209 protein-coding genes (2 of these 209 cut by a window edge) are annotated in these 230,686 nt (G+C 60.1%); 76 read left to right on the top strand and 133 right to left on the bottom strand.

Annotated elements, in window-relative coordinates:
* From K5Y35_RS01620 to K5Y35_RS01685, 14 genes are all read right to left on the bottom strand, one after another.
* Positions 1 to 443, bottom strand: the 5' portion of a protein-coding gene (locus K5Y35_RS01620) for a phage major tail tube protein (RefSeq protein WP_222833555.1). The gene continues 64 nt to the left of window position 1, outside the view; the window shows 443 of its 507 coding nt (coding positions 1-443); the start codon lies at positions 441 to 443; its stop codon lies beyond the left edge, outside the window.
* Positions 443 to 1,609 carry a phage tail protein gene (locus K5Y35_RS01625; protein WP_128614952.1) on the bottom strand — a complete coding sequence of 389 codons (1,167 nt, stop codon included), beginning with the start codon at positions 1,607 to 1,609 and terminating at the stop codon, positions 443 to 445. The genes K5Y35_RS01620 and K5Y35_RS01625 overlap by 1 nt, the downstream gene beginning before the upstream one ends.
* A 2-nt stretch (positions 1,610 to 1,611) precedes the next feature.
* On the bottom strand, positions 1,612 to 1,797 hold the full coding sequence (locus K5Y35_RS01630; RefSeq protein ID WP_047291936.1) for a hypothetical protein: 186 nt from the start codon (positions 1,795 to 1,797) through the stop codon (positions 1,612 to 1,614).
* Positions 1,798 to 1,898: 101 nt separating this feature from the next.
* Positions 1,899 to 2,336 carry a phage tail protein gene (locus K5Y35_RS01635; RefSeq protein ID WP_222833556.1) on the bottom strand — a complete coding sequence of 146 codons (438 nt, stop codon included), beginning with the start codon at positions 2,334 to 2,336 and terminating at the stop codon, positions 1,899 to 1,901.
* A gap of 2 nt (positions 2,337 to 2,338) precedes the next feature.
* The gene (locus K5Y35_RS01640) at positions 2,339 to 4,780 is read right to left on the bottom strand and encodes a phage tail protein (protein ID WP_222833557.1); all 2,442 of its coding nucleotides are present in this window, start codon (positions 4,778 to 4,780) and stop codon (positions 2,339 to 2,341) included.
* On the bottom strand, positions 4,781 to 5,416 hold the full coding sequence (locus tag K5Y35_RS01645) for a phage tail protein I (RefSeq protein ID WP_222833558.1): 636 nt from the start codon (positions 5,414 to 5,416) through the stop codon (positions 4,781 to 4,783).
* The gene (locus K5Y35_RS01650) at positions 5,413 to 6,408 is read right to left on the bottom strand and encodes a baseplate J/gp47 family protein (RefSeq protein ID WP_222833559.1); all 996 of its coding nucleotides are present in this window, start codon (positions 6,406 to 6,408) and stop codon (positions 5,413 to 5,415) included. The genes K5Y35_RS01645 and K5Y35_RS01650 overlap by 4 nt, the downstream gene beginning before the upstream one ends.
* Positions 6,405 to 6,737, bottom strand: a complete 333-nt coding sequence (locus tag K5Y35_RS01655) for a phage baseplate protein (protein WP_222833560.1) — start codon at positions 6,735 to 6,737, stop codon at positions 6,405 to 6,407. The genes K5Y35_RS01650 and K5Y35_RS01655 overlap by 4 nt, the downstream gene beginning before the upstream one ends.
* 15 nt (positions 6,738 to 6,752) lie before the next feature.
* Complete coding sequence (locus tag K5Y35_RS01660; RefSeq protein WP_222833561.1) at positions 6,753 to 7,361, bottom strand: phage baseplate assembly protein V; 609 nt, start codon at positions 7,359 to 7,361, stop codon at positions 6,753 to 6,755.
* Position 7,362: 1 nt separating this feature from the next.
* On the bottom strand, positions 7,363 to 7,884 hold the full coding sequence (locus K5Y35_RS01665; RefSeq protein ID WP_123465128.1) for a hypothetical protein: 522 nt from the start codon (positions 7,882 to 7,884) through the stop codon (positions 7,363 to 7,365).
* Between the two features lie 70 nt (positions 7,885 to 7,954).
* A complete protein-coding gene (locus K5Y35_RS01670; RefSeq protein ID WP_011332709.1) occupies positions 7,955 to 8,293 on the bottom strand; it encodes a phage holin family protein in 339 nt (112 codons plus the stop codon).
* A 144-nt stretch (positions 8,294 to 8,437) separates the two neighbouring features.
* The gene (locus K5Y35_RS01675; protein ID WP_261991230.1) at positions 8,438 to 8,878 is read right to left on the bottom strand and encodes a tail fiber assembly protein; all 441 of its coding nucleotides are present in this window, start codon (positions 8,876 to 8,878) and stop codon (positions 8,438 to 8,440) included.
* Between the two features lie 149 nt (positions 8,879 to 9,027).
* On the bottom strand, positions 9,028 to 9,444 hold the full coding sequence (locus K5Y35_RS01680; protein ID WP_222833562.1) for a tail fiber assembly protein: 417 nt from the start codon (positions 9,442 to 9,444) through the stop codon (positions 9,028 to 9,030).
* A gap of 516 nt (positions 9,445 to 9,960) precedes the next feature.
* Positions 9,961 to 10,695, bottom strand: coding sequence for a helix-turn-helix transcriptional regulator (locus K5Y35_RS01685; protein ID WP_047291917.1), 735 nt, complete (start codon positions 10,693 to 10,695; stop codon positions 9,961 to 9,963).
* A gap of 208 nt (positions 10,696 to 10,903) precedes the next feature.
* On the opposite strand from K5Y35_RS01685, the gene mutS reads away from it, so the two are divergent.
* Together mutS and fdxA are read left to right on the top strand one after the other, a co-directional pair.
* Positions 10,904 to 13,486: a DNA mismatch repair protein MutS gene (mutS, locus tag K5Y35_RS01690; protein WP_222833563.1), complete on the top strand. Its 2,583-nt coding sequence runs from the start codon at positions 10,904 to 10,906 to the stop codon at positions 13,484 to 13,486.
* Positions 13,487 to 13,649: 163 nt separating this feature from the next.
* Positions 13,650 to 13,973 carry a ferredoxin FdxA gene (fdxA, locus tag K5Y35_RS01695; protein ID WP_123465120.1) on the top strand — a complete coding sequence of 108 codons (324 nt, stop codon included), beginning with the start codon at positions 13,650 to 13,652 and terminating at the stop codon, positions 13,971 to 13,973.
* A 537-nt stretch (positions 13,974 to 14,510) separates the two neighbouring features.
* On the opposite strand, the gene rpoS is transcribed toward fdxA, so the two are convergent.
* From rpoS to K5Y35_RS01735, 8 genes are all read right to left on the bottom strand, one after another.
* The gene (gene rpoS, locus K5Y35_RS01700) at positions 14,511 to 15,521 is read right to left on the bottom strand and encodes an RNA polymerase sigma factor RpoS (protein WP_016985073.1); all 1,011 of its coding nucleotides are present in this window, start codon (positions 15,519 to 15,521) and stop codon (positions 14,511 to 14,513) included.
* A 106-nt stretch (positions 15,522 to 15,627) separates the two neighbouring features.
* Positions 15,628 to 16,509, bottom strand: a complete 882-nt coding sequence (locus K5Y35_RS01705; protein ID WP_222833564.1) for a peptidoglycan DD-metalloendopeptidase family protein — start codon at positions 16,507 to 16,509, stop codon at positions 15,628 to 15,630.
* Between the two features lie 212 nt (positions 16,510 to 16,721).
* Positions 16,722 to 17,357 carry a protein-L-isoaspartate(D-aspartate) O-methyltransferase gene (locus K5Y35_RS01710; protein ID WP_169841266.1) on the bottom strand — a complete coding sequence of 212 codons (636 nt, stop codon included), beginning with the start codon at positions 17,355 to 17,357 and terminating at the stop codon, positions 16,722 to 16,724.
* Positions 17,358 to 17,398: 41 nt separating this feature from the next.
* Positions 17,399 to 18,148 (bottom strand): 5'/3'-nucleotidase SurE, encoded by a 750-nt coding sequence (gene surE / locus K5Y35_RS01715; RefSeq protein WP_222833565.1) that lies wholly within the window; start codon positions 18,146 to 18,148, stop codon positions 17,399 to 17,401.
* On the bottom strand, positions 18,136 to 19,194 hold the full coding sequence (gene truD, locus K5Y35_RS01720; RefSeq protein WP_222833566.1) for a tRNA pseudouridine(13) synthase TruD: 1,059 nt from the start codon (positions 19,192 to 19,194) through the stop codon (positions 18,136 to 18,138). Before truD ends, surE begins: the two co-directional genes overlap by 13 nt.
* The gene (ispF, locus tag K5Y35_RS01725; protein ID WP_007907189.1) at positions 19,191 to 19,664 is read right to left on the bottom strand and encodes a 2-C-methyl-D-erythritol 2,4-cyclodiphosphate synthase; all 474 of its coding nucleotides are present in this window, start codon (positions 19,662 to 19,664) and stop codon (positions 19,191 to 19,193) included. The genes truD and ispF overlap by 4 nt, the downstream gene beginning before the upstream one ends.
* Positions 19,665 to 19,707: 43 nt before the next feature.
* Complete coding sequence (gene fghA, locus K5Y35_RS01730) at positions 19,708 to 20,559, bottom strand: S-formylglutathione hydrolase (protein ID WP_186745212.1); 852 nt, start codon at positions 20,557 to 20,559, stop codon at positions 19,708 to 19,710.
* 90 nt (positions 20,560 to 20,649) lie between these two features.
* On the bottom strand, positions 20,650 to 21,762 hold the full coding sequence (locus K5Y35_RS01735; protein WP_123465111.1) for an S-(hydroxymethyl)glutathione dehydrogenase/class III alcohol dehydrogenase: 1,113 nt from the start codon (positions 21,760 to 21,762) through the stop codon (positions 20,650 to 20,652).
* Between the two features lie 116 nt (positions 21,763 to 21,878).
* On the opposite strand from K5Y35_RS01735, the gene K5Y35_RS01740 reads away from it, so the two are divergent.
* Positions 21,879 to 22,775 (top strand): LysR substrate-binding domain-containing protein, encoded by an 897-nt coding sequence (locus tag K5Y35_RS01740; protein ID WP_123465109.1) that lies wholly within the window; start codon positions 21,879 to 21,881, stop codon positions 22,773 to 22,775.
* Between the two features lie 49 nt (positions 22,776 to 22,824).
* Here the strand turns inward: K5Y35_RS01740 and ispD are convergent, their stop codons facing one another.
* The 23 genes from ispD to rpsB all read right to left on the bottom strand — a co-directional run bounded on the left by ispD (position 22,825) and on the right by rpsB (position 48,960).
* Positions 22,825 to 23,532, bottom strand: coding sequence for a 2-C-methyl-D-erythritol 4-phosphate cytidylyltransferase (gene ispD, locus K5Y35_RS01745; protein ID WP_123465107.1), 708 nt, complete (start codon positions 23,530 to 23,532; stop codon positions 22,825 to 22,827).
* Positions 23,529 to 23,807 carry a cell division protein FtsB gene (ftsB, locus tag K5Y35_RS01750; protein WP_007964293.1) on the bottom strand — a complete coding sequence of 93 codons (279 nt, stop codon included), beginning with the start codon at positions 23,805 to 23,807 and terminating at the stop codon, positions 23,529 to 23,531. The genes ispD and ftsB overlap by 4 nt, the downstream gene beginning before the upstream one ends.
* Before the next feature lie 171 nt (positions 23,808 to 23,978).
* Positions 23,979 to 25,268, bottom strand: a complete 1,290-nt coding sequence (gene eno / locus K5Y35_RS01755; protein ID WP_003222156.1) for a phosphopyruvate hydratase — start codon at positions 25,266 to 25,268, stop codon at positions 23,979 to 23,981.
* Positions 25,269 to 25,425: 157 nt separating this feature from the next.
* Positions 25,426 to 26,271 carry a 3-deoxy-8-phosphooctulonate synthase gene (gene kdsA, locus K5Y35_RS01760; RefSeq protein WP_123465105.1) on the bottom strand — a complete coding sequence of 282 codons (846 nt, stop codon included), beginning with the start codon at positions 26,269 to 26,271 and terminating at the stop codon, positions 25,426 to 25,428.
* Between the two features lie 5 nt (positions 26,272 to 26,276).
* Entirely contained in the window at positions 26,277 to 27,908 is a 1,632-nt protein-coding gene (locus K5Y35_RS01765; protein ID WP_123465103.1) for a CTP synthase, read from the bottom strand.
* Positions 27,909 to 28,182: 274 nt separating this feature from the next.
* Entirely contained in the window at positions 28,183 to 29,511 is a 1,329-nt protein-coding gene (gene tilS, locus K5Y35_RS01770; RefSeq protein WP_222833567.1) for a tRNA lysidine(34) synthetase TilS, read from the bottom strand.
* A gap of 147 nt (positions 29,512 to 29,658) precedes the next feature.
* Positions 29,659 to 30,606 (bottom strand): acetyl-CoA carboxylase carboxyltransferase subunit alpha, encoded by a 948-nt coding sequence (locus K5Y35_RS01775; protein WP_123465099.1) that lies wholly within the window; start codon positions 30,604 to 30,606, stop codon positions 29,659 to 29,661.
* A 139-nt stretch (positions 30,607 to 30,745) separates the two neighbouring features.
* Positions 30,746 to 34,267, bottom strand: coding sequence for a DNA polymerase III subunit alpha (gene dnaE, locus K5Y35_RS01780; protein WP_222833568.1), 3,522 nt, complete (start codon positions 34,265 to 34,267; stop codon positions 30,746 to 30,748).
* A 76-nt stretch (positions 34,268 to 34,343) separates the two neighbouring features.
* On the bottom strand, positions 34,344 to 34,970 hold the full coding sequence (gene rnhB, locus K5Y35_RS01785) for a ribonuclease HII (RefSeq protein ID WP_064586190.1): 627 nt from the start codon (positions 34,968 to 34,970) through the stop codon (positions 34,344 to 34,346).
* An 11-nt stretch (positions 34,971 to 34,981) separates the two neighbouring features.
* Positions 34,982 to 36,112, bottom strand: coding sequence for a lipid-A-disaccharide synthase (gene lpxB / locus K5Y35_RS01790; RefSeq protein WP_123465095.1), 1,131 nt, complete (start codon positions 36,110 to 36,112; stop codon positions 34,982 to 34,984).
* Between the two features lie 2 nt (positions 36,113 to 36,114).
* Entirely contained in the window at positions 36,115 to 36,891 is a 777-nt protein-coding gene (gene lpxA / locus K5Y35_RS01795; protein WP_123465093.1) for an acyl-ACP--UDP-N-acetylglucosamine O-acyltransferase, read from the bottom strand.
* The gene (gene fabZ, locus K5Y35_RS01800) at positions 36,888 to 37,328 is read right to left on the bottom strand and encodes a 3-hydroxyacyl-ACP dehydratase FabZ (protein ID WP_003222142.1); all 441 of its coding nucleotides are present in this window, start codon (positions 37,326 to 37,328) and stop codon (positions 36,888 to 36,890) included. The genes lpxA and fabZ overlap by 4 nt, the downstream gene beginning before the upstream one ends.
* Positions 37,329 to 37,434: 106 nt before the next feature.
* On the bottom strand, positions 37,435 to 38,490 hold the full coding sequence (lpxD, locus tag K5Y35_RS01805; RefSeq protein WP_186745118.1) for a UDP-3-O-(3-hydroxymyristoyl)glucosamine N-acyltransferase: 1,056 nt from the start codon (positions 38,488 to 38,490) through the stop codon (positions 37,435 to 37,437).
* A 3-nt stretch (positions 38,491 to 38,493) separates the two neighbouring features.
* Positions 38,494 to 38,997, bottom strand: a complete 504-nt coding sequence (locus tag K5Y35_RS01810) for an OmpH family outer membrane protein (RefSeq protein WP_007908849.1) — start codon at positions 38,995 to 38,997, stop codon at positions 38,494 to 38,496.
* 45 nt (positions 38,998 to 39,042) lie between these two features.
* A complete protein-coding gene (gene bamA / locus K5Y35_RS01815; protein WP_123465090.1) occupies positions 39,043 to 41,418 on the bottom strand; it encodes an outer membrane protein assembly factor BamA in 2,376 nt (791 codons plus the stop codon).
* 74 nt (positions 41,419 to 41,492) lie between these two features.
* Positions 41,493 to 42,845 (bottom strand): sigma E protease regulator RseP, encoded by a 1,353-nt coding sequence (gene rseP / locus K5Y35_RS01820; RefSeq protein ID WP_123465085.1) that lies wholly within the window; start codon positions 42,843 to 42,845, stop codon positions 41,493 to 41,495.
* A 54-nt stretch (positions 42,846 to 42,899) separates the two neighbouring features.
* Positions 42,900 to 44,090, bottom strand: coding sequence for a 1-deoxy-D-xylulose-5-phosphate reductoisomerase (gene ispC, locus K5Y35_RS01825; protein WP_123465084.1), 1,191 nt, complete (start codon positions 44,088 to 44,090; stop codon positions 42,900 to 42,902).
* The gene (locus K5Y35_RS01830; protein ID WP_222833569.1) at positions 44,087 to 44,893 is read right to left on the bottom strand and encodes a phosphatidate cytidylyltransferase; all 807 of its coding nucleotides are present in this window, start codon (positions 44,891 to 44,893) and stop codon (positions 44,087 to 44,089) included. The genes ispC and K5Y35_RS01830 overlap by 4 nt, the downstream gene beginning before the upstream one ends.
* Positions 44,893 to 45,648 (bottom strand): polyprenyl diphosphate synthase, encoded by a 756-nt coding sequence (gene uppS / locus K5Y35_RS01835; RefSeq protein WP_064120741.1) that lies wholly within the window; start codon positions 45,646 to 45,648, stop codon positions 44,893 to 44,895. The genes K5Y35_RS01830 and uppS overlap by 1 nt, the downstream gene beginning before the upstream one ends.
* 13 nt (positions 45,649 to 45,661) lie before the next feature.
* A complete protein-coding gene (frr, locus tag K5Y35_RS01840; protein WP_123465080.1) occupies positions 45,662 to 46,219 on the bottom strand; it encodes a ribosome recycling factor in 558 nt (185 codons plus the stop codon).
* Complete coding sequence (pyrH, locus tag K5Y35_RS01845) at positions 46,216 to 46,959, bottom strand: UMP kinase (protein WP_011332683.1); 744 nt, start codon at positions 46,957 to 46,959, stop codon at positions 46,216 to 46,218. Before pyrH ends, frr begins: the two co-directional genes overlap by 4 nt.
* 209 nt (positions 46,960 to 47,168) lie before the next feature.
* Complete coding sequence (gene tsf, locus K5Y35_RS01850) at positions 47,169 to 48,032, bottom strand: translation elongation factor Ts (RefSeq protein WP_123465078.1); 864 nt, start codon at positions 48,030 to 48,032, stop codon at positions 47,169 to 47,171.
* A 190-nt stretch (positions 48,033 to 48,222) separates the two neighbouring features.
* Complete coding sequence (rpsB, locus tag K5Y35_RS01855; protein ID WP_003222119.1) at positions 48,223 to 48,960, bottom strand: 30S ribosomal protein S2; 738 nt, start codon at positions 48,958 to 48,960, stop codon at positions 48,223 to 48,225.
* A 373-nt stretch (positions 48,961 to 49,333) separates the two neighbouring features.
* On the opposite strand from rpsB, the gene map reads away from it, so the two are divergent.
* The 3 genes from map to dapC are packed head-to-tail and all read left to right on the top strand — an operon-like array spanning position 49,334 to position 54,103.
* On the top strand, positions 49,334 to 50,116 hold the full coding sequence (map, locus tag K5Y35_RS01860; RefSeq protein ID WP_007964271.1) for a type I methionyl aminopeptidase: 783 nt from the start codon (positions 49,334 to 49,336) through the stop codon (positions 50,114 to 50,116).
* 41 nt (positions 50,117 to 50,157) lie between these two features.
* A complete protein-coding gene (locus K5Y35_RS01865) occupies positions 50,158 to 52,860 on the top strand; it encodes a [protein-PII] uridylyltransferase (protein WP_123465076.1) in 2,703 nt (900 codons plus the stop codon).
* Positions 52,861 to 52,903: 43 nt separating this feature from the next.
* Entirely contained in the window at positions 52,904 to 54,103 is a 1,200-nt protein-coding gene (dapC, locus tag K5Y35_RS01870; protein ID WP_222833570.1) for a succinyldiaminopimelate transaminase, read from the top strand.
* 48 nt (positions 54,104 to 54,151) lie between these two features.
* Here the strand turns inward: dapC and K5Y35_RS01875 are convergent, their stop codons facing one another.
* Positions 54,152 to 55,783 (bottom strand): Na+/H+ antiporter, encoded by a 1,632-nt coding sequence (locus tag K5Y35_RS01875; RefSeq protein WP_123465072.1) that lies wholly within the window; start codon positions 55,781 to 55,783, stop codon positions 54,152 to 54,154.
* Positions 55,784 to 56,130: 347 nt separating this feature from the next.
* Between K5Y35_RS01875 and K5Y35_RS01880 the strand changes: the two genes are divergently transcribed.
* From K5Y35_RS01880 to K5Y35_RS01895, 4 genes are all read left to right on the top strand, one after another.
* Positions 56,131 to 56,439 carry an arsenate reductase gene (locus tag K5Y35_RS01880; RefSeq protein WP_261991800.1) on the top strand — a complete coding sequence of 103 codons (309 nt, stop codon included), beginning with the start codon at positions 56,131 to 56,133 and terminating at the stop codon, positions 56,437 to 56,439.
* 32 nt (positions 56,440 to 56,471) lie between these two features.
* Positions 56,472 to 57,506, top strand: a complete 1,035-nt coding sequence (gene dapD, locus K5Y35_RS01885) for a 2,3,4,5-tetrahydropyridine-2,6-dicarboxylate N-succinyltransferase (protein ID WP_123465068.1) — start codon at positions 56,472 to 56,474, stop codon at positions 57,504 to 57,506.
* A gap of 131 nt (positions 57,507 to 57,637) precedes the next feature.
* Positions 57,638 to 58,843 (top strand): aminotransferase class V-fold PLP-dependent enzyme, encoded by a 1,206-nt coding sequence (locus tag K5Y35_RS01890; protein ID WP_123465066.1) that lies wholly within the window; start codon positions 57,638 to 57,640, stop codon positions 58,841 to 58,843.
* The gene (locus K5Y35_RS01895) at positions 58,840 to 59,244 is read left to right on the top strand and encodes a SufE family protein (protein WP_222833571.1); all 405 of its coding nucleotides are present in this window, start codon (positions 58,840 to 58,842) and stop codon (positions 59,242 to 59,244) included. Before K5Y35_RS01890 ends, K5Y35_RS01895 begins: the two co-directional genes overlap by 4 nt.
* A gap of 115 nt (positions 59,245 to 59,359) precedes the next feature.
* On the opposite strand, the gene tcdA is transcribed toward K5Y35_RS01895, so the two are convergent.
* Positions 59,360 to 60,172 (bottom strand): tRNA cyclic N6-threonylcarbamoyladenosine(37) synthase TcdA, encoded by an 813-nt coding sequence (gene tcdA / locus K5Y35_RS01900; RefSeq protein ID WP_371921385.1) that lies wholly within the window; start codon positions 60,170 to 60,172, stop codon positions 59,360 to 59,362.
* Between the two features lie 220 nt (positions 60,173 to 60,392).
* On the opposite strand from tcdA, the gene K5Y35_RS01905 reads away from it, so the two are divergent.
* The 4 genes from K5Y35_RS01905 to K5Y35_RS01920 all read left to right on the top strand — a co-directional run bounded on the left by K5Y35_RS01905 (position 60,393) and on the right by K5Y35_RS01920 (position 65,636).
* Entirely contained in the window at positions 60,393 to 62,984 is a 2,592-nt protein-coding gene (locus K5Y35_RS01905; protein WP_123465060.1) for a glycosyltransferase, read from the top strand.
* A 238-nt stretch (positions 62,985 to 63,222) separates the two neighbouring features.
* A complete protein-coding gene (gene dapE, locus K5Y35_RS01910; protein ID WP_123465058.1) occupies positions 63,223 to 64,374 on the top strand; it encodes a succinyl-diaminopimelate desuccinylase in 1,152 nt (383 codons plus the stop codon).
* The gene (locus K5Y35_RS01915; RefSeq protein WP_123465056.1) at positions 64,374 to 65,183 is read left to right on the top strand and encodes a putative RNA methyltransferase; all 810 of its coding nucleotides are present in this window, start codon (positions 64,374 to 64,376) and stop codon (positions 65,181 to 65,183) included. The genes dapE and K5Y35_RS01915 overlap by 1 nt, the downstream gene beginning before the upstream one ends.
* Positions 65,184 to 65,258: 75 nt before the next feature.
* Complete coding sequence (locus K5Y35_RS01920; protein ID WP_039769649.1) at positions 65,259 to 65,636, top strand: hypothetical protein; 378 nt, start codon at positions 65,259 to 65,261, stop codon at positions 65,634 to 65,636.
* 83 nt (positions 65,637 to 65,719) lie between these two features.
* Here the strand turns inward: K5Y35_RS01920 and K5Y35_RS01925 are convergent, their stop codons facing one another.
* A complete protein-coding gene (locus tag K5Y35_RS01925; RefSeq protein ID WP_007908870.1) occupies positions 65,720 to 65,929 on the bottom strand; it encodes a cold-shock protein in 210 nt (69 codons plus the stop codon).
* A 237-nt stretch (positions 65,930 to 66,166) separates the two neighbouring features.
* Between K5Y35_RS01925 and plsB the strand changes: the two genes are divergently transcribed.
* From plsB to K5Y35_RS01940, 3 genes are all read left to right on the top strand, one after another.
* Complete coding sequence (gene plsB / locus K5Y35_RS01930) at positions 66,167 to 68,668, top strand: glycerol-3-phosphate 1-O-acyltransferase PlsB (protein ID WP_186745105.1); 2,502 nt, start codon at positions 66,167 to 66,169, stop codon at positions 68,666 to 68,668.
* A 103-nt stretch (positions 68,669 to 68,771) separates the two neighbouring features.
* On the top strand, positions 68,772 to 69,170 hold the full coding sequence (locus K5Y35_RS01935; protein ID WP_123465052.1) for a YbaY family lipoprotein: 399 nt from the start codon (positions 68,772 to 68,774) through the stop codon (positions 69,168 to 69,170).
* A gap of 27 nt (positions 69,171 to 69,197) precedes the next feature.
* On the top strand, positions 69,198 to 69,887 hold the full coding sequence (locus tag K5Y35_RS01940) for a DUF4197 domain-containing protein (protein ID WP_123465050.1): 690 nt from the start codon (positions 69,198 to 69,200) through the stop codon (positions 69,885 to 69,887).
* Positions 69,888 to 70,725: 838 nt separating this feature from the next.
* Here K5Y35_RS01940 and K5Y35_RS01945 read toward each other — a convergent pair.
* A complete protein-coding gene (locus tag K5Y35_RS01945; RefSeq protein ID WP_222833572.1) occupies positions 70,726 to 73,794 on the bottom strand; it encodes an efflux RND transporter permease subunit in 3,069 nt (1,022 codons plus the stop codon).
* Positions 73,795 to 73,800: 6 nt separating this feature from the next.
* Positions 73,801 to 74,901: an efflux RND transporter periplasmic adaptor subunit gene (locus K5Y35_RS01950; protein ID WP_123465046.1), complete on the bottom strand. Its 1,101-nt coding sequence runs from the start codon at positions 74,899 to 74,901 to the stop codon at positions 73,801 to 73,803.
* Between the two features lie 94 nt (positions 74,902 to 74,995).
* Between K5Y35_RS01950 and K5Y35_RS01955 the strand changes: the two genes are divergently transcribed.
* Positions 74,996 to 75,631 carry a TetR/AcrR family transcriptional regulator gene (locus K5Y35_RS01955; RefSeq protein WP_123465044.1) on the top strand — a complete coding sequence of 212 codons (636 nt, stop codon included), beginning with the start codon at positions 74,996 to 74,998 and terminating at the stop codon, positions 75,629 to 75,631.
* A 128-nt stretch (positions 75,632 to 75,759) separates the two neighbouring features.
* Here K5Y35_RS01955 and K5Y35_RS01960 read toward each other — a convergent pair whose 3' ends face one another.
* The gene (locus K5Y35_RS01960) at positions 75,760 to 76,542 is read right to left on the bottom strand and encodes a class I SAM-dependent methyltransferase (protein WP_123465042.1); all 783 of its coding nucleotides are present in this window, start codon (positions 76,540 to 76,542) and stop codon (positions 75,760 to 75,762) included.
* 93 nt (positions 76,543 to 76,635) lie between these two features.
* Between K5Y35_RS01960 and K5Y35_RS01965 the strand changes: the two genes are divergently transcribed.
* Positions 76,636 to 77,256, top strand: coding sequence for an energy transducer TonB (locus K5Y35_RS01965; RefSeq protein ID WP_222834428.1), 621 nt, complete (start codon positions 76,636 to 76,638; stop codon positions 77,254 to 77,256).
* A 3-nt stretch (positions 77,257 to 77,259) separates the two neighbouring features.
* Here K5Y35_RS01965 and K5Y35_RS01970 read toward each other — a convergent pair whose 3' ends face one another.
* The 6 genes from K5Y35_RS01970 to adk form a co-directional block, all read right to left on the bottom strand.
* A complete protein-coding gene (locus K5Y35_RS01970) occupies positions 77,260 to 77,952 on the bottom strand; it encodes an extensin family protein (protein ID WP_261991231.1) in 693 nt (230 codons plus the stop codon).
* A gap of 2 nt (positions 77,953 to 77,954) precedes the next feature.
* On the bottom strand, positions 77,955 to 78,791 hold the full coding sequence (locus K5Y35_RS01975) for an oxaloacetate decarboxylase (protein ID WP_123465038.1): 837 nt from the start codon (positions 78,789 to 78,791) through the stop codon (positions 77,955 to 77,957).
* Between the two features lie 29 nt (positions 78,792 to 78,820).
* A complete protein-coding gene (locus tag K5Y35_RS01980; protein WP_123465036.1) occupies positions 78,821 to 79,681 on the bottom strand; it encodes a DUF72 domain-containing protein in 861 nt (286 codons plus the stop codon).
* Positions 79,681 to 79,989, bottom strand: coding sequence for a hypothetical protein (locus K5Y35_RS01985; protein WP_123465034.1), 309 nt, complete (start codon positions 79,987 to 79,989; stop codon positions 79,681 to 79,683). The genes K5Y35_RS01980 and K5Y35_RS01985 overlap by 1 nt, the downstream gene beginning before the upstream one ends.
* 221 nt (positions 79,990 to 80,210) lie before the next feature.
* Positions 80,211 to 80,885, bottom strand: a complete 675-nt coding sequence (gene tsaB / locus K5Y35_RS01990) for a tRNA (adenosine(37)-N6)-threonylcarbamoyltransferase complex dimerization subunit type 1 TsaB (RefSeq protein WP_128615720.1) — start codon at positions 80,883 to 80,885, stop codon at positions 80,211 to 80,213.
* A 93-nt stretch (positions 80,886 to 80,978) separates the two neighbouring features.
* On the bottom strand, positions 80,979 to 81,629 hold the full coding sequence (adk, locus tag K5Y35_RS01995) for an adenylate kinase (protein ID WP_123465030.1): 651 nt from the start codon (positions 81,627 to 81,629) through the stop codon (positions 80,979 to 80,981).
* Between adk and K5Y35_RS02000 the strand changes: the two genes are divergently transcribed.
* Positions 81,619 to 81,822 carry a hypothetical protein gene (locus K5Y35_RS02000; protein ID WP_128615721.1) on the top strand — a complete coding sequence of 68 codons (204 nt, stop codon included), beginning with the start codon at positions 81,619 to 81,621 and terminating at the stop codon, positions 81,820 to 81,822. The genes adk and K5Y35_RS02000 overlap by 11 nt on opposite strands.
* A gap of 106 nt (positions 81,823 to 81,928) precedes the next feature.
* Here the strand turns inward: K5Y35_RS02000 and ppc are convergent, their stop codons facing one another.
* Entirely contained in the window at positions 81,929 to 84,559 is a 2,631-nt protein-coding gene (ppc, locus tag K5Y35_RS02005) for a phosphoenolpyruvate carboxylase (protein WP_123465028.1), read from the bottom strand.
* Positions 84,560 to 84,773: 214 nt separating this feature from the next.
* On the opposite strand from ppc, the gene K5Y35_RS02010 reads away from it, so the two are divergent.
* The 3 genes from K5Y35_RS02010 to K5Y35_RS02020 all read left to right on the top strand — a co-directional run bounded on the left by K5Y35_RS02010 (position 84,774) and on the right by K5Y35_RS02020 (position 86,734).
* A complete protein-coding gene (locus K5Y35_RS02010; RefSeq protein WP_123465026.1) occupies positions 84,774 to 85,118 on the top strand; it encodes a pilin assembly protein in 345 nt (114 codons plus the stop codon).
* Between the two features lie 366 nt (positions 85,119 to 85,484).
* On the top strand, positions 85,485 to 85,889 hold the full coding sequence (locus K5Y35_RS02015; protein ID WP_025112229.1) for a DUF4398 domain-containing protein: 405 nt from the start codon (positions 85,485 to 85,487) through the stop codon (positions 85,887 to 85,889).
* A 56-nt stretch (positions 85,890 to 85,945) separates the two neighbouring features.
* Positions 85,946 to 86,734: an OmpA family protein gene (locus K5Y35_RS02020; RefSeq protein WP_085712811.1), complete on the top strand. Its 789-nt coding sequence runs from the start codon at positions 85,946 to 85,948 to the stop codon at positions 86,732 to 86,734.
* Positions 86,735 to 86,975: 241 nt separating this feature from the next.
* Here the strand turns inward: K5Y35_RS02020 and K5Y35_RS02025 are convergent, their stop codons facing one another.
* The 17 genes from K5Y35_RS02025 to K5Y35_RS02105 form a co-directional block, all read right to left on the bottom strand.
* Positions 86,976 to 87,305, bottom strand: a complete 330-nt coding sequence (locus K5Y35_RS02025; RefSeq protein WP_064586153.1) for a hypothetical protein — start codon at positions 87,303 to 87,305, stop codon at positions 86,976 to 86,978.
* A complete protein-coding gene (locus K5Y35_RS02030; protein WP_222833573.1) occupies positions 87,302 to 88,207 on the bottom strand; it encodes an alpha/beta hydrolase in 906 nt (301 codons plus the stop codon). Before K5Y35_RS02030 ends, K5Y35_RS02025 begins: the two co-directional genes overlap by 4 nt.
* A gap of 101 nt (positions 88,208 to 88,308) precedes the next feature.
* Positions 88,309 to 89,586, bottom strand: coding sequence for a flavohemoglobin expression-modulating QEGLA motif protein (locus tag K5Y35_RS02035; protein ID WP_123465022.1), 1,278 nt, complete (start codon positions 89,584 to 89,586; stop codon positions 88,309 to 88,311).
* Positions 89,587 to 89,610: 24 nt separating this feature from the next.
* Complete coding sequence (locus K5Y35_RS02040) at positions 89,611 to 90,165, bottom strand: hypothetical protein (protein ID WP_222833574.1); 555 nt, start codon at positions 90,163 to 90,165, stop codon at positions 89,611 to 89,613.
* Between the two features lie 162 nt (positions 90,166 to 90,327).
* Positions 90,328 to 91,041 carry a TetR/AcrR family transcriptional regulator gene (locus tag K5Y35_RS02045; RefSeq protein WP_123465016.1) on the bottom strand — a complete coding sequence of 238 codons (714 nt, stop codon included), beginning with the start codon at positions 91,039 to 91,041 and terminating at the stop codon, positions 90,328 to 90,330.
* A 105-nt stretch (positions 91,042 to 91,146) separates the two neighbouring features.
* Positions 91,147 to 92,649, bottom strand: a complete 1,503-nt coding sequence (gene lysS, locus K5Y35_RS02050; RefSeq protein WP_003222049.1) for a lysine--tRNA ligase — start codon at positions 92,647 to 92,649, stop codon at positions 91,147 to 91,149.
* 114 nt (positions 92,650 to 92,763) lie between these two features.
* Positions 92,764 to 93,859, bottom strand: a protein-coding gene (gene prfB, locus K5Y35_RS02055) for a peptide chain release factor 2 (protein WP_099758102.1) whose coding sequence is annotated in 2 segments (ribosomal slippage) — positions 92,764 to 93,786 and positions 93,788 to 93,859 — 1,095 coding nt in all. Because the reading frame shifts where the segments join, the coding sequence is not laid out codon by codon here.
* 312 nt (positions 93,860 to 94,171) lie between these two features.
* Positions 94,172 to 95,173, bottom strand: a complete 1,002-nt coding sequence (locus K5Y35_RS02060; RefSeq protein WP_123465014.1) for a PleD family two-component system response regulator — start codon at positions 95,171 to 95,173, stop codon at positions 94,172 to 94,174.
* Positions 95,174 to 95,221: 48 nt separating this feature from the next.
* Complete coding sequence (locus tag K5Y35_RS02065) at positions 95,222 to 96,232, bottom strand: chemotaxis response regulator protein-glutamate methylesterase (RefSeq protein ID WP_123465012.1); 1,011 nt, start codon at positions 96,230 to 96,232, stop codon at positions 95,222 to 95,224.
* Positions 96,229 to 98,505 (bottom strand): hybrid sensor histidine kinase/response regulator, encoded by a 2,277-nt coding sequence (locus tag K5Y35_RS02070; RefSeq protein WP_222833575.1) that lies wholly within the window; start codon positions 98,503 to 98,505, stop codon positions 96,229 to 96,231. Before K5Y35_RS02070 ends, K5Y35_RS02065 begins: the two co-directional genes overlap by 4 nt.
* Positions 98,502 to 99,185, bottom strand: coding sequence for a chemotaxis protein CheW (locus tag K5Y35_RS02075; protein WP_123465008.1), 684 nt, complete (start codon positions 99,183 to 99,185; stop codon positions 98,502 to 98,504). The genes K5Y35_RS02070 and K5Y35_RS02075 overlap by 4 nt, the downstream gene beginning before the upstream one ends.
* Positions 99,182 to 100,453, bottom strand: a complete 1,272-nt coding sequence (locus K5Y35_RS02080; RefSeq protein ID WP_222833576.1) for a CheR family methyltransferase — start codon at positions 100,451 to 100,453, stop codon at positions 99,182 to 99,184. Before K5Y35_RS02080 ends, K5Y35_RS02075 begins: the two co-directional genes overlap by 4 nt.
* A complete protein-coding gene (locus K5Y35_RS02085) occupies positions 100,450 to 100,968 on the bottom strand; it encodes a chemotaxis protein CheW (RefSeq protein ID WP_222833577.1) in 519 nt (172 codons plus the stop codon). The genes K5Y35_RS02080 and K5Y35_RS02085 overlap by 4 nt, the downstream gene beginning before the upstream one ends.
* Positions 100,968 to 102,590, bottom strand: a complete 1,623-nt coding sequence (locus K5Y35_RS02090) for a methyl-accepting chemotaxis protein (protein ID WP_123465003.1) — start codon at positions 102,588 to 102,590, stop codon at positions 100,968 to 100,970. Before K5Y35_RS02090 ends, K5Y35_RS02085 begins: the two co-directional genes overlap by 1 nt.
* Before the next feature lie 278 nt (positions 102,591 to 102,868).
* Complete coding sequence (locus tag K5Y35_RS02095) at positions 102,869 to 103,870, bottom strand: acyltransferase family protein (RefSeq protein WP_222833578.1); 1,002 nt, start codon at positions 103,868 to 103,870, stop codon at positions 102,869 to 102,871.
* An 83-nt stretch (positions 103,871 to 103,953) separates the two neighbouring features.
* Entirely contained in the window at positions 103,954 to 105,051 is a 1,098-nt protein-coding gene (locus K5Y35_RS02100) for an acyltransferase family protein (RefSeq protein ID WP_222833579.1), read from the bottom strand.
* 272 nt (positions 105,052 to 105,323) lie between these two features.
* On the bottom strand, positions 105,324 to 106,046 hold the full coding sequence (locus K5Y35_RS02105) for a tellurite resistance TerB family protein (protein WP_123464997.1): 723 nt from the start codon (positions 106,044 to 106,046) through the stop codon (positions 105,324 to 105,326).
* A 219-nt stretch (positions 106,047 to 106,265) separates the two neighbouring features.
* Between K5Y35_RS02105 and K5Y35_RS02110 the strand changes: the two genes are divergently transcribed.
* From K5Y35_RS02110 to K5Y35_RS02145, 8 genes are all read left to right on the top strand, one after another.
* Positions 106,266 to 107,180 carry a LysR family transcriptional regulator gene (locus K5Y35_RS02110; RefSeq protein ID WP_123464995.1) on the top strand — a complete coding sequence of 305 codons (915 nt, stop codon included), beginning with the start codon at positions 106,266 to 106,268 and terminating at the stop codon, positions 107,178 to 107,180.
* Between the two features lie 100 nt (positions 107,181 to 107,280).
* The gene (locus K5Y35_RS02115) at positions 107,281 to 108,768 is read left to right on the top strand and encodes a gamma-aminobutyraldehyde dehydrogenase (protein ID WP_222833580.1); all 1,488 of its coding nucleotides are present in this window, start codon (positions 107,281 to 107,283) and stop codon (positions 108,766 to 108,768) included.
* Positions 108,769 to 108,851: 83 nt separating this feature from the next.
* The gene (ydcS, locus tag K5Y35_RS02120; RefSeq protein ID WP_186745068.1) at positions 108,852 to 110,003 is read left to right on the top strand and encodes a putative ABC transporter substrate-binding protein YdcS; all 1,152 of its coding nucleotides are present in this window, start codon (positions 108,852 to 108,854) and stop codon (positions 110,001 to 110,003) included.
* Between the two features lie 395 nt (positions 110,004 to 110,398).
* Positions 110,399 to 111,436 (top strand): ABC transporter ATP-binding protein, encoded by a 1,038-nt coding sequence (locus K5Y35_RS02125; protein WP_123464989.1) that lies wholly within the window; start codon positions 110,399 to 110,401, stop codon positions 111,434 to 111,436.
* A gap of 1 nt (position 111,437) precedes the next feature.
* Positions 111,438 to 112,373 carry an ABC transporter permease gene (locus K5Y35_RS02130; RefSeq protein WP_222833581.1) on the top strand — a complete coding sequence of 312 codons (936 nt, stop codon included), beginning with the start codon at positions 111,438 to 111,440 and terminating at the stop codon, positions 112,371 to 112,373.
* Positions 112,363 to 113,190 carry an ABC transporter permease gene (locus tag K5Y35_RS02135; protein ID WP_222833582.1) on the top strand — a complete coding sequence of 276 codons (828 nt, stop codon included), beginning with the start codon at positions 112,363 to 112,365 and terminating at the stop codon, positions 113,188 to 113,190. Before K5Y35_RS02130 ends, K5Y35_RS02135 begins: the two co-directional genes overlap by 11 nt.
* 166 nt (positions 113,191 to 113,356) lie before the next feature.
* Positions 113,357 to 114,781 carry a gamma-aminobutyraldehyde dehydrogenase gene (locus K5Y35_RS02140; protein ID WP_222833583.1) on the top strand — a complete coding sequence of 475 codons (1,425 nt, stop codon included), beginning with the start codon at positions 113,357 to 113,359 and terminating at the stop codon, positions 114,779 to 114,781.
* 217 nt (positions 114,782 to 114,998) lie between these two features.
* Entirely contained in the window at positions 114,999 to 116,480 is a 1,482-nt protein-coding gene (locus tag K5Y35_RS02145; protein WP_222833584.1) for an APC family permease, read from the top strand.
* 59 nt (positions 116,481 to 116,539) lie between these two features.
* On the opposite strand, the gene K5Y35_RS02150 is transcribed toward K5Y35_RS02145, so the two are convergent.
* Together K5Y35_RS02150 and K5Y35_RS02155 are read right to left on the bottom strand one after the other, a co-directional pair.
* Positions 116,540 to 117,097: a hypothetical protein gene (locus K5Y35_RS02150; RefSeq protein ID WP_222833585.1), complete on the bottom strand. Its 558-nt coding sequence runs from the start codon at positions 117,095 to 117,097 to the stop codon at positions 116,540 to 116,542.
* A gap of 5 nt (positions 117,098 to 117,102) precedes the next feature.
* Complete coding sequence (locus K5Y35_RS02155) at positions 117,103 to 117,684, bottom strand: ComF family protein (RefSeq protein ID WP_222833586.1); 582 nt, start codon at positions 117,682 to 117,684, stop codon at positions 117,103 to 117,105.
* Between the two features lie 484 nt (positions 117,685 to 118,168).
* Here K5Y35_RS02155 and K5Y35_RS02160 point away from each other — a divergent pair, with 484 nt between their 5' ends.
* Positions 118,169 to 118,675, top strand: coding sequence for a Bro-N domain-containing protein (locus tag K5Y35_RS02160; RefSeq protein WP_222833587.1), 507 nt, complete (start codon positions 118,169 to 118,171; stop codon positions 118,673 to 118,675).
* Between the two features lie 50 nt (positions 118,676 to 118,725).
* Here K5Y35_RS02160 and K5Y35_RS02165 read toward each other — a convergent pair whose 3' ends face one another.
* Positions 118,726 to 118,911: a hypothetical protein gene (locus tag K5Y35_RS02165; RefSeq protein WP_123464975.1), complete on the bottom strand. Its 186-nt coding sequence runs from the start codon at positions 118,909 to 118,911 to the stop codon at positions 118,726 to 118,728.
* A 403-nt stretch (positions 118,912 to 119,314) separates the two neighbouring features.
* Between K5Y35_RS02165 and K5Y35_RS02170 the strand changes: the two genes are divergently transcribed.
* Entirely contained in the window at positions 119,315 to 120,943 is a 1,629-nt protein-coding gene (locus tag K5Y35_RS02170) for a glucan biosynthesis protein D (RefSeq protein WP_222833588.1), read from the top strand.
* Between the two features lie 202 nt (positions 120,944 to 121,145).
* On the opposite strand, the gene K5Y35_RS02175 is transcribed toward K5Y35_RS02170, so the two are convergent.
* From K5Y35_RS02175 to K5Y35_RS02185, 3 genes are all read right to left on the bottom strand, one after another.
* On the bottom strand, positions 121,146 to 122,252 hold the full coding sequence (locus tag K5Y35_RS02175; RefSeq protein WP_186745049.1) for an NADH:flavin oxidoreductase/NADH oxidase: 1,107 nt from the start codon (positions 122,250 to 122,252) through the stop codon (positions 121,146 to 121,148).
* A 256-nt stretch (positions 122,253 to 122,508) separates the two neighbouring features.
* Entirely contained in the window at positions 122,509 to 124,218 is a 1,710-nt protein-coding gene (gene recJ / locus K5Y35_RS02180) for a single-stranded-DNA-specific exonuclease RecJ (protein ID WP_123464969.1), read from the bottom strand.
* A 55-nt stretch (positions 124,219 to 124,273) separates the two neighbouring features.
* Positions 124,274 to 124,816 carry a YaeQ family protein gene (locus tag K5Y35_RS02185; RefSeq protein WP_047601370.1) on the bottom strand — a complete coding sequence of 181 codons (543 nt, stop codon included), beginning with the start codon at positions 124,814 to 124,816 and terminating at the stop codon, positions 124,274 to 124,276.
* A gap of 146 nt (positions 124,817 to 124,962) precedes the next feature.
* On the opposite strand from K5Y35_RS02185, the gene K5Y35_RS02190 reads away from it, so the two are divergent.
* Entirely contained in the window at positions 124,963 to 126,162 is a 1,200-nt protein-coding gene (locus K5Y35_RS02190) for a CaiB/BaiF CoA transferase family protein (RefSeq protein WP_128615252.1), read from the top strand.
* Complete coding sequence (locus tag K5Y35_RS02195; protein WP_222833589.1) at positions 126,110 to 127,069, top strand: TIGR02285 family protein; 960 nt, start codon at positions 126,110 to 126,112, stop codon at positions 127,067 to 127,069. The genes K5Y35_RS02190 and K5Y35_RS02195 overlap by 53 nt, the downstream gene beginning before the upstream one ends.
* A gap of 175 nt (positions 127,070 to 127,244) precedes the next feature.
* On the opposite strand, the gene K5Y35_RS02200 is transcribed toward K5Y35_RS02195, so the two are convergent.
* The 7 genes from K5Y35_RS02200 to xerD all read right to left on the bottom strand — a co-directional run bounded on the left by K5Y35_RS02200 (position 127,245) and on the right by xerD (position 134,512).
* Entirely contained in the window at positions 127,245 to 127,526 is a 282-nt protein-coding gene (locus K5Y35_RS02200; RefSeq protein ID WP_123464963.1) for a DUF3509 domain-containing protein, read from the bottom strand.
* Between the two features lie 167 nt (positions 127,527 to 127,693).
* Complete coding sequence (locus tag K5Y35_RS02205; protein ID WP_123464961.1) at positions 127,694 to 128,098, bottom strand: response regulator; 405 nt, start codon at positions 128,096 to 128,098, stop codon at positions 127,694 to 127,696.
* A gap of 118 nt (positions 128,099 to 128,216) precedes the next feature.
* Positions 128,217 to 129,590 (bottom strand): transporter substrate-binding domain-containing protein, encoded by a 1,374-nt coding sequence (locus K5Y35_RS02210; RefSeq protein WP_186745045.1) that lies wholly within the window; start codon positions 129,588 to 129,590, stop codon positions 128,217 to 128,219.
* Positions 129,591 to 129,710: 120 nt separating this feature from the next.
* Positions 129,711 to 131,120 (bottom strand): threonine synthase, encoded by a 1,410-nt coding sequence (gene thrC / locus K5Y35_RS02215; protein ID WP_123464957.1) that lies wholly within the window; start codon positions 131,118 to 131,120, stop codon positions 129,711 to 129,713.
* Between the two features lie 109 nt (positions 131,121 to 131,229).
* Positions 131,230 to 132,534, bottom strand: a complete 1,305-nt coding sequence (locus K5Y35_RS02220; protein ID WP_123464955.1) for a homoserine dehydrogenase — start codon at positions 132,532 to 132,534, stop codon at positions 131,230 to 131,232.
* A gap of 131 nt (positions 132,535 to 132,665) precedes the next feature.
* Complete coding sequence (dsbC, locus tag K5Y35_RS02225) at positions 132,666 to 133,397, bottom strand: bifunctional protein-disulfide isomerase/oxidoreductase DsbC (RefSeq protein WP_222833590.1); 732 nt, start codon at positions 133,395 to 133,397, stop codon at positions 132,666 to 132,668.
* A gap of 218 nt (positions 133,398 to 133,615) precedes the next feature.
* A complete protein-coding gene (gene xerD, locus K5Y35_RS02230) occupies positions 133,616 to 134,512 on the bottom strand; it encodes a site-specific tyrosine recombinase XerD (protein WP_128615256.1) in 897 nt (298 codons plus the stop codon).
* A 108-nt stretch (positions 134,513 to 134,620) separates the two neighbouring features.
* On the opposite strand from xerD, the gene K5Y35_RS02235 reads away from it, so the two are divergent.
* Complete coding sequence (locus K5Y35_RS02235) at positions 134,621 to 136,429, top strand: cation:proton antiporter (protein ID WP_123464952.1); 1,809 nt, start codon at positions 134,621 to 134,623, stop codon at positions 136,427 to 136,429.
* A gap of 118 nt (positions 136,430 to 136,547) precedes the next feature.
* On the opposite strand, the gene K5Y35_RS02240 is transcribed toward K5Y35_RS02235, so the two are convergent.
* The 6 genes from K5Y35_RS02240 to ffh form a co-directional block, all read right to left on the bottom strand.
* On the bottom strand, positions 136,548 to 136,961 hold the full coding sequence (locus K5Y35_RS02240) for an acyl-CoA thioesterase (RefSeq protein ID WP_041063151.1): 414 nt from the start codon (positions 136,959 to 136,961) through the stop codon (positions 136,548 to 136,550).
* A 91-nt stretch (positions 136,962 to 137,052) separates the two neighbouring features.
* Complete coding sequence (gene rplS, locus K5Y35_RS02245) at positions 137,053 to 137,403, bottom strand: 50S ribosomal protein L19 (RefSeq protein WP_003175895.1); 351 nt, start codon at positions 137,401 to 137,403, stop codon at positions 137,053 to 137,055.
* Positions 137,404 to 137,448: 45 nt separating this feature from the next.
* Positions 137,449 to 138,159, bottom strand: a complete 711-nt coding sequence (gene trmD / locus K5Y35_RS02250; RefSeq protein WP_231988031.1) for a tRNA (guanosine(37)-N1)-methyltransferase TrmD — start codon at positions 138,157 to 138,159, stop codon at positions 137,449 to 137,451.
* A gap of 44 nt (positions 138,160 to 138,203) precedes the next feature.
* Positions 138,204 to 138,740 (bottom strand): ribosome maturation factor RimM, encoded by a 537-nt coding sequence (rimM, locus tag K5Y35_RS02255; RefSeq protein WP_085688896.1) that lies wholly within the window; start codon positions 138,738 to 138,740, stop codon positions 138,204 to 138,206.
* Positions 138,741 to 138,745: 5 nt separating this feature from the next.
* Positions 138,746 to 138,997 carry a 30S ribosomal protein S16 gene (gene rpsP, locus K5Y35_RS02260; protein ID WP_003198088.1) on the bottom strand — a complete coding sequence of 84 codons (252 nt, stop codon included), beginning with the start codon at positions 138,995 to 138,997 and terminating at the stop codon, positions 138,746 to 138,748.
* Between the two features lie 311 nt (positions 138,998 to 139,308).
* Complete coding sequence (gene ffh, locus K5Y35_RS02265) at positions 139,309 to 140,685, bottom strand: signal recognition particle protein (protein WP_123464947.1); 1,377 nt, start codon at positions 140,683 to 140,685, stop codon at positions 139,309 to 139,311.
* A 210-nt stretch (positions 140,686 to 140,895) separates the two neighbouring features.
* Here ffh and K5Y35_RS02270 point away from each other — a divergent pair, with 210 nt between their 5' ends.
* The 3 genes from K5Y35_RS02270 (at position 140,896) to K5Y35_RS02280 (ending at position 144,561) form a co-directional block, all read left to right on the top strand.
* Positions 140,896 to 141,708: an inner membrane protein YpjD gene (locus K5Y35_RS02270; protein WP_123464945.1), complete on the top strand. Its 813-nt coding sequence runs from the start codon at positions 140,896 to 140,898 to the stop codon at positions 141,706 to 141,708.
* A 12-nt stretch (positions 141,709 to 141,720) separates the two neighbouring features.
* Complete coding sequence (locus K5Y35_RS02275; protein WP_222833591.1) at positions 141,721 to 142,953, top strand: transporter associated domain-containing protein; 1,233 nt, start codon at positions 141,721 to 141,723, stop codon at positions 142,951 to 142,953.
* 291 nt (positions 142,954 to 143,244) lie between these two features.
* Positions 143,245 to 144,561: an MFS transporter gene (locus tag K5Y35_RS02280; protein WP_222833592.1), complete on the top strand. Its 1,317-nt coding sequence runs from the start codon at positions 143,245 to 143,247 to the stop codon at positions 144,559 to 144,561.
* Between the two features lie 114 nt (positions 144,562 to 144,675).
* Here the strand turns inward: K5Y35_RS02280 and purT are convergent, their stop codons facing one another.
* The 5 genes from purT to K5Y35_RS02305 all read right to left on the bottom strand — a co-directional run bounded on the left by purT (position 144,676) and on the right by K5Y35_RS02305 (position 147,967).
* The gene (gene purT / locus K5Y35_RS02285) at positions 144,676 to 145,857 is read right to left on the bottom strand and encodes a formate-dependent phosphoribosylglycinamide formyltransferase (protein WP_102900595.1); all 1,182 of its coding nucleotides are present in this window, start codon (positions 145,855 to 145,857) and stop codon (positions 144,676 to 144,678) included.
* A 100-nt stretch (positions 145,858 to 145,957) separates the two neighbouring features.
* Positions 145,958 to 146,425, bottom strand: coding sequence for a VUT family protein (locus K5Y35_RS02290; protein WP_128615564.1), 468 nt, complete (start codon positions 146,423 to 146,425; stop codon positions 145,958 to 145,960).
* Between the two features lie 155 nt (positions 146,426 to 146,580).
* The gene (locus K5Y35_RS02295; protein ID WP_123464933.1) at positions 146,581 to 146,796 is read right to left on the bottom strand and encodes a DUF1289 domain-containing protein; all 216 of its coding nucleotides are present in this window, start codon (positions 146,794 to 146,796) and stop codon (positions 146,581 to 146,583) included.
* Entirely contained in the window at positions 146,793 to 147,317 is a 525-nt protein-coding gene (locus tag K5Y35_RS02300) for a gamma carbonic anhydrase family protein (protein ID WP_186745029.1), read from the bottom strand. The genes K5Y35_RS02295 and K5Y35_RS02300 overlap by 4 nt, the downstream gene beginning before the upstream one ends.
* Positions 147,318 to 147,367: 50 nt before the next feature.
* Positions 147,368 to 147,967, bottom strand: coding sequence for a CoA pyrophosphatase (locus K5Y35_RS02305; protein WP_123464930.1), 600 nt, complete (start codon positions 147,965 to 147,967; stop codon positions 147,368 to 147,370).
* A 147-nt stretch (positions 147,968 to 148,114) separates the two neighbouring features.
* Here K5Y35_RS02305 and K5Y35_RS02310 point away from each other — a divergent pair, with 147 nt between their 5' ends.
* From K5Y35_RS02310 to nagE, 7 genes are all read left to right on the top strand, one after another.
* The gene (locus tag K5Y35_RS02310; RefSeq protein WP_123464928.1) at positions 148,115 to 148,666 is read left to right on the top strand and encodes an NUDIX hydrolase; all 552 of its coding nucleotides are present in this window, start codon (positions 148,115 to 148,117) and stop codon (positions 148,664 to 148,666) included.
* Positions 148,667 to 148,713: 47 nt separating this feature from the next.
* Positions 148,714 to 149,229, top strand: a complete 516-nt coding sequence (locus tag K5Y35_RS02315) for a murein L,D-transpeptidase family protein (protein WP_123464926.1) — start codon at positions 148,714 to 148,716, stop codon at positions 149,227 to 149,229.
* A gap of 283 nt (positions 149,230 to 149,512) precedes the next feature.
* Positions 149,513 to 150,244: a GntR family transcriptional regulator gene (locus K5Y35_RS02320; RefSeq protein ID WP_128615566.1), complete on the top strand. Its 732-nt coding sequence runs from the start codon at positions 149,513 to 149,515 to the stop codon at positions 150,242 to 150,244.
* A gap of 56 nt (positions 150,245 to 150,300) precedes the next feature.
* Positions 150,301 to 151,407 carry an N-acetylglucosamine-6-phosphate deacetylase gene (gene nagA / locus K5Y35_RS02325; protein ID WP_123464922.1) on the top strand — a complete coding sequence of 369 codons (1,107 nt, stop codon included), beginning with the start codon at positions 150,301 to 150,303 and terminating at the stop codon, positions 151,405 to 151,407.
* On the top strand, positions 151,400 to 152,410 hold the full coding sequence (locus K5Y35_RS02330) for an SIS domain-containing protein (protein ID WP_222834430.1): 1,011 nt from the start codon (positions 151,400 to 151,402) through the stop codon (positions 152,408 to 152,410). The genes nagA and K5Y35_RS02330 overlap by 8 nt, the downstream gene beginning before the upstream one ends.
* Before the next feature lie 34 nt (positions 152,411 to 152,444).
* Positions 152,445 to 154,958: a phosphoenolpyruvate--protein phosphotransferase gene (gene ptsP, locus K5Y35_RS02335; RefSeq protein WP_222833593.1), complete on the top strand. Its 2,514-nt coding sequence runs from the start codon at positions 152,445 to 152,447 to the stop codon at positions 154,956 to 154,958.
* Positions 154,959 to 154,993: 35 nt separating this feature from the next.
* On the top strand, positions 154,994 to 156,709 hold the full coding sequence (nagE, locus tag K5Y35_RS02340) for an N-acetylglucosamine-specific PTS transporter subunit IIBC (protein ID WP_222833594.1): 1,716 nt from the start codon (positions 154,994 to 154,996) through the stop codon (positions 156,707 to 156,709).
* Positions 156,710 to 156,787: 78 nt separating this feature from the next.
* Here nagE and K5Y35_RS02345 read toward each other — a convergent pair whose 3' ends face one another.
* The 5 genes from K5Y35_RS02345 to purL all read right to left on the bottom strand — a co-directional run bounded on the left by K5Y35_RS02345 (position 156,788) and on the right by purL (position 164,035).
* Positions 156,788 to 157,240, bottom strand: coding sequence for a hypothetical protein (locus tag K5Y35_RS02345; protein ID WP_222833595.1), 453 nt, complete (start codon positions 157,238 to 157,240; stop codon positions 156,788 to 156,790).
* The gene (locus tag K5Y35_RS02350) at positions 157,224 to 157,862 is read right to left on the bottom strand and encodes a DUF6036 family nucleotidyltransferase (protein ID WP_222833596.1); all 639 of its coding nucleotides are present in this window, start codon (positions 157,860 to 157,862) and stop codon (positions 157,224 to 157,226) included. Before K5Y35_RS02350 ends, K5Y35_RS02345 begins: the two co-directional genes overlap by 17 nt.
* Positions 157,863 to 158,122: 260 nt before the next feature.
* Positions 158,123 to 158,485, bottom strand: a complete 363-nt coding sequence (locus K5Y35_RS02355) for a DUF6124 family protein (RefSeq protein WP_222833597.1) — start codon at positions 158,483 to 158,485, stop codon at positions 158,123 to 158,125.
* 1,336 nt (positions 158,486 to 159,821) lie between these two features.
* Positions 159,822 to 160,133 (bottom strand): YqfO family protein, encoded by a 312-nt coding sequence (locus tag K5Y35_RS02360; RefSeq protein WP_095050948.1) that lies wholly within the window; start codon positions 160,131 to 160,133, stop codon positions 159,822 to 159,824.
* A 5-nt stretch (positions 160,134 to 160,138) separates the two neighbouring features.
* The gene (purL, locus tag K5Y35_RS02365) at positions 160,139 to 164,035 is read right to left on the bottom strand and encodes a phosphoribosylformylglycinamidine synthase (RefSeq protein ID WP_123464910.1); all 3,897 of its coding nucleotides are present in this window, start codon (positions 164,033 to 164,035) and stop codon (positions 160,139 to 160,141) included.
* A gap of 285 nt (positions 164,036 to 164,320) precedes the next feature.
* Between purL and mltF the strand changes: the two genes are divergently transcribed.
* Positions 164,321 to 165,781: a membrane-bound lytic murein transglycosylase MltF gene (gene mltF, locus K5Y35_RS02370; RefSeq protein ID WP_222833598.1), complete on the top strand. Its 1,461-nt coding sequence runs from the start codon at positions 164,321 to 164,323 to the stop codon at positions 165,779 to 165,781.
* A 64-nt stretch (positions 165,782 to 165,845) separates the two neighbouring features.
* Here the strand turns inward: mltF and pdxJ are convergent, their stop codons facing one another.
* The 8 genes from pdxJ to lptF all read right to left on the bottom strand — a co-directional run bounded on the left by pdxJ (position 165,846) and on the right by lptF (position 174,271).
* Positions 165,846 to 166,589, bottom strand: coding sequence for a pyridoxine 5'-phosphate synthase (gene pdxJ, locus K5Y35_RS02375; protein WP_222833599.1), 744 nt, complete (start codon positions 166,587 to 166,589; stop codon positions 165,846 to 165,848).
* 47 nt (positions 166,590 to 166,636) lie between these two features.
* On the bottom strand, positions 166,637 to 167,326 hold the full coding sequence (gene recO, locus K5Y35_RS02380) for a DNA repair protein RecO (RefSeq protein WP_123464903.1): 690 nt from the start codon (positions 167,324 to 167,326) through the stop codon (positions 166,637 to 166,639).
* Positions 167,327 to 167,494: 168 nt separating this feature from the next.
* Positions 167,495 to 168,397 carry a GTPase Era gene (gene era / locus K5Y35_RS02385; RefSeq protein WP_064586098.1) on the bottom strand — a complete coding sequence of 301 codons (903 nt, stop codon included), beginning with the start codon at positions 168,395 to 168,397 and terminating at the stop codon, positions 167,495 to 167,497.
* Positions 168,390 to 169,079 carry a ribonuclease III gene (rnc, locus tag K5Y35_RS02390; protein ID WP_123464899.1) on the bottom strand — a complete coding sequence of 230 codons (690 nt, stop codon included), beginning with the start codon at positions 169,077 to 169,079 and terminating at the stop codon, positions 168,390 to 168,392. Before rnc ends, era begins: the two co-directional genes overlap by 8 nt.
* Positions 169,080 to 169,262: 183 nt before the next feature.
* Positions 169,263 to 170,117 (bottom strand): signal peptidase I, encoded by an 855-nt coding sequence (lepB, locus tag K5Y35_RS02395; RefSeq protein ID WP_123464897.1) that lies wholly within the window; start codon positions 170,115 to 170,117, stop codon positions 169,263 to 169,265.
* Between the two features lie 9 nt (positions 170,118 to 170,126).
* Entirely contained in the window at positions 170,127 to 171,923 is a 1,797-nt protein-coding gene (gene lepA / locus K5Y35_RS02400) for a translation elongation factor 4 (protein WP_085608162.1), read from the bottom strand.
* A gap of 172 nt (positions 171,924 to 172,095) precedes the next feature.
* Complete coding sequence (lptG, locus tag K5Y35_RS02405; RefSeq protein ID WP_123464895.1) at positions 172,096 to 173,157, bottom strand: LPS export ABC transporter permease LptG; 1,062 nt, start codon at positions 173,155 to 173,157, stop codon at positions 172,096 to 172,098.
* A complete protein-coding gene (gene lptF / locus K5Y35_RS02410; protein ID WP_222833600.1) occupies positions 173,150 to 174,271 on the bottom strand; it encodes an LPS export ABC transporter permease LptF in 1,122 nt (373 codons plus the stop codon). Before lptF ends, lptG begins: the two co-directional genes overlap by 8 nt.
* Positions 174,272 to 174,579: 308 nt before the next feature.
* Here lptF and K5Y35_RS02415 point away from each other — a divergent pair, with 308 nt between their 5' ends.
* The 5 genes from K5Y35_RS02415 (at position 174,580) to rlmF (ending at position 181,293) form a co-directional block, all read left to right on the top strand.
* Positions 174,580 to 176,070 carry a leucyl aminopeptidase gene (locus K5Y35_RS02415; protein WP_123464891.1) on the top strand — a complete coding sequence of 497 codons (1,491 nt, stop codon included), beginning with the start codon at positions 174,580 to 174,582 and terminating at the stop codon, positions 176,068 to 176,070.
* A 60-nt stretch (positions 176,071 to 176,130) separates the two neighbouring features.
* Positions 176,131 to 176,559 carry a DNA polymerase III subunit chi gene (locus K5Y35_RS02420; protein WP_123464889.1) on the top strand — a complete coding sequence of 143 codons (429 nt, stop codon included), beginning with the start codon at positions 176,131 to 176,133 and terminating at the stop codon, positions 176,557 to 176,559.
* Positions 176,560 to 176,567: 8 nt separating this feature from the next.
* Positions 176,568 to 176,960, top strand: coding sequence for a DNA polymerase III subunit chi (locus K5Y35_RS02425; protein ID WP_222833601.1), 393 nt, complete (start codon positions 176,568 to 176,570; stop codon positions 176,958 to 176,960).
* A 198-nt stretch (positions 176,961 to 177,158) separates the two neighbouring features.
* Positions 177,159 to 180,005, top strand: coding sequence for a valine--tRNA ligase (locus tag K5Y35_RS02430; RefSeq protein ID WP_222833602.1), 2,847 nt, complete (start codon positions 177,159 to 177,161; stop codon positions 180,003 to 180,005).
* 268 nt (positions 180,006 to 180,273) lie between these two features.
* The gene (gene rlmF / locus K5Y35_RS02435; RefSeq protein WP_123464883.1) at positions 180,274 to 181,293 is read left to right on the top strand and encodes a 23S rRNA (adenine(1618)-N(6))-methyltransferase RlmF; all 1,020 of its coding nucleotides are present in this window, start codon (positions 180,274 to 180,276) and stop codon (positions 181,291 to 181,293) included.
* Positions 181,294 to 181,504: 211 nt separating this feature from the next.
* On the opposite strand, the gene K5Y35_RS02440 is transcribed toward rlmF, so the two are convergent.
* Positions 181,505 to 181,786 (bottom strand): HU family DNA-binding protein, encoded by a 282-nt coding sequence (locus tag K5Y35_RS02440; protein ID WP_003221909.1) that lies wholly within the window; start codon positions 181,784 to 181,786, stop codon positions 181,505 to 181,507.
* A gap of 396 nt (positions 181,787 to 182,182) precedes the next feature.
* Between K5Y35_RS02440 and yejK the strand changes: the two genes are divergently transcribed.
* Together yejK and K5Y35_RS02450 are read left to right on the top strand one after the other, a co-directional pair.
* Positions 182,183 to 183,187 carry a nucleoid-associated protein YejK gene (yejK, locus tag K5Y35_RS02445; protein WP_123464881.1) on the top strand — a complete coding sequence of 335 codons (1,005 nt, stop codon included), beginning with the start codon at positions 182,183 to 182,185 and terminating at the stop codon, positions 183,185 to 183,187.
* Positions 183,187 to 183,537: a glutaredoxin family protein gene (locus K5Y35_RS02450; RefSeq protein WP_222833603.1), complete on the top strand. Its 351-nt coding sequence runs from the start codon at positions 183,187 to 183,189 to the stop codon at positions 183,535 to 183,537. Before yejK ends, K5Y35_RS02450 begins: the two co-directional genes overlap by 1 nt.
* Positions 183,538 to 183,590: 53 nt before the next feature.
* Here the strand turns inward: K5Y35_RS02450 and K5Y35_RS02455 are convergent, their stop codons facing one another.
* From K5Y35_RS02455 to K5Y35_RS02475, 5 genes are all read right to left on the bottom strand, one after another.
* On the bottom strand, positions 183,591 to 184,526 hold the full coding sequence (locus K5Y35_RS02455) for a glutathione S-transferase family protein (protein ID WP_128614615.1): 936 nt from the start codon (positions 184,524 to 184,526) through the stop codon (positions 183,591 to 183,593).
* An 84-nt stretch (positions 184,527 to 184,610) separates the two neighbouring features.
* Positions 184,611 to 184,913, bottom strand: a complete 303-nt coding sequence (locus K5Y35_RS02460) for a GIY-YIG nuclease family protein (RefSeq protein WP_123464875.1) — start codon at positions 184,911 to 184,913, stop codon at positions 184,611 to 184,613.
* 39 nt (positions 184,914 to 184,952) lie between these two features.
* Positions 184,953 to 185,423, bottom strand: coding sequence for a nuclear transport factor 2 family protein (locus tag K5Y35_RS02465; RefSeq protein WP_123464873.1), 471 nt, complete (start codon positions 185,421 to 185,423; stop codon positions 184,953 to 184,955).
* A 238-nt stretch (positions 185,424 to 185,661) separates the two neighbouring features.
* The gene (locus K5Y35_RS02470; RefSeq protein WP_222833604.1) at positions 185,662 to 186,966 is read right to left on the bottom strand and encodes a CynX/NimT family MFS transporter; all 1,305 of its coding nucleotides are present in this window, start codon (positions 186,964 to 186,966) and stop codon (positions 185,662 to 185,664) included.
* Positions 186,956 to 187,615: a FadR/GntR family transcriptional regulator gene (locus tag K5Y35_RS02475; RefSeq protein WP_123464869.1), complete on the bottom strand. Its 660-nt coding sequence runs from the start codon at positions 187,613 to 187,615 to the stop codon at positions 186,956 to 186,958. Before K5Y35_RS02475 ends, K5Y35_RS02470 begins: the two co-directional genes overlap by 11 nt.
* A gap of 166 nt (positions 187,616 to 187,781) precedes the next feature.
* Between K5Y35_RS02475 and K5Y35_RS02480 the strand changes: the two genes are divergently transcribed.
* Positions 187,782 to 188,093, top strand: coding sequence for a type II toxin-antitoxin system MqsR family toxin (locus K5Y35_RS02480; protein WP_222833605.1), 312 nt, complete (start codon positions 187,782 to 187,784; stop codon positions 188,091 to 188,093).
* On the top strand, positions 188,090 to 188,578 hold the full coding sequence (locus tag K5Y35_RS02485; protein ID WP_222833606.1) for a type II toxin-antitoxin system MqsA family antitoxin: 489 nt from the start codon (positions 188,090 to 188,092) through the stop codon (positions 188,576 to 188,578). Before K5Y35_RS02480 ends, K5Y35_RS02485 begins: the two co-directional genes overlap by 4 nt.
* 61 nt (positions 188,579 to 188,639) lie before the next feature.
* Here K5Y35_RS02485 and K5Y35_RS02490 read toward each other — a convergent pair whose 3' ends face one another.
* The 4 genes from K5Y35_RS02490 to K5Y35_RS02505 all read right to left on the bottom strand — a co-directional run bounded on the left by K5Y35_RS02490 (position 188,640) and on the right by K5Y35_RS02505 (position 192,800).
* Positions 188,640 to 189,404 (bottom strand): amino acid ABC transporter ATP-binding protein, encoded by a 765-nt coding sequence (locus tag K5Y35_RS02490; protein ID WP_003221897.1) that lies wholly within the window; start codon positions 189,402 to 189,404, stop codon positions 188,640 to 188,642.
* An 11-nt stretch (positions 189,405 to 189,415) separates the two neighbouring features.
* Positions 189,416 to 190,510, bottom strand: a complete 1,095-nt coding sequence (locus K5Y35_RS02495) for an amino acid ABC transporter permease (protein WP_123464865.1) — start codon at positions 190,508 to 190,510, stop codon at positions 189,416 to 189,418.
* Between the two features lie 10 nt (positions 190,511 to 190,520).
* On the bottom strand, positions 190,521 to 191,702 hold the full coding sequence (locus K5Y35_RS02500) for an amino acid ABC transporter permease (protein WP_123464863.1): 1,182 nt from the start codon (positions 191,700 to 191,702) through the stop codon (positions 190,521 to 190,523).
* Between the two features lie 66 nt (positions 191,703 to 191,768).
* Positions 191,769 to 192,800 carry an amino acid ABC transporter substrate-binding protein gene (locus K5Y35_RS02505; protein ID WP_095050968.1) on the bottom strand — a complete coding sequence of 344 codons (1,032 nt, stop codon included), beginning with the start codon at positions 192,798 to 192,800 and terminating at the stop codon, positions 191,769 to 191,771.
* Between the two features lie 468 nt (positions 192,801 to 193,268).
* Between K5Y35_RS02505 and K5Y35_RS02510 the strand changes: the two genes are divergently transcribed.
* From K5Y35_RS02510 to K5Y35_RS02530, 5 genes are all read left to right on the top strand, one after another.
* Positions 193,269 to 193,925 (top strand): alpha/beta hydrolase, encoded by a 657-nt coding sequence (locus K5Y35_RS02510; protein ID WP_222833607.1) that lies wholly within the window; start codon positions 193,269 to 193,271, stop codon positions 193,923 to 193,925.
* A gap of 96 nt (positions 193,926 to 194,021) precedes the next feature.
* Positions 194,022 to 195,488: an ATP-dependent RNA helicase RhlB gene (rhlB, locus tag K5Y35_RS02515; protein WP_123464859.1), complete on the top strand. Its 1,467-nt coding sequence runs from the start codon at positions 194,022 to 194,024 to the stop codon at positions 195,486 to 195,488.
* Between the two features lie 137 nt (positions 195,489 to 195,625).
* A complete protein-coding gene (locus K5Y35_RS02520) occupies positions 195,626 to 196,570 on the top strand; it encodes an ornithine cyclodeaminase family protein (RefSeq protein WP_222833608.1) in 945 nt (314 codons plus the stop codon).
* A gap of 149 nt (positions 196,571 to 196,719) precedes the next feature.
* Positions 196,720 to 197,847, top strand: coding sequence for an NAD(P)/FAD-dependent oxidoreductase (locus tag K5Y35_RS02525; protein ID WP_222833609.1), 1,128 nt, complete (start codon positions 196,720 to 196,722; stop codon positions 197,845 to 197,847).
* A gap of 92 nt (positions 197,848 to 197,939) precedes the next feature.
* Positions 197,940 to 198,566 (top strand): transcriptional regulator, encoded by a 627-nt coding sequence (locus tag K5Y35_RS02530; RefSeq protein ID WP_123464853.1) that lies wholly within the window; start codon positions 197,940 to 197,942, stop codon positions 198,564 to 198,566.
* 109 nt (positions 198,567 to 198,675) lie between these two features.
* Here K5Y35_RS02530 and K5Y35_RS02535 read toward each other — a convergent pair whose 3' ends face one another.
* The 6 genes from K5Y35_RS02535 to K5Y35_RS02560 all read right to left on the bottom strand — a co-directional run bounded on the left by K5Y35_RS02535 (position 198,676) and on the right by K5Y35_RS02560 (position 204,029).
* Positions 198,676 to 199,452, bottom strand: coding sequence for an ABC transporter substrate-binding protein (locus K5Y35_RS02535; RefSeq protein WP_222833610.1), 777 nt, complete (start codon positions 199,450 to 199,452; stop codon positions 198,676 to 198,678).
* A 302-nt stretch (positions 199,453 to 199,754) separates the two neighbouring features.
* On the bottom strand, positions 199,755 to 200,207 hold the full coding sequence (gene moaE, locus K5Y35_RS02540) for a molybdopterin synthase catalytic subunit MoaE (RefSeq protein ID WP_016771590.1): 453 nt from the start codon (positions 200,205 to 200,207) through the stop codon (positions 199,755 to 199,757).
* A gap of 3 nt (positions 200,208 to 200,210) precedes the next feature.
* On the bottom strand, positions 200,211 to 200,453 hold the full coding sequence (locus K5Y35_RS02545) for a MoaD/ThiS family protein (RefSeq protein ID WP_016985014.1): 243 nt from the start codon (positions 200,451 to 200,453) through the stop codon (positions 200,211 to 200,213).
* Positions 200,450 to 200,923, bottom strand: a complete 474-nt coding sequence (moaC, locus tag K5Y35_RS02550; RefSeq protein ID WP_007972660.1) for a cyclic pyranopterin monophosphate synthase MoaC — start codon at positions 200,921 to 200,923, stop codon at positions 200,450 to 200,452. The genes K5Y35_RS02545 and moaC overlap by 4 nt, the downstream gene beginning before the upstream one ends.
* Positions 200,924 to 201,160: 237 nt before the next feature.
* Entirely contained in the window at positions 201,161 to 202,555 is a 1,395-nt protein-coding gene (locus K5Y35_RS02555) for a PhoH family protein (RefSeq protein WP_128614819.1), read from the bottom strand.
* A gap of 349 nt (positions 202,556 to 202,904) precedes the next feature.
* The gene (locus K5Y35_RS02560; protein WP_222833611.1) at positions 202,905 to 204,029 is read right to left on the bottom strand and encodes a polysaccharide deacetylase family protein; all 1,125 of its coding nucleotides are present in this window, start codon (positions 204,027 to 204,029) and stop codon (positions 202,905 to 202,907) included.
* A gap of 327 nt (positions 204,030 to 204,356) precedes the next feature.
* Here K5Y35_RS02560 and yaaA point away from each other — a divergent pair, with 327 nt between their 5' ends.
* From yaaA to K5Y35_RS02625, 13 genes are all read left to right on the top strand, one after another.
* Positions 204,357 to 205,136, top strand: coding sequence for a peroxide stress protein YaaA (gene yaaA, locus K5Y35_RS02565; protein WP_222833612.1), 780 nt, complete (start codon positions 204,357 to 204,359; stop codon positions 205,134 to 205,136).
* Positions 205,137 to 205,948: 812 nt separating this feature from the next.
* A complete protein-coding gene (locus K5Y35_RS02570; protein ID WP_123464844.1) occupies positions 205,949 to 207,265 on the top strand; it encodes a nucleotide sugar dehydrogenase in 1,317 nt (438 codons plus the stop codon).
* Positions 207,266 to 207,363: 98 nt separating this feature from the next.
* Positions 207,364 to 208,845, top strand: coding sequence for a mannuronan synthase (gene alg8, locus K5Y35_RS02575; protein WP_177490524.1), 1,482 nt, complete (start codon positions 207,364 to 207,366; stop codon positions 208,843 to 208,845).
* Positions 208,846 to 208,880: 35 nt separating this feature from the next.
* Complete coding sequence (locus tag K5Y35_RS02580; RefSeq protein WP_222833613.1) at positions 208,881 to 210,050, top strand: alginate biosynthesis protein Alg44; 1,170 nt, start codon at positions 208,881 to 208,883, stop codon at positions 210,048 to 210,050.
* Between the two features lie 9 nt (positions 210,051 to 210,059).
* The gene (gene algK, locus K5Y35_RS02585) at positions 210,060 to 211,562 is read left to right on the top strand and encodes an alginate biosynthesis TPR repeat lipoprotein AlgK (protein ID WP_222833614.1); all 1,503 of its coding nucleotides are present in this window, start codon (positions 210,060 to 210,062) and stop codon (positions 211,560 to 211,562) included.
* On the top strand, positions 211,559 to 213,040 hold the full coding sequence (locus tag K5Y35_RS02590; protein WP_222833615.1) for an alginate export family protein: 1,482 nt from the start codon (positions 211,559 to 211,561) through the stop codon (positions 213,038 to 213,040). Before algK ends, K5Y35_RS02590 begins: the two co-directional genes overlap by 4 nt.
* 26 nt (positions 213,041 to 213,066) lie before the next feature.
* Positions 213,067 to 214,638: a mannuronan 5-epimerase AlgG gene (gene algG, locus K5Y35_RS02595; RefSeq protein WP_222833616.1), complete on the top strand. Its 1,572-nt coding sequence runs from the start codon at positions 213,067 to 213,069 to the stop codon at positions 214,636 to 214,638.
* Positions 214,639 to 214,648: 10 nt separating this feature from the next.
* A complete protein-coding gene (locus K5Y35_RS02600) occupies positions 214,649 to 216,100 on the top strand; it encodes an alginate O-acetyltransferase (protein WP_186745509.1) in 1,452 nt (483 codons plus the stop codon).
* A gap of 8 nt (positions 216,101 to 216,108) precedes the next feature.
* Entirely contained in the window at positions 216,109 to 217,233 is a 1,125-nt protein-coding gene (locus K5Y35_RS02605) for a mannuronate-specific alginate lyase (protein WP_222833617.1), read from the top strand.
* Positions 217,234 to 217,560: 327 nt separating this feature from the next.
* Positions 217,561 to 219,126 (top strand): MBOAT family O-acyltransferase, encoded by a 1,566-nt coding sequence (locus K5Y35_RS02610; protein WP_222833618.1) that lies wholly within the window; start codon positions 217,561 to 217,563, stop codon positions 219,124 to 219,126.
* Between the two features lie 10 nt (positions 219,127 to 219,136).
* Positions 219,137 to 220,309 (top strand): alginate O-acetyltransferase, encoded by a 1,173-nt coding sequence (locus tag K5Y35_RS02615; protein WP_222833619.1) that lies wholly within the window; start codon positions 219,137 to 219,139, stop codon positions 220,307 to 220,309.
* A gap of 14 nt (positions 220,310 to 220,323) precedes the next feature.
* Complete coding sequence (locus K5Y35_RS02620; protein WP_123464827.1) at positions 220,324 to 220,980, top strand: alginate O-acetyltransferase AlgF; 657 nt, start codon at positions 220,324 to 220,326, stop codon at positions 220,978 to 220,980.
* 211 nt (positions 220,981 to 221,191) lie between these two features.
* Positions 221,192 to 222,643: a mannose-1-phosphate guanylyltransferase/mannose-6-phosphate isomerase gene (locus tag K5Y35_RS02625; protein WP_123464825.1), complete on the top strand. Its 1,452-nt coding sequence runs from the start codon at positions 221,192 to 221,194 to the stop codon at positions 222,641 to 222,643.
* A gap of 81 nt (positions 222,644 to 222,724) precedes the next feature.
* On the opposite strand, the gene K5Y35_RS02630 is transcribed toward K5Y35_RS02625, so the two are convergent.
* Positions 222,725 to 225,475 carry an RHS repeat domain-containing protein gene (locus K5Y35_RS02630; protein WP_222833620.1) on the bottom strand — a complete coding sequence of 917 codons (2,751 nt, stop codon included), beginning with the start codon at positions 225,473 to 225,475 and terminating at the stop codon, positions 222,725 to 222,727.
* 177 nt (positions 225,476 to 225,652) lie between these two features.
* Here K5Y35_RS02630 and K5Y35_RS02635 point away from each other — a divergent pair, with 177 nt between their 5' ends.
* On the top strand, positions 225,653 to 226,117 hold the full coding sequence (locus K5Y35_RS02635; protein ID WP_222833621.1) for a multidrug transporter: 465 nt from the start codon (positions 225,653 to 225,655) through the stop codon (positions 226,115 to 226,117).
* A gap of 34 nt (positions 226,118 to 226,151) precedes the next feature.
* Positions 226,152 to 226,976 carry an SDR family oxidoreductase gene (locus tag K5Y35_RS02640; protein WP_128613649.1) on the top strand — a complete coding sequence of 275 codons (825 nt, stop codon included), beginning with the start codon at positions 226,152 to 226,154 and terminating at the stop codon, positions 226,974 to 226,976.
* A 47-nt stretch (positions 226,977 to 227,023) separates the two neighbouring features.
* Here the strand turns inward: K5Y35_RS02640 and K5Y35_RS02645 are convergent, their stop codons facing one another.
* The 4 genes from K5Y35_RS02645 to K5Y35_RS02660 all read right to left on the bottom strand — a co-directional run.
* Positions 227,024 to 227,752 carry a hypothetical protein gene (locus tag K5Y35_RS02645; RefSeq protein ID WP_222833622.1) on the bottom strand — a complete coding sequence of 243 codons (729 nt, stop codon included), beginning with the start codon at positions 227,750 to 227,752 and terminating at the stop codon, positions 227,024 to 227,026.
* Positions 227,753 to 228,000: 248 nt separating this feature from the next.
* Positions 228,001 to 228,858 (bottom strand): HlyD family secretion protein, encoded by an 858-nt coding sequence (locus K5Y35_RS02650; RefSeq protein WP_222833623.1) that lies wholly within the window; start codon positions 228,856 to 228,858, stop codon positions 228,001 to 228,003.
* 25 nt (positions 228,859 to 228,883) lie between these two features.
* Entirely contained in the window at positions 228,884 to 229,084 is a 201-nt protein-coding gene (locus tag K5Y35_RS02655) for a DUF1656 domain-containing protein (protein WP_015096751.1), read from the bottom strand.
* Positions 229,074 to 230,686, bottom strand: partial view of an FUSC family protein gene (locus tag K5Y35_RS02660; protein WP_222833624.1) — the 3' portion only. It continues 580 nt past the right edge of the window; 1,613 of the gene's 2,193 nt are visible here — the last part of the coding sequence; the start codon falls outside the window, past its right edge; the stop codon is at positions 229,074 to 229,076. The genes K5Y35_RS02655 and K5Y35_RS02660 overlap by 11 nt, the downstream gene beginning before the upstream one ends.

The raw sequence follows: 230,686 nt of genomic DNA on the forward strand, positions 1-230,686 counted from the left end.
TGGGTGCGCACGTCGATGTCGATCACCGGGATGCCGTTTTCCAGGCGGGTGTAGGTGCGGCAGGACAATTCCAGGGTGGTCTTGGGTTTCTCACCCATTTTGATCACGCCCTCATCGAGGATCTTCAGCTTGCCGCCGACGGTGTGGTAGGTGAACCAGGTGTTGCCGTCCTGATCCTGACCGGCTTCACGCACGTTCAACAGAATGTCATCGCCGAGCTTCACACCCAGGGCGAGCATGATTTCCGGGCCAGCGCCCTGCAGGATCAACTTGGCGCCAAGCGCCTTCGCGCTTTTGGCCATCTCTTCGACAATGAAGCGTCCGCCCGCCATGTTTTCCATGTCGAATTCGATTTTCGGCGGGGTGAATTCCTCCACGGTCGCCGACAACGGCAGGCCTTGCAGGGTGGCCGCGATGGCCTGGCGATTGCGGTTGGTAAACATTAGAGAACGTCCTCCAGGAACTGCTCGATGATTTCATCGCGGGCGTTGAGTTGATAAACCATGTGTTCGTTCGGCGCGTAGCGGCCGTAGTCGATGACCACGTACCAGGTGCCGTTCTTGTACTTCTCGACGCTGTTGAGTTCCGGGTGCAGGTACACGCTGCCGCCCGGAATGGTTTCGTCGGCGACCAGGGTCTGCAGCCAGTCGTTGATGCGCTTGACCTCTTGATCCATGAAGGACTTGGTCAGGTTCTTGGCCATGGCTTTCTGGCCGGCCTTGACCAGCTTGCGGCTGATCGCATCTTCGAGGCCGACGTAGCTGATGAACTTGCCGGTGATCGAGCGGTTACCCAGCAGCGAGAAGCCGCCAAGCACGGTGCGGGCGTAGTAGCTGACGCCGTAGCGGTTGAGCAGATCGCCTTCGGTGGAGGTGTCGAGGATGTTGTATTCAACGACCCGCGACACGTCTTCGGCGTAGGTCACCTGGTTGCCCGGGCTCTCCCACTGCTTGACCTTGGCCAGCGCGGCAATCGCCAGGCTGGACGGTGCGAGGAAGACATTTTTCTTCGCTGCTTTCGAGTACACGGCCGGCATGTTGTGCACCACCAGGCAACGGTCGAAACCGAGATCCGCACCGCCCAGTTCCTGGCTGTAGGTCACTTGATCGGCGACCGAGGCATCCTTGCCATCCAGCACCACACGGGCCTTGATGCGCTTGCCGAACGAGGCGAACTCGCTGGCCACCGCTTTGGTGCCGGTGAAGCCCGGCGCGCCGATGATGGTCAGGTCTTCCGGGACACTGCCCAGCGCAGCCAGACCGAGCTTGCGGCCGGTGGCTGGATCGACGCCGCCGATCACCGCGTTAACGGTGTCAGCCGGGGTCGCGCCCGCTTCGACAATCACCACGTACACCGGCACCTTGACCACTTTGAGGATCTGGTAAACCGCGTGGTACAGGGTGCCCTCTTCCGAACCGGTCGGATCGAGCAGCGCATGGGTTGTGAAGCTGTTGATGCGGAACGGGGCGTTACGCGGAATCAGCGGATCGGCTTTCGGCGCGGTGCCGACCAGACCGATGACGTTGTCACCCAGGCCACCCATGGCCTCGGGGGATTCGGTGGCATTGACGGTAATGCCGTTGTGCTCGAAGTTCAGAACCTCAGCCATAGTTAGTCAGCCTTCTTGGCAGCGGCCTTTTTGGCCTGGGTGGTGGGGGTTTTCAGTTCCAGTCGACCGGCGCTGTGCAAGGCACTGGCCTCGACGTCGAGCAGATCAAGGTCTTGACCGACGCTCGACCAGTGCCCACCGCCGGTGGGGAATGGGACGAGCACGGTGTAGGTTTGGCGGGTTGCCATTTTTCGTTTCTCCATAAACGGGAAAGCCCCTCGTGGGGAGGGGCTTGGCGGGTGTTGATTTGTTTTAAGCGGATAAGAAAACGCCCCGGGGTGCGGGGCGTTTATTGAAGAGTTTCAAGCATCCATGACGGAATGACAGGCCGATGTTCAGCAAGGGGAAATTCTTTCCCTTCTGGCCAGCTACGGAGCCGGCTGCGAAATACCTGCAATTCGACATATTGCTCTGAACTCAGCGTTGTCGGAATGCTTTGTTCTTGCTCATCACGGTGACGCGCCACCAAATTGTCCGTATGCAATAAATTGTTATCGCGCCAGGCTCGTTCGGATGCAGCCAGCGCCTCTTCAGACAAACCCGGGCCATCTACCATTTGAGGCAATCCCTCTGCGCTCGGCCCTACAACCTTTCCAGCCGGAAGCGGCTGGGCAAAAAGATCTCTATAGAGCTCATCGGCAATCGACAGCGCGTCTGGGGGAATCTCGTCATGGAATCCCTTCAGGTAGACTCCGCCTGTTGCTGCAGAATAAAGGTACTTTCCCATGATCAATTTCCTATTGCGATGTATGAAAGCACGGGGGTGTTACCTGTTACACCGCACGCGTACATCCAGAGAGCGCCCACGTTAGTTCTGTTTTCAAGTGATGTATTAGTAAATGTATTCGCCGTAATTCCGGTCGCGATACCGGTTGTCGTAGCAAATACACCATTTGGAAATGCGATGGGCCATGTAACCGGTGTAGCGACAAAGTTATTGACGCTGTTGTAAGTGGCCCCTTTCACTTGCCCCCACTGAATGATCAAACCACCGAGCCAATTCGGCAACGCGATATAACCGTTTACAGCCAGGCTGATTGCAAACCCTCGACGCAATTTTTTGGGCGTGACAATTGTAGAGTCATCAGTTCCTTCTAACGTTTGAGTTTGGGTGGCAACCTTTGCCGTACCCTGATTGGTTTCCGATGCTTGCTGCGCGAGAACGCTCAGCGGTGCAATGTCAATGTTTCCCTGATTGACCGGCGCGTTCCACGCTTTGATGCACCACATCACTGCCAGGTTGCGTGGGCGTGTGACACCGCCCTCGACGGGGTATTCGCCTACGCTGAGGTTGGAAGCCGTATAGGTAATTCCGACGCCCGGATAATCGGTCGAGCGATAAACGTCTGCTTGAGCTTGCGCAGGACTACAACGCAAGGTGTCGACCGAAGAACCGCCGGGCGTGTTGCTGTCGAACGCCGCCAAAGTACCGAGTTGATAACTGCCAATTGCCCGAGCGGGGTCCGCACCACGTCCATGATCCCAACCGCGTAAAAATTCACCACGCGACTCCGGCAAGCGGAAGTTGCCCGCCCCCTCATTACCCTTGTTGTAAGTAGTACCGAGAAAAGTCGCCAGATCCGGATACGTCGCAATGCTCTGCACGCTGCCATCCAGCTCCAGATAACCAGGCGCAACGATCCCCGTCGGGAATGCCAAAACAGCACCCACCGGAACGGCGGACTTGAGACGTTCAACTTCCTTGGCCAGCGCCGCTACGTCGATGGTCCCCTGATTGACCGGGGCGTTCCAGGCTTTGATGCACCACATGACGGCGATGTTGCGAGGGCGGGTTTCACCTCCCCCCATAGCCGAGCCATCAAGAGCTTCGACCCCCTGTGTTTTACTATGGGTTTCAGGTTGCCCAGAAAGTCCTAACTGCACCGTTGCCGCTATAGATGTACCGGTCCCTCCGCCGTATTTGGCCATGAGGTAGTGCATATGCTCTTTGACTTCATCAGGCTGCCAATCGCCGATCCCTCGACTGAGATCCACCCCACGTCCATGATCCCAACCGCGCAAGAACTCCCCACGCGCTTCCGGCAAGCGGAAATTCCCAACCCCTTCATCACCCTTATTGAACTTGCCGCCCAGATAAGCGCTCAAGTCCGGGTAAGTCGCGCTGCTCTTGACGCTGTTATCCAGCTCCAGAAAACCCGGCGGCGGCGAATCAACCGGGAACGCCACAATCGAACCCACCGGCAACGCCGACGCCTTGGCGATCAGCGCTTCAACTTCAGCCTTGGTGTACGAATCCTTGATGCCAAATCCGGCCAGCGTCTCGGGGTTTGCACCCGCCGTCGCCCGGCCATATTCATCCACCGTGAGACTTTTGTATGTCCCGGCAGCAATCCCGGTACGCCCCGCGAGCATCTTGAACGTCAGCGCCGTGGTGCCGAGGGTGATCGGCGCATTAGTGGTCAGGTGCCACAACGAATCTCCGTTCGCCGTGCCCTCCTCCACCATCACCGTCAGGCCCGGCGTGACTTTGGCGCTGCTGTTGGCATCGGTCGCCCGCACCCAGTCGCCGTTGGCAACGATCCACAGGCCGTTGTCCTTGGCCAGGGTCTGGTTCGCAACAAGCACGCGGTCGCCAGCAATCACTGCGACACCGTCAATTTGCTGCGCACCGTTCAACACGATGTTGGTGGATGCCGCAACACGCACCGACTGCTTGCCATCGAGTTTGCCGAGTTCTTCAGCCAGATAACTCATGACCCAGGCACGGGTGGCTTTGACCACGGTGTCGTCGATCAACAACGTCACCAGCGACGCATTACTCGTCTCGAAAATCGAGCGAATGTAGAACTCTTTACCCGAACCCGACGTCGCCAGAACCGGTTTGAACGACTCCGGGTATTTGACGATGGCGTACAGAACGCCGGTGTCAGTCCACAGCCCTGCTTCCCGTACATACCAGCCGCCAACATCCGGCGGAATGGTCACTTCAGCGAGCAGCCAGCTCGGATTCTTCTCGTCCTGGAACAGTGCGTTGAGTGGCCCGCGCCAGACTTCGCGTTTCAGCGCGGTGGCGGTCGCCGCCGGGTTGTAGACCGTGCCGCCGCCGTCGCCGACGGAAATCTGCGTCAGCTTGATCGGTGTGCCCGCGGCCTTGCACGCCGTTTCGTAGGCAATCCCTGCATTGGTGAGCAGGGTGTAATAGTCAGCCATTCAGGCCCCCTGAGGATAAATTGTGGATGTTTCGACGGTGTACAACGCAGCGGCCATGAACGCCTCGCCAGAGGTTTCAAGCCCCTCGATGAACACCGGATAAACCGTGGTCAGCTCACCGCAGAACGTTGCGGCGCCGATGACGTGATTGCCGAACGCGCTGAGACCCACCGAGACCGTCAGCACATCGCGTTCGCTTTTGGCATCAGCCAGGCGTCGGTCGAGACGTGCATCGATTTCTTCGCTGTAGGGTTGCTCGCTGAAGGCTCGTACGGAAAAGCTGTAAGGCGCGCCGGGCGGCGTCTGTTCGTACCAGGCGCGGACTTCGGGGCGCAGTTGCAAACCCTTGGTGGCGTTTTCCAGCGCCTTGCGAGTGCCGGCCTGACGCGCCGTGGGCCAGGCGAGTTCGACGGTCAGGCGCTTTTCCGCCTCCGGCGCAGCGGTGCTCCATTCAGCCACGCCGCGATCCGCTGCCAGATACGGCAGAAAGGCAACCGGTGTTTCTGCGGGATTCATCAGCTCCGGGAACGGCGGCGCGATGCGATCAAGCAGGGCGCCGAAGCCCAGATCCAGACCTCGTTCGAGCGCCGAACTGTTGGCCGGCAGCAGCGTTGGGCGCTGTGTTTTTTCACTCATAGCGTCAGCACCTCAACCTCGACCGCCGTGCAATACGGCGCTTGAAACGCCGTCGTCACGATCGGCGCCAGCGGTTCGAGAATCTGCAGTTGCACGGCGCCGGCGCTGTGCAGCGTAAAGTCGATCCAGCTCGGATCGACCCGCCCTTCGAGGCGATGGCAACTGTCGGCGTAGGCCTGCAACTGCTGCTGCGCGGCGACTTTGGTCAGGCCTGAATCCGGTCCCGAATTGATCTTGGCGACGACGCGGATCTTGTAGCGCTGAATGTCGGCCGCCTTCACGGTGACGAGGTCGGTTTCCGGTCGTACATCCGGCCGGGCGAAGTGTTGACGCACGCCTTCCAGTAACGCCGCGGAAGGCGTGCCATCGCCGTCTCGCGACAACACGGTGACCTGCACTTCCCCCGGCGCGGTACGACGACCATTACCATCCTTGACCTGTGCAGCGAGGCCGTCGGGGTTGAAGGTGTAAGTGACGTTGACCACACCCGCATCGGTGGACTCGACCTTCACCGACGGCCGTTCGCCGAGGGTGAATACCTCACGGCGATACTGCATCCGTGAACCCGCCGCCGGGGCATGCGGCGCCAGGTAATAACGCAGGCGTGCATCGTCATCGCTTTCGTAAATCGCGGGCACCGGCGGGAACGCTGTCGGGTCGCCCGGGTCGAGCAACTGCCGCTCCAGGCCCATGTCCGCCAACCGCGCATCGAGGTTGCTGCCGGTCGCCCACCACGCCAGCATCTGCTTGATGCGGGCGTTGTATTTGCGTTCGTGGGTTTGCAGCCGAACGCAGAAGGCTTCGAGCGCCATCGTCAGCAATTCGCTCTCGTTTTCCAGGCTGGTCTTGAGCTTTGCGGCACTCTCGGGCGAACGCGCACCGACGTATTCGACGACGAAGGTCTTGAACTCGGCGAGCAGTTCTTCGAACGCTTCGACAGTGATCAGCGCGGGTTCGGCCAACTGGTTCTGGCCGGGGATCAACATACTCATGTCACGACCTCGAAGGTTTGTTGACGGTTTTTCCAGGTGCCGGCGAAGCGCAGCAGCAAGCCGGCACCCTGGCGGGTGGCGACGATCACTTGCGGCTGAAAATCGCTGATCCCGTTCTGCGGGTTGTAGAACGCCTGAGCAGCGTGGCTCTGAGCCAGAAGCAGAACGTCGTCACCGAGGTTCTGCCCCAGCAGCGTGGGGATCAGCGAGCCATAAAGGGGCCTTTTTTGCCGGGTGCCCAGCGGCGTGGTCAGGGCCCGGGTCGCGCGCTGCACAAACTGCAGCCAGTCGTCGACCGTGGCCCCGTTGTCTCTATCAATTCCGATCATGTTCAGGCTCTTGAATCAGGGGCTGATGACGCGGCCCTGGTGATCGACCAACGGGCCGCTGAAGTGCACGCCCGAGGCGTCGATGGTCAGGCCGACGGCGCCCAGTTGCAGGCTGATCGCTTGCGGCGTCATCGCCAGTTGCGCCGGGCCGATGCTCAGTTGCAGCGCCTGGCGAGAGCCAGTGAAGGCCGCCGGCCCGTTCTGCCAGTGCAGGGTGTGACTGGCGTCGTCGTAACCGCTTTCGCTGCCGTCGACATGCACCCGTCGCGTCAGCGTCGGTACCGTTGCCGTCGGCGGAAACCGATCACTGTTCAGGCCAAACAGCGCCACACTTTGCGCGCCGCTTTCACCACTGCCGTAGTTAAACAACAGACACTGTTCGCCGACGCTCGGAATCCGCGATTCGCTCTGGGCGCCGGCACTCGGATTGAAGAATTTGATGGCCGGCGTCAGCAAACCACCGTGGCTGACCTGGCAGGTGTTGCTCGCGGCATCGACGGCCTGACAGATGCCGATGCGACAGAAATTTTCGGCGCGTCGGTGCAGGTCGTCGATCTCCGCTTCCATCTCGGCCAGGCGCTCGATGATCGGGCCGAGTTGCATGCGCAATAGTCCGTCGAACATCTCAGGCCTCCAGCGCGGTGTATTGGTCGGGGTCGTCGATGTTGCTGACTTCCCAGGTACGGGCGAATTTCGGCGTGCCGAGCGGATCGTCGAGCAAGGTCGGGCCGAGGTAGAGGGTCTGATTGAACGACAGCGTCCAGGCTTTGTATTGCTGATCGCCGCGGATGAGCAATGACGGCAGGCCATCAATGTTCATTGGCAGATCGCATTGATCGCCGGGCAAGCTCCAGCGGTTGTCGGTGATCAGGTTTTTCAGCACCGCGATCAGATCGCACGCTGCAAATGCGCTGGCGGCAAGGGCCGGGATGACGTGCAGGGACACCGTCATGACATGAGCAATGCGTCCGTCCGCGGCGCGCTCTCCCGGTCCATTCCGCTCAAAGTTGATCAACACCCAGGCCTGATCGCCCGGCGCAGTGAAATCATCGTGATTGCCGACGTTGAGGTTGAGTCCGGCAGTGTTGCGCAGTGTCGTCGCGATGGCTGTGAACAGTTGCGACGGCTGCTGGATCGGTGTGGGCATACATGACCTCCTTTTCAATCGTCCACGCGCAGCCCTGCCGCCAAAATGGCGGCACGGAGAAGTACTAAAGTTAAGGTTGGTCGCGAGGCGGAACTTCGCAGACGCCGATGCGCTTGGCGGCCCAGCGTTCGTACAACCCGATGGCGACATCGGCGCCGGCCATCGCTGTCAGGCAACCGAATGCGCCGGCGGCCCAGATCGAAAGACCGGCGGCGTACAGCAGCATGATTGCCGAGACGCCGCAGATCATGCAGGCGCCGGAGCGCAAGGCAAGGCGTCGCAGCAGTGACCAGCCACGGGCGCCCTCCTTGTCGGCGCGCCACATTTCGCCGGACACCCCGCCGACGACGGCGAGGAGGATGACCAGCCAGATCGGCATGTCCGCCAACGCTTGTTGCTCGTTTGTCATGTCACGCCTCCGGAAGTATTGGGTGAGTGGTGTGTGTTGGGATCAATCGCGTTCTCTTGAGGCAGGCATTCCAAAAAGCCCGGCGCTGAGGCCGGGCTTTTCAGTAATGCGCTCTCGATAGAGGGTGTGACGGTCATGACCGAATCAGAAAGGAGCGACCGGCCAGTTGACGGTGGATGGATAGCCGGATTGTTTGTTCATGTCGCTGAGACCAACGCAGTACTGTTTGTAAGCGAGCAACAGCGCTTGTTCTTCAGGAGTGGCAACACCAAGGTCGAGCTTGTAGTGCAGGGAATTCAACATCAACCACTGCCCTGCCGCAGAAAGAAGCTCCAGAGCTTCCTGCGCTACATCTTTCTCCATTTCTTGAGAGGTGGGTTCACTGAACTCCCAATCAACATAATTTGTCGTCGTACCCTTCCATCCCACCTGGACTGCCGGGTTTGCTGTGATATCCACCCAAAAACCATTCGACAACTTTGCTTCTACTGGCATGGCCGTAGGCTTCTCGACAGCGTCGACAATCACCAAAACTTTGTTGAAGGGTTTGGAATAGTTGAAGCGAACAAAAGCATAGCGGTTCATTTGTTTCTCCTGCTGGCACTCATTGCGAAGATTGGCTTGAGGCTATGAGTAAACATCGCAGGCACTGTTGAATCGCCCGGTTATGCACCGGGCTCTTCAGCGTTGCACTGCGGATTTCAATAGTGATGTTGCGGTGCAAGAAGCGCTGTTTATGGAACTTCAGGCCAGTTGACCGTCAGCGGATAACCAGGCTGTTTGTTGACGTTGCTCAGATCAATGAAGAACTGCTTGTATTCCAGTAGCGCAGCTTCCTCAGCCGGCGTGGCCAGCCCCAGCTCAACCTTTTGCACCAAGGCCGACGTCGCCAGCGTGGTGTTGGCTTTATCGAGACGATTGGTTCTTGCGTTACGCAATTGCATAGCCAGCAAGGACGGCTGGCCCCACATATCGCTGTCGGTAAATGTCCAGACGCCGTCGGTGTTTACCGCGTTCCAGGAGTAATCGATCTTCGGCAGTGCGCTGACATCCACCCAGACTTGATCCGCCGGAAACTCATCGGTGATCGGGTTAGCGGTTTCAAAAATGTTGTCGACCTTGCCAGCAACGACACGTGCGTACTTCTTCATGTTCATCTTCCTTTTTGATTGCCGGCATTGCGGCATTTCAGATCCTGCCCAGGTAGGCATTCCAAAAAGCCCGGCAATCTGCCGGGCTTTTCAGTAATGCGCTCCTTCGCCTTCCTTCAAATCCTGTGTTCGAGAAGGAAGCTGACTTTTCGGCGCTACTGGCGCGGTACGAGTCCATTCAGATTGTTTTTCCGACCGCGGTCCCTGCCCGCCGGATAACTGCTTCTGGTGCTTTACGCTGCACACCCGGGTCAGTTGCCAACCCTCTGAACCGTTGAGGCCGGTTCATCGCTGCCTGTTCTTGTGGAACTAAAGAGCTGTCTTGCTCAGCCGCTTTGTCGAGCGGCTTGGTGGCAAGAATATGCATTCATGCATATGCAGTCAATGCGTAAATGCATTTATTTATGCGCAGGAAATGCACAGACGCATGAAACCCTCGTCAGGCAAGGCTTCTACGGTTTTCTCGAAGGCGAAAAAAAACCCGCCGATGGGCGGGTTTTGTCTGAGCGGGTGGCTTTATCGGGCGTACATGCCCCACCAGAAGACGTGACCGAGGATGACGATCTGCTCGTCCTGCATATCCTGGAAGCTGTAGTCCTCGTCCGGATGCTCGTCACGGTTGAAGCTGCGCAGACGGATACCGGTCGGCAGACGGTAGAGCTGCTTCACGCGCAACTGACCGTTGTGGTTGATCGCGTAAAGGTCGCCATCAATGATGTCGCCGATGCCACACTTGCCGGCATTCACACCGACGGTGGCGCCGTCACGCAGCACCGGCAACATGCTGTTGCCGCGGACTGTCACGCACTTGGCCTGGTCGAACTGCACACCGTTATGGCGCAGGCTGCGCTTGCCGAAGCGCAGGCTGGAGCGTTCGCTCTCTTCGATGACGAATCTTCCTGATCCAGCAGCCAATTCAACCTCGCGAAGAAAGGGCACCGACACCTCGTCGTCATCGACAGGGGTATCGTCGTCCCACAGGCTTATGTCCTTGAGTTCCGCATGCACGTCATCACGCGCGCCACCGGTCGCGGTCGCGACATCGGCGCGACCGCGCAATTGATCGGTGCTCACATTGAAGTACTCGGCGATCTTCGAGATATGTTTATCCGAGGGATCGACGATCTTCCCGCTGAGAATCCGCGAGAGAGTGGATTGAGGCACGCCGGTGCGACGGTGGAGCTCCGTAGGGGAGATCCCGTGCTGGTCGAGCAGTGCTCTTAAGACGGAGGATACGTTGCGTTTTTGCATAACGCGCATAGTGCTTGAAGTTTTTCGCGAAGACAAATGCTGATTTGCATAAATCGTGCATGATTCTCAATTTTCTGAGAAAAGTGCCAGTGAGCCGTCATGCCTGCGTCGAGCGGACTGCCCATGGTAACCTTGCGCCCATCGCGGAAAAGCCTGGGCCTTGCCCCGCTTTTACCCCACATCTTTTAACGAGTTGCCCGACAATCCGATGAATAAAGCCGTCTCCGACCTGTCCTCCCACACCCCGATGATGCAGCAATACTGGCGCCTGAAGAACCAGCACCCGGATCAGCTGATGTTCTATCGCATGGGCGACTTCTACGAGATCTTCTATGAGGATGCGAAGAAGGCCGCCAAGCTGCTCGACATCACGCTGACCGCCCGTGGGCAGTCGGCAGGACAGGCGATTCCGATGTGCGGGATTCCTTATCACGCAGCGGAAGGTTACCTGGCGAAACTGGTCAAGCTCGGCGAGTCGGTGGTGATCTGCGAGCAGGTCGGCGACCCGGCCACCAGCAAAGGGCCGGTGGAACGTCAGGTAGTGCGAATCATCACGCCGGGCACAGTCAGCGACGAAGCGCTGCTGGATGAGCGTCGCGACAACCTGATCGCCGCCGTGCTGGGTGACGAGCGCCTGTTCGGTCTGGCGGTGCTGGACATCACCAGCGGCAACTTCACCGTGCTGGAGATCAAGGGCTGGGAGAACCTGCTGGCGGAGCTGGAGCGGGTCAATCCAGTGGAGCTGTTGATCCCGGATGACTGGCCGAAAGACCTGCCGGCGGAAAAACGCCGTGGGGTACGGCGTCGTGCACCGTGGGATTTCGAGCGCGATTCGGCGCTGAAAAGTCTCTGCCAGCAATTCTCCACTCAGGATCTGAAAGGCTTCGGTTGCGAAACCCTGACGCTGGCCATCGGCGCCGCCGGTTGCCTGCTGGCCTACGCCAAGGAAACCCAGCGCACCGCCCTGCCCCACTTGCGCAGCCTGCGTCACGAACGTCTTGATGACACCGTCGTGCTCGATGGCGCGAGCCGGCGCAATCTGGAGCTGGACACGAACCTTGCCGGTGGCCGCGACAACACCCTCCAATCGGTGGTCGATCGCTGCCAGACCGCGATGGGCAGCCGCTTGCTGACCCGCTGGCTGAACCGTCCGCTGCGCGATCTGAGCGTGCTGCTGGCGCGACAGACTTCGATCACTTGCCTGCTCGACGGCTACCGCTTCGAAAAGCTGCAACCACAGCTCAAGGAAATCGGCGACATCGAGCGGATTCTCGCGCGGATCGGGCTGCGCAATGCCCGTCCCCGTGACCTCGCCCGTCTGCGCGATGCGCTCGGCGCGTTGCCGCAACTGCAAGTGGCGATGACCGATCTGGAAGCGCCACACCTGCAAGGTCTGGCGACCACCACCAGCACCTACCCGGAACTGGCGGCGCTGCTGGAAAAAGCCATCATCGACAACCCGCCTGCGGTGATCCGCGACGGCGGCGTGCTGAAAACCGGTTACGACAGTGAACTCGACGAGCTGCAATCGCTGAGCGAGAACGCCGGCCAGTTCCTGATCGACCTGGAAGCCCGGGAAAAGGCCCGTACCGGCCTGGCCAACCTGAAAGTCGGCTACAACCGTATTCACGGCTACTTTATCGAGCTCCCGAGCAAGCAGGCAGAATCCGCTCCGGCGGACTACATTCGTCGCCAGACCCTCAAGGGCGCCGAGCGCTTCATCACGCCGGAACTGAAAGAGTTCGAAGACAAGGCGCTGTCCGCCAAGAGCCGTGCCCTCGCCCGCGAGAAGATGCTCTACGAGGCCTTGCTGGAAGACCTGATCAGCCAGTTGCCACCGCTGCAGGACACTGCCGGCGCTCTGGCCGAGCTGGACGTGCTGAGCAACCTCGCCGAGCGTGCGCTGAACCTTGACCTGAACTGCCCGCGCTTCGTCAGCGAGCCGTGCATGCGCATCACCCAGGGCCGTCACCCGGTGGTCGAGCAAGTGCTGACCACGCCGTTCGTGGCCAACGACCTGAGCCTGGATGACAACACGCGGATGCTGGTAATCACCGGCCCGAACATGGGTGGTAAATCCACCTACATGCGCCAAACCGCGTTGATCGTGCTGCTGGCACACATCGGCAGCTTCGTACCGGCGGCCAGTTGCGAGTTGTCGCTGGTGGACCGGATCTTCACCCGGATCGGCTCCAGCGATGACCTCGCCGGTGGCCGCTCGACCTTCATGGTCGAGATGAGCGAAACCGCCAATATCCTGCACAACGCCACCGAACGCAGCCTGGTGCTGATGGACGAAGTCGGTCGCGGCACCAGCACCTTCGATGGTCTGTCCCTGGCATGGGCCGCCGCCGAGCGTCTGGCGCATCTGCGTGCCTATACTCTATTTGCCACGCACTATTTCGAACTGACTGTGTTGCCGGAAGCCGAGCCGTTGGTGGCCAACGTGCACCTGAACGCCACCGAGCACAACGAGCGAATCGTGTTCCTGCACCACGTGTTGCCGGGGCCTGCCAGCCAGAGCTACGGCCTGGCGGTGGCGCAACTGGCGGGTGTACCGAGTGAAGTGATCGTGCGTGCCCGTGAGCACCTGAGCCGACTGGAAGACACCGCATTGCCGCACGAAGCGCCAAAGCCTGCCGTCAAAGGCAAGCCGGCCGCTCCGCAGCAAAGCGACATGTTTGCCAGCCTGCCGCATCCGGTGCTCGATGAGTTGGCCAAAGTGGATCTGGATGACCTGACCCCGCGGCGGGCGCTCGAATTGTTATATGCACTTAAGAACCGGATCTAAGCACCAACGAACCGGATATAACGCAAACGGCTTCAAGCTGTTAGAATCTCGCGCGGTTTGGGATGCTGCTGGCTAATAGCCTGGCCAGTAGACATCGCTCCCGAACCTGGCGACCCCAACCGTGAAGGGGCAACGCTGCCGCCGCCTGAGGAGAAAATTAGAAATGACCTTCGTCGTCACCGACAACTGCATCAAGTGCAAGTACACCGACTGCGTAGAAGTCTGTCCGGTGGACTGCTTTTACGAAGGCCCGAACTTCCTGGTGATTCACCCGGATGAGTGCATCGACTGCGCCCTGTGCGAACCCGAGTGCCCTGCCGTGGCCATTTTCTCCGAGGACGAAGTTCCGGAAGATATGCAGGAGTTCATTCAGTTGAACGTTGAGCTGGCTGAAGTCTGGCCAAACATCACCGAGAAGAAAGAATCGCTGCCGGATGCCGAAGAGTGGGATGGCGTCAAAGGCAAGATCAAAGACCTCGAACGCTGATCTGTCGCGCGTTACCAAAAGGCCCCTTGCGGGCCTTTTTGCTTTTCTGCAGGCATAAAAAAGGGGCGGTTTGACCCGCCCACATTTTTTCCCTATTCCCTGTGTTCCTTTTCATCGTCCTGATGAATCGCGTCCTGCGATGTCCATTCCCCTCATCCTTGAAGGGCGTGTCTGTCCGTCGACACAGTGCTGATACTAAAGAGTTCCCTGCCGAGAGCAATCGGCCCTGAGGGCAGAAAAACGCTGTCATAAGCACTTCACATTAAAAAATAAGCATATAAATCATATAGTTAACAGATAACACCGAAGGTAATCGACGTCTGCCGTCTTGCAAAAATAGGGAACACTTACGAAAGAGTAAGCCGAGGCTTACACCGCGAGACTACAAACGATGGAAATGCCGACCGTATGTCTGGTGATGAATGGTGCGGCGAGGCTGCTTGCTCCCTCGCCACAGGAAATTCCATTCCGTACTCGAGCAGGCAACAAAAAGCCCCGAACCAGTCGGGGCTTTTTGTGGGCGATCAATCGAAGCGCTTACTGGAACAGCGACTCGCTCGACAGGCCATTCTTCTCGAGGATTTCACGAAGGCGCTTGAGGCCTTCTACCTGAATCTGCCGCACCCGTTCCCGAGTCAGGCCGATCTCCAGGCCTACGTCCTCCAGCGTGCTGCTCTCGTGACCGCGCAGGCCGAAGCGGCGGACGACCACCTCGCGCTGCTTGTCGGTCAGTTCGGACAGCCATTGATCGATGCTCTGTGACAGGTCATCGTCCTGCAGCAGTTCGCAGGGATCGGTCGGACGATCATCAGTGAGGGTGTCGAGCAGGGTTTTATCCGAATCCGGACCCAGCGACACATCGACCGAAGAAACCCGCTCGTTCAGGCCGAGCATGCGCTTGACTTCACCCACCGGTTTTTCCAGCAGGTTAGCGATCTCTTCGGGTGAAGGTTCATGGTCGAGCTTTTGCGTCAGCTCCCGTGCAGCCCGCAGGTACACGTTGAGCTCCTTGACCACATGGATCGGCAACCGGATGGTCCGGGTCTGATTCATGATCGCGCGCTCGATGGTCTGACGGATCCACCAGGTTGCGTAGGTCGAAAAGCGGAAGCCGCGCTCGGGATCGAACTTTTCCACCGCCCGGATCAGCCCGAGGTTGCCCTCTTCGATGAGATCCAGCAGCGACAGCCCCCGATTGACGTAACGCCGGGCGATTTTGACCACCAGTCGCAGGTTACTTTCAATCATGCGCTTGCGCCCGGCCGGATCACCACTCTGCGACAAACGCGCAAAATGAACCTCTTCTTCCGGGGAGAGCAATGGGGAAAAGCCGATTTCGTTGAGATACAACTGCGTGGCATCAAGTGCACGCGTGTAGTCGATGTACTTATGTTGTTTAAGTGAAGCGGAGTGTTTGGATTTGGAACGAACGGAAGGTGGAGCAGCCCCTTCATCATTCGACATCGAAGATTCCGAATCGATGCCGGCCTCCATAAGGAGAACCTCATCGTCGATGTCAAACTCCGGCACTTCTTTACTGAGAGCCATTGTTATAGTCCTTTGGTGAGTTCGACCCCAAGCTCAAGCGACGCCTTTATCCTTGGCAGCGCTGGAGCCTGTCCCCTCTACGCGACGGAACAGGCTGGCTTACAAATCAACGTCTTGGCAGGAACTGCAGCGGATCTACAGGTTTACCTTGTCGGCGAATCTCAAAATGCAGTTTCACCCGGTCTGTACCCGTTGACCCCATTTCGGCAATTGTCTGTCCGACCTTGACCTGCTGTCCCTCCCGAACCAACAGCCGACGGTTGTGACCGTAAGCACTGACGTAGGTTTCGCTGTGTTTGATGATGACTAATTCGCCGTAGCCCCTTAAGCCACTCCCGGCGTATACCACCGTCCCATCAGACGCAGCTAAAACAGGCTGTCCCAAATCTCCGGCGATATCAATTCCTTTATTCAAACTACCGTTTGAAGAGAATTTTCCAATGAGAATGCCATTAGATGGCCATCCCCAGCCGGTCGGGGCCGGACCCGCAGGAGGCAGTGGAGTCGGGGCCGATTTGCTGGCGACGGACGGTGCAGCCCCCGTAGAACCGGCACCGGACCCGGTCACGGTCGTGGTCGTCGTGCCATTCGCCTGGCGCCGGATTACCGTGGTTTTGCTCGACGATGAAGGCGAAGAACTGCTGTTGCTGACCACTGCCGTCGGCGTTGAACCCGTGCGCCCATCGAAGCGAATTGTCTGACCCGGGTGGATCGTATAGGGCGTAGGAATATTGTTCCGCGCCGCGAGGGCTTTGTAGTCCCAGCCGTAGCGAAAGGCGATGGAGAACATCGTATCGCCTGGACGAACTACGTACTGTCCGGTCGTCACTGTAGGACGCTGCGCAACCGCATTGTTACGATCGACCACCCGCACGTTGCTCGATTTGGTGCTGGAGCAACCCACCAGCAAGGTGCTCAAGACAAGGCCAGTCACCAGGCGCTGAAAGCTCGTGTTACCCATACGCTGCGCAATGACTGTGAGACTCACCCGCCGCTCCCTTTTGTGGTGGCTGAAAAAGTTGGCATGCCGGATTCGGCACGAAGTGTCGCAAGTATAACGGGCCGCACCGGCTTTACCTTTAATGAAGCGAAATCACTGCGCGCACACGTTTGCAAGTGACCAGTCTGCTGCGTTTAATCTCTCGTTGCCGGAGTAAGACCGAGGCGAACGAAAGGAATTCAGCACCCGTGAATAAATGCTCAGGCCAGCGGACCATTGAGCAAAGGCACGAAACGCACGGCCCCCAGAACGTGTCGCGAAAAGCCGTGCTCTTCACGCACGATCAGCATCAGTTGCTGCACTTCACCCGAGCCCACCGGAATCACCATGCGTCCGCCCGGTGCCAATTGATCAAGCAGTGCCTGCGGGACATCGGTGGCCACGGCAGTGACGATAATGCCGTTATAAGGCGCCAGTGCAGGCCAGCCCTCCCAGCCATCGCCCCAGCGAAATACCACATTGCGCAGGTTCAACTCGACCAGGCGTTCCTTGGCCCGGTCCTGCAGAACCTTGATGCGCTCCACCGAGAACACTCGCTCGACCAGTTGCGACAGCACCGCTGTCTGATAGCCAGAGCCGGTACCGATCTCCAGCACCTTGTCCAGCGGCCCGGCCTCCAGCAGCAGCTCGCTCATGCGCGCCACCATATAAGGCTGGGAAATGGTCTGGTTGTGGCCGATCGGCAGCGCCGTGTCTTCGTAGGCGCGATGTGCCAGCGCTTCGTCGACGAACAGGTGACGTGGCGTACGGCGGATCACTTCCAGCACCTTGGCGTTGGACAAGCCTTCTTCATATAGACGCTGGATCAGACGCTCGCGCGTGCGCTGCGACGTCATCCCGATGCCGCTGCGCATTCTGTCTTCGTGTTCACGAGCCATCAGCGCAGTCCCTCCAGCCAGCCGTCGAGACTTCTGAAGGCATCGTTGAAGGTGCGATCAAGCTGCAACGGGGTGATGGAAACGTAACCCTGCATCACCGCATGAAAGTCGGTGCCCGGCCCCCCGTCTTCGGCATCACCGGCAGCCGCAATCCAGTAACCGGCCTTGCCACGCGGATCGACCACTTTCATTGGCGCCGCCGCCCGGGCGCGATGGCCGAGACGGGTCAGTTGAATACCGCGAATGTGGTCGATCGGCAGATTCGGAATGTTCACGTTGAGTACCGTGCGCGGCGGCAGATCGAGCCCGGCATGGGCCTCGACCAGTTTGCGCGCAAACCAGGCCGCTGTCGGCAGATTATCCACCTGGCGCGAGACCAGCGAAAAGGCGAACGACGAACGCTCGAGGAAGCGCCCTTCGAGAGCAGCCGCCACGGTGCCGGAGTACAGCACGTCATCGCCCAGGTTGGCGCCGAGATTGATGCCGGACACCACCATGTCCGCCTCGCGCTCCAGCAGGCCGTTGAGGCCCAGATGCACGCAGTCGGTCGGGGTGCCGTTGAGGCTGATAAAACCGTTGGCCAGGTATTGCGGGTGCAATGGACGGTCGAGCGTCAGCGAACTGCTGGCGCCGCTTTTGTCCTGCTCCGGGGCGATAACCACGCATTCGGTGTAATCCGCCAGCGCAGCATAAAGCGCGGCGAGACCGGGTGCAGTTACCCCATCGTCGTTAGAAATCAGAATACGCATGGGCTGTCCGTCTGCCCCACCGGCACCAGATCAACGAGTTCGCGCACCAATACGGTGGCGAAGCATCCGGCCGGAAGGACGAATTCCAGTTGCAGAATGTCAGGCTGGGGATAATGCCACGACAACCCGCCAATGGGCAGTCGCAGGATGCGACGTTCGTGGCTCATGCCGGCGTGAATCAACCAGTCGCGCAGATCCGCCTCACGGGCGGCGATCCCCTGTTCGAGTTCATGGACAGCGCCCGCGGTCGGAGAGTCACCTTCGCCCCACTGCGGCCCGGTCGGGTGCAGGTCGAGAATCGCCAGACGCGGGTCACTGCACTCGGCTTCACCGGCCGGGAAAAAACTGCGGCTGTCGGTGAACGCCAACAGATCGCCGACCTGGGCTGTTTGCCAGGTGCCATCGGCGACCCGTGCTGCGAGCACCTGATTGAACAGAAAACTGCGCGCCGTCGACAACAGTCGCGAACGCACATTGCGCTGTTCCGGCAAGGCCTTGCGCGCCGCCCAGGCACGAGCATCGACGACGTTGCCGCCATCATGGCCGAAACGCTGGGCGCCGAAATAATTGGGAATGCCCTGCCTGGCGATCAGTTGCAGCCGCTGCTCGATCGCCGCCTTGTCGCCGGCGAACTGGGTCAGGCGCAGGGTAAAACCGTTGGCCGAATGCGCGCCGCGTTGCAGCTTGCGCTTGTGGCGCGTGGTCTTGAGGATCTTCAGCGTGTCGTTTTCCGCCGCCGACAGATCCGGGTCAGCCTTGCCCGGCAGTTGCACGCTGAACCACTGACGGGTCAACGCCTGCCGATCCTTGAGCCCGGCATAGCTGACGGTACGCAATGGCACACCCGCCGCCTTGGCAATACGCCGCGCCGCTTCCTCGGTGTTCAGGCCACGTTTTTCGACCCAGATCCACAGGTGTTCGCCATCGCCGCTGAACGGGATGTCGAGCACTTCATCGACCTGAAAATCTTCGGCGATGGCTTTCAGTACCGCAGTGCCGAGCGGTTCGCCCCAGGCCCGCGGGCCGAGCAATTGCAGTTCGTTCATGCGCGCAGCAACAAGGCAACGGAATGCACGGCAATGCCTTCTTCGCGACCGACAAAGCCGAGCTTTTCGGTGGTGGTAGCTTTCACGTTCACTTGATCCAACTCAACTTGAAGATCGGCGGCGATCAACGCGCGCATGGATTCGATATGCGGAGCCATTTTCGGCGCCTGAGCGACGATGGTGTTGTCGACGTTGCCGACTTTCCAGCCTTTGGCGTGGATCAGCGCGACCACATGACGCAGCAGCACACGGCTGTCGGCGCCCTTGAATTGCGGGTCGGTGTCCGGAAAGTGCTTGCCGATATCACCCAGCGCGGCCGCGCCGAGCAAGGCATCGCTCAAGGCGTGCAGCAGGACGTCACCGTCGGAATGAGCGAGCAGCCCGAAGCCGTGTGCAATGCGCACGCCGCCCAGAGTAATGAAATCGCCTTCAGCGAAACGGTGCACATCATAGCCGTGGCCAATACGCATAAAAAAACGCCCCGATTTTTTTCAGGGCGTGATTCTACCTGCATTAGGCCCGAAGGGCGCGTGCGTGATGCTGTAAGTGGTCGTCAATGAAGCTTGAGATAAAGAAATAACTATGGTCGTAGCCCGGCTGCAGACGCAGGGTCAGCGGATGACCCGCTTGTTTTGCCGCTTGTTGCAGGGCTTCGGGTTTGAGCTGAGTGGCGAGGAAGTCATCCCGATCACCCTGATCGACCAGCAACGGCAGCTTTTCAGTGGCCTCGGCGATCAGTGCGCAGGCATCCCACTCTTTCCACTTCGAACGGTCTTCACCCAGATAGCGCGAGAACGCCTTCTGGCCCCACGGGCAATCCATCGGATTATTGATCGGCGAAAACGCCGACACCGATTGGTAACGCCCCGGATTGCGCAGCGCACAGACCAGCGCGCCGTGGCCGCCCATGGAGTGGCCGCTGATGCTGCGTTTTGCCGATGCCGGGAAATGCGCTTCAACCAGTGCTGGCAATTCCTGCACGACATAGTCATGCATCCGATAGTGCCGCGCCCACGGTTCCTGCGTGGCATTCAGGTAAAACCCGGCACCGAGGCCGAAGTCCCAGGCGCCATCCGGATCACCCGGCACGTCCGGGCCACGCGGACTGGTGTCCGGCGCCACAATGATCAACCCCAGCTCAGCCGCCATGCGCATCGCGCCAGCCTTTTGCATGAAATTCTCGTCGGTGCAGGTCAGGCCCGACAACCAGTACAGCACCGGCAGCTTGCCGCCCTGCTCCGCTTGCGGTGGCAGATACACGGCAAACACCATGTCACAGCCGAGCACCTCGGAGCGGTGGCGATAGCGCTTGTGCCAACCGCCGAAACTCTTCTGACAGGAGATGTTTTCCAGACTCATGGGGATTCTCCCAGCTGCAAGCGGCAAGCTTCGAGCTTCAAGAAAAGGCAAAAGCGCCCGGACTTGCAGCTTGAAGCTTGTAACTTGAGGCTGCTTTTAGAAATGAATGACGGTACGGATGCTCTTGCCTTCGTGCATCAGGTCGAAGGCCTTGTTGATGTCTTCCAGGCCCATGGTGTGGGTGATGAAAGTATCCAGCGGGATCTCGCCGCTCTGCGCCATGTCGACGTAGCTTGGCAGCTCGGTACGACCACGCACGCCGCCGAACGCCGAACCGCGCCAGACACGCCCGGTCACCAGTTGGAACGGACGGGTGGAGATTTCCTGACCGGCCCCGGCCACGCCGATGATCACCGACTCGCCCCAGCCTTTGTGGCAGCACTCAAGGGCTGCACGCATCAGTTGCACGTTGCCGATGCACTCGAAAGAGAAATCGACGCCACCGTCGGTCATATCGACGATGACTTCCTGGATCGGGCGATCGAAATCCTTCGGGTTCACACAGTCGGTGGCGCCGAGCTGTCTGGCGATCTCGAACTTGGCCGGGTTGATGTCGATGGCAATGATCCGCGAGGCCTTGGCCTTCACGGCGCCGATCACGGCGGACAAACCGATCCCGCCCAGGCCGAAAATCGCCACGGTGTCACCTGGCTTGACCTTGGCGGTGTTGAGCACTGCACCGATACCGGTGGTCACGCCGCAACCGAGCAGGCAGACCTTTTCCAGCGGCGCATCCTTGGCGATTTTTGCCACGGAGATTTCGGGAAGCACGGTGTACTCGGAGAAAGTCGAGGTGCCCATGTAGTGGAAAATCGTTTCGCCCTTGTAGGAAAAGCGCGAAGTACCGTCCGGCATCAGGCCTTTACCCTGAGTCGAGCGAATCGCCTGGCACAGGTTGGTCTTGCCCGACTTACAGAATTTGCACTGGCCGCATTCCGGGGTGTACAGCGGGATCACGTGATCACCGACAGCTACCGAGGTCACGCCCTCGCCAATGGCTTCAACGATGGCACCGCCCTCGTGGCCGAGGATAGACGGGAAGATCCCTTCCGGGTCAGCGCCGGACAGGGTGTAGGCGTCAGTGTGGCAAACCCCGGACGCGACCACACGCAGCAACACTTCACCGGCCTTGGGCATGGCGACATCGACTTCTACGATTTCCAGCGGCTTCTTGGCCTCGAAGGCTACGGCGGCGCGCGACTTGATCATGCTGACTCTCCAGTGAATCCATTGAATAAAAAACCAGACAGCCAGTGTAGTTCAGCGCCAGGTGATGAATAATCGGGTCAAAAGCAAAACATTATTGCCATACAGGGATAATCCCGATGTCCGAAAACCGCTGGGAAGGCATCGACGAGTTCGTCGCCGTCGCCGAATGCAGCCAGTTCACCGCTGCCGCCGAACGCCTGGGTGTTTCTTCCTCACACATCAGTCGCCAAATCGTACGGCTCGAGGAGCGTTTGCAGACACGCCTGCTCTACCGCAGTACCCGTCGCGTGACATTAACCGAGGCCGGACAAACGTTTCTGCAACATTGCCAACGCTTGCAGGACGGTCGCGAAGAAGCGCTGCGCGCGGTCGGCGACCTGACCAGCGAACCGAAAGGCATGCTGCGCATGACTTGCGCCGTGGCTTACGGCGAGCGTTTCATCGTGCCGTTGGTCACTCGATTCATGGGGTTGTACCCGCAGTTGCGCATTGATATTGAACTGTCCAACCGCCCACTCGATCTGGTTCATGAAGGCCTGGATCTGGCGGTCCGCCTGGGCCGATTGCAAGATTCACGATTAGTGGCCACGCGACTGGCGCCTCGGCGCATGTATCTGTGCGCGTCGCCGTCCTACCTCGAACGGTATGGACGTCCGCACAGCCTGTCGGAACTGAGTCGGCACAATTGCCTGATTGGCAGTTCGGATATCTGGCAGCTGGAACAGAACGGGCGGGAATTTTCCCAGCGGGTGCAGGGAAACTGGCGCTGCAACAGTGGGCAAGCGGTGCTGGACGCAGCGCTGCAAGGGGTCGGTTTATGCCAGTTGCCGGACTATTACGTGCTTGAACATTTGCACAGTGGCGCGTTGATTTCCTTGCTGGAGGCCCATCAGCCGCCGAATACGGCAGTGTGGGCGCTGTACCCGCAGCAGCGGCATTTGTCGCCGAAGGTGCGCAAGTTGGTGGATTTTTTGAAGGAAGGGTTGGCTGAGCGGCCGGAGTATCAGGAATGAGTGTTGCGTTGGCTGCTCGCGATGGCGATTCAACAGGCACCACAAAAATTCAGCGGCGGTTAGCCCAACGCTGACGCAACCACTCCAGGTCTTCCGGCCGGGTGACCTTGAGGTTATCCGCCCGCCCTTCGATCAGACGTGGCGCCAGACCGGCCCACTCCATTGCCGAGGCTTCATCGGTAATCAGTGCATCCGCCACCAGACTGTCCGCCAGCGCCCGATGCAGCGCACCGAGGCGGAACATCTGCGGCGTGTAGGCCTGCCAGATCACGCTGCGATCGACCGTTTCGACCACACGGCCATGCTTGTCGACCCGCTTCAGCGTGTCGCGTGCCGGCACCGCCAGCAAACCACCCACCGGGTCGTCCGCCAACTCAGCCAGCAGCTTGTCGAGGTCATCACGGCCCAGGTTCGGTCGCGCGGCGTCATGCACCAGCACCCAATCCTCATCATCGGCACCTTGCGCATGCAGATGCAGCAAGGCGTTGAGCACCGAGCCTGAACGCTCGGATCCGCCCTCGACACGCTGAATTCGCGAGTCGGTAGCGCACGCCAGGTTCGGCCAATAAGGATCGTCAACCGCCAGACTGACCACCAGGCCCTTCAGGCTCGGGTGATCAAGGAAACAGCCAAGGCTGTGTTCGAGAATTGTACGTCCGCCCAGTTGCAGGTACTGCTTGGGACGGTCCGCAGCCATTCGGGCACCGACGCCCGCGGCAGGAATCACGGCCCAGAAGGCCGGCAGAGAATCGATCATTGGGCCAGCTGGTAAAGGGTTTCACCGTCCTTGACCATGCCCAGTTCATGGCGAGCCCGTTCTTCAACGGTCTCCATGCCTTTCTTCAGCTCGCTGACTTCAGCGTCCATCACCCGGTTGCGCTCCAGCAGGCCTTCGTTCTCGGCGTGCTGATCAGCAATCTGCTGTTTCAGTTCGGCGACCTGCGCCAGACTGCCATTGCCCACCCACAGGCGGTACTGCAGACCGGCCAGCAGCAAGAGCAAAACGAGAAACAACCAGTAAGGACTGCGCATCGAATATCAGGTATCCAGTGAAAAAAGACAGCCACGCCAAAACTTTGAAACGTCTGATAGCACGAAGCCTGGAAGATCCAGGCTTGTGCATGTAAGGCATCAGATTAGTGGCAAATCCATCGCTGTCACGACTTTTCCGACACAATCCGGTGTCCTTCCATCAGTTTGTACTTAGCCGCGGAACTCGCTGCGACCGTTGTACTTGGCTTTGCCATTCAACTGCTCTTCGATACGCAGCAGTTGGTTGTACTTGGAAACGCGGTCGGAACGGCACAGCGAACCGGTCTTGATCTGGCCAGCCGAGGTGCCCACTGCCAGGTCGGCGATGGTCGAATCTTCGGTTTCGCCCGAACGGTGCGAAATCACTGCGGTGTAACCGGCGGCCTTGGCCATCTGGATGGCTTCCAGGGTTTCGGTCAGGGTGCCGATCTGGTTGAACTTGATCAGGATCGAGTTGGCGATCTTTTTATCGATGCCTTCTTTCAGGATCTTGGTGTTGGTCACGAACAGATCGTCGCCAACCAGTTGGGTCTTCTCGCCGATCTTGTCGGTGAGGATCTTCCAGCCAGCCCAGTCGGACTCGTCCAGACCGTCTTCGATCGAGATGATCGGATAACGTTCAGTCAGGCCTTTCAGGTAATCGGCGAAACCTTCAGCGGTGAACACCTGGCCTTCGCCGGACAGGTTGTACTTGCCGTCTTCGTAGAATTCGCTCGCCGCGCAGTCCAGCGCCAGGGTCACGTCGGTGCCCAGCTTGTAACCGGCGTTGGCCACTGCTTCGGAGATCACTTTCAGCGCGTCTTCGTTGGACGCCAGGTTCGGTGCGAAACCGCCTTCGTCGCCAACTGCAGTGCTCAGGCCACGAGCCTTCAGCACAGCTTTGAGGTGATGGAAAATCTCGGTGCCCATGCGCAGACCTTCCGAGAAAGTCTTGGCGCCAACCGGCTGCACCATGAATTCCTGGATGTCGACGTTGTTATCGGCGTGCTCGCCACCGTTGATGATGTTCATCATCGGTACCGGCATCGAGTAGACACCCGGGGTGCCGTTCAGGTTGGCGATGTGTGCGTACAGTGGCAGATCCTGATCCTGTGCAGCAGCCTTGGCCGCAGCCAGGGACACCGCGAGGATGGCGTTGGCGCCCAGGGTTGCCTTGTTTTCGGTACCGTCGAGCTTGATCATCGCGTGATCCAGGGCTTTCTGGTCGCTCGGGTCAGTGCCCAGCAGCAGATCGCGGATCGGACCGTTGATGTTGGCTACCGCTTTGAGCACGCCCTTGCCCAGGTAACGGCTCTTGTCGCCATCACGCAGCTCGAGCGCTTCACGCGAGCCAGTGGATGCACCGGACGGCGCGCAAGCGCTGCCGATGATGCCGTTGTCGAGAAGCACGTCCGCTTCCACGGTGGGATTGCCACGGGAGTCGAGAACTTCACGACCTTTGATGTCGACGATTTTTGCCATTGTTGTAAACACTCCAAAGTTGACGAAAACGACGCAGCTAGAGGAAATCTTTTTACCGTCGGCAAGGGGTGTGCAGCGGGCAGACTTGCAGACGATAACGCTCATGCCCGAGGGCATGAGCGACAAATCGTGCGGTACTTTACCGGAGAATTGAGGTTTACGCGGTTTCTACCGTCGGAAAACTCTTCACCAGTTCGTCCAAAGCTTTGAGCTGGGCCAGGAATGGCTCCAGTTTGTCCAGACGCAAGGCACAAGGGCCGTCGCATTTGGCGTTGTCCGGATCCGGATGGGCTTCGAGGAACAGACCGGCCAGCGACTGGCTCATGCCGGCCTTGGCCAGATCGGTGACCTGTGCACGGCGACCGCCGGCGGAGTCGGAACGACCGCCAGGCATTTGCAGCGAGTGGGTCACGTCGAAGAATACCGGGTACTCGAACTGCTTCATGATGCCGAAGCCGAGCATGTCGACCACGAGGTTGTTGTAGCCGAAGCTCGAACCACGCTCGCAGAGGATCAGTTGATCGTTACCCGCTTCCACGCACTTGTTCAGGATGTGCTTCATTTCCTGAGGCGCGAGGAACTGGGCTTTCTTGATGTTGATCACCGCGCCGGTCTTGGCCATCGCGACGACCAGATCGGTCTGGCGCGACAGGAAGGCCGGCAACTGGATGATGTCGCAGACTTCAGCGACGGCCTGAGCCTGATCAGGCTCGTGGACGTCGGTGATGATCGGCACGCCGAAGGCTTGTTTGATGTCCTGGAAGATGCGCATGCCCTCTTCCAGGCCAGGACCACGATAAGAGGTCACAGAAGAACGGTTGGCCTTGTCGAAACTGGCCTTGAACACGTAAGGGATGCCGAGCTTTTCGGTGACCTTGACGTACTCCTCGCAAACCTGCATGGCCATGTCACGGCTTTCCAGCACGTTCATGCCGCCGAACAGCACCATGGGTTTGTCGTTGGCAATCTCGATGTCGCCGACGCGGATGATCTTCTGTGCCATCGGGGTTACGCCTTCTTCTGGTGTTGAGCCAATGCTGCTTTGACAAAACCGCTGAACAGCGGATGGCCATCACGTGGTGTCGAGGTGAACTCAGGGTGGAACTGGCAAGCGACGAACCATGGATGATCCGGTGCTTCGACCACTTCAACCAGCGCGGCGTCAGCGGAGCGACCGGAGATTTTCAGGCCGGCTTCGATGATTTGTGGCAGCAGGTTGTTGTTCACTTCGTAGCGGTGACGGTGACGCTCGACAATCACATCCTTGCCGTAGCAATCGTGCACCTTGGAGCCGGCCTCGAGCAGGCATTCCTGAGCGCCCAGGCGCATGGTGCCGCCCAGATCTGACGCTTCGGTACGCACTTCAACCGCGCCGGTGGCGTCTTCCCACTCGGTGATCAGACCCACGACCGGATGGCCGCTGGCGCGATCGAACTCGGTGGAGTTGGCGTCTTTCCAGCCCAGCACGTTACGGGCGAACTCGATCACCGCCACTTGCATGCCGAGGCAGATGCCCAGGTATGGAACCTTGTTTTCGCGAGCGTACTGAACGGCAGTGATCTTACCTTCCACGCCGCGCAGACCGAAGCCACCCGGTACGAGGATCGCATCGACACCTTCGAGCAGCGCAGTGCCCTGGTTTTCGATGTCTTCGGAGTCGATGTAGCGCAGGTTGACCTTGGTACGGTTGCTGATGCCTGCGTGACTCATCGCTTCGATCAGCGACTTGTAGGCGTCCAGCAGTTCCATGTACTTGCCGACCATCGCGATGGTCACTTCGTGTTCCGGGTTCAGCTTGGCATCAACCACAGCTTCCCACTCGGACAGGTCAGCGCTGCCGCACTGCAGGCCAAAACGCTCGACGACAAAATCGTCCAGACCCTGCGAGTGCAGGATGCCCGGGATCTTGTAGATGGTGTCGGCGTCTTCCAGAGCGATGACTGCACGTTCTTCAACGTTGGTGAACTGAGCGATCTTGCGACGCGACGAAACGTCGATCGGGTGATCGGAACGGCACACCAGTACGTCTGGCTGCAGGCCGATCGAACGCAGTTCCTTCACGGAGTGCTGGGTCGGCTTGGTTTTGGTCTCGCCAGCGGTGGCGATGTACGGCACCAGTGTCAGGTGCATCAACATCGCGCGCTTGGCGCCGACTTCGAAACGCAGCTGACGGATGGCTTCAAGGAACGGTTGCGACTCGATGTCACCGACGGTGCCACCGATTTCGACCATTGCCACGTCAGCGTCACCGGCACCTTTGATGATGCGACGCTTGATTTCGTCGGTGATGTGCGGAATCACCTGAATGGTTGCACCCAGGTAGTCACCACGGCGCTCTTTGCGCAGCACGTGCTCGTAGACACGGCCGGTGGTGAAGTTGTTGTTCTGGGTCATGGTCGTGCGGATGAACCGCTCGTAGTGGCCCAGGTCCAGGTCGGTCTCGGCGCCGTCGTGGGTGACGAACACTTCACCGTGCTGGAACGGGCTCATGGTGCCCGGGTCGACGTTGATGTACGGATCCAGCTTAAGCATGGTGACCTTAAGCCCCCGCGCCTCCAGGATGGCCGCCAATGAAGCCGAGGCAATGCCTTTCCCCAATGAAGAAACAACACCGCCCGTGACGAATATGTAGCGCGTCATGAAAAACCCTAGAAGTCTGCGTTAAAGCGGTACGAGCCGCCGGGGAAAGCGAAGGAAGGCCGAAGCCCCCGATCACCTGCATTAATCACAGTGCACCTTTCAAAAAAACCGCCGCGTTGGGACAGACCGGCAGATGAAACACCGGTACGTTGCTCGCTACACATTTTTTGGAATCGCCCAGCAAAGACTGCTTGGTAATCGGCAACTCCTGCAATTCAGGCGAATCCACAGAAGTTGTATCAAGAAGGGAGCGTAGTCTACCGGAATGCTCCTTTCAGCTCAAACCTTGATCTTCGTCTGTTGGCTGCCAATGCAATTTCCAGCCATCGCGCCCATCGCCATCAAGCCCCGGCAGGTTCGCCACCGCGAGCAATTCTGCGCCACGAAACAGCAGCGGCAATCTGCCACGCACGAAGGCCGGCACTGCCCGCTCATTGAGCAGGCGCTTGAGATCGCGGTGGCCGCGATCGGCCAGACGCATCACTTCGCCGCCCTGCCGATAGGCAATGCGCAGCGGCCCGGCAGGCGCCTGCCCCGTGAGCATGACACGGCCGTTATCGGGCAAGCGTAGCGCTGACGTTGGGGCTTGCCACTCGCCACCGATCACCGGCGTGCGCAGCCAGTTGCCACTGAGCCACCACAATCGACCGGCGCTGCGATGCAACTCGCCATCGGCCAGACGCCAGATCGGTGAAGCATCGCTGGCGGCATGGCACAGATCGTCCCAACCCGACCAATGGTCAGTGTCGGGCAGTCGCGTCAGCGGTTCGAGCCAGTGCCTCAGCGCGTTTCGTTGACGGGCGGCAGACAGCCCGGACAGCGGCGCCAATGTCAGCGACGGCAGGCCCAGCCACTCGAAATCGTGGGCAGTGCCGGCCTGAGCCAGATCCATCTGCGCCAGCTCATCGAGCAAGCCTTGTGCGTCACGCAGATGCGCGGCGCTGCGGGCCATGTTCGCCTGCGCTTGCGGCCAGCGCTCGCTCAGCGCCGGCATGACCTGATGGCGCAGGTAATTGCGCGAGAACTGCCGATGCTGATTCGACGGATCTTCGATCCAGCTTAACGAGTGAGCCTGTGCATAACGTTCCAGCTCGGCGCGAGCGACATCCAGCAACGGGCGAATCAACGTGCCCTGCCCCACAGGCCTTTGCTGCGGCATTCCCGACAATCCACGCACTCCCGCGCCACGCAGCAGCCGAAACAGCAACGTTTCCGCCTGATCATCACGGTGCTGACCAGTGAGCAATACGTCATTGGCTAGTGTCTGGGCACTGAATACCGCGTAACGCGCATCCCGCGCCGCCCGCTCCAGACTCGCGCCTGGCTGCACCTTCACCCGCTCGATCAGCAACGGCACCCCCAGCGCATCACACACGGCCTGGCAATGTTGCGGCCACGCATCAGCCGCAGCCTGAAGACCGTGATGGATATGGATGGCGCTCAGTGCAGGGAGTGATTCGGTTTTTGCCAGATCGGCAAGCAGGTGCAGAAGGACGGTGGAATCGAGACCACCGGAAAACGCGATGCGCCAATGCGCGGCGTTGCGCCACTGCTCAAGGTTGCGCAAAAGCCGTGAAGGCAAATCAATCGAAAGCGGACTCATTTTTTACCTTCACGGAAAGCCAATGTGGGAGCGAGCTTGCTCGCGAAAGCGGTTCAACATTCAACATTTTCGTTGTTTGTTATAACGCCTTCGCGAGCAAGCTCGCTCCCACAGTGTTTTGCATTGTCAGCCGAATCGGCGTTCGACTTAGAGACCGTAGCTCATCAGTCGATCGTAACGGCGCTTCAACAGCGCTTCGTTGTCGAACTTCTTCAGCATCGCCAGTTGCGAGCTCAGCTCGGCGCGGATCGACGCAGCGGCAGCTGCCGGATCACGGTGGGCGCCACCCAGTGGCTCGCTGATCACCTTGTCGACAATGCCCAGGCCTTTCAGGCGCTCGGCGGTGATGCCCATCGCTTCAGCGGCATCCGGCGCTTTTTCGGCGGTTTTCCACAGAATCGAAGCGCAACCTTCCGGCGAGATCACCGCGTAGGTCGAGTACTGCAGCATGTTCAGCTGGTCGCAGACACCGATCGCCAGTGCACCGCCGGAACCACCCTCACCGATCACGGTGGCGATGATCGGGGTTTTCAGGCGCGACATCACGCGCAGGTTCCAGGCAATCGCTTCGCTCTGGTTACGCTCTTCGGCGTCGATACCTGGATAAGCACCCGGGGTGTCGATGAAGGTCAGGATCGGCATTTTGAAACGCTCGGCCATCTCCATCAAACGGCACGCCTTGCGGTAGCCTTCCGGACGCGGCATGCCGAAGTTGCGGCGTACCTTCTCGCGCACTTCACGGCCCTTCTGGTGGCCGATGATCATCACCGGCTGGTCTTCCAGACGTGCCACGCCGCCAACGATTGCCGCATCGTCGGAGAAGTGACGGTCGCCGTGCAGTTCGTCGAACTCGGTGAAGATGTGCTCGATGTAGTCCAGGGTGTACGGGCGTTTCGGGTGACGCGCCAGGCGTGCGATCTGCCAGCTGGTCAGCTTGCCGAAGATGTCTTCGGTCAGCGTTTTGCTCTTGTCCTGCAGGCGGGAGATCTCATCGCCGATATTCAGCGAATTGTCATTACCGACCAAGCGCAACTCTTCGATCTTGGCTTGCAGGTCGGCGATCGGCTGTTCGAAATCTAGAAAATTCGGGTTCATAGGCGTCCGTCTTGGGTCGTGTCCCAAATGAGCTTGGGCCGGCCGGTTGTCTATTCGCGCCCTACCTTAAGGGAGAGGCGCGCTGAGGTCGAGATTAAAAATTCAGGTTTCAGGCAAGCGCAATGATGGCACCTGCCGGTCAACGGTATTGGAGGAAGACGTTGTCTCGCCCGAACTGGTCACGCAGGGCTTGAATCAAGGCATCCGCCGGGTCGATCCGCCAGGTCTCGCCGAACTGCAGCAAGGTCTTCGCATCGGGGCTGGTGTATTCCATGGTGATCGGGCACGCCCCGCGATGACGCTTGAGCAAATCCCCCAACCAGCGTAGCTGATCGCCTTTCAAATCCTGAGTCTGCAGCTTCAAACGCAGGCTCTCGGCCAGGTTGGTGCGCGCATCTTCCATGCTCATCACCCGTTTGACCCGCAGGCGCAGGCCGCCGGAGAAGTCGTCGTTGCTGACCTCGCCTTCGACCACCACCATTGCATCGGTCTGCAACAGCGACTGTGCGGAGTGGAACGCATCGGCGAACAGCGACGCCTCGATCCGCCCCGAGCGGTCGTCGAGGGTAATGAAGCCCATCTTGTCGCCCTTCTTGTTCTTCATCACCCGCAGGGCAATGATCATCCCGGCCACGGTTTGCGTGTCGCGGGCCGGCTTCAGGTCGATGATGCGCTGCCGGGCGAAACGGCGGATCTCGCCTTCGTATTCGTCGATCGGGTGACCGGTCAGGTACAGGCCCAGGGTGTCTTTCTCACCTTTGAGACGTTCCTTGAGGGTCAGCTCCTTGGCCTTGCGATGGGACGCATAAACGTCGGCATCTTCCTCGACGAACAGCCCGCCAAACAGATCGGCGTGGCCGCTGTCGTGGGTACGCGCGGTTTGTTCGGCGGCCTTGATCGCCTCTTCCATCGCCGCCAGCAGCACGGCGCGGTTACGGTCGATGTTGGCCTGATAAGCCTTTTGTTCGTCGTGAAAGTACGGGCCGAGGCGATCCAGTGCACCGCTGCGGATCAAACCGTCCAGCGTGCGCTTGTTGATGCGTTTGAGATCGACCCGGGCGCAGAAATCGAACAGATCCTTGAACGGACCTTCCTGACGCGCTTCGGTAATTGCCTCAACCGGACCTTCGCCGACGCCTTTGATCGCCCCGAGGCCATACACGATGCGGCCGTCGTCGTTCACCGTGAACTTGAACTCGGAAGTGTTCACGTCCGGCGCGTCGAGGCGCAGCTTCATGGTGCGCACTTCCTCGATCAAGGTCACGACCTTGTCGGTGTTGTGCATATCCGCCGAGAGTACCGCGGCCATGAACGGCGCCGGGTAGTGGGCTTTCAGCCAGGCGGTCTGGTACGAGACCAGGCCGTAAGCGGCGGAGTGGGATTTGTTGAAGCCGTAACCGGCGAATTTCTCTACGAGATCGAAGATGTTACCGGCAAGGTCGGCGTCGATATTATTGGTCGCGCAACCTTCAATGAAACCGCCGCGCTGCTTGGCCATTTCTTCCGGTTTTTTCTTACCCATCGCCCGACGCAGCATGTCCGCACCACCGAGGGTGTAACCGGCCATGACCTGGGCAATCTGCATCACCTGTTCCTGATACAGGATGATGCCGTACGTCGGCGCCAATACCGGCTTGAGGCCTTCGTACTGGTAGTCCGAGTGCGGGTACGCCAGTTCGGCGCGACCGTGCTTACGGTTGATGAAGTCGTCCACCATGCCGGACTGCAGCGGGCCCGGACGGAACAACGCCACCAGCGCGATCAAGTCTTCCAGGCAGTCGGGCTTGAGCTTTTTGATCAGCTCCTTCATGCCGCGGGATTCAAGCTGGAACACTGCTGTAGTTTCAGCTTTCTGCAACAGCGTGTAGGTCGGTTTGTCGTCCAGCGGGATAAACGCGATATCCAGCGGCGGCTCGTTGACCTTGGCGCGGTCGCGGTTAATGGTTTTCAGCGCCCAGTCGATGATCGTCAGGGTCCGCAGACCGAGGAAGTCGAACTTCACCAGACCGGCGGCTTCAACGTCGTCCTTGTCGAATTGGGTTACCAGACCGTCGCCGGCCTCGTCGCAATAGATCGGCGAGAAGTCGGTCAGTTTGGTCGGCGCGATAACCACACCACCGGCGTGCTTACCAACGTTACGCACCACGCCTTCGAGCTTGCGCGCCATCTCCCAGATTTCAGCCGCTTCTTCATCGACCTTGATGAAGTCACGCAGGATCTCTTCCTGCTCGTAGGCTTTTTCCAGGGTCATGCCGACTTCGAACGGAATCATCTTCGACAGACGATCCGCCAGGCCGTAGGACTTGCCCTGCACCCGCGCCACGTCGCGCACCACAGCCTTGGCGGCCATGGAACCGAAGGTGATGATCTGGCTCACCGCGTTGCGGCCGTATTTCTCGGCCACGTAGTCGATCACCCGGTCACGACCGTCCATGCAGAAGTCGACGTCGAAGTCGGGCATCGAAACCCGTTCCGGGTTAAGGAAACGTTCGAACAGCAGGTCGTATTCCAGCGGATCGAGGTCGGTGATCTTCTGCACATAAGCCACCAGCGAGCCGGCACCCGACCCCCGGCCAGGACCTACTGGCACACCGTTGTTCTTGGCCCACTGGATAAAGTCCATCACGATCAGGAAGTAACCAGGGAAGCCCATCTGGATGATGATATCCAGCTCGAAATTCAAGCGATCGACGTAGACCTGACGCTTGGCTTCGTAGTCTTCGGTGGTGTCCTTGGGCAGCAGCACCGCGAGACGCTCTTCGAGACCGTCGAAGGACACCTTGCGGAAGTATTCGTCGATGGTCATGCCATCGGGGATCGGGAAATTGGGCAGGAAGTGCGTGCCCAGCTTCACCTCAATGTTGCAGCGCTTGGCAATCTCGACGGTGTTTTCGATGGCGTCGGGAATGTCGCTAAACAGCTCGACCATTTCCTCGGCGCTTTTGAGGTATTGCTGATCGCTGTAATTCTTCGAACGCCGCGGATCGTCGAGGGCACGGCCCTCACCGATGCATACACGGGTTTCGTGGGCCGCGAAGTCTTCCTGCTTGATGAAGCGCACATCGTTGGTCGCCACCAGTGGCGCGCCGAGCTTGTCGGCCAGGGCCACGGCGCCGTGCAGTTGTTCTTCGTCATTGGGACGGTTGGTGCGCTGGATTTCCAGGTAGAAACGATCCGGGAACACCGCCATCCATTCACGCGCCAGCGCTTCGGCTTCGGCGGGGTTGCCGCCGATCATGGCCATGCCGATCTCGCCTTCTTTGGCGGCGGACAGCATGATCAGGCCCTCGTTGGCCTCGGCGACCCACTCGCGCTCGACGATGATCATGCCGTTGCGCTGGCCTTCGATGAAGCCGCGCGAGATCAACTCGGTGAGGTTGCGATAGCCCTTGGCGTTCATCACCAACAGACTGATACGGCTCAGCGGCGCATCCGGATCCTTGTTCGACAGCCACAGGTCGGCGCCGCAGATCGGCTTGATGCCTGCGCCCATGGCGTTTTTATAGAATTTGACCAGGGAACACATGTTGTTCTGGTCGGTGACCGCCACCGCCGGCATGTTCATGCCGGTCAGGGCCTTGACCAGTGGCTTGATCCGCACCAGCCCGTCGACCAGGGAGTATTCAGTGTGCAGGCGTAGATGAACGAATGAAGCCGGCATAGTGATCCTGTCCAGTTACATAGAGACAACAAGGCCCGGATTGTACCGGGCCTCGAACAAAACATCAGCCTTGCGACTAAACCTGCGTCAGGCCTTCCAGCGCCTCGTAAGCCTGACGCACCGGGGCAAACGAGCGCCGGTGAATCGGCGTCGGCCCGAGCCGGGCCAACGCTTCCAGATGAACGGGCGTCGGATAGCCTTTATGGCCGCCGATGCCGTAACCCGGATAGATCAGTTCGAACGCGGCCATTTCACGGTCGCGGCTGACCTTGGCCAGAATCGACGCCGCCGCAATCGCGGGAACCTTGCCATCACCCTGCACCACCGCTTCGGCGCGCATCGGCAGTTTCGGGCAGCGATTGCCGTCGATCATCGCCAGTTTCGGCTGCACATGCAGGCCAGCCACAGCGCGCTGCATGGCCAGCATGGTGGCGTGGAGGATGTTGAGCTCGTCGATTTCCTCGACTTCGGCGCGGGCGATGCACCAGCTCAGGGACTTCTCGATGATCTCGTCGTAGAGCTTTTCGCGTTTGGCTTCAGTGAGTTTCTTCGAGTCGTTGAGGCCAAGGATCGGCCGGTTCGGGTCGAGAATCACTGCTGCCGTGACCACCGCACCGCATAACGGGCCACGACCGACTTCATCGACACCGGCGACCAGTTCCTCGACTTCGGCGACCAGGGTGAAATCCAGGCCCATCTGCATAGTTTTCTTGCTCATCGTGATTGACCGATCAGGTTGAGGACGGCGTCCGCCGCCTGATTGGAAGCGTCCCGCCTCAGCGTGCGATGAATCTCGTCAAAGCCGCGGGTCTGCTCCTCGCCACCGTCGATCAAGGGCGACAGAGTCTGCGCCAACGCCTCGACTGTCGCATCATCCTGCAACAGTTCTGGTACCAGCAGCCGCTGAGCCAACAGGTTTGGCAGCGACACATAAGGGCTCTTGACCATGCGCTTGAGAATCCAGAACGTCAGCGGCGCCAGGCGATAAGCCACCACCATTGGCCGTTTGTACAGCAGCGCCTCAAGCGTGGCCGTGCCGGAAGCGATCAGTACGGCATTGCACGCCGCCAGGGCCAGATGGGATTTGCCGTCGAGCAGGGTCACCGGCAGGTCGCGGCCGACCAGCAGCGCTTCGATCTGCGCACGACGCTCGGCATTGGCGCACGGCAGGACGAAACGCAAACCCGGGTGCATGGCACGCAGGCGCTCGGCCGTATCGAGGAAAAGTGCACCGAGACGGCCGACTTCGCCACCCCGACTGCCCGGCATCAACGCGACCAGCGGACCGTCGGGCAGGCCCAGTTCGGCACGCGCCGCAGCGCGATCGGCTTCCAGCGGGATGGTATCGGCCAGCGTGTGACCGACGAAGCGGACCGGCACGCCCTTCTCTTCGTAAAACCTGGCTTCGAACGGCAACAGCGTCAGCATCAGGTCGCAGCCTTCGCGAATCTTCAGCACGCGCTTCTGCCGCCACGCCCATACCGACGGGCTGACGTAGTGCACGGTTTTGATTCCGGCCTGACGCAGCTTGAGTTCGATATTGAGGTTGAAGTCCGGGGCATCGATACCGATGAATACGTCCGGTTTCGCGGCGATCAGCGTGGCGATCAGATCCTTGCGACGCTTGAGCAATTCGCGCAACCGCCCAAGGACTTCCACCAGGCCCATGACCGACAGGCGCTCCATGGGAAAGCAGGACGTCAGCCCCTCGGCCTGCATCAAGGGCCCGCCGACACCGATGAACTCGACCGCCGGGTGTTGTGCCTTGAGGGCGCGCATGAGACCGGCGCCCAAAATGTCACCGGAAGCCTCACCCGCTACCAGCGCAATACGCAGATTGGCCATGATCAGCGGGTGATGCCACGAGTCGACGACAGGATGGAGTCACGGAACATTGCGACTTCCGGGAACTGGGCAGCAGGTTCGGCCAGTTCCGCCAAAGCCTGTTCAACCGTCAGCCCCTGGCGATAAACAGTCTTGTAGGCGCGACGCAAGGCGTGAATCGCCTCTTCGCTGAAACCGCGACGGCGCATGCCTTCGAAGTTCATGCTGCGGGCTTCGGCCGGGTTGCCGAACACGGTGACAAACGCAGGCACATCCTTGCCGATCGCCGTGCCCATGCCGGAAAAGCTGTGGGCGCCGATGTGGCAATACTGGTGAACCAGGGTGAAGCCAGAGAGGATCGCCCAGTCATCAACATGAACATGGCCGGCCAGCGCGGTGTTGTTGACGAGGATGCAGTGATTGCCAATGACGCTGTCGTGACCGATGTGGGCATAGGCCATGATCAGGTTGTGATCGCCCAGGGTAGTTTCGGAACGATCCTGTACCGTGCCGCGGTGAATCGTGACGCCTTCACGGATGACGTTGTGGTCACCGATCACCAGGCGGGTTTCTTCACCCTTGTATTTCAGATCAGGCGTGTCTTCGCCTACCGAGGAAAACTGGTAGATACGATTGTGCTTGCCGATGCGGGTCGGGCCTTTGAGGATCACATGCGGCCCGATCACGGTACCCTCGCCGATTTCCACACCTGCGCCGATGATCGACCACGGGCCGACCTCGACGCCGTCAGCCAGAACGGCCGACGGATCGATGATTGCGCGAGGGTCAATCAAACTCATAGCTTGCGTTCCGCACAGATGATTTCAGCCGAGCAGACTGGCTTGCCATCAACCGACGCCTGGCATTCGAACTTCCAGATCTGACGCTTGCAGCTGATGAATTTCGCTTCCAGGATCAGTTGGTCGCCCGGCAGCACTGGCTGGCGGAAACGCAGTTTGTCGGAACCGACGAAGTAGTAAAGCGTGCCATCGGCCGGCTTCACATCAAGCATTTTGAAACCGAGGATCCCGGCAGCCTGAGCCATCGCTTCGATGATCAGCACGCCCGGCATGATTGGATGCGCCGGGAAGTGACCATTGAAGAACGGTTCATTGATGCTGACATTCTTGTAGGCGCGAATGCGCTTGCCTTCAGTGTCCAGTTCCACCACCCGGTCCACCAGCAGGAACGGGTAACGGTGAGGCAGGTATTCGCGAATCTCGTTGATGTCCATCATTTCGGGGGGAAGCCTATGTAAAGATTGGGAGCGCGACTGACGCGCACTCCTCTAGCAAATCAAGGAGGCAGTCTAGAGGCTGTGCACACTTGATATGGAAATGGTATCAGCCATCTGATGAAGCATTACCGTCAGGGGTCACTTCCCCTACGCGCTTTTCCAGTTGTTTCAACCGTCGCGCGATATCGTCGAGCTGACGGATGCGGGCCGCGCTTTTGCGCCATTCGGCCGCCGGTTGCATGGCTGTTCCAGAAGAATAGGCACCCGGCTCGGTAATCGAGTGGGTCACCATGGTCATCCCGGTCAGGAAAACGTTGTCGCAGATATCAATGTGCCCAACCAGGCCGACACCACCGGCGAGCATGCAGTGCTTACCGATTTTGGTGCTGCCGGAGATTCCCACGCACGCGGCCATGGCGGTGTGATCACCGACCTGAACGTTGTGGGCAATCTGGATCTGATTGTCGAGCTTCACGCCATTACCGATCACGGTATCGGCCAACGCACCGCGGTCGATGGCGGTATTCACGCCAATCTCCACATCGTCGCCGATGGTCACGCCACCGATCTGGGCGATTTTCTGCCAGATACCCTTCTCGTTGGCAAAGCCGAAGCCTTCACCACCGAGCACCGCACCGGACTGAATCACCACGCGCTTGCCGATGCGCACGTCGTGATACAGCGTCACTCGCGGAGCAAGCCAGCCGCCTTCGCCGATTTCGCTGCGCGCGCCAACTACGCAATGCGCACTCAGCGTCACGTGGGCAGCAATCCGCGCGCCCGCCTCGATCACCACGAACGGACCGATGCTGGCGGTTGGATCAACCACGGCATCCGCCGCAATCACCGCTGTCGGGTGAACACCCGCTACGGCTTTTGGCTTGGGATCGAACAGATGAGAAATGCGTGCGTAAGCCAGATAAGGATCCGGCACCACCAATGCATTACCGGCAAAGCCTTCGGCATCGGCCGCTTTGAGCAACAGAGCTGCCGCCTGCGAGCCCGCCAGGTATTTGCGATATTGAGGGTTTGCCAGAAAGCTCAACTGAGCTGGGCCAGCCTCTTGCAAAGTGGCTAGCCCAGTAATTTGCGTCTCAGGGTCGCCACGCAAGGTGGCGCCGAGGAACTCGGCCAACTGGCCGAGCTTGATAGTCACGGTCATGGGTTACTTCAGCTGATTCATGCGCTCGATGACCTGGCGCGTGATGTCGTACTGAGGTTTGACATCAATCACTGCGCCACGCTCGAACACCAGGTCAAAACCACCTTTCTTGATGACTTCTTCCACTGCGCTATCCAGTTTCGGCTTCAGTTGCTTGAGCATTTCGCGGTCGGCAACGGCTTTGGCTTCGTTCAGCTCCTTGGACTGGAACTGGAAGTCACGGGCCTTTTGCTTGAATTCAAGCTCCAGACGCTCACGCTCGCCTTGCTGCATTTTGTCGCCGCCGGCCATCAGGCGGTCCTGAATGCCCTTGGCGCTGCTTTCCAGCGTCTTCAGCTTGGTCAGTTGCGGACCGAACTTCTTCTCGGCATCCACGGCGTATTTCTTGGCCGCGTCCGATTCCAGCAAGGCCATCTGATAGTTCAGAACGGCAATTTTCATGTCGGCAAATGCCGGGCCTGCCACCATCAAGGAGGCCAGGAGAACCAATTGAGTCAACTTACGCACGATGCACTCCTACAAAATCCATTGTCGTTATCTTGGGTCAGACGCTTAGAACGTCTGGCCGAGGGAGAATTGGAACACTTGGGTTTCAGCGTCATCCGGCTTCTTGACCGGCATGGCCAGCGCGAAGCTCAGAGGACCCAGTGCGGTGACCCAGGTCACGCCAACACCCACGGAACTGGCCATGTTGCTCAGGCTGATGTCGTTGCACTTGGTGTTCGACGACGAGCCGTTCGCATTGGTAGTGTCCTTGCACTGCGAGTCAAATACGTTACCCACATCCCAGAATACCGAGGTACGCAGGGAACGCTGATCTTTCACGAACGGCAGCGGGAACAGAACTTCCACACCACCCTGGATCAGGACGTTGCCACCGAATGGCAGTGGATCCTGATCCGGGTCAGCCACGGTGCCCGGGTTTGTGCCACGGCTCGGGGTACTGCGCGGGCCCAGCGTACTGTCCTTGAAGCCACGTACAGAGTTGAAACCACCAGCATAGTAGTTTTCATAGAACGGCAAGCCGTCTGTGGAACCATAACCATCGCCATAACCCAGTTCGGTGTGCAGGCGCAGGGTGTAGTTCTCGCTGATCGGCTGGAACAGCTGACCGCGGTAATCAAGTTTGTAGAACGACAGGTCGCTGCCCGGAATGGTGGTTTCCAGCGTCAGGCTCTGGGAACGGCCACGGGTCGGCAGTACGCCTTTGTTCAACGTCGATTCGGACCAGCCGGCCGACGCTTTGAAGTTCAGGTACTGATCGCCTTCCTTGTTAACGAAGTCGAAAATCTCGTCAACGGTGTATTTACCGGTATTGATCTTGTCCTGCTGAGCAGACAGGCCGAAGGTCAGACGCGAAGTCTCACTGATCGGGTAACCAACGTTAGCGCCTACACCCAGACTGTCTACTGCGTAGCTCGAGATATCGGCATCGAGTTCATCATAGTCAGTGGTGCGATAGAACGCGTTGTAACCCAGGCTCACGCCATCGGCGGTCCAGTACGGGTCAACGTAGCCGAAGTTGTAGCGGCTCTGGTATTCGCTTCGGGTCAGGCCGACGCTGACGCGGTTACCGGTACCGAGGAAGTTGTTCTGGGTGATCGAACCACCAAGGATCAGACCGGCACTCTGGGCGAAACCGACACTGGCGGTAATCGAACCGGAAGCCTGTTCTTCAACGGCGTAATTCACGTCAACCTGATCGTCGACACCCGGAACGGCCGGCGTCTCGACGTTCACTTCTTTGAAGAAGCCCAGACGCTCAAGACGGGTCTTGGACTGGTCGATCAGGTAGGTCGAAGCCCAGCCACCTTCCATCTGACGCATTTCGCGACGCAGCACTTCGTCTTCGGACTTGGTGTTGCCACGGAAGTTGATGCGGTTGACATAGGCACGCTTGCCCGGATCGACAGCAAACAGGATGTCCACCGTGTGATCGTCGTCATGCGGCTGAGGCACACCATTGACGTTGGCGAAGGTGTAGCCCTCGTTACCCAGACGACGGGTGATCAGTTCGGAGGTGGTGGTCATCAGCTTGCGCGAGAACACCTGGCCCTTCTGCACCAGCAACAGGGACTTGACCTGGTCTTCAGGCACTTTCAGGTCACCGCTGAGCTTGACGTCACGAACGGTGTACTTTTCACCTTCGGTCACGTTGACGGTGATGTAGACGTGTTTCTTGTCCGGGGTGATGGACACCTGGGTCGAAGCGATATCCATGTTGATATAGCCGCGGTCCAGGTAGTAGGAACGCAGACGCTCCAGGTCACCGGAAAGCTTTTCACGGGCGTACTTGTCGTCGTTCTTGAAGAACGACAACCAGTTGGTGGTTTTCAGTTCGAACAGGTCGGTCAGGTCTTCTTCAGGGAAAACCGTGTTGCCCACCACGTTGATGTGCTGAATGGCGGCAACGGTGCCTTCGTTGATCTTCACTTTCAGACCAACGCGGTTACGCGGCTGCGACACCACTTCGGTATCGACGGTAGCCGAGTAACGACCCTGCGCGACGTACTGGCGCTGCAGCTCGTTACGCACGCCTTCGAGGGTGGCACGCTGGAAGATCTCGCCTTCGGCCAGACCGGATTGCTTGAGGCCTTTCATCAGGTCTTCGGTAGAGATCGCCTTGTTACCTTCGATCTCGATACTTGCGACGGATGGACGCTCGACAACCGTGATTACCAGAACGTTGCCTTCGCGGCCCAGCTGGATATCTTGAAAGAAACCGGTTTTGAACAACGCACGAGTGGATTCCACCAGGCGACGATCATCCGCCTGCTCGCCGACGTTCAACGGCAAGGCACCAAAGACACTACCCGCGGAGACCCGCTGGAGGCCGTTGACGCGAATATCAGAGATAGTGAAGGACTCGGCGTGAACTTCGGCGATCATCAATACGGTGAGAACCGCAGTTAGCAGCAGACGTTTCATGAAGTCCTTTCTTATTCCAACTGGCAATAAACAAACTGCCGCAAAATGCGGCAGATTCGCAATTCAGCGAAGCGTTACAGTCGACCCAGATCGTTGACCAGAGCAAGCAACATCACCCCGACCACCAAACTGATACCGATCTGTATCCCCCAACCTTGCACCCGATCCGACAAGGGACGACCACGCGCCCACTCGATCAGATAAAACAACAAATGCCCCCCATCCAGTACAGGGATGGGCAGCAAATTCAGAACCCCCAGGCTAATACTCAGATAAGCAAGGAAATTCAGGAAATCAGCGACGCCCGACTGGGCAGAAGCGCCCGCCACTTTAGCAATGGTTATCGGTCCACTCAAGTTTTTTACCGAGAGCTCGCCGAACAGCATTTTCTTCAGCGAATCCAGCGTCAGAATGCTCATGGTCCAAGTGCGACGGGCACCCTCGCCAATAGCGGCCAACGGCCCGTAACTGACCTCGCGGATCATCTCCGGCGGCCAGTCGACCGCTTTCACGCCAGCACCCAGATAGCCGCTTGGCGACTTGCTTTCACCACGCGCCGCCAAAGTCACCGGGACGTCGATTTGAGCACTGTCGCGCTCAATGCGCAGCATGATTTTGGTATCAGGACGCGTACGAACCGTATCAACCACTTGCTGCCAGTCATTGAGCGCCTGCCCATCAAGGGCCAGCAACCGGTCACCGGTCTTGAGCCCGGCAGCCTGTGCCGGCCCCTTCGGGTCAAGCTCGGCCAGCACCGGCGGCAGGGCCGGACGCCATGGACGAATACCCAGCGAACGAATCGGATCGGGCTCATCAGCACCCTTGAGCCAGTTATCCAGTGCCAGCGTTCGCGGCGAATCGGCGCTCGAGCCTTGTTCGCGCACCAGCAATTGCAGGGAACCACTCTCACCGAGGCGGCGCACCAGTTGTAGATTCACGGCAGCCCAACCGGAAGTCGGCTCACCATCAATCGCGACGATTTCCTCGCCCGCGCTCAAACCGGCCTTTGCCGCAATGCTGCCGGACTCGACGGCACCGATGACCGGACGCACCTGCTCGCTGCCCAGCATGGCCAGCACCCAGAAAAACACCAGTGCCAGGAGGAAGTTGGCAATCGGGCCGGCAGCGACAATGGCGATGCGCTGACGCACGGACTTGCGATTGAACGACTGATGGAGCTGATCGGGTGGAACCTCGCCCTCACGCTCGTCGAGCATCTTGACGTAGCCACCCAGCGGAATCGCGGCAACCACGAACTCGGTGCCCTGCCTGTCGTGCCAGCGCAACAACGGCATGCCAAAGCCCACGGAAAAACGCAGAACCTTGACGCCACAGCGACGCGCGACCCAGAAATGGCCGAATTCGTGAAAGGTGACCAGCACACCCAAGGCGATCAGGGTGCCGGCAATCATATAGAGCGCGCTCATCTATTTTCTCCGCAATCCCGTTCAGTGCCGCGTGTAGCCATTTTGTAGCAAAATCTATCGACCGTGACGCTGCAACCATTGCCCGGCCAGAACCCGCGCCTTCGCATCCGCAGTAAACACGGCTTCGAGATCGTCCAGGGCCACCACCGGCTCCAGACTCAAGACTTCCTCGATGATACTCGCGATTTCCAGGTAACGTACCCGTCCGTCGAGAAACGCCGCCACCGCTACTTCGTTGGCCGCGTTAAGCATCGCCGGCGCGCTGTCACCCGCTTCGGCAGCTTGCCGCGCCAGACGCAGGCAAGGGAAACGCTGCTCGTCCGGAGCTTCGAAGTCCAGACGCGCGATTGCAAACAGATCCAGCGGTGCCACGCCCGAATCGATGCGCTCCGGCCAGGCCAGGGCGTTGGCGATCGGCGTACGCATATCGGGATTGCCCAATTGCGCCAGCACCGAACCGTCCACATAGTCGACCAGCGAATGGATCACGCTCTGTGGATGAATCACGACCTCGACTTGCGACGGCCTTGCATCGAACAACCAGCAGGCCTCGATCAATTCGAGCCCCTTGTTCATCATGCTGGCCGAATCCACGGAGATCTTGCGCCCCATGGACCAGTTCGGATGGGCGCAGGCCTGGTCAGGCGAAACATGCGCCAGCTCGGCCATCGGCGTCTGCCGGAAGGGACCGCCGGAGGCTGTCAGTAAAATCCGACGCACGCCCACTGAGCTCAAGCCACGAGCAAAATCCTGAGGCATGCACTGGAAAATCGCATTGTGTTCGCTGTCGATCGGCAACAGCACCGAGCCGCTCTTGCGTACTGCCTGCATGAACAAGGCGCCGGACATCACCAGCGCCTCTTTGTTGGCCAGAAGGATTTTCTTGCCGGCCTCGACCGCTGCCAGCGTCGGGCGCAACCCCGCCGCACCGACAATCGCCGCCATGACCGCATCGACTTCAGGGGCTGCAGCCACCTGACACAAGCCCTCCTCCCCGACCAACACACGGGTCGGCAGACCGGCCGCACGCAAGTCGTCCTGCAGGCCGCGCGCGGCAGCGACTTCCGGCACCACGGCGAACTGCGGCACATGGCGCACACACAGGGCGAACAGCTCACTCAGGCGAGTGAAGCCGCTCAGTGCGAACACCTGATAGCGCTCAGGGTGACGAGCAATGACATCGAGGGTGCTCAGACCGATCGAGCCGGTCGCCCCAAGGACGGTAATCTGCTGTGGGCGACTCACGGTGCAGCCATCCACAACAGCACGGCAAATACCGGAATCGCCGCCGTGAGGCTGTCGATACGATCAAGCACGCCACCATGACCCGGAAGCAGATTACTGCTGTCCTTGATGCCGGATGAGCGTTTGAACATGCTTTCGGTGAGATCACCGACAACGGAAATGAACACGATCAGCGCAGCGCCGATCAGGCCTTTAAGCAGCTCGGCAACCGTCCAGTCGCGTACCAGACCGACAATGGCGGTAATCACCAGACTCAGCGCCAGACCGCCATAGACACCTTCCCAGCTCTTGCCCGGACTGACCTGCGGTGCAAGCTTGCGCTTGCCGAAAGCTCGACCGGAGAAGTAAGCGCCAATATCTGCGCCCCAGACCAGCACCATCACCGCCATGATCAACCAGTTGCCCAATGGGTACTGCTTGATCTGCACCAGGCCTTGCCAGGCCGGCAACAGGATCAACAGACCGATCACCAGCCTGGTCGCCGCACTGGACCAGTGCCCGCTCGACTGCGGATAGGTCAGTACCAGCCAGGTCGCCACCATCCACCACAGTACTGCCGCGCCCAGCACCCACGGCGCGAGGCCGGGCAAGATGTACATGACGAACAGCATCAGCGCGACCGCGGCGGCATAACCGACACGGAACGTCTGGCCATTGAAACCGGCAAGCCGCGCCCACTCCCACGCGCCCAGACTGACCACCAGCCCGATGAACAGCGCAAAGCCGGAACCTTCGAGCAGGAAAAAACCGCACAAGGCGATCGGTAACAGGATCAGCGCAGTGATGATTCGTTGTTTAAGCATTAAACCCGGGCTCCAGCTTCAATCTGCTCACTCGTTTTACCGAAGCGACGCTGACGCGAAGCGAAATCGGCCAGCGCATTGCGCATGGCATCGTGTTTGAAGTCCGGCCAGAACAGGTCGGAGAAGTACAGCTCGGCGTAGGCCAGCTGCCACAGCAGGAAATTGCTGATGCGGTGCTCACCACCCGTGCGGATACACAGATCCGGCAACGGCAGGTCGCCGGTGGCCAGACAGGTCTGCAGCAGATCCGGCGTGATGTCCTCCGGACGCAGGTGTCCGGCCTGGACTTCCCGCGCCAGACGCTGCGCAGCTTGTGCGATATCCCACTGACCGCCGTAGTTGGCTGCGATCTGCAGAATGAAGCGGTTGGCACCGGCGGTCATGGCTTCGGCCTCGCGCATCGCCGCCTGAAGCTCAGGGTGGAAGCGCGAACGATCGCCAATGATCCGCAAGCTGATGTTGTTGTCGTTGAGGCGCTTGGCCTCACGACGCAACGCCTTGAAGAACAGATCCATCAAGGCGCTGACCTCATCGGCCGGGCGCTGCCAGTTCTCACTGGAAAACGCGAACAGGGTGAGCACTTCGACCTTGGCCTCAGCGCACACCTCGATCACTGCCCGTACAGCATCCACGCCCGCTTTATGCCCGGCGACACCCGGCATAAAGCGTTTTTTCGCCCAGCGATTGTTGCCATCCATGATGATCGCGACATGGCGCGGCACCGCGGACGGCGCAGTCTGCTTGGTCTTGTCCATTAAAACTCGACCCTTATACGGCCATCAGGTCTTTTTCTTTCTCAGCCAGTTTCGCGTCGATCTCGGCCACGTACTTCTTGGTCAGATCGTCGATTTCGCCAGTGGCGCGACGCTCTTCGTCTTCGCTGATTTCCTTTTCCTTGACCAGATCCTTCAGCGAGCTGTTGGCATCGCGACGGATGTTGCGCACGGCAACACGGGCGTCTTCGGCCACATCACGCGCCTGCTTGGTGAAACCACGACGGGTTTCTTCGGTCAGGGCCGGCATGCTGATCAGCAGCAATTCACCCAGGTTGGTCGGGTTCAGGTTCAGGCCTGCACTGCCGATCGCCTTGTCGACAGCACCGAGCATGTTGCGCTCGAACGCAACCACTTGCAGGGTACGGGCGTCTTTGACGGTGATGTTGGCGACTTGCTTGATCGGGGTGTCCGCGCCGTAGTACGGCACCATCACGCCTTCCAGAATGCTTGGGTGCGCCTGGCCGGTACGGATACGGCCGAAGTTGTGAGCCAGAGACTCAACGGACTTCGTCATGCGCTCTTTGGCGTCTTTCTTGATTTCGTTGATCATTGTTGAACTTCCTCGATCAGGGTTCCTTCAGCGCCGCCGTGTACGATGTTCAGCAGGGCGCCGGGCTTGTTCATGTTGAATACGCGCAGCGGCATCTTGTGATCGCGGCACAGGCAAATAGCTGTCAGATCCATTACACCCAGCTTGCGATCCAGTACTTCATCATAAGTCAGATGATCGAACTTCTCGGCATGCGGGTCCTTGAATGGGTCAGCGGTATAAACGCCATCGACCTTGGTTGCCTTGAGCACGACATCGGCGTCGATTTCAATGGCGCGCAGGCAGGCTGCCGAATCCGTTGTGAAGAACGGGTTGCCGGTACCGGCCGCGAAAATCACCACGTCCTTGGAGTTCAAGTGGCGCATGGCTTTGCGACGATCATAGTGATCGGTTACGCCCACCATGGAAATGGCCGACATCACGATGGCCGAGATATTGGCACGCTCCAGCGCGTCGCGCATGGCCAGGGCATTCATCACAGTGGCCAGCATGCCCATGTGGTCGCCTGTCACCCGATCCATGCCAGCCTTGCTCAAGGCTTCGCCACGGAACAGGTTGCCACCGCCGATCACCAGACCGACCTGAACGCCGATACCGACCAGTTGGCCGACTTCCAGCGCCATGCGATCCAGAACCTTCGGATCGATCCCGAACTCTTCCGAGCCCATCAGGGCCTCGCCGCTAAGCTTGAGTAGAATGCGTTTATAGCGAGCCTGATAACCACTGCCCTGCTGAGCCATTGCGAATCTCTCCTGCGGCGTATTAAAAATTCTTTGCGAGCTGTTTACAGCTGGCGTTCACTCTAGCTTGGCGCTGCTTCAGCGCCATCGGAACATGGCTTTGTAAGTCAGTTCCAAGTGGAAACCAATTAAAAATTGGTAACCCCATCTGAAAAGAGGCTGCGCGCGTGAGCGGGCAGCCTCTTTCGGGCGACAGTTGAAAAACCGTCTTATTGCTTGGCTGCAGCCAGCTGGGCAGCAACTTCTTCAGCGAAGTTGTCGACCGGCTTCTCGATGCCTTCGCCTACTTTGAAGTAGGTGAAGGAAACGATTTCTGCGCCGCCTTTCTTGGCCAGCTCGCCAACCTTGATTTCAGGGTTCTTGACGAACGCCTGCTCAACCAGGCTCGCTTCTGCCAGGAACTTGCTGATACGGCCTTTGACCATGTTCTCAACAATGTTTTCTGGCTTGCCTTTGATCTTCTCTTCGTTCAGCTGCATGAACACAGCTTTTTCACGCTCGATCGCTTCAGCCGAAACTTGCGAAGGCAGCAGGAACTCAGGGTTGCTGGCAGCTACGTGCATCGCGATGTCTTTGGCCAGCTCGACGTCACCGCCTTTCAGAGCCACAACAACACCGATCTTGTTGCCGTGCAGGTACGAACCTACAACGTCACCTTCGATACGGGTCAGACGACGGATGTTGACGTTCTCGCCCACTTTGGCAACCAGTGCTTCGCGAGCGGCTTCTTGAGCAGCGATCAGCGGAGCAGCGTCGGTCAGCTTGTCAGCGAAGGCTTTTTCAACGCTGGCAGCAACAAAGTTTTTGAAGTCGTCTTGCAGGGCCAGGAAGTCGGTCTGCGAGTTCACTTCCAGGATAACGGCAGCTTTACCGTCGTCCTTGATTGCGATTGCGCCTTCAGCGGCAACGTTGCCAGCCTTTTTCGCAGCCTTGATCGCGCCCGAAGCACGCATGTCATCAATGGCTTTTTCGATGTCGCCGTCAGCCTTTTCCAGGGCTTTCTTGCAGTCCATCATGCCTTCGCCGGTACGCTCGCGCAGTTCTTTAACCAACGCTGCAGTAATTGCTGCCATTTTCAAATTCCTCTTGGATAGGTTTTCAACCATTCCACCCGATCGAACGGGCGTTCAATTCTTCCCGAACCAGCTTGTAGCCGCTGCACGTTACAGATGCTGTAGCTGCGCCGCCGACAAATGGTTTTCGAGGTGGCAAAAAGGGGGCCAAGCCCCCTTTTTGCTTACTGAGTCAACGCCAAAGCGTCAATTACTCAGCTGCAGCCTGAGTTTCTTCAGCTGCGAATTCTACAGTGCCGCCAGCAACGTTGTTGCGACCACGGATAACAGCGTCAGCCATCGAACCCATGTACAGCTGGATAGCGCGGATGGCGTCATCGTTACCTGGGATGATGTAGTCAACGCCTTCCGGGCTGCTGTTGGTATCGACAACGCCGATGACCGGGATGCCCAGCTTGTTGGCTTCGGTGATCGCGATGCGCTCGTGGTCAACGTCGATCACGAACAGTGCGTCAGGCAGACCGCCCATGTCCTTGATGCCGCCCAGGGAGCGATCCAGCTTTTCCAGGTCACGGGAGCGCATCAGCGCTTCTTTCTTGGTCAGCTTGGCGAAAGTACCGTCTTCGGCTTGAACTTCAAGGTCACGCAGACGCTTGATGGAAGCACGAATGGTTTTGAAGTTGGTCAGCATGCCGCCCAACCAGCGGTGATCGACGTACGGCGAACCGCAACGTGCTGCTTCTTCAGCAACGATCTTGCCAGCGGAACGCTTGGTGCCGACGAACAGAATCTTGTTTTTGCCCTGGGCCAGACGCTCTACGAAAGTCAGAGCTTCGTTGAACATTGGCAGGGTTTTTTCAAGGTTGATGATGTGAATCTTGTTACGCGCGCCGAAAATGTACTTACCCATTTTCGGATTCCAGTAACGGGTTTGGTGACCGAAGTGCACACCGGCCTTCAGCATATCGCGCATGTTGACTTGGGACATGATAGTTCCTTAATAAGTCGGGTTTGGCCTCCACGTATCCCAATGACCAACCAGTGGCATAAAGCCAAAAGCACCCAGGTCATCGTGTCGACACGTGTGTGGATTTAAGCTTTTCGGGGTATCCCCGGAAAGCGGCGCATTTTATACCACAGGGTGCGCAGAAACGGAACCCGGAATCTGTAATCGCACCTGGGACATGGACGCAGCCCCCTTGGAATCGCCTTCAAGCGCACCATTGTATAGAGAGACACGATGCACGCAGGCGCGGATTTGCTCCTTTCGTCTGTTAGAATCGGGTTTTTCAGGGTCGCAAAACGCACATGTGCCACCCAATACGTATCAACAAGCGCCGCCGAGCGCAGAGAGAGCCTGTATGACCGTCAACCTCAAAACCCCCGAGGACATCGCTGGCATGCGTGTCGCCGGCAAACTGGCCGCCGATGTGCTGGAAATGATTGCCGAACACGTCAAACCGGGCGTTACCACCGATCAACTGAACCAGATCTGCCACGACTACATCGTCAATGTGCAGCAGGCCATCCCCGCCCCGCTCAACTACAAGGGTTATCCGAAGTCGATCTGCACTTCGATCAACCATGTGGTCTGCCATGGTATTCCGAACGACAAACCGCTGAAAAACGGCGACACCCTGAACATCGACGTGACCGTGATCAAGGACGGCTACCACGGTGACACCAGCCGCATGTTCCACGTCGGCGAAGTACCGGTCTGGGCCGAGCGCCTGTCGCAAGTCACTCAGGAATGCATGTACAAGGCCATCGAGATCGTCAAACCTGGCTGCCGCCTCGGCGATATCGGCGAAATCATCCAGAAGCACGCGGAAAAGAATGGCTTCTCGGTGGTTCGCGAATTCTGCGGCCACGGCATCGGCAAGGTGTTCCACGAAGAACCGCAGATCCTGCACTACGGTCGCGCCGGCACCGGCATGGAACTGAAGGCCGGCATGACCTTCACCATCGAACCGATGATCAACCAGGGCAAGGCCGACACCAAGGTGCTGGGTGACGGCTGGACCGCGATCACCAAGGACCGCAAACTCTCGGCGCAGTGGGAACACACCTTGCTGGTCACCGACACCGGCTACGAGATCTTCACCCTGCGCGCCGACGACACCATCCCGCGCGTATCGGCCTGATCCGCAACGCTCCCAGCCTTATATAGAAGGAAAGCCAACCGATGCCGCAGGTGGATCCCGAACTCTTCGACCGCGGCCAGTTCCAGGCAGAACTGGCTCTGAAAGCGAGTCCTATCGCGGCGTTCAAAAAGGCGATCCGCCAGGCACGCGAAGTGCTCGACGCGCGCTTTCGCAGTGGCCGCGATATCCGCAGGCTGATCGAAGACCGCGCCTGGTTCGTCGACAATATCCTGCAAAAGGCCTGGGAGCAGTTCAACTGGAGCGAGGACGCCGACATCGCGCTGGTTGCGGTCGGCGGTTATGGCCGGGGGGAGTTGCATCCCTATTCCGACATCGACTTGCTGATCCTGCTGGACAGCGCCGATCACGAAGTTTTCCGTGATTCCATTGAGCGTTTTCTGACCTTGCTGTGGGACATCGGCCTGGAAGTAGGTCAGAGCGTTCGCTCGGTCGACGAGTGCGCCGAAGAGGCCCGTGCTGACCTGACCGTGGTCACCAACCTCATGGAAAGCCGCACCATCTGCGGCCCCGAGCATCTGCGCCAGCGCATGCTCGACGTCACCAGCACTGCGCACATGTGGCCGGCCAAGGAGTTCTTCCTAGCCAAGCGCGCCGAACAGAAGGCCCGTCACCACAAATACAACGACACCGAGTACAACCTGGAACCCAACGTCAAAGGCTCGCCGGGCGGCCTGCGGGATATCCAGACGATTCTGTGGGTGGCCCGTCGTCAATACGGCACCCTCAACCTGCGCGCCTTGGCCGGCGAAGGCTTTCTGGTCGAGAGTGAAAACGCACTGCTGGCCTCCTCCCAGGAATTTCTCTGGAAGGTGCGCTACGCCCTGCACATGCTCGCCGGTCGCGCCGAAGACCGCCTGCTGTTCGATCATCAGCGCACCATCGCCGGTTTGCTGGGGTTTGAAGGTGACGACGCCAAGCAGGCCGTCGAAAACTTCATGCAACAGTATTTCCGCGTCGTGATGAGCATCGCTCAACTCAGCGACCTGATCATCCAGCATTTCGAGGAAGTCATCCTCGCCCCCGAAGATGAAGCACCGCCGCAGCCAATCAATTCGCGCTTCCAACTGCATGACGGCTATATCGAAGCACGCAACGACAACGTGTTCCGCCGCACGCCGTTCGCCATGCTCGAGATTTTCGTGCTGATGGCCCAGCAGCCGGAAATCAAAGGCGTACGGGCAGACACCATTCGCCTGCTGCGGGAGAACCGTCACCTGATCGACGACAATTTCCGCAACGACATCCGCAATACCAGCCTGTTCATCGAGCTGTTCAAGTGCAAGATCGGCATCCACCGCAATCTGCGGCGGATGAACCGTTACGGCATTCTCGGGCGTTACCTGCCGGAATTCGGCTTTATCGTCGGGCAGATGCAGCACGACCTGTTCCACATCTATACGGTTGATGCGCACACCCTGAACCTGATCAAACATCTGCGTAAGTTGCAGTACACCCAGGTGTCGGAAAAATTCCCGCTGGCGGCCAAGCTCATGGCCAAGCTGCCCAAGCCCGAACTCATTTACATGGCGGGGCTGTACCACGACATCGGCAAGGGCCGGCATGGCGATCACTCGGAGATCGGCGCGGTCGATGCCGAGGCGTTCTGCCAGCGCCATCAATTGCCGGTGTGGGACAGCCGCCTGATTGTCTGGCTGGTGCAAAACCATCTGGTGATGTCGACCACTGCCCAGCGCAAGGATTTGTCCGACCCGCAGGTGATCCACGATTTCGCTCAGGCCGTCGGCGACGAAACCCGCCTCGACTACCTGTACGTGCTGACCGTGGCCGACATCAACGCGACCAACCCGACCCTGTGGAATTCATGGCGCGCCAGCCTGTTGCGCCAACTCTACACCGAGACCAAGCGCGCCTTGCGTCGCGGCCTGGAGAACCCGGTGGATCGTGAGGAACAGATCCGCCAGACCCAAAGCGCTGCGCTGGATATTCTGGTGCGCGGCGGCACCGATCCGGACGACGTCGAGCAATTGTGGGCGCAGCTGGGCGATGACTATTTCCTGCGGCACACCGCCGGCGACGTGGCCTGGCACAGCGATGCGATCCTGCAGCAGCCGGCCGATGGCGGGCCGCTGGTACTGATCAAGGAAACCACCCAGCGCGAATTCGAGGGCGGTACGCAGATCTTCATTTATGCTCCGGACCAACACGACTTCTTCGCCGTGACCGTGGCGGCAATGGACCAGCTCAACCTGAACATTCACGACGCCCGGGTCATCACGTCCAGCAGCCAGTTCACCCTCGATACCTACATTGTGCTCGACAACGACGGGGAATCCATCGGTGACAACCCGGCGCGGATCAAGCAGATACGCGAAGGCCTCACCGAAGCCCTGCGCAACCCGGACGACTACCCGACGATCATTCAGCGCCGGGTCCCGCGCCAGCTCAAGCACTTCGCCTTTGCACCGCAGGTGACGATCCATAACGACGCCCAGCGTCCGGTGACCGTGCTGGAACTGACCGCGCCTGACCGGCCAGGTTTGCTGGCACGCATCGGCGGGATTTTCCTCGAGTTCGACCTGTCGCTGCAGAACGCCAAGATTGCGACCCTGGGCGAGCGGGTGGAAGACGTGTTCTTCATCACCGACGCCCACAACCAACCATTGTCCGACCCGTTGCTGTGCAGCCGTCTGCAGGATGCGATCGTTGAGCAACTGAGCGTCAATCAGGAACCCGATATCAAATTGTCGCGCATCAGTATCTGATGGCGCCCCGGATTCAAATGGCTTTGCGAGAGACCCTTCCCCAATGAACAACGCTCTGAACCAGCTCCAGCCGTACCCGTTCGAAAAGCTCCGCGCCCTGCTCGGCACCGTAACGCCAAATCCGGACAAACGCCCGATCGCTCTGTCGATCGGCGAGCCGAAACATCGCTCGCCAAGCTTTGTCGCCGAAGCGCTGGCCAACAGTCTGGATCAGATGGCGGTATACCCGACCACCCTCGGCATCCCGGCCCTGCGCGAAGCCATCGCTGGCTGGTGCGAGCGTCGTTTCGGCGTGCCGAGCGGCTGGATTGACCCGGCGCGTAATGTGCTGCCGGTCAACGGTACCCGTGAAGCGTTGTTCGCCTTCACCCAGACCGTGGTCAACCGTAGCGATGACGCCCTGGTGGTCAGCCCGAACCCGTTCTATCAGATCTACGAGGGCGCGGCGTTTCTCGCCGGCGCCAAGCCGCACTACCTGCCATGCCTGGACGAGAATGGCTTCAACCCGGACTTCGACGCGGTATCGCCAGAAATCTGGAAACGCTGCCAGATCCTGTTCCTGTGCTCGCCGGGCAACCCGACCGGCGCACTGATTCCGGTCGATGTGCTGAAAAAACTGATCGCCCTGGCCGACGAATACGACTTCGTCATCGCCGCCGACGAGTGCTACAGCGAACTGTACTTCGACGAACAGACCCCACCGCCGGGCCTGCTCAGCGCCTGCGTCGAACTGGGCCGCAAGGATTTCAAGCGCTGCGTGGTGTTCCACAGCCTGTCCAAACGCTCCAACCTGCCGGGCCTGCGCTCGGGATTTGTTGCCGGTGATGCCGACATCCTCAAGGGCTTCCTGCTGTATCGCACCTACCACGGCTGTGCGATGCCGGTGCAAACGCAACTGGCCAGCGTGGCCGCGTGGAACGACGAAGTGCACGTGCGCGCCAACCGTGCACTGTACCGCGAGAAGTTCGACGCGGTCCTGGCAATCCTCAGCCCGGTGATGGATGTGCAGCGTCCGGATGGCAGTTTCTACCTGTGGCCAAACGTGCAAGGTGATGACGCGGCGTTTTGCCGGGAGCTGTTTGCCGAAGAACACGTGACCGTGGTGCCCGGCTCCTACCTGTCCCGCGACGTAGACGGTGTCAACCCGGGTGCCGGTCGCGTGCGCATGGCACTGGTTGCGCCACTGGCTGAATGCGTCGAAGCGGCGGAACGTATTCGCGCCTTCATCACACGGCACAAGTAAGCATCCGATTGCCCGCGCCAGACGCTCTGGCGCGGGCAACTCCGCAGGCTATTTGACCTGTCCCAGATTCGCCTCACTCAAATCCAGCTCACCCAAGACCTCCCGCAACACGTCATCGCCAATCTGATGCTGCCGACTGAGGCTATACAGTTCGAGGCGCTGCGCCCGTAGGGCCTTCAAACGCAGCCGGCGCTCCAGCAGATCCATCTGAAACGCCAGCGCCTGGGCTTCGGCGGAATCGTTGAAAACCTCAAGCTGATGGCGATACTCGGACATAATCCGCGCTTTCAGTTCCGCCGACAGTGCCGCCTGAGCGGCGTCCTGCGGGGCGACCTCTTCGGTTTCCAGCGCATGGATCGCCGCCTCGGCAGTCTTGCGCCAGGCATCGCGCACTTCCTGACGGCGCTTGTCATCCGGGCTTTTCTCGATGCCCCGCAGCAACAGTGGCAGCGCGATACATGCCGAGATCAGCGACAGCAGAATTACCCCGGCGGCGATGAAGATCAGCAGGTCACGCTCGGGGAACGCCTCGCTACCCATCAGCATCGGCACCGACATCACACCGGCCAGCGTCACCGCTCCACGCACCCCACCGACAGTCAACAGCCAGCAGGAACGCGCCGTCGGCACTTGCGTCAGCTCGCCCTTGCCGCGCAAACGTCGCAGCAACACCGACAAGCGCCAGATACTCTGCACCCAGATAAACCGCAGCAGCACCAGCGCGAGGAAAATCGCCACAACATCAAGGCAGCGATAGAACAGCGTCGGCCACAACGTCGGCTCGTGGCTGACCACGGCTTTGATGATGTCCGGCAATTGCAGGCCCAGCAGCAGGAAGATCAAACCGTTGAAGGCAAACTCCAGCAATGACCAGACGCTGCGATTGAGCAAGCGGGTGCTGGTCTGGCGTGGCAACAGATCGAGCCAGCTCTGCATCATCCCCGCCGCCACCGCCGAAAGAATGCCGGAAGCGCCCAACCGCTCGGCCAGCACATACGCCGCGAAAGGCAGCAGTAACATGAACACCACGTGGGTGGCCGGATCATCCCAGCCGCGAGCGATCATCCACGCACGCAAGCGCCCGACCAGCCAGCTCAGCGCAACGCCCACCGCCAGGCCACCAACCGCCACCAGTACAAACGTCAGGCTGGCATTGGCCAGCGAAAACACCCCGGTCACTGCGGCAGCGAGGGCGAACTTGAATGTCACCAGGCCTGAAGCGTCGTTCATCAGCGCCTCGCCCTGCAACATGTGCATCAGTGGCGTCGGCAAGCGGTTCTGCGAAATCGCCGAGACGGCCACCGCATCCGTCGGCGACAGCACAGCGGCCAGGGCGAAAGCCACCGGCAGCGGAATCGTCGGCAGCAGCCAGTGAATGAAGTAACCCGCTCCGACCACGGTGAACAGAACGAGTCCGACCGCCAGCGTCAGAATCGGCCCGCGCAACTGCCAGAACTCGCGCTTGGGCATGCGCCAGCCGTCGGAGAACAACAATGGCGGCAGGAATAGAAACAGGAACAATTCGGGATCAAGGGCCACGTGCAGACCGAGTGTCGGCCAGGCGAGCAAGGCGCCAGCGGCGATTTGCACCAGAGGAAGCGGCAGCGGGATGACCCGTCCGACCAGCCGCGAGACGCTGACCAGCATCAGCAGGATCAGGACGGTATAAGCGGTTTGCATAAAGCGGAAATCTCAGACGATCGACAGCGTTGAACTGCCATATTAGCCGCTTAGGATGCGTCTGGCGTTTGCACCTATGTCGCACGCGTACACGCCGCACCAATGTGGGAGCGAGCTTGCTCGCGAATACGGTGTGTCATTAACAGAGATTTTGACTGACACGGCCGCTTCGCGAGCAAGCTCGCTCCCACAGGGTTTTGCATTGCCAAATCGACCTGAGGCGCCGCGAACCGGTTTGGTCATGGCATAATCCGACACCATTTTTCTCCAGCACCTGTAAAGGGGGCGATTCCTTGACCGTTTCAAGTAAAACGTTGCACCTTTTCGGCATCAAAGCCTGCGACACCATGAAGAAGGCGCGCACCTGGCTCGATGAACACGCTGTCAGCTACGACTTTCATGATTACAAAACCGCCGGTATCGACCGTGAGCACCTGACTCAATGGTGTGACGAGCACGGCTGGCAAACGGTGTTGAACCGTGCAGGCACGACCTTTCGCAAACTCGACGACGAACGTAAAGCCGATCTCGACCAGTCGAAAGCCATCGAACTGATGCTCGCTCAACCCTCGATGATCAAGCGCCCGGTGCTCGATCTCGGTGACCGAACCCTGATTGGCTTCAAGCCAGACATCTACGCGGCTGCACTCCAGTAAGCAGCCCGTCACTTATTGCTAGAGGTATTCACATGTCCAAATCCCTGTTCAGCATCGCCTTTGGTGTCGGCACTCAGAACCGTCAAGGCGCGTGGCTGGAAGTGTTTTACGCCCAGCCACTGCTCAACCCGTCGGCCGAACTGGTCGCCGCTGTTGCGCCGATCCTCGGCTACACCGAAGGCAACCAGGCCATCGCCTTCACCACCGCGCAGGCTGCGCAACTGGCCGAAGCGGTCAAAGGCATCGACGCCGTGCAAGGCAAGCTGCTGACCCGTCTGGCCGAGAGCCACAAGCCGCTGGTCGCCACCCTGCTGGCCGAAGACGCACAGCTGACCTCGACACCTGAGGCCTACCTCAAGCTGCACCTGCTGTCCCACCGTCTGGTCAAGCCGCACGGCGTGAGCCTGGCCGGGATCTTCCCGCTGCTGCCGAACGTGGCCTGGACCAGCCAGGGCGCGATCGACCTGAGCGAACTGGCCGAGATGCAACTCGAAGCCCGCCTGCGCGGCGAGCTGCTGGAAGTGTTCTCGGTGGACAAGTTCCCGAAAATGACCGACTACGTGGTTCCGGCCGGCGTGCGCATCGCTGACGCTGCGCGTCTGCGTCTGGGTGCCTACGTGGGCGAAGGCACCACCGTAATGCACGAAGGCTTCATCAACTTCAACGCCGGCACCGAAGGCCCGGGCATGATCGAAGGCCGCGTGTCCGCTGGCGTGTTCGTCGGCAAGGGCTCGGATCTGGGCGGCGGCTGCTCGACCATGGGCACCCTGTCGGGTGGCGGCAACATCGTGATCAAGGTCGGCGAAGGCTGCCTGATCGGTGCCAACGCCGGTATCGGTATCCCGTTGGGCGACCGCAACACCGTCGAGTCGGGCCTGTACGTGACCGCCGGCACCAAGGTGGCACTGCTGGACGAGCACAACAACCTGGTCAAGGTGGTGAAGGCGCGTGAGCTGGCCGGCCAGACTGACCTGCTGTTCCGTCGCAACTCGGAAACCGGTGCCGTGGAGTGCAAAACCCACAAATCGGCAATCGAGCTGAACGAAGCGCTGCACGCTCACAACTAAGCAGCACATCGACCTCCTGTGGGAGCAAGCTTGCTCGCGAAGCTTTTGGCGTATTCAAGAACGCCTTCGCGAGCAGGCTCGCTCCCACAGTGTCTTGTGTACATCCCGCCCAAGTTCACAGGGCTGAACAAATGATGATTCCCTCCCCCTGGCGCGCCGACTTTCCGGCCATCGCCGCCCTGCAACGGCAAGACCAGACCTATCTGGACAACGCCGCCACCACGCAAAAACCGCAAGCCCTGCTTGACGCACTGACGCATTACTACGCCAACGGCGCGGCCAATGTGCATCGTGCGCAGCACCTGCCCGGCGCTCACGCGACGCAGGCGTTCGAAGACAGTCGGCTCAAGGTGGCCCAGTGGCTGAATGCCGGTGACAGCGGGCAGATCATCTTCACCCACGGCGCCACCAGTGCGCTGAATCTCCTGGCCTATGGCCTGGAGCATCTTTTCCACCCGGGCGATGAAATTGTCATCAGCGCCCTGGAGCATCACGCCAACCTGCTGCCGTGGCAGCAACTGGCGCAGCGGCGCGACCTGAAACTGGTGATCCTGCCGCTGGATGACGCCGGTTTGATCGACCTCACGGCCGCCGTGCATCTGATCGGGCCGCGTACACGTTTGCTGGCGGTCAGTCAGTTATCCAATGTGCTCGGTGCCTGGCAGCCATTGCCAGCGCTATTGGGCATGGCCAAGGCACAGAACGCCCTGACCGTGGTCGATGGTGCGCAAGGTGTGGTGCACGGTCGCCACGACGTGCAGGCGCTGGGTTGTGACTTCTATGTGTTTTCCAGCCACAAGCTGTACGGCCCCGATGGCCTCGGCGTGCTGTTCGGGCGCAACAAGGCGCTTGAGCAACTGAAGCCCTGGCAGTTCGGCGGCGAAATGGTGCTGGAAGCCAATTATCACGATTCACGTTTTCGCCCTGCTCCGCTGGGTTTCGAGGCGGGTACGCCGCCGATCGCCAGCGTGATCGGCCTCGGTGCGACCCTCGACTACCTGGCCGGCCTGGACCAGGACGCAGTGTCCGCGCACGAAGCGGCGCTGCATGACTATCTGCTCAAGGGCCTGCACGCTCGCAATGGCATCCGTCTGCTGGGCAAGCCGCAACTGGCGTTGGCCAGTTTTGTCGTCGAAGGCGTGCACAACGCCGATCTGGCGCACCTGCTGACCGAGCAAGGCATTGCCGTGCGCGCCGGGCATCACTGCGCCATGCCGTTGCTGAAAAGCCTGGAGCTGGCCGGGGCGATTCGTGTTTCGCTGGCGTTGTACAACGATTCCGAGGATCTGGAACGCTTCTTCGAAGCGCTGGATCAGGCGCTGGAGTTGTTGCGATGAGTCTGCCGCCCGCCGCTGCCGAAGCGCTGCACACTTTTCAGAATGCCGCCGGTTGGGAACAGCGTGCGCGGTTGCTGATGCAGTTTGGCGATCGCCTGCCACCGCTGGACGATGCAGATAAAAACGACGCCAACCGCGTGCATGGTTGTGAAAGCCAGGTGTGGTTGCTGGGCTCGCTAAATGACGGCCACTGGCAGTTTTTGGCAAGTAGTGATGCGCGGATGATTCGCGGGTTGGTGGCGTTGTTGCTGTTGCGGGTCAATGGTCTGAGCGCTGCTGAATTGCAGCAAGTGGATCTGCCGGACTGGTTCAACGAACTGGGGCTTTCGCGGCAACTCTCGCCTTCGCGCACTAATGGCCTCAATGCCGTACTTCAGCGGATGAATGAGTTGGCAGGTTAATCGCCATCGCTGGCAAGCCAGCTCCCACAGTGTTCTATGGTCTTCACAAATGCAGTGAACCAACCAAATACCTGTGGGAGCTGGCTTGCCAGCGATGAGGCCATAAGCCCCGACATCAAACCTGAGGCTTGAGCCGATCCGCCGGGCGCCGGACACCCGCCACAATCTTGTCCACCGCCTTGGTCGCCGCGACCATGCCGAATGTCGCCGTCACCATCATCACCGCGCCAAACCCGCCGGCGCAGTCGAGCTTCACGCCATCGCCGACAAAACTCTTCTGCAAACAGATACTGCCGTCCGGTTTCGGATAGCGCAGCTGTTCGGTGGAGAACACGCACGGCACGCTGTAATGGCGGGTCACGGTGCGCGAGAAGCCATAGTCGCGACGCAAGGTCGAACGCACTTTTGAAGCCAGTGGATCGTTGAACGTACGGTTCAGGTCGCACACCTGAATCAACGTCGGATCAATCTGCCCGCCCGCACCGCCGGTGGTGATGATCTGGATCTTGCGCCGCTTGCACCAGGCAATCAGCGCAGCCTTGGCGTTGACCGCGTCGATGCAGTCGATCACGCAGTCAATGTTCGGCGTGATGTATTCGGCCATGGTCTCGCGGGTGACGAAATCGGCCACGGCGTGCACCGTGCAGTCCGGGTTGATCCCGCGCAGGCGCTCGGCCATCACTTCGACCTTGGGTTTGCCAACGGTGCTGTCCAGCGCATGCAACTGCCGGTTGGCGTTGCTGACGCAGACGTCGTCGAGGTCGAACAGCGAAATCTCGCCGACACCACAGCGGGCCATGGCTTCCGCCGCCCAGGAGCCGACGCCACCGACGCCAACGATCGCCACATGGGCCGCGCGCAGGCGCTCGAGACCCTCGATGCCATACAAACGGGCGATGCCTGCAAACCGTGGATCTTCTGTACTCATGACCATTACCCCAAAAACCGGCGCGCATTATAGGGCTACGCAGCGACAAGTTTTAACCTTCGAGCTAAAAGTGTAAGAACTTAAGTCAAAGTCGGATGCCCAATATCCGGCATTTCCTTGTCTGGTGTACGACTAGTGGAGTGCCGGTGTAGGATTCGCGCCCTTTTGGCGTAAGCCGATCCGTTCCTTCGTTCCACAGCCTTTGGAACCCGAAATAGCTATGTCATCGCGTAAATTTGGTCTCAACCTGGTGGTGGTTCTGGCAATCGCCGCCCTGTTCACCGGTTTCTGGGCGCTGATCAACCGCCCGGTCTCCGCGCCCAACTGGCCGGAGCAGATTTCCGGTTTCTCCTATTCGCCATTCCAACAGGGACAATTCCCACAGAAGGATCAGTATCCGACTGACGATGAAATGCGCCGCGACCTGGAGATCATGAGCAAGCTGACGGACAACATCCGCATCTACTCGGTCGACGGTTCGCTGCAGGACATCCCGAAACTGGCGGAAGAATTCGGTCTGCGCGTGACGCTGGGGATCTGGATCAGCCCTGACCAGGAACGCAACGAGCGGGAAATCCAGCGTGCCATCGAACTGGCAAACACTTCGCGCAGCGTGGTTCGCGTGGTGGTCGGCAACGAAGCGATCTTCCGCAAGGAAATCACCGCCGAACAACTGAGCGTGCTGCTTGATCGCGTGCGGGCGGCCGTCAAGGTGCCGGTGACCACCTCCGAGCAATGGCACGTCTGGGAAGAACACCCGGAGCTGGCCAAGCACGTCGACCTGATCGCGGCGCACGTCCTGCCCTACTGGGAATTCATTCCCGTGGACAAGGCCGGGCAGTTCGTCTTCGACCGCGCCCGCGACCTGAAAAAGCTGTTCCCGAAAAAACCGCTGCTGCTGTCCGAGGTCGGCTGGCCGAGCAACGGTCGCATGCGCGGTGGCGCCGATGCGTCGCCGGCGGATCAGGCGATTTACCTGCGCACGCTGGTCAACAAACTTAACCGTCAGGGCTTCAACTACTTCGTGATCGAAGCCTTCGACCAGCCGTGGAAGGCCAGTGACGAAGGTTCGGTGGGCGCCTACTGGGGCGTATTCAATGCCGCGCGTCAGCAGAAGTTCAACTTCGAAGGCCCGGTGGTGGCGATCCCGCAATGGCGCGTACTGGCCATCGGTTCGGTGGTGCTGGCGTTGCTGTCGCTGACCCTGCTGATGATCGACGGTTCGGCCCTGCGTCAGCGCGGCCGTACCTTCCTGACCTTTATCGCGTTTCTCTGCGGTTCGGTGCTGGTGTGGATCGGCTACGACTACAGCCAGCAATACAGCACCTGGTTCAGTCTGACCGTGGGTTTCCTCTTGGCGCTGGGTGCGCTCGGGGTATTTATCGTGCTGCTCACCGAGGCCCATGAACTGGCCGAAGCGGTGTGGATTCACAAGCGGCGACGCGAATTCCTGCCGGTGATCGGTGATTCGGACTATCGACCGAAAGTCTCGATTCACGTGCCCTGCTACAACGAGCCGCCAGACATGGTCAAACAGACCCTCGATGCCTTGGCTGCCCTCGATTATCCGGACTATGAAGTCCTGATCATCGACAACAACACCAAAGACCCCGCCGTCTGGGAGCCGGTGCGCGACTACTGTGAAACCCTGGGGCCGCGCTTCAAGTTCTTCCACGTCTCGCCCTTGGCCGGGTTCAAGGGCGGCGCGCTGAACTACCTGATTCCGCACACCGCCAAGGACGCCGAAGTGATCGCGGTGATCGACTCCGACTACTGCGTGCACCCGAACTGGCTCAAGCACATGGTGCCGCACTTCGCCGATCCGAAAATCGCCGTGGTGCAGTCGCCGCAGGATTACCGCGACCAGAACGAAAGCACCTTCAAGAAGCTCTGCTACGCCGAATACAAAGGCTTCTTCCACATCGGCATGGTCACCCGCAACGACCGTGACGCGATTATCCAGCACGGCACCATGACCATGACCCGCCGCTCGGTTCTGGAAGAACTGGGCTGGGCCGACTGGTGCATCTGTGAAGACGCCGAACTGGGTCTGCGCGTGTTCGAAAAAGGCCTGTCGGCGGCGTATTACCACGACAGTTACGGCAAGGGCCTGATGCCGGATACCTTCATCGACTTCAAGAAACAGCGTTTCCGCTGGGCTTACGGCGCGATCCAGATCATCAAACGCCACACCGGCAGCCTGTTGCGCGGCAAGGACACCGAGCTGACCCGTGGTCAGCGTTACCACTTCCTTGCGGGCTGGTTGCCGTGGGTCGCGGACGGCATGAACATCTTCTTCACCGTCGGCGCGCTGTTGTGGTCGGCGGCGATGATCATCGTGCCGCAACGGGTCGATCCGCCGCTGCTGATTTTCGCGATCCCGCCGTTGGCGCTGTTCGTGTTCAAGGTCGGCAAGATCATCTTCCTGTACCGTCGCGCCGTCGGCGTGAACCTCAAGGATGCGTTCTGCGCGGCGCTGGCCGGGCTGGCGTTGTCGCACACCATCGCCAAAGCGGTGCTGTACGGCTTCTTCACCAGCAGCATTCCGTTCTTCCGCACACCGAAAAACGCCGACAACCATGGCTTCTGGGTGGCGATTTCCGAAGCGCGGGAAGAGCTGTTCATCATGTTGCTGCTGTGGGGCGCGGCGCTGGGGATCTACCTGGTGCAAGGCATTCCGAGCAACGACATGCGCTTCTGGGTGGCGATGCTGCTGGTGCAGTCGCTGCCTTACGTCGCGGCGCTGATCATGGCGTTCCTCTCGTCGCTGCCGAAACCTTCGGCGGCGCCTGAGCCGGCGCCTGTCGTCTAATTCCTCGACGAAGCACTAAACGGCGGCCAATGGTCGCCGTTTTGCTTTAAGATAACCGCCATTTTGCGGGGCTTGGCGTGATACGCGGTGTAACTGACCGAACCCAATCCCTGTGGGAGCGAGCTTGCTCGCGAAGGCTTTGTAACATTCAACCCTTATGTTGCCTGATACACCGCTTTCGCGAGCAAGCTCGCTCCCACATTGGCCCTCGCTCAAATTCATGATCCCGGAGTTTTCCATGACGGCCCACGCCGACCTTTCGCCGACCCTCCAACTCGCCATCGACCTGATCCGCCGCCCGTCCGTGACGCCAGTCGACGCCGATTGCCAGAAGCAGATGATGCAGCGCCTGGGCGATGCCGGTTTCACCCTGGAGCCGATGCGCATCGAGGATGTGGATAACTTCTGGGCCACCCACGGCAACGACGAAGGCCCGGTGCTGTGCTTCGCCGGCCACACCGACGTGGTGCCGACCGGTCCGGTGAGCGCCTGGCAGATCGACCCGTTCAACGCCGTCATTGATGAACACGGCATGCTCTGCGGCCGTGGCGCAGCGGACATGAAAGGCAGCCTGGCGTCGATGACCGTGGCCGCCGAGCGCTTCGTCGCCGACTACCCGAACCACAAGGGCAAGGTCGCGTTCCTGATCACCAGCGACGAGGAAGGCCCGGCGCACCACGGCACCAAGGCTGTGGTGGAACGTCTGGCAGCGCGCAACGAACGTCTGGACTGGTGCATCGTCGGCGAACCATCGAGCACTACCCTGGTCGGCGACGTGGTGAAAAACGGTCGGCGCGGCTCCCTCGGAGCCAAGCTCACTGTTCGCGGTGTTCAGGGCCATGTGGCCTACCCGCATCTGGCGAAGAACCCGATCCACCTCGCCGCCCCGGCGCTGGCCGAACTGGCCGCCGAGCACTGGGATCACGGCAACGATTTCTTCCCGCCGACCAGCTTCCAGATTTCCAACGTCAACTCCGGCACCGGCGCGACCAACGTGATCCCGGGCGATCTGGTGGCGGTGTTCAACTTCCGCTTTTCCACCGAATCGACCGTCGAAGGCCTGCAGAAGCGCGTGGCCGACATCCTCGACAAACACGGTCTGGACTGGCACATCGACTGGGCGCTGTCCGGCCTGCCGTTCCTCACCGAGCCGGGCGCGCTGCTCGACGCGGTGTCGTCGAGCATCCGCGACATCACTGGCCGCGAGACCAAGGCGTCCACCAGTGGCGGTACGTCCGATGGCCGTTTCATCGCGACCATGGGCACCCAGGTGGTTGAGCTGGGCCCGGTCAACGCGACCATTCACCAGGTCAACGAGCGTGTGCTGGCAGCCGATCTCGACGTACTGACCGAGATCTACTACCAGACCCTGATCAAGTTGCTCGCCTGATGCTCGCGTGCCCGATCTGCAGTGAACCGCTGAACAGCGTGGACAACGGCGTGGTCTGCCCCGCCGGCCACCGCTTCGACCGTGCGCGTCAGGGTTACCTGAACCTGTTGCCGGTGCAGCACAAAAACAGCCGCGATCCCGGCGACAACCAGGCCATGGTCGAGGCGCGCCGCGACTTCTTGAATGCCGGGCATTATGCGCCGGTGGCCAAACGCCTGGCCGAACTGGCGGCGAGTTACGCCCCGGATCGCTGGGTCGATATCGGTTGTGGCGAGGGTTACTACACCGCACAGATCGCCGAGGCTTTGCCGAACGCAGATGGCTACGCGCTGGACATCTCCCGCGAAGCCGTCAAACGCGCCTGCAAGCGCAACCCGGCCCTGACCTGGTTGATCGCCAGCATGGCCCGCGTGCCGTTGGCGTCGGGCAGTTGCCAGTTTCTCGCCAGCGTTTTCAGCCCGCTGGACTGGGAAGAGGCCAAGCGCCTGCTCAGTGTCGGCGGCGGCCTGATGAAGGTCGGCCCAACCAGCGGCCATCTGATGGAACTGCGCGAACGGCTGTACGACGAAGTGCGCGAATACACCGACGACAAGCATCTGGCCCTGGTGCCCGAAGGCATGGCGCTGGCGCACAGCGAAACCCTGGAATTCAAACTGACGCTGGACAAGCCCGAGGATCGCGCCAACCTGCTGGCAATGACACCTCACGGCTGGCGCGCCAGTGCCGAGCGTCGTGCAGCGGTGATCGAACAGGCCGAGCCGTTCGTGACCACCGTGTCGATGCGCTACGATTATTTCGTTCTTCAATAACTTTTGGTCTCGGGCGAGTGCCCGGGGCCGGCTAAATCCGCGAATGGATTTTTCAGACCCGCAGTGAGGACATCCATGCGCCAACCGGATATCGAGATTTACCTGAAAGACGCCGACGTCGACCACAAGGCCATTTCCGCCTGGCTCGGCGCCGCGCTGGGCCCGTGCAGCGACTGGGTACAGAAAGGCCAGACTTACAAATGCAAGGCCGGCAACATCCCGGTGACCTGGCTGCCGAAAGCCGTGGGCAAGTGGAACAGCCTGTACCTGGAAAGCGATGCGACCCCATGGGACGACGACATCGCCTGCGCCCGCGCCGCCTTTGCCGCGTTGAACGTGGAGGTGCGTTGCGCGCCAGGGACGTGGGTTGAAGAAGAAGGTGAAGAGACGGCGGATCGCTGGATTCGCATCAGCGCCGACGGTGAAGAAGAGATCACCTGGAAAACGGCATAAAAGCAGCTGCAAGCTGCAAGCTGCAAGCTGCAAGTCTCAAGCTGAACGGCTTGTAGCTTGTGGCTTGCAGCTTGAAACCGCTGTTACAAGCCGACTACATCCTCAGCCTGCAAACCCTTCTCGCCAGTAATCACTGCGTATTCAACCTGCTGGCCTTCAGTCAACGACCGGTGCCCTTCGCCGCGAATCGCGCGGTAGTGCACGAACACGTCCACCCCGTCTTCGCGCTGAATAAAGCCGTAGCCCTTGGCGTCGTTGAACCACTTCACATTGCCGGTTTCACGTGTTGCCATCTGTTCATACTCCTTTTTTATTATTGAACAGGCTTTTCGCAGGAAAGCCTTCGCGGAACGTCAGCCTGCGTCCGACGTCCATAAAAGGGCCCCGGCGACAGACCGCCGAGTATATGACAGGTGCGAAAAGTCTCAACAGGAGATTACTTCGCCGCTTTTTTGCCGATTTTCGGTGAATACGGCAAACTGTCGACCTCCCGAGCAAACGCTCGGTTTATCAACTCACGCAGAAGCCGTATGACCCGTTCCCCGTTCCGCCGTCTTGTGTTTGGCACCTTGCGCCGACTGTTGTATCTCTGGGTGCGATCCGAGACGATCAACCAGTCGTCGTTCACCCTCAACCTCGACCGCAGTCGTCCGGTGTTCTACGTCCTGCAAAACCCTTCGCTGACCGATCTGGCCGTGGTCGACACCGAGTGCACCAAGGCTGGCCTGCCGCGTCCGGTGCTGCCGGTGTCGGTCGGTTCGCTGATCGAGCCGGCGGCGTTTTTCTATCTGACGCCGGACCCCGATTGGCTCGGTCGCCAGGATAAACGCGGCGCACCGCCAACCCTGACCCGTCTGGTCAGCGCCCTGACCCAGAATGCCGCCGAAGACGCACAGATCATTCCGGTCAGCGTGTTCTGGGGCCAGTCGCCGGACAGCGAAAACAGTCCGTGGAAGTTGCTGTTTGCCGACAGCTGGGCCGTGACCGGGCGCCTGCGTCGCCTGCTGAGCATCATCGTCCTCGGCCGCAAGACCCGCGTGCAGTTCTCGGCGCCGATCCACCTGCGCGAACTGATCGAGCATAACAAGGGCCACGAACGCACGGTGCGCATGGCCCAGCGCATCCTGCGCGTGCACTTCCGCAATCTGAAAGCCGCCGTCATCGGCCCGGACATTTCCCACCGCCGTAACCTCGTCAAAGGCCTGCTCAACCAGCCACTGGTCAGGCAAGCGATCGTCGAAGAGGCCGAGCGCGAGAACATCTCCCTGGAAAAAGCCAAGGCCCAGGCCCTGCGCTACGGCAACGAGATCGCCTCGGACTACACCTACACCGCGATCCGCTTCCTCGAAGTGGTGCTGAGCTGGTTCTGGAACAAGATCTACGACGGCATCAAGGTCAACCACATCGAAGGCGTGCAGAAGGTCGCCCAGGGTCACGAAGTGATCTACGTGCCGTGCCACCGCAGCCACATCGACTATCTGCTGCTGTCGTACTTGCTGTTCCGCAACGGCCTGACCCCACCGCACATCGCCGCCGGGATCAACCTGAACATGCCGGTGATCGGCAGCCTGCTGCGCCGTGGCGGCGCGTTCTTCATGCGCCGCACGTTCAAGGGCAATCCGCTGTACACCTCGGTGTTCAACGAATACCTGCACACCCTGTTCACCAAAGGTTTCCCGGTCGAGTACTTCGTCGAAGGTGGCCGCTCACGCACCGGGCGCATGCTGCAACCGAAGACCGGCATGCTCGCCATCACGATGCGCAGCTTCCTGCGTTCGTCGCGGATGCCGATCGTCTTCGTGCCGGTGTACATCGGTTACGAGCGTGTGCTGGAAGGTCGTACCTACCTCGGAGAATTGCGAGGCGCGAGCAAAAAGAAAGAATCGATCTTCGACATTTTCAAAGTCATCGGCGCGCTCAAGCAACGTTTCGGCCAGGTAGCGGTGAACTTCGGCGAACCGATCAAACTCGCGGAATTCCTCGACAGCGAACAGCCGGGCTGGCGCCAGCAGGAACTCGGTCCGCAGTACAAACCGGCATGGCTTAACGAAACCACCAACCGCCTCGGCGACAAAGTCGCGCAACACTTGAACGAAGCGGCGGCGATCAACCCGGTCAATCTGGTGGCGCTGGCATTGTTGTCGACCACCCGCCTGGCGCTGGATGATCGCGCGATGGCGCGGGTGCTGGATCTGTACCTGGCCCTGTTGCGCAAGGTGCCGTACTCGCCACACACGACCTTGCCGGAAGGCGATGGCCGCGCATTGATCGAGCACGTGAAGGACATGGATCTGCTGTCCGAGCAGAACGACGCCCTGGGCAAAATTCTCTACCTGGACGAGCAGAACGCCGTCCTGATGACCTACTACCGCAACAACGTGCTGCACATCTTCGCCCTGCCGGCACTGCTGGCGAGCTTTTTCCAAAGCACATCGCGCATGAGTCGCGAACAGATCCTGCGCTACACCCGCGCACTGTATCCGTACCTGCAATCGGAGCTGTTCATTCGCTGGACGCTGGACGAACTCGACGGAGTCGTCGATCAGTGGCTGGAAGCGTTCGTCGAACAAGGGCTGCTGCGCTTCGAGAAAGAGCTGTACTTGCGACCGGCACCGAGTTCGCGGCATTTCGTGCTGCTGACCTTGCTGTCGAAAAGCATCGCGCAGACGTTGCAACGCTTCTACATGACGGTGTCGTTGCTGCTCAACGCCGGCCAGAACAGCATCAGTGCCGAAGAGCTGGAAGACCTCTGCACGGTCATGGCCCAGCGCCTGTCGATCCTGCACGGCCTCAATGCCCCGGAATTCTTCGACAAGAGCCTGTTCCGCCACTTCATCCAGACCCTGCTCGACCTCGACGTTCTTCGTCGCGACGAAGCCGGCAAACTGAGCTATCACGAACTGCTCGGCGAACTGGCCGAAGGCGCGGCCAAACGCGTGCTGCCAGCGGAGATTCGCTTGTCGATCCGCCAGGTGGCGTTGCACCGCAGTGAAGATGCAGCAGACCAACCGACCAGCCAGTCCGAAGCCTGATGCAATACCTGTAGGAGAGAGCCGGCTCGCGGTGGGGCAGACAACAGGGATGTTGAACCGCCTTCGCGAGCAAGCCCGCCCCCACATTGAAAGGAGATTTACCATGAAAAAACTCACCGTTCTCGCTGCCGCTGCCCTGCTCAGCGCCTGCCAGTCGACCACCCCCGCCGGCAAAGTCGGACTCGACGGCGAAGTGTTCTACCTGCAACGCATCGCCCTGCCACCGAGCGCGACCCTGAGCGTGAGCCTGCAAGACGTGTCGCTGGCCGATGCGCCGGCGGTGGTCCTTGATGAACAGAAAGGCCCGGTCAAAGGCCAGGTTCCGTTGCCGTTCCACTTGAGCTACGATCCGGCCCAGGTCAAACCCGGCCACCGTTACTCGGTCAGCGCGCGCATTGAAGTCAACGGCGAACTGATGTTCATCACCACCGAAAACCACGCCGTGCAACTCGACGGCAACGACCCGCAACCGCTGAAAATCCGCGTCGACGCTGTTCGTTAATTCATTTTCTGCAACAAGGAAGCCGCCATGCTCCGCCCTACCCTTCGCTTCGCCGGCCTGTGCGCAGGCCTGATGATCTGCGCCAACGCGATGGCACTGTCGCTTACCGACCTGTCGCAACAAGACGCCGCCGGCGGCCTCAAGGATGCGCTGGCTCAAGGCGCGCAAATCGCCGTCAAACAACTCGGCACCCCGGGTGGGTTCAGCAATAACCCGGACGTGAAGATCGAATTGCCGGGCAAACTCGGCAAAGCCGCCAGCAAAATGAAAGCCTTCGGCATGGGTGCCCAGGTCGAAGAACTGGAAACCGCCATGAACAAGGCCGCCGAATCCGCCGTGACCCAGGCTCAGCCCATCCTGATCGACGCCGTGAAAAAAATGAGCGTGGCTGACGCCAAAGGCATCCTCAGCGGCGGCAAAGATTCGGCCACTCAATACCTGGACAAATCCAGTCGCGAACAGATCCGCGCCAAGTTCCTGCCGATCGTCAAACAAGCCACTGACAAAGTCGGCGTGGCCCAGAAATACAACGCCTTCGCCGGCCAGGCCGCCACCTTCGGCGTCGTCGACGCCAAGAGCGCCAACGTTGAAAACTACGTCACCGAACAAGCGCTCAATGGCCTGTTCGAAATGATCGGCAAACAGGAAGAAACCATCCGCCAGAACCCGGCCGCTGCCGCGACCAGCCTGGCGAAGAAAGTGTTCGGGACGCTGTAAACCCCGAACGACAAAAAGCCCGCTGACCTCCACCGGCTCAGCGGGCTTTTTTGTGGGCGCCAGTGTTGCGAATCGACTTGATCGAGGCTCACTCCTACAGTTGGATCGTGAGCAATCTGTTAGAGACTGGTCGGCTGGGGGCCCGTCATCGCTGGCAAGCCAGCTCCCACAGAAGCGCACGAGCACAACGCGCGCACCTCATCCCGCCTCGCTTCTCACCACTCAACAGGATGAGCGTTAGCTCGGCTGCGGCTTTTGATCTTGATCTCCCACAGGTTGGAAAGAGTCCATGCAGAGAAAGATTGGGAGGCCGTGCAGGCCTCATCGCCAGCAGGCTGGCTCCTAAAGTTAATTGCGTACATCGGCAAAAAAACAGGTCGGCTGTCAGGCCGCCATCGCTGGCAAGCCAGCCCCCACAGAAGCGCACGAGCAAAACGCGCACACCTCGTCCCGCCTCGCTTCTCACCACTCAACAGGATGAGCGTTAGCTCGGCTGCAGCTTTTGATCTTGATCCACAGGCCCCGTCGGCAGGCTGAGTGGAGGGATTGATCCGGGGGTGGGAGCGCAGCGACCGTTTGGCGAAGCCAAACACATCGAGAGGAGGTGCAGCGAAGCAAACCGGAGGCGATGCGCCCGGAACAATCCCGGAGCGAAGGAACCCCGAGCCCCAGCGAGCGGGCCGAACGTTGGGGCAAAGACCTTTGGTTCCTTTGGGGCGTTTGCCAAAGGGACTCGCCGTAAGGGCGAAACCGCCAGCCGCAACCCCCAAACCAACGGATATTCACCCAAAACCCCAAGAACCTGGCCGGCCCGAAGGCCGCCACGTCAAACCAAAGATCAACCCTCGCGACGAACCCTGAACCAAGCCGCATACAACGCCGGCAAAAACAACAACGTCAGCGCCGTCGCCACAATCAACCCACCCATGATTGCCACCGCCATAGGCCCGAAAAACACACTCCGAGACAAAGGAATCATCGCCAGAACCGCCGCCAGCGCCGTCAACACAATCGGCCGAAAACGCCGCACAGTCGCCTCGATAATCGCCTGCCAAGGCTTCAAACCCGAGGCAATATCCTGCTCGATCTGATCCACCAGAATCACCGAATTGCGCATGATCATCCCCGACAGCGCGATCGTCCCCAGCATCGCCACAAACCCGAACGGCTGACGGAACACCATCAAAAACAACGTCACCCCGATCAAGCCCAACGGCGCCGTCAGAAACACCATCGCCGTGCGCGAAAAACTGCGCAACTGCACCATCAGCAAGGTCAGCACCACTACGATGAACATCGGCACCCCGGCATTCACCGACTTCTGCCCGCGCTCGGAATCTTCCACCGTGCCGCCGACATCCAGCAAGTAACCATCCGGCAATTCAGCACGAATCGAATCCAGCGTCGGCATGATCTGTTTGACCAGTGTCGCCGGCTGCTCCTTGCCATAAATATCGGCCCGCACGGTCACGTTCGGCAGGCGATTGCGGTGCCAGATAATGCCCTCCTCGAAGCCATATTCCAGCGTGGCGATCTGCGACAACGCCACACTGCGGCCGTTGTCCGTCGGCACCGCCAGACTCGGCAACAACGACAATTCAGTGCGCTCATGCACCGTGCCGCGCAGCAGAATCTCGATCAATTCGTTGTCTTCGCGGTACTGACTGACACTTGAGCCGGTCAACGAACTCTGCAGGAATTTCGCCAGATTGGCGGTGCTCACCCCGAGTGCCCGAGCGCGATCCTGATCGATATTCAGATACACAACCTTGCTCGGTTCTTCCCAATCCAGATGCACATTGACCACATGCGGATTCTCGCGAACCTTCGCCGCCACCTTGCGCGCCAGCGCGCGGACTTCCTCGATGTGTTCACCGGTGACGCGGAACTGCACCGGGTAACCCACCGGCGGCCCGTTCTCCAGACGCGTCACCCGCGAGCGCAGGGCCGGGAACTGCTCGTTGAGCGTGTCGATCAGCCAGGTGCGCAGCACCTCGCGCTCCTCGATGGTTTTCGCCAACACCACAAACTGGGCGAAGCTCGCTGCCGGCAATTGTTGATCCAGCGGCAGGTAGAAACGCGGCGAACCGGTGCCGACATACGCCACGTAGTTGTCGATGCCAGCGTGATCCTTGAGCAGCGCTTCCAGGCGCTTGACCTCGCCGGCGGTGTTGGCCAAAGACGCGCCTTCGGCGAGTTTCAGATCGACCATCAATTCCAGCCGGTTGGAGGCCGGAAAGAACTGCTGCGGCACGAACCGGAACAACATCACCGAGGCGATGAACAGCCCCAGCGTCATCACGATCACGGTTTTGCGATGCACCACGCACCACTCCACCAGCCGCCGCACCCGCTGATAGAACGGCGTGCCGTAAGGGTCTGACTGGCCATCAGCCGTTCCGTGTTTGGCCGCATGAATCTTCGCCAGATCCGGCAGCAGTTTTTCCCCCAGATACGGCACGAACATCACCGCCGCCACCCACGAGGCGAGCAACGCGATGGTCACCACCTGGAAGATCGAGCGGGTGTATTCGCCGGTGCCGGACTGCGCCGTGGCAATCGGCAGAAAGCCTGCGGCAGTGATCAACGTACCGGTAAGCATCGGGAATGCGGTGCTGGTCCAGGCATAGCTCGCCGCGCGAATACGGTCGAAGCCCTGCTCCATTTTGATCGCCATCATTTCCACGGCAATGATCGCGTCGTCCACCAGCAAGCCCAGCGCCAGCACCAGCGCGCCGAGGGAAATCTTGTGCAGGCCGATGCCCAGGTAATACATGCAGGCGAAGGTCATCGCCAGCACCAGCGGAATGGTCAGCGCCACCACCATGCCGGTGCGCACGCCAAGGGAAAAGAAGCTCACCAGCAACACAATCGCCAGCGCTTCCACCAACACCTGAACGAACTCGCCGACCCCGGTTTTCACCGCTGCCGGCTGGTCGGAGACCTTGCGCAACTGCATGCCGGCCGGAAGGTTTTTCTGGATCCGCGAGAACTCGCCTTCCAGTGCTTTGCCGAGCACCAGAATGTCGCCGCCATCTTTCATCGCCACGGCCAGCCCGATCGCGTCCTCGCCCATGAAGCGCATGCGCGGCGCCGGTGGATCGTTGAAACCCCGGCGGACATCAGCGACGTCGGAGATGCGGAACGTGCGATCGCCGACGCGGATCGGGAAGTTCTTTATCTCATCGACGGTCTTGAAATTCCCCGTAACCCTTAGCTGCAAACGCTCGCTGCCGGTCTCGAAGAAGCCGGCGGTGGACACCGCGTTCTGTTCTTCCAATGCCTGCTGCACGGCTGCCAGCGGCAAGCCGAGGGTGGCGAGTTTGACGTTGGACAGTTCGACCCAGATCTTCTCGTCCTGCAAACCGAGCAGGTCGACCTTGCCGACGTCCTTGACCCGTTGCAGCTGGATCTGAATGCGGTCGGCGTAATCCTTGAGCACGGCGTAGTCGAAACCATTGCCGGTCAGCGCATAGATATTGCCGAACGTGGTACCGAATTCATCGTTGAAAAACGGTCCCTGAATCCCCGGCGGCAAGGTCTGCCGGATGTCGCTGACCTTCTTGCGCACCTGATACCAGAGGTCGGGAATCTGGTTGGAATGCATGGAGTCGCGGGCGATGAAGGTGACCTGCGACTCACCCGGGCGAGAGAACGAGACGATGCGTTCGTACTCACCGGTTTCCATGAGTTTCTTTTCAATGCGCTCGGTGACCTGGCGCGAGACTTCCTGCGCGGTCGCCCCCGGCCACCGGGTCTGGATGACCATGGCCTTGAAGGTGAACGGCGGGTCTTCACTCTGGCCCAGTTTGGTGTAAGACAAGGCGCCGACGATGGCCAGCAACAGCATCAGGAACAGGACGATCTGGCGATTACGCAGCGCCCATTCGGAAAGGTTGAAGCGCATCGGGACTTACTCCTTGTCCGCCAGATGGACCACACGGTTGGAGCGATCCACGGGGCGCACCTGCTGGCCTTCGAGCAGCACATGCACGCCAGCGGCAACCACCCAGTCGTTGGCGTTGAGGCCTTCGAGCACCGGCACGGTTTTTTCGCCGAACGGACCGACGCGCACCGGGGTTTTCTTCAGCGTGTTGTTGGCGCTGACGACCCAGACATAGGTCGCGCCGTTTTCGGCGGTCAGTGCCGAGAGTGGCACCGACAACGGCACGGCATCGGCCGACTGCACGAACACTCGGGCGCTCTGGCCCAGCTCGGCCGGCACCTTGCCGCTGGTGAAGGCAATGCGCGCGGCGAAGGTGCGGGACTTTGGATCGGCTGCAGGCGACAGTTCGCGGATCTGCCCGGCGAAGCGCTGGTTCTGTTGCGTCCACAGTTCAACGGTCACCGGCTGACCGACCTTGAACCGGCCAAAACTTTGTTCCGGCAGGCTGATGAGCACTTCGCGTTCGCCGTCGGTGGCGAGGGTGAACACGGTTTGCCCGGCCGCGACCACCTGACCGACTTCCACCGAACGCTTGGCCACTACGCCGTCCTGCGGCGCGCGCAGCACCGCGTAACTGGCCTGGTTGGTCGAGACGTTGAATTCGGCTTTGATTTGTTTGAGGCGGGCTTCACCGGAGCGGTAAAGGTTTTCGGCGTTGTCGTAAGCCGAGCGGCTGACCATCTGCCGGTCCATCAGGGTCTTGTAGCGGTCGCGTTCGGCGCGCACCAGATTGAGGTTGGCTTCGGCTGCAGCGACCTGGGCGCGGGTGGCCTCCAGTTGCAGGCGGACGTCCTGCGGATCGAGCTCGGCCAGCGGTTGGTCGGCCTTGACGCGTTGGCCCTCATCGACCAGTCGTCGGCTGACTTTGCCGCCGATGCGGAACGCCAGATCGGGCTCGTAGCGCGCGCGCACCTCGCCCGGGAAACTTTCCATCGCCTGCGTCGAAGGCTCTGGCTGCACCACCATGGCCGGTCGCACGGTCACTTGCACCGCCTCCTCCTGACCACACGCCGACAACAAAAACGCCAGACTGGCTGGCAACGCAAAGGACAACGCATGGCGGAACATGGTGACGGACCTTTCGCTAATGGTGCTTGGAATATTTATACTGGCCGGTATGGTATTAATAGCAAACTCACCAGTCCAGTATTAAAAGCGAAGAATGTCGAACAATCTTTCAGCTCCAAACGGCCCGGGCCGTCCGAAGGATCCGGCCAAGCGCCGGGCGATCCTCGATGCGGCGAAAATCCTGTTTCTGAGTCAAGGCTACGCCAACACCAGCATGGACGCGGTCGCCGCCGAGGCTGGCGTGTCGAAGTTGACGGTTTACAGCCACTTCAACGACAAGGAGACGCTGTTCTCCTCCGCCGTGATGGCCAAATGCGAGGAGCAGTTACCGCCGCTGTTCTTCGAATTGCCTGCCGGCATCGCCGTGGAAAATGTGTTGCTGAACATTGCGCGAGGCTTTCATCAGCTGATCAACAGCGAAGAGTCGGTGAATTTGCACCGTTTGATGATGGCGCTGGGCACACAGGATCCGAAGCTCTCGCTGATCTTCTTTGAGGCCGGTCCTGAACGCATGGTGCAAGGCATGGAGCGGCTGCTGAAGCGCATCCACGAGACCGGCGCGTTGAGCATCGACCAACCGCGTAACGCGGCCGAGCACTTCTTCTGCCTGATCAAGGGCGCGGGGAATTTTCGCTTGCTGTATTGCTGCGGTGAGCCGCTGAGTGAAGAGGCGGCGGAGATCCATGTACAGGAGGTGGTGGGGTTGTTCATGCGGGCGTATCGGCCCTGATTATTCAGGGTCTGTGCTGATGCCATCGCCGGCACGCCAGCTGCCACAGGGAGTGTGGTAAACACCCATCGTGCGAACGACACAAAAACCTGTGGAGCTGGCTTGCCAGCGATTGGAGCGACTCGGTTTTACGGCTTGAGCGCTTTCTTCGGGTAAATATCGTATCGGCTGGACTTGCCATCCAGCGCATGACTCGGCTTCGGCCCTTCGATACACGGCGCCTTGCGCGGACGCTTGACCACCACCCGGTGCGTCGCCAGTGCCAGCGCCGCTTCAAGCAAGGCCGGGGCATCCGGATCATCCCCGACCAATGGCCGGAACAGACGCATTTCCTTCTTCACCAACGCGGTTTTCTCGCGATGCGGGAACATCGGGTCGAGATAGATCACCTGCGGCGGCTCGCCTTCCCAGTTACGCATGACCTCAATGGAGTTGCCCTTGAGCAGCTTCATCCGCGCCACGATCGGCGCCACCTCGAAATCTTCCGCCGCCCGCGCCAGACCGTCCTCCAGCAGCGCACCGATCAGCGGCTGGCGCTCGATCAGGCTCATCTCGCAACCGAGGCTGGCCAGCACGAACGCATCCTTGCCCAGCCCCGCCGTGGCATCCAGCACCCGTGGTCGCACGCCCTGGGCGATGCCGACGGCCTTGGCGATCATCTGCCCGCTGCCGCCGCCGTACAACCGCCGATGCGCCGCGCCGCCCTCGACAAAATCGACGCGTACCGGCCCCGGTGCATCCGGGCCCAACTGCTGCAGTTGCAAACCCTGCTCGCCGACCTGCAAGGCGAACTCACCGTCGGCCACTGCCAGCGGCAGGCCCAGACGCTCGGCCCACTGCTCGGCTTGCGCTTCAAACGCCGGGCCGAGGGCCTGGACATGGATGCGGCAGGCCGCGGGTTGCTCAATCATGAAAACACGCTCAAAAAAGTTAAGGATCGGCAAAAAGTGGCCGATAAACCAATCAACGCGCATTTTGCCAGAGCTGAGCGTCAACCGAAAAAAATGTCAGGCATTCTTCCCACATCGATTGGCTACATTTCGCCCCATGGCGACTTCAGCCGTCAAAACACTCAAGCACTGAGCGGCGTCAGTCACCTGTGGCAGGATTTCTTTGCCCAGGCGCTGGCGGAACAGACGAGTGAAGTGGTACCCGCCTGCGGCACATTCCCCCCGGTTGACCTGAGCAGCCCTGAAGAACCGACCCTGGGCAGCGAACTGCACGCGCACATCATCAGCCAGCGCGAATGCGATGTGGTCGAAACCGAAGTGCGTCCGCCGGAGCCGCTGTTCCTGCCGATCGCCGAATTCGAAATGGAATTGCTGGACAAGCCGTTCCCGCCGTTCCCGCCTGAAGAGCTCAAGGCTCAGCAAGAGCAGCAGGATTTCGACAGCAGCTGGGTACGCCCGATCGTGATCAACAACGGCCAGCCAACACCAGAGCCTGGTCCGGCCCCGCAGAAGAAGCCGCTGTACCTGCCGATTGCCGAGTTCGATCTGGATCTGCTGCAAAAGCCTTTCCCGCCATTCCCGCCAGAAGAAATCGCCGAGCAACAGAAGGCGCTGGACTTCGATAACGGCTGGGCCCGCCCGATCGTTCTGCAGAACCTGCGCCTCGCCGCCTGACCCTCAGCGACACACGCTCCAGCGCCCGACATCGACATGAAAGTGATTACGGTGAGCGGCGTTGTAATCCGGGCTCAATACCACACTGAACGCCTCACAGGCGCCGTCACGCACCTGGCGTAGAAACTGCGCGTCGCGAGTTTGCCCTGGCCAGTCCTTGAGGACGCTGATGCTGCGCCCGCTGGCCAGACGAAATCCGGCGATATCCAGCGCATCGGCACTGGCATGCCGGCTGAGTGCGCCGCTCTCACGGTTATAGACATTGCGGCAGGCGAAGCTGCCAAGGTGATCGAGACGGCTGAGTTTCTCGCCGTAAACGGCTTGAGCGACGGGTTGCAGGGTGTGGCGCTCAAACAAAGCGTAGGCCACCGCCAGCGGACAACTGGCGAGGAAACTGCTGCTCAACGCGACCTCGCCGCCCTGCACGCGTAAGGCGCCGATCAGCGGACACTTGGCACCGGGGCTGTCGGATTGCCGTGTGACACGCAGTCCAGAGCTGCTCAGCGCCTGTGCACAGAGTTCGGGATCGCTGCGCAAGCGCATCAGTTTGTAGCCGGTCAGCCAGTTGGGGACTGCCTTCACATCCAGCGGCGCCCACGGATTCCACTCGGCTGGCACATCCAGCCAGCCACGCCAGACACTGACCATCGCACCGCCAATCAGCAGCAGCACACTCAGCGCAAACCAGCGTCCCACGTTCAGCCTTTGAAAAACTGATTGGCCTGGGCGTAGGGCATCGACTGCGAAGTAAACCCGAAGGTGCCCGTTTGCTGGATCTCTTCAGCGGCGCGCAAGAATCCGCCGAACGCGGCCAGTGCCAGTGCCGAACCGGTGCTGATGCGCCGCACGCCCATTTCTTCGAGTTCCTGCACCGTCAACTTCAAACCGCCGGACATCAACACGTTGACCGGCTTCGGCGCCACCGCACGCACCACTGCCAACACTTCTTCGGCACTGCGCAAACCTGGCGCGTACAGCACGTCGGCACCGGCTTCGGCGAACGCCTGCAAACGGCGGATGGTGTCGTTGATATCGGGATGGCCGTGCAAGTAGTTTTCCGCACGGGCGGTCAGGGTGAAGGGAAAAGGCAGCGTGCGCACGGCGGCGACGGCGGCTTCGATGCGCGCCACCGCGTGTTCGAAGCAATAGATGGGCGCGTCGACGCGGCCTGTGGCGTCTTCGATCGAACCACCCACTGCGCCGGCCTCGGCGGCACGCAACAGGCTGTTGGCGGATTCGAGCGGGTCATCGGCGAAGCCGTTTTCCAGATCCACCGCCACCGGCAGATCCGTGGCCGCGACAATCGCCCGGACGTTGGCCAGGGTCTCATCGAGCGTCAACGCACCATCGGCCTTGCCTTGGGAAAACGCGTAACCGGCGCTGGTCGTGGCCAAGGCCTGATAGCCGAGACTGGCGAGCATCTTCGCCGAGCCCGCATCCCATGGGTTGGGGATGACGAAAATGCCCGGCCGTTCATGCAGGGCTTTGAAAGCGTGGGCTTTACGGGCTTGTTCTTCGCGGGCTTGGGCGTCCATCGGCAGGCTCCTGGGCAGAAAAAACCGCCTCAGAGCAGGCCAAGTTGCTCGGCGGCGGGTTCTCTGTATAGCTCAGGCAGCGATGGCAGGCCAGGCAAACGTTGCATCAATTGCGTGTGAAAACGTTGCGCCAGTTTCGCCGCCAGCAGGTTGTCGGCGGTGTGCAGAAAGATATAAGGCGTGCGGCCCTCTTCGATCCACTCGGCGATTTTTGTTACCCACGGCACGAGGAAGGGATCGTTGGCTTCGAGTTCGGGATGCCCGATGAAGCGCACTTGCGGGGACTGCGTGAAGGCTGCCGGGCGCGTCGGCACACGGGGCTTTTTGGACTGCGCGTGAATCACCGAAGATTCGGTCGACAGGCAACTGAACAGCGCCCGCGGATCGAGGCAGATGCGTTCGACGCCACGGTCGAGCAGCAGACGATTGAGCAGGCGCTCACTCTCGCCCTTGGCGAAGAACTGCTCGTGACGCACTTCCACCGCCAGCGGGCAATCCAGCGCATCAATGAACCCCGCCAATTCCGGCAGACGCTGCGGCGTGAAGCTTTTCGACAGTTGCAGCCAGAACGGCGCGACGCGTCCGCCCAGCGGCTGCATCAACTGCAAAAAGGTTTCGGCGGCGGTCAGTTGCTCGCGCAGGTCACCGCTGTGGCTGATGTCGCCGGGGAACTTGGCGGTGAAGCGAAAGTGCTCGGGCATGACCTCGGCCCAGCGCTGCACGGTGGCCGGCGACGGGCTGGCGTAGAAGGTCGTGTTGCCTTCCACAGCGTTGAACACTTGGGAATAGAGACCGAGAAAGTCAGAGGTTTTCGCGTCTACCGGGTACAGATACTCGCGCCAGGCATTTTCGCTCCAGGACGGGCAACCGAGGTAGTAAGGCAGCGCCATCAGATGTACAAATCGAGGCCCAGCACGTCTGCATCCCAATCGACAAAACCGGCGGTGCTCAGGTAACTGGCCAAGGCCATCGCTACGCTCTTTTTCATCGCACGGTGATAAATCATGTCTTGCTGACGGGCAGGCAGATTGCTCAGGCGTTGTGCCGAGGCTTTGGCAGCACGGGCGGCCAGTTGCTCTTCAGTCGGGAATTCCAGCTCGCCGTCGATATCGTCGACGGATTCATCCAGCGCCACATTGCCTTTGCGAGGCTTGCGCTTGATGGGATAGGACTGAGAGGAAACGCCGTCTATACGCATAAATTCATGCTCGGTATCAATGATGGCAATTTAGCGGCACCTGACCGACTTAGCAAATCGCCGAGTGATAACTAGAACACATAAAGCGCAAAAGGTTTAAAGCATGGGGTTGGAAACTGACGATTGGCAGGATTTGGAATAAGGCACTGAATTGCGGGTGAGTGTTTTTGTCGCGAGGGAACAAGCTCCCTCGCCACAATGGACCTCGCCGTTTTGATTGATCAGCGAGCCTTGGGGGTGGCGACTTTGTCGCGCAGGTAAACCGGTTGCGCGTCATCGGCCGGGATCGACTCACCGCGCTCCCAGGCGAAGCGCGCCAGGGTCAGCAAGTCTTCGGCATGGGGCAACATGCCCGCATCGGAACCGCTCGGTTTGACGGCAATACGCTCGCCGTAGCCCCAACCGGTACCGGCACCGAACCACTCGCCGCTGGCGTCTTGCGGCAGCGCTGCAACCTCGGGTGGCAACACCGCTTCGGCACCGACCAGACGCATCTCGCCGGCAGTCTCGCGGTAGCAGCCCCAATACACTTCATCCATCCGCGCATCAATGGCCGCTGCAACCTGGCTGACGCCGTGCTCGCGATGAGCCCGTTGCGCCAGCACCGCCAGGTTCGACACCGCAAGCACCGGACGGTCGAGGGCAAACGCCAGCCCCTGCACTACACCGATGGCGATCCGCACACCGGTGAATGCACCCGGGCCGCGACCGAACGCGATGGCGTCCACCGCTTGCAGCGTGGTGCCGGCGTCGGCCAGCAGTTGCTGGATCATCGGCAACAGCTTTTGCGCATGCAGGCGCGGGATCACCTCGTAATGGCTCGTGACCTTGCCGTCATGCAGCAAGGCAACGGAGCAAGCTTCAGTCGCGGTGTCCAGGGCCAGCAAGGTGCTCATTGATGTATCCAAAACAGGTGGGAAAAAGGTGCGTCAGTATAAACAACTACGGCCCGCAAGCGGGCCGTGGATGATGCAGCAGAATCAGCTTTTTCAGCTCAGCGCCTCAAGTACCTTGGCGGTGATGGCTTCAACCGAACCGACACCCGGGATGTGGCTGTACTTCGGCTTGCCGGCATTGGTAGCGGACAGCTTCTGGTAGAAGTCCACCAGCGGCTTGGTCTGCGAATGGTAGACCGACAGGCGATGACGCACGGTTTCTTCAGTGTCGTCCTTGCGCTGTACCAGTTCTTCACCGGTGATGTCGTCTTTGCCAGCGATTTTCGGCGGGTTGTAGACGATGTGGTAAACGCGGCCGCTGGCCTCGTGCACACGACGACCGGCGATACGCTGCACGATCTCTTCGTCTTCAACGGCGATTTCAACCACGGCGTCCAGTTCGACACCGGCAGTCACCAGCGCTTCGGCCTGCGGAATGGTGCGCGGGAAGCCGTCGAACAGAAAGCCGTTGGCGCAGTCAGCTTGAGCGATGCGATCCTTGACCAGCGCGATGATCAGGTCATCCGACACCAGGCCACCGGCATCCATGATGCTCTTGGCCTTGATGCCCAGCTCGGTACCGGCCTTGACCGCAGCACGCAGCATGTCGCCAGTGGAGATTTGCGGAATGCCGAATTTTTCGGTGATGAACTTTGCCTGAGTACCTTTACCGGCCCCGGGAGCTCCCAGCAGAATGACGCGCATCGATGTGCTCCTCAATTTTTTATATAAAAGCTTTACAAAACAAAGGATTCGCTACTTGGCGGCGAATCCTGAAAATACGGGTCGTGGCCACACAAACGGCCAAAGGCTGATCAAGATACACAGCAGGCTGCGCCCACACAAGACGCCAAAAGTCGGAGAAACCGACGCCCGCCGCGACCTTGCGACACGGTGACCCAAGTCGCAACCCCATCATTAACTGTCGCCTGGTGGCACATTTCCCCTGTGCAGCAAACGACAGCCGAGGCATGCATCGGCTGCCGCATCCTACGGAAAAAACCTTAGCCGGTATTTCGCAAACCGGCGGCAATCCCCGCCACAGACACCAGCAACGCCTGTTCCACCGGGCTGCCCTGCTCGACATTCTGCTGCCGCGAACGCGCCAGGAGTTCGGCCTGCAATAGATGCAGCGGGTCGAGGTAGGTGTTGCGCAGACGGATGAATTCGAGCGTATCAGGGCTATGTGCCAGCAGTTGCGACTGACCAGTCAGGCCGAGCACTACCGCACACGCCTGCGACAATAGGTCGCGTAACTGCGCGCCCAACGGCAGCAAGTCCGACTCGACCAGACGCTGGTCGTAAGACAGCGCGATGTCCGCGTCAGCCTTGGCCAGGACCATTTCCAGCATGTCGATGCGCGTGCGGAAGAACGGCCACTGCTCGCGCATCTGCCCGAGCAATTGACCTTCACCGCGCTCCAGCGCCTTGCTCAGCGCCGACTCCCAGCCGAGCCACGCGGGCAACATCAATCGCGTCTGCGTCCAGCCGAAGATCCACGGAATCGCCCGCAGACTTTCGATGCCACCGGCACGGCGCTTGGCCGGACGACTGCCCAGCGGCAGACGCCCCAACTCCTGCTCCGGCGTGGACTGGCGGAAATACTCGACGAACTGCGGATTTTCCCGCACCACCGCACGGTAGGCGCTGACCCCGTCCGCCGCCAACTCGTCCATCAGATGCCGCCACTCGGGCGTCGGTGGTGGTGGTGGCAACAGCGTTGCTTCGAGCACGGCAGCCAGATACAGATTGAGGTTCTGCTCGGCGATGTCCGGCAGGCCAAATTTGAAACGAATCATTTCCCCCTGCTCGGTGGTGCGAAAGCGCCCCGCCACCGATCCTGGCGGCTGCGAGAGAATCGCCGCGTGGGCCGGACCACCGCCTCGGCCGACAGTGCCGCCGCGACCGTGGAACAGCAGCAGTTCGACTTGTTGCTCCCGACAGATTTCCACCAGACGTTCCTGCGCCCGGTATTGCGCCCACGCGGCAGCAGTGGTGCCGGCGTCCTTCGCCGAGTCGGAGTAGCCGATCATCACTTCCTGCGGGCCCTGCAGGCGCGCGCGATAACCCGGCAGCAGCAACAGACGCTCCATCACCGGGCCGGCGTTGTCGAGGTCTGCGAGGGTTTCGAACAACGGCACGACACGCATTGGTCGCAGCACACCGGCTTCTTTAAGCAGCAGTTGCACCGCCAGCACATCGGATGCAGCCCCGGCCATCGAGATCACGTAGGACCCCAGTGACGCGCCCGGTGCGGCGGCGATTTCCTTACAGGTATTGAGCACTTCCGCCGTATCGGCGGAGGGTTTGAAATGCGCCGGCAACAGCGGACGACGGTTGCTCAGTTCCCGTGTCAGGAAGCCGATGCGCTGCTCTTCGTCCCAGTCTTCGTAGCGCCCCAGGCCCAGATAATCGGTGATTTCGGTCATCGCCGAGCTATGGCGCGACGAGTCCTGACGCACATCGAGGCGCACCAGAAACAGGCCGAAGGTCACTGCGCGGCGCAGGCAATCGAGCAGCGGGCCATCGGCAATCACGCCCATGCCGCATTCGTGCAGCGAGTTGAAACACAACTCCAGCGGATCGAGCAGATCGCGGTTGTTGTGCAGTACGTCGGCGGGGGCCGGGGTCGGCGCGGTCAGCGAGGCCTGCGCCCAGTTGCGGGTGGCGCGCAGGCGTTCGCGCAATTGCTTGAGCACTGCGCGATAAGGTTCGGCGCTGTCGCCGGCCCGGGCTTTCAATGCATCACTGGCCTGCTGCATCGACAACTCGGCCGCCAGATGATCGACATCGCGCAGGTACAGATCGGCAGCCATCCAGCGCGCCAGCAATAACACTTCACGGGTCACGGCCGCAGTGACGTTGGGGTTGCCGTCACGGTCGCCGCCCATCCACGAGGCAAAGCGTATCGGCGCAGCTTCCAGCGGCAGACGCAGGCCCGTCGCTTCATGCAACGCCTTGTCGGCCTTGCGCATATGGTTGGGGATCGCCTGCCACAGCGAATGCTCGATCACCGCGAACCCCCACTTGGCCTCGTCCACTGGCGTCGGCCGCGTACGGCGGATTTCTTCGGTGTGCCAGGCTTCGGCGATCAGCCGTTGCAAGGTAGTGTGGATCTGCTCGCGCTCGGCGCTGGTGAGGTCGCGATGATCCTGAGCGGCCAGTTGCGCGGCAATCGCGTCGTACTTCTGAATCAGCGTGCGCCGCGCCACTTCGGTCGGGTGCGCGGTCAGCACCAGTTCGATTTCCAGGCGCGCCAGTTGCCGGGCCAGGGATTCGGCGCTGTGCCCTTCGTTGCGCAGGCGCGCCAGCAGTTCCGGCAGCACACGGGATTCGAATGGCGCCGGCTGCGACTCCTCGCGACGATGGATCAACTGATACTGCTCGGCGATGTTCGCCAGATTGAGAAACTGGTTGAACGCCCGCGCCACCGGGAGCAACTCGTCTTCGCTCAATTGATTGAGGCTGGCGCTGAGCTCGGCGTCCATCGAGCCACGCCGGTCGGCCTTGGCGCCCTTGCGAATCTGCTCGATCTTGTCGAGAAACGCCTCGCCGTACTGGTCTCGAATGGTGTTGCCCAACAACTCGCCGAGCAGGTGAACATCTTCGCGCAAGCGTGCATCAATATCGGTCATCAGCAGTTCTCCAGCGGTAATCCGGGCGGCCTAGAAACGAGTGCATGACCTAGAGAGTGCCGCTCTGCGACGCTTCTTACAAGCAGGCCGACGAAGGGACTTTAAACCTTGTGACCGAAAGCTAGTCTCAACAGTAAGCCGTACAACGGCTTGCCACCGGCCACGCCGGACACTCACCCAGACCTGCCACGAGCAGGTGCGAAATGAGGTCATCATGAAAATCCGTGAGCTCGCCCAGCATTGGGAAGAAACCGCCAAAGGTCGCCTGACCGACACCGGCTACGCGATTCATCTGGACGTTGAGGCCGCTGCGCGTCTGGCAGCGATTACCGAGATGTACCCCAAACGTCATGTCGAAGAACTGCTTGGCGAACTAATCGGCGCGGCGCTCGAAGAGTTTGAAGCGAGCCTGCCCTATGTGAAGGGTTCGACAGTGGTGGCGACAGATGAGGAAGGTGATCCGCTGTATGAGGATGTCGGGCCTACACCGCGTTTTCTGGCCCTTTCGCGCCGTCATTTGCATGACCTCTCGGCGACTGCCGGCAAGCAGAAACACTGACACCCGATTGCGTTAAACCTGTGGGAGCTGGCTTGCCAGCGATGGCGTCCGTTCAGTCACCGACGTGTTGAATCTGACGGCCCCATCGCTGGCAAGCCAGCTCCCACAGAACCGCATTTTCCCTCAAGAATCATGTTGTTTTCCCCCGCGCGTACCACTCTCCTCCGCCAAAGTTCCCGTCCCAGGGCCTTGTCCATTCGGTCAAAGTTTTTTTTGGCGATAGGCCATCTTTTCTGAACTTTTGAAAAATGCCTCCGGTCGGAACGAGTAACCACGCCTGGAACGAGCGTTTCAAAAACGCGCTTTCATACGACGCTTTAGGCTCCTCGACCAGGATGGATTTTCGGTTTTATCAGGAGTTAAACAATGGAGTTGAAGACCATGAAGACCCAAACCTCGTTCTCTCACCTGCGCGGTCTGAAACTGGCTGCTCTGGCCATCGGCACCAGCTTCGTGCTGGCCGGTTGCGCCGGTAACCCGCCGACCGAGCAGTACGCCGTGACCCAGTCGGCAGTCAACAGCGCCGTGAGCGCCGGTGGTACCGAATTCGCCGCCGTCGAGATGAAGCAGGCGCAGGACAAACTGAAACAAGCTGAAATCGCCATGCACGACAAGAAGTATGACGAAGCCCGCACCCTCTCCGAGCAGGCCGAATGGGACGCTCGCGTAGCGGAACGCAAGGCTCAGGCAGCGAAAGCCGAACAGGCACTGAAGGATTCCCAGAAAGGTGTTCAGGAACTGCGTCAGGAAAGTCAGCGCACCGTGCAGTAAGCGCGCATCCCGAATCGCAAAGCTGAAACTTTTAACGATAGAAAGGACGACAAATTATGCGTAAGCAACTGATGATCCCCGCTCTCCTGGCTGCAAGCGTTGCCCTGGCTGCCTGCTCCACCCCGCCTAACCCGAACCTGGAACAGGCGCGCACCAACTACGCCGGCCTGCAAGCCAACCCACAAGCCAGCAAAGTCGCAGCCCTGGAAACCAAAGACGCCAGCGATTACCTGGACAAGGCCGACAAGGCTTACCTGGACAAGGAAAACGCGGCCAAGGTTGACCAGCTGGCCTACCTGACCAACCAGCGTGTGGAAGTGGCCAAGCAGACCATCGCCCTGCGCACCGCTGAAAACAACCTGAAGAACGCCGCAGCCCAGCGTGCCCAGGCGCGTCTGGATGCTCGCGATCAGCAGATCAAACAGCTGCAGGACAGCCTCAACGCCAAACAGACCGATCGCGGCACCCTGGTGACCTTCGGTGACGTGCTGTTCGCCACCAACAAGGCTGACCTGAAATCCAGCGGTCTGGTGAACATCAATAAACTGGCGCAGTTCCTCCAGGAAAACCCTGATCGCAAAGTGATCGTCGAGGGTTACACCGACAGCACCGGTGCGGCTTCTTACAACCAGTCGCTGTCCGAGCGTCGTGCGACCTCGGTACAAGTCGCGCTGATCAAGATGGGCGTAGATCCTTCGCGCATCGTGGTTCAGGGTTATGGCAAGGAATACCCGGTTGCCGATAACGGCAGCGTTTCCGGCCGTGCGATGAACCGTCGTGTGGAGGTGACCATCTCCAACGACAACCAGCCAGTGATGCCACGTTCGGCGGTCAGCTCGAACTAAGCGTCACGCGGTAACGCAAAAGCCCCGCCTGAGTGATCAGGCGGGGCTTTTTCGTGGGAGCTGAAATTGCGGCCCCTCACCCCAGCCCTCTCCCGAGGGAGAGGGAGCCGAAGGGGGGATGCCCCAGAAATACATCGACCTGAAAGTGCCTGGCCGAATCCATAATCGACACAATCCTTCAGGTCGGCGTATAGCGAAAGACAATTCGGTCAGCCTCAGGGTGAGGGCTGAACCTGCAGAATCACTGCTCCAGCTTCTGCGGCGTCTCCTGGCCCATGCAGCGCACGGCTTTTTTCTGCGCGTTGATCAACACACCGGTCAGGCCTTTCTGCTCGGTGTCGAACAGCACCAGCACCCCGTCAATGCACTGCGCGACTTGCGGCGCCGGGTCTAGCGAGACTTTGTAGTCCTCGCCGGGCACGGTCTTGAGCATGGTGAATTCGTTGAGCAGCAACGCATCCTCAGGCTTGGCGAAGTGCAGGTAGCCGTAGTACCACAGCGCCCCGACGGTGCCGAGGATGCTGCAGATACCGGTGATGATCAGCGGGATGGCGTTACGTTCTTCAGTCATTGCGGACTCTCATCTTCAGAATTCGGAGGTGGCGGATAATTCGGGATTTCGCCGAGACGGCGCAGGCCATTGAAGTGTTCGGGATCTTCCAGATAGCGCAGCATCACCTGACGCCAGACCGGGTCGCCGAAGGTCTGCACGTGGCCGCCACGGGTCAGCTGCAGCACCCTCGGAGGCGGTGCCGCCTGATACAGACGGATGCCATTGGCAAGCGGTACCAGCGGGTCGTCGATGCTGTGAAAAATCAGTTTTGGCACGCCCTTGAGCTGCGGCATCGAATTGATTGCACTGTCGCCGTCCGGCACCAGCCACGACAGCGGCACCTGGAACGGCCAGGTCAGCCACGAGGTACTGAGGGCGTACTGGCCAACGCTGCGATAGCTGGCGGGTACACCGTCGAGGACGAAGGCCTTGAGTTGTTTCTGCCGCTCCGGGTGCTGCACCAGCCAATGCACGGCCATCGAACCACCGAGACTTTGCCCCAGCAGAATCAGCGGTTTGCCTTTGACCTCTGGCGCCTGGTCGAGCCAGGCGAATGCGGTGTCGATGTCCTGATAGATCGCCGGCAGGCTCGGCTCGCCCTCGGACAATCCGTAACCGCGATAGTCCACCAGCAACACTTGATAGCCGTTTTTCGGCAACCACCAACTGCCACCCAGGTGCATCGGCAAATTGCCGCCATTGCCGTGCAGGTGCAGGACTGTGCCTTTGACCTCGACACCGGGTTTGGCCGGCAGCCACCAGGCATTCAGCTTGAGGCCGTCGGCGGTGGTCAGGGTAACGGTGCGGTATTCGAGCTTGGCTTTTTCCGGGGTAAAGATCTGGCCGGGCTCGGGGTAGAACAACAGCGAACTGCAACCGCCGAGGGTCAGGAGCAGGCAAAAGATGCCGAGGATTCTCATCCGGTGAAACCTCGCAACAGAAGTTGGCAATACGATCCAGAGAAAAACAAATAACCCTGTGGGAGCTGGCAAGCCAGCTCCCACAGGATTTGCATGCTGGCTCAGAGGATATTGGAGTAATCCGCCTCGATCCGGTCCAGGCTCAAGTGATTGAGGAAGTTGGAGAAACACATCCACGCCGACAACGCGTTCAAATCGCGGAACTGCTCCGGCAGATACTTCGGCGGCACCACCAGTCCTTCATCCACCAGCTGACGCAGGGTACGCATGTCCTCCAGCGTGGTCTTGCCGCAGAACAACAGCGGAATCTGCTCGAGCTTGCCTTTACGCACGGCCAACTGAATGTAGTTGTAAACCATGATAAAGCCCTTGAGGTAGGACAAGTCTTTGGTAAATGGCAGACCAGTCGGTGTCGAGCCACGGAAAACGCGACTGGCGTTGCCGTAACTTTCTGCCATTTCAAAGCCCTGCTCGCGGAAGAACTCGAACACCTGCAGGAAGTCCGCGCCCTCCTCGACCATATGAATGGCGCGGGTGCGGTTGGTCAGTTTGCGCAGGCGACTCGGGTAGGAGGCGAACGTGATGATCTCCATCAAAATCGCCAGGCCTTCCTGGGTCACCGTCGACGACGGTGGGCCTTTGGACAGGAAAGTGCAGATCGGCTGGTTCAAGCCATTGAGCGTGGTGCCGACGTGCACCAGGCCTTCGTGGACTTCCAGTGCGCGCACATCGCGATCGTTGAACAGTGCGTCGGTGCGGATCTTGATGTAGTCGGCGCCTGCCGCCGCGTCAGCCACGATGCCGTCGGACTCGAACACGCGGATGGTTTCCTCGGCCTCGCCGAACACCTTGTTCAAACGGGTTTGCAGCAGGTGCACGGCATCCTTGGCGGTGAGGATCTTCGGCTCGTCCTTCAGGTCGCCACGGCCATCAATGTTGTTCAGGTAGTCGGACATCATCAGGCCGAGGTCGGCCAGGGTCGGGTCGCCGGCGTGAAACGCATCGGAGGCGGCGCCGTAGAGTTCCTGGGAGATCAGGCCGAAATCCTCGGTGCCGCGCGCTTCGAGCATGCGCACCACCATGCGGTATTCCTTGCACATACGGCGCATGATCTGCCCGACCGGGTTGAACTGACCGAGCTGACGGGTGATGTCACGCTCGATGTTCTGGAACTCCAGCTTGACCTTGCTCGAATCGAAGGACAGCGGTCGATTGAGGTAGTAGTCGCGATCCACCGCCGGCATTTCCTTGCCCTTGGCCTTGAGAAAGCCCTTGCGGATGTTTTCGTCCCACTTCACCGCATCGAGGACGCGGATCGGTGTCTGCGCCAGCACAATGCGATCGGACAGCGTGCGTATCGTCTGCTGGTAATCGTCCACCCGAAACTCCTGTAGAAAACTGAATTATTTGGCGCGGGCCTGACGCTGATAGCGCGCGGCTTCGACGAACACATCGGAATTGGCCGGATCGTCGAGGTAAGCAAAGACCTTGTCCAGGTTGCTGTCGACCTGCACGCCGTCGCCATCGTCGGTCTGGAAGGCCTGACCGTCGAGGGCTTTCTGTTTGATCGCTTGATTGATCTGTTCGAGATCGAGGTTGTAGATCACCAGTTCGTGTTTATCGGTGAGCTCGAAACCGGCGATGGTGTAATGGCCGCCGTACTGCGCCGGGACTTTCGCCGACAGATACCAGCGGCTGCCGTGGCGCGAAACGGTGAACGCATAGGCTTCGCGTTCGCGGGGCTTGGCCTTGAAGTACGTGACAGCCTGATAGCGGTCGTTGCCCAGGCGCGTCAGTTCAAGGTTCATCGGTTCGCCCCAGGCATTGGTGCTCGACCATTTGCCGAGCAGACCCTTGGGCGCCGGGTCACTGGCGGTCAGCGGCTCCTTGAAGGTCACCAGACAGCCACTGAGCAGCAGGAACGACAAGGCGATCAGCACGCCACGCCAGGCTTTCATTCAATACTCCCTATGAACATTCGCCGCCCTCGAATACACCACTGAACCTGTGAGAGCGAGCTTGCTCGCGAAAGCGGTGGTACTGCCAACATTAATGTTGAATGTCAGTCCGTCTTCGCGAGCAAGCTCGCTCCCGCAGGGTCAGGTGTTTCCCCCAGAGGGTCAGACCGACGCGAGCACCAGGTGCATGTAGCGCGTCAGAATGCCGAGCATGTCCTGTTCGGCCAAAGGCTCGGCGTCGTTGAGCAGGCCCTGATATTCCATCCGTCCGATAATCGCCGTCAACACCTTGGCATCCTGCTGCGGTTCGCGCGAGCCCAGCACCTGGAACAACTGGCAGGTGCCCTGCAGCAAAATCTGCTGATGCGAACGCACCAGATCCGCCAGACGCGGGTTGAGCAGCGCCTCCTGGCGGAAGGCCTGCTCGGCCATCAGATGCTCGCGACGGTTGAGCAGTTGCCGGTGCACATAGTCGGCCATCAGCCGCGCAATATTATCGGCCAGTTGCGAGCGTGACTCGGGGCTGCCGTCGCCGCTGACCACCATCTCGCGCAGCAGGCCTTCGTTGTTGATCCACAGCTTGGCCATGTACGCCGCACTGCGCTCGACATACTGGGCGAAGGTATCGGTGAGCAGGTCGTCGATATCCTTGAAGTAATAAGTGGTGGCCGACAGCGGCACACCCGCCTCGGCCGCCACCGCGCGATGGCGCACAGCCCGCACGCCGTCACGCACGACAATGCGCATCGCCGCGTCGAGAATGTCCTGGCGACGCTGCTCGCTGCCCTGTCGGCTGGCCTTGCGGCCCTGGTACTGAACACTTTCAGCGACCGCAGTGGCGATACCCGCTGCACCTTCTTGAGCAATTGCAACCATCACGACTGGACTTCCTCTGCTATTTCAAAAGTAACCAACTGATACATTTGTACCAGACAGGCAATAAAAAGCCGCCTGTTTTAGGCGGCTTTTCAACTGAAACGTTTACGCTTGCGGTCGCATGTGCGGGAACAGGATCACATCGCGGATCGACGGCGAGTTGGTCAGCAACATCACCAGACGGTCGATGCCGATGCCTTCACCGGCCGTTGGCGGCATGCCGTACTCCAGCGCACGCACGAAATCGGCGTCGTAGTGCATAGCTTCGTCGTCGCCGGCGTCCTTGTCGGCCACCTGCGCCATGAAGCGCTCGGCCTGGTCTTCCGCGTCGTTCAACTCGGAGTAGGCGTTGGCGATTTCACGGCCGCCGATGAACAGTTCGAAACGGTCGGTGACGTTCGGGTTCTCGTCGTTACGACGGGCCAGCGGCGACACTTCGAACGGGTACTGAGTGATGAAATGCGGCTGCTCCAGCTTGTGCTCGACCAGCTCTTCGAAAATCATCACCTGCAGCTTGCCCAGACCTTCGAAGCCCAGCACCTTGGCGCCGGCTTTCTTGGCGATGGCGCGCGCCTTGTCGATGTCGTTCAGATCATCGGCGGTCAGCTCAGGGTTGTACTTGAGGATCGAGTCGAACACCGACAGACGGGCGAACGGCTCGCCGAAGTGGAACACCTTGTCGCCGTACGGCACGTCGGTGCTGCCCAGCACCAACTGCGCCAGTTCACGGAACAGTTCTTCGGTCAGGTCCATGTTGTCTTCGTAGTCGGCGTAAGCCTGGTAGAACTCCAACATGGTGAATTCAGGGTTGTGACGCGTCGAAACGCCTTCGTTACGGAAGTTGCGGTTGATCTCGAACACTTTCTCGAAACCGCCAACCACCAGACGCTTGAGGTACAGCTCAGGCGCGATACGCAGGAACATTTCCATGTCCAGCGCGTTGTGGTGGGTTTCGAACGGCTTGGCCGCAGCGCCGCCCGGAATGGTCTGCAGCATCGGCGTTTCGACTTCGAGGAAGTCGCGCTTCATCAGGAAGCTGCGGATGTGCGCGATCACTTGCGAACGCACGCGGAACGTCTGGCGCACGTCTTCGTTGACGATCAGGTCAACGTAACGCTGACGGTAGCGCTGTTCGGTGTCGGTCAGGCCGTGGTGCTTGTCCGGCAGCGGGCGCAGCGACTTGGTCAGCAGGCGCACGTTGGTCATTTCCACGTACAGGTCGCCCTTGCCGGAACGCGCCAGGGTGCCTTCGGCGGCAATGATGTCGCCCATGTCCCAGGTTTTCACGGCGGCCAGGGTGTCTTCGGACAGAGTCTTACGGTTGACGTAGACCTGGATGCGACCGGTCATGTCCTGGATCACCATGAACGAGCCACGGTTGAGCATGATGCGACCGGCAACCTTGACCGGAATTGCAGCCTCGGCCAGCTCTTCCTTGGTCTTGTCCGCGTACTTCTTCTGCAGATCTTCGCAGTAGTTTTCGCGGCGGAAGTCGTTCGGGAAGGCATTGCCCTTGGCGCGCTCGGCAGCCAGCTTTTCCTTGCGCAGGGCGATCAGGGAGTTTTCTTCCTGTTGCAGGGCTTGCGGGTCGAGTTGTTGGTCGCTCATGTCTTTAGATATTCCATCAGGTTCGTTGCCCCCGGGCCTGGCGGCCCGGAGATCGCCAGCTGGGCTGGCTCCTACAGGGATCGGGTTGAATCAGCCGATGCTGTATTGCGTCTTTTACAGCCCTGATTTCAGGCTGGCTTCCAGGTATTCGTCGATGTCGCCGTCGAGCACCTTGTCACAGTCGCTGCGTTCGATGTTGGTGCGCAGGTCCTTGATCCGCGACGCGTCAAGCACGTAGGAGCGGATCTGGTGACCCCAGCCGATGTCGGACTTGGTGTCTTCCAGGGCCTGGGATGCGGCGTTGCGCTTCTGCATTTCCTGCTCGTACAACTTGGCCCGCAGCATTTTCATGGCGGTGTCCTTGTTGGCGTGCTGGGAACGTTCGTTCTGGCAGCTGACCACGGTGTTGGTCGGTACGTGGGTGATACGTACGGCCGAGTCGGTGGTGTTTACGTGCTGACCACCGGCACCGGAGGAACGATAGGTGTCGATCCGCAGGTCTGCCGGGTTGATCTCGATTTCCACCTTGTCGTCGATCTCTGGCGAGACGAACACCGCGGAGAACGAGGTGTGGCGACGGTTGCCGGAGTCGAACGGGCTCTTGCGCACCAGACGGTGGACGCCGATCTCGGTACGCAGCCAGCCAAAGGCGTATTCACCCTTGATGTGCACGGTCGCACCTTTGATACCGGCGACTTCACCGGCCGACAGTTCCATGATGGTCGCGTCGAAACCGCGTTTGTCAGCCCAGCGCAGGTACATGCGCAGCAGGATGTTGGCCCAGTCCTGGGCTTCGGTGCCGCCGGAACCGGCCTGGATGTCCAGGTAGGCGTTGTTCGGGTCCATCTCGTGGCTGAACATGCGGCGGAATTCCAGCTTGGCCAGATTTTCCTCGAGACGGGCCAGTTCGGCGACGACATCGCCCACTGCACCTTCGTCGTTTTCTTCGACAGCCATGTCCAGCAGGTCGCGGCAATCGGCCAGACCGCCGTTCAGTTCGTCGAGGGTGTCGACGATCTGCGCCAGCGCGGCGCGCTCGCGGCCCAGTTCCTGGGCGTATTCAGGTTTGTTCCAGACACTCGGATCTTCAAGCTCGCGATTGACCTCGGTCAGACGCTCATGCTTTTGATCGTAGTCAAAGATACCCCCGAATAGTTTCGGAGCGCTCGGACAGGTCCTTGATGGTGTTCAGGATCGGGTTGATTTCCATGACGGGCAGCACTCGTTGGCGAACTTTTGAAAGCCGGCGAGTATAACGTAATCACGCTGTCACGGCAGCCCGTCTGGCGGGTGTGGGGGGTGAATGGCTTGAGGTTTCTGTCTGAGTGGAGATTGCCAACCCTCACCCTAGCCCTCTCCCAGAGGGAGAGGGGACCGATTGGGGGATGTTCAGGAGGTACGCCGACCTGAAATGGCGTTACCGAATCCGGAATCGCCGAGGTCTTCCTGGTTGATGCAGGGCCAAGGACACCTCGGTCGGCCCCCTCTCCCTCCGGGAGAGGGCTGGGGTGAGGGTCAGCCATTACTCGATCCCGACCTGATTACGCCCACTGTTCTTCGCCAGATACAACCCACGATCCGCCGCCGAAATCAGCAACCGACAATCGCTCCCCGCCTGCGGCACCATCGTCGCCAAACCAATACTGATGGTCAGGCTCGCCCCTTCCGCCGGAGTGTTGTGCGGAATCTTCAGTGCCGCCACGGTCTGACGCAGTTTCTCCGCCACCAGCCGAGCGCCGCCCGGCGAGGTGTTCGGCAGCACCAGTGCGAACTCCTCACCGCCATAACGCGCCGGCAGGTCCGACGGCCGGGCGCTGGCGTCGCGGATCGCCGTGGCGACCTTGCGCAAGGCCTCGTCACCCTCGACATGGCCGAAGGTGTCGTTGTAGGACTTGAAGTAATCGACATCAATCATCAACAACGACAGCTGACTCTGATCACGCAGCGAACGGCGCCATTCCAGCTCCAGGTACTCGTCGAAATGCCGGCGGTTGGACAGCCCGGTCAAGCCATCGGAGTTCATCAGCCGCTGCAGCACCAGGTTGGTGTCGAGCAACTGTTGCTGGCTGACCCGCAACGCACGGTAGGCCGCATCCCGTTGCAACAGGGTCATGTAGGAGCGCGAGTGATATCGGATGCGCGCCACCAGTTCGATGGTGTCCGGCAGCTTCACCAGATAATCGTTGGCGCCGGCGGAAAACGCCGCGCTCTTGATCAACGGGTCTTCCTTGGTCGACAGGACGATGATCGGAATGTCCTTGGTCGCCGGGTGATTGCGGTATTCGCGCACCAGGCTCAGGCCATCGAGGCCGGGCATCACCAGATCCTGCAGGATCACCGTCGGTTTGATCCGCACGGCCTGGGCAATGGCCTGATGCGGGTCGGAACAGAAGTGGAAGTCGATGTTCTCTTCGTTCGACAGCCCACGGCGCACGGCCTCGCCGATCATCGCCTGATCGTCCACCAACAACACCATGGCGGCGTTTTCGTCGGTTTTAATGTCGTCGATCTGTAAGTCACTCATGGGCGGTCACCTGTGTACTGCGGGAGCCAGGATTGCGGATAAATCTGTTCATGTGGGGAAAATCTCCAGCAATCGTGGCGCTATCTTTTCCAGTGGACGGATTTCCACAGCGGCATCAATAGCCGCAGCGGCCTTGGGCATGCCGTACACCGCACTGCTTTGCTGGTCCTGCGCAATGGTCAAATAACCCTGCTGGCGCATGAGCTTAAGCCCTTGCGCCCCGTCGCGTCCCATCCCGGTCAATAAAACCCCGACGGCGTCGCCGTTCCAGTAACTGGCGACGCTCTCGAAAAACACGTCGATCGACGGCCGATAAATCTCGTTGACCGGCTCGGCGGTGTAGGCCAGCGTACCGTTTTTCAATAAGCGAATATGGTGATTGGTGCCGGCCAGCAGGACCGCGCCGGCCTGCGGCGGCTCGCCTTCGCGGGCCAGGCGCACGTCGAGGCCGCTGGCGCTGGCCAGCCATTCGGCCATGCCGGCAGCGAACACCTGGTCCACGTGCTGGACCAGCACGATGGCCGCCGAGAAATCGCGTGGCAGGCCCTTGAGCAGCACCTCGAGCGCCGCCGGCCCGCCCGCCGACGAACCGATCGCCACCAGCCGCTGGCGCGAAGCCGAACTGCGCGGGGGCGTCGGCGCCGGACGCGAGCGCGGGGTTTTCTCGCCGATCAGCCAGCCGATATTGAGGATTTTGCGCAACAGCGGCGCGGCGGCTTCCTGGGCATTGCCGGCACCGAGGGCCGGGGTATCGACCACATCCAGCGCGCCGTAGCCCATGGCTTCGAAAACCCGGTGCACATTCTGCTGGCGGTCGACCGTGACAATCACGATGGCGCACGGGGTTTCCGCCATGATCCGCCGAGTGGCTTCGACGCCATCCATGATCGGCATGATCAGGTCCATCAGGATCAGGTCCGGAGTGTTTTGCGCGCACAGTTGCACCGCCTCGGCACCGTTTCTGGCGACCCAGACCACCTGATGTGCCGGCTCGAAGGCCAGCGCCCGGCGCAGCGCTTCCACCGCCATCGGCATGTCGTTGACGATTGCGATCTTCATGCCCGCGCGCCTCCGATCAGCTCGACCACTGCATCGAGCAGAGCGTCGTCATGAAAACTGGCTTTGGCTAAATAATAGTCCGCCCCGGCGTCCAGTCCACGGCGTCGGTCTTCTTCACGATCCTTGTACGACACCACCATCACCGGCAGCGATTGCAGGCGGTTGTCGCGGCGCAACAGGGTGACCAGTTCAATGCCGTCCATGCGTGGCATGTCGATGTCGGTGATCAGCAAATCGAAGTCCTCCGAACGCAGCGCGTTCCAGCCGTCCATACCGTCCACTGCGACGGCCACGTCGTAGCCGCGATTGAGCAGCAGTTTGCGTTGCAGTTCGCGCACGGTCAGCGAGTCGTCCACCACCAGCACCCGCTTGCGCGCAGCTTCCGCCGCCTGATTGCCGTGGCGCGCAATGCGTTCCAGGCGTCCGGTGTTGAGCAGCTTGTCCACCGAGCGCAGCATGTCCTCGACATCGACGATCAACACCACCGAACCGTCGTCGAGCAAGGCCCCGGCGGAGATGTCCTGGACTTTGCCCAGACGCTCGTCGAGGGGCAACACCACCAGGGTGCGTTCGCCAATGAAGCGTTCGACCGCGACGCCGTAAATCGCATCGCGCTCTCGGATCACCACGACTTTAAGGGTTTCGCCGCTGTTCTGGCTGGCCGGGCGGTTAAGCAATTGACTGGCGGCGACCAGCCCGACGTGCCGGCCTTCGTGCCAGAAATGCTGACGCCCTTCGACCTGCACAATGTCGTCCGGCGCCAGGTCGCACATGCGTTCAATGTGCGCCAGTGGAAAGGCGTACGCTTCGTCGCCGACTTCCACCACCAGGCTGCGCACCACCGACAGCGTCAGCGGCACTTCCAGATGAAAGCGACTGCCCTCGCCCGCCGTTTGCTCCAGCACCACCGCTCCGCGTAACTGGCGGACCATGTGCTGCACCGCGTCGAGGCCGACGCCCCGCCCGGAGACTTCGGTGACCGTGTCGCGCAGGCTGAAACCGGGCAGGAACAGGAAGGTCAGCAACTCTTCTTCACTCAACTGCGCCGCAGTTTCTGCTGGCGACAACTGCCGTTCGACGATGCTGCGGCGAACCTTTTCCAGATCGACGCCATTGCCGTCATCGCTCAATTCCAGCACCAGCAGACCGGCCTGATGGGAAGCGCGCAGGCGGATCAGGCCTTCTTCGGGTTTACCCTTGAGCAGGCGCTGCTCCGGGGTTTCGATGCCGTGATCGACCGCGTTGCGCAGCAAATGGGTCAGCGGCGCTTCGAGTTTTTCCAACACATCGCGGTCGACCTGGGTTTTCTCGCCCTCGATTTCCAGCCGCACCTGTTTGCCAAGGCTGCGCCCCAGGTCGCGAACCATGCGCACCTGACCGGTGAGCACGTCGGCAAACGGCCGCATGCGGCAGGCCAGCGCGGTGTCGTAGAGCACCTGCGCACGCTGACTGGCTTGCCAGGCGAACTCGTCGAGTTCGGCGTTTTTCTCGCTCAGCAGTTGCTGGGATTCGGCGAGCAGGCGCCGCGCATCTTCCAGGGCTTCCAGCGCTTCAAGACTCAGCGCGTGTTCCTTTAAATGCACGTTGAGGTTTTCCAGCGCGCGCAGACCATTGTTCTGCATGCGCTTGAGGCGTTGCATGATCGCCAGATGCGGTTTGAGGCGCTGGGTTTCCACCAGGGATTTGCTCGACAGATCGAGCAGGCTGTTCAGGCGCTCGGCGGTGACCCGCAGTACCCGCTCGCCGCCTTCGGTGGTGCGCTTGTTCTTGCGCGGCGCGGGTTCAGCGGGCTCGAACGGAACCTCGGGAGCGGGCGCAGGCACCGGCGGCGCTTCAAGTTGCAACTCGGCCATCGGCGCAGCGGCAAACGTTGCCGGTGCAGCCGAGGGGTCGGCGAGGCTCGCCATCAGCGCCACGTAGGTTTCGATATCGGTGGGTTGCGGAGCATTGGCCGGGGTGGCAATGCGCATCAACAGATCGGTGCCCTGCAACAGCGCGTCGATGTGCTCCGGGCGCAGCAGCAAGCGCCCTTCTTGCGCGCTGACCAGGCAATCTTCCATCACATGCGCGACGCTGACACCGCTGTCGATGCCGACAATCCGCGCCGCCCCTTTCAGCGAGTGCGCCGCACGCATGCACGATTCGAGTTGATCGGCCTGGGTCGGGTTGCGTTCCAGCGCCAGCAGCCCGGCACTGAGGACCTGGGTCTGGGCTTCGGCTTCGAGGCTGAACAGCTCCAGCAAGGAAGCGTCGCGCATTTGCTCGGGGGTCATGTGAGGCTCCGGGTCACGGCGGACAGCAGCTGTTCTTCATCCAGCCAACGCAGGCTGCGCCCGCGAAATTGCAGCACGCCACGGGTGTATCTGGCATTGGCTTGCGCAGCGGATTGCGAAGCGGCGTCGAGGATCCGCTCATCAATGGCATGAATGCCGTCGACCTCGTCCACCGGCACCACCACCGGTCCGCCGTGGGCGGCGATGATCAGCATGCGCGGCATGATCCGCGCGCCATTGGCCGGTGCGGCGTTGCCATCCAGATCGAGCAGTTCGACCAGCGACAGGCACGCCACCAGCGCGCCGCGCACATTGGCCACACCCAGCAAGGCCCGCGAACGCTGATGCGGCAACGAGTGAATCGCCTGCAACGGCGCGACCTCCACCAGACTGCGAGTCGCCAGGCCCAACCATTCTTCGCCGATACGGAACATCAGCAACGAACGGGTTTTCAGTTCGGCCTCGACGGTGGTCGCCACCGGGTCGCGTTCGTCCTGCTGCAACGCATAACGGTCGAGCAGGCGCGTGGCGGCAGCGGAATACACCGAACAATTGCGGCAGTGAATGTGTTCGGCCAGCAGCGGGCAGGACTTGTCGCCGTGGATACCGATGCGGTTCCAGCAATCGTCGATGGCCCGGGCGTCTTCGTGGGTGACGTTCAAGGTGTCGGACGGGATCATCGTTTACGCTCACTGTCGGCGGTGCGGCCGCTGCGCGCGGCGCGCTCCTGCAATCGTCTGGCACCGGCGCTGTCGCCCTGGGCCTGGAGCAACGCGGCCAGGTGCATCAACGCTTCAGGGTGTTGCGGTTCGAGGTACAAGGCCTTGCGGTAATAACTCTGGGCTTCGAGTGCAGAGCCGGCAACATCGCTGAGCAGGCCGAGCCAATAGAACACCTGCGCCACCGGTTCGTGACTGCGCAGGAACTGCTCGCATGCCGCACGGGCTTCGGCACTCTTGCCTTCGTTGGCCAGCGCAGCGATGTTGGCGAGCAAGGTCGCCGCGTCCGGGTTGGCGCTTTTGCTGCTGACGGGCAACGGTGCAACGCTGGCAAACGGACGCGGGCGCACTGGCGGTGGTGGCGGACTGCGCAAAGGTTGACGCACGGGTAATGGCGTCGGGGTCGGCAATGACAGCGGTTCCGGTGCCGGATCATTGTGTCGACTGAAGGCAAACGACTGCGGGATGCCGATCGAGCGCATGCCCAGGCGCCCGAGCAGACTGCCTTCGGCCGGACCGATGAACAGCACGCCATCGACGTGAGTCAGACGCTTGAGCACGGCGAAAACCTGCTGCTGAGTCGGCTGATCGAAATAGATCAGCAGGTTGCGGCAGAACACAAAGTCGAACGGCGGCTCGCTGGCCAGCAGTGTCGGATCCAGCACATTGCCCGCCTGCAGGCGCACCTGTTCGCGCACGGCATCGCTGACCCGATGGCCGTCCTGCTCGGCCGTGAAATGACGCTCGCGAAAGTCCAGATCCTGACCACGAAACGAGTTCTTGCCGTACAGCGCGCGCCGCGCCTTGTCCACCGACAGCGGGCTGACATCCATGCCGTCGACCTTGAACTGATGGGGTTTGAGGCCGGCATCGAGCAAGGCCATGGCGATCGAATAGGGCTCCTCGCCGGTCGAGCACGGCAGGCTGAGGATGCGCAGCGCGCGCATGTTGTTCAATTCGTCCAGACGCTTGCGCGCCAGCTTGCCGAGTGTGGCGAAGGATTCCGGATAGCGGAAAAACCAGGTTTCGGGGACGATTACCGCCTCGATCAATGCCTGCTGTTCGTCACGCGAACCTTGCAGCAGTTGCCAGTATTCATCGCTGTGCGCCGCTTGCGAGAGCGTGGTGCGCTGGCGCACCGCGCGCTCGATGATCGCCGGCCCGACCGAGGTGACATCCAGACCGATGCGTTCCTTGAGGAAATCGAAAAACCGCTGGTCGCTGCTCATGACTGCGCCTCAAGCGGCGCCGGAAACAGCAGGCTACGCACCGCGTCATCCAGCAAGTCGTTGACCCGCACCCACTGCACCAGCCCCTGGGCATCTTCGCGCACCGGGCCGAGGTACGGCGCCTGACGATTGTCCAGGCCATACGGCTGAAAATCTTCAGGGTTGCAGCGCAGCGTGTCGGTCGCCTGCTCAAGGATCAGCCCCAGCCAGCGCGGCGGTTGCAGTGCATCCGGGCGGTAATGCACCAGCACCAGCCGCGTACTGGTGCGCGCCTCGGCGGGATGGCCGAAGGTCAGTGCACTGAGGTCGATCGCCGGCACCACCGCACCCCGATAGGCAAACACCCCGGCAACCCAGTTCGGCGCCTGGGCAATCGGCTTCAACGGCAGGCGCGGCAACACTTCCGCCACCTCGGTGGCGCGCAAGGCGTAGCGTTCGTTGCCGATCCGAAACAGCAGGAACAACGCCTGTTTCGCCACCGGCGCAGCGCCGCGTTTGGCGGTGATTTCGCTCATCAGACTTTGAATCGCGAAACGCCGCTGCGCAGCCCGACGGCCACCTGGCTCAGTTCGTCGATGGCGAAACTGGCCTGACGCAGCGATTCAACGGTCTGGCTGCTGGCGTCGCCCAACTGCACCAGCGCGTGGTTGATCTGTTCGGCCCCGGTGGCCTGAGCCTGCATGCCCTCGTTGACCATCAATACGCGCGGTGCCAGCGCCTGCACTTGATGGATGATCTGCGACAGTTGTTCGCCGACCTGCTGCACTTCGGCCATGCCGCGGCGCACTTCCTCGGAGAACTTGTCCATGCCCATCACCCCGGCGGACACCGCCGACTGGATCTCGCGGACCATTTGCTCGATGTCGTAGGTGGCGACGGCGGTCTGGTCCGCCAGACGCCGCACTTCGGTGGCGACCACGGCGAAACCGCGACCGTATTCGCCAGCCTTCTCCGCCTCGATCGCCGCGTTGAGCGACAACAGGTTGGTCTGGTCGGCAACTTTGACGATGGTCACCACCACCTGATTGATGTTGCCGGCCTTCTCATTGAGTATCGCCAGTTTGGCGTTGACCAGATCGGCCGCGCCCATCACCGAGTGCATGGTGTCTTCCATGCGCGCCAGGCCTTGCTGGCCGGAACCGGCAAGCACCGAGGCCTGATCGGCAGCGGTCGACACTTCGGTCATGGTGCGCACCAGGTCCCGCGAGGTGGCGGCGATCTCACGGGAGGTCGCGCCGATTTCGGTGGTGGTGGCCGCGGTTTCGGTGGCGGTGGCCTGCTGTTGCTTGGAGGTGGCGGCAATCTCGGTCACCGAGGTGGTCACCTGCACCGATGAACGCTGGGCCTGAGACACCAGCGCGGTCAGCTCGGTCATCATGTCGTTGAAGCCGGTTTCCACTGCGCCGAATTCGTCCTTGCGCTCAAGGTTGAGGCGGCTGCTCAAGTCGCCGGTGCGCATGATGTCCAGGATCTGCACAATGCGGTTCATCGGGGCCATGATCGCGCGCATCAGCAGCAGGCCACAGGCACCGGCTGCCAAGACGGCTACCAGCAGCGAGACAAACATACTGACCTTGGCCGCGGCCACCGCTTCATCAATGTTGGCCATGGCCTGATCAGCGACTTTCTTGTTCTCACCAATGATGTCATTGAGTTTCATGCGGCCGGTGTACCACGCGGGGGTCAGCTTCTCGCTGAACAGCTTGACCGCCTCGACTTCCAGATTGCGTTTGTGCAAATCGAGCACCTGATCCTGGATCTGCATGTAAGCATCGTGATCTTTTTCGAATGCCGCGAACTCGATACGGTCCTCGTCGGTGGTGATGGTGCTGCGATAGCTGGCCATATGCTCTTGCAGGCGATTCTCGAACGCCTTGTAGTCGGCCACGTCTTCGCTACTGATGCCCTGCCCTTCCTTGAGGCCCAGCAGTTCCTGAGTCTGCAGGTAACTGTCGACCCACGCACCGCGAATCATCGAGCTGTAATAGACGCCAGGAATCGCATCGTCACGTACGCTGCTTTCACTGGCCTCGATCTTCAGCAAGCGTGAATACGAGACGACGACCATCAGCAGCATGATGGCGATAATCACCGCAAAGCTCGCCAAAATGCGTTGGCGCAACGTCCAGTTCTTCACAGTGATTCCTCGTGCCTAAGTCGAAATGCGGGGAGTATAGCCGAGGGCGGTGTTTCATTTATAAGACGCTTTTCAACCCTCGGGCCCCACCGACAGGGTTTGACGGGAGGCTCTGGAATGGGACTGTCCGCCAATCCGGGGTTGGCGTGCCAGTGGGGTAATGGCAAAAAGGGGCGACGGATCGGCCATAGCGGGTGCTGCGCGGCCGAAAGCGTAATCGCGTGTTGGGGCTGTAAACAAAAACCGAGGCCCACTTTTACCCGGAATTGCAATTTGTCTCAGGCCTGCGCTCTTTGCCTGAAGCTTCCCTGCAATCTCGCATTGATCGCTCTTGCCATGCCGATACTTGGCCTTTCCAGCAAGGCATAACTGAAACTGGCCAGCACCAGCGTCGCTACCAGGTAGCTCAGAAAAACCCCCACATTGAATTGGGCTCGCATGTCTGTCGCGTACGCCGCCCACTCCAGAAAAAATGGGTGTATCAGGTACACCGAATAACTGATCGTGCCCAGAAAAGTCACGCTCTTGAGGGTTCTGCGCAGGTACAAGGTCACGACAAGCGCAGAGGCCATACCGATCAAGTAGCTGATCAGATAAGTGAACGGATTTTCCTTATGCCCATGGTCGGTGGTGTAAGCCAGCAGGCATATAGGCACAAGCAAAACCACAAATAATGCCAGCCAGACAGCGACCAATCGGCGAGCGTGTGAGTCCGCCACGCCAAGGCTGACGTCGCGCCACAGACTGCCAAAAAACATGATTGACAGACACAACGGCAACGCTACGGGGATCTTTTTGGCCAGATAGAATCTGCCGATGGCAAAGATCAGCGCCACGACCAGCAGGCCGATTGCCACGCCGAATCGCACCCAGGCTTTGCCCAGAAGTCCCACGCTGAATAACGCCGCGCAGGCCACGTAGAAAAACATCTCGATGATCAGCGTCCAGTAAACGCCGAACAGATCCGGTGTTTTCAGAACAGCCTGGAACATCGTCATGTTGATCAATACAGTCGACAGCGATACAGGCGTCGATAAAAACCAGTCCGAACTCGCAACCGCCAGTGCAATGGAAAACCAGTACGCCGGGTACAACCTGAAAAACCGGGAAACGGCAAAAGTCGCCAGCGCGTGCCGCCCTTCCTTCAGGCTATAGGGAATGACCATCCCGCTGAGCAAGAAGAAGATCACCACGCCCACTTGCCCCAGGTTCACCCAGGTGAAAAAAAACGTGTCCTTGAGCGGGGTTCTTTCAATGAAGTGTGCGACCACCACCAACATTGCAGCGATGCCCCTTAAGGCATCCAGATGCGTCAGTCGACACGGTGGGCTTCCTGCCCCGTTATCAGCGAAAGTTAATGTATTCAATCAACTTGAACTCCCGCTTCGAGTGCTGATGCCTTCGCTCTGCTGATCGCACTCCTGCGCGTCAACCGTGCATCGAGGTGCGCATTGATCTGCCGCCCCAATCCGATCGAGCGTTTCTCTATCAGAAAATAACAAAGCGATGAGAGGACAAGCGTGCTCAGGCAATAAAGAACAAAGACGGGAAGATTGAAACCGTTTTGCAGATTAACTTTCGAGTCAGCCAACTCCAGAAAAAACGGGTGAGTCAAGTAGACCGAATAACTGATCGCCCCGAGAAAGGCGAGCATCCGGTTTTCCAGCTTCAATACCGTGGTAGTTAACATGAAGAACAGCAGTGCAGCCCAATAACTGCCGATAAAATTCCAGGCACTTTCTCGCAGCCCTTGATCAACATCGTAGGCCAACAGCGCAATGATCGGAAAGGCGATAACAAATACAGCAATCCAGATGAAACTGTAGCGTTCTGCCTTGGGATCCCGATCAATCTGAAAGTTACGCCACAATCCCCCAAACAACATCAACGACAGCGATGACAAGATTCCGACGGGGGCCGGGAGCGCATAATAATAGCGACCTGCTGCCCCCACCAGCGAGAGCATCAGCAACGCTATCGCCAACCAGAAGCGTACTTTGAGATGCCCCAGCAACCCGACCAGGCTCAGTGCAATACACAGTCCATAAAAGACCAACTCGACAAATAAAGTCCAATACACGCCGAACAAGTTGGAGTATCCGATCATCGTTTGAAGCATGGTGACATTCGCCAGCACTCTCGCCCGATCAAGTTCGCCCGAAACAAAAAAAGCAATGGCAACACAGGCCAGCACTATTGAAAGCCAATAGGCAGGGTACAGCCTGAAAAATCTTGAAAGTATGAAACGCCTGGTTTTGCCCGGACCGTCCTTGAAACTGAACGGGATCACGAAACCACTGACCATGAAAAAAACCACCACGCCGAACTGACCGGGACGGAAGTAATCGAAAATCGCCCAATTGAACAGCGGTGTTCTTTCAATATAGTGAGAAATGACCACCGCCAATGCTGCCAGAGCTCTGACAGAATCGAGGTAAGTCAAACGATGGGTGCTGACCATTTTGCTTGAAGATTCCTTCTTCAGTGGATGTTGCTCCGTTGAGCGAGTTTCCCGAACTTGTATTCGGAAGAACCCCAAAAAAGCGACGGACGTTTATCCGAGGACTCACTTCATGGCCTCGGTTTTCTGGTTTCTGGTTTTTAGTGCAAGACGCCAACGGATGCCTGGGGTCAATCCTGCGATGAGGATCACAAAGGCTGAGCCAACAAGCCCCCGTTCGCGAAGGTCAATGACTGGTCGGCATTGACCTCAACGCGATGTAACCTGAAAGGTTACTGGGTCGCTTGTCGCACCTGCTTTTCAAGCTCGGTTTTCAACCCCGGTTCAAGTTTGAGTTGGCGCGCCAATTCATCGAGATAGGATTTCTCCATGAAGTTTTCCTCGTCCACCAGCATCACGCTGGCGATGTACATTTCAGCGGCCATTTCCGGCGTGCTGGCAGCGCGAGCAACATCCGTCGGGTCGAGGGGTTTGTTGAGCTCGGCGTGCAGCCAGTGCTGCAGTTCCTGGTCGTTGTCGAGCTTGGTGAATTCACCTTCGATCAGTTGGCGTTCACGATCGTCGATGTGGCCGTCGGCCTTGGCGGCGGCGACCAGGGCTTTGAGGATGGCCTGACTGTGTTGCTCGGCTTGCGCCGCAGGGAGGCGATCGAGGGTCTGCGGCTCACGTTGCGGGGTCAGGCCTTTCTGCGCGTTCCAGTTGCCGTAGGCTTTGTAGGCGAGCACACCCAACGCAGCGAGACCACCGTAAACCGCGACTTTGCCACCGACCTTGCGGGCCTTTTTGCTACCGATCAACAAGCCCATGGCACCCGCCGCCAAGGCACCACCGCCCGCGCCGGAGAGCAAGCCACCGAGGCCGCCGGAGCCTGAAGAACCGCCAAGCAAACCGCCCAGACCGCCGGCAGCCGATTTGTTCTGCGCCGCGCCGGCCTTGTTCTGCAACAGATCCTGGCCAGACTTGAGCAATTGATCGAGTAATCCACGGGTGTTCATGTTCCGCCTCCAAACAGGGGTTATCCGGATCTACAAGGCCCTCAGCCTAGATCGAAAGTGCCTCCGCCCGGCGTTCGAGTGTGCTTCCAGATGTTGCTCAACACCTCTGTGGCGAGGGAACTTGTTCCCGCTGGGCTGCGAAGCAGCCCCACTCTGCATCTAAAAAACAGATATACACTCAGGCCAATCTATAAAAACCGCCCACTGGGTACCCTTCTCATGATGACCCTGCGTCAGATCCGTCACTTCATCGCCGTGGCCGAAACCGGCTCGATCTCCGCCGCTGCGCAAACCGCGTTCATTTCCCAATCGACCCTGACGTTAGCGATCCAGCAACTGGAGGAGGAAATCGGCGTCAGCCTGTTCAGCCGGCACGCCAAGGGCATGACCCTTACACATCAAGGTCATCAATTCCTGCGCCAGGCGCACCTGATTCTGGCCACCGTGGATAATGCCAAGCGCAGCCTGCAACAGAGCACCGATCAGGTCGCCGGACAGTTGATCGTCGGTGTGACCAGTCTGGTCGCCGGTTATTACCTGGCGGATTTGCTCACCCGTTTCCAACGTGCCTATCCCAACGTGGAGATTCGGGTGATGGAAGATGAACGCCCCTACATCGAGCATTTGCTGGTCAGCGGCGAGATAGATGTCGGCGTGCTGATCCTGTCCAACCTTGAAGACCGCCATGCCTTGCAGACGGAAGTGCTGACTCATTCACCGCATCGTTTGTGGCTACCGGCCCAGCATCCGCTGCTGGAACACGACAGCATCAACCTCGCCGACGTCGCCGGCGAGCCGCTGATTCAGCTCAACGTCGACGAGATGGATCGCAATGCCCAACGTCTATGGCGTGGCGCCGGGCTGCAACCCAAGATCACCCTGAGAACCGCATCCACCGAGGCCGTGCGGAGTCTGGTCGCCGCCGGTTTGGGGGTGTCGATTCAGCCGGACATGACCTATCGCCCATGGTCACTGGAGGGCGACATCATCGAAGCGCGACCAATCGCCGACCTTAACCAGACCCTTGACGTCGGGCTGGCCTGGCGTCGCGGCACCGCGCGGCCGGCACTGGTAGACCCCTTCCTCACCGTCGCCCGCGAACAACCCCACGGTGGACGCAAGCCATCTATTTAATCGAATGCCACCTTCAGTATTTAGAATTTGTCGACCTCGGAGCCGCGCACTAGTCTTGCTGCATCTATAAGACGGTCGGCTCCCGGGTACGGGAGCAACAATGGCCACACAAGAAAAGAGATCGCGGAAAATGGCTGGCGCGCAAACCCCGATGTGTACCGCGTTGTTGATCGACGGCGAACTGGTCGCCGGGCAGGGTTTTGTCGAACCGATCCTCAACCCGGCCACCGGAGAAATCCTTACGCACATCGCCGAGGCCAGCACTGAGCAGGTCGAAGCCGCCATCCTCGCCGCCCATCGCGCCTTCGCCGAATGGTCGCGCACCACACCGCAGCAACGCTCGAACCTGTTGCTCGATATCGCCAACGCCGTTGAAAAACACGCCGACCACCTCGCCCGTCTCGAATCGTTGAACTGCGGCAAGCCGTTGCACTTGGCGCGTCAGGACGATCTGACCGCCACCGTCGATGTGTTTCGCTTCTTCGCCGGCGCCGTGCGCTGCCAGACCGGTCAGCTCAGCGGCGAATACCTGCCGGGCTACACCAGCATGGTGCGCCGTGATCCGATTGGTGTGGTCGCCTCGATTGCGCCGTGGAACTACCCGATCATGATGGCCGCGTGGAAGATCGCCCCGGCCCTCGCCGCCGGCAACACGCTGGTGTTCAAACCGTCCGAACACACGCCGTTGTCGATCCTCGCGCTGGCGCCAGCACTGGCCGAAATCCTGCCGCGTGGAGTGATCAACATCATCTGCGGCGGTGGCGAAGGCGTCGGCAGCCATTTGGTCGGCCACGCGAAGGTGCGCATGGTCTCGCTGACCGGCGATATCGTCACCGGCCAGAAGATCCTGCAGGCTGCGGCGAAAACCCTGAAACGCACGCATCTGGAACTCGGCGGCAAAGCGCCGGTGATTGTCTGCAATGACGCCGACATTCAAGCGGTGGTCGACGGCGTGCGCACCTACGGTTACTACAACGCCGGCCAGGACTGCACCGCCGCCTGCCGGATCTACGCGCAGGCCGGGATTCACGACAAACTGGTCGCCGAACTCGGCGCCGCCGTCGGTAGCCTGCGTTTCGCCGGCAAACGCGATGCCGACAACGAGATCGGCCCGCTGATCAGCACCCGCCAGCGCGACCGCGTTGCCAGCTTCGTCGAGCGCGCCCTCGGTCAGCCGCATATCGAGCGCGTGACCGGTGCGGCGGTGCATTCCGGTGCCGGCTTCTACTATCAACCGACCTTGCTCGCCGGTTGCAAACAGACTGACGAAATCGTCCAGCGCGAAGTGTTCGGCCCGGTGGTCACCGTGACCCGTTTCGACGAGCTTTCGCAGGCCGTCGACTGGGCCAACGATTCGGAATACGGCCTCGCTTCGTCGGTGTGGACGCAGAATCTGGACAAGGCGATGCAGGTCGCCGCCCGCTTGCAGTACGGCTGCACGTGGATCAACAGCCATTTCATGCTGGTCAGTGAAATGCCCCACGGCGGACTGAAACGTTCGGGTTACGGCAAAGACTTGTCCAGCGACTCGCTGCAGGACTACAGCGTGGTGCGGCACATCATGGCCCGCCACGGCCAGCATCTCTGACTACGCTAATAACAAGCCGCCAACGGCATGCTGTACCGCGTTCACAACTGCCCCGACCATAATTTAAAGAAGAGGGTTCAACCATGTTCGTGCACAAGACCGCACTGTTCAGTGCAATCACCACGGCTTTGCTGGCCAGCGCCAGCCTGCAAGCCGCCGAGCCGCTGAAGGCCGTCGGCGCCGGCGAAGGTCAGCTGGATATCGTGGCGTGGCCGGGTTACATCGAACGTGGCGAAAGCGACAAGGCCTACGACTGGGTGACCGGTTTCGAGCAGGAAACCGGCTGCAAGGTCAACGTGAAGACCGCCGCCACTTCTGACGAAATGGTCAGCCTGATGGCCAAGGGCGGTTACGACCTGGTCACTGCGTCGGGCGATGCGTCGCTGCGGTTGATCGTCGGCAAGCGCGTGCAACCGATCAACACTGCGTTGATCCCGAACTGGAACACCCTCGACCCGCGCCTGAAAGATGCGCCGTGGTACGTGGTCAACAAGCAGACCTACGGCACCCCGTACCAGTGGGGCCCGAACGTGCTGATGTACAACAGCAACGTGTTCAAGACACCGCCGACCAGTTGGAACGTGCTGTTCGACGCGCAGAACTTCCCCGACGGCAAGCCAAACAAGGGCCGCGTGCAGGCGTATGACGGGCCGATCTACATTGCCGACGCGGCGCTGTACCTGAAGACCGCCAAGCCTGAACTGGGGATCAAGGACCCGTATCAACTCACCGAAGATCAGTACAAAGCCGTGCTTGAACTGTTGCGCCAGCAGCAGCCGCTGATCCACCGCTACTGGCATGACACCACGGTGCAGATGAGCGACTTCAAGAACGAAGGCGTGGTCGCGTCCAGCGCCTGGCCGTATCAGGTCAACGGTCTGATCAACGAGAAGCAGCCGATCGCCTCGACCATCCCGAAAGAAGGCGCCACCGGCTGGGCCGACACCACCATGCTGCACGCCGAAGCCAAGCACCCGAACTGCGCCTACAAGTGGATGGACTGGTCGTTGAAACCGAAAGTCCAGGGTGATGTGGCGGCGTGGTTTGGTTCGTTGCCAGCGGTGCCAGCGGCGTGCAAGGAGAGCGAATTGCTCGGCGCTGAAGGTTGCAAGACCAACGGTTTCGACCAGTTCGACAAGATCGCCTTCTGGAAAACCCCACAGGCTGAGGGTGGCAAGTTTGTGCCTTATAGCCGCTGGACTCAGGACTACATCGCGATCATGGGCGGGCGCTAAGCCCGGGAGCACCTCGGTCGAGCTTCCTTTCCCCCTTGGGGGAGAGGGCTGGGGTGAGGGGGTAGCTTTTGACTTTGCTCTTGATTGAAGGGCAATGGCCAATAAAGCCACCCTCACCCCCCGCCCTCTCCCGGAGGGAGAGGGAGCTAAGAGCGGATCGCATCTCGCTCGCCGAATGAGGGCGCTAAAAGCGGATCGCATTTCGCCCGCCGAATGAGGGCGCTAAGAGCGGATCGCATCTCGCCCGCCGAATGAGGGCGCTAAGAGCGGATCGTATCTCGCTCGCCGCATGAGGGTGCTAAGAGCGGATCGCATTCACCGTTAGATGTTTCAGTTTTTTCAGAAGTCCAGGCAGGGCCGCTGCGACGGCCCGCGCCTTTTTGGAGCACCGCACCATGACGCTTGCAGTCCAGTTCACCAACGTTTCCCGGCAGTTCGGCGAAGTGAAGGCCGTTGACCGGGTTTCCATCGACATCCAGGACGGCGAGTTCTTTTCCATGCTCGGCCCATCCGGCTCGGGCAAAACCACGTGCCTGCGCCTGATTGCCGGTTTCGAACAACCGAGCGCCGGCTCGATCCGCATCCACGGCGCCGAGGCGGCGGGTCTGCCGCCGTACCAACGTGACGTCAACACCGTATTCCAGGATTACGCGCTGTTCCCGCACATGAACGTACTGGACAACGTCGCCTACGGTTTGAAGGTCAAAGGCGTGAGCAGAACCGAGCGCCATAAACGCGCTGAAGAGGCGTTGGACATGGTCGCCCTCGGCGGTTACGGGGCACGCAAGCCAGTGCAGTTGTCCGGCGGTCAGCGCCAACGTGTCGCCCTCGCCCGCGCGCTGGTCAATCGTCCGCGCGTGCTGTTGCTGGATGAACCCCTTGGTGCTCTCGACCTCAAGCTGCGCGAGCAAATGCAAAGCGAACTGAAGAAACTGCAGCGCCAACTCGGCATCACCTTCATCTTCGTCACTCACGACCAGACCGAAGCGCTGTCGATGTCCGATCGCGTCGCAGTCTTCAACAAGGGCCGCATCGAACAGGTCGACACTCCGCGCAATCTGTACATGAAACCGACCACCACATTCGTCGCCGAATTCGTCGGCACCTCGAACGTGATTCGTGGCGACCTGGCACGCCAGCTCAGCGGCCATCCGCAGCCGTTTTCGATCCGCCCGGAGCATGTGCGTTTCGCCGAAGGCCCGCTGGCCGCCCACGAGATCGAAGTCAGCGGCCTGCTCCACGACATCCAGTATCAGGGCAGTGCCACGCGCTATGAACTGAAGCTGGAAAACGGCCAGACCCTGAGCATCAGCCACGCCAACAATCAGTGGCTCGACAGCAGCGCGCAGCATCAGACAGGCCAGCGCCTCAGCGCACGCTGGGCGCGAGAAGCGATGGTTGCACTGCACGACACCGTTGCCGGCGAGGTGTGAGATGAGCACGCTCGCGATGACTCAATCGCCGCCCTTGCGCCGGTTTTCCAACCTGCTCTATCGCAAGCCCAACCTGTATTTGTCGCTGCTGCTGGTGCCGCCGTTGCTGTGGTTCGGCGCGATCTACCTCGGTTCACTGCTGGTGCTGTTGTGGCAGGGTTTCTACACCTTCGACGACTTCACCATGGCGGTCACCCCTGACCTGACACTGGCCAATTTTGCCGCGCTGATTCAGCCGTCGAACTTCGACATCATCCTGCGCACGCTGAGCATGGCCATCGTTGTGTCAATCGCCAGCGCCATCGTCGCGTTCCCGATTGCCTACTACATGGCGCGCTACACCACCGGCAAGACCAAGGCGTTTTTCTACATCGCGGTGATGATGCCGATGTGGGCCAGTTACATCGTCAAGGCTTACGCCTGGACGTTGCTGTTGGCCAAGGGCGGCGTGGCGCAGTGGTTCGTGCAGCACCTGGGGCTGGAGCCGGTGTTGCAGTTCATCCTCGGCATTCCCGGCGTGGGCGGCAGCACCTTGTCGACCTCGCATCTGGGGCGGTTCATGGTGTTCGTCTACATCTGGCTGCCGTTCATGATTTTGCCGATTCAGGCGTCGCTGGAGCGCTTGCCGCCGTCGCTGTTGCAGGCTTCCGCCGACCTCGGCGCCAAGCCGCGCCAGACGTTCATGCAGGTGATTTTGCCGCTGTCGATTCCCGGGATTGCGGCGGGTTCGATTTTCACTTTTTCGCTGACCCTGGGCGACTTCATCGTGCCGCAATTGGTCGGGCCGCCCGGCTACTTCGTCGGCAGCATGGTCTACGCGCAGCAAGGTGCGATCGGCAACATGCCAATGGCGGCGGCGTTCACGCTGGTGCCGATTGTGTTGATCGCGGTTTACCTGTCCATCGTCAAACGTCTGGGGGCCTTCGATGCGCTCTAATTCAGAAAAGCAGGGGGACAAAGCCTCTCCAGGCCTGAAAATCGCGGCCTGGGGCGGGTTGGTGTTTCTGCACTTCCCGATCCTGATCATCTTCCTCTACGCCTTCAACACCGAAGAGGCCGCGTTCAGTTTTCCGCCGAAGGGCTTCACGTTGCACTGGTTCAGCGTGGCGTTTTCGCGGCCGGACGTTTTGGAGGCGATCAAGCTTTCATTGCAGATCGCAGCCATTGCCACGTTGATTGCGATGGTGCTCGGCACCTTGGCTTCGGCAGCGCTGTACCGCCGGAATTTTTTCGGCAAGCAGGGCATTTCGCTGATGCTGATCCTGCCGATTGCGCTGCCCGGGATCATCACCGGGATTGCCTTGCTGGCGACGTTCAAGACGCTGGGGATCGAGCCGGGGATGTTCACCATCATCGTCGGCCACGCGACCTTCTGCGTGGTGATCGTCTACAACAACGTCATCGCCCGTCTGCGCCGGACTTCGCACAGTTTGATCGAGGCCTCGATGGACCTCGGCGCCGATGGCTGGCAGACCTTCCGCTACATCATCCTGCCGAACCTCGGCTCGGCGTTACTGGCGGGCGGCATGCTGGCGTTCGCGCTGTCGTTCGACGAAATCATCGTCACCACGTTTACCGCCGGGCATGAACGCACGTTGCCGTTGTGGCTGCTCAATCAGCTGAGCCGGCCACGGGATGTGCCGGTGACCAACGTCGTCGCCATGCTGGTGATGATGGTGACCATGTTGCCGATCCTCGGCGCGTATTACCTGACGCGCGGTGGCGAGAGCGTCGCCGGCAGTGGCGGTAAATAAACATCCAACAGACACCCAAAATCCCCCTGTGGGAGCGAGCCGGCTCGCGAAGAGGCCGTCACACCCGACATTGATGTCGACTGATACACCGCTTTCGCGAGCAAGCTCGCTCCCACAGGGCTCTCGATTCGGCCAGAACAATAAAAGTGTTAGTGAGGACAAAATCATGCAAACCAGACTCTTGATCAACGGCCAACTGGTCAACGGCGAAGGCCCGGCGCAAGCGGTGCTCAACCCTTCCCTCGGTGAAGTATTGGTGAAAATCAATGAAGCCTCCGAGGCCCAGGTCGATGCCGCCGTACGCGCCGCCGACAGCGCTTTTGCCGACTGGTCGCAAACCACGCCGAAAGATCGCTCGCTGCTGCTGCTCAAACTCGCCGACGCCATCGAAGCCCATGGCGAAGAACTGGCGAAACTCGAATCTGCCAACTGCGGCAAACCCTACAGTGCCGCGCTGAATGACGAGATCCCGGCAATCGCCGACGTGTTCCGCTTCTTCGCCGGCGCCAGCCGTTGCATGAGCGGTTCGGCGGCTGGCGAATACCTGCCCGGCCACACCTCGATGATCCGCCGCGACCCGGTGGGCGTGATCGCCTCCATCGCACCGTGGAACTACCCGCTGATGATGGTCGCCTGGAAAATCGCCCCGGCCCTCGCTGCCGGTAATACCGTGGTGCTCAAGCCGTCGGAACAAACCCCGCTGACCGCGCTGCGTCTGGCCGAACTGGCGTCGGACATCTTCCCGGCCGGTGTGCTCAATCTGGTGTTCGGTCGTGGTCCTACCGTGGGCAGCCCGCTGGTCACGCATCCGAAAGTGCGCATGGTCTCGCTGACCGGCTCGATCGCCACCGGTTCGAACATCATTTCCAGCACCGCCGACAGCGTCAAACGCATGCACATGGAACTGGGCGGCAAGGCGCCAGTGATCATTTTCGATGACGCTGACATCGACGCTGCGGTTGAAGGCATCCGTACCTTTGGTTTCTACAACGCCGGGCAGGATTGCACCGCTGCGTGCCGGATCTACGCACAGCAAGGCATCTACGAACAGTTCGTCGAGAAGCTCGGCGCAGCGGTCAGCAGCATCAAATACGGCTTACAGGATGATCCGTCCACCGAGCTGGGACCGCTGATCACTGCGCAGCATCGCGACCGCGTCGCCGGGTTTGTCGAACGTGCCGTGGCGCAGCCGCACATCCGTTTGATCACCGGTGGCAAGGCTGTTGAGGGCAACGGTTTCTTCTTCGAACCGACGGTGCTGGCCGACGCGCAACAGGATGACGAAATCGTCCGCCGCGAAGTGTTCGGGCCGGTGGTCTCGGTGACCAAATTCACCGATGAAGCGCAGGCGCTGGAGTGGGCCAACGATTCGGACTACGGCCTCGCCTCCTCGGTGTGGACGGCGGATGTAGGACGCGCACATCGCTTGTCCGCCCGTTTGCAGTACGGCTGCACCTGGGTCAACACGCACTTCATGCTGGTCAGCGAAATGCCCCATGGCGGTCAGAAATTGTCCGGCTACGGCAAGGACATGTCCATGTATGGGCTGGAGGACTACACCACGGTTCGGCATGTGATGTTCAAGCACTAAAAGCATCGCCAGCAGGCTGGCTCCTACAGGGACCGCATTCCAAATTGTAGGAGTGAGCCTGCTCGCGATGGCGTCACCCCGGCTTCAAGGCAGAAACCGGCTCTGCGCACCACCAGGATTCAACACCTGACAATAACTACCGACCCGGGCGGCGCCCACCCAGCCCCGCCACGGCCTCGGCCATCCGAAATCTGCCGATTTCACGGAGCAAACACACATGAGTGCCTCACCCGATCTCGCCGCCGTTGCCGACAGCGATGCCGAACAACTGCGCCAGCTGGGCTACACCTCAAACTTCAACCGCAGCATGAGCCTGTGGGAAAACTTCGCTTTGGGCTTCACTTATCTGTCACCGGTTGTAGGGGTTTATACCCTGTTCGGCCTGTGCCTCGCCGCCGGCGGTCCACCGATGTTCTGGGCTTACTTGCTGGTCGGTTGCGGCCAGTTACTGGTGTGCCTGATCTTCGGCGAAGTGGTTTCGCAGTTCCCGATTTCCGGTGGCGTTTACCCTTGGGCGCGCCGTTTAGTGGGCAAGAAATGGGCGTGGATGGTCGGCTGGATCTACTCCATCGCCCTGTGCGTGACAATCGCTGCAGTCGCCGTCGGTGCCGGCCCATACCTGGCGGCAATGATGGGTTTTGAGCCGAGCAACAACACCAACATCATCATCGCCCTGGTGCTGACCCTGTTCGCCACGCTGGTCAATCTGAGCGGCACCAAAGCACTGGCGCGGATCGCCATGTTCGGCTTCCTCTGCGAACTGGTCGGCGCAGTGATCGTCGGCGTTTACCTGCTGATCTTCGAACGTCACCAACCGTTGAGCGTGCTGTTCAACACCTTCGACATCAGCGTCGACGGCTCGTACCTGCCGGCATTTCTCACCGCCTCGCTGGCGGGGATGTTCCTGTACTACGGCTTCGAGGCCTGTGGCGACGTCGCCGAAGAAACCCCGAACCCCAGCGCAAAAATCCCGGTGGCGATGCGCATGACCATCTACATCGGCGGCATCGCGGCGATGTTCGCCTGCCTCGCGCTGATCCTCGCCGTGCCGGACATGCAAGCAGTGATCAACGGCACCGACAAGGACCCGGTCACCACCATCCTCAACAACGCCTTCGGCCCAATCGGCTCGAAAGTGGTGATGGGCGTGGTGATGATTTCCTTCATCTCCTGCGTCATCAGCCTGCAGGCCGCCGCGAGCCGTCTGCTGTACTCCTACGCTCGCGACGAAATGGTCATCGGCAGCCGCCTGCTGAAAAAGATTTCTCCTACGACTCAAGTGCCGGTTGCCGCACTGTTCGTGTCCGGCGTCCTGCCCGCCCTGATCATCGCCCTCGGCTTCTTCCTGCAAGACGCCGTGGCCACCATCGTCAGCTTCGCCGCCATCGGCATCTACCTCGCGTTCCAGATGATCGTCCTGGCCGCGCTGTACGCCCGCAGCAAAGGCTGGAAACCGAGCGGCAAATTCACCCTCGGCGCCTGGGGCTGGCCGGTGAACATCGGCGCGCTGGTGTACGGCGTCGGCGCAATCATCAACATGGCCTGGCCACGTACGCCGGATGCGGCGTGGTACGTGAACTATGCGATGGTGTTGAGCACCGCGATCGTGATTGGCTTGGGGCTGGTTTATATGTGGATTGGCAAGCCGTATGACCATGGGAAGGCGCCGGCTGGGGATGCTTGGAAGGTGAGTCGCTAAGAGCCTGCGATCCCGGTACCGTCAAGGTGCCGGGGTTCAGGAAAGCCCAGAAAAAAACATCAAAAAGAAAGCTCTGCCTGATCGTGCTTCAACAGGGAAATACGGTCGAACAGTTTGATTTTTTCGTTGGCCTTTTGCTTGGCGTGATCGGACATGAATGCAATCAACTCTTCGAGCTGACTGACGTCTCCGACCACTTTGAACTCCTTTTCCTTGTTGACGAAAACAAGCGATTTCTTCTTTCTCGATAACAGTTCAATGACATTGCTGAGCGTGCCGGTGCTCTTTGCATCCCAGATCATCAAGCCGTAGTCGGCTGCTTCGGCCATGACGACGTCTTTCTCGGTGAAGAAAGCTCTCGACCCTTTCGAATGTTTGGAGTCGACTGTTCTGGCGGGCCACTGTCCAAGGTTATTCCTCGGAGCAGAACCGCTGCAGAACACCGTGGTTCTGGATCGTTCGAGACTCAGCAGGTGCAACTGAATGGAGGTATCGACGCCCCCAGCATCACCCACCACCACCTCAAAATCTGACGCTACGATATTATTGATGCGCTCTTTAACCTTCGGATCAAGGTTCTTGATGTTGATAGAGCCGGCAATAAATACAGTGGTCATTGAGTTCACTTCCAAGTTAGCGCTGCGACGTAAATTTTCCCTACCTTCGGATATTTACGCAAAACAGCGCAGGCCGCGTCCATGGACGCCCCGCTATCAAACAAATCATCTACAACCAAAACATTCCAGCACCCATCGGTGGTGATTTCATCATTGACGCTGAAACTGTCTCCAATCGCGGCAACCTTGTCGGCTTTGGAATGTAAATCCTTGAGCGACTTTCCCGTGGTCGCTTTTCGAAGCAAATCCGAGAAAACCGGCCGACCGATAATTCGTCCCAACGCCAGGGCAACCTCAGTTACCGGTTGTCGCTGACGAATATTTGAAGCAGGCATAGGCACTACAAACCCGACCTGATCCAGTTTTGGGAACACATTTGTCGCTACTGCCTGAGCAAGTGGGCTGACCTGAGTCCAGTCCTTCTGGTATTTGAGCTGGTAGGTCGCCTCGCCAATCTCAGTGCGCTGATTATCGAAGCACGGGTGTCCGCGATCATCGTTGCCAAGAAAGGTACTACTTACCATGTGTTTGTCCAGCACCCAGCCCTGATCCCAAGGGCCGTTGATCTGCTTGAGAGACACCTTCATTGAATTCTCCGTTATTCGTCACAATCCTTTGAACCCTGAGACCAAGGGCCGAGCATCTGCAGCGATGCGCAAGATTCAAACAAATAACGGAAAAACACTGGTTAGGGGCCGATTCGCTGGCACCAATGCAAAAACAGGCATTTCCTACAGACACAGCCTTCCTGAAAAAGCCCCGTTTCCTACGCTGCACGTCCACAGGGTAGACTTGTCGCCGCAAGCGCCTGACCGATAGGCTTTATCCCGTCGCTGCTAATTCAGCGACCCGGGGTCGAAGCCGGAAACTGTCAACGCGGTGCTTGCATGCCCTCCATTGAACTGTGGCTGTCACAGCTTCAGTTTTGCTTTATGGCGGGCCGTGTGGCGCGGGCCTTCTGGCTTTTCCGTGTTTGACTGGAAGTATCCCGACTTCGAACGCCACACGGTTCGCCACCCAACTTGTCGAAGAGTTGATGGCGACTTTCCTACTCAAATCGGAAGTCACTACATGTCTGCGCAAATCCAAAATTCATCGTCGACCCACTTCACCCCCACAATCTTCACCCGCCACAACCGCTTCCTCCACGCCTTCATGCAAGACCACGAAGCCTGGTTCTGCGTGCAAGATCTCGGCCGCTTGATGGGTTACCCCCTGAACGAACGCCTCACCCTGAAACTCGATCCCGACCAACGTCGCCATGTCCTCCTACGTCGGGACGGCGAAATCGTCGATTGCGCGATGGTCAGCGAGTCCGGCCTGTTTGCCCTGCTCGTCCATCACTTCGTCCCGGAAAACCGTCACCTGCGCCAATGGCTGAGCCATGAAGTCATCCCGATGCTGCGCGAAACCCAATCAAGCCCTGTGGAAAACCACCCGAGCCTGAGCTCAATGCATTGGGCAGGCGTCACGGTGCCGTTGCTGCACTGGCACCAGCAGGCGTGGGTCAAATGGCGGGATGTGCCGGAGTTGATGCACGGCCAGCGGCCGTATCCAGTACTGGGAACGTGTAGCTGATCCAAATAAAAAAGGGGCGGACCTTTCAGTCCGCCCCTGTTTATTTCCACTCAAAACCGCGAAACACTCCGCATCGCATCCACCAGATAGCGCATCGCAATCCGATCCCCTTCTGATAGCTCTCGATAACGCTCCACCAGTTTCAGTTCGTCGGAGCTCAACCGACGTCTTTTGCGGCCGCTGCCGAGGCAGGGAAAGATGCCCAACATTTCGGTGATGCCTTGTATTTTTGCCATGGACGATGTCCTTCTCTAATACGTCAAAGAACTGCTAAACCACCACATCGCCCTGCCCCTTACAGCAGTGTCGTGTGCCTCACCGGTTCTTCTGGTCACACCGGTCATGCCCATAGAATAGAAATTAAATCGGCGCTGAAAAGCAGTTTTTAGAGTAATTAGTCGAAAAAAGCAGATATGCCGTGTAAATCAGAACGCCCTGTCAGACTTTTAACCGACATGTCTTGTTTCATTGACACACTGGCGTAGTGAATCAACGAATTTTGCTCGGCGAGCGAACCGTTTAAGCTAGCCGGCATCTGTTTATAGTCCGTTGCGTTTGGCCGAAGGCTTGTCCGAACCGTTATTTCTGATCCAGCACGTGCCAGGAAAGGCGCGGGATTGCACACGACAGGTTGTATTTATGCACCGCAGGAATTTGCTCAAAGCGTCCATGGCCATTGCGGCTTACACCGGTCTTTCGGCCACCGGCCTGCTGGCCACCCGTGCGTGGGCGGCCAATGGCGGCGCCGCCGATGGCGAGGCGCAGGCGTTCGACTTCGAAGCGCTGAAGCGCCAGGCCAAGCAACTGGCCGGCAACGCTTATCAGGACACCAAACAGGTGCTGCCGCCGACACTGGCGACCATGACCCCGCAAAACTTCAACGCGATCCGCTACGACGGCGAGCATTCGTTGTGGAAGGAGAACAAGGGTCAACTGGACGTGCAGTTCTTCCACGTCGGCATGGGTTTCCGTCAGCCGGTGCGCATGTACAGCGTCGATCCCAAGACCCGCACCGCCCGCGAGGTGCATTTCCGTCCGACACTGTTCAACTACGAGAACACCTCGGTCGACACCCAGCAGCTCAAGGGCGACCTGGGTTTTGCCGGCTTCAAACTGTTCAAGGCACCGGAGCTGGATCGCCATGACGTGGTGTCGTTCCTCGGCGCCAGCTATTTCCGTGCGGTGGATGCGACTGGCCAATATGGCCTCTCCGCTCGCGGCCTGGCGATCGACACTTACGCCAAGAAGCGCGAAGAATTCCCTGACTTCACCAAATTCTGGTTCGAGACGCCGGATCAGAACGCCACGCGTTTTGTCGTCTACGCCCTGCTCGATTCGCCGAGTGCGACCGGCGCCTACCGCTTCGACATCGACTGCCAGGCCGAACGCGTGGTGATGGAAGTCGACGCCCACATCAATGCGCGCACCGCCATCGAACAACTGGGCATTTCACCGATGACCAGCATGTTCAGTTGCGGCACTCACGAACGCCGCATGTGCGACACCATCCACCCGCAAATCCACGACTCCGATCGCCTGGCGATGTGGCGCGGCAACGGCGAGTGGATCTGCCGCCCGCTGAACAACCCGGCGACCCTGCAGTTCAACGCTTTTGCCGACAAGGATCCGAAAGGCTTCGGTCTGGTGCAGACCGACCATGAGTTCGCCAACTATCAGGACACCGTCGACTGGTACAGCAAGCGCCCAAGCCTGTGGGTCGAACCGACCACAGCATGGGGCGAAGGCTCTATTGATCTGCTGGAAATTCCTACAACCGGCGAAACCATGGACAACATCGTCGCGTTCTGGACGCCGAAGAAACCGGTGGCGGCCGGCGACTCGCTGAATTACGGCTACAAGCTCTACTGGAGCGCACTGCCGCCGGTCGGCACGCCATTGGCGCGGGTGCATGCAACCCGTTCCGGCATGGGCGGCTTCACTGAAGGCTGGGCACCGGGCGAGCACTACCCGCCGGTGTGGGCCCGCCGTTTTGCCGTGGACTTCACTGGCGGCGGTCTCGAGCGCTTGCCGCAGGGCACCGGGATCGAACCGGTAGTCACGTGCTCGAACGGCAAGGTGCAGGATTTCAGCGTGCTGGTGCTCGATGACATCAAGGGTTACCGGATCCTGTTCGACTGGTACCCGACCAATGACAGCGTGGAGCCGGTGGAACTGCGTTTGTTCATTCGCACCAATGACCGCACGCTGAGCGAGACCTGGTTGTACCAGTACTTCCCGCCGGCGCCGGACAAGCGCAAGTACCCTTGATGATTTGAGGCGCCTGCACGGGCCTCATCGCTGGCAAGCCAGCTCCCACAGTGATGGGTGTTGATCACAGATTTTGCGTACGCCACCAAATCTGTGGGAGCTGGCTTGCCAGCGATGGCGGCAGCATCGCAGCGAAAGACAAACAGACAAAACAAAGCCCCGGCCATCACTGACCGGGGCTTTTTGCTTTATTGCGACTCACTCAATCGCGCAAGTCTGACTCGTGAATCGGCTGATCACGATGAGTGGCGCGCTGATATTGCGCCGGCCACACCGCTTTGCGCCCGCCCAGATCATCGTCGGCGTGCAGCGGCCAGTACGGATCACGCAGTAGCTCACGGGCGAGGAAGATGATGTCGGCCTGACAGGTGCGCAGAATGTGCTCGGCCTGCGCCGGCTCGGTAATCATGCCCACGGTGCCGGTGGCGATGCCTGACTCCTTACGGACACGTTCGGCGAAGCGCGTCTGATAGCCCGGCCCCACTGGAATCTCGGCATTCGCTGCGGTGCCACCCGAAGACACATCAATGAGATCCGCGCCAAGCGTGTGCAGCCGTCGCGCCAGCTCCACGGTTTCATCCGGGTTCCAGCCGTCTTCCACCCAGTCAGTGGCCGATACGCGGACAAACACCGGCAATTCCTCAGGCCAGACCGCCCTCACCGCCTCGGTGACTTGCAGCACCAGGCGAATGCGGTTTTCAAACGAACCACCATATTGATCGCGGCGCTGATTGCTCAGTGGCGAAAGAAACTGATGCAGTAGATAACCGTGCGCGGCATGCACCTCAACCACACTGAAACCCGCCGTCAACGCTCGTTTGGCAGCATCGACAAAGGCCTGAATGACATCAGCGATCTGCCCTTCATCCAGCTGTTTCGGTTGCGTGTGTTGCGGGTCGAAAGCAATCGGCGAAGGCCCGACCGGAGTCCAGCCGCCATCATCGGGTTTGACGCTGCCATGCTTGCCGATCCACGGCCGATGGGTGCTGGCCTTGCGCCCGGCGTGGGCCAGTTGGATGCCGGCGACCGCGCCTTGGGACGTAATAAATCGGGTAATGCGTTGCAGCGGTGCAATCTGTTCGTCGTTCCACAGACCGAGGTCTTCAGCGGTTATCCGCCCGTCGGCGGTGACCGCCGTGGCTTCGGTGAAGACCAGGCCGGCGCCGCCGACGGCGCGACTGCCGAGGTGCACCAGATGCCAGTCGTTGGCCAGGCCGTCGACGCTGGAATACTGGCACATCGGCGACACGGCGATGCGATTGGGCAGGGTCAGTTGGCGAAGGGTGAAGGGTTCAAGCAGCAGACTCATGGGGCACCTCTCGAATCAGTGGGCAGGCTCCAGGGTTCTGTTTGAATAGTCGACGAGTGACAGGAAAAAGGTACAACACCCGCCCCCGCGGGCAAAACATTCGACAAGACGTCACAAGGCCAATCAAGCAGTGCTTAGAGCCTAGTCGACAACTGAGGAGGAGGCAGGGTTCAGAGTAATTCTGTGTGTGAAAGTCGGCCTTCGCGAGCAAGCCCGCTCCTACACCAGTTGGGAGCGGGCTTGCTCGCGAATGGCGTCAGCGCGGTTCGATGTGGGCAATCATCAGTTGCACGGTCTCGTTGCCACGAAACTCGTTGACGTCGAGCTTGTAGGCCAGTTCAACCCATTGAATGGTCGGATTCGGCCAGACATCGCGGTCGATACCAAAGGCAATGCCGTCGAGCTTCACCGAACCGCACTCGCTTTTCAGCACCACTTTCAGATGCCGTTCACCCACCACACGCTGCTCGACCAACTGAAACACGCCGTGGAACAGCGGCTCCGGGAAGTGCTGGCCCCAAGGCCCGGCATGGCGCAAGGCACGGGCCAGTTCGAGGTGGAATTCCTCAACCGCCAGTGTTCCGTCCGACAGCATGCGTCCGGTCAGGTCTTCTTCGCGAAGTTGCCGACGCACTTCAGCATCGAATGCCTCGGCGAACAGCGCAAAATTCTCCTGTGGCAAGGTCAGGCCGGCCGCCATGGCGTGACCACCGTATTTGGCAATCAGGTTCGGATGTTGCGCCGCCACCACGCTCAGGGCGTCGCGAATATGGAAGCCCTGCACAGAACGCCCGGAGCCCTTGAGCAGACCGTCACCGGCATCAGCGAAGGCAATGGTCGGACGGAAATAACGCTCTTTCATCCGCGACGCGAGAATACCGATGACGCCCTGGTGCCACTCGGGATCGAACAGGCACAGACCGAACGGCATCGACTCCACCGGCAAGTCCTTGAGTTGGGCCAGCGCCTCGCGCTGCATGCCCTGCTCGATGGATTTGCGATCCTGATTCATGCCGTCCAGTTGCGCGGCCATTTCCCGAGCGCGGTTGGCGTCGGCGGTCAGCAGGCATTCGATACCCAGACTCATGTCGTCCAGGCGCCCCGCCGCGTTCAGGCGCGGGCCGACGATAAAACCGAGGTCGGTGGACGTAATACGTGCAGCGTCGCGCTTGGCCACTTCAAGGATCGCCTTGATCCCCGGCCGTGCGCGCCCGGCGCGAATCCGCTCCAGGCCCTGATGCACCAGAATCCGGTTGTTGGCATCCAGCGGCACCACGTCGGCAACGCTGCCCAGCGCCACCAGATCGAGCAGTTCGCCGATATTCGGTTGTGGTTGGCTCTCGTACCAGCCGAGGCTGCGCAGGCGCGCACGCAAGGCCATCAGGACATAGAAAATCACGCCCACGCCGGCCAGCGCCTTGCTCGGAAATTCGCAGCCCGGCTGGTTCGGGTTGACCAGCGCATCGGCCTGCGGCAGTTCATCGCCGGGCAAGTGGTGGTCAGTGATCAAGACCTTGAGCCCGGCCTTTTTCGCAGCGGCCACGCCTTCGACACTGGAGATGCCGTTGTCGACGGTAATCAGCAACTGCGGCTCGCGGGTCAGGGCGACTTCGACGATTTCCGGGGTCAGGCCATAGCCGTATTCGAAGCGGTTCGGCACCAGATAATCGACATGCGCCGCGCCCAACAGGCGCAACCCGAGCATGCCCACGGTACTGGCGGTCGCACCGTCCGCATCGAAGTCGCCAACGATCAGAATGCGCTGGCGCTGCTCCAGTGCCGTCACCAGCAAGTCGACCGCCGCATCAATGCCTTTGAGTTGCTGGAACGGGATCAAGCGCGCCAGGCTCTTGTCCAGTTCGGCCTCGGACTGCACGCCCCGCGCGGCGTACAGGCGGGTCAACAGCGGTGGAATATCACCGAGAAAAGGCAGAGTGGCAGGCAGCTGGCGAGGTTCGATACGCATGGGGTGACAGAGACTTCTCTTGAATACGTGGGTTTAATCCGGTGGCGGCGCAGGATCAGCCGCGCTCACCTTGCAGCCATTGCAACTGGACTTCGTGCTGACCACGGTCGTCGGTGACGAAGATCGTCCCTTCGCTGATCATCACGTCCCACTTGATGACGCGGGGCATGTCCTTGGCCAGGGTCTCCAGCACCTCTTGCGGCACGGCGGCGATGTTGACGTTTTTCAGGTTCTTGATCGCCGGGATCACCTTGGTTTCCCAGACGCGCAGGCTGCCGTACGCCAGCAGGCTGGTGCGCTCGGTGCGACGCGAGCACCAGGTCAGACGATCGGCATCCGGCTGGCCGACTTCGATCCAGTGCAGGACGCGGTCGTCCAGGCTCTTTTCCCACAGCGCAGGTTCATCCACGTCCGACAGACCACGACCGAACGACAACTGCTCGTTGTACCAGAGGGCGTAGGCCAGCAGCCGCACGGTCATGCGCTCTTCGGTCTCCGAAGGGTGACGGGCGATCGTCTGCTTGACGCTCTCGTAGATGCTGCGGTCGAGGTCGGTGAGGTTCAGTTCAAACTTGTACGTGGTCGAAGGCTGGGCCATGAACGGGCTTCTTGATACGAGGAAAGTCGGCAAGTCTAACCGATGCGGTAGGCAATCATCGAATTGATGGCGATCAAGCTGCGGCGTCTGACAGCCGGCTATGTTAAAACGCTGTATCTGCTCAGCCTTGTCCTACAGGATTCTGTATGCCGTTCGCCAACAAACCGCTCAGCGGTGTGAAAGTCATTGAATTGGGTACGTTGATTGCCGGGCCGTTTGCCTCGCGCATTTGCGGCGAGTTCGGTGCCGACGTGATCAAGATCGAGTCGCCGGACGGCGGTGATCCCTTGCGCAAATGGCGCAAGTTGTACGAAGGCACGTCGCTGTGGTGGTTCGTGCAGGCGCGCAATAAAAAGTCGCTGACGCTGAACCTCAAGCATCCCGACGGCCTGGCCATCCTGAAGAAATTGCTCGGCGAAGCCGACATTCTCATCGAGAATTTCCGCCCCGGCGTTCTGGAGAAACTGGGGCTGGGTTGGGAAACCCTGCACGCGCTGAACCCGAAACTGGTGATGGTGCGCCTCTCGGGTTTCGGTCAGACCGGACCGATGAAGGATCAGCCGGGGTTCGGCGCAGTCGGTGAGTCCATGGGCGGGTTGCGCTACATCACCGGTTTCGAGGACCGGCCACCGGTGCGCACCGGGATTTCCATCGGCGATTCGATTGCCGCGCTGTGGGGTGTGATCGGCGCACTGATGGCGTTGCGTCATCGCGAGGTCAACGGTGGCCTCGGCCAGGTGGTTGATGTGGCGCTATATGAAGCGATCTTCGCCATGATGGAAAGCATGGTCCCGGAGTTCGATGTGTTCGGTTTCATCCGTGAGCGCACCGGCAACATCATGCCGGGCATTACACCGTCGTCGATTCACACCAGTGCCGACGGCAAGCATGTGCAGATCGGCGCCAACGGCGATGCCATTTTCAAGCGCTTCATGATGATCATTGGCCGGGACGATCTGGCCAATGACCCGGCACTGGCGAGCAACGACGGACGCGACAATCGTCGCGACGAGTTGTATGGGGTGATCGATCGCTGGGTCAATTCGTTACCGCTGCAAACGGTGCTCGACCTGCTCAATCAGGCCGAGGTGCCCGCGAGCCGGATCTTCAGCGCCGAAGACATGTTCAACGATCCGCAGTACCTGGCGCGGGAAATGTTCCTGCACGCCAAGCTGCCGGACGGCAAGGACTTCAAGATGCCGGGCATCGTGCCGAAACTCTCTGAGACACCGGGCTCTTCCGAATGGGTCGGGCCGCAGCTCGGTGAACACAACGCGCAGGTACTCCACGACCTTGGCTACGACGAGCAACAGATCGCCCGGTTGCGCGAAGACGGAGCCATTTAAGCTGAAGCGCCAGCAGACATCTGAGGCCAACCGCGCCCATCACTGGTGGACGTGGCGCCTGTTCGGCCTGCTGTTTCTGCTGGCCGTGTCGACCGCAGCGCAGGCCAAACCGACGCTGATCTGGTTGTTGCGCGACCTGCCGCCCCTGACGATATTAGAAGGCCCGAAAAAGGACCAGGGCGTGATCGATCAATTGATGCCGCTGCTGATCGCCGGCCTGCCGCAATACGAACACACGCTGATGCGGGTCAATCGCGCCCGTGGCCTGCAGATGCTGCACGAAAACCCTTTTGCCTGTGACCCCGCGCTGTTGTGGAACAAGGACCGCGCGCAATGGGTCGTGTATTCGATCCCGGCGATACGCGTGGTGAGCAATGGTCTGGTGGTTCGTCAGCAAGACCGTTCGCTGCTCGAACCCTATCTGGTGGGCGGCGAGGTCGACCTGTCGGCGCTGTTGGCCGCCACCGACAGAAAGGTCGGCGTGGTCGCTGAACGCAGCTACGGCGAGTTCATCGACAACATACTCCATCAAGCCCACAGCGGTGCGCTGACCCCCCATTACGGTAACGAGGCGCTGAGCAATCTGCTGTCGATGCAGCGTCTGGGCCGATTGCAGGTGGTGCTGGGTTACTGGCCGGAAATCCGCTATCAGGCGAAACAGGCGAAGATCGCCGAGGACGATCTGGCGTTCTACCCCATCCAGGGCACCGGGAAATATCTCTCGGGTTACGTCGCCTGTTCCGACACGACTCAGGGACGTCAGGCGATCGGTGAAATCAACCAACTGTTGCGCACCCTGCCCCACGCGCATTTGAATCAGCTCTACGCGGCGTGGCTCGATCCCGAGCGACAGGCTGATTATCTGGAGCAGGCCCGTGTCTTTTTCGAGCAGCAGGCGACCCATTAAGCAAACGCCGGACAAAAGAAACCCCGAGAAGTGGGGAGACGACTCGGGGTTAAACGTGGTCTACAAAGGACCCGTAGCAGCAAGCGACAAGCACCGGAGCACAATGCTTGATCCTGCTGTTATGGGGTCTGACTGACAGGGATGCAGGAAGGTTCCCACAAAAAATATTTCATCTTCAGAGCGCCGGACGCTTGTCCAGTGCTGCGTTGCGCAATGCCGCGATGACACAGGGTTCCAGGCGCCCTTCGGCGATCAGAACGTCACGGTGCAGACCATCGACCACATCCGTCAGCAGGCGCTTGTCGCTCAACTGCGCCTGATTGAATTCGCGTTCCACCACAATTGCGCCGTTGCTGTTCTTCAAGGTCACCCGGCATTCGCCACGGGCGCCGCTTGCAGACAACGAAACCTGATACGGGCTCAGAGCCTCACCGAGCAATAGACTGATACTTTCCATCTCGATCTCCACTCAATAGTCCGAAAACATTGTGTCTGGGGCATGTCCACAGTAAATGACCACCGGCCCGAGAAGAAAGTTCTGCCTGCCGGTTGCTCCATCCCTGGAAGCGTTACCGGTCTGTCAGAGCATGCACGGTGAAGATGACAGAAAAATAACCGTACGCTTCAGGCCCGCGCCGCCATGGGCGCGAGCAGATAACGGTCCAGCAAACCTCTCATCAGCACCGCCGAGACCGGTGTTTGCAGGCACCCCAGCATTCGCAGGCGATGCTCGCACAGCAAGCGTTCAAGATCGCCCAACACACTCGATGCGACCGCCCCCAGCAGGATCAAAGCCCGAGCTTGATCCTGCTGCGCCAGATGATGGATCAGGGCCAGGCCATCGCCACCCTTGAGCTGCGGATCGCAGATGGCGATATCGACCGCGCCGCGATGCCCCAGGGAACACAAGGCCGATGCCAGCGACGGCGCGGTCAGAACGTCATAGATGCCGATGGCGTTGAGCATTTGATGCAACGCCATCAGTTGAAACGGATTGGGTTCAAGAATCAGGATTTTAAGCGAGCGCATAGGCGACCTCTAAAGCGACAATCGCGGACTCTCACCGCAGTTGTCGTTCACTCTAGGGCAGTCGTCTTAAGCCTCCCATCGGAAAAGTAGTCGCGTCCTATAGGACATTTCCTAATCCTCAGTGCGGACATCGGCATCCGCTTTCCGTCCTACGCTGGGTGATATCGGTCCAGCCGCCCAACAGACCGCGCAACTGGCCGTCGGCACTGTAGAACGGCACAGTCCACTGATAGACCTCACGCGGGCCATTTTTGAATTGCAATTGCCGTTTGCTGAAACGTGACTTGCGCGTGCGCAATTGCACCATGAACTCGTCGTGCAGCATCGAGGCCGTCGCTTCGGGCAACGCATCGACTTCGAACAGCAAGCGGCCCTGCACTTGATCCTGGCGAACCGAAAGCGCTTCTTCATAGCTGCGGTTGCACATGATCAGACGCCCTTGCAGATCGCGGACGAACATCGGGTCAGGCATGGAGTCGATCAGCGCGTGTTGAAACGCCAGTTGATCGCCCAGATCCTTCTCGGCCTCGCGGCGCAACTTGATCACCGCCGTCAGGCGCCGGTTCCACACCAGCGACAACAGACCGAAAATACTCCACCCGCCCATCACCCAGCAGCCCCATTCGATCATCCGCTGCCAGATCGACTGCTCCGGGACAGGTGCAACGCCCTCCAGCCATTTCAGGCGAATGGCCCGTAACTCGGTCGCGGGAAACGCCTCAAGTGCCTTGTTGAGAATACTCAGTAGCTCCGGCATGCCTTTGCGCACCGCCAGATGATCAGCTTCCCACTTGCCTTCCAGCAGCCCGCCCACCCTGAGCAATCCCAAGGGATAGAGCTGCGCCCCGATTTCATTTTCGATGGTGGCATAGGCTTCGCCGCTCTCGACCAATGCGCGGGCTTCGGCGTACGTCTTGACCGAACGCACTGTGATCAGCGGGAAATCGCGCCGAATCAGGTCTTCCAGAGCATGCCGGGCCGGCAGCACAACGACACGTCCGGCCAACTGCTCGAACGATTCCACCCGCGGCGCGCCGATGTGGCCGACGAACACCCAGCCTGCGCCACCGAAGGCATGGCTGAAATCCAGAAACACCTTGCGCTCGTCGCTCATGGCCAACGTCGTGCTGATGTCCGCCGCCCCGCTCTCCAGTCGCTCAAGCAGGTGGTCGGTGGAGAACGACTCCTGATGCACAAACTGCAGCCCGGTCATCGCACTGACGCGTTTGAGCACGTCGTTGTTCAAACCGCTCCATTGCCCGTGTTCATCCTGAAACAGGTACAACGGATATTGCACCGACGCCACCGTTACCCGAGGGTTTTCGTGAATCCATTGGCGCTCGCGGGCGTCCAGTTCCACAGGTTGAACATTGAATGCCGCGACCTCTTCGTGCAGCGCCAGCTGCGCCGCCAGGCTGCAACGCATCAACCCCAGTAATCCAAACAACAACATCCAGCCCAGTGCCGGTTTCAAACCTCTATAAAACAGCATTGCCACTTCCTTCGTGATCGACTCACCCGTCCTTCGTGGGTGAAAACCCGAGCAGTGTGGCAGCAGAAACAAAAAAGCCCGTCAGGAGACGGGCTTCAAAATGTGACAGCTTTTACTGGCTTAAAGCGGCTTGCCGCGGTTGCCATGCTGGCTGACAAAGGCCTGTACGGCTTTCAGCTCGTTTGGCAGAACGGTGCAGCGTTCATTTCGCTCAAACAAATCAGAAAGATGTGCAGGCAGTTCGAGTGCTTTTCCTACACCGGCTTTCTCTACCGCATCCGGGAATTTCACCGGGTGAGCGGTGCCCAGAATTACCATCGGAATGTCCAGGCTGCGGCGGCATTCGCGGGCGGCCTTGACGCCGATCGCGGTGTGCGGGTCCAGCACTTCGCCGCACTGCTCGTAGACTTCAGCGATGGTTTCGCAGGTCTGCGCGTCATCCACGGCGAGCGAGTCGAACAGCTTGCGGGCTTCAGTCCAGCGCTCTTGCTCGACGCTGAAACCACCACCCTGCTTGAACGAGTCCATCAGCCCGGCGATCGCTGCACCGTTGCGACCGTGCAGGTCGAACAGCAGGCGCTCGAAGTTCGACGAGACCATGATGTCCATCGACGGCGACAGCGTGGCGTGCAGGGTTTCCTTGACGTACTGATTGCCGCTCATGAAGCGGTGCAGGATGTCGTTGCGGTTGGTGGCGACGATCAACTGGTTGATCGGCAGGCCCATGTTGCGCGCCAGGTAACCGGCGAAGATGTCGCCGAAGTTACCGGTCGGCACCGAGAACGCCACCGAACGCGCCGGGCCGCCCAACTGCAGGGCGGCGTGGAAGTAGTAGACGATCTGGGCCATGATCCGCGCCCAGTTGATCGAGTTCACCGCCACCAGACGCGTGCCTTTGAGGAAGCTCTGGTCAGCGAAGCTGTTCTTGACCATTTCCTGGCAGTCATCGAAGTTGCCTTCGATGGCGATGTTGTGGATGTTCTCACCGAAAATCGTCGTCATCTGCCGACGCTGCACTTCGGACACGCGGTTGTGCGGGTGCAGGATGAAGATGTCGACATTTTCGCAGTGCTTGCAGCCTTCGATGGCAGCCGAACCGGTATCACCGGAGGTGGCGCCGACAATCACCACGCGCTCGCCGCGTTTTTCCAGCACGTAGTCGAGCAGGCGGCCGAGCAGTTGCAGGGCGAAGTCCTTGAACGCCAGAGTCGGGCCGTGGAACAGCTCCAGCACCCATTCGTTGCCGTTCAGTTGACGCAGCGGCGCGACGGCGCTGTGCGAGAACACGCCGTAGGTTTCTTCGAGAATCTTTTTGAAATCGGCGTCAGGAATGCTGCCGGTGACAAACGGGCGCATGACGCGGAAAGCCAGCTCGTGATACGGCAGGCCGGCCCAGGAAGCGATTTCTTCCTGGGTGAAACGTGGCAGGTTTTCCGGGACGTACAGACCGCCATCGGTGGCCAGACCGGCCAGCAGGACGTCTTCGAAATTCAGGGCCGGTGCCTGGCCGCGGGTACTGATATAACGCATGTTTTCAAACCTTCGGTTTGAGCTGCAAGCTGCGAGCTACAAGCTGCAAGTAAAAGCCAGACCGCTTTTCTCTTGCCACTTGCAGCTCGAAGCTTGCAGCTGCTTCTGTTTAGTTCAGGTGCTCGACGCGGATCCGTACAACCGGACCATTCACGCCGGCCAGCGCCTCGAGGGCGGCGATCGCATCGTTGATACGCTGCTCGACCACGCGGTGGGTCAGCAGGATCATCGGCACCAGACCGTCTTGCTCTTCGACTTCCTTCTGCATGATCGACTCGATGTTGATGCCGCGCTCCGAGAGGATGCTCGCCACCTGAGCCAGTACGCCCGGATGGTCCTTGGCCTGAATGCGCAGGTAATACGCGCTTTCGCAGGCTTCGATCGGCAGGATCGGATGGGCCGACAGCGAGTCCGGCTGGAAGGCCAGGTGCGGCACGCGGTTTTCCGGGTCGGAGGTCATGGCGCGAACCACGTCGACCAGGTCGGCGATCACCGACGACGCGGTTGGCTCCATGCCGGCGCCAGCGCCGTAGAACAGGGTCGAGCCGGCGGCGTCACCGTTGACCATCACCGCGTTCATCACACCGTTGACGTTGGCGATCAGACGATCGGCCGGGATCAGCGTCGGGTGTACGCGCAGCTCGATACCGGCCGCAGTGCTGCGAGCCACACCGAGGTGCTTGATGCGGTAGCCCAGCGCTTCGGCGTAGTTCACGTCAGCGGTGGTCAGTTTGGTGATGCCTTCGGTGTAAGCCTTGTCGAATTGCAGCGGAATACCGAACGCGATCGACGCCAGAATCGTCAGCTTGTGCGCGGCGTCGATGCCTTCGACGTCGAAGGTCGGATCGGCTTCGGCATAACCCAGCGCCTGCGCTTCGACCAGCACGTCTTCGAAGGTACGGCCCTTCTCGCGCATTTCGGTGAGAATGAAGTTGCCGGTGCCGTTGATGATCCCGGCAACCCAGTTGATGCGGTTGGCGGACAGGCCTTCGCGGATCGCCTTGATCACCGGAATGCCACCGGCCACCGCCGCTTCGAACGCGACGATCACGCCTTTCTCGCGTGCCTTGGCGAAAATTTCATTACCGTGAACGGCAATCAGAGCCTTGTTCGCGGTGACCACATGCTTGCCATTCTCGATGGCCTTGAGTACCAGCTCGCGGGCAACGGTGTAGCCGCCCATCAGCTCTATGACGATGTCGATCTCAGGGTTCGTGGCCACTTCGAAGACATCGGTGGTAATCGCAATACCGGTCGTCTGGAACTGAGGCTTTGGCGTGCGCATGGCAATTTGTGCCACTTCGATCCCACGCCCGGCACGACGAGCAATTTCCTCGGCGTTGCGCTGAAGTACGTTGAAGGTACCGCCACCGACGGTCCCTAACCCACAGATGCCTACTTTGACCGGATTCACTGTGAACTCCCCATAAAACGGCCGACGCTGGGTCGGCCGGAAAACAACCGCGTGCTCGCGGCCCTCTATTGATGGCCCGGCAATGCTGCTGCCGGACCATGATCGTCAACGGCTGACCGTGACGATGCGAATTACTTCGCGCCCAAGGCCAGTTTGGCGACTTGTGGCGCCGGCTGGTAGCCCGGAATGACTTGTCCGTCGGCCAAAACGATGGCCGGTGTGCCGTTCACGCCGATCGACTGACCGAGGGCGAACTGCTTCGAAACCGGGTTCTCGCACTTGGCGGCCTTGATTTCCTTGCCATCGACCATTTTGTCCATGGCATCTTTCTTGTCTTTCGAGCACCACACGGCTTGCAACTGCTCGTCACCCGGTGAGCCGAGGCCCTGACGCGGGAAGGCCACATAACGCACTTCGATGCCGCGCTTGTTCAGCTCGGGCACTTCGGCGTGCAGCTTGTGGCAGTACGGGCAGGTGGTATCGGTGAACACGGTGATGTGCGATTTGGTCTCGCCCACGGCCGGGTACACCACAGTCTCGGCCACCGGGATGGCGTTGACCAGTTTGGAGATGCCCAGGCGTTCGGTCTTCTCGGTCAGGTTGACCGGTTTGCCGTCCTTGAGCTGGAACAGATAGCCCTGAACGATGTACTGGCCATCGGCGCTGGCGTACAGCACGCGGCTGCCCTTGAGCTTGACTTCATACATGCCCGGCAACGGGCTGGCGCTGATGCTTTCTACCGGAACCTCGAGTTCGAGTTTTTCCAGGCTTTGACGAATGGCTTTGTCGGCCGCGTCATCGGCGACGGCAAAGGTGCTGACCAACGCAATGGCTGCGGCGGCGAAAATCTGGGTCAGACGCATGAGAACTCCTGAAGGCGGACAAATGAAGCGGTCAGAACGCCCGTGCCGGAACACCGGGTCATAACCGTCCATCGTGCAAACCGGCAAAGCCTAACACATAAGGTCACGGTGGCCGAATGCGCCTGACACAAGACACTCAAGGCCAACTGACACACATTATTGTGGCGAGGGGATTTATCCCCTCACCACAGGTACACACTCCACCATTGGAGATTTCATCAGCCGCGCGGGTGGTGTTTGGCGTGCAGGTCCTGCAGGCGGGCGCGGGCAACGTGAGTGTAGATCTGCGTAGTGGAAAGGTCGCTGTGCCCGAGCAACATCTGCACCACGCGCAAATCCGCGCCGTGATTGAGCAGGTGCGTGGCAAATGCGTGACGCAAGGTGTGCGGCGACAGCGACTTGCCAATCCCGGCGACCTTGGCCCAATGCTTGATGCGATGCCAGAAGGTCTGGCGGGTCATCTGTTCGCCGCGCTGGCTGGGAAACAGCACATCGCTGGGCCGGCCACCGAGCAGCTCGCTACGGCCATCGCGCATGTAACGCTCGACCCAGACGATCGCCTCCTCGCCCATTGGCACCAGCCGTTCCTTGCTGCCCTTGCCCATCACCCGCAACACGCCCTGGCGCAGGTTGACCTGCTCCAGCGTCAGGCTCACCAGTTCGGTCACCCGCAGCCCGCAGGCGTAGAGCACTTCAAGCATGGCGCGGTCACGCTGGCCGATGGCTTCGCTCAGATCCGGCGCCTTCAGCAAGGCTTCCACGTCGGCTTCGGACAGGGATTTGGGCAGCGGTCGGCCAAGTTGTGGCATGTCGACGCGCAATGTCGGATCGACACTGATCAGCTTTTCCCGCAGCAAATAACGATAAAAGCCACGCACACCGGAGAGAAATCTCGCGGTGGAACGTGGTTTGTAGTTCTGCTCCAGACGCCAGGCCAAGTGGTCGAGGATCAATTCACGACCGGCGTTGATCAGCTCGAGGTTTTTCTCCTGCAGCCAGCCATTGAACAGCGCCAGGTCGCTGCGGTAGGCGCCGCGGGTGTTTTCCGACAGGCCCTTCTCCAGCCATAAAGCGTCGAGGAATTGGTCAATCAGCGGATGGTCAATAGCAGGCATGGGCGCTCAAGACACGCAACCTCGGGGATTGCGCGCAAATGTAGAGTGAACTGTAGGAATGGGCGCTAGTCTTTCATAGCCCGCTATTTCAAGGAACAGGGAGCTTCAATGAACGAGCAGCAAATTCTCTTGGCATTCGGCGGGATTGGCGCTGCTGCGCTGGGCTGTCAGTGGCTGGCGTGGCGCTTGAAGCTGCCGGCGATTCTGTTTCTGTTGCTGACCGGGATTCTCGCGGGACCGGTACTCGGCTGGCTCGATCCGCAGGAAATGTTCGGACCGCTGCTGATGCCTCTGGTGTCACTGGCGGTGGCATTGATCCTGTTCGAGGGCAGCCTGACCCTGCATCTGTCTGAATGGCGCGAGATCGGCAGCGTCGTGCATCGTCTGGTGACCATCGGCGCCCTCGCCACCTGGGTAGTGATCGCCGTCGCCACGCATTTTCTACTCGGTTTCGACTGGCTGCTCGCCATCCTTTTCGGCAGCCTGACACTGGTGACCGGCCCGACGGTGATCGTGCCGATGTTGCGGGTGGTGCGCCCCAAAGCGTCGATCGCCAACATTCTGCGCTGGGAAGGTATCGTCATCGACCCGATCGGCGCCCTGCTCGCCGTGGTGGTCTACAGCTTCATCATTGCCAGCGGCGAGGGCCAGGGGCTCAAGCAGAGCCTGCTGACTTTCGGCGGCGTGATTCTCTGCGGCAGCGTGTTCGGGATTGTCGGTGGCTGGGTGCTCGGCACCATCATCCGTCGCCAGTGGCTGCCGGAGTATCTGCATAACCTCGCGTCGCTGGCGGCAGTGCTGGGGATTTTCATTGCAGCCAACCAAGTGATGCACGAATCCGGCCTGCTGGCGGTGACGCTGATGGGCATGTGGCTGGCCAACATGAAGGGCGTGGATGTGCGGCACATTCTGCACTTCAAGGAAAACCTCAGTGTGCTGTTGATTTCCGGGCTGTTCATCTTGTTGGCGGCCCGTCTGGATCTGAATGCACTGATCGGCCTCGGCCCTTTGGTGCTGATCCTGCTGCTGGTGATTCAACTGATCGCGCGCCCGCTGAACGTACTGCTGAGTACCGCTGGCTCCAGCCTGAGCTGGCGCGAGCGCGCCTTGCTGTGCTGGATCGCTCCGCGCGGGATCGTGGCGGCGGCGGTGTCGGCAATTTTCGCGATTCGCCTGGACGAAGCCGGGCACGAGGGTGCGCTGCTGCTGGTACCACTGACGTTTGCGGTGATCATCGGCACCGTGGTTCTGCAGAGCGCCACCGCTCGGCCACTGGCCCGCCTGCTGAAGGTGGCAGAACCGGCGCCGAGTGGTTTCCTGATCGTCGGCGCCAACAGCCCGGCGCGGGCGCTGGGCAAATCACTGCAGCAACTGGGTAGCCGCGTGCTGCTGACCGATTCGAGCTGGGAAAACATTCGTGCGGCGCGCATGGAAGGTCTGCCGACCTACTTCGGCAATCCGGCCTCGCAGCACGCCGACGCACATCTGGACCTGGTCGGGCTGGGACATTTGCTGGCGCTGTCGCCCTCCGGTGAACTCAACACCCTGGCGGCGATGCGCTTTCGCCACGACTTCGGCCATCAGCGGCTGTTTGGCCTGGCCAGCGGCCATGAAAGCCGTCGCAGCGACAAACACCGAGCGAGTCTGGAACATCGTGGCAATCAACTGGGCAGTGAGGCGTTGACCTACGCGAAACTGGCCAGCCAGATGGGCCAGGGGGCCGAGCTGTACAGCACGACGTTGACCGATGGTTTTGGCTGGGAGGATTACCGGGCGCTGCATGGTAATCGTGCGACTTTGCTGTTTATGCGCGATGACAGCGGGTGGGTGCATGTGGTGACGCCGGAGACTGCTTTGAAACCAGGATCCGGGTGGACGCTGCTGGCGTTGATTCAGCCTGAGGCCAGCGGCGCCTGACCTGACGCCTTCGCGAGCAAGCTCGCTCCCACAGGGTTCGTGTCGAACATAAAAACTGTGAACGACACACTTCCTGTGGGAGCGAGCTTGCTCGCGAACGGCTCGACTCTAATCGGGATCAGGCAGCAAACCCGGGCAGCACTGGCACCGGCCGCTTGTCATCATCAATGGCGACAAAGCTGAACTGTCCGTGGATTGCCTTCTCGCGGCCATCACAACTCATGCTCTCGACGAACACTTCCACCTCGACCTTGAGGCTGGTATTGCCGACTTTGATCACCCGTCCTACCAACTCGACGATGGAACCGGCCGGGATCGCGTGGTTGAAGTCGATGCGGTCGGTGGACACGGTCACCAGCGGCAACCGGCAGAAGCGCGTGGCGGTGATGAACGACACCTCATCCATCCAGGCGAGCGCCGTGCCGCCGAACAGGGTGTTGTGGTGGTTGGTGGTCGGCGGGAAGACAGCCTTGGTCACGCGGGTTACCGAGAGTTCGGTGCGGCGCTGGATTTCCTGGTCACGGGTGGTCATGGTTCTGGCCTGAAACAAAAAAGCTGTGGATAAATTGCGGGCAACAAAAAAGCAGCCCGTAGGCTGCTTTTTTCTGCATCGGAAGCTGGACTTAAGCCAGTTTTTCCTTGATGCGAGCTGCTTTACCCGACAGGTCGCGCAGGTAGTACAGCTTGGCTTTACGTACGTCACCGCGACGTTTAACAGCCATGCTGTCGATCTGCGGGGAGTAGGTCTGGAAAGTACGTTCTACGCCAACACCGTTGGAGATTTTACGCACGGTGAACGCACTGTTCACGCCGCGGTTACGCTTGGCGATTACAACGCCTTCGAACGCTTGCAGACGGGAACGATCGCCTTCCTTCACTTTCACCTGAACGACAATGGTGTCGCCCGGGGCAAAGGTAGGGATTTCTTTGGTCATCTGCTCTGCTTCGAGTGCAAGGATGATTTTGTTGGTCATGCTGTGCTCCTAAGGTAAATCGTCGGATCTACCATCGATACGTTGTTAACTATCGTCCCGCTCGCGGATGTATTCCTCGAGCAGCTTCTTCTCTTCTCCAGAAAGCGAGCGGCTTTCCAGAAGATCGGCGCGTCGTTCATAGGTCCTACCAAGGGACTGCTGTAAACGCCAACGCCGGATATGCGCGTGATTGCCACTCAGCAACACGTCGGGAACACGCTGATCCGCATACACCTCAGGTCGGGTGTAGTGCGGGCAATCCAGCAGACCATCCGTAAAGGAATCTTCCTCAGCGGAATCCGCATGCCCTAAAGCTCCAGGCAGCAGTCGTGTAACCGCATCGATCAGGACCATGGCCGGCAGCTCGCCGCCAGACAGTACATAGTCGCCAATCGACCACTCTTCATCGACATGAGCCTCAATAAAGCGCTCGTCAATGCCTTCATAGCGGCCGGCAATCAGGATCAGTGCATCCGATTGTGCCAGCTCGCGTACCGCCGACTGAGTCAGTTGACGGCCTTGGGGGGACAGGTAAATCACCTTCGCCGCCTCCCCGGCTGCTGCCTTGGCCTGAACCAGAGCATCTTCCAGGGGCTTGATCTTCATCACCATGCCCGGACCACCGCCAAACGGGCGATCGTCCACAGTGTGATGCCGATCCGTCGTGTAATCTCGCGGATTCCAACAGGTCAGCTGCAAGAGCCCCTGTTTGACCGCACGACTGGTGATGCCGTAGTCGCCAATGGCGGAAAACATCTCGGGAAACAAACTGATCACTTCTACGCGCAAATTAGCCACGTTTAGAAGTCCGCATCCCAATCCACCTTCATCTCGCCCGCTGCGAGGTCGACAGCCAACACGCATTGCTCCGTATAGGGCAACAGGCGTTCACGATCATCCAGGCTGCCAGCGCAAGGCTTGACTACCATTACATCATTGGCGCCGGTTTCCAGAAGATGATCGATTTTCCCCAGCAATTGCCCGAGGGTGTCGATGACCTTCAGACCTTCCAGCTGGTACCAGTAGTACTCGCCTTCGGTCAATTCAGCGAACAGGTTGCGCGGCACGCAGATCTCATAACCGGCCAGAAGACGAGCTTCTTCACGATCATCGAGACCCTTGAGCTTTGCGACCAGGAACTTGTCGCTCCCGCGTCCACTGACCAGCTCGACCTGTTTGACATTGCCTTCGCGCTTGAGCGTCCAGGTTTTGTACTGCAACAGGTTTTCAGTCGGATCAGTAAAGGAATAAACCTTCACTTCGCCGCGAACGCCGTGAACAGAATAAATTTTGCCAATAACGATCAAATCATCGGCAACAGCAGGCGTCGCGTTCATATTGCTCAGGCCGCAGCCTTGGCAGATTCCTTCAACAACTGAGCAACGCGCTCAGAAGGTTGTGCACCAACGCTCAGCCAGTAGGCAACGCGCTCTTGGTTCACGGACAGACGGACTTCCTGACCACGGGCAACAGGGTTGAAGAAGCCAACCTGTTCTTTGTGGGAGCCGTCACGCGGGTTACGCGAGTCGGTTACGGTCAGGTGGTAAAACGGGCGCTTTTTGGAGCCGCCAAGGGCAAGACGGATTGTTAGCATGTGAACATCGTTCCTGTAGTCGGTGCTGCAAATCTAAATGCACAGCGGGCATGGGTGCCCGAAAGGCCGCATATTCTAAGGAATATCCGGACTTTTGCAAATGACTTTTTCCGGCGCCTATGGCATGCCGTGCAGATTTGCATAGAGAGCCGTCGATGAAAACGGCCAGTCAGCTCCCGCCGAGTGCGGGTTTGCTGTTGATCCTGCATCCTTGCAGGGTCTGCGCCGGTGCGACGACCGGCGAAGTCTTAGTGTCCTGTCTCACCCATTTCACTCGCCAAAAGTGAGCAGAATCGGTGAGACGGGGCACCTTACATTTTTGGCATGCCGCCGCCGGGCAACATACCGCCCATGCCGCGCATCATTTTTGCCATACCGCCTTTGGCGGTGAATTTCTTCATCATCTTCTGCATCTGCTTGTGCTGCTTGATCAAGCGGCCAATGTCCTGCACCTGAGTGCCGGAACCCATGGCGATCCGGCGTTTGCGCGAACCGCTGATCAGTTCAGGGTCACGGCGCTCGGCCGGGGTCATGGAATTGATGATGGCTTCCATCTGTTTGAACTGCTTCTCTGCAGCATTCTGGGCATTGCCCATCTGCGACAGGTTGACGCCGCCGATGCTCGGCAGTTTGTCCATGAGGCCGCCGAGGCCGCCCATGTTCTTCATCTGTTGCAGCTGATCGCGGAAGTCTTCGAGGTCGAAGCCCTTGCCCTTCTTCAGCTTCTTGGCCAGCTTGTCGGCCTTGTCCTTGTCGAGCGTCGCTTCAGCCTGCTCGATCAGGCTGAGCACGTCGCCCATGCCGAGAATCCGCGAAGCAATACGCTCGGGGTGGAACGGATCGAGCGCTTCGCTCTTCTCGCCCATACCGATGAACTTGATCGGCTTGCCGGTGATGGCGCGCACCGACAGGGCGGCACCGCCACGGGCGTCGCCGTCGACCTTGGTCAGGATCACACCGGTCAGCGGCAGCGCGTCACCGAAGGCCTTCGCCGTGTTGGCGGCGTCCTGACCGGTCATGGCGTCGACCACGAACAGGGTTTCGACCGGGTTGATCGCGGCATGCAACGCCTTGATCTCGCCCATCATCTCTTCGTCGATATGCAGGCGACCGGCGGTGTCGACGATGACCACGTCGATGAATTTCAGTTTGGCTTCTTTAATAGCCGCGCTGGCGATGTCGACCGGCTTCTGGCTCAGATCGGACGGGAAGAACGTCACGCCGATGTCGTTGGCCAGGGTTTCCAGCTGTTTAATAGCCGCAGGACGATAAACGTCCGCCGACACGACCATCACCGACTTCTTCTTGCGTTCTTTGAGGAAGCGCGCGAGTTTGCCGGCGGTGGTGGTTTTACCGGCACCCTGCAGACCGGCCATCAGAATAACGGCTGGCGGCACGGCGCTCAGGTTCAAGTCTTCGTTGGCCGCGCCCATCAGGCTTTCGAGTTCGGCCTGGACGATTTTCACGAACGCCTGACCCGGCGTCAGGCTGCGCGACACCTCGGTGCCGACAGCGCGCTCCTTGACCGAATTGACGAAGTCCTTGACCACCGGCAGGGCGACGTCGGCTTCGAGCAACGCCATGCGCACTTCGCGCAGGGTGTCTTTGATGTTGTCCTCGGTCAGCTTCGCCTTGCCGGTGACATGGCGCAGCGTCTGCGAGAGACGGTCGGTTAAGTTTTCAAACATTGCGCGATCCTTTCAGGCCCTGTGTAGACCGGGATAATGGCGGCCCAGACCGGATTCAACTTGTGCTCGGCGAGCCTGCGGCGTGGGCAGGTCGCGGATTATAGCGAAGACTGCGGCCGGCGGACACCTCGCTGTCAGCTTCCTGAGTCTTTCGTGCCATGGCGGTTCTATGCCAAACTCAGCGCCTTTCGGGCTTGCCTAACAGGATTTATGCTCCCCTTGTCACCCAGTTTGCTGACCACCCTCGCCGCCGCCCTTCTATATGCCGCTGCGACCCTTTATCAGAGCACCCGTCTGGCCACCGGCGCCAAGGCTAACAAGCGCCTGCTCGTTAGCCTCGGCGTACTCGCCGTGGTTGCCCATAGCGCCAGCCTGCTCACGCACCTGCTGACCCCGATCGGCCTGGGCCTGGATTTCTTCAGTGCCTCCAGCCTGATAGCCGCGGCGGTGATTGCCCTGACCCTGCTCGCCTGCTCGCGCATACCGGTGGAAAACCTGCTGGTGCTGCTGTTCCCGCTGGGCGCGGTCACCGTGCTGCTGGCGCAGTTCGCGCCGGCCGGCACCGTGCAGATCATTGATGAAGAGCCGGGCATCCTCGCGCACATTCTGTTGTCGATCCTCGCCTACGGCATGTTCACCATCGCGGTGTTTCAGGCCTTGTTGCTGCTGGTGCAAGATCACCAGCTCAAGCACAAGCACCCGTCCGGGCTGATCAAGAATTTCCCGCCGCTGCAAACCATGGAAAGCCTGCTGTTCGGCTTCCTCTGGGCTGGCTGGACGCTGCTGTCGCTGTCGCTGATTTCCGGCTGGCTGTTCGTCGAGAACCTGTTCGCCCAGCATCTGGTGCACAAGACCCTGCTGGCGTGCCTGGCCTGGGTGGTGTTCAGCGTGCTGTTGTGGGGCCGCAACCGTCTCGGCTGGCGTGGCCACAAGGCGATTCGCTGGACGCTCGCCGGTTTCTGCCTGCTGATGTTGGCGTATTTCGGCAGCAAACTGGTTCGTGAATACATCCTGCACATCTGACGGGCGGCATAAATGGACGGTTTGCCCATAGGGCCGATGCTTGCGGTATTTGTCCTGCTGGTTTTGTGGTCGGGGCTGTTTACCGCCGTCGAAATCGCGCAGCAACACCTGCTCGCGCAACGCGCCGCCTCGCGTGCCAGCGATAAGCCACTGGCGAAGCTGAGCTTCCCGCTCGACAGCCTGATCCTCTGCAACACCCTGTGCCGCGCCCTCGCGATGGTCATTGCCACATTGCTGGCAATTTTTCTCTGTGAAGAAAACGGCCCTTGGGCGGCGTGCCTCGGTGCCGGCGCGATCCTGCTGGTGTTTGCCGATTACTTCCCGCGTACGGTTGCCCAACGCTACCCCGATGCCGTGCTCGCCTTCGGCAATACCCTGTTGGGCGTTCCGCTGAAGATCGTTTATCCGTTCGCCTGGCTGTTCAGCCGCCTCAGCGGCCTGTTGATGACGCCGTTTGTGCGCAAGGCCCAGGTGGTGCAACAGAGTGAAGATGAAGCGCCGGCCGACCGTTATGACGATCCGGAACATCCGGTCCGGGCACACCCGGTTGCGGGTATTCATGCGCTGGACAACATCACGGTCAACGACATTCTGGTGCCACGCAGTGACGTCGACGGCATCAACCTCGACGACTCGATCGAAGAAATCATCGAACAACTGCGGCATAACAAGCGCACGCGCCTGCCGGTGTTCCATAGCGACATCAATCAGGTCGAAGCGGTGCTCAATACCCGGCAGATCCGGCATCTGCTGAACAACGGTGATCTGACCCGCGAAGCGCTGCTGGCCGCCAGTTACGAACCGTACTTCGTGCCGGAAAGCACGCCACTGCAACTGCAATTATTGAACTTCCACAAACAGCAGCGCCGTCTGGGCATGGTGGTGGACGAATACGGTGAAGTGCTGGGCATCGTCACTCTGGAAGATATTCTCGAAGAGATCGTCGGCGAATTCGAAAGCGAGCACAGCCTCGACAACCCGCACATTCATCCACAAGCGGATGGGCGGATGGTGATCGACGGCACCGCGTCAATCCGTGAGCTGAACAAATGCCTGGGCTGGCATTTGCCGAGCGATGGACCGAAGACGCTGAATGGTCTGGTGACCGAGGCGTTGGAGACGATTCCCGAGAGCGCGGTTTGCTTGAAGATCGGACGTTATCGCCTGGAGATTCTCGAGACCGAAGAGAACCGGGTGAGCAAGGTGTTGATCTGGCATACGAGCCTGGTGCCGGCCAAGATTTAAAGCTTTTGTGGCGAGGGAGCTTGCGACCTCGCTACAGAATCACTGGACTGCAGATTGCGGTGATTTTTTATCCCTCTTGTTTGATCGTTAGCCCGCTTCCTATAATCAAGCCGCTTACCCAAGCACCGCCAAACCTCGTGCTTACCCCGCACCCGAAAGGTTTCGGCCATTTCCTCTGCATTCCGGCGACTGTTCCTACCTGAAACAGCGACCGCGCCTCATCCCACATCCCTGGGTGCTCGACCATAATAATTCGCTCCAATGGAGCTCATGACTGTCAGGGATCACCGCATGACAACCAGCACCGCTTACAGCGCCACCGCGCCTGCCCAACCGACCAACTCTGCCACACGCGTGGCCACGGCGAGTTTTATCGGCACGGCCATCGAGTTCTATGACTTCTACGTTTACGCCACCGCTGCCGCGCTGGTGATCGGGCCGGTGTTCTTTCCACAAACCTCCGGCACCGCGCAGATGCTCTCGGCGTTTCTCACGTTCGGCATCGCCTTCCTCGCCCGCCCCCTGGGCTCAGCGCTGTTCGGCCATTTCGGTGACCGTATCGGACGCAAATCGACGCTGGTCGCTTCTTTGCTGCTGATGGGTGTCTGTACGACGCTGATCGGCGTGCTGCCGGGTTACGCCAGCATCGGGGCCTGGGCGCCGATCCTGCTGTGCGTGCTGCGTTTCGGTCAGGGCCTGGGCCTGGGCGGCGAATGGGGTGGGGCGGCGCTGCTGGCGACGGAAAACGCCCCGAAAGGCAAACGGGCGTGGTTCGGCATGTTCCCGCAACTCGGCCCGTCGATTGGTTTCCTCGCCGCCAACGGCTTGTTTCTGACACTGGCCATGACCCTCAGCGATGAGCAGTTCCGCAGTTGGGGCTGGCGGATTCCGTTCCTGCTCAGTGCGGCGCTGGTGATGGTCGGCCTGTACGTGCGCCTCAAGCTCCACGAAACCCCGGTGTTCGCCAACGCCATTGCCCGTCAGGAACGGGTGAAAGTGCCGCTGGTCGAGCTGCTCAGCCAGTATTGGGCGCCGACCCTGCTCGGTGCGGCGGCCATGGTGGTGTGCTACGCGCTGTTTTACATCTCGACCGTATTTTCCCTGAGCTACGGCGTGTCCACCCTTGGCTACAGCCGCGAGACGTTCCTAGGATTGCTGTGCTTTGCCGTGCTGTTCATGGCCGCAGCAACGCCGCTGTCCGCCTGGGCCAGCGACCGTTACGGGCGCAAACCGGTGCTGATCATTGGTGGCGTGCTGGCGATTCTTTCTGGCTTCCTGATGGAGCCGCTGCTGACTCAGGGCTCGACCTGGCGGGTGGCGCTGTTCCTGTGCATCGAGTTGTTCTTGATGGGCGTGACGTTTGCGCCAATGGGGGCGCTGTTGCCCGAGCTGTTTCCGACTCACGTGCGTTATACCGGCGCATCGGCCGCTTACAACCTGGGCGGAATCGTCGGCGCCTCGGCGGCACCGTTCTTCGCGCAGAAACTGGTGGCGATGGGCGGTTTGAGTTATGTCGGCGGGTATGTATCGGCGGCAGCAGTGCTTAGCCTGATAGCGGTGCTGTGCCTGAAGGAAACGCGTGGCAACGATCTGAATCAGGTTGCCTGACAGATCGCTATCGTGGGCAAGCCCGCTCCCATAGGGTTCTCAGTTGATCGCACATGTTGTGCACAACCAAAAAACCTGTGGGAGCGGGCTTGCCCGCGATAGACGCGCCTCGGTTTACAGCTCTACCACAACAGCCTGAGCAGCGCGGGTCGCCTTGGCTCGCGCAGCCTCGATCGACTCATCCCGCGCCAAGGCCACGCCCATGCGACGCTGACCATTGACCTCTGGCTTGCCGAACAGACGCAGCGCCGTATCCGGCTCGCTCAGCGCGGCGCCGAGGTTGGCGAAGGCAGTCTGGGTCGACTGCCCTTCCACCAGAATCACCGCCGAAGCCGAAGGGCCGAACTGACGGATCAGCGGCACCGGCAGGCCGAGAATGGCGCGTGCGTGCAGCGCAAACTGCGACAGGTCCTGGGAAATCAGGGTCACCAGACCGGTGTCATGCGGACGCGGCGAAACTTCGCTGAACCACACCTGATCGCCCTTGATGAACAACTCGACTCCGAACAGACCACGACCACCCAGTGCTTCGGTGACCGCTTTGGCAACGCGCTCGGACTCGGCCAGGGCAATCGGGCTCATCGCCTGCGGCTGCCAGGACTCCTGATAGTCGCCCTTCTCCTGACGGTGACCGACAGGTGCACAGAACGTGGTGCCACCGATGTGGCGCACGGTCAGCAGGGTGATTTCGTAGTCGAAATCGATGAAGCCTTCAATGATCACCCGGCCCTTGCCGGCCCGGCCGCCTTCTTGCGCGTAATCCCAGGCTTTCTGCACATCATCGGCGCTGCGCAGCAGGCTCTGGCCTTTGCCCGAAGAACTCATCACTGGCTTGACCACGCACGGGAAGCCCAGGTCCTCAACGGCCTTGCTGTAATCCTCGAAGGTGTCGGCAAAGTGGTACGGCGAGGTCGGCAGGTCCAGCTCTTCAGCGGCCAGACGACGGATACCTTCGCGGTTCATGGTCAGTTGCGCGGCACGGGCGGTCGGGATCACGGTGAAGCCTTCGGCTTCCAGTTCGACCAGGGTGGCGGTGGCGATGGCTTCGATTTCCGGCACGATGAAGTGCGGCTTCTCGGCCTCGATCACCGCACGCAGGGCAGCACCGTCGAGCATGTTGATCACGTGGCTGCGGTGGGCAACCTGCATGGCCGGCGCGTTGGCGTAACGGTCGACGGCAATCACTTCAACGCCCAGGCGTTGCAGCTCGATCACCACTTCCTTGCCCAACTCACCACAGCCACACAGCAATACGCGGGTCGCGGTCGGCGACAATGGAGTTCCGATACGGGTCATCTCAGGTCCTCAAAGAAGCGGATCATCGAGGAAAGCAACGCCAGACGCGCTTTCCATGGGGAGAAAGCGCGGCATTTTACATGAACCCGAGGGTTTGGCTTCAGCTGGCGACAGCCTGTTTGCGCTCGCGCCAGGCCATGATCAGCCAAACGGCGGTGACACCGGCGAACTTCGAGGCCAGCGCGGTGATGATCACCGGCGGAGTCATCAGGTCGATCATGCCGAAGAAGATGAAAGTATCGAGGGGAATGCTCAACGCCGAGCTGATCCACAAGCGGTCGCGCAGCGGGCGCTTGGTGATGCTGAACACCAGCCAGTCGATGATTTCGGACACCGCGAACGCGGTGGCGCTGGCCAGGGCAATGGATGGATCGGACGTCACGTAAGACAGCACCAGCGCCGCCAGCATCGCCACGAGGGCGCCGTGGCCGAAACGGGCCTGCACCATGTCGCGCAACACGAACACCAGGCCACCCCAGGCCGACCAGATGATGTCCAGGTGCGGCGCGGTGGAGAAGGCGAAATTGATCAGCACGACGCTGCTGATGTAGGCGATGAGGAAAATCATGGGGGCGACCTGTCAGATTGGCGCACAGGTTACTTCAGAGATTGTTGTGGGCCAATAAGAAGTAGCGGCTGTGCGGGCCTCTTCGCGAGCAAGCTCGCTCCCACAGTGGAATGCATTTCAAATGTGGGAGCGAGCTTGCTCGCGAAGGCGGCCGGTCAGGCGCCTGATTTTCCGGGAATCATCCAGATCAAGCCACTCGCCTTCGCCCGCTCATGACACAACCCCAGCACCACGCGGCGCTCGTCATTGGTCATGCGCCCCCAGCGAGTGATCTCCGCGACCGTACGTTGGCAGCCAGTACAAATGTCGTCCTCATCCAGCGCACAAATATTCACACATGGCGAAGCGACGGGTCTTTCGGGTGTGTTCATTCTTCTTGCTCAACCAGATCACGCGCGTAACGCTGTGCATTGTGCACATAGTGTGCGGCGCTGGCTTCGAGCATCTTCTTCTGCGGCTCGGTCAGCTCACGCACCACCTTGCCCGGCGAGCCCATCACCAGCGAACCATCAGGGATTTCCTTGCCTTCGCCAATCAGCGAATTGGCGCCGATGATGCAGTTCTTGCCGATCTTTGCGCCGTTGAGAATCACCGCGTTAATGCCGATCAGGCTGTAATCGCCAACGGTGCAGCCATGCAGCATGGCGTTATGACCGATGGTCACGCCGGTGCCGATGGTCAGCGGAAAGCCCATGTCGGTGTGCATCACCGTGCCGTCCTGAACGTTACTGTTCTTGCCGATCAGGATCAGTTCGTTATCACCGCGCAGCACGGCGTTGAACCAGACGTTGGCGCCCTCTTCCAGTCTGACCTTGCCCACCAGCACGGCATTGGGCGCGACCCAGCTCTGTGGATGGGTGTCGACACGGGCGTCGCCCAGGCGGTATTTCATCGTGTTTTTCCTCAGGGCCGGGCCATTCGAGCGATGGCTTCAGGGGTGTTTCACGTATTCAAAAATGTTTTGGGCGGTTGATGCAGGCTGATCCTGGCGTCATAGAGCAGGTTGATCAACTCGACGATCATGATCGCCGTCAGCCCCCAGATCTTGTACTCGCCAAACCGATAGCTCGGCACGTACCAGCTGCGCCCCTGGTAGTCGATGCGATGGGTGTGCTCGCGGGGGTCTTTGCGGAAGAACTCGAGGGGGACAGTGAAAACGGCAGCAATCTCGGCGTCGTTGGCCAGGTACTCGACATAGTCGGGAATTACGCCGACATAGGGCGTGACCTTGATGCCATGCAAGGAGATCAGCGGGCTCAGGGGACCAATGACTTCGACCAGTCCGGGGGGCAGGCCGATTTCTTCTTCGGCTTCACGCAGGGCGGTAAAGATCAGGTCCGGGTCCTCCGGATCGCGGCGTCCACCGGGGAAGGCGACTTCGCCGCCATGGGTCGACAACCCGCTGGCCCGCAGGGTCAGGACCAGTTCCGGCTCGTCACTGCGGGTGATCGGCACCAGCACGGCGGCCTCGGGGAAACGTTTATCGGTCTCCAGCGTGCGCGGTGTGTGGTTACTTACCCTATGCAGTAGCTCATCCAGCATGAGTGTTCTCGATCTGTGCCTTACCCTGCATCATGCACCAATCAATGCGCGTGCCCAAGCCCCCGAATCTCGCCATGTCGCGAAACGACAACTTGCCGACCGGCCTCGCTGCACGCCAAGATAGGCGCAGCATTCAGGAACCCGAGTATGAAATTTTGCAGCCAGTGCGGTAACCCGGTCACCCAGCGCATTCCCGAAGGCGATTCGCGGCTGCGATTTGTCTGTGACAGCTGTCAGACCATTCACTACCAGAACCCCAATATCGTCGCCGGGTGCGTACCGACCTGGGGCACGAAAGTGCTGCTCTGCCGCCGCGCCATCGAGCCGCGCCTCGGCTACTGGACGTTGCCGGCGGGTTTCATGGAAAACGGCGAGACCATCGAGCAGGCCGCCATCCGCGAAACCGCCGAGGAAGCCTGCGCCCGGGTACGCAACTTGAGTATCTACACCCTGATCGACGTGCCACACATCAGCCAGGTGCATGTGTTCTTTCGCGCCGAACTGGTGGATATGGACTTCGCCGCCGGCCCCGAGAGCCTCGAAGTGCAACTATTCGACGAAGCCGACATTCCCTGGGACGAGCTGGCTTTCCGCACGGTGGGGCGTACCTTAGAATGCTTCTTCGCTGATCGGCGCGCCGAAACCTACCCGGTTCGTTCCGAATCGATACCGCCGTTGACTCAGCCTGCGATCACCTGAGCTTCTATTAATAAAATATCTGCGTCACTCCTTGGGGAATTGTTTCAATGCGCTGGTTGTTTGCTCTGTTTTGCCTGTCGTTCGTCTCAGTCTCCCAAGCGTCTTTCGTGACCACCGTGACGCCGTCGAATAGCCCGATGATCGAAAAAATCCTGGTGCTCAAATCGGCGCATCAACTGCAGCTGATTGCCGACGGCAAGCCGATCAAGACCTATCGCATTTCCCTGGGCAAGGGCGCGAAAAAGGGTCCGAAGCTGATTGAAGGCGACAAACGCACCCCGGAAGGTTTCTATTGGATCGACTGGCGCAAGGTCAGCGAAAAATTCAACCTGGCGATGCACATCTCCTACCCGAACATCAGCGATTCGGCGCGCGCCCGGCGTGAAGGTGTCGAGCCTGGCGGGATGATCATGATCCACGGCACCCCGGATTCGGAAGAAACCCCCGAAGACCTGTTCCACACCCTGGACTGGACCGACGGCTGCATCGCCATGCGCAATATGGACATGCGTGAAGTCTGGGGCCTGGTGCCGGACGGTACGATGATCGAGATTCGCCCGTAATCAGCAACCGCTGGTCACCCACAAAAAAATAAATCAAAAGACCGCAGCCAGCGGCAGCGCCTACAGGGTTGATACCACTTCCCACTGTAGGCGCTGCCGCAGACTGCGATCTTTTGCTTTTTGCACGCCACCTCTAATACCACTTCAAGACAACCCAGCCATAACCCGCCATTTCATTGGGCCACAGGTCAATTCCGTGCGTTGACATGGTATTCAAGTGGTATTAATTTCCGCCCCACAAGCGAGCCACAACAATCCAATACTCGCACCGGAAATGACCTGCATGAATGACCTCCAGGCCCTACGCCCGAATGACTCCCAGCCGACGCCGCTGTACCTGCAGCTGGCGCGCAATCTGGAAGCTGCGATCCATGCCGGGCAGTGGAAGGCCGAACAGGCGATGCCGTCAGAGCGCAACCTCAGCGAGCAGCTCGGTATCTCCCGGGTCACCGCCCGCAAGGCGCTGGAAGTGCTGCTCGATCAAGGTCTGATCCGCCGCCTGCAAGGTTCCGGCACCTTCATCACGCCGCGCCTCGAACAGCCGCTGTCGCGCCTTTCGGGCTTCAGCGAAATGCTCCGCCTCAAGGGGTTTGTACCCAGCTCGCAGTGGCTGGAGCGCGAAATCACCCTGCCGACCCACGAAGAACTGATCCGCCTGAGCCTGTCGCCGAACGACAAAGTGGCGCGCATGAAACGCCTGCGCAAGGCCGACGACACCGTGATGGCCATCGAAATGAGCACCCTGCCCGCCTCGATCATGCCCAAGCCGCAATTGGTCGGTGATTCGCTCTACGAATACCTCGACGGCATCGGCAAACCGATCGTCCGCGCCCTGCAGCACATTCAGGCGATCAACGCCTCGGACGAGTTCGCCGCATTGGTCGGCATCGCACCCGGCACCGCCATGTTGTTGATGACCCGGGTCGGCTACCTCGAAGACAACACGCCGATCGAAGTCACCGACACCTATTGCCGCAACGACTACTACGACTTTGTTGCAGAGCTTCGTCGATAAAAAGCTTCGTAGATCAAGAGCTGCGCCGCTGAGAGCGGCCCAAAGCGAGAACCGAAATGTCCGAAGACAACATCCTCACCGCTCACGGCTGGGTTCGCGGCCGGCTGATCCACGAACACGGCAAAGTCGTGTCGATCGAAGGCGTGCCCTGCGATCCGGCCGACAATGACCTGCCCTATCTGCTGCCGGGTTTTATCGACCTGCACGTTCACGGCGGTGGCGGCAAAGACATCATGGAAGGTGCCAGCGCCTTCGAAACCATCACCCGCACCCACGTGCGCTTCGGCACCACTTCGCTGCTGGCCACCACCATGACTGCGCCGAGCGCGGAGATCTCCAGCGTCCTCAAGGATGTCGGAACATTCTGTGAACAACGTCCGAAAGGTGCCGCCCGCGTCCTCGGCGTACACCTCGAAGGCCCGTACATCAATCCGGGAAAACTCGGCGCGCAACCGAATTTCGCCCACACCGCATTGATGGCCGAAGTCGAGGAATACCTGGCGCTGGCGCCAATCCGGGTGATCACCATCGCCCCGGAAATCGCCGGCCACGACGGATTGATTCGTGAACTGAGCAGCCGCGGCATCCGCATGCAGATCGGCCACACCCTCGGCAGCTACGAAGAAGGCGTCGCCGCCCTCGATGCCGGCGCCACCAGTTTCACCCATTTGTATAACGCCATGAGCCCGCTGCATCACCGCGAGCCGGGGATCGTCGGCGCCGCATTGGCCCACGCCAAATTCGCCGAGCTGATCCCGGACTTGCTGCACGTTCACCCCGGCGCGATCCGCGTGGCCTTGCGTTCGATCCCGTGCCTGTACTGCGTCACCGATTCGACCGCTGCCGCCGGCATGCCCGACGGTGAATACAAGCTCGGCAGCCACACCGTGACCAAATGCCTGGGCGGCGTGCGCCTGCCCGACGGCACGCTGGCCGGCAGCACCCTGACCATGGATCAAGCGCTGCGCAACCTGGTGAAGATCGGTTTGCCGATCGCCGAGGCCTCGCAGCGCCTGTCGCAATTTCCCGCCGACTACCTCGGCATCACTGAACGCGGGCGCCTCGAACCTGGCGCCTGGGCCGACTGCGTGCGGCTGGATCGCTCACTCACACTGACCGCCGTCATGGTCGAAGGAGAAGACATTGACTTCAAAAATGCTTGAAGAGGCGCTGTCCTCGTTCGAGGCCGTGCAAGCCCAACTGCAACAGCTCGACCCACAGATGATCGAGATCGCCGGGCGCCTGCGTCGTCAGCCGCCGCAAGTGGCGATGACTGTCGCGCGCGGCAGCTCCGACCATGCGGCGAGCTACTTCGCCTACCTCACGATGCAGCAACTGGGTGTGCCGGTGGCGTCGTTGCCGATGTCGGTGGTGACCATGCAGCAGGCGCCACTGAAGGTCAGCGGTCAGGTCGCCTTCGCGTTTTCGCAATCGGGTCAGAGCCCGGATCTGGTCAACAGCCTGCGTCTGTTGCGCAAGCGTGGCGCACTGAGCGTGTCGATGGTCAACGCCGCCGATTCGCCACTGGAAGCGGCCTGTGAATTCAGCCTGCCGTTGCTCGCCGGTATCGAAAGCAGCGTCGCCGCGACCAAGAGTTTCATCGCCACCCTCAGCGCCAGCGCCCGACTGATCGCGCACTGGAAAGAAGACCGCGAACTGCTCGAAGCCGGCAACGCTCTGCCTGAAGGCCTGCGCGAAGCGGCGCAACAGGACTGGAGCGTGGCCATCGACGCACTGCGCGACTGCGAACGACTGATGGTGATTGGCCGCGGCGCCGGTTTTGCCATCGCCCAGGAAGCCGCGCTGAAATTCAAGGAAACCTCGGCGATTCAGGCCGAAGCGTTCAGCAGCGCCGAAGTCCGTCACGGTCCGATGGCGCTGATCGACGAACACTACCCGCTGCTGGTCTTCGCTCCACGCGGTGCCGAGCAGGCCGGTCTGATCAGTCTGGCGGCGGAAATGCGCCAGCGCGGCGCCCGTGTATTGCTCGCCGCGCCGGACGACGTCCTCGATCGCGACCTGACCCTGAGCCGCGCCGAACACCCGGCCCTCGATCCGATTCTGGCGATCCAGAGTTTCTACGTGATGGCCGCCGGCCTCGCCGTGGCCCGCGGCATGGACCCGGATCAGCCGCGCCATCTGAGCAAAGTGACCCGCACGCACTAAGTCCGAATGACTGCACACCTGATGAGACCGAGCCATGCACAACAACAATAAAGAGCTGACCCTCAGCGCCCCGCTCAGCGGCCCGGTGCTCACGCTCGCCAAAGTCCCGGACGCGGTATTCGCCAGTGGCGCGATGGGTGACGGCATCGCCATCGACCCGTTGAACGACACTCTGTATTCGCCGTGCGCCGGGCTGATCATCCACGTCGCGCGCACCGGGCACGCGTTGACAGTACGCGCCGACAACGGCGCGGAAATCCTTCTGCACCTGGGCCTCGACACCGTTGAACTGAACGGCGAAGGCTTCTCGATGCTGGTCAAGGACGGCACCCGTGTCAGCAAGGGCCAACCGTTGTTGCGCTACGACCTGGACAAGGTCGGCCAGCAATGCAAAAGCCTGGTCAGCCTGTTGATCCTGACCAACAGTCAAGACTTCGAGGTTCGCCCGATCACCCTCAAAGCGGTGAAGGTCGGCGACCCGTTGCTGCACATCATTGCCCGCAACAGTGCGACAGCGAATGTTGAGGAACCTGGCGGGACTGAGGTGCATGGGCAGGTGTCGGTGGCGCATCGTGGCGGTTTGCATGCACGCCCGGCCGCGCTGATTCGGCAGACTGCGCAAGGTTTCAAAAGCCACTCGCAGTTGCACTTCGCCGGCAAATCGGCGCCGTGCAACAGCCTGATCGGGCTGATGGGCCTGGCGGTTGGCGAACAGGACGAGGTGCACGTCAGTTGTCAGGGGCCGGATGCCGAAGCGGCGTTGCAAGCGTTGCTCAGCGCGTTGGCTACGGCGCTGCCGGATGATCATCATGCGGCGGCGCCGGTCAGTGTTGCCACTCTTAAGCGCCCGCCCGAGGCTGGCGTGTTGCACGGTGTATGTGCTGCGCCGGGACTGGTCGCAGGGCCGCTGTTTCGCCTGAACGCGATCAGTTTGCCGGCGGATGCGGGCAATCATGATCCGCTGCAGCAACAGCAAGCCCTTGAGTCGGCGTTGAATCAGGTGCGCAGCGAAATCCACGCCACCCTCGCGCAAGCGAAAAAACACAAGAATGTCGACGAAGAGGCGATCTTCGCCGCGCATCTGGCGCTGCTCGAAGACCCGGCCCTGCTCGACGCTGCGCAGCATTCCATCGTTCAAGGCGCAGCGGCGACTCACGCCTGGAGCCAGTCGATCGATGCCCAGTGCGAGGTGCTGCAACGCACCGGCAGCGCGCTGCTGGCCGAACGGGCCAATGACCTGCGCGACCTCAAGCAACGCGTGCTGCGAGCGCTGCTCGGCGAAGCCTGGCATTACGAGGTGCCGGCCGGCGCCATCGTTGCTGCGCATGAACTGACGCCGTCGGATCTGCTGCAACTCAGCGCCCAGGGTGTTGCCGGTTTGTGCATGGCCGCAGGCGGCGCGACGTCGCACGTGGCGATTCTGGCTCGCGGCAAAGGTTTGCCATGCATGGTGGCTCTGGGTTCGGCACTGCTTGATCAGCCGCAAGGTCAATCGGTCGTGCTTGATGCCGACGGTGGTCGCCTGGAACTGTCCCCCAACGCTGAACGCTTGGCTGCAGTTCAACAGGCGCAGATCGACCGCCAACAACGTCGCGACGCGCAACAAGCCAAGGCTAACCTGCCTGCCGAAACCCGCAATGGCGTGCACATCGAAGTCGTCGCCAATGTCGCCTCCAGCGGTGAAGCGGCAGATGCCTTTGCTAACGGAGCCGATGGCGTCGGCCTGCTGCGGACTGAGTTTTTGTTCGTCGATCGTCAGACCGCGCCGGATGTCGAAGAACAGCGTGCGGCCTATCAAGGCGTATTGGACGCGATGGGCGAACACTCGGTGATCATCCGCACCATCGACGTCGGCGGCGACAAGCAACTCGACTACCTGCCGTTGCCAATTGAAGCCAACCCGGTGCTCGGCCTGCGTGGCATTCGTCTGGCTCAGGCGCGCCCGGAAATCCTCGATCAGCAACTGCGCGCACTGCTGCAAGTCAGCCCGCTGCGCCGCTGCCGGATCCTGCTGCCGATGGTCACCGAAGTCGACGAACTGCTGCACATTCGTCAACGCGTCGATGCGTTGTGCCTGGAACTGAACATCAGCCAGCGCCCGGAAATCGGCGTGATGATCGAAGTCCCCGCCGCCGCGCTGCAAGCCGAACAACTCGCCGAGCACGCCGACTTCCTCTCGATCGGCACCAACGACCTGTCGCAATACACCCTGGCCATGGACCGCGACCATGCCGGCCTCGCCGCCCGGGTCGATGCCTTGCACCCGGCGCTGCTGCGCCTGATCGCCATGACCTGCGCAGGCGCGGCAGTGCACAAGCGCTGGGTCGGCGTGTGCGGCGCCCTCGCCTCCGACCCGCTCGCGACGCCGGTGCTGATCGGCCTGGGCGTGACGGAACTGTCGGTCAGCCCGGTGCAGATCGGTGAAATCAAGGACCGTGTGCGCCAGTTGCACGAGGCCGAATGCCAACGCCTCAGCCATGACCTGCTCAAACTGAACAGCGCCGCTGCGGTGCGTCACGCCTGCCACCAGCATTGGCCTCTGCACTAACAACAAGCTCTCTATAAAGAGCAGGGAGAAGCACCATGTATCAACTCTTCATCGAAGGCCTGCAGCGCCTCGGCCGCGCGCTGATGCTGCCGATCGCGATCCTGCCGATTGCCGGTCTGCTGCTGCGTCTGGGTGACACCGACCTGCTGAACATCGCGATCATCCACGACGCCGGGCAAGTGATCTTCGCCAACCTGGCGATGATCTTCGCCATCGGCATCGCCGTCGGTTTCGCCAAGGACAACAACGGCACCGCCGGTCTGGCCGGGGTGATCGGTTATCTGGTGATGATCTCCACGCTCAAGGTGCTCGACGCGAGCATCAACATGGGCATGCTCGCCGGGATCGTCAGCGGCCTGATGGCCGGCGCGCTGTACAACCGCTTCAAGGACATCAAGCTGCCGGAATACCTGGCGTTCTTCGGTGGCCGGCGGTTTGTGCCGATTGTCACTGGCTTCGCCGCCGTCGGTTTGGGCGTGGTGTTCGGCTACATCTGGCCGCCGATCCAGCACGGCATCAATGCCTTCGGTGCGCTGATGATGGAAAGCGGCAGCATCGGCGCGTTCGTGTTTGGCGTGTTCAACCGCCTGCTGATCGTTACTGGCCTGCACCACATCCTCAACAACATGGCGTGGTTCGTGTTCGGCAACTTCACCGATCCAACGACCGGTGCTCTGGTGACGGGTGACCTGTCGCGCTACTTCGCCGGCGACCCGAAGGGCGGCCAGTTCATGACCGGCATGTTCCCGATGATGATCTTCGGCCTGCCCGCCGCGTGTCTGGCGATGTACCGCAACGCCCTGCCGGAGCGGCGCAAGGTCATGGGCGGGATCTTCCTGTCGATGGCGCTGACATCATTCCTGACCGGGGTGACCGAGCCGATCGAATTCGCCTTCATGTTTTTGGCGCCGCTGCTGTATCTGCTGCATGCGCTGCTGACCGGGTTGTCGATGGCGATCACCAATGCGCTGAACATCCATTTGGGTTTTACCTTCTCTGGCGGCTTCATCGACATGGTGCTGGGTTGGGGGCGCTCGACCAATGGCTGGTTGGTGATTCCAGTCGGGCTGGCTTACGCCGTGGTGTATTACGCGGTGTTTGATTTCTGCATTCGTCGCTTCAATTTGAAGACGCCGGGGCGTGAGGATGTGGCGACGGCTGAAAAAGCGGTTTTCGCGGAAAACGAACGCGCCGGGGCTTACATCAAGGCACTCGGGGGTGCAAACAACCTTGTGACTGTCGGTGCCTGCACTACGCGGTTGCGACTGGAAATGGTGGATCGCAACAAGGCGTCCGATGCAGACCTGAAAGCATTGGGTGCGATGGCCGTTGTGCGTCCGGGCAAGGGTGGCAGTTTGCAGGTGGTGGTCGGTCCGCTGGCCGACAGCATTGCTGATGAGATTCGCCTGGCGATGCCGGCCTTGGGGCGTGCGGTTCTTGCTGAACCTGTTGCGGTTGTCGAAGAGCCGAAAGCGGTTGTGGTCGCAGGCACCGAAGCTCAGCAATGGCTGAATGCGCTGGGTGGTGGCGACAACGTGCTGCAACTGGATTGCATTGCCATGAGCCGGATTCGCTTGCTGTTGGCGGATGGCAAGGCGTTGTCCGAGGCGCAACTGAAAGAGCTGGGTTGTCAGGGTGTCAGCCAGTTGGAGGGTGGGGTTTGGCATTTGCTGGTGGGGGATAAGGCGGCGAGTTTGAGCGGGGCGATTGAGGTGTTGGTCAATCGCAGTGAGGTCAGTGCCAAGGTCTGAGCCTTTGCATCAGGCTCTACTCGAAATAACTGATACAAAAAACCCGGCGTTGGCCGGGTTTTTTCATGCTGCTCAAGTTCAGGGCATTCTTGCGCGCTGTTCCGCCTCGTAATGCCGAGTCTGGTACGACATGAGCGCCTGAATCTTCAAACCCAGACTTTCCGTCAAACCCCAAGCAACCGCCAACTCGTCGCGGCGATTGCGTAATAAAACAGCTGGTTGAGAAACGACGTGTTGCTTGGGTGTTTTGGCGTTGAAAAGCTCGAGTGCATGGAGCGTTTCCAACACGCGGCTATCCGATACACATGCGAAACGCGTAAATCGCTCCAGCAGATAAGCCGCTCGCCGCAGCTCGACTTCATCGCTGTGAAACTTGAGAAATGTTGATATCTCACTCTCAAGATCGGATTTTGAATACCAGACCTCTTTGGCTGCATCGACCAGCGCCGTCCCATCCGCTTGATCCAGCGGTCTTCTGACCAACGTATCCAATGCCGAAGAAAGGACATGATCATCAAGAGAGTTCGACATCTGGTTCCTCCAGGTAGTCCTGCAAGATATTGAAGAGCACTGAGGCAGGTTGCTCTTTGTTGCCAACATATACATCAATTGCTTGCAATGCCAGACGCCGGAAATCACTCGTCAGAATGAAACCAGCTCTAAGAAGCGCCTTGATGTCCGCAACGTCGTGATCGGTAGCCCTGCCAAGTTTTGTAATTGCAATATCCACCGGAGCAGCGATGTGAATCTGTAGCGGGGACGTCTCCGAAAACTCAGTCATGGGAATACTTCGCACCCAGTAGTCTTCATGGATCGGGCCAAAACTAGTGTTGTATTGAAGGTCGTAGTTCAGCTCCATCACTCGAGCGGAGCGTTCGTCGATAAAAGGCTCCGGAACTTGAGCAAGAAGCGCTTGAAGGTCGAACCCTGGCGGAAGGCAAGCTTCATAAATCTCCGCATCGACATCCATGGAAATACGATGATTTGTGTAGAGATGTACGGCGCAACCACCAAAGACGATGATTTTGACTGCCCCCGGATCGGCATTTTCCTGCGTCAATTCTGCTTCGACTGATTTGAACATCGAAACCAATGCCTTCCCCAATGCAGTATTCGTGTTGATACGGGGAGTGACTACGGGCAGCAATTCCATTTTTGAACCTCAGAGTCATGTCGATGGCTAAAGCGACGCAACTTGTTGCCCTGCTCGCTGTTTGCCAGAGACAGATCAAGGTATGGATGCGACTTCCGAGGGACAACCTGAAAGAGTGGTAGGAAAATTCCCCGGTTTGATTGCGCTCTGAAACTCGTCTGACGCCTGTTAATGCCTCATCGCTGGCAAGCCAGCTCCCACAAGGGAGTGCGTTTCAATTGTGGGAGCCAGCCTGCTGGCGATGAACGATGACGCGGACGTCAGGTTTGTGGGTCGACTCGATCCAGCGCTCGATTTACCGCCAGTTCGGCGAGCATGACGATTTGCTGGATGCCTAATACCGTGCTGCGCTGCGAACCGCTTAGCTCATTGGCGAAGTTGCTGGCGGCGGTGCTTGCCGAGGCTAATGACTCACAGGCGTGGGCGAGCAGGCTTTCGGTGTCGACCTCTGGGCGGACCATGAACATGGTGCTCGGTCGGCAGGGCTTTGCGGGTTCGGGGCACAGGTAGAAGTCGAGGGCGCGTTTGATGGCTTCGCGGTTTCGGGCCAGGTCTTCGGCGCGGAGGGCTTCTTCGAGTGGGGTGGTGGTTTCGTGGGGTGGGTCGGGGATCAGCTTGTCCAAAGTTCAACTCCTGCTACTGCAAGTGACGATGCCATCGTTCGCCGGATCTCACGCGGCGAAGAGGTGGCAGCTATGTGCAGGGTGAGATCCACCGGAGCAGGCAACCGGCCAGACCGAAGTCTGCCCGCACACAGCCGCCATAAAACAGGCAGCAGATTGAGCTGGCGCCAATTATCGTGGTGTTGGCGCTAGTTGCAAGCATTCCGGGGATCTCACGCCCGGTCGCTGAATTGGCAGCGACAGACAAAGCCTAGAGACCCGACGTCCGACGGACAACCTGAAAACTTTGTGGGAAGGTTCTGGTTATTCGACACATGATTAAACAGACAAAAGCAAACCCTCACCCTAGCCCTCTCCCAGAGGGAGAGGGGACTGACCGAGGTGTTTGGTGGATGTACGCCGACGTGAAATACCGAGTCGAATTCAGATTCTGAAACAGATCAAAAGCCCCTCACCCTCCCCTCACCCAGAGGAGAAGGGACTGACCGAGGTGTTTGGTGGATGTACGCCGACGTGAAATACCGAGTCGAATTCAGATTCTGAAACAGATCAAAAGCCCCTCACCCTCCCCTCACCCAGAGGAGAAGGGACTGACCGAGGTGTTTGGTGGATGTACGCCGACGTGAAATACCGAGTCGAATTCAGATTCTGAAACAGATCAAAAGCCCCTCACCCTCCCCTCACCCAGAGGAGAGGGGACTGACCGAGGTGTTTGGTGGATGTACGCCGACGTGAAATACCGAGTCGAATTCAGATCCTGAAAAGCCCAAAAATCGGCCCCCTCTCCCTCAGGAGAGGGCTGGGGGGTGGCGTTCCGATGAGGGGCGGATCCACCACAAAACCAACGCCGAACACCCGCTCTTCACCACTCAATAGGCCGAGTGTCAGCTCGCCTGCTCTTGATCTTGATCCACCGGCCCCGTCGGCAGGCTGAGTGGAGGGATTTATCCGGGAGTGGGAGCGCAGCGACCGTTCGACGAAGTCGAACACATCGAGAGGAGGTGCAGCGAAGCAAACCGGAGGCGATGCGCCCGGATCAATCCCGGAGCGAAGGAACCCCGAGCCTCAGCGAGTGGGCCGAACGTTGGGGCAAGCGTTTTTGGTTACTTTTTAGGCGTCTGTAAAAAGTGACCCGCCGTAAGGGCGGAACCGCCAGCCGCAGCACCCGAAGAAACGGATATTCACCGAGTCAGCCAGAGCATGGTCGCCTATAAGGGCGCCATCGCTGGCAAGCCAGCTCCCACAGTGGAATGAAGTCGCCCTCCAAATCGCAGGCAACAAAAAACCCGCAGACAATCACTCATCTGCGGGTTTCCTGTTTAAGCAGCAAGAAAGATCAGAAATCTTCCAGCCGCCACACCTCATAAGCCGGCGTCTCGTACGGATGACTGAGCTTCAACGCCGCCACAACAGCCACGATCAACTCATCCGCCACCACAAGCTCAACCTTCCATTCCTCAACCCGCTCAACCTGCCCCGCCTCGCCAATGAACGGCTGACTGCCGTCCAACGGTCGAAACTGGCCAGACCCAAGCACCTGCCAAGCACAGTGGTCATAGTCACCGATCCGCCCACCACCGGCAGCGAACACAGCCCCTTTGACCACCTCGACATGACTGTCAGGAACAAAAAACGCCAGCTTGTACACAGGCCTTAGTTCACCCAGACGCGCGCGTTACGGAACATGCGCATCCAAGGAGCATCCTCGGTCCAGTCTTCCGAACGCCACGAGTTCTGCACCGCGCGGAACACACGCTCCGGGTGCGGCATCATGATCGTCACGCGACCGTCGCGGCTGGTGAGGCCGGTGATCCCGCGCGGCGAACCGTTCGGGTTGGCCGGGTAGGCTTCGGTGACCTTGCCGTGGTTGTCGACGAAACGCATCGCCACGCAACCCGACAGATCGGCTTCCAGCAGTGCTTCTTCGCTGGAGAACTCGGCATGCCCTTCACCGTGAGCGATGGCGATCGGCATACGCGAGCCGGCCATGCCCTGCAGGAAGATCGAGTTCGATTCCTGGATCTGCACCATCGCTACACGCGCTTCGAACTGCTCGGAACGGTTACGCACGAAGTGCGGCCAGAACTCGCTGCCCGGAATCAGCTCGTGCAGGTTGGACATCATCTGGCAACCGTTGCACACGCCGAGGGTGAAGCTGTCGTTACGCTCGAAGAAGCCCTGGAACGCATCGCGGGCGCGGCTGTTGAACAGTGCCGATTTGGCCCAGCCTTCGCCGGCGCCGAGCACGTCGCCGTAGGAGAAACCACCGCAAGCCACCAGACCTTTGAACTCGTTCAGGTCGACACGGCCAGCGAGAATGTCGCTCATGTGCACGTCGATCGCGTTGAAACCGGCACGATCGAACGCGGCGGCCATTTCCACCTGACCGTTGACGCCCTGCTCACGCAGCACGGCCACCTGTGGGCGGATGCCTTTCTTGATGTAAGGCGCGGCGATGTCCTGGTTGACGTCGTAGCTCAGCTTGACGCTCAGGCCCGGGTTGTCTTCTTCCAGCAGCACGTCGAATTCTTGCTCGGCGCAGTCGGCGTTGTCACGCAGACGCTGGATCTGGTAGCTGGTCTCGGCCCACTGACGTTGCAGCAGACGACGCTGGCCTTCGAACACGGTGTCACCGTTGAAGGTGATATTGATCTGGCCATTGTTCATCGGCTGACCGATCACCGACACGCAGTCGCCCAGACCGGCCGCGCTGAATTGCGCGAGGATGTCTGGCGTTGCGTCCTGACGAACCTGGATCACGGCGCCCAGTTCTTCGTTGAACAGGATCGCGGCGATCTCTGCCGAGGACTCGGCAACGCTGTCGAGGTTCAGGCTCAGACCGCAGTGGCCGGCAAAGGCCATTTCCACCACGGAGGTCAGCAGACCACCGTCGGAACGGTCGTGGTAAGCCAGCAGGTGACCGTCGGCGTTGAGGCCCTGAATCACCGCGAAGAAGGCTTTCAGGTCTTCGGCGTCATCGACGTCCGGCGCGTGTTTGCCAAGCTTGCCGTGAACCTGTGCAAGGATCGAGGCGCCCATACGGTTCTGGCCGCGACCGAGGTCGATCAGGATCAGGTCGGTGGTGCCCTTGTCCATGCGCAGTTCCGGGGTCAGGGTCTGACGAATGTCAGCCACTGGCGCGAAACCGGTCACGATCAGCGACATCGGCGAGGTCACGGTTTTTTCTTCGCCGTTATCGTTCCAGCGGGTGGCCATGGACATTGAGTCCTTGCCCACCGGGATGGTGATGCCCAGCTCAGGGCACAGTTCCATGCCGACCGCTTTCACGGTGTCGTACAGACGCGCGTCTTCGCCCGGGTGGCCGGCAGCGGACATCCAGTTCGCCGACAGTTTGATGTCGGAGATCTTGTTGATGCGCGAAGCGGCAATGTTGGTCAGGGTTTCGCCGATGGCCATGCGGCCCGACGCCGGAGCGTCCAGCAGAGCCAGCGGAGTGCGCTCGCCCATCGCCATCGCTTCACCGGTGTAGACGTCGAAGCTGGTGGCGGTGACGGCAACGTCGGCCACCGGAACCTGCCATGGGCCAACCATCTGGTCACGGGCCACGAGGCCGGTGATGGTGCGGTCGCCGATGGTGATCAGGAAGCTCTTGCTCGCCACGGCCGGGTGATGCAGAACGCGCTCGATGGACTCGCTGATGTCGAGGTTCGACGGATCGAAGTCATCGCCCAGTTCTGCTTCACGAACCACCGAACGGTGCATGCGCGGGGCTTTGCCCAGCAACACTTCCAGTGGCATGTCCACCGGGTTGTTGCCGAAGTGGCTGTCGGTCACGGTCAGTTGCGGTTCGGCGGTGGCTTCACCGACTACTGCAAACGGGCAGCGCTCGCGTTCGCAGATCGCCTGGAAGCGCTCGAAGTCTTCAGGGCCGACCGCCAGAACGTAACGCTCCTGGGATTCGTTGGACCAGATTTCGTGCGGGGCCATGCCCGGCTCGTCGTTTGGAATATTGCGCAGTTCGAAACGGCCACCGCGGTCGCCGTCGTTGACCAGTTCCGGGAAGGCGTTGGACAGACCGCCCGCACCCACGTCGTGGATGAAGCTGATCGGGTTCTTGTCGCCCAGCTGCCAGCAACGGTCGATGACTTCCTGGCAGCGACGCTCCATTTCAGGGTTTTCACGCTGTACGGAAGCGAAGTCCAGATCTGCCGAGCTGGTGCCAGTGGCCATGGAAGAAGCGGCGCCGCCACCCAGACCGATGAGCATCGCCGGGCCGCCGAGCACGATCAGCTTGGAGCCGACCACGATCTCGCCTTTCTTGACGTGTTCTTCGCGGATGTTGCCCATGCCGCCGGCCAACATGATCGGCTTGTGGTAACCGCGAACCTCGTCACCGTGCGGGGTGGTGATCGACTGTTCGAAGGTACGGAAGTAGCCGGTCAGGGCCGGACGGCCGAATTCGTTGTTGAACGCGGCGCCGCCGAGCGGGCCCTCGATCATGATGTCCAGTGCGGTAACGATGCGCTCCGGCTTGCCGTACGGCACTTCCCACGGCTGTTCGAAGCCCGGGATTTGCAAGTTCGATACGGTGAAACCGGTCAGGCCGGCCTTTGGCTTGGCGCCGCGACCGGTTGCACCTTCGTCGCGGATCTCGCCACCGGAACCGGTGGATGCGCCCGGGAACGGGGCAATCGCAGTCGGGTGGTTGTGGGTTTCAACCTTCATCAGGATGTGCACCGGCTCCTGCACCGCGCCGTACTGGCGGGTTTCCGGATCCGGGAAGAAGCGGCCGGCGACGTTGCCGACGATCACCGAAGCGTTGTCCTTATAAGCGGACAACACGCCTTCGTTGTGCATCTGATAGGTGTTCTTGATCATGCCGAACAGGCTTTTTTCCTGGCTCTCTCCGTCAATATCCCAACTGGCGTTGAAGATCTTGTGGCGGCAGTGCTCGGAGTTGGCCTGGGCGAACATCATCAGTTCGATGTCGTGCGGGTTGCGCTTGAGACCGTTGAAGGCGTTGACCAGATAGTCGATCTCGTCTTCGGCCAGGGCCAGGCCCAGCTCGGTGTTGGCCTTTTCCAGCGCGGCGCGGCCGCCACCAAGGATGTCGATCGCGGTCAGCGGCTTCGGTTCGGCGTGGCTGAACAGACCGGCGGCCTGTTCCAGATTGCCCAGGACAATCTGGGTCATGCGGTCATGCAGCACGTCGGCAATCTGCTGCGCTTCGGTGTCGCTGAACTGGCCGGCCACGTAGAACGCGATGCCGCGCTCCAAGCGCTGGATCTTGCTCAGGCCGCAGTTGCGGGCGATGTCGCTGGCCTTGCTCGACCATGGCGAGATGGTGCCGAAACGCGGCAACACCAGAAACAGACGGCCGGTCGGCTCTTGTACCGGAACGCTTGGACCGTACTTCAGAAGGCGCGCAAGCACCTGCTGTTCGTCGCCGGTCAGGACGCCGGTGACTTCGGCGAAGTGAGCGAATTCAGCATACAGGCCACTGACAGCTGGAACCTTCTGGCTCAGTTGCTCAAGGAGTTTGCTGTGGCGAAAGGCAGAAAGGGCAGGAGCGCCGCGCAGGATCAACATCTTCGGGACAGCCTCGGGAAGGGGTGTGCTTTGAGGCCGTGCATTCTAGCCTAAACCGCCCTCAACATCACCCGAAACGCTACGCACGGTTGCACTCGGGTATCAATCTGTGTTTCTGCCTTTGAAGTCAGATTTATCGACTTGGCAACGCCGGCTTATTTTTACTGTAACAAAATGCCCTTGAGCCCCATTTCTGCGGGGTTTCGTCCGGTTTTGTGATCTCTAGCAGACAAGCCCTTCACTGTCGAGATATGGCGCCCGCAGCCGTTTGCGTATACTGCGCAGATGTTTTTCCCAACGGCTTTGCGTCCGCGGTACGCCAAATGGCTGATCGCAACCGGACTCTTCCTGATGCTCGGTGGTTGTGTTGATAAACCCAACACACTCGAGCGCGTAAAGGAGGATGGTGTGCTGCGGGTGATTACCCGTAACAGCCCCGCCACCTACTTTCAGGATCGCAGCGGTGAAACCGGCTTCGAATACGAGCTGGTGAAGCGCTTCGCCGACGATTTGGGGGTCGAGCTGAAGATCGAGACCGCCGACAACCTCGACGACTTGTTCGACCAGATCGGTAAACCGAACGGCCCGGTACTGGCAGCGGCCGGCCTGGTCAGCAGTGAAAATCGCAAGAAGCAGGTGCGGTTCTCCCACGCCTACCTCGAAGTCACCCCGCAGATCATTTATCGCAACGGCCAGTCGCGGCCGACCGATCCCGGCGATCTGGTCGGCAAGAAGATCATGGTGCTCAAGGGCAGCACCCACGCCGAACAACTGGCCGAACTGAAAAAGAAATTTCCCGGTATCGAGTACGAAGAATCCGACGCGGTGGAAGTGGTCGATCTGTTGCGCATGGTCGATGAAGGTCAGATCGACCTGACACTGGTCGATTCCAATGAAGTGGCGATGAACCAGGTGTACTTCACCAACATCCGCGTGGCCTTCGACCTCGGCGACGCGCGCAGCCAGAGCTGGGCAGTGGCCGCCGGCGAAGACAACAGCCTGCTCAACGAGATCAACGCCTACCTCGACAAGGTGCAGAAGAACGGCACCTTGCAGCGCCTGAAAGACCGTTATTACGGCCACGTCGATGTCCTCGGCTACATGGGCGCCACCACGTTCGCCCAGCACTTGCAGCAGCGCCTGCCCAAGTACGAGCAACACTTCAAGAACTACGCGAAAAAAGAGAAAGTCGACTGGCGCCTGCTGGCGGCCATTGGTTATCAGGAATCGCTGTGGCAACCGGCCGTCACATCCAAGACCGGAGTGCGCGGGTTGATGATGCTGACCCAGAACACGGCGCAGGCGATGGGCGTGTCCAACCGCCTCGATCCGAAGCAGAGCATCATGGGCGGCGCCAAGTACCTGGCGTATATGAAGGATCAGCTCGACGATTCGATCAAGGAACCGGACCGCACCTGGTTTGCACTGGCGGCGTACAACGTCGGCAGCGGTCACCTCGATGACGCACGCAAACTGACGGCCAAGGAAGGGTTGAACCCGGATAAATGGCTGGATGTGAAGAAGATCCTGCCGCGCCTGTCGCAGAAGCAGTGGTACAGCAAGACCCGCTACGGTTACGCTCGCGGTGGCGAGCCAGTGCATTTCGTGGCGAACATCCGTCGCTACTACGACATCCTCACCTGGGTGACCCAGCCGCAGCTTGAAGGCGACCAGGTGGCCGAGGGCAATCTGCACGTGCCGGGGATCGACAAATCCAAACCGGCTCAAGAGCCTGCCCCGCTTTAACCAACACCCCAAATCAATTGTAGGCGTGAGCCTGCTCGCACCTACAGGTGTTGTGTGTGGTTGCTTAGTGCTTGGCGGCAGCCAGAATCAGCGCTTTCATCTCGGACACAGCGGACTTGAAGCCGACGAACAACGCATGTGCCACCAGCGCATGGCCGATGTTCAGTTCGTTGATACCCTTGATCGCTGCCACGGCTTCAACGTTGTGATAGTGCAGGCCATGCCCAGCGTTGACGATCAGGCCCTGCGCCAGACCAAACGCCACACCGTCCGCCACCCGCTTCAATTCTTCAGCGACGTCGGTCGGTGTTTCGGCATCGGCATAACGCCCGGTGTGCAGTTCGATGGCCGGTGCGCCAACGCGCTTCGACGCGGCAATCTGACGCTCGTCGGCATCAATGAACAGCGACACTTCGCTCCCCATCTTCGACAGACGCTCAACCGCTGCCTTGATGCGTTCCTCCTGCCCCGCTACATCCAGACCGCCTTCGGTGGTCAGCTCCTGACGGGTTTCCGGCACCAGGCAAATATGCGCCGGGCGGATGCGCTCAGCGAACGCCATCATTTCTTCGGTGACACCCATTTCGAAGTTCATGCGGGTCTGCAGCACGTCCTTGAGCAGCAAGACATCGCGCTCCTGAATGTGCCGGCGGTCTTCGCGCAGGTGCACGGTGATGCCGTCGGCGCCCGCCTCTTCCGCGTCCAGTGCCGCCTTGACCGGGTCCGGGTAGCGCGTGCCACGGGCCTGACGCAGGGTGGCGACGTGGTCGATGTTCACGCCAAGAAGAATGCGATTGCTGGTGGTCACGGGTGCGCTCCTGAAATGAGAGATTCGGCGCACAGCATACGGGGTGATCAGGGCTTGCGAAACAGTTCGCGACTCACGAGCGGACGGCCGCCCAGATGCACCGCCAGTGCCTGACGCATCAAGCGCTTGGCGGCAGACAGTGCGCCGGGGGCGGACCAGTCGGCTTCGGCCATGGCCAGCAGCTCGGTGCCGTTGAACAGGCCTGGCTGCAACAGAAAGACTCGCTCAAGACCGGCATCGACCTGCAGACGATAGAGACCGTCTGGCGCGACAGACTCGCCATGGATGTCGGTGTTCAGGGCAAAGCCGTAACCGAGATCGTCGAGCAACCGCCACTCGAAGGAGCGCAGCAACGGCTCCAGCGGTCGGCCCTCGGCCAGAGCCAATAAGGTCGCCGCGTAATGATCGAACACGCCAGGGTGCGGATCTTCAGCCGGCAGCAGACGGATCAGCAATTCGTTGAGATAGAGGCCGCTGAACAGCGCCTCGCCGACCATCCAGGTCGCATTGCCAGCACTTTCCATGCGCCCGACATTCTTCAGTTCACCCTTGCCACGAAACTCCACTTCCAGCGGCACGAACGGCCGCGCCAGCGTCCCGGCCTTGCCCCGTGCACTGCGCAACACCGCCCGCAGCCGCCCTTGGGGCGTGAGGAAATCCACCAAGGCGCTGGTTTCGCGGTAGGCCCGACTGTGCAGGACGTAGGCGGGTTGGGCGGGAGGTGGTGTTGAGGACATGGAGCTCTCATTGATAAAAACGCGGCTTTATATTCACCCCAAAAACCAATGTGGGAGCGAGCTTGCTCGCGAATTCGGTGTGACAGTCAACATCAATGCTGAATGTTACATCCTCTTCGCGAGCAAGCTCGCTCCCACAGTGGGTATCGGTGTTCTCTGGATCGGTGATTATAGGTCGCCGTAACCCAGCGAACGCAGTGCACGCTCGTCGTCGGACCAGCCGCCCTTCACCTTGACCCACAGGTTGAGCATGATCTTGGAGTCGAACAGCAGCTCCATGTCCTTGCGCGCTTCGGTGCCGATGCGTTTGATGCGCTCGCCCTTGTCGCCAATGATGATCTTCTTCTGTCCGTCACGCTCAACGAGGATCAGCGCGTGAATGTGCAGGGTTTTGCCCTGCTGCTTGAACTCTTCGATCTCGACGGTGATCTGGTACGGCAGCTCGGCGCCCATCTGGCGCATGATTTTCTCGCGCACCAGTTCGGCGGCGAGGAAACGGCTGCTGCGGTCGGTGATCTGGTCTTCCGGGAAGAAGTGATCGTTCTCCGGCAGATGATCGGCAATGACCTTTTCCAGCGCTTCGAGGTTATGCCCGTGCTGCGCGGAAATCGGGATGATCTGCGCGTTCGGCAGCTGTTCCTGCAACCACGACAGGTGCGGCATCAGCTCGGCCTTGTCTTCGATGCGGTCGGTCTTGTTCAGCGCAACGATCAGCGGGCCGGTCACGTACTGCACGCGCTCCAGGACCATCTGGTCTTCTTCGGTCCACTTGGTGCGGTCGACCACGAAGATCACCACGTCGACGTCTTTCAACGCCGCCGAAGCGGTCTTGTTCATGTAGCGGTTCAGGGCCTTTTCGCCACCCTTGTGCATGCCGGGGGTGTCGACGTAGATCGCCTGCACGTCACCCTCGGTCTTGATTCCGAGCATGTTGTGACGGGTGGTCTGCGGCTTGCGCGAGGTGATCGCCAGCTTCTGGCCGAGGATGTGGTTCAGCAGCGTCGACTTGCCGACGTTGGGACGGCCGACGATGGCAACGTAGCCACAGCGAGTTGCGTTTGTATCAGTCATTGCCATTCTCCACGCCCAGGGCAATCAGTGCTGCGGCGGCCGCTACCTGTTCGGCAATGCGACGGCTTACACCCTGACCCCGGCTTTTTTCATTCAGTAAGACCACTTCGCATTCGACGAAGAAGGTTCGGCAGTGCGGTTCACCCTGGATATCCACCACTTCGTAGCGTGGCAGTTCGCAACCACGCGATTGCAGATGTTCCTGCAGGCGGGTCTTGGGATCCTTGTTGGTGTCGACCAGCGTCAGGCCTTCGAACTCGCCAGCCAGCCAGGCCAGAACGCGTTCGCGCGCCATTTCCATGCCGGCGTCGAGATAGATCGCACCGATCAAGGCTTCGAGGGCATCGGCCAGAATCGACTCGCGACGGAAGCCGCCGCTTTTCAACTCACCGGATCCCAGTCGCAAGTAATCGCCAAGGTCAAAACCGCGCGCCAGTACGGCCAGCGTCTCACCTTTCACCAGGCGTGCGCGCAAACGCGACAACTGGCCTTCGCGGGCCAGCGGGAAGCGATCGAACAGCGCCTCGCCGGCGACGAAATTGAGGATGGCATCGCCGAGGAATTCCAGGCGTTCGTTGTTACGCCCGGCAAAGCTGCGATGCGTGAGGGCCAGGAGCATCAGCTCCTGATCCTTGAAGGTGTAACCGAGCTGGCGCTCGAGACGGCTTAGAGAAACGCTCACGGTTTACCCACGCTGAGTTCGTGGCTGGATTCCACCGCCATCGCCGGGGTACGGCGCAGGCCTGGGACAATTAACGCTGTGTTCAAAAATGACGTCCTGAATATCGTGGCTTCATGCCCTGGCGCCGATTTGTGTCGACTCCAGAAATGCATTCGGCGCTGTGGTCAACAGCGCCGTGATTGATTACTTGATCAGGCCAACCCGCGAGAAATTCGGCAGGTGGCTGAGTTTCGGTTCCGGCCAGCTCATCCAGACAGCGAAGGCTTTGCCGACGATATTCTGGTCGGGAACCATGCCCAGCAGATCCTTGGGAATGTTCGGATCATCCCAGTAACGACTGTCGTTCGAGTTGTCGCGGTTGTCGCCCATCATGAAGTAGTGCCCGGCCGGCACTGTCCACGAACGGTCCGGGGTCGCGCGGTAGCGGCTCATTTCCTTGCGGATCAAGTGCTCGGCGGCACCGAGTTTTTCCTTGTAGAGCTCTGCGCTGCCCAGCGTGCCCGGCTCGGAGCCGACCAGTTGCTCGGCAATCGACTCGCCGTTGACGAGCAGACGCTTGTCAGCGGTGTAACGTACCGTGTCGCCCGGCAGGCCGACTACACGCTTGATGTAGTTGACGTTCGGGTCGCTTGGATAGCGGAACACCATGACATCGCCACGCTGTGGATCACCGACTTCGATGATTTTCTTGTCGATCACCGGCAGGCGGATCCCGTAAGAAAACTTGTTCACCAGAATGAAGTCGCCAACGTCCAGGGTAGGCTTCATCGAACCGGAAGGGATCTGGAACGGTTCCACCAGGAACGAACGCAGCACCAGCACGATGAACAACACCGGGAAGAACGACTTGCCGTATTCAACCAGCAGCGGCTCTTTGTTCAGCTTTTCGACCACCACGGGTTCGGGCTGGCTGACACTGCCTTGATAAGAGGCAATGGCAGCACGCCGACGCGGCGCCAGGAACAGCAGATCGAGCAACGCCAACAGGCCGCAGACGAACACGGCGATGACCAGCAACAGCGGGAAATTTAGTGACATAGGACCTGACTATTCCAACCTGAGCACGGCAAGGAAGGCTTCTTGTGGAATTTCCACGTTGCCGACCTGCTTCATGCGTTTCTTACCGGCCTTTTGCTTCTCAAGCAGTTTCTTCTTACGGCTTACGTCACCGCCGTAGCATTTGGCCAATACGTTCTTTCTGAGCGCCTTGACGGTTGTCCGGGCGACGATCTGACCACCGATAGCGGCCTGGATCGCTACGTCGAACATCTGACGAGGAATCAGTTCTTTCATCTTCTCGGTCAACTGGCGACCTTTGAAGTGCGAGTTGTCACGGTGCACGATCAACGCCAGAGCATCGACCTTGTCACCGTTGATCAGCACGTCCAGTTTCACCAGATTAGCCGATTGGTAACGATCGAAATGGTAATCCAGCGAAGCATAGCCGCGGCTGGTGGATTTGAGGCGGTCAAAGAAGTCCAGGACCACTTCGTTCATCGGCAGGTCGTAAGTGACCTGTACCTGATTGCCGAGGAACAGCATGTCGACTTGAACGCCGCGCTTCTCAATGCACAGGGTGATGACGTTGCCCAGGTGCTCCTGCGGCACGAGGATGTTGGCGCGCACGATCGGCTCGCGCATGTCCTCGATCGCCGAGACGTCTGGCAGCTTCGACGGGTTGTCGACGTAAATCGTTTCACCGGTTTTCAGCACCAGCTCGAAAATTACCGTCGGTGCCGTGGTGATCAGGTCCAGGTCGTATTCGCGCTCGAGGCGCTCCTGGATGATCTCCATGTGCAGCATGCCGAGGAAGCCGCAACGGAAACCGAAGCCCAGGGCGTCGGAGCTTTCCGGGGTGTATTGCAGCGACGAGTCGTTGAGGGTCAGCTTCTGCAGGGCTTCGCGGAAGTCCTCGAAGTCGTCGGAGCTGACCGGGAACAGACCGGCGTAAACCTGTGGCTGGATGCGTTTGAAGCCGGGCAGTACCGGGACATCCGGGGTCGAACTCAGGGTCAGGGTGTCACCGACCGGTGCACCGTGAATGTCCTTGATGCTGGCGATGATGAAGCCCACTTCGCCGGCCTTCAGGTCAGCGGTGGCGGTGTGTTTCGGGTTGAACACACCGACGCTGTCGACCAGGTGCACCTTACCGGTGGACTTGACGAGGATTTTGTCGCCCTTCTTCACGCGGCCATGCCGCACACGCACCAGGGAGACAACGCCCAGGTAGTTGTCGAACCAGGAGTCGATGATCAGCGCTTGCAGCGGATCTTCGATATTGCCGGTCGGCGCAGGAATGGTGGCGACCAGACGCTCGAGCACTTCGTCGACACCCAGGCCCGTCTTGGCGCTGCAGGTGACGGCGTCGGTGGCGTCAATGCCGATGATCTTTTCGATCTCGTCTTTGACGCGATCAGGCTCGGCCTGTGGCAGGTCGATCTTGTTCAGCACCGGCATGACCTCGAGGCCCTGCTCGATGGCGGTGTAGCAGTTGGCCACGGACTGGGCTTCAACGCCCTGACCCGCGTCGACCACCAGCAAGGCACCTTCACACGCCGCCAGGGAACGGCTGACTTCGTAGGTGAAGTCGACGTGCCCCGGGGTGTCAATGAAGTTCAGCTGGTAGGTAACGCCGTCTTTGGCTTTGTAATAGAGGGTAACGCTGTGGGCCTTGATGGTGATCCCGCGTTCGCGCTCCAGATCCATGGAATCCAGTACCTGGGCTTCCATTTCACGCTCGGCCAGGCCACCGCACATCTGGATGAAACGGTCAGCCAGCGTCGACTTGCCATGGTCAATGTGGGCGATGATGGAGAAATTGCGGATATGACTCAAATCACTCACGGATCAACACTCAAAAAGGCTGCAGGCTTGGCCCGCCGAAAAATAGCCGGGAATTGTACCTGATACACGACGCAAGCGTCACGTTCGCCTGTCACCCGGATTGCATACGAAAACGCCCCGATCTGTCGACCGAGGCGTTTTCAAAGTCAAGGCACTGACAACAACAGGGCCATCAACCGGCCCGTCGCAGCAGCCAGACACCCGCCAGCCCACACACGCTGGCCGGCACCAGCACCGCGAACAGCGGCGAGAAACCGAATACCAGGCTTGAAGGCCCCAGCAGATCCTGAACGATGCGGAAGGTAAACCCGACCAGCACGCCGGTGAAGACCCGCTGGCCCAGGGTCACGGAACGCAACGGGCCAAAGATGAAGGAAATCGCCATCAGCACCAGGGCGGCGGTGACCAGCGGCTGCAACACCTTGACCCAAAATGCCAGCCAGTAACGACCGTTGCTCAGGCCCTGCTCGGCCAGATAGTGGATGTACCCCCACAGACCGCTGATCGACAGCGATTCAGGCGCCATCACTACGGTGCTGAGCAATTGCGGGCTCAGGGCAACATTCCAGCGTTCGGTCGGCGCATTCAGGACTTCAGTGCTGCGCTCATGAAACACAGTGGTCGCGACATCGGAGAGTTCCCAGTAAGTGCCGTCGAACTCGGCCTTTTTGGCAAAGCTCGAACTCAGCAGATGACGCTCCTTGTCGAATTGATAACGGGTCACGCCATACAGCAGGCCGTTGGGTTGCACGGCGTTGATGTGGATGAACTCGTCACCCTGACGGTGCCACATACCGTGCTTGGCGCTCTGCGCGTCGCCGCTGCCCTGGGCCAGCGAGCGGTTGGCCTGGGCCATGCTCTCGGTGGCCGGCGCAACGTATTCGCCGATCAGCACGCCCGCCAGCATCAGGACGAACATCGGTTTCATCACCGCCCAGACGATGCGCCCGATGGACACACCGGCCGCACGCATGACCGTCAGTTCGCTGCTGCTGGCCAGACTGCCGAGGCCGATCAGGCAGCCGATCAACGCTGCCATCGGCAGCATTTCGTAGAGACGGCGTGGCGCGGTCAGCAATACAAAGCTCAGGACATCGACCAGCGTGTAGGTTTCGCTGACATCGCCCATCTCGTCGATGAAGGCGAACAGCGTCGCCAGGCCCAGAATGATAGCCAGCACGGCGATGATCGCCACGAACACACTGCTGCCGATGTAGCGGTCGAGTTTAACCACGAGCCACCTCCAGCGCAGCGGAACGACGGCTGGCCAGCTTCAGGCGCAGAGGTTCCCAGTACAACAGGCCGAGGCCAATGCCCAGGAAGATCGCGTGCACCCACCACAAGCCCAGGGCCGGCGGCAACTTGCCCTTTTCAAGGGCGCCGCGAGCGGCAATCAGGATGGTCAGGTAAGCCATATAAAGAAGAATCGCCGGCAGCAGCTTGAGGAAACGCCCTTGACGCGGGTTGACGCGCGACAGCGGCACCGCCATCAGGGTCACGATAAAGACCAGAAGTGGCAGGGACAGGCGCCATTGCAGCTCGGCCCTCGAGCGAATGTCATCGCTGCCCAGCAGAGTCGACGTCGCCATCGCATCGCGGTCTGTTACCTCTTCGCTGACTTCCGGCTTGGGCAACTGTACGCCGTAGGTTTCGTAGTGGATCGCCCGATAATCAGCCTGACCCGGGCTGCCGTCATAGCGGTAGCCATTGTCGAGAATCAGGTAACGGGTGCCATCCGGACGCGCTTCCTGACGACCCTTCTCGGCCACCAGCACGGAAATACCGCGATCCTTCTGATCGGCACCGAGGTTTTTCTGCGAGATGAACACACTGCCGAGGTTGACGCGATCGTCGCTCAGGGTTTCGGTGTAGGTCACCCGGGTACCATCGCGCAGGGCCTGGAAGCGACCCGGCTCGAGGGTATCGAATTCGGTCAGGGCGTCCTGCTTGTTCAGCAGCAACTGGAACTGGTTGGCGCCTTGCGGGGCCAGACCCAGGCTCAGCCAGGCCACCACCAGCGCGACCAGCGTGGCCGGGAACAGGGTCATGCGAAACAGCTTCTGCTGGCTCATGCCGGTGGCCGAGAGCACGGTCATTTCGCTTTCCAGGTACAACCGACCGTAAGCCAGCAGGATCCCGAGGAACAGGCCCAGCGGCAGGATCAGCTGCAGGAAGCCCGGCAGGCGATAGCCCATGATCAGGAACAGCGAGCCCGGATCGAGCTGGCCGGCAGCGGCCTGGGACAGGTATTTGATGAAGCGACCGCTCATGATGATGACCAGCAGCACGGCACTCACGGCGCTGAGGGTCAACAGGACTTCGCGGGACAGATAACGGAAGACGATCAAACCAGACACTCCAGGGTTGTCAGGCTAAGGCGGCCAAACAAGCAAACACTTCGACCGGCCCGCAACGCAGAGCCGTCGAAAAAAGATGCGGCATTATCCTGTGATTGAGGGCGCCTGTCACTGCGCACACTCATCCGCACGCGTAATACGTTGAAGATCGTACAACCGAGGGTTGTCAGGCGCGGGGAGCGAGGTTCAAACTGCGGCCCTTGTCGCAGGCTTTGGCCTGCGCCTCTTCTATCTATAAGCAGGCGAGTGCGGACACCGTCGAACGCCTGCGTGTTGACCATTCATTCAGGGATCCGGACATGGAACTGGTTGTAAAAAGCGTTAGCCCAGAAACGTTGAAAACCGCCACCCTGGTGGTTGCCGTCGGCGAAGGCCGCAAACTCGGCACCGCCGCCAGACAGGTCGACGAGTTGAGCGGTGGCGCGATCAGCGCCGTACTCAAGCGTGGCGATCTGGCCGGCAAGGTCGGCCAGAGCCTGCTGCTGCACAGCCTGCCGAACCTGAAAGCCGAGCGCGTGCTGCTGGTCGGCGTGGGCAAGGATGAAGAACTCGGCGACCGTCCGTTCCGCAAAATCGTAGCCGGCATCCTCAACACCCTCAAAGGCCTGGGCGGCAGCGATGCCGTGCTGGCGCTGGATGAAGTCATCGTAAAAAACCGCGACAGCTACGGCAAGACCCGTCTGCTGGCGGAAACCCTGGTGGACGGCAAATACACCTTCGACCAGTTCAAGAGCCAGAAAGCCGAACCGCGCGCCCTGAAGAAAATCACCCTGCTGACCATCAAGGCTGCTCAAGCCGAAGTGCAACGCGCCGTGAATCACGCCACCGCGATCGCCAACGGCATGGCCTTCACCCGTGATCTGGGTAACCTGCCACCGAACATCTGCCACCCGACGTTCCTCGGCGAGCAAGCCAAGAACCTCGGCAAGGAATTCAAGGATCTGAAAGTCGAAGTCCTCGACGAGAAGAAGATCAAATCCCTGGGCATGGGCTCGTTCTACGCCGTCGGCCAGGGCAGCGCCCAGCCGCCACGCCTGATCGTCATGCAGTACAACGGTGGCAAGAAGTCCGAGAAGCCATACGCACTGGTCGGTAAAGGCATCACTTTCGACACCGGCGGCATCAGCCTGAAGCCGGGCGCCGGCATGGACGAGATGAAATACGACATGGGCGGCGCCGCCAGCGTGTTCGGCACCCTGCGTGCCGTGCTTGAGCTGAAACTGCCGATCAACCTGGTGTGCATCCTCGCCTGCGCCGAAAACATGCCGAGCGGCAACGCTTCGCGTCCGGGCGACATCGTCACCACCATGAGCGGCCAGACCGTGGAAATCCTCAACACCGACGCCGAAGGCCGTCTGGTGCTGTGCGACGCGCTGACCTATTCCGAGCGCTTCAAGCCACAAGCAGTGATCGACATTGCGACCCTGACCGGCGCTTGCGTCGTGGCACTGGGTGCACACACTTCCGGCCTGCTGGGCAACAACGACGAACTGATCGAGCAACTGCTCAGCGCCGGTAAAACCGCTGACGACCGCGCCTGGCAACTGCCGCTGTTCGACGAGTACCAGGAGCAACTGGACAGCCCGTTCGCCGACATCGCCAACATTGGCGGGCCGAAGGCCGGCACCATCACCGCCGCGTGCTTCCTGTCGCGCTTCACCAAGAACCTGAACTGGGCGCACCTGGACATCGCCGGCACCGCCTGGACCAGCGGCGGCAAGGACAAGGGCGCCACCGGCCGTCCGGTTCCACTGCTGACCCAGTACCTGCTGGACCGCGCCAAAGCCTGAAACCGATGACGTGCGGCGGCGTCACTGAACGGTGGCGCCGCCCGCACATCAGGAACCGTAATGACCAAAGTCGACTTTTATATCCTGCCCAGCGCCGATCCGTCCGCGCGCCTGGATTTTGCCTGCAAGCTCACCGAGAAAGCCTGGCGCATGGGCCACCGCATCTATCTGCATTGCAGCGATGTTGCCCAGCGTGATGATCTCGATGCGCGCCTGTGGGCGTTCAAGGGCGAAAGTTTCGTGCCGCACGGTCCCGCCGACAGCGAACCGGACGGCTTGATCGTATTGGGCCTGGGTGACGACTGCGGTCAACATCAGGACCTGCTGGTCAATCTCGACCTGAAAGTCCCGGCCTTCGCCAGCAAATTCGCCCGCGTGGCGGAGGTGGTGGTGGAAGATCCGACGATTCGCGCGGCGGCACGGGAGAGTTTCCGTTTCTACCGCGAACAGGGCTATCCTCTGCAAGACCACCGTTTACAGCGACTCTGAGTACGCCGATGGACACTCCAAAACCGCTGCAAAAGTCTGCGCACCTGCTGGACGATCTCGAATCGATCCGCCAGTTGCTCGGCGATGACAACCTGCAACCGCCGCTGCTGACCGATACGGTCGATGAAGGCGAACAGGAACAGATTCCGATGTTGTTCGACCCGGTCGTCAGCGAACCGCCAGCCGTCGAACCCCCTCCCGCCCCCGTTGCACCCGCCGCACAACCTGCTGCGCCCGCTGCCAAAGGCCCGGACGCCCTGCTCCACCTGGACAGCGAACTGCGCGCCGCCGCGCAATTGATCATGCAAGACGTGATTGACGACTTCGCGCCGCACATCGAAACCGAAATCAAACGCCGCCTCGACGCGCGGATGGAACGGCTGCTCAGCCAGTACGAATAACCCCAATCCCCTGTGGGAGGCAGCCTGCTGGCGATAGCATCAGTGCGGTTCTGCGGAAAAACCGCGGTGATGCTATCGCCAGCAGGCTGGCTCCCACATTTTAGATCTCCACCCGGCCCGCCCCGCTCGCCCTCGGCCCCATGCCCCGCTATACTTCCCGGCTTTTCCTGAATAAATGCCAATAGGGTCCCGCCGCGCATGGATAAGACCTACCAGCCGCACGCCATTGAAACTTCCTGGTACAACACCTGGGAGTCCGAGAACTATTTCGCACCGCAAGGCGCGGGCGATTCCTACACCATCATGATCCCGCCGCCGAACGTCACCGGCAGCCTGCACATGGGTCACGGTTTCAACAACGCGATCATGGACGCCCTGATCCGTTTCCGCCGCATGCAGGGTCGCAACACCCTGTGGCAGCCGGGCACCGACCACGCCGGTATCGCCACGCAGATGCTGGTGGAGCGTCAACTGGAAGCCACCGGCCAGAACCGTCATGACCTGGGCCGCGAAAAATTCCTCGAGAAAGTCTGGGAGTGGAAGGATCAGTCCGGTGGCAACATCAGCCGTCAGATCCGCCGCCTCGGTTCGTCCGTGGACTGGAGCCGCGAGCGCTTCACCATGGACGACGGTCTCTCGGAAGCGGTCAAAGAAGCCTTCGTGCGCCTGCACGAGGACGGCCTGATCTACCGCGGCAAGCGTCTGGTCAACTGGGACACCAAGCTGCACACGGCGATTTCCGACCTCGAAGTGGAAAACCACGACGAGAAAGGTTTCCTGTGGAACCTCAAGTACCCGCTGGCCGACGGCGCGAAAACCGCTGAAGGTAACGATTTCCTGATCGTCGCGACCACCCGCCCGGAAACCATGCTCGGCGACTCCGCCGTCGCGGTTAACCCGAACGATGAGCGCTACAAAGCCCTGATCGGCAAGTTTGTCGAGCTGCCACTGCTTGGCCGCCGCATCCCGATCATCGCCGACGATTACTGCGACCCTGAATTCGGCACCGGCTGCGTGAAAATCACCCCGGCTCACGATTTCAACGACTACGAAGTCGGCAAGCGCCACAACCTGCCGTTGCTGAACATCTTCGACAAGAACGCCAACGTGCTGCCAGCGGCCCAGGTGTTCAACCTCGACGGCACACTGAACGACAGCATCGACGGCAAGATCCCGGCTGAATTCGCCGGTCTCGAGCGTTTCGAAGCGCGTAAGCAGATCGTGGCTGCGTTCGACGCCGCCGGCCTGCTGGTCAGCGTCAACGATCACGCGCTGAAAGTGCCGAAAGGCGATCGCTCCGGCACCATCATCGAGCCGTGGCTGACCGACCAGTGGTATGTGTCGACCAAACCGCTGGCCGAGCCAGCGATTGCTGCCGTTGAAGACGGTCGCATCCAGTTCGTGCCGAAACAGTACGAAAACATGTACTTCTCGTGGATGCGCGACATCCAGGACTGGTGCATCAGCCGTCAGCTGTGGTGGGGCCACCGGATTCCGGCCTGGTACGACGAGTCGGGCAAGGTCTATGTAGGCCGCGACGAAGCGGAAGTGCGTGCCAAGCACAACCTCGGCCCGGACGTTGCGCTGCAACAGGACAACGACGTACTCGACACCTGGTTCAGTTCGGGCCTGTGGACCTTCTCGACGCTGGGCTGGCCGGAAAAGACCGAGTTCCTGAAGAAATTCCACTCCACCGACGTGCTGGTGACCGGTTTCGACATCATTTTCTTCTGGGTTGCCCGGATGATCATGCTGACCATGCACCTGATCAAGAACGAGGACGGCACCCCGCAGGTGCCGTTCAAGACCGTCTATGTACACGGTCTGGTGCGTGATGGTCAGGGCCAGAAGATGTCCAAGTCCAAGGGTAACGTCCTCGACCCGCTGGACATCATCGACGGTATTGAGCTTGAAGCGCTGGTGCAGAAACGCACCTCGGGCATGATGCAGCCGAAACTGGCGAAGAAGATCGAGAAGCAGACCCGCGACGAGTTCGCCGACGGCATCGCCAGCTACGGCACCGACGCCCTGCGCTTCACTTTCTGCTCGCTGGCTTCCACCGGTCGCGACATCAAGTTCGACATGGGCCGCGTCGAAGGCTATCGCAACTTCTGCAACAAGATCTGGAACGCCGCGCGTTATGTTCTGGACAAGGGCGAAGACTGCGGCCAGAACGGCGAAGCCTACGAGCTGTCGCTGGCGGATCGCTGGATCATCTCGCAACTGCAACGCACCGAAGCCGAAGTGACCCGTCAACTGGATCAGTTCCGTTTCGACCTCGCCGCGCAAGCGCTGTACGAGTTCATCTGGAACCAATACTGCGACTGGTACCTGGAACTGTCCAAGCCTGTGCTGTGGGACGAGAACGCGCCGGTTGAACGTCAGCGCGGCACCCGTCGCACACTGGTGCGCGTCCTGGAAGTTGCGCTGCGCCTGGCGCACCCGTTCATGCCGTTCATCACTGAAGAAATCTGGCAGCGCATCGCGCCGCTGGCCGGCATTCAGGGCAAGACGATCATGCTGCAAGCGTGGCCAGTGGCCAACGAAGAGCGCATCGATCCGGCCGCCGAAGACGACATCGAATGGCTGAAAGGCCTGATGCTCGGCACGCGTAACATCCGTGGCGAAATGAACATCGGCCCGGGCAAGCCGCTGCCGATCTACCTGAAGAACGTCAGCGCTGAAGACCAGCGCCGTCTGACCGAGAACGAAGCGCTGCTGAAGAAGCTGGCGCGTCTGGAATCGATCACCGTTCTGAAGGCTGGCGAAGAAGCGCCGCTGTCCGCGACCGCACTGGTTGGCGAGATGGAAGTGCTGGTGCCAATGGCCGGCCTGATCGACAAGGGCGCCGAACTGGCGCGTCTGGACAAGGAAATCCTGCGTCTGCAGGGCGAGGTCCAGCGGGTTGGCGGCAAACTGTCCAATGCCGGTTTCGTTGACAAGGCCCCGGCCGAAGTCATCGAGAAAGAACGCGCCAAACTGGCCGAGGCTGAACAGGCTTTGGGCAAACTGGCCGAGCAACACGCGCGGATTTCCAGCCTGTAACTGGTAAATCGCATTAAAAAGGCGCGCCACCCGATCGGGTGACGCGCCTTTTTTATTGCCTACTTTCCTTCATCCACTGCCAATCCCTGTGGGAGCGAGCTTGCTCGCGAAGAGGCCGTGTCAGGCGAAAGTGATGCTGACTGAGAGGACGCTTTCGCGAGCAAGCTCGCTCCCACAGAGATCGGTGGTGTTGCTGATATTGAGTTCGCAGCGGCTGGATGTGGGACAATACCCGCCACTTTCAGCCATACCCGAATCGACCACGCCCATGAACGCCCCCCGCACACCCAAACCTGCGCGCAAGAAGCCTGATTCCGCGACCCCGGCCAAGACCGTTGAGCCGCGTGAAAAGGCCAGCCTGCACCCGCGCAATCGCCATCAGGGTCGCTATGACTTCCCGGCGCTGATCAAAACCACGCCGGAACTGGCGAAGTTCGTGATCACCAACCCGTACGGCAAGGAAAGCATCGACTTCGCCAGCCCCGATGCGGTGCGCGTGTTCAACCGGGCGCTGCTCAAGGCGTTCTATGGCATCCAGCATTGGGACATTCCGGCGGACTACCTCTGCCCACCGGTGCCGGGTCGTGCCGATTACGTGCACTTCCTCGCAGATCTGCTGGCGAGCATGAACGACGGCAAGGTGCCGCGCGGTGCCATCGTCAATGTGCTGGACATCGGCATGGGCGCCAACTGCGTGTACCCGCTGATCGGCAACAGCGAATATCGCTGGCACTTCCTCGGCTCGGAAATCGACCCGACCGCCGTGGCGGCCGCCAGAGCCATCGTTCAGTCCAACGATCTGAGCAAAGTGATCCAGCTGCGCCAACAGGAAAACCGCAAGCACATCCTGATCGGCTTGCTGGAGCCGGGTGAGCGCTTTGACCTGACCATGTGCAATCCGCCGTTCCACGCTTCGATGGAAGAAGCGACCAAGGGCAGCGAGCGCAAGTGGCGCGCACTGGGCAAGGCTGATCCGAAACGCAAGCTGCCGGTGCTGAACTTCGGCGGTCAATCGGCCGAGCTGTGGTGTGAAGGCGGCGAAGCACGGTTCGTGACGCAATTGATCGCCGAGAGCGCGAACTTCCAGCACAAGGTGCTGTGGTTCAGCACGCTGGTGTCGAAAGCCTCGAACCTGCCTGCCATCGAGACCGCGCTGAAAAAGGCCGGCGTGCTGGAAAGCCAGGTGGTGGAGATGTCGCAGGGCCAGAAGCAGAGCCGCTTCGTGGCTTGGACCTTCCAGACCAAGTCCGAACAGCAGATCTGGCGCCGCGAGCGCTGGGTTCGCTAAACATTGCATCGCCGGACACAAATCAATTGTGGGAGCGAGCTTGCTCGCGAATGCGGTGCATCAGTCAATTCAACTTTGACTGACACACTGCCTCCGCGAGCAAGCTCGCTCCCACAATGGCTTATGGTGCTCAGGAGGCGGCCATCAAATCGCAGGCACAAAAAAACCGTGCCCGGATCGCTCCGGTGCACGGTTTTTTTATCGCTGCGTCTTACTTGTTCACAGCGTCGGTCAGGCCTTTGGCCACAACCAGCTTGATCACTTTCTTGGCAGGGATTTCGATGGCAGCGCCAGTCGAAGGGTTACGGCCAGTGCGGGCAGGACGCTCGGTCACTTTCAGCTTGCCGATACCTGGCAAGGTGATTTCGCCGCCGTTTTCCAGCTGATCGGCAACGATTTGGCCCAGTTGGTCCAGAGCGTTACGCGCGGTGGTTTTCGGCGCGTCGATAGCTTCAGCGATGTCGGCGATCAGTTGGTCTTTAGTAAGAGCCATGTAGTGTTCCTTCCCTATCAAATTCATATGGATTGCAGAGTGCAGTGTCAGCCATCGAGCCCGATCTTCTGGATCTGGCACCCTCGGCGATAACCACGACGAGTCGGGGTTATAGATGCCGAAATCAGGGTTTGGTTCGACCTGACAAATGCTGAATGCACGCTTAACGCAGTGACTTCGCGTAAGACCGGGCAAAACTAGCACAGAGACGGGGAAATATCCGCCTCTAGCTACCCATTTGGTCAGGTTTATTGCGCTAAATCGGTAAAAAACTGCATAAGGGCCGCCGCCCGCCCCGGATTTGCCCTTCACCCCGCGCCAAAACCAGTGGTTGCGGTACACTGGGCGCTTTTTCGGGGGAGCCTGCCCTCCTCCCTTCCAACAGCCGAGAAGCCCATGCCGATCCGTCATTGCATCGTCCACCTGATCGACAAAAAACCCGACGGCACGCCCGCAGTTCTGCACGCCCGTGACACTGAACTGGCCGAATCCGCAGCCATCGAGAACATGCTCGCCGACCTCAACGAGAGCTATAACGCCAAACAGGGCAAAGCTTGGGGTTTGTTCCATCCGGAATCCGGCGCGTTCCCGTTCAGCGGCTGGCTGAAGGAATACATGGACGGCGGCAAGGACTTCACCGCCTTCAGCAAAGTCGCGGTCGAACACCTGCAAAAGCTGATGGAAGAATCGAACCTGTCGGTCGGTGGCCATGTGTTGTTCGCCCACTATCAGCAAGGCATGACCGATTACCTGGCCATCGCCCTGCTGCACCACAGTGAAGGCGTGGCAGTGACCGACGAGCTGGACGTGACCCCGTCGCGCCACCTCGACCTCGGCCAGTTGCACCTGGCGGCGCGAATCAACGTCTCCGAGTGGCAGAACAACAAGCAGTCCAAGCAGTACATCTCGTTCATCAAGGGCAAGAACGGCAAGAAGGTCTCGGAATACTTCCGCGACTTCATCGGCTGCCAGGAAGGCGTCGACGGCCCGGGCGAGACCCGCACCCTGCTCAAGGCCTTCAGTGACTTCGTCGAAAGCGAAGATCTGCCGGAAGACGCCGCCCGCGAGAAAACCAAAACCCTGGTGGACTACGCCAGCAGCCAGGCCAAACTCGGCGAGCCGATGGGCCTGGAAGAGCTCTCGGAGTTGATCGACGAAGAACGCCCGAAAGCCTTCTACGACCACATCCGCAACAAGGACTACGGCCTGTCGCCGGAGATTCCGGCAGACAAACGCACTCTCAACCAGTTCCGCCGCTTCACCGGTCGCGCCGAAGGCCTGTCGATCAGCTTTGAAGCACACCTGCTGGGCTCGAAGATCGAGTACGACGAAGAGGCTGGCACCCTGGTAATCAAGGGCCTGCCAACGTCGCTCACCGATCAACTGAAGCGCCGCAACTGATGCTCGGCAATGTGCTGAAGAAGGTTGCGCTGGTTCTGCTGGTGGTTGTGATCTATCAGAACTGGGGCAAGATCGAGCGGGTATTCAATCCGTCGCAAATGGTTTCGGAGCAGACCCGGGCGCAGGCTAATGTCGTGCTCTACGCCACCGACTGGTGTGGCTACTGCAAGCAGACCAAACGCTTTCTCGACAGCAAGGGGATTCCATTCAAGGAGTTCGATATCGAGAAGGATGCCGAGGCGCGCAAGGCGTACGAGGCATTGGGTGGACGCGGGATTCCGTTGATCGACGTTAACGGCACATTGATTCGCGGATTCGACCCGGATGAAATTCTGGCGGCTTTGAAGTAACGCACACCCCTGTGGCGAGGGAGCTTGCTCGCTCGCCACAGGGTCGGTCGCTGTTACTTGGCTTCGATGCGGAAGCCGAAGCGCGGGAAGTGCACATGCACCACACCGCCACGCGGATCTTCGCGGCGCAGGATCAGCTCCTCACGGCCGGCAAACAACAACTCGCCCACCACTGGATCCACCCCGTAATCGGTGGCGGCAATCGCCACTTGCTGCCCGGCCTTGAACCCGTTCGGGTCTTCAAACTGCTCGTCCGGCAGCGCCGCCGGCGTCGAGCTACGCGCCACTTCCAGCGCCTCCTCGGCAGTCATCGCGCTTGCCGCGCCATGACCGAAGCCCAGCACACGCCCGAGCCATGCCGCGACAGCCGGATAGTCATCGACCAACGGTGCGGTGACGTGCGTCGCCTTGAGGAACCAAAGGGGATGCGCCAGGGCGAAGTCGGCAATCGACGGCTCGCCGAACAGGAAGTCGCCCTGCTCGCGCTGCAACTGCTGCTCCAGGCGCGCCATGATCGTTGGCCACTGGTGCTTGGCCTGCTCGGCCGACAACCGCGTCGCGCTGCCGCCACTGAACAACCCGGCCCGATCAGCGATGAACGCCTTGATCGCTTCCGGCGGCAACTTGCCGAAACGCACCGCCACCGACTCCGGCTGGAACACCAGGCTGACGGCATGCTGGAAGACCACCGAATCAGCCCACGCGGCGAAACTGGCGCTGGTCATTTCCTGACCTTCCGGGAAAAACGCCGGCAGGGCTTTTTCCTGCTCCAGGCGACGCGCGATCAGCGAAGTGTCGCAGTAAATGTCGGCACCGATCTGCAGCACCGGGGTCTTGCGATAGCCACCGGTCAGGGCGGTCAGATCTGGCTTGGGCATTACCGGCGAGATGTGCACCGAACGCCAGGACAAGCCTTTGAACCCCAGCAGAAGGCGGGCCTTCTCGGCAAATGGAGAGGTCGGGTAATGATGGAGAATCAACTCGGACATGCTCGGCTCCGCCGCTCAGATAGTGAGTCGGCAGCTTAGCGCGCATTTTCTTAGCAGCCTACAGATCTGCCTGATGGGAACTGATCAGTCTGATTGATAAGACGCGACCAGGCATTCCTTGGCGCTCTTGCGCAGCTTTTTGATCAGCCGTTCCTGGCGCAAGGCGTCGCTCTTGTCGCGGCAACGCTCGGTGTAGACCAGTGCCATCGCCGGGCTGGAGAGGAAAAACCGTGCGCCTTTGCCGCTCTGATGTTTGGCAAAACGGCGCACCGGGTCGTCACTGATCCCGCAATACAACGAACCATTGGCTGCGCGAACGAGATAGACGAACCAGGATTTGCTCACCGGTTCGGCAGTATCGACAGAATTTTCGCCAGGGCTGGTCACTTCGGGATCAAGACGTGTAGGAGACAGGCCGCGATCTTATCAGCGACTGGTCTGAAATGCCTTCAGCCCTTTCAACGCCTGCGCACGCACGGCGTTGCGTACCAAAGGCGTCCAGCCCAGCAGCAGGCCTTTGAAACCCAGGGCCTGACGCGACCAGCGCCACAGGTCGAAATGATCGTGATGCTCGCAGATCTTGCCGTCACGGAAGACGAAACGTGCCTGGATATCGTTGATCACCACGTTGCCGGTCTGACTGAACAGATACGTCGCCACCCAGTGCGCACCACCGCTGCGCTCATCGGCGCGGACATTGTCGAAGGTCAGCGAGAAGTCTTTGGCGCGGGTGGTGAGCATGCGCCACATGTCGCCGGCCTCGCGCCCGCGCAGCTCGCCGAATGCCGGGTCGCTGAACACCACGTCATCGGTGTAACAGGCGGCCATGGCTTCGGCGTCGAGGCGCTGGAAGGCCTGGTAGAAACGGGTGATCAGGGCGGCGTGGGCTTCGCTCATGGGCAAACTCCAAAATAGGTACAGAGTGCCAGCACCATAATCTGCAATGCGCAGAAACACTATCGGCATTCGTAAACCGAATACCACGCACGATCTTCAAGGCGCCCCAAAAACTGTGGGAGCGAGCTTGCTCGCGAAGAGGCCGGCACATTCAACATGATCTTTGCCTGAACCACCGTCTTCGCGAGCAAGCTCGCTCCCACATTGGATATCATTGGCCCCAAAAAAGGGTTACGCGTCAGATTTTTTCGCTTTGCACTTGCACGTACAGCGCCCGGCCCGCACCCAGCCCGGCAATGATCGCGCCTGTACCAATGATGCCAAAGATCCACCCCACCGCGTTCCAGCCACCGGTCCAGTCATGCACCACGCCGACCGCGAACGGGCCCATCGAGGCCAGGGTGTAACCGAAACCCTGGGACATGCTCGACAGGTTCGCCGCAACATGGGAATCGCGCGAGCGCAGCACGATCAACGTCAGGGCCAGGCTGAACGTGCCGCCCTGCCCCAGGCCCAGCAGAATCGCCCAGCCCCACAGGCCGTTGATCGGCGCATACAGACAACCGAACAAACCACCAAGGGTCAGGGCCATCACGATCACGATCGCCAGACGCTGATCCTTGCCGCGAGTCGCCAGCCACGGTGCCGCGAGGGAGCTGGCCAGTTGAATGATCACCGAACCGGACAACACCAGACCGGCCTGGGTCGGCGTCAGACCACGACCGATCAGGATCGACGGCAACCAGCCAAACACGATGTAGGCCAGCGACGATTGCAGGCCCATGTACAAGGTCACCTGCCATGCCAGCGGATCACGCAGCAGACCGCGTACACGATAGGCAACATTGTGCGCACCGTGTTTCTGCCCGACTTGCGGCAACCAGAACACTGCCGCAACCAGCGCCGGAATTACCCAGAAACCCAGGCCCATCGCCCAACTGTGATCGAAATGCTCACTCAACGGCACGCTGGAACCCGCCGCCATCGCCGCCCCCAGACACAGCGCCATGGTGTAGACACCGGTCATGGTCCCGGCGTGCCTGGCAAAGTCGCGTTTGACGATGCCTGGCAGCAATACCCCGACAATACCAATGCTCGCGCCGCCCAATACGCTGCCAGCAAACAGGCCGATCTCACCAAAGTTGCTGCGCAAAATGATGCCGCCGGCCAGCGTCAACAGAATCCCCAACACCACCCGCTCGGCACCGAAGCGGCGCGCCAGAATCGGCGCGAGCGGTGCAAACAAACCGAGGCAGAGCACCGGCAACGTGGTCAGCAAACCGGCCTGAGCTGCCGACAAACCAAGGCTTTTCGACACGTCGCTGAGCAGCGGCGCCATGCTCGACAGCGCCGGACGCAGGTTCAGCGCCACCAGAATCAAGCCCAGCAGCAACAGCCATGGCCGGCGCACCAGCGGATGGTTCTGCTGCACTTGTTCATCATCGGCCTCGGCGTCGATCAGCAGCTCTTCGAGTTCTGCCGTGCGCTTCGGGGTTGTGGATATCTCACTGCGTGACATGGACTTCTCGGTTTCAAGGTTCATTGATCAACTGCCTCGACAAGGCTTTGGCCCGTTCCGGATCGCGTTGCTCGACCGCATCGAGCAGCTCGATGTGCAAGTCGAACACTTCCTGACGGCGCGGGACGATGTTCAGGGTCTGGCGCAATTGCGCGCCGACGATGCTGGAGAAATAGCGATACAGCTCGCTGAGGGTCGGGTTGTGCGCGGCGTCAACCAGACGGCGGTGGAACACCAGATCGCAAGCGATGTAAGTGTCGAGATCGCCGTGGTAGTGGCTGCCGCTGGTGCCGAGCGCCTCACGTAATGCGACGAGGTCCTCGTCGGTACGGCGCAACGCCGCCAGGCCGATGGCCTCGACTTCGAGGATATGTCGGGTTTCCCGTGCCTGATCGAGCGAGCAGCGCGACAAGGCTTTGAGCGTGTCGAGCGGATCAACCACGGCGCGCAAGTAACTGCCATCGCCCTGACGAATCTCGATCAATCCGGAAAACGCCAGCACGCGCATGGCTTCGCGCACGGTGTTGCGGCTGATGCCCAGCTCGGCACACAGCTCCGGCTCGGTCGGCAGACGCTCGCCGACCTTCCAGGCACCGCTGTTGATGCGCTGGCGGAGTTGATCCAGGGCCTGATCGACCAAGGATCGTTTGATAAGTGGAGAAATGTCTGACATAGGATTCGCCCTTTCATCCAATCATAGGATGAATTTTCTGACATGTTAGTCAGACCCGTGTAGGACGGCAACCACCTAGGGTCAATCGGAGACACATGGAGCGGCATTTTCGGTTGGTCAAAATTACCCTTTAAGGGTAATTTCAGGGACAGGGTTTTGGTTTCTTATGGAAAAGAACACACCCCATTACGACTTGGCGGTAGTGAAGCAAGAGGTCATCAGACGGGGCGCCAAAGCCTTTACAGGAAGCGCGATGAGCTCGGGCAAGGGAATGGGGTTAAACCTCAAACATATGCAGCAAGCCATCTGCTCGCTGGATCGTCGAATGTTCTACAAGTCCATGACTAGCTACACCAACCACCGACACTGGCAGGACGTTTACCATATTGGATATCACGACTTGGAGTTGTATATCAAAATCACCTACTGCCCCAACGGCGGTCCTCCCGTGATCTCTTTCAAGGAGAAGAATTTATGAATACACGGCAATGCATGAGCTGTGGTACTCAAGAGGCGATGCAACATTTCGAACGTCGCAGTTTGACTGTCAACTACAAGAACGTTTCACGTTGGGTGCACGACATTGCAGGGTGGGAATGCGCAGCCTGCGGCGAGATCATTTTTGATAACGATACTGACAGCGCCGAACGTTATTCCGACGCCGGCGATAAATTGCTCGAAGAGTGCTTCCACGTAATGGGCGCCGAGATGAAACGCATCCGCCGCAAATTGCATCTCACCCAAAAAGAAGCAGTTAAATTGCTATCCGGTGGAGGTCACAACGCTTTTTCCCGCTACGAACGCGGCGAGCTTCCGCCGCCTCAACCGTTGTTCAGCCTTATGCGCGTGCTGGATCGTCACCCTCATCTGCTCGCCGAAATACACGCGATGAACGAAGGCAGTGACTTGCGGCGATTGCTCGCCGCGCGCTTCCCGGAACAGGAGACGGCACCGGTGCCCTGACAAAATCCGGTAAAAATAAACCCGGAGCTCGGTCCGGGTTTATTTCAGAACGTAGGTCAGATCAATGCAAAATCTGACTCAAGAACAACTTAGTCCGATCATTCTGCGGATTATCGAAGAAGTCATTCGGCGCCGCCTGTTCAACGATTTCGCCCTTGTCCATGAAGATCACGCGGTTGGCCACGGTGCGGGCGAAGCCCATTTCGTGGGTCACGCAGAGCATGGTCATGCCGTCTTCAGCCAGACCGATCATGGTGTCGAGCACTTCTTTCACCATTTCCGGGTCGAGCGCCGAGGTCGGCTCGTCGAACAGCATGATTTTCGGCTTCATGCACAGCGCGCGGGCAATCGCCACACGCTGTTGCTGACCACCGGACAGTTGCCCCGGAAACTTGTGCGCCTGCTCTGGAATGCGTACGCGCTCCAGGTAATGCATGGCGATTTCCTCGGCCTTGCGCTTGGGCATCTTGCGCACCCACATTGGCGCCAGGGTGCAGTTCTGCAAAATGGTCAGGTGCGGGAACAGGTTGAAGTGCTGGAACACCATGCCGACTTCGCGGCGGATCGCTTCGATCTGCTTGAGGTCGTTGGTCAGTTCCACGCCGTCGACGACGATGCGGCCCTGCTGGTGTTCTTCCAGACGATTGAGGCAGCGGATGGTGGTCGACTTGCCGGAACCCGATGGGCCGCACAGGACGATACGCTCGCCCTGTTTGACGTTGAGGTTGATGTCTTTCAGCACGTGGAACTGGCCGTACCACTTGTTGACGCCCTGCATCTGAATAATGCCTTCAGGACCTACAGGCTTTTTGATTGCTTCACTCATTTACAGAACTCCTAACGCTTGTGGCCAGTGTCGAGCTTGCGTTCCAGATGCATGGAATAGCGCGACATACCAAAACAGAAAATCCAGAACACCAGGGCGGCGAACACGTAGCCTTCGGTGGCCATGCCCAGCCATTTCGGATCGGCAGCGGCTTGCTTGACGCTGTTGAGCAGGTCAAACAGGCCGATGATGATCACCAGACTGGTGTCCTTGAACAGCGCAATGAAGGTGTTGACGATGCCGGGAATCACCAGCTTCAGGGCTTGCGGCAGAATCACCAGGCCCATCGAGCGCCAGTAACCGAGGCCCATCGCCGCAGCCGCTTCGTACTGACCTTTGGGGATCGCTTGCAGACCGCCGCGCACCACCTCGGCCACATAGGCCGACTGGAACAGAATCACGCCGATCAGCGCCCGCAGCAGCTTGTCGAAGTTCATGCCTTCGGGCAGGAACAGCGGCAGCATCACCGAGGACATGAACAGCACCGTGATCAACGGCACGCCGCGCCAGAATTCGATGAAGGTCACGCAGACCACACGAATCGCCGGCATGTTCGAACGACGTCCCAGCGCCAGCACAATCCCCAGCGGCAAGGCTCCGGCGATACCGACGGTAGCGATGACCAGGGTCAGCATCAGGCCGCCCCACTGGCTGGTCGCCACATTGCTCAGACCGAAACCGCCGTGCAGCAGGATGTAGGCAATGATCGGGTACAGCACCAGGAAGCTCAGCCCGTACACCGCTTTACGCGGGAAGCGCGAGATGAACAGTGGCGCCACGCCGATCACCGCCAGCCACACGGTCAGGTCCACGCGCCAGCGCAGTTCCGTCGGGTAGTAGCCGTACATGAACTGACCAAAACGCTGCTGAATGAACACCCAGCAGGCGCCGTCCTTGGTGCAATCGGCGCGAGTGGTGCCGACCCAGTTGGCATCGAGAATCGCCCAACTGAGAATCGGAGGAACCACCAGATAGATCAGGTAGAACGCGAACAGCGTCAGCAGGGTATTGAGCCAGCTGGAGAACATGTTCGCGCGCATCCATGCCACCACACCAATGCTGCTGCTCGGTGGGGGCATGTCGGGTTTGAAAGTATGAGTACTCATGCGCTTTTCCTTACCGCTCGATCAGCGCAATGCGCTTGTTGTACCAGTTCATCAGCAGGGAAATGCTGATACTGATCGCCAGGTAAACGCTCATGGTGATGGCAATCACCTCGATCGCCTGACCGGTCTGGTTGAGCACGGTGCCGGCGAACAGCGAAACCATTTCCGGGTAACCGATACCGGCCGCCAGGGACGAGTTTTTCGCCAGGTTCAGGTATTGGCTGGTCAGTGGCGGAATGATCACGCGCAGGGCTTGCGGGATGATCACCTTGCGCAGGGTCGGACCGTTGCGCAGGCCCAGGGAGCGTGCCGCTTCGGTCTGGCCGTGGCTGACCGACTTGATCCCGGAGCGCACGATCTCGGCGATGAACGCCGCGGTGTACACGGTCAGGGCCAGCGTCAGGGCGAGCAGTTCCGGGATCAGCACCCAGCCACCGACGAAGTTGAAGCCTTGCAGCTTCGGCATCTCCCAGTGCAGCGGGGCGCCGAAGATCAGCGCGCACAAGGCCGGGATCACCAGCATGATCGCCAGCCCCGTCCAGAACTTGTGGAACGGCACGCCGGTTTCTTCGAAGCGTTTGTTGGCCCAGCGGCACATCAGGACCGTGGCGATGATGGCCACGACGATGCTGATCACGAACGCCCAGAAACCGTCGGCTGCCAGTGCGGCCGGCATGTTCAGGCCACGGCTGCTGACGAAGAAGGTGTCGCCGAAGTTGTGGCTGTTGCGCGGCCCCGGCATGGTCAGGAACACCGCGAAATACCAGAACAGGATTTGCAGCAGCGGCGGAATGTTGCGGAACACTTCCACATACACAGTCGCCAGTTTGCTGATGATCCAGTTCTGCGACAGCCGCGCCACACCAATGATGAAACCGAGGATCGTCGCCAGGATCACGCCGATCACGGTCACCAGCAACGTGTTGAGCAGACCGATGACAAACACCCGGGCATAACTGTCCGCTTCGGTGTAGTCGATCAGGTGTTGAGCGATGCCGAACCCGGCACTGCGCTCCAGAAAGCCGAAACCGGAGGTAATGCCCCGGTGCTGAAGGTTGGTTTGCGTGTTGTCGAACAGGTACCAGCCCAGCGAGACCACCGCCACAACGGTAATGATCTGGAAGAGCCACGCACGCACTCGTGGATCGCTGAGGCTGAGCCTCTGCTTTGGTGCGCCGATTGAATTTTGCATGAAGTGCCCCGGAAGAAATGGAACAAGAACATCACCCGGCGGTTGGCCCGCCGGGCGATAGAACCATTAGCGCACTGGTGGTGCGTACTGAATGCCGCCGTTGTTCCACAGGGCGTTCAGGCCACGGTCGATTTCCAGCGGCGTGCTCTTGCCGAGGTTTTTCTCGAAGATTTCACCGTAGTTGCCGACTTGCTTGACGATCTGCACAACCCAGTCTTTCGGCAGTTTCAGGTCTTTACCGTATTCACCGTCAGCGCCGAGCATCCGCGCGACGTCCGGGTTCTTGGTCGACTTGGCTTCGGCTTCGACGTTCTTCGAAGTGATACCGGCTTCTTCAGCGTTGAGCAGCGCGTAGCCAACCCAGCGCACGATGGCCAGCCACTCGTCGTCACCGTTACGCACGACCGGGCCCAGCGGTTCTTTGGAAATGGTTTCCGGCAGAACCACGTAGTCCTTCGGCGACGCCAGCTTGGAGCGCTGGGCGAAGAGTTGGGATTTGTCCGAGGTCAGCACGTCGCAACGACCGGATTCCAGCGACTTGGCGCTTTCATCGGAGGTGTCGAAGGTGATCGGGGTGTATTTCAGACCGTTGCCACGGAAGTAGTCGGAAACGTTCAGTTCGGTGGTGGTACCGGCCTGGATGCAGATGGTTGCACCGTCCAGTTCCTTGGCACTCTTCACGCCCAGCTTGTTGTTTACCAGGAAGCCGATGCCATCGTAGTAGGTGATGAAGCCCGGGAATTTCAGGCCCATGCCTGCGTCACGCGAGCTGGTCATGGTGGTGTTGCGCGACAGGATGTCGATCTCGCCCGATTGCAGCGCGGTGAAGCGCTCCTTGGCGTTCAACTGACTGAACTTGACCTTGGTCGCGTCGCCGAACACGGCAGCGGCCACGGCACGGCAGACGTCAGCGTCGATGCCGAGGATCTTGCCGGTTGCGTCCGGAACCGAGAAGCCCGGCAGACCGTCGCTCACGCCACACTGCACGAAACCCTTCTTCTGCACGGCATCCAGGGTTGCACCCGCCTGAGCGAACCCGCTGACGCCGAGCACTGTTGCTGCAGTCACGATCGCCAGAGTGGATTTCAACATCTTCATTCAAACCTCCAGTTTTGCTCTTGTTGTGTCGGAGCTTGAGTCCAGTCGCACCCTTTTGAGGCGTTGTTGACCCGTGTTGGCTTTTTTTGGGGTCAACCGACGTAAGACCTTCGCTATGAGTCTAGTAGGAGAAAATCCACATCATGGACAACTCACTTCTCACCAATCGGCCGAACGGGCTGTAGCCCTTTCACGTTCGCTAAGCCCGTAGTGGCCATTGGCGAACATCCATCACCGGATTCGTTGCAATCCCGTCGCAAGTCGTACACTGATAGTGTTACCGCCGCGCGCAGGATGCTTCGTACAGAGTCCTCCAAAGCAAAGCCCGTACCACACCGCTTGCTTAAGCGATTGCGCGACAGGTCAATAGCAAAACTTGTAGCCTTGCGACATCTTCTTAACGGATCGACCGGGCGCGCACGCAAATCACGCACTCAATGAGCGCGCCCGCACACTATTGGAGCAGCCATGACCGAGCCCCTTATTCTTGAACCCGTCAAGCACGCAGACGCCTGCGTTATCTGGCTGCACGGCCTCGGCGCTGATCGCTACGACTTCCTGCCAGTGGCCGAAGCCCTGCAGGAAACCTTGCTGAGCACTCGCTTCGTCCTGCCGCAGGCGCCAACCCTGCCCGTCACCATCAATGGCGGCTATGCAATGCCGAGCTGGTACGACATAAAGGCCATGAGCCCGGCGCGGGCGATTGACCGCGAGCAACTGGAAGAATCGTCAGATCGCATCGTCAAACTGATCGACGTGCAGCGAGCTAGCGGAATAGACGCCTCGCGGATTTTCCTTGCCGGTTTTTCCCAGGGTGGCGCCGTAGTGCTGCACACCGCTTTCAGGAAATGGGAAGGCCCGCTGGGTGGCGTCCTTGCCCTCTCCACGTATGCCCCGACCTTTACCGACGAGATGGAGTTTTTAGCCAGTCAGCAGCGCATTCCCGCTCTGTGCCTGCACGGCCAGTTCGATAACGTGGTGCAGAACTCGATGGGGCGCAGTGCCTATGAGCATTTGGTGAAGCATGGTGTCACCGTGACATGGCAGGAATACCCAATGGAGCACGAAGTGTTACCCGAAGAAATTCGCGATATCGGCATCTGGCTGAGCGAGCGCCTGCGCTGATTCGGCCGCTTGGCGGACCGCTTTGATCATCCCACTACGCCGCGCCCGTTTCTTGCATTACACTGGCCGGCGTACATTCCTTAATCAATTGATGAGATGACCGTGCTCGAAGCACTCAAGAAAATGTTCGGTAAAAGCGAGGCTGAGCAGCTCGCGCCAGTTCCCAGTGCGCCGTCGCACGCCCCCGGCCCCCGCAGCGATGCGCCCAAGGCTGAACGTCCGGCTCCGGTAGCGACACCCGAGTCCGAGCCGCAACCTGCTATCGCCGCCGCACCTGTGCGCACCGAAGCACCGAAACCGGCCAGGCCGCGCCGCGAACCGAAGCCCAAGGCACCGGTCATTCCCTGGAAACTCGAAGATTTCGCCGTCGAACCCCAGGAAGGCAAAACCCGCTTTCACGACTTCAAACTCGCTCCAGAACTGATGCACGCCATCCAGGACCTGGGGTTTCCGTATTGCACGCCGATCCAGGCGCAGGTGCTGGGTTTCACCCTCGCCGGCAAAGACGCCATCGGTCGGGCGCAGACCGGTACCGGCAAGACCGCCGCATTCCTGATCTCGATCATCACTCAGCTGTTGCAGACACCGCCGCCGAAAGAACGCTACATGGGCGAACCCCGTGCGCTGATCATCGCGCCGACCCGTGAGCTGGTGGTGCAGATCGCCAAGGACGCCGCCGACCTGACCAAGTACACCGGCCTCAACGTGATGACGTTCGTGGGCGGTATGGATTTCGACAAGCAGCTCAAACACCTCGAAGCGCGGCACTGCGACATCCTCGTCGCTACCCCGGGCCGTCTGCTCGACTTCAACCAGCGTGGCGACGTGCACCTGGACATGGTCGAAGTGATGGTGCTGGACGAAGCCGACCGCATGCTCGACATGGGCTTCATCCCGCAAGTGCGGCAGATCATTCGCCAGACCCCACCGAAAAGCGAACGCCAGACCCTGCTGTTCTCCGCGACCTTCACCGAAGACGTGATGAACCTGGCCAAGCAATGGACCACCGACCCTGCGATCGTCGAAATCGAAGTCACCAACGTGGCCAACGAAAATGTCGAGCAGCACATTTACGCGGTAGCCGGTGCCGACAAATACAAACTGCTCTACAACCTGGTCAACGACAACGGCTGGGAACGGGTGATCGTGTTTGCCAACCGCAAGGACGAAGTGCGCCGTATCGAAGAACGCCTGGTGCGTGACGGCATCAACGCCGCGCAACTGTCCGGCGACGTGCCGCAACACAAGCGCATCAAGACCCTGGAAGGCTTCCGCGAAGGCAAGATCCGCGTACTGGTGGCCACCGATGTCGCCGGTCGCGGCATCCACATCGACGGCATCAGCCACGTGATCAACTTCACCCTGCCGGAAGTGCCGGACGACTACGTGCACCGCATCGGCCGTACCGGTCGCGCGGGTGCCGACGGGGTGTCGATCAGCTTCGCCGGTGAAGACGACTCCTACCAGTTGCCGTCCATCGAAGAGAAGCTGGGCCGCAAGATCAGCTGTGAAACGCCACCGACGCATCTGCTGCGTGCGGTTGAGCGCAAGCGTCCACAGTAAGCGACGCCATTAAAAGAAGCGCAGCCGGCAACGGACTGCGCTTTTTTTTTCGCCCGGCAGTTCATCAGGCGCTTGCGAGACAAAACTAAAAGTCCATAATGGACAAATTAGTTTACACCTAGACTGCGGAGCCTGACATGTCCAGTAAGCCCTACGTGATTGACCAAGCCGAGGCTCGTGCGCTGCTGGCGCGCATTGATGTGCCGCAGATCCTGCGCAAGCTGTTCCGCGATCTTGCCGCCGGCCATGCCGTGCAACCGGCGCAGCAACTGGTGGAATTCCCGCAGGGTGCCGGCGACTTCATCAATTATCTGGGCGTGCTGGCCGAGGACGGTGTGTACGGCGTGAAAACCTCGCCGTATATCGTTCGCGAGCAAGGTGCACTGGTGACAGCGTGGACACTGTTGATGTCGATGCACACCGGTCAGCCACTGCTGCTGTGCGATGCCGGTGAACTGACCACCGCACGTACCGCCGCGACCACGGCAGTGGCCGTCGATGCCCTCGCCCCGCTGAATGCGTCGCGACTGGCGATCATCGGCAGCGGCAAGGTCGCTCAGGCACATCTTCATTATGTGAAAGGCCTGCGCGACTGGCAGAGCATCAGCGTGTATTCGCCGAGCCTGTCGGAAGATGCGCAAACCCGGGCGCAGCTGAAAGCGATCTTCCCGGGCGTGAAAATTGCCGACAGCCGCGACACCGTCCTCGACGATGCTGACGCGATCATGCTCTGCACCTCGTCCGCCGGGCCGGTCATCGACCCGGCCACCTTGAGCAAACCGGCGCTGATCACCTCGATCAGCACCAACGCCCCACGCGCCCATGAAGTGCCGCCGCAGAACCTGGGCGACATGCAGGTATTCTGTGACTATCGTCTGACCACGCCGGGTTCGGCAGGTGAGATGCTGATCGCGACCGAACAGCATGGCTGGAGCAAGGATTTGATCGTCGGTGATCTCGCCGACCTGCTCAGCGAGAAAGTGCCGCGCCCCGGTTACAACCGTCACGTATTTTTCCGTTCAATTGGTCTGGGCCTGGAAGACATCGCCCTGGCCAATGCGCTTTATCACTTGACCAACTAACACCACAAATCCCCTGTAGGAGTGAGCCTGCTCGCGATAGCGGTATATCAGTCAACGTTAATGTTGAATGTAAAAGCGCTATCGCGAGCAGGCTCACTCCTGCAGGAGATCGCGAACTTCTTGATATCGCGTCCACCCCGGAGACATTCATGAGCCAGGCAGACTTCATCATCATTGGCGGCGGGATTGCCGGCGCTTCCACCGGTTTCTGGCTGTCGCCGCACGCCAAAGTGATCGTGCTGGAACGTGAGTCGCACCCGGCTTACCACTCCACCGGACGCTCGGCGGCGCTCTACACCGCCGCGTACGGAACGCCGCAGGTGCGCGCGCTGACCCTCGCCAGCCGTGAGTTTTTCGATCAGCCGCCGAGTGGCTTCTGCGAGCATCCATTGCTGACCCCGCGCGGCGAAATGACTGTCGATTTCACCGGCGACGCCGCTGAACTGAACAACCAGTACCTCAGCGCCAAAGCCACGGTACCGGAGATGCAATTACTCAGCGCCGACGAAGCCTGCGCCCGCCTGCCGATCCTGCGTCGGGAGAAAGTCCATGGCGCGATCTACGACCCGACCGCCAGCGACATCGACACCGACGCCCTGCATCAGGGTTACCTGCGCGGCATCCGCCGCAACAACGGCGAAGTGCACACCGATTGCGAGGTGCTGAGCCTGAGTCGCGACGCTGACGGCCAGTGGCAAGTGCAAACCAATAGCCAGACGTTCAGCGCACCGATCATCATCAACGCCGCCGGCGCCTGGGCCGACAAGATCGGCGCATTGGCCGGCGCCCGCCCGCTGGGCCTGCAACCGAAACGCCGCGCCGCGTTTATCTTCGCCGGGCCCGAAGGCGTCGACATTCATCACTGGCCGATGCTGGTCAGCCTCGACGAATCGTTCTACATGAAGCCCGACGCCGGGATGTTCCTCGGCTCGCCAGCGAATGCCGATCCGGTCGAACCTCACGACGTGCAGCCGGAGGAGCTGGACATCGCCATGGGCATCTACCAGATCGAAGAAGCCACGACGCTGACCATCCGCCGCCCGACCCGGACCTGGGCCGGTTTGCGCAGCTTCGTCGCCGACGGTGACCTGCTCAGTGGTTTCGATCAGCAGGTGCCGGGGCTGTTCTGGGTCGCGGCGCAGGGCGGTTACGGTATCCAGACTTCACCGGCGATGGGCCAGGCCAGTGCGGCACTGGTGCGAGGTCAGTCGTTGCCGGAGCATCTGCAGCAGTTCGGCCTCAGCCGCGCCATGCTCTCCCCTTCACGGCTGCGCTGATGGCCCCTGCGGATGACGCGCCCAACGGATTGCGGCACACTCGCAGCGCCCCCGTGCACGGGGGCGCTGACGCCGCCTGGAGCTCCACAGTCATGACTGCCCCCGAATTCGATCCGGCACTGGATAACTTCCGTGCCATCGCCGACGCCATCGCCACGCTGTTCTTTCCCCACGCCGAAGTGGTGCTGCACGACCTGCGCACGCAAAAGGTCGACTACATCGCCAACAACCTGTCCAAGCGAGTGATCGGTGATGAGTCGTCGCTGGAAGACATGCTTAGCGAAGATGTCAGCGACCGCAACATCGGCCCGTACGAAAAGCTCAACTGGGACGGTCAGAAAATCCGCAGCCTGAGCACCGTATTGCGCGACAGCGAAGGTCTGCCGCTGGCGGTGCTGTGCATCAACCTGAATATTTCGCTGTTCGAAAATGCGAAGGCGGCGCTGGACCTGTTTCTGTCGCCGAGCAAACTGATCCCGCAACCGGACTCTCTGTTTCGCGATGACTGGCAGGAGCGCATCAACACCTTCCTCCACGCCTGGCTGCGCGAGCGGCAGCTGAGCCTGAATCTGCTGACCCGCGATCACAAACGCGAGCTGGTGCTGGCCCTGCACGCCGAGGGCGCGTTCAAGGGCAAGAGCGCGTCGAACTATGTGGCCAATGTGCTGAACATGGGGCGGGCGACGGTGTACAAGCACCTGAAGGAATTGAAGGGCTAGAGATCTTCATCGATAGTTCCGGCCTCTTCGCGAGCAAGCTCGCTCCCACAGGGATTTGTGAATGCCACAGATCCAATGTGGGAGCGAGCTTGCTCGCGAAAGCGGTAGATCAGTCGCCGTAGATGTCGGACTTGAAATACTTCTCGGAAATCTTCTGATACTCGCCACTCGCACGAATCCCGTCGATGGCCGTGTTCAACTGGCTGACCAACTCGGCATTGCCCTTGCGCACCGCAATCCCGGCGCCCTCGCCCACGTACTTCGGATCCTTCAGCTCCGGCCCGACAAACGCATAGCCCTTGCCGCGCGGCATCGACAGAAAGTCGTTCAACGGAATGGTGTCGGCAAAAATGGCATCGAGGCGTCCGGCCGCCAGGTCCATGTAGATTTCTTCGTTGTTGCTGTAGCGCTTGACGTTGATGCCCTTGGGTTCGAACACCTCGGTGGCATAACGGTCGGTGGTGGTGGCGCGCTGCACGCCGACGTTCTTGCCCTTGAGGCTGGCGTACTGATCATCGACGGTGGCGCCTTCCTTCATCACCAGCCGCGACGAAGTGAAATAGTACTTGTGGGTGAAATCCACCGACTTCTTGCGATCTTCGTTGATGGTCATCGACGACAGGGCCATGTCGATTTTCTTCACCTTGAGTGAAGGAATCAGACCGTCGAACTCACCCTCGACCCACACACACTTGACCTTCATCTGCGCGCACAGGGCATTGCCGATGTCGTAGTCGAACCCGACGATTTCGCCCTTGTCGGTTTTCGAGGCGAACGGCGGGTAAGCCGCTTCAATACCGATGCGCAGGGTTTGCTCGGCGGCGAACGCGCTGGTGCACGCCAACAGGCTCAGGGCCAGACCGGTGATGAGGGGGAATTTCTTCATGTTCGTTCTCTCGCGGGTTGTTGTTGGTTTGGCAAGATGAAGAAGAGCAGCTAGAAGCGGGGAGCTACGAGCGGCCAGACTGAAGCTGTTTTTTGTACTTGGAAATCCATATTGGACTCATAGGTACAAGCCGTCAATCAGGGAGAAGAGAGTGTCTGCGAGGTTTTTTGGTGTTGCAGATGGACTCATCGCTGGCAAGCCAGCTCCCACAGTTTCAGTGGTGCACAAAAAATATGTGCACGACGCAAAACCCTGTGGGAGCTGGCTTGCCAGCGATGGCGGATTGGAAGGCGCTAGAGAACTTATTTCTTCCAGCGATCGGCGGCGGCATGATCGCTGTCACGCCCTTCGACCCAACGCGGGCCGTCGCTGGTGTTTTCCTTCTTCCAGAACGGCGCACGGGTTTTCAGGTAGTCCATGACAAAGGCGCAGGCATCGAATGCGGCCTGACGATGGGCACTGGCGGCGCCGACAAAGACGATCGGCTCGCCGGGCTCCAGCGCGCCGATGCGGTGCAGCACTTCCAGTTTCAGCAACGGCCAGCGCTGCTCGGCTTCTACAGCGATCTTGCCCAAGGCTTTTTCGGTCATGCCCGGGTAGTGCTCGAGGAACATCCCGGCGACATCGAGCCCATCGTTAAAGTCGCGCACATAACCGACAAAACTCACCACCGCCCCGACGCCGACATTGGCCGCATGCATCGCATTGACTTCAGCGCCCGGATCGAACGGCGTGGCCTGCACACGAATCGCCATGCCTCAGCCTCCGGTCACGGTGGGGAAAAACGCCACTTCGTCGCCATCGACCACCGGCTCGTCGAGCTGGCAGAGATCCTCGTTGCGCGCACACATCAGGTTCTGCTCGCTCAACACCTCGGCGCCGTCACGTTGCGCGAGCAATGCGCGCACGTCATCGACGGTGGCGAAATCACCTTCGACCTTTACCGAATCAACCCCCAGCGCCTCACGGTAACGGGCGAAAAACTTCACGGTCAGGTTCATGGCTGCTCCGCCTGAAAGTGCCCGCTCTTGCCGCCGACTTTCTCCAGCAGACGTACGCTTTCGATGGTCATGCCGCGATCCACGGCTTTGCACATGTCATAGATGGTCAGCGCGGCGACGCTGGCAGCGGTCAGGGCTTCCATCTCGACGCCGGTCTGCCCGGAGAGCTTGCAACGGGCGACGATGCGCACGCTGTCATCGCCTTCAGCGCTGAGTTCGACTTTGACGCCGGTCAGCATCAACGGATGGCACAGCGGGATCAGATCGCTGGTCTTCTTCGCGGCCTGAATGCCGGCAATGCGCGCCACGGCGAACACGTCGCCCTTGGGATGGCCGCCGCTGACGATCATCTGCAGCGTTTCGGGGAGCATGCGCACCAGCGCTTGAGCCGTCGCTTCACGGAACGTCACGGCTTTTTCGGTGACGTCGACCATGTTGGCGCGACCTTGGGAATCGAGATGAGTCAGCACGGGATTACTCCTGATCAGGAGCTGCGATTGTAAACCTGCGGGTCAAATTTCCGCATCATTGATTATGAAATCACCGTTGCACCCTGTGGGAGCGAGCCTGCTCGCGAAAGCGGATTCAGATTCACTATAGATGTCGACTGATACACCGCATTCGCGAGCAAGCTCGCTCCCACAGGGGACATGTATTTATTCATAAAAAACGGGCGGCTGTTGGGCCGCCCGTTTTTGTGTGGAGGGTTACAAATGCGATTCGGCGTATTCGGCCAGGATCGAGCGAGGCACCCCTTGCAGGGTGATGTGCACACCGTTGGGGAAGTCCTTGAAGCGTTCGGTCAGGTAGGTCAGCCCGGAGCTGGTCGCGGACAGGTAAGGGGTGTCGATCTGTGCCAGGTTGCCCAGGCACACCACTTTGGAACCGGCGCCGGCCCGGGTGATGATGGTTTTCATCTGGTGCGGCGTGAGGTTCTGGCATTCGTCGATCAGGATCAGGCTCTGCTGGAAGCTGCGACCGCGAATGTAGTTGAGCGATTTGAACTGCAACGGCACTTTGCTGAGGATGTAGTCGACGCTGCCATGGGTGTTTTCGTCATCCATGTGCAAGGCTTCGAGGTTGTCGGTGATGGCGCCCAGCCAAGGCTCCATTTTTTCCGCTTCGGTGCCGGGCAGGAAGCCGATTTCCTGGTCCAGACCCTGCACGCTACGGGTGGCAATGATGCGCCGATAACGCTTGCTGACCATGGTCTGCTCGATGGCTGCGGCCAGCGCCAGAATGGTTTTACCGGAGCCTGCGGCACCCGACAGGTTAACCAGGTGAATGTCCGGATCGAGCAACGCGTACAGCGCCAGACTCTGATAGATGTCGCGTGGCTTGAGCCCCCAGGCTTCCTGGTGCAGCAGCGGTTCCTGATGCAGATCGAGGATCAGCAGCTTGGCCTCGTCGATCTCCTTGATCCAGCCCACGAAGCCCTGTTCATCAATGATGAACTCGTTGATGTGCACCGCCGGCAGGTTGTCGATCAGTTGCACCTGGTGCCAGGTGCGACCGTGGTCCTGACGGGTTTCGACCTTACTGACGCGGTCCCAGAAGGAGCCGGTCATGTTGTGGTAGCCGTTGGGCAGCAAGGACACGTCATCGACCAGTTGGTCGGTGCTGTAATCCTCGGCATCAATCCCGCAGGCGCGCGCCTTGAGGCGCATGTTGATGTCTTTGGTAACCAGCACTACCGGTTTTTTCGGATCGCGAGTGTGCAGGTCGATCAGTTGGTTGATGATTTTGTTGTCGTTCAGGTGCTCGGGCAGAATCAGACTCGATTCGGCCTGCTTGCTCATCAGAATTGACAGCAAGCCCTTCGGACCGCCCTTGCCACGCTGGATCGGTACACCCAGTTCAACGTCTTCCGGGGAAGCATCGCCCAGGGTCTTGTCGATCAGCCGGATGGCCTGGCGGCACTCGGCCGCGACGCTGTGATGCCCGCTCTTGAGCTTGTCCAGCTCTTCGAGCACGGTCATCGGGATCGCGACGTGGTGTTCTTCGAAATTCAGCAGGGCGTTTGGATCGTGAATCAATACGTTGGTATCGAGTACATAAAGGATTGGCTGGTTGGAAGAAGGGCTACGTCCGTGATCATCCATACTCGGTCACCTTTGTGGGAGCCATTCGACGCAATACCTCGGCGGTGCTGCGCCTCGAAGTGACTGCCGAATTCACCTGCGAAGCTCTTGTTCGAGGAGCAGATGAACTGCACACAAAATGGGTCTTGGGAGACGCCACCTGTGTTGCAGGTTTCGGCGGTCTGTCTTCGTAATACTCCAAAACCCATGACATAAAAAAGCACTTTGACGGTTTTTTTAAGTTTATTTTGCAAAGTGACGAAAAGCCCTTGGCGGACTCCCCCGACACCGTTAGAGTCGGAAGTCCGCCCGCATCGTTTTCTTCAAGAAAACCGCCCCAAGCCCAATGTTTCCGGGCTTTTTCCGCTTATCAGCGAAACGCGTCCTGACAATCTTCCCAGCCGATACCGCTTTGTGCGGTCTGCGTGATCAGCCACGGCAACGAGGTCTTCACCGCATCCTGTTTCATGTTGAAATTGATCACCCCGTGCCGCCACAACAGCATCAGGGTCAGCACCCGCTGCGCACTTGCACTGCCCTTGAGTTTGCCGGCGCCGTCCTGTGCATCTATGTCCCACAGGGCCACTTGCAGGCCCTGGGTATTGAAGAAACCTTGTGCATCACTGCGGCGCTGCCCCTCCGGCGGCCGGAACAGCGGCACGTAGTTTTCCGGCAACTTGCTCTTCACCAGATCAGCACTGCGACGTACCGAGTCCTGCCAGTCCTGCCAATAGCTGTGGGAGCGGAACTCCCAGCCCTGCACGCCGACACACTGTTTCGAGAACTCCGCTTGCAGGTTGTTCACCGAGCGATCGGCCAGACGTGCCTGAATATCCTTGCCCAAGACAAAGAATGTCCCGCTCAGATTCGCCTTGCGCAGGTAGTCCGCGAGCCAGTCAGTGTTGTCCGGCTGGAGGTTGGCGGCGCTGTCGAAAGTCAGCAGAAACAGCCGGTCATGCATCTCGTCGCCATTGCGCTCGTAGTCTCCGAAACGATCGACTTCGCTGCTGGTCTGCGGCGACAGCGCGGCTTTGCGCATCAGTTCGTCGAGGTACTGCACATGGAAGATCCGGCTCGGTTCGGCCCATTTGGTGTAATAGCTGTCGTCACTGACCACAAACTTGGCAGCCTGCTCGCGCAGGGTCGGCAGGTCTTCGACGAGGAAACAGAACGACGCATCCTGATCGCAGCTTTGCTGGGCATAGTTGTAGTTGCTCAGCAGGCGTTGCCACAAGCGTTGGCGCAGGCTGTTGATCGCGTCGATATTGACCGTGCGCAGGCCCAGACGCTGGGCCAGTGCGGTTTCGTCCATCGACTCGGTGCCGAGCAGGACTCGGGCGAACATCAGGATTTCCGCCCGTGACGCCACGTCGAACAAGGTCGGATTGCCGAGCTGTTCCGGCCAGGTACTGCGATCCAGCGTCGCCACATCGCCCGGTGCCGCTACGGCACCGAAGCTCAACAGCCACGCGGTGAAGAAAAGAACAATGCGCAAAGGGATGTCTCCATAACAAAACCCGCGCGGCACTATAGCTGATGTGCAAGGTTGAAGGACGCCGCCCTCACCCCAGCCCTCTCCCGGAGGGAGAGGGGGCCGATCTGTGTGGATTTCAAATTCAGCATTCAACTCAATAGCTCAGTTCGGCGTAAATCGACAGTCCTACGCGTTCAGCTCCCTCGCCCTCCGGGAGAGGGCTGGGGTGAGGGAAAAATCCACCAGCCGTCGCAAATGCCGACCTTGGCACATACCTATAACCCCCATAGCTGGAGTCAACTCGGACAACCCCCTAGAATCGCCCCCACGATTAAAGGAGACGACTTCATGCTGATGGTGATTTCCCCCGCCAAGACCCTCGATTACGAAACACCGCCGGCGACCCAGCGCTTCACCCAGCCGCAATACCTCGATCACTCCCAGGAACTGATCCAGCAACTGCGCGACCTGACCCCGGCGCAGATCAGCGAATTGATGCACGTGTCGGACAAGATCGGCGGGCTCAACGCTGCGCGCTTCGGCAGCTGGACGCCGGCGTTCACCCCCGAGAACGCCAAGCAGGCGCTGCTCGCGTTCAAAGGCGACGTCTATACCGGTCTCGACGCGCAATCCTTCAGCGAAGCCGATTTCGACTATGCCCAAAGACACCTGCGCATGCTCTCCGGCCTCTATGGTCTGCTGCGTCCCCTGGACCTGATGCAAGCGTATCGCCTGGAAATGGGCACCAGACTGGCCAACGCCCGCGGCAAGGATCTGTATGCCTTCTGGGGCACACGCATCAGCGAATGGCTCAACGAAGCACTGGCCGAACAAGGTGATGACGTGCTGCTGAACCTGGCCTCCAACGAGTACTTCTCGGCGGTCAAGCGCAGTGCCCTGAACGCACGGATCATCAACACCGAGTTCAAGGACCTGAAGAATGGCCAGTACAAGATCATCAGCTTCTACGCCAAGAAAGCCCGTGGCCTGATGAGCCGCTTTGTGATTCAGGAACGCATCAACGATCCAGCCGCCCTCAAACAGTTCGATGTACAGGGCTATCGCTACAGTGCCGAGCAATCGAAAGCGGACAATCTGGTGTTTTTGCGCGACCACGCTCCGGAATAAAACATGCCGGTTGCACGACGCTTTCTATAAAGAGTCGTGCAGCTCGCACGATGTCAAAAATCCCCCGCCGCATTTCGCCACTTTATTGGCGCCATAAAATCGTCCCCTCAAATTCTAATTTTAGTTTCACTCGACAGCCCCGCTTTTTTTCAGTAGTGGCACGTAAATTTTTTTACGGTAGTGGCACAAAACTATCTAGCGCGATTACACACCGATTAATAAAGGCCCAAGTCGAAAGTGCTATCAATTTGCGACCAGTGCCATCTTTATCAATATTTCAAAAAATTTCAGTTTTCGCGATGAGCGGGTAGGAACTATGTCCAAATGCATAGCTCATACCACCGGTAACGATTATCGCCGAGTTTGTACGAGATAACTTACGCAGTGCAGAAAACCATGTAACCAAGTTGTCACGGCAACTTGCCTAGATGGTTCACTCAACTGGACAACAAACGAAGGACAGGAGATACGCACCATTAATATCCCCTACAAGGCCATGGCCGCCCCCCTATAAACGTGCTCGCCAGAGCACCCAACCGCTTGATTTACGGGATTTTTCTCCTGTCATCAAGCGTGTAAGACGATTGCACGAGACTCTTCTGAAGAGAAGAGCGGCTGCATAACAGGGCAAGTCATAACAACAAGGCCTGTTTACGCACATCTTGAGTGCACTTATTTAGACACTCGAAAATTAGTCTGCCTGCACACGGCATTGTGGCGCCTGTATGCCGCACTTTCGAGTGCACTAGTGTCCGCTGCACACCATTAACTCCGGCCATCTAATGGCTTGATAAAACACAGAGGTAATTGCGATGCGCATCAGCATATTTGGTTTGGGTTACGTTGGCGCTGTCTGTGCCGGTTGCCTGTCTGCACGGGGCCATGACGTGGTTGGCGTCGATGTTGCCAAAGACAAGATCGACATGATCAACGCCGGCAAGTCGCCGATTGTCGAACCGGGCCTGGGCGAACTTCTGGAGCAAGGTATCCAGACCGGTCGTCTGCGCGGTACGACCAACTTCGCCGAAGCGATTCGTGACACCGACCTGTCGATGATCTGCGTCGGTACACCAAGCAAGAAGAACGGCGACCTGGAACTGAACTACATCGAAGCGGTGTGCCGCGAGATCGGTTTCGTGCTGCGTGAAAAATCCACCCGCCACACCATCGTGGTTCGCAGCACCGTGCTACCGGGCACCGTCGCCAACGTGGTGATCCCGATCCTCGAAGACTGCTCGGGCAAGAAGGCCGGCGTCGACTTCGGCGTCGCGGTCAACCCGGAGTTCCTGCGCGAATCCACCGCCATTGCCGACTACGACCTGCCACCGATGACCGTTATCGGCGAATTCGACAAGGCTTCGGGCGACGTTCTGCAATCGCTGTACGAAGAACTCGACGCACCGATCATCCGCAAGGACATCGCCGTTGCCGAGATGATCAAGTACACCTGCAACGTCTGGCACGCGACCAAAGTGACCTTCGCCAACGAGATCGGCAACATCGCCAAAGCCGTCGGCGTCGATGGCCGTGAAGTGATGGAAGTGGTCTGCCAGGACAAGACCCTCAACCTGTCCCAGTACTACATGCGCCCAGGCTTCGCCTTCGGCGGTTCGTGCCTGCCGAAAGACGTGCGTGCCCTGACCTACCGCGCCGGTTCGCTGGACGTCGAAGCGCCGCTGCTCAACTCGCTGATGCGCAGCAACGAATCGCAAGTGCAGAACGCCTTCGACATCGTTGAAAGCCACGACAAACGCAAAGTCGCCCTGCTCGGCCTGAGTTTCAAGGCCGGCACCGATGACCTGCGCGAAAGTCCGCTGGTGGAACTGGCCGAAATGCTGATCGGCAAGGGCTACGACCTGAGCATCTACGACAGCAACGTCGAGTATGCCCGTGTGCACGGCGCGAACAAGGACTACATCGAGTCGAAAATCCCGCACGTGTCGTCCCTGCTCAACTCGGACTTCGATTCGGTGATCGACAACTCCGACGTGATCATCCTCGGCAACCGCGACGAGAAATTCCGCTCGCTGGCCCAGGAAGCGCCGCATGGCAAGCAGGTCATCGACCTGGTGGGCTTCATGTCCAAAGCCACCAGCGCCGGTACACGCACCGAAGGTATCTGCTGGTAAAGCAGCGCCAAGCGACAAGCCTCGGGCTGCAAGCCAAAGCGTTTCACTTGCAGCTTGAGGCTTGCAGCTCGAAGCCTCTCTTACCTTGGATGACGTCGATGACCAAGCTCAAACATTTCTTTCTGCAATCCGCCGGCTGGCTGTTGTTTTTAAGCCTGTTGATGGGCCTGGCCTTGATGCTGCCCGCGTCCACATTCGACTCCGAGTCGAAGGACTTTATTTTCCTGATTGGCGCCGTGGGTATCTGGCGCTACTCGATGGGTGCAACGCACTTTGTGCGCGGCATGATTTTTCTCTACCTCGTTTACCCGCACCTGCGCCGCAAAGTGCGCAAGCTGGGTAAGGCGGCGGACCCGTCGCATGTGTTTCTGATGGTCACCAGTTTCCGTATCGACGCGCTCACCACGGCGCAGGTCTACAGCTCGGTAATCCGCGAAGCCATCGACTGCGAACTGCCGACCACCGTGGTCTGCTCGATCGTGGAAATGTCCGATGAGCTGCTGGTGAAAGCGCTTTGGGCGCGGATGAATCCGCCAGACCGCGTGAAGCTCGACTTCGTGCGCATTCCCGGCACCGGCAAGCGCGATGGCCTGGCCTATGGTTTCCGCGCGATCTCCCGTCACCTGCCGGACGACCGCGCCGTGGTAGCCGTGATCGACGGCGACACCGTGCTCGGCGAAGGCACTGTGCGCAAGACCGTGCCGTGGTTCCAGCTGTTCGGCAACGTCGGCGGCCTGACCACCAACGAGTTCTGCGAAGTGCGCGGCGGCTACATCATGAGCGAATGGCACAAGCTGCGTTTCGCCCAGCGCCACATCAACATGTGTTCGATGGCCCTGTCCAAGCGCGTGCTGACCATGACCGGGCGTATGTCGGTGTTCCGCGCCACCGTGGTGACCAACCCGGAATTCATCGCCGACGTCGAAAGCGACTCGCTGCAACACTGGCGCCTGGGCCGTTTCAAGTTTCTCACCGGCGACGACAAGTCGAGCTGGTTCAGCCTGATGCGCCTGGGTTACGACACCTTTTACGTACCGGATGCGGCGATCAACACCGTTGAACACCCGCCGGAAAAGAGCTTCATCAAGGCCAGCCGCAAACTGATGTTCCGCTGGTACGGCAACAACCTGCGCCAGAACTCGCGAGCGCTGGGCCTGGGGGTCAAACGCCTCGGCGCCTTCACCTCGGTGGTGCTGTTCGACCAGCGCGTGTCGATGTGGACCTCGCTGCTGGGCCTGACCGTGGCAATCATCGCCAGCTTCAAGTACGGCGGCGCGTTCATCCTCGCCTACCTGCTGTGGATCGGGATCACCCGCCTGATTCTGACCCTGCTGCTGTCGTGCTCGGGTCACCGGATCGGCCCGGCCTATCCCGTGATTCTGTATTACAACCAGATCGTCGGTGCGCTGGTGAAGATCTACGTGTTCTTCCGCCTCGACCAGCAATCCTGGACGCGCCAACCCACTTCCCTGACCCGTGATCTCGCCAGCTTTCAACGTTGGTTCAACACCTGGTCGTCTCGGACCATGACCTTCTCCGCCGGCAGCATTTTCGTCGCCGTGCTGCTGATGATGGTCTGACCTGCCCCTATTGAATTAACAAGGAAATCGCCCCCATGAATACCGCCGTCAACGCCAACGTAGTGCATGAATCCGAAGCCCAGCGCCAGCACGCCCGCGTGAAAATCCCGGCCAAGCTGCGGTTCTTCGGCCCCGACCGGACCCCGCTCGAAGCACGGGTCCTCGACCTGTCCGCCGGTGGTCTGGCGTTCAACGCCGGGCAAATGCCCCTGACCATTGGCCAGGTGTACAAGGCACGCCTGCAATTCGTCATCGACAACCTCGGCATCGGCATGGACGTTGAACTGCAAGTGCGCTCCTTCGACCGCCAGACCGGCCGCGCCGGTTGCCAGTTCCAGAACCTCGAGCCGCAGGATATTTCCACCCTGCGCCACCTGATCACTTCGCACCTGGCTGGCGACATCGTCAGCATCGGCGAAGTGCTGGCGACCCTGCAGCGCGACAACTTCACCAAGGCGCGCAAGGTCAAGGACGGCGGCAGCGGCATGACCCCGTTCGGGCGTCTGAAAGCGGTGACCTTCAGCGCCGGCATTTTCGCCATCGGCCTGGTGGCGTTCGGTTTCGTATTCAAGTCGGTATACGGCATGTACTTCGTCAGCCACGCGCAGGCCGGTCTGGTCAGCGTGCCGGGGATGAACATCACCATGCCGCGTGACGGCACCGTGCAGAGCCTGGTCAAGTCCGACGGCGTAGCGGCCAAAGGCGCACCGCTGGCGACCTTCAGCACCAGCATGCTCGACGTGCTCAAGGGCCATCTGGACGAAGATCAGTTGCAACCGGCCAAGGTTGAAGAGCTGTTCGGCAAGCAAATGACCGGCACCCTGACCTCCCCTTGCGATTGCACCGTGGCCCAGCAACTGGTGGCTGACGGTCAGTATGCGAGCAAGGGCGACGTGATTTTCACCCTGGTTCCCCGCAACACCCAGGCCACCGTCGATGCGCGCTTCTCCTATCGCCAGTTCGGCGACGTGCGTCCGGGTACTTCGGTGAGCTTCCAGATCGCCGGCGAAGACCAGACCCGCACCGGCAAGATCATCAGCAGCACCAGCCTGAAAAGCGCCGACCTGTCCTCCGACATCCGCGTGCAGATCCAGCCGGACCAGCCGCTGGACAGCAGCTTCGCCGGCCGCCCGGTGGAAGTGAACAGCGACCGTGGCCCGAACCTGAACTGGCTGATCGACAAAGCCATGGCTGCCGGTCTTTAAGTCGAGGACATGCCTGTGACCTTTTTTCTGAGAACACCACAATCCCTGTGGGAGCTGGCTTGCCAGCGATGGGATCAATGCGGTCTAGCTGAAAAACCGAGTCGCCTGAATCGCTGGCAAGCCAGCTCCCACATGGGATCAGTGTGTGCCTTGGCATTGGCAGTCAGTCTCGCCGGTTGTGCCGGCCTGCCCGATCAACGCCTGGCCAACGAAGCGCTCAAGCGGGGCGACACCGCCACCGCCGCGCAGAACTACCGCGCCCTGGCAGACCTGGGTTACAGCGAGGCGCAAGTCGGCCTCGCCGATATCCAGGTCGACAGCCGCGACCCCGAGCAGATCAAACAGGCCGAAGCGACTTACCGCGCCGCCGCCAGTGTTTCGCCGCGTGCTCAGGCGCGTCTCGGCCGCTTGCTGGTGGCCAAGCCGGGCTCCACTGAAGCCGAGCACCACGAAGCCGAAAGCCTGCTGAAAAAAGCCGCCGCCCATGGCGAAGGCAATACGTTGATCCCGCTGGCGATGCTGTACCTGCAATACCCGCACAGCTTCCCCAACATCAACGCCCAGCAACAGATCGACCAGTGGCGCAAATCCGGTTACCCGGAAGCGGGTCTGGCGCAAGTGCTGCTGTATCGCACCCAGGGCACCTACGACCAGCACCTGGATGACGTGGAAAAGATCTGCAAAGCCGCGCTCAACACCACCGACATCTGCTACGTCGAACTGGCCACGGTCTATCAGAAACGTGCCCAGCCGGAGCAACAGGCCGAGCTGATCAAGCAAATGCAGGCCGGTTACAGCCGTGGCACCGTCACTGCGCAGCGTGTCGATTCGGTGGCCCGTGTACTGGCCGATTCGACCCTGGGCAAGACCGACGAGAAGACCGCGCAATCGCTGCTCGAACCGATCGCCCCGGGCTATCCGGCGTCGTGGGTGACCCTCGCGCAACTGCTCTACGACTTCCCGGAACTGGGCGACGTCGATCAGATGATGCAGTACCTGGACAACGGCCGCGCCGCCGATCAGCCACGCGCCGAGCTGTTGCTGGGCAAGCTCTACTACGAAGGCAAACTGGTGCCGGCCGACGCGAAAGTCGCCGAGGAACATTTCCAGAAAGCCGTTGGCCGCGAGGTTGCCGCCGACTATTACCTCGGCCAGATCTATCGCCGGGGTTACCTGGGCAAGGTCTATCCGCAGAAGGCCCTCGACCATCTGCTGACCGCTGCGCGCAACGGCCAGAACAGCGCCGATTTCGCCATCGCCCAACTGTTTTCCCAAGGCAAGGGCACCCAGCCCGACCCGGTCAACGCCTACGTCTTCAGCCAATTGGCCAAGGCGCAGAACACCCCGCAAGCCGATGAACTGGCGACCACCCTCGCAGCGCAATTGCCGCCCGAGCGTCTGGCCGAAGCCCAGCGCCTGCTGCAACAGGAACAAGCCAGCCGTGGCGCCCTGAATCAGAACACGCTGCAACTGCACGCCCTGCAAGAAGAAGACGGCGAGGAATCCCTATGAAGTTGAATCCCTTTGTGAAGGCCGGCATTGGCCTCACGTTCGCGCTGATCTGGTCTTGCCCGACACTGGCCGCGATCACTGAATCGAAGAACTTCGGTCTGGAAGTGAAAATCACCGGCCAGTCCGAAGACGACCGCGACCTCGGCACCGCCAGTGGCGGCGACGTCAACGGCTTGGGCCTCGACCTGCGTCCGTGGGTCTACGGCGAAAGCGGTGCGTGGAGCGCCTACGCCATGGGCCAGGCCGTGACCTCGACCGACATCATCGAAACCGACACCCTGCAACAATCCGACGGTGAACAAGCCACCGACAACGGTGATCGCAAAACCAAGAAAAACTATCTGGCGATGCGCGAATTCTGGGTTGGCTACAGCGGCCTCACCCCATACCCGGGCGAGATGCTCAAGTTCGGGCGCCAGCGCCTGCGCAATGACGACGGCCAATGGCGCGACACCAATATCGAAGCGCTGAACTGGACCTTCGACACCACCCTGCTGCGTGCCAACGTCGGCGTCGCCGAGCGTTTCAGCGAATACCGCACCGACCTCAAAGAGCTGGCGCCGAAAGACAAGGATCGCCTGCACGCCTACGCCGACGCCGCTTACCAGTGGACGCCGGGGCAATGGGTCGGCATTCGCGGTCATCACACTCACGATGACGGCAAACTCGATTACGCCGAGCCGGGCGTCGCCCGCGACTCGCTGGATAAAACCCAGAACGGTGACATCAGCTGGCTCGGCCTGACCGCCGACAGCGACGCCTACAACTGGCGCAACACCAACACCGTCAACTATTGGGGCAGCATCACCGGCATGAGCGGCGACCGTGACACGGTCAACGCCCTCAACGCCGATGGCTCGCGCCCGGCACAAGCCAAGCGCAGCGAAGACGTCAACGGCTGGGCCACCGACATCGGTGTGCGTCTGCGCCTTGATCCGCAATGGCAAGTCGGCGGTGCCTATGCCCGCGCCAGCGCCGATTACGAGCAGAACGGTCTGGAGAGCAACCGCTCCAACTACACCGGTACCCGCTCGCGCGTGCACCGTTTCGGCGAAGCCTTCCGTGGCGAAATGAACAACATGCAGACCGCCACCCTGTTCGGTTCCTGGATGGTCAATGACGAGTACGACGCCAGCCTGATCTACCACAAGTTCTGGCGTGTCGACGGCAACAAGCCGGTCGGCAGCAACGGCATCAATGCGGTGGAAAACAACACCGACGACGCCACCGGCGCGATTCTTTCCAGCACCTCGCTGCCGCTTGAAGACGGCAACAAGGACCTCGGTCAGGAGATGGACCTGGTCGTCACCAAGTACTTCAAGCAAGGCTTGTTGCCGGCCGCCCTGAGCCAGTCGATCGACGAGCCCTCGGCCCTCGTGCGCTTCCGTGGCGGTGTGTTCAAGCCGGGCGATGCCTACGGCAAGCAGGTTGATTCGTACATGCACCGCGCGTTCATCGACGTGATCTGGCGCTTCTGATGCAAACCGCCAAGGGAGTGCCCGACATGATCAGCACCAGGACAGGCTCACTCAGCCTGCTGGCCGGCGCGATGCTGCTGGCCAGCGCCAGCGCCTTCGCGACTGTGGAACCGGTTAAGCCGGTGACCACCGCGAAAGAGCTGCAACAAGCCAAGACCTACACCGTCAGCAGCGCACCCACCGAGGCGCTGAATCTGGCCGCGCCGAAACTGCCGGACATTTCCGGCTACACCGCCGAAGCCGCCGCCGCGAAAATCGTCCGCAGCAAAACAGGCAAAGTCAGCGTGCGCCGGATGATGCAGGAAGACGCGCTGAAGGACTTCATCGGCGGCGACAACAAGATGGCCGAGTGGGTGGTGCGTCAGCACGGCATCCCACAGGCGATCTTCGTCGACGACGGTTACCTGAACCTCAAGGATCTGGCGCAGAAACTGCCCAAGCAGTATTTCAGCGAGACCTCGCCGGGTGTGTATCTGGCAAAGCTGCCGATCGTGGTCGGCCGCAAAGGCATCCTTGAAATCGACGGTCAGACCCAGGAACTGCGCCTGTCGCAAGAGGCCGGTGCATTCATGGTCAACGACGGCCAACTGTTTGTGCGTGACACCAAAGTCACCGGCTGGCGCGAAAAGGACAACGGCCCGGCAACGTTCCGTTCGCCGAAGGAATTCCGTCCGTTCCTGCTCGCCTGGGGCGGCACCGAGACCTACATCGTCAACAGCAAGATGGCCAGCTTCGGCTACGCCAACAGTAAGTCGTACGGGGTGAGTATTTCCCAGTACACGCCGAACATGGCCAAGGTCCTCAAGCGTCCCGAGCCAACCGGCTGGATCGTCGGTTCCGAGTTCTCCGACATGTGGTACGGCTTCTACTGCTACGAGACCCGCGACTTTGTGGTCAAGGGCAACACCTACAAAGACAACATCGTCTACGGCATCGACCCGCACGACCGTTCCCACGGTCTGATCATTGCCGAGAACACCGTCCACGGTACGAAGAAGAAGCACGGGATCATTATTTCCCGTGAGGTCAACGACAGCTTCATCTTCAACAACAAGAGCTTCGACAACCACCTCTCGGGCCTGGTGATCGACCGTAACAGCGTCAACAACATCATTGCCTACAACGAGATCTACAAGAACCACACCGACGGCATCACGCTCTACGAGTCCGCCGACAACCTGCTGTGGGGCAACAAGGTCATCAGCAACAAGCGCCACGGCATCCGCATTCGTAACAGCGTGAACATCCGCCTCTACGAAAACGTCGCCATGGCCAACGGCCTGACCGGCGTCTACGGCCACATCAAGGACCTGACCGACACCGACCGTGACATCAAGCTCGACCCGTTCGATGCCCAGGTGTCGCTGATTGTGGTTGGCGGTGAACTGGCGGCCAACGGCAGCGGCCCGCTGTCGATCGACTCGCCCTTGAGTGTCGAGCTGTATCGCGTGTCGATGCTGGCGCCGACCAAATCCAGCGGCATCAGCTTCAACGGCATCCTCGGCGAGCGCCAGGATGAAATTCTCGACCTGCTGGTGCGCCAGCAGAAAGCCGTGCTGATCGACCCTGTCGAACGCCAGACCGAAATGCAGGACTGAGGATAATTTTATGCACCCACACTTGATCAGATTACTCAGCCTGTCGGCCCTGACCGTGGGCATTCTGGCGGCCAGCAACGGCGCCCGTGCGGACGAAGTGAAAGCGCCCGAGTTCACCGCCGAACCGTGCTGCAACCTGTGCCCGGCCGCCCATGACGCGAAGAACTACACCACGCGTTATCAGCAGAACTTCACCACCCTGGTGCAGGCGCAAGGCGACTGGCTGTTCCGCACGCAAGAAGACTTGCGTACCGAGTTCAACACCACCCCGGCCGGTTACAAACGCCTGCAACAGCTGCACGATGCGTTCAAAGCCAAAGGCGTCGAACTGGTGATCGTTTACCAGCCGACCCGTGGCCTGGTGAACCGCAACAAGCTCAACCCGCAGGAAAAAGCCGCGTTCGATTACGAGAAAGCGCTGGGCAACTACAAGACCATGCTCGGGCGTTTCGCGCAGATGGGATACGTGGTGCCGGACCTGTCGCCGCTGACCAACGAGTCGCTGCCGGACACCCTGCCCGCCCACGATTTCTACTTCCGCGGCGACCAGCACTGGACCCCATATGGCGCCCAGCGCACGGCGAAAATCGTCGCCGAGAAGGTCAAGCAAATCCCGGCCTTCGCCGACATTCCCAAGCGTGAATTTGAGACCAAGCGCTCCGGGCGCATGGGCAAGACCGGCACCCTGCACAACATGGCCGGGCAACTGTGCGGCACCAGTTACGCGATCCAGTACATGGACCAGTTCACCACCGAGCCGAAAGGCGAAGCCGGTGACGGCGACCTGTTCGGGGATTCCGGCAACCCGCAAATCACCCTCGTGGGCACCTCGCACAGCGGCAAGAACTACAACTTCGCCGGCTTCCTCGAAGAGGCGATCGGCGCCGACATTCTCAACGTCGCGTTCCCCGGTGGTGGCCTGGAAGGTTCGATGCTGCAGTACCTCGGTAGCGACGAATTCCAGAAGACCCCGCCGAAAATTCTCATCTGGGAATTCTCGCCGCTGTACCGCCTCGACCAGGAAACCATCTATCGCCAGATGATGTCCCTGCTCGACAACGGCTGCGAAGGCAAAGACGCGCAAATGTCCGCCAGCACCACGCTCAAGCCGGGCGGCAAACAGGAACTGCTGGTCAACAGCAAAAACCTGAACCTGCAGAACAGCAGCCATCAGGTCGACATCCGCTTCGCCGACCCTTCGGTGAAAACCCTGCAAGCCACCCTCTGGTACATGAACGGTCGCCACGAGGACATCAAGATCGAGAAACCGGAAACTTCCGACACCGACGGTCGTTTCGCCTTTGAGCTGCGCACGGACGAAGACTGGGCCTCGCAAAACCTGCTGGCCGTCGAAGTCCAGGGCCCGGAAGCGGGCACCGCGCCACAAAAAGTCGAAGCGAAAATCTGCAAACGCAACGTATTCCCGGGCGCTGGGCAACAAACCGCTCAGGTCGGGCAATGAGGTCTGCTATGCGAAATCGAACGATCAAACATTTGCTTGCACCATCCCTGCTGACCCTGGCGATGTTCGCCGGGGCCACTCAGGCCGCCGCGCCACTGCGTCCGCCGCAGGGCTACTTCGCCCCGGTGGATAAATTCAAGACCGGCGACAAGAGCGAAGGCTGTGACGCGATGCCAACGCCCTACACCGGACCGCTGCAATTTCGCAGCAAATACGAAGGTTCGGACAAGGCCCGCGCGACACTGAACGTGCAGTCGGAAAAAGCCTTTCGCGACACCACCAAAGACATCACCACGCTGGAACGCGGCACCGCCAAACGGGTGATGCAGTTCATGCGCGACGGTCGCCCGGAGCAGCTCGATTGCACGCTGAACTGGCTGACCGCGTGGGCCAAGGCCGATGCGTTGATGTCGAAAGACTTCAACCACACCGGCAAGTCGATGCGCAAATGGGCGCTGGGCAGCATGGCCTCTTCGTACATCCGCCTGAAGTTCTCCGACTCGCATCCGCTGGCGCAGCATCAGCAGGAAGCGCAGTTGATCGAGGCATGGTTCAGCAAGATGGCCGATCAGGTGGTCAGCGACTGGGACAACCTGCCGCTGGAAAAAACCAACAACCACTCGTACTGGGCCGCGTGGTCGGTGATGGCCACCGCCGTCGCCACCAACCGTCGCGACCTGTTCGACTGGGCGGTGAAGGAATACAAGGTCGGGGTCAATCAAGTCGACGCCGACGGCTTCCTGCCGAACGAACTCAAGCGCCAGCAACGCGCCCTCGCCTATCACAACTACGCCCTGCCGCCGCTGGCAATGATCGCCAGCTTCGCCCAGGTCAACGGTGTCGATCTGCGTCAGGAAAACAACAGCGCGCTGAAACGTCTGGGTGATCGGGTGCTGGCCGGGGTGAAAGACCCGGACCAATTCGAGAAGAAGAACGGCAAAGAGCAGGACATGACCGATCTGAAAGAGGACATGAAATTCGCCTGGCTCGAACCGTTCTGCAGCCTCTACACCTGCCCGCCGGATGTGATCGAGAAGAAGCACGGCATGCAACCGTTCAAGACCTTCCGCCTGGGTGGCGACCTGACCAAGGTCTACGACCCTTCGCATGAAAAGGGCAACAAGGGTTCATGAAGCAAAAGCCCCTCACCCTAACCCTCTCCCAAAGGGAGAGGGGACTGACCGAGGTGCTTTTGAGAAATCCGCCGACCTGAAATATCGAGTCGATCTCAGGTGTTGAAAAACAATCGAGATCAGGCTGCAAGGAAATACCGGGTCGATCTCCATTTTTGAAAACCATGGAGATCAGGCTCCCTCTCCCCCCGGGAGAGGGCGGGGGGTGAGGGAGCTTTCAAGGCCCTGCACACCCCTGACAGCAACACCGTTTCACCCCTCCACTACCACGGGGGGTTTGGGGGGGCTTTGGCCCTTGACTGTTGGTTCAAACATGGAGAGATCGGGATGGTATTTTCATCCAACGTGTTCCTGTTTCTGTTCTTGCCGATCTTTCTCGGCTTGTACTACTTGAGCGGGCAACGCTATCGCAACCTGTTGCTGCTGATTGCCAGCTACGTGTTCTACGCGTGGTGGCGGGTGGACTTCCTGGCGCTGTTCGCCGGCGTCACCCTGTGGAACTACTGGATCGGCCTGAAAGTCGGTGCCGCCGGCGTGCGCACCAAACCGGCACAACGCTGGCTGCTGCTCGGCGTCGCGGTCGACCTGTGCATCCTCGGCTACTTCAAGTACGCCAACTTCGGCGTCGACAGCATCAACGCGATGATGACGTCGGTCGGTCTTGAGCCGTTCATCCTGACCCACGTGCTGTTGCCGATCGGTATTTCGTTCTACATCTTCGAGTCGATCAGCTACATCATCGACGTGTATCGCGGCGATACCCCGGCCACCCGCAACCTGATCGACTTCGCGGCGTTCGTGGCGATCTTCCCGCACCTGATTGCCGGCCCGGTCCTGCGTTTCCGCGACCTCGCCGACCAGTTCAACAACCGCACCCACACCCTCGACAAATTCTCCGAGGGCTGCACGCGGTTCATGCAGGGTTTCATCAAGAAGGTGTTCATTGCCGACACCCTCGCCGTGGTCGCCGACCACTGCTTCGCCCTGCAAAACCCGACCACCGGTGATGCCTGGCTCGGCGCGCTGGCGTACACCGCGCAGCTGTATTTCGACTTCTCCGGTTACAGCGACATGGCCATCGGCCTGGGCTTGATGATGGGTTTCCGCTTCATGGAAAACTTCAAGCAGCCGTACATCAGCCAGTCGATCACCGAGTTCTGGCGCCGCTGGCACATCAGCCTGTCAACCTGGCTGCGTGACTACCTGTACATCACCCTCGGCGGCAACCGTAAAGGCACGCTGATGACCTATCGCAACCTGTTCCTGACCATGCTCCTCGGTGGTCTGTGGCACGGTGCGAACATCACTTACATCGTCTGGGGCGCCTGGCACGGCATGTGGCTGGCGATTGAAAAAGCGCTGGGCCTGAACACCTCGCCACGCAGCCTCAACCCGATCCGCTGGGCACTGACCTTCCTGCTGGTGGTCATGGGCTGGGTGATCTTCCGCGCCGAGAACCTGCACGTTGCCGGGCGCATGTACGGCGCGATGTTCAGCTTCGGCGACTGGTCGCTGTCGGAACTCAATCAGGCCAGCCTCACCGGTCTGCAAGTGGCAACCCTGGTCGTCGCTTACGCAACCCTGGCGTTTTTCGGCCTGCGTGACCTGTACACCAACCAGCCGCCGGCCAAGAGCAAACCTGAAGTCAACGTCGAGGCCAACGGCCCTGCCACCGCCACGCCAGGAATGATCAAAGCCGCCCCTGGCGAAAACTCGGCGAGCATCCATGAGCCCGGCTACACCGTCGGCGTCGAAGCCCAGGTGCAACCGGCTTACTGGACGGCGGACTGGTCGCGCTACGTGATGCGCGGGCTGATCCTGCTGCTGTTCATCGCCTCGATTCTCAAACTCTCGGCGCAAAGCTTCTCGCCGTTCCTTTACTTCCAGTTCTGAGGGATCTGACATGACCCGCTCATTACGCATCTTCTACATCGCCCTGTTCCTGGTGACCTTGTTGGTCCTCGGTCTGTGGTCGGTTCGCAGCTTCTTCGGTTTCAGCACCAACGCCGACGCGACGGTGCTCAACGGCCGCTGGACCAAGGCTGTGGAAACCCACTACGACGACCAGTTTCCGATCAAGCGTCTGGGCACCAACCTCTGGGCTGCGCTGGATTTCAAACTGTTCAACGAGGGTCGTCCGGGCGTGGTGCTCGGTCGCGATCAGTGGTTGTACAGCGACGAGGAATTCAACCCGATCGTCAACGAAGAGCTGAACCTGCAAGGCAACTACGCGCTGGTTGAAGGCGTGCGCCAGACCCTGAAAGAGAAAGGCGTGAAACTGGTGATGGCGATCGTGCCGGCCAAGGTTCGTCTGTACCCGGAGCATCTGGGCGAAGTGAAACCGGCGAGCATTCACGAAAACCTTTATGAGGATTTCCACCACCGCGTCGCGGCGGACAAGATCCTTGCTCCTGACCTGCTCAAGCCACTGCAACAGGCCAAGCACGCCGGTCAACAAGTGTTCCTGCGCACCGACACCCACTGGACGCCGGAAGGCGCCGAGATTGCCGCGAACACTCTGGCGAAAACCATCGCCGACAAGTTCCCGCTCAGCGGCGAGCCACAGCGCTTCGTTACCACGCCAGCGGAGAAGGTCACGCACAAAGGCGATCTGCGCTTGTTCCTGCCGCTCGATCCGCTGTTCGAAAACCTGATGCCGGCGCAAGAGCCGCTGCAAAAGCGCAACACCGTGGCCGCCGAGCAACCTGCCGGTGACGACGCGCTGTTCGCCAGCAATGAGGTGCCGGTGGCACTGGTCGGCACCAGCTACAGCGCCAACCCCAACTGGAACTTTGTTGGTGCACTGAAACAAGCGCTGCACAGCGACGTGGTGAGCTACGCCGAAGACGGCCACGGCCCGATCCTGCCGATGCTCAGCTACCTGAAAAGCGATGACTTCAAGAACAGCCCGCCACAGGTGCTGATCTGGGAGTTTCCTGAACGTTATCTGCCTGTGAACAACGAAATCGGCGACGCCGACCCGCAGTGGGTCGCAGAGCTCAAACAAGCCGGTGCTCGCCAACAAAACGTAGCTATCAACACTAAATCCGAGACGCCCGATCGGGCGCAAAACTGAAAGAGAGGTACACCATGACTTTCACTACTACTCCTCGTCGTCTCGCTAAAAGCTTCGCACTGGTTGCTGGCCTCAGCGTGCTTTCCGTCCCTGCCTTTGCCGGTGGCGACGCCGCGCTGTACGGCCCGACCGCACCGAAAGGCTCGACCTTCGTGCGGGTCTACAACGCCAGCAACGCTGAAGTCAGCGCCACCGTCGGCAGCACCAACCTGAGCGACGTTGCGCCACTGGCCAGCAGCGATTTCAGCTTCATGCCGGGCGGTGACTACAGCGCCAAAATCGGCAGCCAGACCCTGCCGGTGAAACTCGCCGGTGACCACTACTACACCCTGGTCAACAACGCGTCCGGCGCGCCGCAACTGATCGAAGAACCGCCGTTCAAGAACAAGCAGAAATCCTTGGTGCGCGTGCAGAACCTCAGCGACAAGCCGCTGACCCTGAAGACCGCCGACGGCAAGACCGACGTGGTGCCGAACGTAGCGGCCAAGGGCCGTGGCGAACGTGAAATCAACCCGGTGAAAGTCAGCCTGGCGCTGTATGAAGGCGACAAGAAAGTCGGCGACGTGAAACCGGTCGCGCTGGAACGCGGTGAGGCAGCAGTGCTGTACGTCACCGGCAGCGGTAGCAGCCTGTCGCCAGTCTGGGTGAAACGCCCGGTATCGACGCGCTAACAAATTTCCCGAACTGACCCGGTTCCCTGTGGGAGCTGGCTTGCCAGCGATGCAGACGCCTCGGTTCTGCAGATACACCGAGGTGATGCCATCGCTGGCAAGCCAGGCTCCCACAGGAACCGGGGTGAGAGTTCGGATACGAGACAAAAACAAGAGTGAAACGACACATCGTTCGTGCCTCTAACCCAATTGATTTTTATGGAGTAACAACATGATTCCGGTGATCTTGTCAGGTGGTAGCGGTTCGCGTCTGTGGCCGCTTTCGCGCAAACAATTCCCTAAACAATTCCTCGCCCTGACCGGCGAACACACGCTGTTCCAGCAAACCCTCGAACGCCTGGTGTTCGAAGGCATGGATACGCCGATCGTGGTCTGCAACAAGGATCACCGCTTTATCGTCAACGAGCAGTTGGCCGCTCGCAATCTGGAAACCCAGCGCATCCTGATGGAGCCATTCGGCCGCAACACCGCGCCAGCGGTGGCGCTGACCGCGATGATGCTGGTCAATGAAGGTCGCGACGAACTGATGCTGGTGCTGCCGGCCGACCACGTTCTCGATGATCAGAAAGCCCTGCAACGCGCCCTGGCGCTGGCCACCGTCGCCGCCGAAAACGGCGAAATGGTGCTGTTCGGCGTGCCGGCGACCAAACCGGAAACCGGTTACGGCTACATCAAGTCCACTGCCGATTCGCTGCTGCCCGAAGGCGTCAGCCGCGTCTCGCACTTCGTCGAAAAACCCGACGTCAAACGCGCCACCGAGTACGTCGAATCCGGTGGCTACTACTGGAACAGCGGCATGTTCCTGTTCCGTGCCAGCCGCTTCCTCGAAGAGCTGAAAAAGCATGACCCGGACATCTACGACACCTGCCTGCTGACCCTGGAGCGCAGCGTTCAGGATCCGGACACCATCACCTTCGACGAAGCCACCTTCGCCTGCTGCCCGGACAACTCCATCGACTACTCGGTGATGGAAAAAACCCAGCGTGCCTGCGTGGTGCCGCTGACCGCCGGCTGGAGCGATGTCGGTTGCTGGTCGTCGCTGTGGGAAGTCAACGAAAAAGACGCCAACGGCAACGTCAGCAAGGGCGACGTGGTGATTCAGGACAGCAAGAACTGCATGATCCACGGCAACGGCAAACTGGTGTCGGTGATCGGCCTGGAAAACATCGTCGTGGTCGAAACCAAGGACGCGATGATGATCGCCCACAAGGACAAGGTTCAGGGCGTCAAACAGATGGTCGCAACCCTCAACGAACAGGGTCGCAGCGAAACCCAGAACCACTGCGAAGTCTATCGTCCGTGGGGCTCGTATGACTCGGTGGACATGGGCGGACGCTTCCAGGTCAAGCACATCTCGGTGAAACCGGGCGCGTGCCTGTCGCTGCAGATGCACCACCACCGCGCCGAACACTGGATCGTGGTCAGCGGCACCGCCGAAGTGACCTGCGATGACAACGTGTTCCTGCTCTGCGAAAACCAGTCGACCTACATCCCGATCGCCTCGGTGCACCGCCTGCGCAACCCGGGCAAGATCCCGCTGGAGATCATCGAAGTGCAATCGGGCAGCTACCTGGGCGAAGACGATATCGAGCGGTTCGAAGATATCTACGGTCGCTCCACCCCGGTTGAACGCGGCGTGTCGGTGAAAACCATCGCGCAGTAAAACGTCCGGCAACACAAAAAGCCCCCGCCCGCCCCATTGCGTCCCCTATCCGCAACGGGTCGGCCGGGGGCTTTTGTTCACCTAGCCGTAGGTCGACCCTCGACGAGGGCGCCTGGCTTCTCCGTCTCTGCTGTCCAGGTAATCGACCGCCTGCACAACGTCCGGTGCAGACGACACAAAGGCTGCATTAAACGCTTGCTGGACGAACGAACTCAGCCCTGCCGATTGATCCGGGACCGGTGCTCGCTGCGGTGCAGCAAATGTTTGCTGGAGCGTCTGAAAAGACGCTCTCGGCACATCCACGGTGGCAGACATCAGCACATTGGCAGGCGCACTCATCTGCTTGTACTGAACGCGCGTCTGCGCCTCTGAGGCCACCATGATGTTACTCATCGCGACAGAGGCCGCGCCGACAATTTGCAGCGCAGGATTTGCCGTGTGCATCAGCATTTTTCCGCTGAATTTAATGGTCGTGGCCACAGCCCCCCGCCTGGCGGCAAGTACTTGTGGGTCTTCGACAGGACTGTTGAAAATGTCCGACATCGGGCCCATGACCTGACTTGCAGTTTTTTCACCGAACACCGTACTGATGCCGGCCGAAAGCACCTCGCCGCCGTGATACATCACGGGCCCCGACGGCGGTGAAGTCTGGGTTTTCACGGCGGCCCTTACGTGAGCCTGATGGGTGTTGAGCAGCGAATCGCTGGAGGCTCCAAGCCTGGCCAGTTCCACGGGAATTTCCCGCCGGTAATCCTGCACCCTGGGGTCTGGATTGTCGGCAAAATAATTGCGCACGGGTTGCATGCCGGCAGCCTGCACCGGGTTTACCAGTTTTTGCTTGCCCATATCGTGATAGGTCCGATCGTGAGGTTTCTTCTCTAACGTGTTCGGATTACGCCCGTCACTATCGCCGTAGACCAGCGGGTTGTTGCGCATCGCTCGATAACGGTTGTGCCCATCAATAGCGCCCGCCGGATCCGGATTCAACCAGCGCTGCAACCAGGACAGGTAATAACGGTATCCGTAGTAATAAAGGCCTGTGGCATCGAGTTCCTTGGCGCAATAACGAACCGTTCGATAACTGACCTGCACCTCTTCACTCCACGCTGTCGCTCCGAACGGATAAAAATGCTCGCGGCTGACCACCGCTGCACTGGCGTCCAGTTCCAGCCCCATCGACCCCAAGTGATCGCTGAAACTGTAGCGGCAGTGGTCGTTGACACCCGAAGGTGGCGCCGTGTCCCAGTGCAGGATCCGTACGTGATTAAGACCGGTCTGAACCGTGATGACCTGCAACACCTCACCGGTGCCACTGTCCGTGCGCAACTCCAGTGCTGGCAGATAACGCACCTGCGCAACGACACGGCGGGCATTGGTCTGCAGCCAACGTAGCTTGCGCCCCCGCTGTGCGTTGCCGTCATACAGGTAGACCTCGCGATCGTCCGCAGCGCTTTCGCGTTGCACTATCGCCACCGAATCCAGCTGATTGCACCCATTCCAGTGCACCAGACGCCCTTGATCCAGCATGCGTAAATTGCCCCGGGCGTCGAACGCCGCCGCGATCTGCGCCTCGTCGGGCGGCACGCCATTGCGCCACGGCAGGCAGCGGTTGCTGTAGCGCGCCGCTTGCAATTGATGGCCATGATTTTGTGCGCCCACGTGGGTCAATTCGAGCAGGTTGCCGCCGGCGTCATACCGGTAGTTTTGGGTGTAATTGGCGATTGCCGCCGGCCCGGCACTGGCAGCGCCTGCTTCCCACCCGGTGGCCGCACAGATCTGGTAGAGGCTGTCATAGTAAAAGCGACTGACCGGGTCGATGCGCTGATTGGCGAAGTAGCGCACCGGCAACGCCTTGTCCTCGATGCTCAGCACGTTGCCCGTCAGGTCATAGGTGTAGACCCAATGTTGCACGACTTCACCCGTGGCTCTGCTGGCCTTTCGTTCCAGCAGACGACCGTCCTCGGGTCGATAGCTCAGGGTAGTCAGCACCCCGTTGCCCGCGACTTCCTGCACAACCAGCCCGTCAGCGTTGTAGCGGATATCACTGACCAGCGTTGTCAAACCCGCGTGCGCCTGCAACTGCACGTGAATGGCCCGCAGGCGTCCAGCGATGGTCAACTCGAAACCCTGCCGATTGCCACACGCATCAACCTGTTCGAGGACATGACCAAGCGCCCCGAAACGCCAGCCAGTCGTCGCGCCTTTGCCGGGTTCCAGCAGTTGCTCGCGTTGATTGATCGGCTCTGGCCAATCCGGGTTCACCGGCTCTAGCGTGAAATGTCGGGTGTTCTGCAGACATTGGCCACCCAACGCATAAGCGTCGAATAGCAGGCTACCCAGCGGATCGTCGTGGCGAATCAACTGACCGCACTGGTTATGCAGCTCACCGACACCAGGCTCGCCGTAGATAAAACGCTCGGCGCAGCGTCGCGGTTCTCCCGCACCGGCTTCGAAAACGGCAACCGGGCGTAACAATAAGTCATGTTCAACTTCGCGCAGGGTGCCCCGACTGTCCCAACTCAACAGCACTTCATCGCCCAGCCCCTGCAAGACGACCTGCGTACCGGCATCGACGCTGTCCGAATGCAATACCTGACCACTCAATGTGTAAACCATCGTCAGGTTGGCAGGCGCCAGCGGATCGCTCATCTGCAGCAACCACAACCGCGGATCCCATTGCTCGACTGCATGCCCGGCCGCATTAAAGCCAGTGCGGTTGATGCGGGTTTGCGCAGACGTGCCCTCCACCTCACGCCAATAATCGACCGCACGCACAGACAGCCCTCGCGGGTCGTTGGCCGAAAGTCGCGGTGTTTTGCTGTGCATGCTCATAAGTCCGCTCCGCACGACGACAGCGTCCTGTCAGCGGTCATCTGAACAGCCGAACACATGGGAGGCTACTGTCAGAAATTACAGTGCCGACCAACGGTAGGAAGGTTTGCTCGACGAATGTCCATTCCCGCCCCCCTTAGGTAGGATGGTGTTCACGAATTCAAGGAGTATTCCGACATGTTCATCGGCGTCCTGCTGATCATCACCTGGCTGGTCCTGTTGCTGCGGTACCCGGCCAAGGCTGTGCCGGTGTCCGTGGCCGCTGCTGTCGGTCTGGGCCTGGTGGCGGTGTGGGTGGTGTGGCTGGACAACCGCGAGATCAAGCAACTGGCGCGGCTGGAGATGCGCATCATCTACGCGCCTGAACAATGCCCGGCGGATCGTCCACTGCAACTGAAAATGAACAACGGCAACGACGTCCCGCTGACCGAATTGCGCTGGCGCATCGCTGCCTACGCACCGGGCGACACGGTCAATCTGGCCGACAACCAATACACCGCCCCGCGCTATCGCGGCCCTGGCGAATTGCAGGCGGGCGGCAGTTGGGAAGACTGCCTGCCGATGCCACCACTGCGCCCCGGATATCGCCCGCAAACCCTGGAGTTTCGCGCCGAGCGATTGCAGGGTAGTTTCTCCGACTGATCCCCTCCTCCACTGTTAGCACAAGGAATGCGCCATGCCCGTTGCGTTGATTACCGGTTGTTCCAGCGGCATCGGCCGCGCACTCGCCGACGCCTTCAAAGCCGCCGGTTTCGAAGTCTGGGCCAGTGCGCGCCGGGCCGAAGACGTAGCGACTCTGGCCTCGGCCGGCTTCACCGCCGTGCAACTCGATGTCAATGACGCGGTGGCACTGGAGCAATTGAGTGAGCGCATCAACCAGCAACACGGCGGCCTCGACGTGCTGATCAACAATGCCGGTTACGGCGCGATGGGACCGTTACTCGACGGCGGCGTGCCGGCCATGCAGCGCCAGTTCGAAACCAACGTGTTCTCGATTGTCGGTGTCACCCGCGCACTGTTTCCCGTGTTGCGCCGGGCCAAAGGCCTGGTGGTGAATATTGGCAGCGTGTCGGGGGTGCTGGTCACGCCGTTTGCCGGTGCGTACTGCGCTTCAAAAGCGGCGGTGCATGCGTTGAGCGATGCCCTGCGCATGGAACTCGCGCCGTTCGGTATTCGCGTGATGGAAGTGCAGCCAGGGGCGATCCAGTCGAGCTTTGCCAAGAATGCCGGGCATGAGGCGGAGCAGTTGATCAACGAGCAATCGCCGTGGTTTCCCGTGCGCGAAGGTATTCGCGCACGGGCCAAGGCTTCACAGGACAAGCCGACGCCGGCCCGTGAGTTTGCTGCCGAGTTGTTGAAGGCTGTGCAACAGAGCAAACCGCCTCGGTTGGCGCGAATCGGCAATGGCAGCCGGGCGTTGCCGTTACTGGCGACGCTGCTGCCAAAGGGCTTGCTGGAATCAACGCTGATGAAGCGCTTCGGCCTGCACGGCAAGCTCTGATCCCGGGGATAGCCCGTTCACCGCTGCATGGCAATGAAGCGTCCGGGTCAGCGTGGCGCGGCCATGAGGTTGGGCAGGGATTCGAACTCAGGCGCTTGTCCCGCCGCTGCCGGGTAGAGCAACTGGATCGAAATCGGCAGTTCCTTGCCCGGCTCCAGCAGATACTGGTCACCCGGTGGCGTCACCAATTCGATGATGCCCTCGGTTGCATCATGCACAACATCGAGCCAGGGTTGGGTGTAGATTTTCGTGCCCGCCGGTAACCCTGCACTGGAAAATTTCCACTGACTGAATGGCTGGCTGTTGGACGTGACCTTAACGTCGTAACTGTAAATCCAGCCGCCCGAGGCATCCTGCCACTTTGCGGCGAATGCCTGTCGCGTTGAAATAGCCTGCTCTGCACCCGTCTGAACGAACACCGGCCAATAGCCATCATCATACTCTGGCTGGTAATAAACCATGCCGATTACTTCGGTAACTTTCGACAGTTCGACATCGCGATCCGTTGTAAAGGTAAGTGTTCGCCTTGGGTTCCAGCCGGTAACTTGCGGCTCAGTAATAGTCAGGTTGCTGTTACCGGATGAGTGGCTCAAGGTTGCGCCCGACTGGGGCATTGACGCATGCAAAAAAGTGGCGCCATGGTAAGTCCTGAATTGCAGGCGCGAGCCCACGGGTGGGGGTGTACCATCGGTTTCAAGGGTAAAGCCGAGCGTCACCGGTTCGCCGGCAACAATACGGCTGACAGAATTATCCATCCTGATTTCAATCACTTCCATTATCTGAAACTTCCATTTTAACAATAATAAACAACACTACATCCGCCAGACATTGAACAATGCCAGACCGAGTGAAAAGTTGACTAATTAACGCCATCGACAGATGACAGGAAGAACACTAACACATCAAAAACGCAGTAAACACAAATTCAACAGATACTTACAATCAACCAACTCAAACAACTTTCGTTAGTTACTTAAAACAATAAGCATTACTCGCGAAGACTCCCTTCCTCGCGAGTAACTTCTTATTCCAACGGACTGACCACCACTGTGCACGTAATCCCTGCCGCCAACAAAACGCCCTCCGGCACTTGATCAATGTGAATCCGCACCGGCACTCGCTGCGCCAGACGCACCCAGTTGAACGTCGGGTTCACATCGGCGATCAATTCACGGCTCTCCGGGTTGTCGCGGTCGTAGATGCCGCGCGAGATGCTTTCCACATGGCCCTTCAAGACTTCGCCGCTCATCAGTTGCATGTCGGCCTTGTCACCCACACGCACATGCGGCAGTTTGGTCTCTTCGAAGAAGCCGTAAACCCAGAACGAATTCATGTCGACCACGGCCATCTTCGCCTCGCCGATACGCGCATAGTCACCGCGATGCACATTGAGGTTGGTCACGTAGCCGTCCACCGCCGCACGCACTTCAGTGCGTTTGAGATTGAGTTCGGCCGCCTCGAGCTGCGCCTGCGCGTGTTGATAGTCAGCCAGTGCCGAATCGGCGATGTTGCTGGCGTCGTCGCGGTTTTCCTTGGAGATCACCAGATTGTCGAGGTCGGCGCGGCGATGGGCGTTGACCTTGCGCATTTCCCAGGTGGCCTTGCGCGAGGCGACCAGCGACTGCGCCTGCTTCACTGCGATGCGGTAGTGCTCGGGATCAATCTGCATCAGCAAATCGCCCTTCTTCACCAACTGGTTGTCACGCACCGGCACGTCGATCACTTCACCGGTGACGTCGGCAGCGACGTTGATGATGTCCGCACGCACCCGACCATCGCGGGTCCACGGGGTGTTCATGTAGTGCTCCCACAACGTGCGGCCGATCCACAGCGCCAGGGCCAGCACCAGCAGGGTCGCGAGCAGGCTGAAAAACTTTTTCATCAGGGCCTTCTTCAGAGATAGAGAGTCAACGGTAAACAGTCAGCGCCATCGCGCCGAACAAACAGGTAAACAGGCTCAGGCGCAGCAGCGCCGGGTGCCAGAAGAAGCGGTACAGGTCGAACCCCGAGAGGAACCGATCCAGCGCCCAGGCCAGCGCCGCAGCGATGAAAAACATCAGGGTCATGGTCGGCATGTACACGCCGTGGAAGGCGATTTCACGAGGCATGGGCAAGTCCTTCGGGCTTGGCGACGGCATAGGCCGCGAGTGGGGATTGCGGGTCGAGCAACGAGGTGCGGATAAAGTGCAGGTAGCTCTTCACCCGACGCAGGGCCGAGGTGTCGAAGTGCGGCGCGAACGGCTCGTCGGTGGCGGCAACCCGGCTGATCGCGTGATCGACCGCCACCAGTGCGCGCTCCAGATTGCTCTGGTTCGGTTGCAGGAACAGTCGCACCAGCGCCCGGCCCATCACGCGGATCGCCTGGCGCCACGGCTGCGATTCGGCATAGGCCGGGTGCACCGGCAGAATCGCCTGCTCCTTGCGTAACTCGATGATCGCGTGGCCGACTTCAAGCACCACGAACATCCAGCGCAGCAGGTTCTTTTGCACGGTCGGCTGCCCGGCGGCGAGCCCATACGCCTGATGCAGCAAATCGCGGGTGCGGCTCTCGAAACTCGACGCCAGGCCCTTGAGCTTGCCGCTGATCGCATACACCACCTGACCGCGCAGATCCTGCTCCATCCGCCGCCATAACCAGCGACTGTTCGGCGGCAGAATAATTGCGCCCGCTGCCGCGCAGACCAGCATGCCCATGACCATCGCGATGTAGTCGTTGATGAAGGTGTAGGGGTTGTAGACGGTCAGGTTGTCCGGCACCGAACCGGTGCTGAAGAAGATCAGCAGACCGAGGCCGACCCCGGCGTATTGCGGCCGCGAAGTGAGGAACGAACCGAGTACGATCACCGGTGCAAGCATCATGCACAGCAGCGCAAAGCCGTCGATCCACGGGAAGATGAAAAACATCTCGACGAAGCCGATCAACGCACCAAGGAAGGTGCCGCACGCCATCTGGAACGCCATGCGTTTCGGGTTGGGTGTGGCGGCAGACAAGCCTACGGTGGCGGCGGCAATCAACGTCATGGTCGCGCCGCTCGGCCACGCGGTGGCAACCCAGTAACTGCCCAGCACGATCAGGATGAACGAGGCGCGAATCCCCGAAGCCGCAGCGGCCCACCAGTTGGTTTGCGGGGTGAACGGCTCGTCCCAACGCTCGCGTTCGTGGTGGTGATCGGCCAGCGACGCGTGGGTCTGGGCGTAACTGTGCAGGTCGTCGACAAAGCGATAGAGCAGTTCGTACGCGGTGTGGAAATCCAGTTGCTCGGCGTCGCTCGGTTCGCGCTCCTGAAAGATGGCGCGCAAGGTTCGCACCCGCGTCGGCAGGCCTTCCTTGTAGGTCGCCAGCGCCATCGCCAGGCGTGCGGCGTCGGGACTGGTCAGGGCACGGCCACTGAAACCGTCGAGCACTTCGGCCAGGTCCTGCAGGCCCGGTCTGATCGCAGCCACCACGTGCTCTTCACCGTTGCCGCGCAGGCGTTCGAGCAACTGATGCAAGGCGTTGAAGCGTGTGGTGATGCCCATGAACTCGCTGTTCAAGCGACTGAGGCGACCGTTGCGCCGACGCATGTGCGGGTCTTCGAACACCGTCACGCTGCGCAACCCTTCCAGGCCCACCGCTTCGGCGATGAAGCGCACGTTGCTGGCTTCGAAGGCCTCGGCCTTGCTGCGCCCGCGCAAGCCATCGGTGACGAACAGGGCAAACACGCCGAAGC

Source organism: Pseudomonas sp. SC3(2021) (assembly GCF_019856535.1).
Classification (GTDB): Bacteria; Pseudomonadota; Gammaproteobacteria; order Pseudomonadales; family Pseudomonadaceae; genus Aquipseudomonas; species Aquipseudomonas monsensis.

Bases quoted from the DNA above. Each gene is read 5' to 3' on its own strand.
- K5Y35_RS01625 (WP_128614952.1), bottom strand. From the start codon at position 1,609: ATGGCTGAGGTTCTGAACTTCGAGCACAACGGCATTACCGTCAATGCC.
- K5Y35_RS01630 (WP_047291936.1), bottom strand. From the start codon at position 1,797: ATGGCAACCCGCCAAACCTACACCGTGCTCGTCCCATTCCCCACCGGC.
- K5Y35_RS01635 (WP_222833556.1), bottom strand. From the start codon at position 2,336: ATGGGAAAGTACCTTTATTCTGCAGCAACAGGCGGAGTCTACCTGAAG.
- K5Y35_RS01640 (WP_222833557.1), bottom strand. From the start codon at position 4,780: ATGGCTGACTATTACACCCTGCTCACCAATGCAGGGATTGCCTACGAA.
- K5Y35_RS01645 (WP_222833558.1), bottom strand. From the start codon at position 5,416: ATGAGTGAAAAAACACAGCGCCCAACGCTGCTGCCGGCCAACAGTTCG.
- K5Y35_RS01650 (WP_222833559.1), bottom strand. From the start codon at position 6,408: ATGAGTATGTTGATCCCCGGCCAGAACCAGTTGGCCGAACCCGCGCTG.
- K5Y35_RS01655 (WP_222833560.1), bottom strand. From the start codon at position 6,737: ATGATCGGAATTGATAGAGACAACGGGGCCACGGTCGACGACTGGCTG.
- K5Y35_RS01660 (WP_222833561.1), bottom strand. From the start codon at position 7,361: ATGTTCGACGGACTATTGCGCATGCAACTCGGCCCGATCATCGAGCGC.
- K5Y35_RS01665 (WP_123465128.1), bottom strand. From the start codon at position 7,884: ATGCCCACACCGATCCAGCAGCCGTCGCAACTGTTCACAGCCATCGCG.
- K5Y35_RS01670 (WP_011332709.1), bottom strand. From the start codon at position 8,293: ATGACAAACGAGCAACAAGCGTTGGCGGACATGCCGATCTGGCTGGTC.
- K5Y35_RS01675 (WP_261991230.1), bottom strand. From the start codon at position 8,878: ATGAACCGCTATGCTTTTGTTCGCTTCAACTATTCCAAACCCTTCAAC.
- K5Y35_RS01680 (WP_222833562.1), bottom strand. From the start codon at position 9,444: ATGAAGAAGTACGCACGTGTCGTTGCTGGCAAGGTCGACAACATTTTT.
- K5Y35_RS01685 (WP_047291917.1), bottom strand. From the start codon at position 10,695: ATGCAAAAACGCAACGTATCCTCCGTCTTAAGAGCACTGCTCGACCAG.
- mutS (WP_222833563.1), top strand. From the start codon at position 10,904: ATGAATAAAGCCGTCTCCGACCTGTCCTCCCACACCCCGATGATGCAG.
- fdxA (WP_123465120.1), top strand. From the start codon at position 13,650: ATGACCTTCGTCGTCACCGACAACTGCATCAAGTGCAAGTACACCGAC.
- rpoS (WP_016985073.1), bottom strand. From the start codon at position 15,521: ATGGCTCTCAGTAAAGAAGTGCCGGAGTTTGACATCGACGATGAGGTT.
- K5Y35_RS01710 (WP_169841266.1), bottom strand. From the start codon at position 17,357: ATGACGTCGCAGCGCACGCGCGAGCGTCTGATCCAGCGTCTATATGAA.
- surE (WP_222833565.1), bottom strand. From the start codon at position 18,148: ATGCGTATTCTGATTTCTAACGACGATGGGGTAACTGCACCCGGTCTC.
- truD (WP_222833566.1), bottom strand. From the start codon at position 19,194: ATGAACGAACTGCAATTGCTCGGCCCGCGGGCCTGGGGCGAACCGCTC.
- ispF (WP_007907189.1), bottom strand. From the start codon at position 19,664: ATGCGTATTGGCCACGGCTATGATGTGCACCGTTTCGCTGAAGGCGAT.
- K5Y35_RS01735 (WP_123465111.1), bottom strand. From the start codon at position 21,762: ATGATCAAGTCGCGCGCCGCCGTAGCCTTCGAGGCCAAGAAGCCGCTG.
- K5Y35_RS01740 (WP_123465109.1), top strand. From the start codon at position 21,879: ATGTCCGAAAACCGCTGGGAAGGCATCGACGAGTTCGTCGCCGTCGCC.
- ispD (WP_123465107.1), bottom strand. From the start codon at position 23,532: ATGATCGATTCTCTGCCGGCCTTCTGGGCCGTGATTCCTGCCGCGGGC.
- ftsB (WP_007964293.1), bottom strand. From the start codon at position 23,807: ATGCGCAGTCCTTACTGGTTGTTTCTCGTTTTGCTCTTGCTGCTGGCC.
- eno (WP_003222156.1), bottom strand. From the start codon at position 25,268: ATGGCAAAAATCGTCGACATCAAAGGTCGTGAAGTTCTCGACTCCCGT.
- kdsA (WP_123465105.1), bottom strand. From the start codon at position 26,271: ATGGCACAGAAGATCATCCGCGTCGGCGACATCGAGATTGCCAACGAC.
- K5Y35_RS01765 (WP_123465103.1), bottom strand. From the start codon at position 27,908: ATGACGCGCTACATATTCGTCACGGGCGGTGTTGTTTCTTCATTGGGG.
- tilS (WP_222833567.1), bottom strand. From the start codon at position 29,511: ATGAGTCCGCTTTCGATTGATTTGCCTTCACGGCTTTTGCGCAACCTT.
- K5Y35_RS01775 (WP_123465099.1), bottom strand. From the start codon at position 30,606: ATGAACCCGAATTTTCTAGATTTCGAACAGCCGATCGCCGACCTGCAA.
- dnaE (WP_222833568.1), bottom strand. From the start codon at position 34,267: ATGCCGGCTTCATTCGTTCATCTACGCCTGCACACTGAATACTCCCTG.
- rnhB (WP_064586190.1), bottom strand. From the start codon at position 34,970: ATGCAGATGGGCCTGGATTTCACCCTGGTCGCCGAAGTCGAGGAACTG.
- lpxB (WP_123465095.1), bottom strand. From the start codon at position 36,112: ATGGCCAATCTGCGTATTGCGCTGGTAGCGGGTGAGGCTTCCGGTGAC.
- lpxA (WP_123465093.1), bottom strand. From the start codon at position 36,891: ATGAGTTTGATTGACCCTCGCGCAATCATCGATCCGTCGGCCGTTCTG.
- fabZ (WP_003222142.1), bottom strand. From the start codon at position 37,328: ATGATGGACATCAACGAGATTCGCGAATACCTGCCTCACCGTTACCCG.
- lpxD (WP_186745118.1), bottom strand. From the start codon at position 38,490: ATGACCGTGACTATCAAGCTCGGCCAGTTGGCCGAGTTCCTCGGCGCC.
- bamA (WP_123465090.1), bottom strand. From the start codon at position 41,418: ATGAAACGTCTGCTGCTAACTGCGGTTCTCACCGTATTGATGATCGCC.
- rseP (WP_123465085.1), bottom strand. From the start codon at position 42,845: ATGAGCGCGCTCTATATGATTGCCGGCACCCTGATCGCCTTGGGTGTG.
- K5Y35_RS01830 (WP_222833569.1), bottom strand. From the start codon at position 44,893: ATGCTTAAACAACGAATCATCACTGCGCTGATCCTGTTACCGATCGCC.
- uppS (WP_064120741.1), bottom strand. From the start codon at position 45,648: ATGGACAAGACCAAGCAGACTGCGCCGTCCGCGGTGCCGCGCCATGTC.
- frr (WP_123465080.1), bottom strand. From the start codon at position 46,219: ATGATCAACGAAATCAAGAAAGACGCCAAAGAGCGCATGACGAAGTCC.
- pyrH (WP_011332683.1), bottom strand. From the start codon at position 46,959: ATGGCTCAGCAGGGCAGTGGTTATCAGGCTCGCTATAAACGCATTCTA.
- tsf (WP_123465078.1), bottom strand. From the start codon at position 48,032: ATGGCAGCAATTACTGCAGCGTTGGTTAAAGAACTGCGCGAGCGTACC.
- rpsB (WP_003222119.1), bottom strand. From the start codon at position 48,960: ATGTCCCAAGTCAACATGCGCGATATGCTGAAGGCCGGTGTGCACTTC.
- map (WP_007964271.1), top strand. From the start codon at position 49,334: ATGACCGTCAACCTCAAAACCCCCGAGGACATCGCTGGCATGCGTGTC.
- K5Y35_RS01865 (WP_123465076.1), top strand. From the start codon at position 50,158: ATGCCGCAGGTGGATCCCGAACTCTTCGACCGCGGCCAGTTCCAGGCA.
- dapC (WP_222833570.1), top strand. From the start codon at position 52,904: ATGAACAACGCTCTGAACCAGCTCCAGCCGTACCCGTTCGAAAAGCTC.
- K5Y35_RS01875 (WP_123465072.1), bottom strand. From the start codon at position 55,783: ATGCAAACCGCTTATACCGTCCTGATCCTGCTGATGCTGGTCAGCGTC.
- K5Y35_RS01880 (WP_261991800.1), top strand. From the start codon at position 56,131: ATGAAGAAGGCGCGCACCTGGCTCGATGAACACGCTGTCAGCTACGAC.
- dapD (WP_123465068.1), top strand. From the start codon at position 56,472: ATGTCCAAATCCCTGTTCAGCATCGCCTTTGGTGTCGGCACTCAGAAC.
- K5Y35_RS01890 (WP_123465066.1), top strand. From the start codon at position 57,638: ATGATGATTCCCTCCCCCTGGCGCGCCGACTTTCCGGCCATCGCCGCC.
- K5Y35_RS01895 (WP_222833571.1), top strand. From the start codon at position 58,840: ATGAGTCTGCCGCCCGCCGCTGCCGAAGCGCTGCACACTTTTCAGAAT.
- tcdA (WP_371921385.1), bottom strand. From the start codon at position 60,172: ATGAGTACAGAAGATCCACGGTTTGCAGGCATCGCCCGTTTGTATGGC.
- K5Y35_RS01905 (WP_123465060.1), top strand. From the start codon at position 60,393: ATGTCATCGCGTAAATTTGGTCTCAACCTGGTGGTGGTTCTGGCAATC.
- dapE (WP_123465058.1), top strand. From the start codon at position 63,223: ATGACGGCCCACGCCGACCTTTCGCCGACCCTCCAACTCGCCATCGAC.
- K5Y35_RS01915 (WP_123465056.1), top strand. From the start codon at position 64,374: ATGCTCGCGTGCCCGATCTGCAGTGAACCGCTGAACAGCGTGGACAAC.
- K5Y35_RS01920 (WP_039769649.1), top strand. From the start codon at position 65,259: ATGCGCCAACCGGATATCGAGATTTACCTGAAAGACGCCGACGTCGAC.
- K5Y35_RS01925 (WP_007908870.1), bottom strand. From the start codon at position 65,929: ATGGCAACACGTGAAACCGGCAATGTGAAGTGGTTCAACGACGCCAAG.
- plsB (WP_186745105.1), top strand. From the start codon at position 66,167: ATGACCCGTTCCCCGTTCCGCCGTCTTGTGTTTGGCACCTTGCGCCGA.
- K5Y35_RS01935 (WP_123465052.1), top strand. From the start codon at position 68,772: ATGAAAAAACTCACCGTTCTCGCTGCCGCTGCCCTGCTCAGCGCCTGC.
- K5Y35_RS01940 (WP_123465050.1), top strand. From the start codon at position 69,198: ATGCTCCGCCCTACCCTTCGCTTCGCCGGCCTGTGCGCAGGCCTGATG.
- K5Y35_RS01945 (WP_222833572.1), bottom strand. From the start codon at position 73,794: ATGCGCTTCAACCTTTCCGAATGGGCGCTGCGTAATCGCCAGATCGTC.
- K5Y35_RS01950 (WP_123465046.1), bottom strand. From the start codon at position 74,901: ATGTTCCGCCATGCGTTGTCCTTTGCGTTGCCAGCCAGTCTGGCGTTT.
- K5Y35_RS01955 (WP_123465044.1), top strand. From the start codon at position 74,996: ATGTCGAACAATCTTTCAGCTCCAAACGGCCCGGGCCGTCCGAAGGAT.
- K5Y35_RS01960 (WP_123465042.1), bottom strand. From the start codon at position 76,542: ATGATTGAGCAACCCGCGGCCTGCCGCATCCATGTCCAGGCCCTCGGC.
- K5Y35_RS01965 (WP_222834428.1), top strand. From the start codon at position 76,636: ATGTCAGGCATTCTTCCCACATCGATTGGCTACATTTCGCCCCATGGC.
- K5Y35_RS01975 (WP_123465038.1), bottom strand. From the start codon at position 78,791: ATGGACGCCCAAGCCCGCGAAGAACAAGCCCGTAAAGCCCACGCTTTC.
- K5Y35_RS01980 (WP_123465036.1), bottom strand. From the start codon at position 79,681: ATGGCGCTGCCTTACTACCTCGGTTGCCCGTCCTGGAGCGAAAATGCC.
- K5Y35_RS01985 (WP_123465034.1), bottom strand. From the start codon at position 79,989: ATGCGTATAGACGGCGTTTCCTCTCAGTCCTATCCCATCAAGCGCAAG.
- tsaB (WP_128615720.1), bottom strand. From the start codon at position 80,885: ATGAGCACCTTGCTGGCCCTGGACACCGCGACTGAAGCTTGCTCCGTT.
- K5Y35_RS02000 (WP_128615721.1), top strand. From the start codon at position 81,619: ATGACGCGCATCGATGTGCTCCTCAATTTTTTATATAAAAGCTTTACA.
- adk (WP_123465030.1), bottom strand. From the start codon at position 81,629: ATGCGCGTCATTCTGCTGGGAGCTCCCGGGGCCGGTAAAGGTACTCAG.
- ppc (WP_123465028.1), bottom strand. From the start codon at position 84,559: ATGACCGATATTGATGCACGCTTGCGCGAAGATGTTCACCTGCTCGGC.
- K5Y35_RS02010 (WP_123465026.1), top strand. From the start codon at position 84,774: ATGAAAATCCGTGAGCTCGCCCAGCATTGGGAAGAAACCGCCAAAGGT.
- K5Y35_RS02015 (WP_025112229.1), top strand. From the start codon at position 85,485: ATGGAGTTGAAGACCATGAAGACCCAAACCTCGTTCTCTCACCTGCGC.
- K5Y35_RS02020 (WP_085712811.1), top strand. From the start codon at position 85,946: ATGCGTAAGCAACTGATGATCCCCGCTCTCCTGGCTGCAAGCGTTGCC.
- K5Y35_RS02025 (WP_064586153.1), bottom strand. From the start codon at position 87,305: ATGACTGAAGAACGTAACGCCATCCCGCTGATCATCACCGGTATCTGC.
- K5Y35_RS02030 (WP_222833573.1), bottom strand. From the start codon at position 88,207: ATGAGAATCCTCGGCATCTTTTGCCTGCTCCTGACCCTCGGCGGTTGC.
- K5Y35_RS02040 (WP_222833574.1), bottom strand. From the start codon at position 90,165: ATGAAAGCCTGGCGTGGCGTGCTGATCGCCTTGTCGTTCCTGCTGCTC.
- K5Y35_RS02045 (WP_123465016.1), bottom strand. From the start codon at position 91,041: ATGGTTGCAATTGCTCAAGAAGGTGCAGCGGGTATCGCCACTGCGGTC.
- lysS (WP_003222049.1), bottom strand. From the start codon at position 92,649: ATGAGCGACCAACAACTCGACCCGCAAGCCCTGCAACAGGAAGAAAAC.
- K5Y35_RS02060 (WP_123465014.1), bottom strand. From the start codon at position 95,173: ATGAGTGACTTACAGATCGACGACATTAAAACCGACGAAAACGCCGCC.
- K5Y35_RS02065 (WP_123465012.1), bottom strand. From the start codon at position 96,232: ATGAAGATCGCAATCGTCAACGACATGCCGATGGCGGTGGAAGCGCTG.
- K5Y35_RS02070 (WP_222833575.1), bottom strand. From the start codon at position 98,505: ATGACCCCCGAGCAAATGCGCGACGCTTCCTTGCTGGAGCTGTTCAGC.
- K5Y35_RS02075 (WP_123465008.1), bottom strand. From the start codon at position 99,185: ATGATCCCGTCCGACACCTTGAACGTCACCCACGAAGACGCCCGGGCC.
- K5Y35_RS02080 (WP_222833576.1), bottom strand. From the start codon at position 100,453: ATGAGCAGCGACCAGCGGTTTTTCGATTTCCTCAAGGAACGCATCGGT.
- K5Y35_RS02085 (WP_222833577.1), bottom strand. From the start codon at position 100,968: ATGAGCGAAATCACCGCCAAACGCGGCGCTGCGCCGGTGGCGAAACAG.
- K5Y35_RS02095 (WP_222833578.1), bottom strand. From the start codon at position 103,870: ATGTTGGTGGTGGTCGCACACTTCATTGAAAGAACCCCGCTCAAGGAC.
- K5Y35_RS02100 (WP_222833579.1), bottom strand. From the start codon at position 105,051: ATGGTCAGCACCCATCGTTTGACTTACCTCGATTCTGTCAGAGCTCTG.
- K5Y35_RS02105 (WP_123464997.1), bottom strand. From the start codon at position 106,046: ATGAACACCCGTGGATTACTCGATCAATTGCTCAAGTCTGGCCAGGAT.
- K5Y35_RS02110 (WP_123464995.1), top strand. From the start codon at position 106,266: ATGATGACCCTGCGTCAGATCCGTCACTTCATCGCCGTGGCCGAAACC.
- K5Y35_RS02115 (WP_222833580.1), top strand. From the start codon at position 107,281: ATGGCCACACAAGAAAAGAGATCGCGGAAAATGGCTGGCGCGCAAACC.
- ydcS (WP_186745068.1), top strand. From the start codon at position 108,852: ATGTTCGTGCACAAGACCGCACTGTTCAGTGCAATCACCACGGCTTTG.
- K5Y35_RS02125 (WP_123464989.1), top strand. From the start codon at position 110,399: ATGACGCTTGCAGTCCAGTTCACCAACGTTTCCCGGCAGTTCGGCGAA.
- K5Y35_RS02130 (WP_222833581.1), top strand. From the start codon at position 111,438: ATGAGCACGCTCGCGATGACTCAATCGCCGCCCTTGCGCCGGTTTTCC.
- K5Y35_RS02135 (WP_222833582.1), top strand. From the start codon at position 112,363: ATGCGCTCTAATTCAGAAAAGCAGGGGGACAAAGCCTCTCCAGGCCTG.
- K5Y35_RS02140 (WP_222833583.1), top strand. From the start codon at position 113,357: ATGCAAACCAGACTCTTGATCAACGGCCAACTGGTCAACGGCGAAGGC.
- K5Y35_RS02145 (WP_222833584.1), top strand. From the start codon at position 114,999: ATGAGTGCCTCACCCGATCTCGCCGCCGTTGCCGACAGCGATGCCGAA.
- K5Y35_RS02150 (WP_222833585.1), bottom strand. From the start codon at position 117,097: ATGACCACTGTATTTATTGCCGGCTCTATCAACATCAAGAACCTTGAT.
- K5Y35_RS02155 (WP_222833586.1), bottom strand. From the start codon at position 117,684: ATGAAGGTGTCTCTCAAGCAGATCAACGGCCCTTGGGATCAGGGCTGG.
- K5Y35_RS02160 (WP_222833587.1), top strand. From the start codon at position 118,169: ATGTCTGCGCAAATCCAAAATTCATCGTCGACCCACTTCACCCCCACA.
- K5Y35_RS02165 (WP_123464975.1), bottom strand. From the start codon at position 118,911: ATGGCAAAAATACAAGGCATCACCGAAATGTTGGGCATCTTTCCCTGC.
- K5Y35_RS02170 (WP_222833588.1), top strand. From the start codon at position 119,315: ATGCACCGCAGGAATTTGCTCAAAGCGTCCATGGCCATTGCGGCTTAC.
- K5Y35_RS02175 (WP_186745049.1), bottom strand. From the start codon at position 122,252: ATGAGTCTGCTGCTTGAACCCTTCACCCTTCGCCAACTGACCCTGCCC.
- recJ (WP_123464969.1), bottom strand. From the start codon at position 124,218: ATGCGTATCGAACCTCGCCAGCTGCCTGCCACTCTGCCTTTTCTCGGT.
- K5Y35_RS02185 (WP_047601370.1), bottom strand. From the start codon at position 124,816: ATGGCCCAGCCTTCGACCACGTACAAGTTTGAACTGAACCTCACCGAC.
- K5Y35_RS02190 (WP_128615252.1), top strand. From the start codon at position 124,963: ATGCCGTTCGCCAACAAACCGCTCAGCGGTGTGAAAGTCATTGAATTG.
- K5Y35_RS02200 (WP_123464963.1), bottom strand. From the start codon at position 127,526: ATGGAAAGTATCAGTCTATTGCTCGGTGAGGCTCTGAGCCCGTATCAG.
- K5Y35_RS02205 (WP_123464961.1), bottom strand. From the start codon at position 128,098: ATGCGCTCGCTTAAAATCCTGATTCTTGAACCCAATCCGTTTCAACTG.
- K5Y35_RS02210 (WP_186745045.1), bottom strand. From the start codon at position 129,590: ATGCTGTTTTATAGAGGTTTGAAACCGGCACTGGGCTGGATGTTGTTG.
- thrC (WP_123464957.1), bottom strand. From the start codon at position 131,120: ATGCGTTATATCAGTACCCGCGGCCAGGCACCGGCCCTGAATTTCGAA.
- dsbC (WP_222833590.1), bottom strand. From the start codon at position 133,397: ATGCGTCTGACCCAGATTTTCGCCGCCGCAGCCATTGCGTTGGTCAGC.
- xerD (WP_128615256.1), bottom strand. From the start codon at position 134,512: ATGCCTGCTATTGACCATCCGCTGATTGACCAATTCCTCGACGCTTTA.
- K5Y35_RS02235 (WP_123464952.1), top strand. From the start codon at position 134,621: ATGAACGAGCAGCAAATTCTCTTGGCATTCGGCGGGATTGGCGCTGCT.
- K5Y35_RS02240 (WP_041063151.1), bottom strand. From the start codon at position 136,961: ATGACCACCCGTGACCAGGAAATCCAGCGCCGCACCGAACTCTCGGTA.
- rplS (WP_003175895.1), bottom strand. From the start codon at position 137,403: ATGACCAACAAAATCATCCTTGCACTCGAAGCAGAGCAGATGACCAAA.
- trmD (WP_231988031.1), bottom strand. From the start codon at position 138,159: ATGTTTTCCGCCATTGGCGACTACGGCATCACCAGTCGTGCGGTCAAA.
- rimM (WP_085688896.1), bottom strand. From the start codon at position 138,740: ATGAACGCGACGCCTGCTGTTGCCGATGATTTGATCGTTATTGGCAAA.
- rpsP (WP_003198088.1), bottom strand. From the start codon at position 138,997: ATGCTAACAATCCGTCTTGCCCTTGGCGGCTCCAAAAAGCGCCCGTTT.
- ffh (WP_123464947.1), bottom strand. From the start codon at position 140,685: ATGTTTGAAAACTTAACCGACCGTCTCTCGCAGACGCTGCGCCATGTC.
- K5Y35_RS02270 (WP_123464945.1), top strand. From the start codon at position 140,896: ATGCTCCCCTTGTCACCCAGTTTGCTGACCACCCTCGCCGCCGCCCTT.
- K5Y35_RS02275 (WP_222833591.1), top strand. From the start codon at position 141,721: ATGGACGGTTTGCCCATAGGGCCGATGCTTGCGGTATTTGTCCTGCTG.
- K5Y35_RS02280 (WP_222833592.1), top strand. From the start codon at position 143,245: ATGACAACCAGCACCGCTTACAGCGCCACCGCGCCTGCCCAACCGACC.
- purT (WP_102900595.1), bottom strand. From the start codon at position 145,857: ATGACCCGTATCGGAACTCCATTGTCGCCGACCGCGACCCGCGTATTG.
- K5Y35_RS02290 (WP_128615564.1), bottom strand. From the start codon at position 146,425: ATGATTTTCCTCATCGCCTACATCAGCAGCGTCGTGCTGATCAATTTC.
- K5Y35_RS02295 (WP_123464933.1), bottom strand. From the start codon at position 146,796: ATGAACACACCCGAAAGACCCGTCGCTTCGCCATGTGTGAATATTTGT.
- K5Y35_RS02300 (WP_186745029.1), bottom strand. From the start codon at position 147,317: ATGAAATACCGCCTGGGCGACGCCCGTGTCGACACCCATCCACAGAGC.
- K5Y35_RS02305 (WP_123464930.1), bottom strand. From the start codon at position 147,967: ATGCTGGATGAGCTACTGCATAGGGTAAGTAACCACACACCGCGCACG.
- K5Y35_RS02310 (WP_123464928.1), top strand. From the start codon at position 148,115: ATGAAATTTTGCAGCCAGTGCGGTAACCCGGTCACCCAGCGCATTCCC.
- K5Y35_RS02315 (WP_123464926.1), top strand. From the start codon at position 148,714: ATGCGCTGGTTGTTTGCTCTGTTTTGCCTGTCGTTCGTCTCAGTCTCC.
- K5Y35_RS02320 (WP_128615566.1), top strand. From the start codon at position 149,513: ATGAATGACCTCCAGGCCCTACGCCCGAATGACTCCCAGCCGACGCCG.
- nagA (WP_123464922.1), top strand. From the start codon at position 150,301: ATGTCCGAAGACAACATCCTCACCGCTCACGGCTGGGTTCGCGGCCGG.
- K5Y35_RS02330 (WP_222834430.1), top strand. From the start codon at position 151,400: ATGCTTGAAGAGGCGCTGTCCTCGTTCGAGGCCGTGCAAGCCCAACTG.
- ptsP (WP_222833593.1), top strand. From the start codon at position 152,445: ATGCACAACAACAATAAAGAGCTGACCCTCAGCGCCCCGCTCAGCGGC.
- nagE (WP_222833594.1), top strand. From the start codon at position 154,994: ATGTATCAACTCTTCATCGAAGGCCTGCAGCGCCTCGGCCGCGCGCTG.
- K5Y35_RS02345 (WP_222833595.1), bottom strand. From the start codon at position 157,240: ATGTCGAACTCTCTTGATGATCATGTCCTTTCTTCGGCATTGGATACG.
- K5Y35_RS02350 (WP_222833596.1), bottom strand. From the start codon at position 157,862: ATGGAATTGCTGCCCGTAGTCACTCCCCGTATCAACACGAATACTGCA.
- purL (WP_123464910.1), bottom strand. From the start codon at position 164,035: ATGTTGATCCTGCGCGGCGCTCCTGCCCTTTCTGCCTTTCGCCACAGC.
- mltF (WP_222833598.1), top strand. From the start codon at position 164,321: ATGTTTTTCCCAACGGCTTTGCGTCCGCGGTACGCCAAATGGCTGATC.
- recO (WP_123464903.1), bottom strand. From the start codon at position 167,326: ATGTCCTCAACACCACCTCCCGCCCAACCCGCCTACGTCCTGCACAGT.
- era (WP_064586098.1), bottom strand. From the start codon at position 168,397: ATGACTGATACAAACGCAACTCGCTGTGGCTACGTTGCCATCGTCGGC.
- lepB (WP_123464897.1), bottom strand. From the start codon at position 170,117: ATGTCACTAAATTTCCCGCTGTTGCTGGTCATCGCCGTGTTCGTCTGC.
- K5Y35_RS02415 (WP_123464891.1), top strand. From the start codon at position 174,580: ATGGAACTGGTTGTAAAAAGCGTTAGCCCAGAAACGTTGAAAACCGCC.
- K5Y35_RS02420 (WP_123464889.1), top strand. From the start codon at position 176,131: ATGACCAAAGTCGACTTTTATATCCTGCCCAGCGCCGATCCGTCCGCG.
- K5Y35_RS02425 (WP_222833601.1), top strand. From the start codon at position 176,568: ATGGACACTCCAAAACCGCTGCAAAAGTCTGCGCACCTGCTGGACGAT.
- K5Y35_RS02430 (WP_222833602.1), top strand. From the start codon at position 177,159: ATGGATAAGACCTACCAGCCGCACGCCATTGAAACTTCCTGGTACAAC.
- rlmF (WP_123464883.1), top strand. From the start codon at position 180,274: ATGAACGCCCCCCGCACACCCAAACCTGCGCGCAAGAAGCCTGATTCC.
- K5Y35_RS02440 (WP_003221909.1), bottom strand. From the start codon at position 181,786: ATGGCTCTTACTAAAGACCAACTGATCGCCGACATCGCTGAAGCTATC.
- yejK (WP_123464881.1), top strand. From the start codon at position 182,183: ATGCCGATCCGTCATTGCATCGTCCACCTGATCGACAAAAAACCCGAC.
- K5Y35_RS02450 (WP_222833603.1), top strand. From the start codon at position 183,187: ATGCTCGGCAATGTGCTGAAGAAGGTTGCGCTGGTTCTGCTGGTGGTT.
- K5Y35_RS02455 (WP_128614615.1), bottom strand. From the start codon at position 184,526: ATGTCCGAGTTGATTCTCCATCATTACCCGACCTCTCCATTTGCCGAG.
- K5Y35_RS02465 (WP_123464873.1), bottom strand. From the start codon at position 185,423: ATGAGCGAAGCCCACGCCGCCCTGATCACCCGTTTCTACCAGGCCTTC.
- K5Y35_RS02470 (WP_222833604.1), bottom strand. From the start codon at position 186,966: ATGAACCTTGAAACCGAGAAGTCCATGTCACGCAGTGAGATATCCACA.
- K5Y35_RS02475 (WP_123464869.1), bottom strand. From the start codon at position 187,615: ATGTCAGACATTTCTCCACTTATCAAACGATCCTTGGTCGATCAGGCC.
- K5Y35_RS02480 (WP_222833605.1), top strand. From the start codon at position 187,782: ATGGAAAAGAACACACCCCATTACGACTTGGCGGTAGTGAAGCAAGAG.
- K5Y35_RS02485 (WP_222833606.1), top strand. From the start codon at position 188,090: ATGAATACACGGCAATGCATGAGCTGTGGTACTCAAGAGGCGATGCAA.
- K5Y35_RS02490 (WP_003221897.1), bottom strand. From the start codon at position 189,404: ATGAGTGAAGCAATCAAAAAGCCTGTAGGTCCTGAAGGCATTATTCAG.
- K5Y35_RS02495 (WP_123464865.1), bottom strand. From the start codon at position 190,510: ATGAGTACTCATACTTTCAAACCCGACATGCCCCCACCGAGCAGCAGC.
- K5Y35_RS02500 (WP_123464863.1), bottom strand. From the start codon at position 191,702: ATGCAAAATTCAATCGGCGCACCAAAGCAGAGGCTCAGCCTCAGCGAT.
- K5Y35_RS02505 (WP_095050968.1), bottom strand. From the start codon at position 192,800: ATGAAGATGTTGAAATCCACTCTGGCGATCGTGACTGCAGCAACAGTG.
- K5Y35_RS02510 (WP_222833607.1), top strand. From the start codon at position 193,269: ATGACCGAGCCCCTTATTCTTGAACCCGTCAAGCACGCAGACGCCTGC.
- rhlB (WP_123464859.1), top strand. From the start codon at position 194,022: ATGACCGTGCTCGAAGCACTCAAGAAAATGTTCGGTAAAAGCGAGGCT.
- K5Y35_RS02520 (WP_222833608.1), top strand. From the start codon at position 195,626: ATGTCCAGTAAGCCCTACGTGATTGACCAAGCCGAGGCTCGTGCGCTG.
- K5Y35_RS02525 (WP_222833609.1), top strand. From the start codon at position 196,720: ATGAGCCAGGCAGACTTCATCATCATTGGCGGCGGGATTGCCGGCGCT.
- K5Y35_RS02530 (WP_123464853.1), top strand. From the start codon at position 197,940: ATGACTGCCCCCGAATTCGATCCGGCACTGGATAACTTCCGTGCCATC.
- K5Y35_RS02535 (WP_222833610.1), bottom strand. From the start codon at position 199,452: ATGAAGAAATTCCCCCTCATCACCGGTCTGGCCCTGAGCCTGTTGGCG.
- moaE (WP_016771590.1), bottom strand. From the start codon at position 200,207: ATGGCGATTCGTGTGCAGGCCACGCCGTTCGATCCGGGCGCTGAAGTC.
- K5Y35_RS02545 (WP_016985014.1), bottom strand. From the start codon at position 200,453: ATGAACCTGACCGTGAAGTTTTTCGCCCGTTACCGTGAGGCGCTGGGG.
- K5Y35_RS02555 (WP_128614819.1), bottom strand. From the start codon at position 202,555: ATGGATGATCACGGACGTAGCCCTTCTTCCAACCAGCCAATCCTTTAT.
- yaaA (WP_222833612.1), top strand. From the start codon at position 204,357: ATGCTGATGGTGATTTCCCCCGCCAAGACCCTCGATTACGAAACACCG.
- K5Y35_RS02570 (WP_123464844.1), top strand. From the start codon at position 205,949: ATGCGCATCAGCATATTTGGTTTGGGTTACGTTGGCGCTGTCTGTGCC.
- alg8 (WP_177490524.1), top strand. From the start codon at position 207,364: ATGACCAAGCTCAAACATTTCTTTCTGCAATCCGCCGGCTGGCTGTTG.
- K5Y35_RS02580 (WP_222833613.1), top strand. From the start codon at position 208,881: ATGAATACCGCCGTCAACGCCAACGTAGTGCATGAATCCGAAGCCCAG.
- algK (WP_222833614.1), top strand. From the start codon at position 210,060: ATGCCTGTGACCTTTTTTCTGAGAACACCACAATCCCTGTGGGAGCTG.
- K5Y35_RS02590 (WP_222833615.1), top strand. From the start codon at position 211,559: ATGAAGTTGAATCCCTTTGTGAAGGCCGGCATTGGCCTCACGTTCGCG.
- algG (WP_222833616.1), top strand. From the start codon at position 213,067: ATGATCAGCACCAGGACAGGCTCACTCAGCCTGCTGGCCGGCGCGATG.
- K5Y35_RS02600 (WP_186745509.1), top strand. From the start codon at position 214,649: ATGCACCCACACTTGATCAGATTACTCAGCCTGTCGGCCCTGACCGTG.
- K5Y35_RS02605 (WP_222833617.1), top strand. From the start codon at position 216,109: ATGCGAAATCGAACGATCAAACATTTGCTTGCACCATCCCTGCTGACC.
- K5Y35_RS02610 (WP_222833618.1), top strand. From the start codon at position 217,561: ATGGTATTTTCATCCAACGTGTTCCTGTTTCTGTTCTTGCCGATCTTT.
- K5Y35_RS02615 (WP_222833619.1), top strand. From the start codon at position 219,137: ATGACCCGCTCATTACGCATCTTCTACATCGCCCTGTTCCTGGTGACC.
- K5Y35_RS02620 (WP_123464827.1), top strand. From the start codon at position 220,324: ATGACTTTCACTACTACTCCTCGTCGTCTCGCTAAAAGCTTCGCACTG.
- K5Y35_RS02625 (WP_123464825.1), top strand. From the start codon at position 221,192: ATGATTCCGGTGATCTTGTCAGGTGGTAGCGGTTCGCGTCTGTGGCCG.
- K5Y35_RS02630 (WP_222833620.1), bottom strand. From the start codon at position 225,475: ATGAGCATGCACAGCAAAACACCGCGACTTTCGGCCAACGACCCGCGA.
- K5Y35_RS02635 (WP_222833621.1), top strand. From the start codon at position 225,653: ATGTTCATCGGCGTCCTGCTGATCATCACCTGGCTGGTCCTGTTGCTG.
- K5Y35_RS02640 (WP_128613649.1), top strand. From the start codon at position 226,152: ATGCCCGTTGCGTTGATTACCGGTTGTTCCAGCGGCATCGGCCGCGCA.
- K5Y35_RS02645 (WP_222833622.1), bottom strand. From the start codon at position 227,752: ATGGAAGTGATTGAAATCAGGATGGATAATTCTGTCAGCCGTATTGTT.
- K5Y35_RS02650 (WP_222833623.1), bottom strand. From the start codon at position 228,858: ATGAAAAAGTTTTTCAGCCTGCTCGCGACCCTGCTGGTGCTGGCCCTG.
- K5Y35_RS02655 (WP_015096751.1), bottom strand. From the start codon at position 229,084: ATGCCTCGTGAAATCGCCTTCCACGGCGTGTACATGCCGACCATGACC.